General features: G+C 57.5%; 202 protein-coding genes, 6 tRNA genes, 1 other RNA gene and 2 pseudogenes (1 of these 211 cut by a window edge). 78 read left to right on the top strand and 133 right to left on the bottom strand.

What is annotated here, in order from left to right:
• Window positions 1-2253 carry the 3' portion of a serine protein kinase PrkA gene (locus tag ML541_RS08330; protein ID WP_243372249.1) on the top strand. Its footprint begins 78 nt before the window's first position, so only the last 2253 of its 2331 coding nucleotides appear in the window; its start codon lies beyond the left edge, outside the window; it ends in the stop codon at window positions 2251-2253.
• 1 nt (window position 2254) lies between these two features.
• On the opposite strand, the gene ML541_RS08325 is transcribed toward ML541_RS08330, so the two are convergent.
• Window positions 2255-4072: a KUP/HAK/KT family potassium transporter gene (locus ML541_RS08325; RefSeq protein ID WP_243372247.1), complete on the bottom strand. Its 1818-nt coding sequence runs from the start codon at window positions 4070-4072 to the stop codon at window positions 2255-2257.
• 152 nt (window positions 4073-4224) lie between these two features.
• On the opposite strand from ML541_RS08325, the gene ileS reads away from it, so the two are divergent.
• The 3 genes from ileS to ML541_RS08310 all read left to right on the top strand — a co-directional run bounded on the left by ileS (window position 4225) and on the right by ML541_RS08310 (window position 7882).
• Window positions 4225-6999, top strand: a complete 2775-nt coding sequence (gene ileS, locus ML541_RS08320; RefSeq protein ID WP_243372246.1) for an isoleucine--tRNA ligase — start codon at window positions 4225-4227, stop codon at window positions 6997-6999.
• Between the two features lie 22 nt (window positions 7000-7021).
• The gene (gene lspA / locus ML541_RS08315) at window positions 7022-7513 is read left to right on the top strand and encodes a signal peptidase II (protein WP_243372245.1); all 492 of its coding nucleotides are present in this window, start codon (window positions 7022-7024) and stop codon (window positions 7511-7513) included.
• Between the two features lie 168 nt (window positions 7514-7681).
• Complete coding sequence (locus ML541_RS08310) at window positions 7682-7882, top strand: hypothetical protein (RefSeq protein WP_243372244.1); 201 nt, start codon at window positions 7682-7684, stop codon at window positions 7880-7882.
• Between the two features lie 30 nt (window positions 7883-7912).
• Here the strand turns inward: ML541_RS08310 and rdgC are convergent, their stop codons facing one another.
• Window positions 7913-9085, bottom strand: coding sequence for a recombination-associated protein RdgC (gene rdgC, locus ML541_RS08305; RefSeq protein WP_243372243.1), 1173 nt, complete (start codon window positions 9083-9085; stop codon window positions 7913-7915).
• Between the two features lie 113 nt (window positions 9086-9198).
• Here rdgC and ML541_RS08300 point away from each other — a divergent pair, with 113 nt between their 5' ends.
• Window positions 9199-9960: a DUF1499 domain-containing protein gene (locus ML541_RS08300; RefSeq protein ID WP_243372242.1), complete on the top strand. Its 762-nt coding sequence runs from the start codon at window positions 9199-9201 to the stop codon at window positions 9958-9960.
• A 112-nt stretch (window positions 9961-10072) separates the two neighbouring features.
• On the opposite strand, the gene ML541_RS08295 is transcribed toward ML541_RS08300, so the two are convergent.
• The 11 genes from ML541_RS08295 to pcrA all read right to left on the bottom strand — a co-directional run bounded on the left by ML541_RS08295 (window position 10073) and on the right by pcrA (window position 26781).
• Window positions 10073-10348 carry a helix-turn-helix transcriptional regulator gene (locus ML541_RS08295; protein WP_243372241.1) on the bottom strand — a complete coding sequence of 92 codons (276 nt, stop codon included), beginning with the start codon at window positions 10346-10348 and terminating at the stop codon, window positions 10073-10075.
• Window positions 10349-10379: 31 nt separating this feature from the next.
• The gene (locus ML541_RS08290; RefSeq protein ID WP_243372240.1) at window positions 10380-10628 is read right to left on the bottom strand and encodes a hypothetical protein; all 249 of its coding nucleotides are present in this window, start codon (window positions 10626-10628) and stop codon (window positions 10380-10382) included.
• A 197-nt stretch (window positions 10629-10825) separates the two neighbouring features.
• Window positions 10826-15460 (bottom strand): ATP-binding protein, encoded by a 4635-nt coding sequence (locus tag ML541_RS08285; RefSeq protein ID WP_243372238.1) that lies wholly within the window; start codon window positions 15458-15460, stop codon window positions 10826-10828.
• 48 nt (window positions 15461-15508) lie between these two features.
• Window positions 15509-15679, bottom strand: coding sequence for a hypothetical protein (locus ML541_RS08280; RefSeq protein ID WP_243372237.1), 171 nt, complete (start codon window positions 15677-15679; stop codon window positions 15509-15511).
• A 638-nt stretch (window positions 15680-16317) separates the two neighbouring features.
• A complete protein-coding gene (locus ML541_RS08275) occupies window positions 16318-16704 on the bottom strand; it encodes a YbgC/FadM family acyl-CoA thioesterase (RefSeq protein ID WP_243372235.1) in 387 nt (128 codons plus the stop codon).
• A 2-nt stretch (window positions 16705-16706) separates the two neighbouring features.
• Window positions 16707-19886 (bottom strand): bifunctional [glutamate--ammonia ligase]-adenylyl-L-tyrosine phosphorylase/[glutamate--ammonia-ligase] adenylyltransferase, encoded by a 3180-nt coding sequence (gene glnE / locus ML541_RS08270; protein ID WP_243372233.1) that lies wholly within the window; start codon window positions 19884-19886, stop codon window positions 16707-16709.
• Window positions 19883-20923, bottom strand: a complete 1041-nt coding sequence (gene mtnA / locus ML541_RS08265) for an S-methyl-5-thioribose-1-phosphate isomerase (protein ID WP_243372231.1) — start codon at window positions 20921-20923, stop codon at window positions 19883-19885. The genes glnE and mtnA overlap by 4 nt, the downstream gene beginning before the upstream one ends.
• A 225-nt stretch (window positions 20924-21148) precedes the next feature.
• Window positions 21149-22588, bottom strand: a complete 1440-nt coding sequence (gatB, locus tag ML541_RS08260) for an Asp-tRNA(Asn)/Glu-tRNA(Gln) amidotransferase subunit GatB (RefSeq protein ID WP_243372229.1) — start codon at window positions 22586-22588, stop codon at window positions 21149-21151.
• 21 nt (window positions 22589-22609) lie between these two features.
• Window positions 22610-24067 (bottom strand): Asp-tRNA(Asn)/Glu-tRNA(Gln) amidotransferase subunit GatA, encoded by a 1458-nt coding sequence (gene gatA / locus ML541_RS08255; protein WP_243372228.1) that lies wholly within the window; start codon window positions 24065-24067, stop codon window positions 22610-22612.
• A 53-nt stretch (window positions 24068-24120) separates the two neighbouring features.
• Window positions 24121-24408, bottom strand: coding sequence for an Asp-tRNA(Asn)/Glu-tRNA(Gln) amidotransferase subunit GatC (gene gatC, locus ML541_RS08250; protein ID WP_243372226.1), 288 nt, complete (start codon window positions 24406-24408; stop codon window positions 24121-24123).
• Window positions 24409-24543: 135 nt separating this feature from the next.
• Window positions 24544-26781 carry a DNA helicase PcrA gene (pcrA, locus tag ML541_RS08245; protein ID WP_243372224.1) on the bottom strand — a complete coding sequence of 746 codons (2238 nt, stop codon included), beginning with the start codon at window positions 26779-26781 and terminating at the stop codon, window positions 24544-24546.
• Window positions 26782-26949: 168 nt separating this feature from the next.
• Between pcrA and ML541_RS08240 the strand changes: the two genes are divergently transcribed.
• The 8 genes from ML541_RS08240 to ML541_RS08205 all read left to right on the top strand — a co-directional run bounded on the left by ML541_RS08240 (window position 26950) and on the right by ML541_RS08205 (window position 35001).
• A tRNA-Ser gene (locus tag ML541_RS08240) sits at window positions 26950-27040 on the top strand.
• 59 nt (window positions 27041-27099) lie between these two features.
• Window positions 27100-27198, top strand: an RNA gene (ffs, locus tag ML541_RS08235) — signal recognition particle sRNA small type.
• An 84-nt stretch (window positions 27199-27282) separates the two neighbouring features.
• On the top strand, window positions 27283-28971 hold the full coding sequence (gene dnaX, locus ML541_RS08230; RefSeq protein WP_243372223.1) for a DNA polymerase III subunit gamma/tau: 1689 nt from the start codon (window positions 27283-27285) through the stop codon (window positions 28969-28971).
• Between the two features lie 68 nt (window positions 28972-29039).
• Complete coding sequence (locus tag ML541_RS08225; RefSeq protein WP_243372222.1) at window positions 29040-29354, top strand: YbaB/EbfC family nucleoid-associated protein; 315 nt, start codon at window positions 29040-29042, stop codon at window positions 29352-29354.
• A 171-nt stretch (window positions 29355-29525) separates the two neighbouring features.
• A complete protein-coding gene (gene recR, locus ML541_RS08220; protein ID WP_243372221.1) occupies window positions 29526-30119 on the top strand; it encodes a recombination mediator RecR in 594 nt (197 codons plus the stop codon).
• Window positions 30120-30171: 52 nt separating this feature from the next.
• Window positions 30172-33750 (top strand): pyruvate:ferredoxin (flavodoxin) oxidoreductase, encoded by a 3579-nt coding sequence (gene nifJ / locus ML541_RS08215; protein WP_243372220.1) that lies wholly within the window; start codon window positions 30172-30174, stop codon window positions 33748-33750.
• A gap of 153 nt (window positions 33751-33903) precedes the next feature.
• On the top strand, window positions 33904-34395 hold the full coding sequence (locus ML541_RS08210; protein ID WP_012645472.1) for a roadblock/LC7 domain-containing protein: 492 nt from the start codon (window positions 33904-33906) through the stop codon (window positions 34393-34395).
• Window positions 34396-34413: 18 nt separating this feature from the next.
• Window positions 34414-35001 carry a GTPase domain-containing protein gene (locus ML541_RS08205; protein WP_243372219.1) on the top strand — a complete coding sequence of 196 codons (588 nt, stop codon included), beginning with the start codon at window positions 34414-34416 and terminating at the stop codon, window positions 34999-35001.
• A gap of 366 nt (window positions 35002-35367) precedes the next feature.
• On the opposite strand, the gene ML541_RS08200 is transcribed toward ML541_RS08205, so the two are convergent.
• The gene (locus ML541_RS08200) at window positions 35368-35757 is read right to left on the bottom strand and encodes a hypothetical protein (RefSeq protein ID WP_243372218.1); all 390 of its coding nucleotides are present in this window, start codon (window positions 35755-35757) and stop codon (window positions 35368-35370) included.
• Window positions 35758-35832: 75 nt separating this feature from the next.
• Between ML541_RS08200 and ML541_RS08195 the strand changes: the two genes are divergently transcribed.
• Window positions 35833-36950, top strand: a protein-coding gene (locus tag ML541_RS08195) for an IS3 family transposase (RefSeq protein ID WP_243372217.1) whose coding sequence is annotated in 2 segments (ribosomal slippage) — window positions 35833-36094 and window positions 36094-36950 — 1119 coding nt in all. Because the reading frame shifts where the segments join, the coding sequence is not laid out codon by codon here.
• Window positions 36951-37326: 376 nt separating this feature from the next.
• On the opposite strand, the gene ML541_RS08190 is transcribed toward ML541_RS08195, so the two are convergent.
• Window positions 37327-37800, bottom strand: coding sequence for a hypothetical protein (locus ML541_RS08190; RefSeq protein ID WP_243372216.1), 474 nt, complete (start codon window positions 37798-37800; stop codon window positions 37327-37329).
• Window positions 37801-37962: 162 nt separating this feature from the next.
• Here ML541_RS08190 and kaiC point away from each other — a divergent pair, with 162 nt between their 5' ends.
• Window positions 37963-39501 (top strand): circadian clock protein KaiC, encoded by a 1539-nt coding sequence (gene kaiC, locus ML541_RS08185; protein ID WP_243372214.1) that lies wholly within the window; start codon window positions 37963-37965, stop codon window positions 39499-39501.
• A gap of 91 nt (window positions 39502-39592) precedes the next feature.
• On the opposite strand, the gene ML541_RS08180 is transcribed toward kaiC, so the two are convergent.
• From ML541_RS08180 to ML541_RS08160, 5 genes are all read right to left on the bottom strand, one after another.
• Window positions 39593-39787 carry a hypothetical protein gene (locus tag ML541_RS08180; protein WP_243372213.1) on the bottom strand — a complete coding sequence of 65 codons (195 nt, stop codon included), beginning with the start codon at window positions 39785-39787 and terminating at the stop codon, window positions 39593-39595.
• 84 nt (window positions 39788-39871) lie between these two features.
• The gene (locus ML541_RS08175) at window positions 39872-40756 is read right to left on the bottom strand and encodes a YihY/virulence factor BrkB family protein (protein WP_243372212.1); all 885 of its coding nucleotides are present in this window, start codon (window positions 40754-40756) and stop codon (window positions 39872-39874) included.
• A 95-nt stretch (window positions 40757-40851) separates the two neighbouring features.
• A complete protein-coding gene (locus ML541_RS08170; protein ID WP_243372211.1) occupies window positions 40852-43839 on the bottom strand; it encodes a DUF748 domain-containing protein in 2988 nt (995 codons plus the stop codon).
• A gap of 579 nt (window positions 43840-44418) precedes the next feature.
• Window positions 44419-46965 (bottom strand): magnesium-translocating P-type ATPase, encoded by a 2547-nt coding sequence (gene mgtA / locus ML541_RS08165; RefSeq protein WP_243372210.1) that lies wholly within the window; start codon window positions 46963-46965, stop codon window positions 44419-44421.
• Window positions 46966-47097: 132 nt separating this feature from the next.
• Complete coding sequence (locus ML541_RS08160) at window positions 47098-48699, bottom strand: radical SAM protein (protein WP_243372209.1); 1602 nt, start codon at window positions 48697-48699, stop codon at window positions 47098-47100.
• A gap of 372 nt (window positions 48700-49071) precedes the next feature.
• On the opposite strand from ML541_RS08160, the gene ML541_RS08155 reads away from it, so the two are divergent.
• The 4 genes and pseudogenes from ML541_RS08155 to ML541_RS08140 all read left to right on the top strand — a co-directional run bounded on the left by ML541_RS08155 (window position 49072) and on the right by ML541_RS08140 (window position 52119).
• The gene (locus ML541_RS08155; RefSeq protein WP_243372207.1) at window positions 49072-50535 is read left to right on the top strand and encodes an ATPase domain-containing protein; all 1464 of its coding nucleotides are present in this window, start codon (window positions 49072-49074) and stop codon (window positions 50533-50535) included.
• Complete coding sequence (locus ML541_RS08150) at window positions 50525-51664, top strand: ATP-binding protein (protein ID WP_243372205.1); 1140 nt, start codon at window positions 50525-50527, stop codon at window positions 51662-51664. Before ML541_RS08155 ends, ML541_RS08150 begins: the two co-directional genes overlap by 11 nt.
• A gap of 70 nt (window positions 51665-51734) precedes the next feature.
• A pseudogene (locus ML541_RS08145) lies at window positions 51735-51885 on the top strand (IS21 family transposase); the annotation flags it as partial.
• Between the two features lie 158 nt (window positions 51886-52043).
• A tRNA-Asn gene (locus ML541_RS08140) sits at window positions 52044-52119 on the top strand.
• Window positions 52120-52248: 129 nt separating this feature from the next.
• Here ML541_RS08140 and ML541_RS08135 read toward each other — a convergent pair.
• The 10 genes from ML541_RS08135 to ML541_RS08090 all read right to left on the bottom strand — a co-directional run bounded on the left by ML541_RS08135 (window position 52249) and on the right by ML541_RS08090 (window position 67414).
• A tRNA-Arg gene (locus ML541_RS08135) sits at window positions 52249-52325 on the bottom strand.
• Window positions 52326-52487: 162 nt separating this feature from the next.
• Window positions 52488-52694, bottom strand: a complete 207-nt coding sequence (locus ML541_RS08130) for a hypothetical protein (RefSeq protein WP_243372204.1) — start codon at window positions 52692-52694, stop codon at window positions 52488-52490.
• A 120-nt stretch (window positions 52695-52814) separates the two neighbouring features.
• The gene (gene treS / locus ML541_RS08125; protein ID WP_243372202.1) at window positions 52815-56159 is read right to left on the bottom strand and encodes a maltose alpha-D-glucosyltransferase; all 3345 of its coding nucleotides are present in this window, start codon (window positions 56157-56159) and stop codon (window positions 52815-52817) included.
• Between the two features lie 18 nt (window positions 56160-56177).
• Window positions 56178-58169 (bottom strand): alpha-1,4-glucan--maltose-1-phosphate maltosyltransferase, encoded by a 1992-nt coding sequence (locus ML541_RS08120; RefSeq protein ID WP_243372200.1) that lies wholly within the window; start codon window positions 58167-58169, stop codon window positions 56178-56180.
• A 121-nt stretch (window positions 58170-58290) separates the two neighbouring features.
• A complete protein-coding gene (locus tag ML541_RS08115) occupies window positions 58291-61278 on the bottom strand; it encodes a malto-oligosyltrehalose synthase (protein ID WP_243372199.1) in 2988 nt (995 codons plus the stop codon).
• Between the two features lie 176 nt (window positions 61279-61454).
• Window positions 61455-63896: a DUF3536 domain-containing protein gene (locus ML541_RS08110; protein WP_243372197.1), complete on the bottom strand. Its 2442-nt coding sequence runs from the start codon at window positions 63894-63896 to the stop codon at window positions 61455-61457.
• Between the two features lie 43 nt (window positions 63897-63939).
• Window positions 63940-65805, bottom strand: coding sequence for a malto-oligosyltrehalose trehalohydrolase (gene treZ / locus ML541_RS08105; protein ID WP_243372196.1), 1866 nt, complete (start codon window positions 65803-65805; stop codon window positions 63940-63942).
• A gap of 183 nt (window positions 65806-65988) precedes the next feature.
• Window positions 65989-66366, bottom strand: a complete 378-nt coding sequence (locus ML541_RS08100) for a hypothetical protein (RefSeq protein WP_243372195.1) — start codon at window positions 66364-66366, stop codon at window positions 65989-65991.
• 55 nt (window positions 66367-66421) lie between these two features.
• Window positions 66422-66574: a DUF3309 family protein gene (locus ML541_RS08095; RefSeq protein ID WP_243372194.1), complete on the bottom strand. Its 153-nt coding sequence runs from the start codon at window positions 66572-66574 to the stop codon at window positions 66422-66424.
• Window positions 66575-66763: 189 nt separating this feature from the next.
• The gene (locus ML541_RS08090) at window positions 66764-67414 is read right to left on the bottom strand and encodes a DUF922 domain-containing Zn-dependent protease (protein ID WP_243372193.1); all 651 of its coding nucleotides are present in this window, start codon (window positions 67412-67414) and stop codon (window positions 66764-66766) included.
• A gap of 313 nt (window positions 67415-67727) precedes the next feature.
• Between ML541_RS08090 and ML541_RS08085 the strand changes: the two genes are divergently transcribed.
• The 3 genes from ML541_RS08085 to ML541_RS08075 all read left to right on the top strand — a co-directional run bounded on the left by ML541_RS08085 (window position 67728) and on the right by ML541_RS08075 (window position 69517).
• Window positions 67728-68276, top strand: a complete 549-nt coding sequence (locus ML541_RS08085) for a hypothetical protein (RefSeq protein WP_243372192.1) — start codon at window positions 67728-67730, stop codon at window positions 68274-68276.
• 65 nt (window positions 68277-68341) lie between these two features.
• Window positions 68342-68503 (top strand): hypothetical protein, encoded by a 162-nt coding sequence (locus ML541_RS08080; protein WP_243372190.1) that lies wholly within the window; start codon window positions 68342-68344, stop codon window positions 68501-68503.
• Between the two features lie 162 nt (window positions 68504-68665).
• The gene (locus ML541_RS08075; RefSeq protein WP_243372188.1) at window positions 68666-69517 is read left to right on the top strand and encodes an SDR family oxidoreductase; all 852 of its coding nucleotides are present in this window, start codon (window positions 68666-68668) and stop codon (window positions 69515-69517) included.
• 131 nt (window positions 69518-69648) lie between these two features.
• Here the strand turns inward: ML541_RS08075 and ML541_RS08070 are convergent, their stop codons facing one another.
• The 3 genes from ML541_RS08070 to ML541_RS08060 form a co-directional block, all read right to left on the bottom strand.
• Window positions 69649-70500 carry an alpha/beta hydrolase gene (locus tag ML541_RS08070; protein WP_243372186.1) on the bottom strand — a complete coding sequence of 284 codons (852 nt, stop codon included), beginning with the start codon at window positions 70498-70500 and terminating at the stop codon, window positions 69649-69651.
• Window positions 70501-70517: 17 nt separating this feature from the next.
• Entirely contained in the window at window positions 70518-70943 is a 426-nt protein-coding gene (locus ML541_RS08065; RefSeq protein ID WP_243372184.1) for an FKBP-type peptidyl-prolyl cis-trans isomerase, read from the bottom strand.
• A gap of 185 nt (window positions 70944-71128) precedes the next feature.
• Window positions 71129-72685, bottom strand: a complete 1557-nt coding sequence (locus ML541_RS08060; protein ID WP_243372182.1) for a methyl-accepting chemotaxis protein — start codon at window positions 72683-72685, stop codon at window positions 71129-71131.
• Window positions 72686-72859: 174 nt separating this feature from the next.
• On the opposite strand from ML541_RS08060, the gene ML541_RS08055 reads away from it, so the two are divergent.
• Both ML541_RS08055 and ML541_RS08050 read left to right on the top strand, forming a co-directional pair.
• On the top strand, window positions 72860-73300 hold the full coding sequence (locus ML541_RS08055) for an acyl-CoA thioesterase (RefSeq protein WP_243372181.1): 441 nt from the start codon (window positions 72860-72862) through the stop codon (window positions 73298-73300).
• Window positions 73301-73478: 178 nt separating this feature from the next.
• A complete protein-coding gene (locus ML541_RS08050; protein ID WP_243372180.1) occupies window positions 73479-73790 on the top strand; it encodes a TRL-like family protein in 312 nt (103 codons plus the stop codon).
• 67 nt (window positions 73791-73857) lie between these two features.
• Here the strand turns inward: ML541_RS08050 and ML541_RS08045 are convergent, their stop codons facing one another.
• The 12 genes from ML541_RS08045 to ald form a co-directional block, all read right to left on the bottom strand.
• The gene (locus ML541_RS08045) at window positions 73858-74475 is read right to left on the bottom strand and encodes a hypothetical protein (RefSeq protein ID WP_243372179.1); all 618 of its coding nucleotides are present in this window, start codon (window positions 74473-74475) and stop codon (window positions 73858-73860) included.
• Window positions 74476-74542: 67 nt separating this feature from the next.
• Window positions 74543-76531: a PBP1A family penicillin-binding protein gene (locus ML541_RS08040; protein ID WP_243372328.1), complete on the bottom strand. Its 1989-nt coding sequence runs from the start codon at window positions 76529-76531 to the stop codon at window positions 74543-74545.
• 152 nt (window positions 76532-76683) lie between these two features.
• Entirely contained in the window at window positions 76684-77961 is a 1278-nt protein-coding gene (locus ML541_RS08035) for a 4Fe-4S binding protein (RefSeq protein ID WP_243372178.1), read from the bottom strand.
• Window positions 77961-78722, bottom strand: a complete 762-nt coding sequence (locus tag ML541_RS08030) for a VacJ family lipoprotein (protein ID WP_243372177.1) — start codon at window positions 78720-78722, stop codon at window positions 77961-77963. Before ML541_RS08030 ends, ML541_RS08035 begins: the two co-directional genes overlap by 1 nt.
• Window positions 78719-80002 (bottom strand): alpha/beta fold hydrolase, encoded by a 1284-nt coding sequence (locus ML541_RS08025; protein ID WP_243372176.1) that lies wholly within the window; start codon window positions 80000-80002, stop codon window positions 78719-78721. Before ML541_RS08025 ends, ML541_RS08030 begins: the two co-directional genes overlap by 4 nt.
• 40 nt (window positions 80003-80042) lie before the next feature.
• The gene (locus ML541_RS08020) at window positions 80043-81542 is read right to left on the bottom strand and encodes an efflux transporter outer membrane subunit (protein WP_243372175.1); all 1500 of its coding nucleotides are present in this window, start codon (window positions 81540-81542) and stop codon (window positions 80043-80045) included.
• 26 nt (window positions 81543-81568) lie between these two features.
• Complete coding sequence (locus ML541_RS08015) at window positions 81569-84682, bottom strand: multidrug efflux RND transporter permease subunit (RefSeq protein WP_243372173.1); 3114 nt, start codon at window positions 84680-84682, stop codon at window positions 81569-81571.
• Between the two features lie 4 nt (window positions 84683-84686).
• Entirely contained in the window at window positions 84687-87881 is a 3195-nt protein-coding gene (locus ML541_RS08010) for a multidrug efflux RND transporter permease subunit (protein ID WP_243372171.1), read from the bottom strand.
• A complete protein-coding gene (locus ML541_RS08005) occupies window positions 87882-89075 on the bottom strand; it encodes an MdtA/MuxA family multidrug efflux RND transporter periplasmic adaptor subunit (protein ID WP_243372170.1) in 1194 nt (397 codons plus the stop codon).
• 5 nt (window positions 89076-89080) lie between these two features.
• Entirely contained in the window at window positions 89081-90202 is a 1122-nt protein-coding gene (locus ML541_RS08000) for an efflux RND transporter periplasmic adaptor subunit (RefSeq protein WP_243372169.1), read from the bottom strand.
• Window positions 90199-93456, bottom strand: coding sequence for an efflux RND transporter permease subunit (locus ML541_RS07995; RefSeq protein WP_243372168.1), 3258 nt, complete (start codon window positions 93454-93456; stop codon window positions 90199-90201). Before ML541_RS07995 ends, ML541_RS08000 begins: the two co-directional genes overlap by 4 nt.
• Window positions 93457-93606: 150 nt before the next feature.
• On the bottom strand, window positions 93607-94686 hold the full coding sequence (gene ald / locus ML541_RS07990; protein WP_243372167.1) for an alanine dehydrogenase: 1080 nt from the start codon (window positions 94684-94686) through the stop codon (window positions 93607-93609).
• A gap of 174 nt (window positions 94687-94860) precedes the next feature.
• On the opposite strand from ald, the gene ML541_RS07985 reads away from it, so the two are divergent.
• The 3 genes from ML541_RS07985 to ML541_RS07975 all read left to right on the top strand — a co-directional run bounded on the left by ML541_RS07985 (window position 94861) and on the right by ML541_RS07975 (window position 97724).
• A complete protein-coding gene (locus tag ML541_RS07985; RefSeq protein WP_243372166.1) occupies window positions 94861-95253 on the top strand; it encodes a hypothetical protein in 393 nt (130 codons plus the stop codon).
• Window positions 95254-95367: 114 nt separating this feature from the next.
• Complete coding sequence (locus ML541_RS07980) at window positions 95368-96243, top strand: L,D-transpeptidase family protein (RefSeq protein WP_243372165.1); 876 nt, start codon at window positions 95368-95370, stop codon at window positions 96241-96243.
• 50 nt (window positions 96244-96293) lie between these two features.
• Complete coding sequence (locus ML541_RS07975) at window positions 96294-97724, top strand: DegQ family serine endoprotease (RefSeq protein ID WP_243372164.1); 1431 nt, start codon at window positions 96294-96296, stop codon at window positions 97722-97724.
• Between the two features lie 33 nt (window positions 97725-97757).
• Here ML541_RS07975 and ML541_RS07970 read toward each other — a convergent pair whose 3' ends face one another.
• From ML541_RS07970 to serS, 6 genes are all read right to left on the bottom strand, one after another.
• Window positions 97758-98366 (bottom strand): trimeric intracellular cation channel family protein, encoded by a 609-nt coding sequence (locus ML541_RS07970; protein ID WP_243372162.1) that lies wholly within the window; start codon window positions 98364-98366, stop codon window positions 97758-97760.
• A 106-nt stretch (window positions 98367-98472) separates the two neighbouring features.
• Window positions 98473-98549 (bottom strand) — tRNA-Arg (locus ML541_RS07965).
• A gap of 6 nt (window positions 98550-98555) precedes the next feature.
• A complete protein-coding gene (locus ML541_RS07960; RefSeq protein WP_243372160.1) occupies window positions 98556-99041 on the bottom strand; it encodes a DUF2155 domain-containing protein in 486 nt (161 codons plus the stop codon).
• A gap of 39 nt (window positions 99042-99080) precedes the next feature.
• Window positions 99081-99173: transfer RNA gene (locus ML541_RS07955), tRNA-Ser, on the bottom strand.
• Window positions 99174-99264: 91 nt separating this feature from the next.
• Window positions 99265-99350 (bottom strand) — tRNA-Ser (locus tag ML541_RS07950).
• 6 nt (window positions 99351-99356) lie between these two features.
• Entirely contained in the window at window positions 99357-100625 is a 1269-nt protein-coding gene (serS, locus tag ML541_RS07945) for a serine--tRNA ligase (protein WP_243372158.1), read from the bottom strand.
• A 106-nt stretch (window positions 100626-100731) separates the two neighbouring features.
• On the opposite strand from serS, the gene ML541_RS07940 reads away from it, so the two are divergent.
• Together ML541_RS07940 and thpR are read left to right on the top strand one after the other, a co-directional pair.
• Window positions 100732-101787, top strand: coding sequence for a CapA family protein (locus ML541_RS07940; RefSeq protein WP_243372157.1), 1056 nt, complete (start codon window positions 100732-100734; stop codon window positions 101785-101787).
• Between the two features lie 2 nt (window positions 101788-101789).
• Entirely contained in the window at window positions 101790-102329 is a 540-nt protein-coding gene (gene thpR / locus ML541_RS07935) for an RNA 2',3'-cyclic phosphodiesterase (RefSeq protein WP_243372156.1), read from the top strand.
• A gap of 3 nt (window positions 102330-102332) precedes the next feature.
• Here thpR and ML541_RS07930 read toward each other — a convergent pair whose 3' ends face one another.
• From ML541_RS07930 to ML541_RS07915, 4 genes are all read right to left on the bottom strand, one after another.
• On the bottom strand, window positions 102333-103058 hold the full coding sequence (locus tag ML541_RS07930; protein ID WP_243372155.1) for a DUF1847 domain-containing protein: 726 nt from the start codon (window positions 103056-103058) through the stop codon (window positions 102333-102335).
• A 14-nt stretch (window positions 103059-103072) separates the two neighbouring features.
• A complete protein-coding gene (locus tag ML541_RS07925) occupies window positions 103073-103375 on the bottom strand; it encodes a DUF2288 domain-containing protein (protein WP_243372154.1) in 303 nt (100 codons plus the stop codon).
• 72 nt (window positions 103376-103447) lie between these two features.
• The gene (locus ML541_RS07920) at window positions 103448-104056 is read right to left on the bottom strand and encodes a CoA pyrophosphatase (protein WP_243372153.1); all 609 of its coding nucleotides are present in this window, start codon (window positions 104054-104056) and stop codon (window positions 103448-103450) included.
• Between the two features lie 3 nt (window positions 104057-104059).
• Complete coding sequence (locus ML541_RS07915; protein ID WP_243372152.1) at window positions 104060-104716, bottom strand: YceH family protein; 657 nt, start codon at window positions 104714-104716, stop codon at window positions 104060-104062.
• Between the two features lie 181 nt (window positions 104717-104897).
• Here ML541_RS07915 and ML541_RS07910 point away from each other — a divergent pair, with 181 nt between their 5' ends.
• Complete coding sequence (locus ML541_RS07910) at window positions 104898-105191, top strand: hypothetical protein (RefSeq protein ID WP_243372151.1); 294 nt, start codon at window positions 104898-104900, stop codon at window positions 105189-105191.
• Here ML541_RS07910 and tpx read toward each other — a convergent pair.
• From tpx to ML541_RS07895, 3 genes are all read right to left on the bottom strand, one after another.
• Window positions 105161-105706, bottom strand: coding sequence for a thiol peroxidase (gene tpx, locus ML541_RS07905; RefSeq protein ID WP_243372149.1), 546 nt, complete (start codon window positions 105704-105706; stop codon window positions 105161-105163). The genes ML541_RS07910 and tpx overlap by 31 nt on opposite strands.
• A gap of 70 nt (window positions 105707-105776) precedes the next feature.
• Window positions 105777-108578 carry an EAL domain-containing protein gene (locus tag ML541_RS07900; RefSeq protein WP_243372147.1) on the bottom strand — a complete coding sequence of 934 codons (2802 nt, stop codon included), beginning with the start codon at window positions 108576-108578 and terminating at the stop codon, window positions 105777-105779.
• Window positions 108579-108605: 27 nt separating this feature from the next.
• Window positions 108606-108884, bottom strand: coding sequence for a hypothetical protein (locus tag ML541_RS07895; protein ID WP_243372145.1), 279 nt, complete (start codon window positions 108882-108884; stop codon window positions 108606-108608).
• Between the two features lie 214 nt (window positions 108885-109098).
• Here ML541_RS07895 and ML541_RS07890 point away from each other — a divergent pair, with 214 nt between their 5' ends.
• Genes ML541_RS07890 through ML541_RS07880 form a run of 3 tightly spaced genes read left to right on the top strand, consistent with a single transcriptional unit; the run spans window position 109099 to window position 110796 of the window.
• Entirely contained in the window at window positions 109099-109581 is a 483-nt protein-coding gene (locus tag ML541_RS07890; RefSeq protein ID WP_243372143.1) for an FKBP-type peptidyl-prolyl cis-trans isomerase, read from the top strand.
• Complete coding sequence (locus ML541_RS07885) at window positions 109553-110554, top strand: tRNA-dihydrouridine synthase family protein (protein WP_243372141.1); 1002 nt, start codon at window positions 109553-109555, stop codon at window positions 110552-110554. Before ML541_RS07890 ends, ML541_RS07885 begins: the two co-directional genes overlap by 29 nt.
• Window positions 110551-110796, top strand: a complete 246-nt coding sequence (locus ML541_RS07880) for a DUF3820 family protein (protein ID WP_243372139.1) — start codon at window positions 110551-110553, stop codon at window positions 110794-110796. The genes ML541_RS07885 and ML541_RS07880 overlap by 4 nt, the downstream gene beginning before the upstream one ends.
• On the opposite strand, the gene ML541_RS07875 is transcribed toward ML541_RS07880, so the two are convergent.
• A complete protein-coding gene (locus tag ML541_RS07875) occupies window positions 110778-112025 on the bottom strand; it encodes an MFS transporter (protein ID WP_243372137.1) in 1248 nt (415 codons plus the stop codon). The two genes, ML541_RS07880 and ML541_RS07875, sit on opposite strands and share 19 nt — an antisense overlap.
• A gap of 467 nt (window positions 112026-112492) precedes the next feature.
• Here ML541_RS07875 and ML541_RS07870 point away from each other — a divergent pair, with 467 nt between their 5' ends.
• Window positions 112493-113530, top strand: coding sequence for a GMP reductase (locus tag ML541_RS07870; protein WP_243372135.1), 1038 nt, complete (start codon window positions 112493-112495; stop codon window positions 113528-113530).
• Here ML541_RS07870 and ML541_RS07865 read toward each other — a convergent pair.
• Both ML541_RS07865 and ML541_RS07860 read right to left on the bottom strand, forming a co-directional pair.
• Window positions 113490-116165 carry an ATP-binding protein gene (locus ML541_RS07865; RefSeq protein WP_243372133.1) on the bottom strand — a complete coding sequence of 892 codons (2676 nt, stop codon included), beginning with the start codon at window positions 116163-116165 and terminating at the stop codon, window positions 113490-113492. The two genes, ML541_RS07870 and ML541_RS07865, sit on opposite strands and share 41 nt — an antisense overlap.
• Window positions 116166-116552: 387 nt before the next feature.
• Window positions 116553-116750 (bottom strand): ArsR family transcriptional regulator, encoded by a 198-nt coding sequence (locus ML541_RS07860; RefSeq protein ID WP_243372131.1) that lies wholly within the window; start codon window positions 116748-116750, stop codon window positions 116553-116555.
• A gap of 205 nt (window positions 116751-116955) precedes the next feature.
• On the opposite strand from ML541_RS07860, the gene ML541_RS07855 reads away from it, so the two are divergent.
• On the top strand, window positions 116956-117633 hold the full coding sequence (locus tag ML541_RS07855; RefSeq protein ID WP_243372130.1) for an FKBP-type peptidyl-prolyl cis-trans isomerase: 678 nt from the start codon (window positions 116956-116958) through the stop codon (window positions 117631-117633).
• A 164-nt stretch (window positions 117634-117797) separates the two neighbouring features.
• On the opposite strand, the gene ML541_RS07850 is transcribed toward ML541_RS07855, so the two are convergent.
• A complete protein-coding gene (locus tag ML541_RS07850; protein WP_243372129.1) occupies window positions 117798-118259 on the bottom strand; it encodes a YbhB/YbcL family Raf kinase inhibitor-like protein in 462 nt (153 codons plus the stop codon).
• A gap of 160 nt (window positions 118260-118419) precedes the next feature.
• On the opposite strand from ML541_RS07850, the gene ML541_RS07845 reads away from it, so the two are divergent.
• Window positions 118420-119343, top strand: coding sequence for an MBL fold metallo-hydrolase (locus ML541_RS07845; protein WP_243372128.1), 924 nt, complete (start codon window positions 118420-118422; stop codon window positions 119341-119343).
• A gap of 40 nt (window positions 119344-119383) precedes the next feature.
• Here the strand turns inward: ML541_RS07845 and ML541_RS07840 are convergent, their stop codons facing one another.
• The 9 genes from ML541_RS07840 to ML541_RS07800 form a co-directional block, all read right to left on the bottom strand.
• Window positions 119384-121024, bottom strand: coding sequence for a fatty acid--CoA ligase (locus ML541_RS07840; protein ID WP_243372127.1), 1641 nt, complete (start codon window positions 121022-121024; stop codon window positions 119384-119386).
• A gap of 145 nt (window positions 121025-121169) precedes the next feature.
• Window positions 121170-122615 carry a glyceraldehyde-3-phosphate dehydrogenase gene (locus ML541_RS07835; RefSeq protein ID WP_243372126.1) on the bottom strand — a complete coding sequence of 482 codons (1446 nt, stop codon included), beginning with the start codon at window positions 122613-122615 and terminating at the stop codon, window positions 121170-121172.
• A gap of 16 nt (window positions 122616-122631) precedes the next feature.
• Window positions 122632-123171, bottom strand: coding sequence for a PaaI family thioesterase (locus ML541_RS07830; RefSeq protein WP_243372125.1), 540 nt, complete (start codon window positions 123169-123171; stop codon window positions 122632-122634).
• Window positions 123172-123186: 15 nt separating this feature from the next.
• Complete coding sequence (locus tag ML541_RS07825; protein WP_243372327.1) at window positions 123187-124149, bottom strand: serine hydrolase; 963 nt, start codon at window positions 124147-124149, stop codon at window positions 123187-123189.
• A 61-nt stretch (window positions 124150-124210) separates the two neighbouring features.
• The gene (locus tag ML541_RS07820) at window positions 124211-124465 is read right to left on the bottom strand and encodes a DUF3862 domain-containing protein (protein WP_243372124.1); all 255 of its coding nucleotides are present in this window, start codon (window positions 124463-124465) and stop codon (window positions 124211-124213) included.
• A 195-nt stretch (window positions 124466-124660) separates the two neighbouring features.
• Window positions 124661-125455: a sulfite exporter TauE/SafE family protein gene (locus ML541_RS07815; protein WP_243372122.1), complete on the bottom strand. Its 795-nt coding sequence runs from the start codon at window positions 125453-125455 to the stop codon at window positions 124661-124663.
• A 130-nt stretch (window positions 125456-125585) separates the two neighbouring features.
• Window positions 125586-126272, bottom strand: coding sequence for an OmpA family protein (locus ML541_RS07810; RefSeq protein ID WP_243372121.1), 687 nt, complete (start codon window positions 126270-126272; stop codon window positions 125586-125588).
• 111 nt (window positions 126273-126383) lie between these two features.
• The gene (locus ML541_RS07805) at window positions 126384-126821 is read right to left on the bottom strand and encodes a cupin domain-containing protein (protein WP_243372119.1); all 438 of its coding nucleotides are present in this window, start codon (window positions 126819-126821) and stop codon (window positions 126384-126386) included.
• A 55-nt stretch (window positions 126822-126876) separates the two neighbouring features.
• Window positions 126877-127467 (bottom strand): TetR/AcrR family transcriptional regulator, encoded by a 591-nt coding sequence (locus ML541_RS07800; protein ID WP_243372117.1) that lies wholly within the window; start codon window positions 127465-127467, stop codon window positions 126877-126879.
• Between the two features lie 131 nt (window positions 127468-127598).
• On the opposite strand from ML541_RS07800, the gene ML541_RS07795 reads away from it, so the two are divergent.
• The 7 genes from ML541_RS07795 (at window position 127599) to polX (ending at window position 135024) form a co-directional block, all read left to right on the top strand.
• Entirely contained in the window at window positions 127599-127967 is a 369-nt protein-coding gene (locus tag ML541_RS07795) for a VOC family protein (protein WP_243372115.1), read from the top strand.
• A gap of 29 nt (window positions 127968-127996) precedes the next feature.
• Window positions 127997-128398, top strand: coding sequence for a DoxX family protein (locus tag ML541_RS07790; RefSeq protein ID WP_243372113.1), 402 nt, complete (start codon window positions 127997-127999; stop codon window positions 128396-128398).
• Window positions 128399-128580: 182 nt separating this feature from the next.
• Window positions 128581-129888: a diguanylate cyclase gene (locus ML541_RS07785; protein WP_243372111.1), complete on the top strand. Its 1308-nt coding sequence runs from the start codon at window positions 128581-128583 to the stop codon at window positions 129886-129888.
• Between the two features lie 126 nt (window positions 129889-130014).
• Entirely contained in the window at window positions 130015-131205 is a 1191-nt protein-coding gene (locus ML541_RS07780; RefSeq protein ID WP_243372109.1) for an MFS transporter, read from the top strand.
• Window positions 131206-131290: 85 nt separating this feature from the next.
• The gene (locus ML541_RS07775) at window positions 131291-132364 is read left to right on the top strand and encodes an aldo/keto reductase (RefSeq protein WP_243372107.1); all 1074 of its coding nucleotides are present in this window, start codon (window positions 131291-131293) and stop codon (window positions 132362-132364) included.
• 6 nt (window positions 132365-132370) lie between these two features.
• Window positions 132371-132721, top strand: coding sequence for a PAS domain-containing protein (locus ML541_RS07770; RefSeq protein ID WP_243372106.1), 351 nt, complete (start codon window positions 132371-132373; stop codon window positions 132719-132721).
• Between the two features lie 563 nt (window positions 132722-133284).
• Window positions 133285-135024, top strand: coding sequence for a DNA polymerase/3'-5' exonuclease PolX (polX, locus tag ML541_RS07765; protein ID WP_243372105.1), 1740 nt, complete (start codon window positions 133285-133287; stop codon window positions 135022-135024).
• 74 nt (window positions 135025-135098) lie between these two features.
• On the opposite strand, the gene ML541_RS07760 is transcribed toward polX, so the two are convergent.
• From ML541_RS07760 to tsaA, 7 genes are all read right to left on the bottom strand, one after another.
• On the bottom strand, window positions 135099-135506 hold the full coding sequence (locus ML541_RS07760; RefSeq protein WP_243372104.1) for a hypothetical protein: 408 nt from the start codon (window positions 135504-135506) through the stop codon (window positions 135099-135101).
• 193 nt (window positions 135507-135699) lie between these two features.
• Window positions 135700-135936 (bottom strand): DnaJ family domain-containing protein, encoded by a 237-nt coding sequence (locus ML541_RS07755; protein WP_279342398.1) that lies wholly within the window; start codon window positions 135934-135936, stop codon window positions 135700-135702.
• Between the two features lie 7 nt (window positions 135937-135943).
• Window positions 135944-136072 carry a DnaJ family domain-containing protein gene (locus ML541_RS18890; RefSeq protein ID WP_279342397.1) on the bottom strand — a complete coding sequence of 43 codons (129 nt, stop codon included), beginning with the start codon at window positions 136070-136072 and terminating at the stop codon, window positions 135944-135946.
• A 68-nt stretch (window positions 136073-136140) separates the two neighbouring features.
• Window positions 136141-136671, bottom strand: a complete 531-nt coding sequence (locus tag ML541_RS07750) for a YaeQ family protein (protein ID WP_243372103.1) — start codon at window positions 136669-136671, stop codon at window positions 136141-136143.
• 11 nt (window positions 136672-136682) lie between these two features.
• The gene (locus ML541_RS07745; RefSeq protein ID WP_243372102.1) at window positions 136683-137147 is read right to left on the bottom strand and encodes a YaiI/YqxD family protein; all 465 of its coding nucleotides are present in this window, start codon (window positions 137145-137147) and stop codon (window positions 136683-136685) included.
• Between the two features lie 40 nt (window positions 137148-137187).
• The gene (locus ML541_RS07740; RefSeq protein ID WP_243372101.1) at window positions 137188-137466 is read right to left on the bottom strand and encodes an Imm27 family immunity protein; all 279 of its coding nucleotides are present in this window, start codon (window positions 137464-137466) and stop codon (window positions 137188-137190) included.
• 60 nt (window positions 137467-137526) lie between these two features.
• The gene (gene tsaA / locus ML541_RS07735; RefSeq protein WP_243372100.1) at window positions 137527-138045 is read right to left on the bottom strand and encodes a tRNA (N6-threonylcarbamoyladenosine(37)-N6)-methyltransferase TrmO; all 519 of its coding nucleotides are present in this window, start codon (window positions 138043-138045) and stop codon (window positions 137527-137529) included.
• A 249-nt stretch (window positions 138046-138294) separates the two neighbouring features.
• On the opposite strand from tsaA, the gene ML541_RS07730 reads away from it, so the two are divergent.
• The 3 genes and pseudogenes from ML541_RS07730 to ML541_RS07720 form a co-directional block, all read left to right on the top strand.
• The gene (locus ML541_RS07730) at window positions 138295-139614 is read left to right on the top strand and encodes a diaminopimelate decarboxylase (RefSeq protein WP_243372099.1); all 1320 of its coding nucleotides are present in this window, start codon (window positions 138295-138297) and stop codon (window positions 139612-139614) included.
• Between the two features lie 265 nt (window positions 139615-139879).
• Window positions 139880-140251: a helix-turn-helix transcriptional regulator gene (locus ML541_RS18965; protein WP_243372098.1), complete on the top strand. Its 372-nt coding sequence runs from the start codon at window positions 139880-139882 to the stop codon at window positions 140249-140251.
• A pseudogene (locus tag ML541_RS07720) lies at window positions 140251-140499 on the top strand (HipA N-terminal domain-containing protein); the annotation flags it as partial. The gene ML541_RS18965 and the pseudogene ML541_RS07720, both read left to right, overlap by 1 nt.
• A 15-nt stretch (window positions 140500-140514) precedes the next feature.
• On the opposite strand, the gene ML541_RS07715 reads toward ML541_RS07720, so the two are convergent.
• Window positions 140515-140736, bottom strand: coding sequence for a hypothetical protein (locus tag ML541_RS07715; RefSeq protein WP_243372330.1), 222 nt, complete (start codon window positions 140734-140736; stop codon window positions 140515-140517).
• On the opposite strand from ML541_RS07715, the gene ML541_RS07710 reads away from it, so the two are divergent.
• A complete protein-coding gene (locus tag ML541_RS07710; protein WP_347710793.1) occupies window positions 140656-141561 on the top strand; it encodes a HipA domain-containing protein in 906 nt (301 codons plus the stop codon). The genes ML541_RS07715 and ML541_RS07710 overlap by 81 nt on opposite strands.
• A gap of 61 nt (window positions 141562-141622) precedes the next feature.
• Here ML541_RS07710 and ML541_RS07705 read toward each other — a convergent pair whose 3' ends face one another.
• The 33 genes from ML541_RS07705 to hemW form a co-directional block, all read right to left on the bottom strand.
• Complete coding sequence (locus ML541_RS07705; RefSeq protein ID WP_243372097.1) at window positions 141623-143323, bottom strand: DUF2326 domain-containing protein; 1701 nt, start codon at window positions 143321-143323, stop codon at window positions 141623-141625.
• Window positions 143320-143580, bottom strand: a complete 261-nt coding sequence (locus ML541_RS07700) for an ABC-three component system middle component 6 (protein ID WP_347710790.1) — start codon at window positions 143578-143580, stop codon at window positions 143320-143322. Before ML541_RS07700 ends, ML541_RS07705 begins: the two co-directional genes overlap by 4 nt.
• Window positions 143549-144499, bottom strand: coding sequence for an ABC-three component system protein (locus tag ML541_RS07695; protein ID WP_243372095.1), 951 nt, complete (start codon window positions 144497-144499; stop codon window positions 143549-143551). Before ML541_RS07695 ends, ML541_RS07700 begins: the two co-directional genes overlap by 32 nt.
• A 121-nt stretch (window positions 144500-144620) precedes the next feature.
• Entirely contained in the window at window positions 144621-145853 is a 1233-nt protein-coding gene (locus ML541_RS07690; protein ID WP_243372094.1) for an LL-diaminopimelate aminotransferase, read from the bottom strand.
• Between the two features lie 21 nt (window positions 145854-145874).
• Complete coding sequence (locus ML541_RS07685; RefSeq protein WP_243372093.1) at window positions 145875-146261, bottom strand: type II toxin-antitoxin system VapC family toxin; 387 nt, start codon at window positions 146259-146261, stop codon at window positions 145875-145877.
• Window positions 146258-146494, bottom strand: coding sequence for a type II toxin-antitoxin system Phd/YefM family antitoxin (locus ML541_RS07680; RefSeq protein ID WP_243372092.1), 237 nt, complete (start codon window positions 146492-146494; stop codon window positions 146258-146260). Before ML541_RS07680 ends, ML541_RS07685 begins: the two co-directional genes overlap by 4 nt.
• Before the next feature lie 8 nt (window positions 146495-146502).
• Window positions 146503-147306, bottom strand: coding sequence for a 4-hydroxy-tetrahydrodipicolinate reductase (dapB, locus tag ML541_RS07675; RefSeq protein WP_243372091.1), 804 nt, complete (start codon window positions 147304-147306; stop codon window positions 146503-146505).
• Between the two features lie 169 nt (window positions 147307-147475).
• A complete protein-coding gene (gene dapA, locus ML541_RS07670; RefSeq protein ID WP_243372090.1) occupies window positions 147476-148348 on the bottom strand; it encodes a 4-hydroxy-tetrahydrodipicolinate synthase in 873 nt (290 codons plus the stop codon).
• A 181-nt stretch (window positions 148349-148529) separates the two neighbouring features.
• Entirely contained in the window at window positions 148530-149276 is a 747-nt protein-coding gene (locus ML541_RS07665) for a lipoprotein (RefSeq protein WP_243372089.1), read from the bottom strand.
• Window positions 149277-149409: 133 nt separating this feature from the next.
• A complete protein-coding gene (argH, locus tag ML541_RS07660) occupies window positions 149410-150786 on the bottom strand; it encodes an argininosuccinate lyase (RefSeq protein ID WP_243372088.1) in 1377 nt (458 codons plus the stop codon).
• A gap of 37 nt (window positions 150787-150823) precedes the next feature.
• Window positions 150824-151972, bottom strand: a complete 1149-nt coding sequence (locus ML541_RS07655; RefSeq protein WP_243372087.1) for a hypothetical protein — start codon at window positions 151970-151972, stop codon at window positions 150824-150826.
• 70 nt (window positions 151973-152042) lie between these two features.
• The gene (locus ML541_RS07650; RefSeq protein ID WP_243372086.1) at window positions 152043-152486 is read right to left on the bottom strand and encodes an NUDIX hydrolase; all 444 of its coding nucleotides are present in this window, start codon (window positions 152484-152486) and stop codon (window positions 152043-152045) included.
• Between the two features lie 69 nt (window positions 152487-152555).
• Window positions 152556-153776 carry an argininosuccinate synthase gene (locus tag ML541_RS07645; protein ID WP_243372085.1) on the bottom strand — a complete coding sequence of 407 codons (1221 nt, stop codon included), beginning with the start codon at window positions 153774-153776 and terminating at the stop codon, window positions 152556-152558.
• 168 nt (window positions 153777-153944) lie between these two features.
• Complete coding sequence (gene argF, locus ML541_RS07640) at window positions 153945-154856, bottom strand: ornithine carbamoyltransferase (RefSeq protein ID WP_243372084.1); 912 nt, start codon at window positions 154854-154856, stop codon at window positions 153945-153947.
• A gap of 24 nt (window positions 154857-154880) precedes the next feature.
• Window positions 154881-156071 (bottom strand): acetylornithine transaminase, encoded by a 1191-nt coding sequence (locus tag ML541_RS07635; RefSeq protein WP_243372082.1) that lies wholly within the window; start codon window positions 156069-156071, stop codon window positions 154881-154883.
• A 24-nt stretch (window positions 156072-156095) separates the two neighbouring features.
• Entirely contained in the window at window positions 156096-156974 is an 879-nt protein-coding gene (gene argB / locus ML541_RS07630) for an acetylglutamate kinase (protein WP_243372325.1), read from the bottom strand.
• Between the two features lie 104 nt (window positions 156975-157078).
• Entirely contained in the window at window positions 157079-158218 is a 1140-nt protein-coding gene (locus ML541_RS07625; protein WP_243372080.1) for a hybrid sensor histidine kinase/response regulator, read from the bottom strand.
• 23 nt (window positions 158219-158241) lie between these two features.
• The gene (locus ML541_RS07620; protein ID WP_243372079.1) at window positions 158242-158586 is read right to left on the bottom strand and encodes a cupin domain-containing protein; all 345 of its coding nucleotides are present in this window, start codon (window positions 158584-158586) and stop codon (window positions 158242-158244) included.
• An 11-nt stretch (window positions 158587-158597) separates the two neighbouring features.
• Window positions 158598-161228, bottom strand: a complete 2631-nt coding sequence (gene alaS, locus ML541_RS07615; RefSeq protein ID WP_243372078.1) for an alanine--tRNA ligase — start codon at window positions 161226-161228, stop codon at window positions 158598-158600.
• 29 nt (window positions 161229-161257) lie between these two features.
• Window positions 161258-161779 (bottom strand): regulatory protein RecX, encoded by a 522-nt coding sequence (locus ML541_RS07610; RefSeq protein ID WP_243372077.1) that lies wholly within the window; start codon window positions 161777-161779, stop codon window positions 161258-161260.
• Window positions 161742-162890 carry a PilT/PilU family type 4a pilus ATPase gene (locus ML541_RS07605; RefSeq protein WP_243372076.1) on the bottom strand — a complete coding sequence of 383 codons (1149 nt, stop codon included), beginning with the start codon at window positions 162888-162890 and terminating at the stop codon, window positions 161742-161744. The genes ML541_RS07610 and ML541_RS07605 overlap by 38 nt, the downstream gene beginning before the upstream one ends.
• Window positions 162891-162893: 3 nt before the next feature.
• Window positions 162894-163895 (bottom strand): recombinase RecA, encoded by a 1002-nt coding sequence (recA, locus tag ML541_RS07600; RefSeq protein ID WP_243372075.1) that lies wholly within the window; start codon window positions 163893-163895, stop codon window positions 162894-162896.
• 147 nt (window positions 163896-164042) lie between these two features.
• Window positions 164043-166139: an ATP-binding protein gene (locus ML541_RS07595; protein WP_243372074.1), complete on the bottom strand. Its 2097-nt coding sequence runs from the start codon at window positions 166137-166139 to the stop codon at window positions 164043-164045.
• A gap of 33 nt (window positions 166140-166172) precedes the next feature.
• The gene (locus tag ML541_RS07590) at window positions 166173-167411 is read right to left on the bottom strand and encodes a competence/damage-inducible protein A (RefSeq protein ID WP_243372073.1); all 1239 of its coding nucleotides are present in this window, start codon (window positions 167409-167411) and stop codon (window positions 166173-166175) included.
• Window positions 167408-167857 (bottom strand): phosphatidylglycerophosphatase A, encoded by a 450-nt coding sequence (locus tag ML541_RS07585; protein ID WP_243372072.1) that lies wholly within the window; start codon window positions 167855-167857, stop codon window positions 167408-167410. Before ML541_RS07585 ends, ML541_RS07590 begins: the two co-directional genes overlap by 4 nt.
• Entirely contained in the window at window positions 167854-169026 is a 1173-nt protein-coding gene (gene larC, locus ML541_RS07580) for a nickel pincer cofactor biosynthesis protein LarC (RefSeq protein ID WP_243372070.1), read from the bottom strand. Before larC ends, ML541_RS07585 begins: the two co-directional genes overlap by 4 nt.
• 22 nt (window positions 169027-169048) lie before the next feature.
• Window positions 169049-169807 (bottom strand): nickel pincer cofactor biosynthesis protein LarB, encoded by a 759-nt coding sequence (gene larB, locus ML541_RS07575; protein WP_243372068.1) that lies wholly within the window; start codon window positions 169805-169807, stop codon window positions 169049-169051.
• Between the two features lie 167 nt (window positions 169808-169974).
• Window positions 169975-170541 (bottom strand): phospholipase D-like domain-containing protein, encoded by a 567-nt coding sequence (locus ML541_RS07570; protein WP_243372067.1) that lies wholly within the window; start codon window positions 170539-170541, stop codon window positions 169975-169977.
• Entirely contained in the window at window positions 170538-171656 is a 1119-nt protein-coding gene (gene dnaJ, locus ML541_RS07565; protein ID WP_243372066.1) for a molecular chaperone DnaJ, read from the bottom strand. The genes ML541_RS07570 and dnaJ overlap by 4 nt, the downstream gene beginning before the upstream one ends.
• Window positions 171657-171746: 90 nt before the next feature.
• The gene (gene dnaK, locus ML541_RS07560) at window positions 171747-173654 is read right to left on the bottom strand and encodes a molecular chaperone DnaK (protein WP_243372065.1); all 1908 of its coding nucleotides are present in this window, start codon (window positions 173652-173654) and stop codon (window positions 171747-171749) included.
• Between the two features lie 156 nt (window positions 173655-173810).
• Window positions 173811-174389 carry a nucleotide exchange factor GrpE gene (gene grpE / locus ML541_RS07555; RefSeq protein WP_243372064.1) on the bottom strand — a complete coding sequence of 193 codons (579 nt, stop codon included), beginning with the start codon at window positions 174387-174389 and terminating at the stop codon, window positions 173811-173813.
• Between the two features lie 127 nt (window positions 174390-174516).
• Window positions 174517-175548 (bottom strand): heat-inducible transcriptional repressor HrcA, encoded by a 1032-nt coding sequence (hrcA, locus tag ML541_RS07550; protein WP_243372063.1) that lies wholly within the window; start codon window positions 175546-175548, stop codon window positions 174517-174519.
• Between the two features lie 133 nt (window positions 175549-175681).
• Entirely contained in the window at window positions 175682-176845 is a 1164-nt protein-coding gene (hemW, locus tag ML541_RS07545) for a radical SAM family heme chaperone HemW (protein WP_243372062.1), read from the bottom strand.
• 101 nt (window positions 176846-176946) lie between these two features.
• Here hemW and ML541_RS07540 point away from each other — a divergent pair, with 101 nt between their 5' ends.
• The 7 genes from ML541_RS07540 (at window position 176947) to ybgF (ending at window position 182630) form a co-directional block, all read left to right on the top strand.
• Window positions 176947-177726, top strand: a complete 780-nt coding sequence (locus tag ML541_RS07540; RefSeq protein ID WP_243372061.1) for a carbon-nitrogen family hydrolase — start codon at window positions 176947-176949, stop codon at window positions 177724-177726.
• Between the two features lie 120 nt (window positions 177727-177846).
• Window positions 177847-178521, top strand: a complete 675-nt coding sequence (gene tolQ / locus ML541_RS07535; protein WP_243372059.1) for a protein TolQ — start codon at window positions 177847-177849, stop codon at window positions 178519-178521.
• Window positions 178522-178530: 9 nt separating this feature from the next.
• On the top strand, window positions 178531-178950 hold the full coding sequence (gene tolR, locus ML541_RS07530) for a protein TolR (protein WP_243372057.1): 420 nt from the start codon (window positions 178531-178533) through the stop codon (window positions 178948-178950).
• A 38-nt stretch (window positions 178951-178988) separates the two neighbouring features.
• Window positions 178989-179714, top strand: a complete 726-nt coding sequence (locus ML541_RS07525) for a TonB family protein (protein WP_243372055.1) — start codon at window positions 178989-178991, stop codon at window positions 179712-179714.
• 20 nt (window positions 179715-179734) lie between these two features.
• A complete protein-coding gene (gene tolB, locus ML541_RS07520; protein ID WP_243372324.1) occupies window positions 179735-180988 on the top strand; it encodes a Tol-Pal system beta propeller repeat protein TolB in 1254 nt (417 codons plus the stop codon).
• 129 nt (window positions 180989-181117) lie between these two features.
• Window positions 181118-181699, top strand: coding sequence for a peptidoglycan-associated lipoprotein Pal (gene pal / locus ML541_RS07515; RefSeq protein WP_243372054.1), 582 nt, complete (start codon window positions 181118-181120; stop codon window positions 181697-181699).
• A 103-nt stretch (window positions 181700-181802) separates the two neighbouring features.
• Window positions 181803-182630 carry a tol-pal system protein YbgF gene (gene ybgF, locus ML541_RS07510; RefSeq protein ID WP_243372053.1) on the top strand — a complete coding sequence of 276 codons (828 nt, stop codon included), beginning with the start codon at window positions 181803-181805 and terminating at the stop codon, window positions 182628-182630.
• A 59-nt stretch (window positions 182631-182689) separates the two neighbouring features.
• On the opposite strand, the gene tatB is transcribed toward ybgF, so the two are convergent.
• Window positions 182690-182941, bottom strand: coding sequence for a Sec-independent protein translocase protein TatB (tatB, locus tag ML541_RS07505; RefSeq protein WP_243372052.1), 252 nt, complete (start codon window positions 182939-182941; stop codon window positions 182690-182692).
• 226 nt (window positions 182942-183167) lie between these two features.
• Here tatB and nadA point away from each other — a divergent pair, with 226 nt between their 5' ends.
• Together nadA and ML541_RS07495 are read left to right on the top strand one after the other, a co-directional pair.
• Window positions 183168-184082, top strand: a complete 915-nt coding sequence (nadA, locus tag ML541_RS07500; RefSeq protein ID WP_243372051.1) for a quinolinate synthase NadA — start codon at window positions 183168-183170, stop codon at window positions 184080-184082.
• Complete coding sequence (locus ML541_RS07495) at window positions 184082-184765, top strand: endonuclease III domain-containing protein (protein WP_243372050.1); 684 nt, start codon at window positions 184082-184084, stop codon at window positions 184763-184765. The genes nadA and ML541_RS07495 overlap by 1 nt, the downstream gene beginning before the upstream one ends.
• Here the strand turns inward: ML541_RS07495 and ML541_RS07490 are convergent.
• The 3 genes from ML541_RS07490 to rsmB all read right to left on the bottom strand — a co-directional run bounded on the left by ML541_RS07490 (window position 184760) and on the right by rsmB (window position 187823).
• Entirely contained in the window at window positions 184760-185680 is a 921-nt protein-coding gene (locus ML541_RS07490) for a diguanylate cyclase (RefSeq protein WP_243372049.1), read from the bottom strand. The genes ML541_RS07495 and ML541_RS07490 overlap by 6 nt on opposite strands.
• 41 nt (window positions 185681-185721) lie before the next feature.
• Window positions 185722-186387 carry a ribulose-phosphate 3-epimerase gene (gene rpe / locus ML541_RS07485; protein ID WP_243372047.1) on the bottom strand — a complete coding sequence of 222 codons (666 nt, stop codon included), beginning with the start codon at window positions 186385-186387 and terminating at the stop codon, window positions 185722-185724.
• 89 nt (window positions 186388-186476) lie between these two features.
• Window positions 186477-187823 (bottom strand): 16S rRNA (cytosine(967)-C(5))-methyltransferase RsmB, encoded by a 1347-nt coding sequence (gene rsmB, locus ML541_RS07480; protein ID WP_243372046.1) that lies wholly within the window; start codon window positions 187821-187823, stop codon window positions 186477-186479.
• 253 nt (window positions 187824-188076) lie between these two features.
• Here rsmB and ML541_RS07475 point away from each other — a divergent pair, with 253 nt between their 5' ends.
• Together ML541_RS07475 and cls are read left to right on the top strand one after the other, a co-directional pair.
• The gene (locus tag ML541_RS07475) at window positions 188077-188526 is read left to right on the top strand and encodes a tetratricopeptide repeat protein (RefSeq protein ID WP_243372045.1); all 450 of its coding nucleotides are present in this window, start codon (window positions 188077-188079) and stop codon (window positions 188524-188526) included.
• A 43-nt stretch (window positions 188527-188569) separates the two neighbouring features.
• A complete protein-coding gene (gene cls / locus ML541_RS07470; protein WP_243372044.1) occupies window positions 188570-190003 on the top strand; it encodes a cardiolipin synthase in 1434 nt (477 codons plus the stop codon).
• A gap of 8 nt (window positions 190004-190011) precedes the next feature.
• Here the strand turns inward: cls and ML541_RS07465 are convergent, their stop codons facing one another.
• The 4 genes from ML541_RS07465 to ML541_RS07450 form a co-directional block, all read right to left on the bottom strand.
• Window positions 190012-190893: a complex I NDUFA9 subunit family protein gene (locus tag ML541_RS07465; RefSeq protein WP_243372043.1), complete on the bottom strand. Its 882-nt coding sequence runs from the start codon at window positions 190891-190893 to the stop codon at window positions 190012-190014.
• 146 nt (window positions 190894-191039) lie between these two features.
• A complete protein-coding gene (locus ML541_RS07460) occupies window positions 191040-191522 on the bottom strand; it encodes a YchJ family protein (RefSeq protein WP_243372042.1) in 483 nt (160 codons plus the stop codon).
• Window positions 191519-192175 carry a hypothetical protein gene (locus tag ML541_RS07455; RefSeq protein WP_243372041.1) on the bottom strand — a complete coding sequence of 219 codons (657 nt, stop codon included), beginning with the start codon at window positions 192173-192175 and terminating at the stop codon, window positions 191519-191521. The genes ML541_RS07460 and ML541_RS07455 overlap by 4 nt, the downstream gene beginning before the upstream one ends.
• A 19-nt stretch (window positions 192176-192194) precedes the next feature.
• Window positions 192195-193184, bottom strand: coding sequence for an NAD(P)H-quinone oxidoreductase (locus ML541_RS07450; RefSeq protein ID WP_243372040.1), 990 nt, complete (start codon window positions 193182-193184; stop codon window positions 192195-192197).
• Between the two features lie 190 nt (window positions 193185-193374).
• Here ML541_RS07450 and ML541_RS07445 point away from each other — a divergent pair, with 190 nt between their 5' ends.
• A complete protein-coding gene (locus ML541_RS07445; protein ID WP_243372038.1) occupies window positions 193375-193851 on the top strand; it encodes a ferritin family protein in 477 nt (158 codons plus the stop codon).
• An 84-nt stretch (window positions 193852-193935) separates the two neighbouring features.
• On the opposite strand, the gene ML541_RS07440 is transcribed toward ML541_RS07445, so the two are convergent.
• Both ML541_RS07440 and ML541_RS07435 read right to left on the bottom strand, forming a co-directional pair.
• Entirely contained in the window at window positions 193936-194385 is a 450-nt protein-coding gene (locus ML541_RS07440; protein ID WP_243372037.1) for a peptidylprolyl isomerase, read from the bottom strand.
• A gap of 71 nt (window positions 194386-194456) precedes the next feature.
• On the bottom strand, window positions 194457-194684 hold the full coding sequence (locus tag ML541_RS07435; RefSeq protein ID WP_243372036.1) for a dodecin: 228 nt from the start codon (window positions 194682-194684) through the stop codon (window positions 194457-194459).
• 130 nt (window positions 194685-194814) lie between these two features.
• Here ML541_RS07435 and ML541_RS07430 point away from each other — a divergent pair, with 130 nt between their 5' ends.
• The 3 genes from ML541_RS07430 to ML541_RS07420 all read left to right on the top strand — a co-directional run bounded on the left by ML541_RS07430 (window position 194815) and on the right by ML541_RS07420 (window position 196540).
• Window positions 194815-195336, top strand: a complete 522-nt coding sequence (locus ML541_RS07430) for an NUDIX hydrolase (RefSeq protein WP_243372035.1) — start codon at window positions 194815-194817, stop codon at window positions 195334-195336.
• Window positions 195333-196217, top strand: coding sequence for an RluA family pseudouridine synthase (locus ML541_RS07425; RefSeq protein ID WP_243372034.1), 885 nt, complete (start codon window positions 195333-195335; stop codon window positions 196215-196217). Before ML541_RS07430 ends, ML541_RS07425 begins: the two co-directional genes overlap by 4 nt.
• Window positions 196218-196291: 74 nt before the next feature.
• Window positions 196292-196540, top strand: a complete 249-nt coding sequence (locus tag ML541_RS07420) for a hypothetical protein (RefSeq protein ID WP_243372033.1) — start codon at window positions 196292-196294, stop codon at window positions 196538-196540.
• 51 nt (window positions 196541-196591) lie between these two features.
• Here ML541_RS07420 and ML541_RS07415 read toward each other — a convergent pair whose 3' ends face one another.
• Complete coding sequence (locus tag ML541_RS07415; RefSeq protein ID WP_243372032.1) at window positions 196592-197251, bottom strand: cyclase family protein; 660 nt, start codon at window positions 197249-197251, stop codon at window positions 196592-196594.
• Window positions 197252-197458: 207 nt separating this feature from the next.
• Here ML541_RS07415 and hemH point away from each other — a divergent pair, with 207 nt between their 5' ends.
• From hemH to ML541_RS07385, 6 genes are all read left to right on the top strand, one after another.
• The gene (gene hemH, locus ML541_RS07410; protein ID WP_243372031.1) at window positions 197459-198418 is read left to right on the top strand and encodes a ferrochelatase; all 960 of its coding nucleotides are present in this window, start codon (window positions 197459-197461) and stop codon (window positions 198416-198418) included.
• Window positions 198419-198421: 3 nt separating this feature from the next.
• Window positions 198422-198604: a hypothetical protein gene (locus ML541_RS07405; protein WP_243372029.1), complete on the top strand. Its 183-nt coding sequence runs from the start codon at window positions 198422-198424 to the stop codon at window positions 198602-198604.
• A gap of 20 nt (window positions 198605-198624) precedes the next feature.
• On the top strand, window positions 198625-199443 hold the full coding sequence (locus tag ML541_RS07400; RefSeq protein WP_243372027.1) for an AAA family ATPase: 819 nt from the start codon (window positions 198625-198627) through the stop codon (window positions 199441-199443).
• A gap of 118 nt (window positions 199444-199561) precedes the next feature.
• On the top strand, window positions 199562-200050 hold the full coding sequence (locus ML541_RS18880; protein WP_279342395.1) for a prepilin-type cleavage/methylation domain-containing protein: 489 nt from the start codon (window positions 199562-199564) through the stop codon (window positions 200048-200050).
• A 12-nt stretch (window positions 200051-200062) separates the two neighbouring features.
• On the top strand, window positions 200063-202168 hold the full coding sequence (locus ML541_RS07390) for an HD domain-containing phosphohydrolase (protein WP_243372025.1): 2106 nt from the start codon (window positions 200063-200065) through the stop codon (window positions 202166-202168).
• Window positions 202169-202310: 142 nt separating this feature from the next.
• A complete protein-coding gene (locus ML541_RS07385) occupies window positions 202311-204278 on the top strand; it encodes a hypothetical protein (protein ID WP_243372023.1) in 1968 nt (655 codons plus the stop codon).
• A gap of 113 nt (window positions 204279-204391) precedes the next feature.
• Here ML541_RS07385 and ML541_RS07380 read toward each other — a convergent pair whose 3' ends face one another.
• Window positions 204392-205705, bottom strand: a complete 1314-nt coding sequence (locus ML541_RS07380) for a M23 family metallopeptidase (RefSeq protein ID WP_243372021.1) — start codon at window positions 205703-205705, stop codon at window positions 204392-204394.
• A 247-nt stretch (window positions 205706-205952) separates the two neighbouring features.
• On the opposite strand from ML541_RS07380, the gene ML541_RS07375 reads away from it, so the two are divergent.
• Window positions 205953-206255, top strand: a complete 303-nt coding sequence (locus tag ML541_RS07375; protein ID WP_243372019.1) for a DUF1540 domain-containing protein — start codon at window positions 205953-205955, stop codon at window positions 206253-206255.
• Between the two features lie 84 nt (window positions 206256-206339).
• On the top strand, window positions 206340-206984 hold the full coding sequence (locus ML541_RS07370; RefSeq protein WP_243372017.1) for a UdgX family uracil-DNA binding protein: 645 nt from the start codon (window positions 206340-206342) through the stop codon (window positions 206982-206984).
• Here ML541_RS07370 and dnaE read toward each other — a convergent pair.
• Entirely contained in the window at window positions 206970-210113 is a 3144-nt protein-coding gene (gene dnaE / locus ML541_RS07365) for a DNA polymerase III subunit alpha (protein ID WP_243372016.1), read from the bottom strand. The genes ML541_RS07370 and dnaE overlap by 15 nt on opposite strands.
• A gap of 248 nt (window positions 210114-210361) precedes the next feature.
• Here dnaE and ML541_RS07360 point away from each other — a divergent pair, with 248 nt between their 5' ends.
• Entirely contained in the window at window positions 210362-211696 is a 1335-nt protein-coding gene (locus ML541_RS07360) for a serine hydrolase domain-containing protein (RefSeq protein WP_243372015.1), read from the top strand.
• A 98-nt stretch (window positions 211697-211794) separates the two neighbouring features.
• On the opposite strand, the gene ML541_RS07355 is transcribed toward ML541_RS07360, so the two are convergent.
• The 6 genes from ML541_RS07355 to ML541_RS07330 all read right to left on the bottom strand — a co-directional run bounded on the left by ML541_RS07355 (window position 211795) and on the right by ML541_RS07330 (window position 218807).
• Window positions 211795-213201, bottom strand: coding sequence for a hypothetical protein (locus ML541_RS07355; RefSeq protein ID WP_243372014.1), 1407 nt, complete (start codon window positions 213199-213201; stop codon window positions 211795-211797).
• 186 nt (window positions 213202-213387) lie between these two features.
• Entirely contained in the window at window positions 213388-214098 is a 711-nt protein-coding gene (sfsA, locus tag ML541_RS07350; RefSeq protein ID WP_243372013.1) for a DNA/RNA nuclease SfsA, read from the bottom strand.
• On the bottom strand, window positions 214095-215390 hold the full coding sequence (locus tag ML541_RS07345; RefSeq protein ID WP_243372012.1) for a phenylacetate--CoA ligase: 1296 nt from the start codon (window positions 215388-215390) through the stop codon (window positions 214095-214097). The genes sfsA and ML541_RS07345 overlap by 4 nt, the downstream gene beginning before the upstream one ends.
• Window positions 215391-215939 (bottom strand): indolepyruvate oxidoreductase subunit beta, encoded by a 549-nt coding sequence (locus tag ML541_RS07340; RefSeq protein ID WP_243372011.1) that lies wholly within the window; start codon window positions 215937-215939, stop codon window positions 215391-215393. It lies immediately after the preceding gene.
• The gene (locus tag ML541_RS07335) at window positions 215936-217720 is read right to left on the bottom strand and encodes a thiamine pyrophosphate-dependent enzyme (RefSeq protein ID WP_347710792.1); all 1785 of its coding nucleotides are present in this window, start codon (window positions 217718-217720) and stop codon (window positions 215936-215938) included. Before ML541_RS07335 ends, ML541_RS07340 begins: the two co-directional genes overlap by 4 nt.
• Window positions 217721-217880: 160 nt before the next feature.
• Entirely contained in the window at window positions 217881-218807 is a 927-nt protein-coding gene (locus tag ML541_RS07330; protein WP_243372009.1) for a peptidoglycan DD-metalloendopeptidase family protein, read from the bottom strand.
• A gap of 193 nt (window positions 218808-219000) precedes the next feature.
• Here ML541_RS07330 and ML541_RS07325 point away from each other — a divergent pair, with 193 nt between their 5' ends.
• Entirely contained in the window at window positions 219001-219333 is a 333-nt protein-coding gene (locus ML541_RS07325; RefSeq protein ID WP_243372008.1) for a phage holin family protein, read from the top strand.
• A gap of 8 nt (window positions 219334-219341) precedes the next feature.
• Here ML541_RS07325 and ML541_RS07320 read toward each other — a convergent pair whose 3' ends face one another.
• A complete protein-coding gene (locus ML541_RS07320) occupies window positions 219342-220166 on the bottom strand; it encodes a hypothetical protein (RefSeq protein ID WP_243372007.1) in 825 nt (274 codons plus the stop codon).
• Window positions 220167-220433: 267 nt separating this feature from the next.
• On the opposite strand from ML541_RS07320, the gene ML541_RS07315 reads away from it, so the two are divergent.
• The 6 genes from ML541_RS07315 to ML541_RS07290 all read left to right on the top strand — a co-directional run bounded on the left by ML541_RS07315 (window position 220434) and on the right by ML541_RS07290 (window position 227019).
• On the top strand, window positions 220434-220796 hold the full coding sequence (locus tag ML541_RS07315) for a response regulator (RefSeq protein ID WP_243372006.1): 363 nt from the start codon (window positions 220434-220436) through the stop codon (window positions 220794-220796).
• Between the two features lie 99 nt (window positions 220797-220895).
• Entirely contained in the window at window positions 220896-222665 is a 1770-nt protein-coding gene (locus ML541_RS07310; RefSeq protein WP_243372005.1) for a LytS/YhcK type 5TM receptor domain-containing protein, read from the top strand.
• A complete protein-coding gene (locus tag ML541_RS07305; RefSeq protein WP_243372004.1) occupies window positions 222662-223417 on the top strand; it encodes a LytTR family DNA-binding domain-containing protein in 756 nt (251 codons plus the stop codon). The genes ML541_RS07310 and ML541_RS07305 overlap by 4 nt, the downstream gene beginning before the upstream one ends.
• A gap of 149 nt (window positions 223418-223566) precedes the next feature.
• Window positions 223567-225414: a carbon starvation protein A gene (locus ML541_RS07300; RefSeq protein WP_243372002.1), complete on the top strand. Its 1848-nt coding sequence runs from the start codon at window positions 223567-223569 to the stop codon at window positions 225412-225414.
• A 57-nt stretch (window positions 225415-225471) separates the two neighbouring features.
• Entirely contained in the window at window positions 225472-226458 is a 987-nt protein-coding gene (locus ML541_RS07295; RefSeq protein ID WP_243372000.1) for a D-2-hydroxyacid dehydrogenase, read from the top strand.
• 96 nt (window positions 226459-226554) lie between these two features.
• The gene (locus ML541_RS07290; protein ID WP_243371999.1) at window positions 226555-227019 is read left to right on the top strand and encodes a hypothetical protein; all 465 of its coding nucleotides are present in this window, start codon (window positions 226555-226557) and stop codon (window positions 227017-227019) included.
• Between the two features lie 230 nt (window positions 227020-227249).
• Here the strand turns inward: ML541_RS07290 and ML541_RS07285 are convergent.
• A partial coding sequence (locus ML541_RS07285; protein WP_243371998.1) for a CxxxxCH/CxxCH domain-containing protein occupies window positions 227250-230686 on the bottom strand: 3437 nt, incomplete at its 5' end.

The raw sequence follows: 230686 nt of genomic DNA, 5'->3' as shown, positions 1-230686 counted from the left end.
GAGGAGTTCCTCCAACTGCTGGCGGCACGTCCCGAGCAGCTGGTGCGCAACATATTCCAGGTCTTCCACGACATGATCGTCAGCCACGTCACGGAAAAGGCGGATGAATATCCCGAGGACCCGGAATCGATTCACTATGTCTCCTACGACTGCTCGCGTCTCTTCGTGAAAAACGCCGATCATCCCTTTTTCGCAGATCGCCTCTTCGCGAACAGGCTCATCAACCTGGTTGAATCGTGGCGTCGCGGTGCCCAGCAGAACAAGATTTACATCTTCGAAGGGCCGCCGGGCAGCGGCAAGAGCACCTTTCTCAACCGCCTGCTGATGAAGTTCGAGGAGTACGCCAACAGTGAAGAGGGGCTGCGCTTCGAAACGGTCTGGCGGCTGGACCGGCAGAGATTCGGCGGTATTCCCCGCCACGAGACGTCCCACTTTCTCGACCGGCTCTCCAAGCTCATCGACGAGTACGAATTCGACCAGAACCAGATCATCGAGGCCCAGGCCTCCTTGCAGGAACGCGGCGACGATTACGTGGAGGTGGTCTGCCCCAGCCACGACAATCCGATCCTGATGATCCCCAAAGATTTCCGCCGCCAGTTTTTCCTGGACCTCTTCGGCGGAGATGAAGCAAAACTCAGGCTCCTTGACGAAAAGGCGTACGAATGGGTCTTCCGCACCCAGCCCTGCACCATCTGCAGTTCAATATACCTGGCGCTCCTGCGCAAGCTCAAGGACCCCGCCGAGGTGCTGAAGATGGTCTATGCCTATCCCTACCGCTTCAACCGGCGGCTGGGGGAAGGGATCAGCGTCTTCAGCCCCGGCGACAAACCGATGAAACACCTGGTCTTCGGCAACGATATGCTGCAGAATCGCATCAACAGCCTGCTCAGGGACAGTAACCAGGTCAATTACATCTTCTCCCAGTATGCCAAGACCAACAACGGCATCTATGCCCTCATGGACATCAAGTCGCACAACACCGACCGGCTCATGGAGCTGCACAACATCATCAGCGAAGGGGTGCACAAGGTCGAAGACCTGGAGGAAAACGTCAACTCCCTCTTCATCGCCCTCATGAACCCCGAAGATAAGAAGAACATCGAGAACTTCCCTTCCTTCTCGGACCGCATCCAGTACATCAAGATTCCCTACGTGCTGGACTTGAACACCGAGGTGGAAATCTACCGCAACATCTTCGGCAGGCAGATCGACGACAGTTTCCTCCCACGGGTCCTGCATGCTTTTGCCCGGATCATTATCGCCACCCGCCTGCATCGGGACTCGGAAGCCATGCGGGAATGGATCGTCAACCCGCAGAAATACGCCATGTTCTGCGACGAAAACCTGTTGCTCCTGAAGATGGAGATATATACGGGGTATATTCCTCCCTGGCTGGATGAGGAAGACCGGAAACGGCTGACGGCGAAACGCCGGCGCAAGATCATCGCCGAATCGGAACTGGAGGGGGATAGCGGCTTTTCGGGGCGGGATGCCATCAATATCTTCAACGACTTCTATTCCACTTATGCCCGCAAAGATGCCCTGATCAACATGTCGGTGCTGGTCAACTACTTCACCAGGGTCCGTCCCGATCTGGGGAACCTGGTGCCGGAAGGATTCACCGACGCGCTTCTACGGCTCTACGCCTACACGGTGCTGCAGGAGGTCAAGGAGTCGCTCTACTACTACAACGAGGAGCAGATTTCCCGGGAGATCCGCAACTACCTCTTCGCCGTCAACTTCGAGCCGGGACGGACCGAAACCTGTCGGTTCACGGGGGATAAGCTGCAGATCAGCGATCAGTTCTTCGAAGGGATTGAAACCAAGCTGCTGGGACCGAAAATGGAGCAGGAAGCGCGGCTGGCCTTTCGCAGCCAGACGCAAAAGGAATACACGGCGCGGACCCTCACCCAGGAGATCCTTGCCGAGGGGAAAGACATTACCAGGACGGCCCTTTTCCAGGAACTGCGGGAACGCTACATCTTCAACCTCAAGGAAAAGGCCCTGGACCCGTTTCTGGAGAACGCCAACTTTCGCAGAGCTATCAAGGATTACAGCCGTCCGGAATTCAGAACATACGACAAGAAGATCCGCAACGACGTCACCTTCCTCATCAACAACCTCTGCAGCAAATTCCGCTACACGAAAAACGGCGCCCGGGAGGTCTGCCTCTACGTCATCGACACCGATCTGGCGCGGCGTTTCGCCCGCAATACCGAATCGACCCAGGAGGCGGTGCTCACCAGCGATTAACTCACATCTCCACCCGTGTCACCACCCCTTGCAGCTTGCTCGCCGGCAACTTGTTGAACTGAACGAAGTTGGGGGTAAGCTTCTTGATCACGGAAAAGACCCGCCAGACCGGATTCAGGGTAGCAATGTCCTCAATGCCGTAGAAAATGACCTTCTCCATTATCTTATGCTGCTTGAGCAGCGCCTCGATGTCGATCACTTCCATGTACCCAGCCGTTATCTCGAACGCATCCAACCCTGGCCCGAAGCCGGTCTTCAGTTCGGAAGAGAGGCCGAACGGTTCATCGGAACGGAGGATGGAAATGAAGATATTCCGTTCATAAATGATGTTGCTGCGGATGATGCAGTGCACGACGTACGGAGGGATGACGTTCCATTCCCTGGTGAAGAAGAGGCCGGTGCCGGTGATGTTTTTCCCTTTGGCATAGATCTGCTCGTAGCTGATGAGGAACGTTTCCATATCGAGCGGCTTAAGCGCCCGGTAGAGCGCCCGCTGGCCCTTTGTCCAGACAAGGATGGTGGCGAAGGGGACGGAGGCGAGGATTATGGACCAGTAGCCGCCATGGGGGAGCTTGTTCAGGTTGGAGACGAGAAAGACTACATCGACGGCCGTCACCAAGGCGGCGATCGGTACCTTCCACTTCTTCGTGGTATGGGCAAAGATGATGGTCATCATGACCCCGGTGATGGTCATGGTACCGGTGACCGCCAAGCCATAAGCTGCGGCCAGGTTTTCCGACTTCTGGAAGATAAGCATGATGAAAATCACCAGCACCAGCAGGAACCAATTGACTGAGCCGATGTAGATCTGGGATTTGAGGTGGCTGGAGGTATAGTCCACCTTCATCAGCGGCATGATGCGGGTGGTGATCCCCTGGTAAACGATGGAAAAGACTCCGCTGATCAAGGCCTGAGAAGCAATGATGGTCGCCATGACGGTAAGGATGAGGAACGGGATGTAGAGAAGCGATGACTGCCCCTGGACCATGCCGAAAAGGACGTTCTTCGCATCTTGATGGTGGAGCACGAATGCCCCCTGCCCCAGGTAGTTGATGACCAGAGCGAAAAAGACAAAATACCAGGCCCTGACGATCGGCCTGCGCCCCAGGTGCCCCATGTCCGCATAGAGAGCCTCACCACCGGTGGCACAGAGGATGACCTCGGAGAGGACGAAGAAGGCAGAAAGGCCGTTGTCCCTGAAGAAGCCAAGGGCATGGTGCGGACTGACGGCAGCGATGATTTGGGGGAAGCCGGCAATGGATATGAGCCCCGACACTGTCAAAGCCGAAAACCAAAGCACCATCAACGGGCCGAAAGCGCCAGCCACCTTGTCTGTCCCTTTGAACTGGAAAATGAAGAGAAAGACGGCAATGAGCGAGGCAATGAGAATCAGCGTCCCCTGATGCATGCTTTCCAGGCCGGGAATGAGCAGCAGACCTTCCACGGCAGACAGGATACTGATGGCCGGGGTGATGACTCCATCCCCTAGCAGCAGGGAAACACCGATGTAGGAAAGAAAGACAACGAAGCCAATCTGCCGTCCCGGCTTGAGCAGGCGGATCAGGATCTCCTTCAGGACGATGGTGCCCCCCTCCCCCTTGCGTCCCAGGCTCATGGCGAGCCAGGCGTACTCCACCGTGACGAGAATGATCAGCGTCCAGACAATCAGGGAAAGAATACCGAAGACATTGGCTTCGGTGGGTTTGGTTAAAGCGAAAATGACGGTCAGGGTATAAATGGGACTGGTGCCGATATCGCCGAATACCAGTCCCATGGACTTGACGATACCCCCCCAGTAGGACTCAGCCTGCTTCTCCATGACAGCGTACCTCCCAAAAAGCAGCGAAACATATATCATTTAGCCTTGGCAAAGACAACACAAATTCCCCTTTCTCCTTGACTTTTCAGAGGTTTACTTGTAGTTTAGGGCGCTTCTGCCCCATATTGCAGAAGCATTGCGGAGGAACCACCATGGACTACAAAGACACCCTCAACCTACCCGTTACCAACTTTCCCATGAAGGCCAACCTGGCACAGCGCGAGCCGGAAATCCTCGCTGCCTGGGAAAAGAATGGCCTCTACAAGAAAATGGAAGAAGCCGGCGCGGGCAAGCCGAAATACATCCTCCACGACGGCCCCCCTTACGCCAACGGCCACATTCACATCGGCCATGCTCTCAACAAGATCCTCAAGGACATCGTCCTTAAGAGCAAACGCATGAGCGGCTTCGATGCCCCCTATATCCCCGGCTGGGACTGCCATGGGCTGCCGATCGAGTTGCAAGTGGAAAAGAACCTGGGCTCGAAGAAGCACGAGATCGGCAAGCCGGAGATGCGCAGGCAATGCCGTGACTACGCCAGGAAATTCGTCGACATCCAGAAAGCCGAATTTCAGCGTCTCGGCGTCCTCGGCGAATGGGACAACCCCTACCTGACCATGAACTACAGCTACGAGGGGATCACTGCCCACGAACTTGCCAAGTTCGCCGAGAACGGCGGCCTCTACAAGGGGAAAAAGCCGGTTCACTGGTGCTCGTCCTGCGGCACCGCCCTGGCCGAGGCCGAGGTGGAGTACGCGGACCACAAATCCCCCTCGATCTATGTCAAGTTTCTCCTAAAGGACGATGTCTCCGATAAGCTGCCGGCCCTTGCCGGGAAGAAGGTCTATCCTGTCATCTGGACCACCACCCCCTGGACCATTCCCGCCAACCTCGCCATCGCCATGCATCCGGAATTCGACTACGTGGCACTCGATACCGGTGCCGACGTACTGATCGTCGCCGAGGGGCTGAAGGATGCCTTCTGCAAGGCTACCGGCGTCAACGGCACGGTCATCGCCACTTTCAAGGCGGAGGTGCTGGAAAAGAAGCTCTGCCGCCATCCCTTCTACGACCGTGATTCCATTATCCTCCTCGGCGACCATGTCACGCTGGAAGCCGGTACAGGCTGCGTTCACACCGCTCCCGGCCACGGTCAGGAAGACTACGAGCTCGGCCTCAGGGAAGGGCTAGACATCTACAACCCGGTGGACAACCGTGGACGCTTCCTGGAAACTATCCCTTTCTTCGGCGGCCAGTATGTCTTCGACGCCAACCCCAATGTCCTCGCCAAACTGGAAGAGGTGGGAGCGCTGGTGGGCAAAGGGGAGATCAGCCACTCCTACCCCCACTGCTGGCGCTGCAAAAAACCGATCATCTTCCGCGCCACCGAGCAGTGGTTCATCTCCATGCAGAGCAACGACCTGCGCCGCAAGGCCCTGGACGCGATCAACACCGTCAGCTGGATTCCCAAATGGGGCAAGGAACGGATCTACGGCATGATCGAAAACCGCCCCGACTGGTGCGTCTCCCGCCAGCGCAACTGGGGAGTGCCCATTACCGTCTTTTACTGCAAGGCCTGCGGCGAAGCCCTGGCCGACGGAAAGGTGATGCACCACGTGGCGGACCTCTTCGAGAAGGAAAGCTCGGATATCTGGTATGAGCGGGAGGCGAAGGAACTGCTGCCCGCCGGCACCGTCTGCCCCGCCTGCGGCAAGAGCGAGTTCGACAAGGAGATGGATATCCTCGACGTCTGGTTCGACTCGGGGGTCTCCCATGCCGCCGTCCTGGAGCACCGTGACAATCTCACTTCGCCTGCCGATATGTACCTGGAGGGGAGCGACCAGCACCGGGGCTGGTTCCATTCGTCGCTTCTGGCCAGCGTCGGCACCCGCGGCGTCGCCCCCTACCGCTCGGTCCTCACCCATGGTTTCGTCGTTGATGGCAGCGGCCGTAAGATGAGCAAATCGGTGGGCAACGTGGTCGCCCCGGAAGACGTCATCAAGAAATACGGTGCCGAAGTGCTGCGCCTCTGGGTCGCCGCCCAGGATTACCGTGACGACCTGCGCATCTCCCAGGAAATCCTCACCCGCCTCTCCGAGGCCTACCGCCGCATCCGCAACACCTGCCGCTACATCCTAGGCAATATCGCCGATTTCGATCCCAAAACCGACACCGTGGCCTATGGGGATATGCCTGAGATCGACCGCTGGGCGCTGCACCAGCTGGAACTGCTCAAGGAAAAGGTGCTGAATGCTTATGAAAACTGCGAATTCCACGTCCTCTATCACGCGGTGAATGGCTTCTGCACGGTGGAGATGAGCGCCTTTTATCTGGATATCCTCAAGGACCGCGTCTACACCAGCAGGCAGGACTCTCTGGAACGGCGGAGCGCACAGACCGCCATGTACCAGATCCTCGACGCCCTGGTCAAGCTGACCGCCCCGGTCCTCTCCTTCACCGCCGACGAAGTCTGGCGTTATATGCCCGCCCCCGCTGAAGAGAGCGTTCACCTCTCCCAATTCCCTCCCTTCAAACCGGAAAACCGGGACGAGGCACTGGTAGAGCGCTGGGAGACCATCATCAAGGTGCGGGCAGAAGTGTCCAAAGCGCTGGAGCAGGCCCGTGTCCAGAAGGTCATCGGTCATTCACTGGATGCGGCAGTCGCCCTGCAAGCCCCCGCCGAACTGGGCGGCCTGCTGGCCCCCTATGCTGCCGATTTGAAGAGCATCTTCATCGTATCCAAGGCGGAACTGATCGAAAACCTTGAAGGAGAAAGCTTCGCCGCTGAAGGAATAGCCGGGCTGCAGATCAAGGTCGCGGCAGCGCCGGGCAAAAAGTGCGAGCGCTGCTGGTGCTACGACGAGGAGATCGGCACGGACGCCGAACATCCCGGCATCTGCCCCAAATGTCTCGCCGCCGTAAAATAGTTTTTCAGGATCAGGGAGAGCCATGAGCTTCAAAACCATCGCCTTTACAGCCATATCCGCGCTGGTCATCGTCATCGACCAGTTAACCAAGCTCTATATCGATCGGGTAATGGATCTCCATACCTCCATCACCATTATCGATAACTTTTTCAATATCACCTATATGCGCAATAAAGGGGCAGCGTTCAGCTTCCTTTCCAGCTTCAACTACCGCCTTCCCTTTTTCATCGCGGTATCGGTGGTGGCGACCCTCGTTATCCTCAGCGTCGTCTATCGGCTGCGCCCCGAGCAGAAGTTCGCCACCGTCTCCCTGGCCCTGATCTTTGCCGGCGCACTTGGTAACCTCATCGACCGGGTCAGGCTTGGAGAGGTAATCGATTTCCTCGACGCCCACTGGTATGAGCACCACTGGCCCGCCTTCAATGTGGCCGATTCGGCCATCTGCATCGGCGTTTTTCTCCTGGCCATCGATATGTACCTGGAAGAAAAACGGCAAAAAAAACAGGGGCCGTAAGCGCTTATCGCTCCGGCCCCTTCGTTCCCTTCCTTTTAACAATCACATATCCAAGAAAAAAAATAATTAAAGTATCTGCATCATCGGCCGATAACTATTGGACACAACAAAGCCAGTCACAAAAACCGACTGTTTTGTAATATCCATTTTAGAGGAGGCCGCAATCAGATGAGACACCTGCCCACCACTCAGATCAGAAAGCTGAGAGAGTACGGCTACGGCCTGAACGGCGAAAACTGGCTCAAGGTTTCGCGGCATGATTATGCCGAGGAATGCTTCAGCATTGTCAAGATCGTTAACGGCGACACCCTGGCAACCGTCTATATCCCTGCAGACATAATGGCAGCGACCGAATTCAACATCTATTGATCAGGCCCCGCATCTCCCCACAGGCTTAACTCAAGCTTCCCTTTCCACAAGCCAGCGGTCGATGCGGGCAGACTCCTCCTCCCAGCCGCTGCCAAGCCGCAGACCGAGGAAGGTTGAGTAGAGGCTGTCGAAAAGTTGCAATCCCTGCTCCAAAACGAACATTCGCTCGAAAAAAACTGCTTCCCGCTCGCTCTGTTCATCCACACCGTCGTCCTTTTCCAGCTTGACCGCCGGTGCTTTCAGTGATGCAAACTGGAACAGCTCCCCCTTGAGGGTCAACCGCCAAATGTGCTCATCCTTTTCCAGATAAACCATCGCTTCGGTAATGCGCTTGCCGTTCTGCAGTGCCGTGCGTACTTCGCTGAAGTGATCCTGGGGACCGGCGACAGTAATCTTCTGCTGGCCGTTCTCGCCGCTGCTCAAGAGCACCAGGCGGTCGTTTACATAGGCAGCAAAGGGCTCGTTCAGATCGCAATGTCCCGCCAGGCTAACGCGATACTCGGACGTGTCGTGCATGGTGCGGAACATGAGCCAGAGAAAGAAATCCCAGCCTAGCCACTGGTTGCTCCTGATCAGATCCAGGGCCGCCTCGCTTCCAGCTTGGTTGGCCTGGGCAAGGGCAGGCCTGGATTCCTCGGCCACGACCTGCTCGGCCCTGGCATAGGGATGGACCGCCACCAGGCGCAGCCCCTCGAAGGTCTTCTTGAACTGCCCCTCGAAAAGCTCGATGATCACCGGCGACAATGAGGCAAAGGTGACGATGCCGGTCTGCGTGTCCCAGACCGCGTCCCAGGTGGAAGGGATGGGGAGGGTCTTTCCCAGAAGCATCCCCCGCACCGCTTCCTTAAGGTCCTCCCGCTTCTGCTTCGGCACCCGCGACAATCCCGGATTTTCCGTTAGGTATTCATGCTCGGCTACCTGCTGGTAGGCCTTCACCAGCGCTGCGGGAATGCGCCGCTGGTCCCGGCGCAGGGTAAAGATCAGGTAATGATCGCGCCAGAAAGCGGCGGGCACGGCAAAATCGCTCTGGCGATGGTCGTCCAGGTGGACCCAGCCGACGGAAAGCTCGGCAGTACTTTGATCGATGGATTTGAAGCCGTTGCCGGCCAGGCGCTGGGAGGCCCATTGAAAAAGGTCGCCAGCGGGGAAATCCCCGGCGACCCGGAACTGACAGATGCTGACTGTGTTCGACAATATGCCCATGTAAATCTCTCCTTGGGAAAAAATGGAAGCTAGCAGAGATACACCTTTTGCCCGCGCGGGGCAAGGAGATTTTGGTTATAATCAAAGTAAAACCAGATGGCAGGAGGTATGCCATGACAGCCACTGAAGCTCCTGACCGTTGTAGCGTCCCCCGCGTGCTGGTCCTGAGCGGTTTGGGACTCGCCGTAGCTGCGGGACTGGTGGAGATATCCGCCGGCATCGGCAACCGCCTTGGCTGGTGGCACTTCCGCACCGGCTTCGATCTGCTGCGGTTCAGCGTCTATGGCGGTATCGCCGGGGCCTTACTCGCCATGGCCGGAGGGTTTGCAGCCGGCCCCAGGCGGTATCCTGCCATGTCCGCACTGGCTGTACTGGCCGCAATCGTCGGCCTGGCAGTGGCGGCAGTTCCCATCAGCTTCCGCATCAAGGCAAAACAGCTGCCGGTGATCCATGACATCACCACCGATACGGTCCATCCGCCGGAGTTCGTGGCCATCCTCCCCTTGCGCAAGGAAGCGCCCAATCCTGCTGCCTACGGCGGCCCAGCCGTCGCCGAACAGCAACAAAAGGCCTATGGCGATCTGCGGACGGAAGTATTGGAACTGCCCTACGAAAAGGCCTTTACCCGGGCACTTGCCGCAGCCAGGGAAGCAGGATGGAAAATCGTCGCAGCAGAACCGGCAGCCGGGCGGATTGAAGCGACCGACACCACCTTCTGGTTCGGCTTTACCGACGACATCGTCATTCGCCTTCAAGCGGCCGGGGCGCGGACCCCGCTGGACATCAGGTCCGTATCGCGGGTGGGAAAAAGTGACGTGGGGAAAAATGCAGAACGGATCCGGTCGTATCTGGCATCGCTTCGCAAACGGCAGTGATGCCTGCAAACCTAGTGGCCACGCCCTTCGTGCAGCTTCTCATGCAGCCAGGCCTTGACGAGCGATTGATGGGGGACAGCGGTTATCCAAGATCTTAAGCGGGGATTACAAATTACAACAGCCGGCGGTAATCGCAGTTCAGTGCTTCGGCAAGTTTTTTGGCTCTTTCCTTACCAATGCCGCGTTTGCCATTTTCCATCTCGCTAATATGGTGCTGGGGAATCCCGGTCATTTCAGCGAGCCTCTTCTGGGTTAAGCCTTCGCGGTTGCGATAGGCCCGTAACGCCACTTCTTGTCCCTTGCCCAGGTACTCCGGAAATGTCTCAACAATGGAGAAGATTTTCTCATCCCTAGCCTGAATAGGCTCCGCAGGGATTAACAACTTCATACTACCCCTCCCATCAATACATTCTTGTTCATTACGGCTTCTGCCCATCAGTTGCTGATTTCATGGCTTTGTCCAGGTCCTGATTGTGGTCATCATTCTTGTTGAGAGTGTTATCCACATTCCTACGGATGGCCATGCCGTCGTAGCCCACCGCCGATGCCCCTTCCAGCTTCTTGGTTTCCTCGCGCCCCTGGTATTTTTCCACGTCCTGGGGCTGGCTAGAAGAGCTGCATCCGGCAAGGATGGTGGCGATGACACACAGCACTATTATTGCCTTCATAGATTTCCTCCTTTTGGGACTTGCCAAGGTTTTGGTGGAAAAGTGGATTGCGGGTTGGGTGTGCATAAATAGGGTGTATTCCATTGGCCCTGAATCGGCAACGATGCCTGCCGTTCTTCTTACTCGCCAGCGAATTCAGGGGGTTTTTAATTCGCTGAGTTTCATAAAAAACTGGCTCCTGATTTTTGGCAAAGTAGTTATATACGCTCGTGTTCCTGGATAATTTTATCTGTCCCGTAAAGCCCTAAGATCAACATCCTGTCAAGAATACCGAGAATCCGTGTCCTTAACTCGGGACAATCTTCAGTGGCAGAATATTCCTTAAGTAGCAGGTCGTCGAGATAGTGCATCTCTCGGCGACGCCCAGAGGGAGAGGAATCATCCTCCGGCTGCTCAGCCAGATCGAGCACGCGCTCTGCAGCTAGGATAACTTCTTGAGTAGTTGGTTCATGCGCATCTTTGAGCAAATGAAAAAAAGAAAAATTATCTTCCTCGAAAGCCTTTGACTGGACGAAGGCATGGATCAAAGGTCGCAAAGGTTCGAGAGGCTTATTCCAAACGCCCCGAAAACACTCTGCTGCCTCTTTCCTAATTCCCTTGACTGGATCGCCGAAAAAAGCCGTCAGTTGTTGTTCTGCCATTAACTGATAGGCAGCATCGGGCAGGTGATTTGCGGCAGCATTTGCTGCCAACTTCCTATGCTGGTCGCTTTCTTTTGCTAGTTTCTGCGCACGAGTGGCAAGTTCATCGTCGTAATACGCCTCCCGGAAAAGGTGGAAAGCTCCCAGTAGTCGGTATTCCTCTTCTTTTGCGCATAGCAATAATTCAAGTAACTCAAAACCAATATCCGGAGAGCCGTGCAAAATGTAGTAAAGCAGAAGCGTGCCTTTGTGCGTCGCAAGAGGCAGGTAATTGATCCTATCGGGACCTACTACAAGTTTCTTCAACAACACTGCGGCTTGGTGATTGTCATGGCGAAGCACCGAGTAGATCGGCTCGGTCAAGAGACACAGGATACTCTCCAGGGGCTCCAGCTCAATTCGCCTAGTAAGGACCTGTATTCCTGCCTCAAGCCGTGCGTTATATTCCCACAAAACAGCACCTAGGGCTTCAACGGCAGTTCCGCGATCAAAATAGCCGCTTCGCATCTGAACGAATCCGCCCATTGAAATCAAATTCTCTGCAGTAATAGTCAACTCCCTGGTTCGTCCCTGGTCAGATTCATCGTCAGTGGCGGATCGGCCATTCTCAACGTACCAGATCAGTATCGAAAACATCTCATCATCTGCAGCAACTGCTGGGTGTCTTTGCAGCAAGCGGCAAATACCTTCACAACACGGGCGCCCCGGCAGTGCATGAGCATTGCGAATAACTGCCCCAAGTACTTCTTCAGGAACAACACCTTCAGCAAGGCCATTCAAAATAGCATTGAAGTAGTCCGGGAGCGTATCCGTAGGTAGGCGGGAAAAAAGACGTGCGAATCGCTCGGGCTCTTCTTTGGAACGTTCCTGCAAAATTTGGGAGAGCCCTCTGGAACCGGTATGGCGAAGCCAGTCGTCACCAGCACGCCGCGTACCTTCATCTTCGCGGTATTTGTCGACAGCGGTTAGCCAAGCCGCGTCGGACATGAATTTGGCACGATTTGCACCAATCGGCGGAGGAACCCATGTTGCTTCCATGTTGTTTGGTTTAGGAATGATTTTCTCACGGAATTTCCTGTCTAGATGTGACAGCCGCTTAAGAGCATGTGGGGAAAGATTTGTGGCATCTATAGACTTAAGAATGCACCATTGATCGTAGCCATTCCAGTTCAAGTCACGGATGGCAGATTTGCGGGTCCAAAATGGTTCTTCCTCTGGGCGTCCGTTAGCCAAATCATGAGCAATCTTTTTTGAAAGCCGCAATTCTGGCCAATGGCCGAGAATCCGATTCTCGACGAGTGACCTTTCTGGCCCAGAAAGGTATGGGAGAGCTGCGTTGGCAGCACGGGCAAACGAGAGCCAGTCTGCACCGTTTGGACCGGAATCAAGCAACTTATCTGCCATCATTAGCTTTGGTAACTTGAATCCAAACACGCCACCGGATGTTGCAATGGTTTCAAGGCAAATATACAGCGCTGCCGGATGCGTCAACGGCTCTATCATTTCAACCCATTGCAATGCCGTATTGGGAGCAGTTTTGGCAAGCTCGGCAAGAGACTCACGAATCAGGGACAAGAAGTGACCCGATCCATGAATATCCAGATCAAAACGCATGTACCATGTGTAATCGGCCCAGCAGTGACCATCAAACGTGAGGTCGATACGGCTTATGGCTTCTAAAAATGCAGGGATAGCAGCTTCAAGGAAGATGGCTGGAGATTTCTCTTTAAGCTCCCGAAGCCAGTGAAAATCCATGTCGTTATGCTGATCACGTCCGAATGGGTGACCTTCGGCAAAGTTCTCATACCATGTTTCAAACCACGCCTGGAGCAGCTTCCCTGCGGCTGCAGGATCGTGCTTGAGCCAAGCTGACGTCGAATATCGATCATATAGCCCTGAACGATCAAAAAGCCCATCAGGCTTGGACCGAATCAAGTCAAGATTGAGATCGAGCAAGTCGGGACATGGCTGCATGTCGTGCAACCAGGAAAACCAGCCAAGCAAGCTTCCGCCTCGCGCGGGGTCATTTCCCCACCAGTTCCGTAACAATTCAGCAACCTCACCAGGAAATGCTTTAACAGCATTACGCAGGATATTGAGAGCATCTCCTCTGCGGTCTTCTGACCCGGATCGCAACCAAGCCGAGATCAGGCCACGCCCGATGAGTATCGGTAGCCAACCTGGCTGTGGGTAGATAGCCAGCCGCACAAGCGGCGGCATCTCCTGATGTGGTGCATCCAACGCCAAAGCGACAGCAAGTTCTGCCTCAGTTGGCTCAGCTAGGCCGCCAAGCCAACGGGCAACTGCATCTTTCAGGTGATAACGTACATTTGGACTGTTCAGTAGATCACGGAGCTGTTTCAAATAATGGTGCTGGGGACCAGCCTGTCGATACATGGTCAAAATCTGACGAACCTGCGTGCGACGGAAGAGATGCTGTTCATCTTCCTTGAGCAGGTCGATGACGTTTCGCCGATCTGTTACAAATCCACGGGCAAAGGCGTAGTCAAATAGGCTTTCGTGGAAAAAATTTATCCGCCCATCTACCTGGCTTATAAGGTATTCCGTTGCCAACAAATCGAGTGCGTTGGGGAAGCGATCTAGAACACTTTCAGGAACATCAAGGGACTGATCACGACTCATTATCTCTGCTAGATGGGAGAGAACAGGCATCAGGGCAAATGAAGAAATGCCTCGCTGGCGGATAATCCTTTGCTTCTTTTCGATAAGGTGATCAAACAGTTCAGTCGTGGATTGAAATTCAAAGGTCTGCTCTTCAGTTCCAACGATCTCCAAAAACAGAGCTAGGTTAAGAGGCAGCTTCAGCAAGTCTTGTTGGTTTTTGGTAAGGCGCTCGGCTGGTATGCCTTTGACTTGAAGCAGCGGCGCAACTTCCGAGTCCCAATCGAAAGTTTTGATTTCAACTCGTGTCACCCTCTGCTCCTTTTCGAGTTGAAGCAGAGCACTGTCATTACTCAAATCGTAGCTGCGACAGGCTGCAACAATACAGATGTTTAGAGAGAATCTGGCAAAACTGAGTAACTCGAAAATGACTTCGCGGATGGCGCCTGCCCGCCCGGATACCTCGCTGATTGCGTCGATTTGATCAATAAAGAGAATTGCTTTGCCATCAGCAGTTAACGACTGCAGAATATAAATGGGGTTTTCATCTCGGCCCAAAAGAGCTTGTCCAAGCGCCTCCGACGACCCTATATCGAGTCGGCTATCAACGCGGAACGCCAGATGTGCTACACCCTGAGCCTTTAAACCGGTCAGAATTTGTCTGATTACCCCTGATTTGCCGGTCCCGGCATTACCAGTCAGCAGAATTATGGCAGGGCCATTTTCACTGATAAGTAAAGACAACACCTCCTGCGCCTCTTTTCGCTCTACAGACTCCCCCCCGACACCGAATGGTGCATAGCTGTCGAGGTAACGTTGATTTGCGCTGGTGATACGCTCCCGCAATGTTGGGTCAAATGCGGCTCGTGGGGAAAGAACTCCCGCCTCAATTATCTCCTTATGAACTATTTCGGTGGTAAGTTCTCGATTAAAGTTGTTTTCGAGGTAATCGCGTAGAAGTGGGAAATAGCGGTCAAACGAATCATTGAAAAGCTGCCCACCAACCATCTTTATGTTGATATCAAGGTCAGTTTCCGGTTCACACAGAATATGAAACCGCTTGAGGTAATGCCATGTCTGATCTGTGCTAGTGTCCCAGTGCCTGTTCAACTCCGGAAGGTTTGATGCTCTGTCTTCATTCGTTACAGAATTCAGGAAAACGTCTACATCTGAATCAATCAAAATTGCTCGTTGGGAGAGGTGATGAATCTCTGTTGCGGGAGCAGTGGAGAGGAAATAGAAATGATCGTCAGGAACGGCCGAAAGTCTTAAAATCGCCGTTGTAAGGACTCCTTCCTTTGCAAGTCGTCCAATAGTCCAGTTGCCTTGCGTATTTTGCCGCTTGGCTTGATACCACTCTTTATTGCCATCTCTGGACAGCCAAAATTCAACACCGTGATTGACCGGATCAACAAACTCGAATTGAAGGGCATCCGCCAGGCCAAGAAGAACCTCTAGAAGCTTCTTGACCGCCCATTTTGCTTCGAAACGATCTCCGAGCTTCCCAGCAATACCACCAGGAAATGGATATGCATTTGATGAGCGTATTTGAGAGGTCAAATCATTCATACTGAATCCCTGATGTAACAGGTGCTTTGGGTTTACTGCTTTTTGTCACTAGCGCTTCTTGAGGACCACTCCGTCTGAAAAGCCTTCGCTTAAATTCTCAAATTTCAAGTTCACATGCTCCGCAAGCTCGTACTTCTGTTCCATCTCAACTCCCGCCGCCTCCACCGCCACCCGCGCCGCAGCCGTGTAAAGCTGCTCATTTACCAGCCTCTTGCACACGAGGTTATACGACGCCCTCTGGACCCGGAAGATGGGGAAACTCGGGCATGCATCTCAGACCGGCGAGCGAGGCTCGCAGTGCTGAAGAATGGCCACTCAGCCCACGAACGGGAGTGCTGTCAGCTGCTCAAATCGCGTTTTCCTTTGTAATTTCCGATCCTTTGAATTTCCCGCATCTTAGCCGCAGATGGGGTTAATTGCAACACTACCGGAAAATAAAGAGGTGAGGAATCATCGTTATCTGATCGTCACCCGTCCAATGCCTTTGCCATCTCGGTCTTTGACCGTGAACGTAACAATGCATCCTTCTTCAGGGTCTTAAAGTCTCGATTCAAATCTATCCGCAATGCCTCGAAATATGCGGACGAGTTCAGGAACGGAACCGTCCAGGAATGGTTCTGAATCCAATGGAATGCAACAATAGCCTCCACGACTCATCTTTTTTGGCTTCCCTCCAAATGCCTCTGCCTGCTGTCACCGAAAGCGAGGACTTTGAGTTATAAGTTCCCCCTGCATTAAATCTAACACCTGCGACAAAAAAAGTCGCACCACAGGCAGACGTATATGAAAAGAGCCGCTGAATCAGCGAACAAGCTGACGTAGCGGCTCTTTTTTCAAAATTTATAGATTCTTCAGAGCTATTCCCCCGTAAGCACCTGGACCAAGTCGGCAGGCAGGCGTTTCGCCTTCATGCCGGGGCCGACACAGGCCAATTTCACGATTCCGGAAACCAGCAGCGCATCGTCTACTGTCCGGATCACCTGTTGCCCCAGGACGAAGGAGCTTTTCCCCACTTCCAGGACTTCCGTTTCCACCCGGAGGAGGTCGTCATGCCTGGCCGGCGCTCGGAAATCCATCTCAATGTGCACCACGGGAAAGATGCAGCCCCGCTCGTGGAGTTCCCGCACCGATAAGCCCTTGCGGCGAAGAAACTCGGTCCTTGCCCGTTCGAAATAGTGCAGATAGTTGGCATGGTAAACCACGCCTCCCACATCGGTATCTTCGTAGTAAACCCGTACTTCCATGGCTATTCCCCTTCCTTGACAAAAACCCGGTCGTAGACATGGCGAATGGCACTGGTATTCTGTTCGTAATCGTGCATCAGAGCTTCTCCCGGATGCTTCAGCTGCGGATCGTAGCCCAGACGACGGGCCAGCTTGTCCAGGTATTTGGTTGGCCCCCCCAGATCATTCATGGAGTAGTCATGGATAATGCGCAAGCGGTTTTCCAGGCGGCGAAGAAACTTATAGCCGCTCTGGAGCACGGCAAAATCCTCTTCGGAGAGCAGCCCACAGGCCCGCATCCCCTTCATGGCCACCAGTGTATTTGTGGTGCGGATCTCCGGGCAGACCACCCCGTTCTTCAGCTGGAAGTACTGGATGATGAACTCGATATCGACAATGCCACCGCGGCCGGTCTTGATGTTGTAACTACCCTCCGATTCCTTAGCCAGTTCGTTCTCCATGCGCATGCGCAGGCGGTGGATCTCCCTGCGCACTTCGTCGCCGCAGCCAACGCCGTAAACCGCCTGATCGACCACTTCTTCGATCCTGGCCTTGAGTGGCCCGATGCCGAAGGCGACCCGGGCACGGGTAAGAGCCTGGCGCTCCCAGATCTGGGCATCTTCCCGGTGATAATTGACGAACGAATCGAGGGAAGTGACCAGGGGGCCGGCATTCCCCGAAGGGCGGAGCCTGGTGTCGATCTTGTAGACGTACCCTTCCCGGGTCTGGGTGGTAAGGATGAGGATGATTTTCTGGGCCAGCTTGGCGAAATACTCGTGGTTGGTGATCTGTTTTTCCCCGTCGGTCATCCCCTGGTGATCGTAGATATAGATCACGTCCAGGTCGGAATGGTAATTGAGCTCGTTCCCTCCCAACTTGCCCATGGCCAGGACAGCAAAATGGGCTTGGCTTATGCTGCCGTCCTCGCCGGTGTATGTGGGACGGCCGAAACGCTGCAGCTCCTGCTTGGCTATCCTGCAGGCAGCCACCAGGCAGACATCGGCCAGGCTCGTGAGCTGCACGGCGATTTCCGTCTGCCCCATCTTGCCGTAAATATCGTTGAGCCCGATGCGGAGAAACTCCTCATGGCGATAGCGGCGCAAGGTGTCCAGTTTTTCCTCGAAATCCTCGGCCTGCTCCAGGAGCGCGGCCAGTTCCGTTTCCATCACAGCGGCATCTTTGACAGATGCGGCGTAGCTGCGGGAAACCATGCTGTCCAGTAGCTCCGGGTGGCTGATAAAGATCTTCGACAGGAATTCGGACATGCCGAAGAGGGAGACCATCAGCTTGAGAATCTCACGGTTCTCTGCCAAAAGGGCGAAGAAGGTTGAGCGGGAACCGACGGCACAGAGGAAGCGCTCAAGATTGGTCATGGCCATGTCCGGGTCGGGGGAGACGAAGATCTCCTGCAAAAGGAGCGGCGCGATGTTCTCCAGCATCCTCCTGCCCCGCTCGGTGAGATGGGCGCGAGGTGGGCCGTCCCGGAGCATGAGCAGGTTCTCGTAGGCGACATCGACATTTTCGAAGCGGCGCTCCGCCAGCATGTCCTTGAGCAGATCGGGATCGGCCTTGCGGTCGAAGAAGAAGTAGACCTCCGGCTGTACCTCTTCCTTGAGCCGTTCGTCCCGGGAAAGGAAGAGGGCGCCGTAAATGGCGGAGACCCGGCTGCGGTGGGATTCCAGCACCTCGCTGAACTTGGCAAGCCCGTTTTGCCGCAGATAGCCGCAGCGCCTTGCCAGGGCACGCATCTCATCGTCCTTGCGGGGCAGGCTGTGGGTCTGGCGCTCCTGGACTACCTGGATGCGGTGCTCGACGAAGCGCAGGAATCGGTAGGCTTCGCAGAGGTCGGCGCAATCCTCGGGGGTGATGATGCGCGCATCCCGCAGCGTCTCCAGGGCCTGCAGGGAGTTTTTTACCCGCAGGGCAGGGTTTTTCCCCGCATAGACCAGCTGCAGCGCCTGAATGAAGAATTCGATCTCCCGGATGCCACCCCGGCCGAGCTTGATGTTGTACTCACCTTCCTGGGCTTTGGCCAATGAAGCGTCGATCTTTTTCTTCATGGCCATCATGTCTTCGATGAGGTTGTAATCCAGGTATTTTCGGTGAATAAAGGGCTGGATCGTGGCGAGGAACTTCTCCCCCAGTTCGAGGGAGCCGGCCACCGGCCTGGCCTTGAGCATGGCGGCCCGTTCCCACGACTGTCCCCAGGATTCGTAGTAGATCTCCGCCGACCTGAGGGAGGTGGCAACATCGCCGCTTTTCCCCTCGGGGCGCAGCCCCAGATCCACGCGGAAGACGAAACCGTCTTCAGTCACCTGGGAGACCGCCTTGGTAACCATCTCCGCCAGCTTGACGAAATAGGCATGCAGGGAGATCTTGCCACTGGGCTGCCCTATGCCATCGGCAATGCCGCTCGTTTCGCCGTGGTCGGAGGAGTAAAAATAGATGATGTCGATGTCGGAGGAGAAGTTGAGCTCCCGGCCGCCGAACTTGCCCATGCCGATTATAGTCAGGTCCGCTTCCGCCTCTCCTTCCGACGTATCCATGAAGGGCACCCCATGTTCAGCGATCAGCTGGCGGCGGGCCGCCTCGTAGGCAACCTGCAGGCAGGCAGCGGCCAGGGCGGAAAGCTCGGCGGTAACCTCTTCCAGGGGTGCCATGCCGTTGAGGTCACGGGCGGCAATACGCAGGATCTCGGCAAGCTTGAAGCGGCGCAGCAGCGGAAAAATGTCAAGCCAAGTGGTGTTGGGGTTGACCTGCCCGCGAAGGGCGTCGAGCATCTGCGCCTCGGACCGGCGGGTCTCGATTTCCTTGCTGAGGAAGAGCCCGTGGAAATAGACAGGGTCACGGCAGATGATGTTGGTAAGAAAGGGGGAGGAACCGCAGAGGATGAGCAGTCGCGCCAGCATGGCCTTCTTTCCGCAGACGGCGAGCAATTCTTCCTTGGCAACGACGCAGCTGACCCGTTCCAGGTTGTTGAGGGCCATGTCGGGGGTGGGGGTGGCCAGGGCTCCAGAGGCTATGGCGGTGAGGGTTTCCGTATCGAAGATATAGGCGAGAAGGCGGAGATTGGTCGCCGAGCGGGGTCCATACTCGTACCCTTTCTTTTCCAGAAAGGCAATGAGAAGCCTGTCCCCGTCGCATTCCGGGTCGCCGGCGAGGGTGGCCTGGAATTCCTCGGCAAACTCTGCGTTGCGGTTCATTGCCCCACCAGCGCCTTAAGTTCCTTCTCGTAATCGCCCCGCACTACCCCTTTCTCGGTGATGATGCCGGCAATGTACCGGGCAGGGGTCACGTCGAAGGCGGGGTTACGCACCTTGACACCCTCCGGTGCCACAGGCAGGCCCTGCAGGTGGGTCACCTCACTGGCATGACGCTCTTCGATGGGGATGTCGTCGCCGCTTTTGATGGAAAGATCCAGGGTTGAGACCGGGGCGGCTACATAGAAGGGAATCTTGTTTTCTTTGGCCAGGACGGCAACGGAGTAAGTGCCGATTTTGTTGGCGGTATCGCCGTTGGCGGCAATGCGATCGGCGCCGACGACGCAGGCAGTGATCGCCCCTTTTTTCATGAAATAACCGGCCATGTTGTCTGAGATAAGGGTTACTGGAATGCCGTCCTTCATCAGTTCCCAGGCGGTCAGCCGGGCACCCTGAAGCCAGGGACGCGTCTCGTCGGCAAAGACCTGAATGTTCTTTCCCGCCTCATGGGCAGCACGGATCACCCCCAGGGCCGTTCCGTAGCCGGCCGTGGCCAGCCCCCCGGCATTGCAGTGGGTGAGTACGGTTGCCCCTTCCCTGATGAGCTGCCCACCATGGCGGCCGATTGCCCTGCAGATCTCCAGGTCTTCCTGCTCAATGCGGATCGCCTCGGCCTTGAGGGTCTCCCGGATGAACTGCAGGTCACGGTCCCGGTTGGCTTCCGCCACCCGCTTCATCCGCTCGATGGCCCAGAAGAGATTGACAGCGGTGGGGCGGGTGCGGGCCAGAACGTCGCAGACGTTGGCAAGCTGCCGCGAGAAGGATTCATAGGTATCGGCGATGATGTCCCGGGCACCCAGCGCCACCCCCATGGCTGCAGCAACACCGATGGCGGGCGCCCCGCGGATGATCATTCCGCGAATCGCCTCGGCAACTCCCTGGAAGTCCTCGTATTCGTTATAGACCTCTTCACCCGGCAGCCGGGTCTGGTCGATCATCACCACCTTGTTGTCGCGCCATTCTATTGTTCTGAAAGACATCCTTTTCTTTCCTCTACATGCGAAATTGCCGAAAGCCTGTCGTGGCTTCGGGAGTGAGTGACCGAGCTGCAGCGGCGAGCGGACACCCGCCGGAAGTAGCAATCACCACCTCTGCCGGCTCCTTATACTCAGAGTATTAATCCTGAGACCTGCAAGGTCCGCAGCTGTAGCGACCGAACGAACGGACGAAGTCACGACAGGCGCCCTCTCCAGCTATGGCAGGATTTATCCCTGCAATTTCTTCAACAGCAGTTCATTGACCACCGCAGGGTTGGCCTTCCCCTTGGACGCGCGCATCACCTGGCCGACAAAAAAGCCAAAGAGCTTGTCCTTGCCGCTTCTGTATTCCGCCACCTGTCCCGCTTCCCTGGCCAGCACCTCGTTGATGATCCGCTCGATCTCACCCGTGTCAGAGACCTGCACCAGCCCCTTCTCTTCCACGACCTTGGCCGGTGGTTTGCCGGTCCGCCACATCTCGTCGAAGACGGTCTTGGCAATCTTGCCGGAAATGGTACCCTTGTCGATCAGCTGCAGCAGCTCGGCGAGCAGTTGCGGCGTCACCGGCGCCTCGGCAATGGGGCGATTCTCTTCGTTGAGCGCCCGAGTCACCTCTCCCATTACCCAGTTGGCCACCAGTTTCGGCTGGGAGTGGAACTCCAGGCAGGCCTCGAAATAGGCAGCCAATTCCCGGGTGGCGGTCAGGACCTCGGCATCGTAGGCGGGCAAACCCAGTTCCTCCATGTAACGGCGCCGTTTTGCCTCGGGAAGTTCAGGCAGGCCGAGGCGCACATCCTCCACCCAGTCGTCGCTGATGACCAGGGGCACCAGATCAGGATCGGGGAAGTAGCGGTAGTCGTGGGCCTCCTCCTTGCCGCGCATGGAGCGGGTCACGCCGGTGTTGGGATCGAAAAGACGGGTCTCCTGAACGATGGTGCCGCCATCCTCAATGACCTCGATCTGCCGCTCGATTTCATAATCGATGGCCTGTTTGACGAATTTGAAGGAGTTGACGTTCTTGGTTTCGGTGCGGGTACCGAATTTGTCGGCGCCGACCTTCATCACCGAGACGTTGGCATCACAGCGGAAGCTCCCTTCCTCCATGTTGCCGTCGCTGATCCCCAGGTAGACGACTATCTGGTGCAGCTTCTTCAGATAGGCAACCGCCTCGTCCGCAGAACGCAGGTCCGGTTCGGAAACGATCTCCAAAAGCGGCGTGCAGGCCCGGTTCAAATCGACACAGGAATCATCCCCCACCCCCGGCACATCGCTATGGACCAGCTTGCCGGCATCTTCCTCCATATGGATGCGGGTGATGCCGATTTTCTTCACCGTGCCGTCCACCTCGATGTCCAGGTGACCGGTGCTGCAGATGGGAAGCTCGTACTGGCTGATCTGGTATCCCTTGGGCAGATCGGGATAGAAGTAGTTTTTTCTGGCGAATATGGAGCGCGGCGCAATCTCGCAATTGGTGGCAAGCCCCGCCTTGATGGCATGCTCCACCACCTGGCGGTTCAGGACCGGCAGCGCCCCCGGCATCCCAAGGCAGACCGGGCAGGTCTGGGAGTTGGGCTCGGCGCCGAACCTGGTGGAACAGCCGCAGAAGATCTTGGTATTGGTGTTCAGTTGGACGTGGACTTCGAGTCCGATGACAGCTCTGTATTCCATGGGGTTCTCCGTTGAGAATAATTACAGGGACGCCTTTCGGGTATGCCAGTCGGTGTTCTGCTCGAAGGCATGGGCGGCACGGAGGATGCTCTCCTCGCCGAAAGGCTTGCCGATCAGCTGCAGCCCGATAGGCAGACCGCTGCTGCTCAGGCCTGCCGGCACCGAGATGCCGCAGGTCCCGGCCAGGTTGACCGGAATGGTGAAAATATCGGAGAGATACATCTGCAAGGGATCGCTGGTCTTCTCACCGATCTTGAAGGCAGGGGTCGGTGCCACCGGCGTCAGCAGCACGTCCACCGTCTCGAAGGCCTTGATGAAGTCGTGCATGATCAGGGTGCGCACCTTCTGCGCCTTCAGGTAATAGGCGTCGTAGTAGCCTGAAGAAAGGGCATAGGTGCCGAGCATGATGCGCCGCTTCACCTCCTGACCGAAACCTTCGGCGCGGCTTTTCCGGTACATGTCCAGAAGGCTTTGGGCTGCTTCGCTGCGGTGGCCGAAGCGGGCGCCGTCGTAACGGGCCAGGTTGGAGCTGGCTTCGGCGGTGGCCACCAGGTAATAGGTGGCGACGGCATAATCGGTGTGCGGAAGGGAGACCTCAGCGAACTCGGCCCCCATTTTTTTGTAGATTGCAATGGCCTCGTCCATGGTCTTCTGCACGTCGGGATCGAGCCCCTGGATGAAATATTCCCTGGGCAAGCCGATCTTCAACCCCTTGACCTCGCCGGTCAGCGCCTTGGTATAGGCAGGGACCGGCAACTCGACGCTGGTGGAATCCTTGGCGTCATAGCCCGCGACCGCCTCCAGCATGATGGCACAGTCAGTAACGTCGCGGGTCAACGGCCCGACCTGATCCAAAGAGGAGGCATAGGCGATGACCCCGTAGCGGGAAACCCTGCCGTAGGTGGGCTTGAGGCCGACACAGCCGCAGTGGGAGGCGGGCTGGCGGATGGAGCCCCCCGTATCGGTGCCGAGGGTTGCGGTTGCTTCCTGGGCGGCGATGGCCGCAGCCGAGCCCCCGGAGGAGCCCCCGGGGATGCAGTCAAGGTTCCACGGATTGCTTGTCTTGCCGAAATAGCTGGATTCGGTGGAAGAGCCCATGGCGAACTCGTCCTGGTTCAGTTTGCCGACCATAACCGCGCCACGGGCCTTGAGCCGGGCAACACTGGTGGCATCATAGGGGGGGATGAAGTTTTCCAGGATGCGGGAGGCGCAGGTGGTGCGGATCCCCCTGGTGAGGAAGATGTCCTTGAGGGCAACGGGAATGCCGGTCAGAGTGGCCATGTCGCCTGCGGCAATCCGCCGGTCGGCTTCCTCGGCATCCTTCAGCGCCTGTTCTGCGGTCACCGTGATGAAGGCGTTCACCTTCGGCTCGACCGCCTCGATCCGCGCCAGCAGCGCCTTGGTCGCCTCAACCGAGGATACTTCCTTTTTCTTCAGCTTATCGTGCAACTCGTGGATGGTCAGTTCGAAAAGTTCCATATCTGCTCCGGAATATATTGCATTCAATGGGGCCGTTGGGGCTTAAGAAGTGGTCACTCGATCACTTTCGGCACGCGGAAGAAGCTCTCCGCCCGCTTCGGCGCATTGGCCAGGGCGTTGTCGATGCCGATGGAATCCCGTACCTCGTCGGCACGGAAGGCGTTTTCCATGGGCACGGCATGGGCGGTCGGCACGATGCCGTCGGTGTTCAGCTCGTTCAGTTTATCCACATAGGCAAGGATGGCATCCATCTGGCCGGTGAATGTTTCCGCCTCCGCGTCGGTCAGTTCCAGGCGGGCCAACAGGGCGACCTTCTCCACCTGATCTTTGGTGATTTTCATTTTTCTCTCCCAACAGGTAATGGGCAAAAGCATGTTTTTGTACCATGAACAGGGGCAAATGGCAAGCCAAGGGGAATCGCATGTAACCTCAAACTAGAACTCCGAACGTCGAACCTAGAACCTAGAACATGCCTGTTAAGCCCGCTCCAGCCCTGCAAAGCGGACCAGCAGTTTCTTCGGCCCAACGGAATCGAACCAGACGATGACCTTCTGGTCGTTGCCGCTTCCCTCCATGCGGCGGATCGTGCCGATGCCGAACTTGCCGTGGCGCACCCTCATTCCCAGCCAGACGCCCTCCACCGTCTCGTCTGGCACTACCTGCACCTCGTTGGGGAGTTCCGGCTCCAGCTCCATCTCGAAGACCGACGCCAGGTTGTGGGTCGGCCTTTGTGCCGCCGGCTCGGGGCGCGGCGTTGTCCCAAAACCGGCGCCGAAACCGAAGGCGGACTGCCCGTAGCCTTCTTCCTCCATATCCAGTAGTTCCTTGGGAATGTCGGCAAGAAACCGGCTGGGGGGATTGTACTGTTCCTGGCCAAAGATCCGCCGCCGACGGGCATTGGTCAGGAAGAGCCGCTCCCGTGCCCTGGTCATCCCTACATAGCAGAGGCGCCGCTCTTCCTCCATCTGTTCCGGATCATCAAGGGAGCGGGCATGGGGAAAGAGCTTCTCTTCCATGCCGATCATGAAGACCATGGGGAATTCCAGGCCTTTTGCCGAGTGGAGCGTCATCAGCGTTGCCGATTCGCTCCCTTTTCCTTCCTCCTCCAGGTCCGAGATCAGTGCCACCTGTTCGAGGAACGCCGCCAGGGTCCGCTCTTCGCTGCGCCGCTCGAATTCCTCCAAAGCCGACAAAAGTTCCTCCAGGTTGGCCAGGCGGTCCTGGGCCTCTTCGGTACGCTCCTCTTTGAGCTTCATTGCATAGCCGGTTTCCTGGATAATTCGGGAGGTGAGCTCGGTGAGCGGCACGGCGTCCATCAACTGCCGGAACTGCTCCAAAAGTGTCACAAAACCGGCGATCTTGCCCCGTGGCCCTGCCGCCAGAAGCCCACCCTCGGCAGCTTCGGCCAGGGCCTCATAGAGGAGAATCCCCTTGCGCCGGGCCAGTTCGGTGATCTTTTCCATGGTGGCGTGGCCAATCCCCCGGGCCGGGGTGTTGACGATCCGTTTCAGGGAGACCTCGTCGGCGGGGTTGATCAACACCCGCAGGTAGGCGAGAATGTCCTTGATCTCCTGGCGGGCGTAGAAGCGCATGCCGCCGACCATGTGGTAGGGAATGCCATCGGCAACCATGGCATCCTCCATAACCCTGGACTGGGCATTGGCACGGTAGAAAACCGCCACACCGGCCAGATCTCCCCCCTTGCGCACATACTGCTCGATTTGCCGGCAGACGAAGCGCGCCTCGTCCCGTTCGTCCGCAAGCCGCCGGTAGACCACCGGCTCGCCGGGAGGGTTCTCCGTCCAGAGTGTTTTCGCCTTGCGGCCGCGATTCTTCGCCACGACCGCCCCGGCTGCGGAAAGGATGGTGCTGGTGGAGCGGTAATTCTGCTCCAGCTTCACCACCGTCACCCCGGGGAAGTCGTCCTCGAAATCGAGGATGTTGCGGATGTCAGCCCCCCGCCAGCGGTAGATGGACTGGTCGTCGTCCCCCACCACGCAGAGGTTCTGCCACCGGCCTGCCAGGAGCTTCACCAGCCGGTACTGGATCGGGTTGGTGTCCTGGTACTCGTCCACCAGGATCCAGCGGTAACGGTCCTGGTAGTGGGCGAGCACCTGGGGATATTCCTCGAAAAGCCTGACGGTCAGCATGACCAGGTCGCCGAAATCCAGGGCATTGCACTGCTGCAGCCTTTTCTGGTAGGCGGCATAGACCTGGGCGATCTTGTCAGCCACGTAGTCCCCGGCGGGCAGGTCCTCGGGCGAGCGGCCGGCATTCTTGCAGTCATCGATGGCTGCGGTAAACAGTTTGGCCGGAAAACGTTTTTCATCCAGGTGCAGCTCGGCGACGAGCTCTTTGATCAGTTTTTCCGCATCCTTATCGTCATAAATGGCAAAGCTGGCATCATAGCCCAGATGATGGATCTCCCGGCGCAGGATTCGGGCGCAGGCCGAATGGAAGGTGGAAATGAGCGGCACCTCTCCCCCATGGAGCAGCCGCTCCACCCTGGTGCGCATCTCCGCAGCAGCCTTGTTGGTAAAGGTCACCGCAAGGATCTGCCAGGGCGGGACCCCTCGATCGGTGATGAGATGGGCGATGCGGTGGACGATGACCCGTGTTTTTCCGGAACCGGCCCCGGCCAGGATCAGGAGCGGTCCCTCGCCGTGGAGCACCGCCTCCTTCTGGGGAGGGTTGAGATTGTGCAGCAGATTCATAAGGATCCAGTCAAGATGGTGATAAATAGCCGCCGAAATCGTAAATTTTTTGCTGGCTTAAATCAAGCTATTCTTCCTCCATCCATCGCTGCCAATGGACATCTCGGCTTCTCACCAAGAAAACTCTTTACAAGACACAGCATGATATACTAGGATTACGATTTCCGCGGAGAGATGTCCGAGAGGTTGAAGGAGCACGCCTGGAAAGCGTGTGTACGTTAATAGCGTACCGAGGGTTCGAATCCCTCTCTCTCCGCCAGATAAAAACTCCAAAACTGGCGTACCCGCTCGCTTATGCCCTTTGCGGGCACAACTGATAGCTGGGCCCCTCGCAACGGGAGGTTATGAACCCCGTCAGGTCCGGAAGGAAGCAGCGGCAGTAACTCAACCCGTGTGCCGCGGGATCGCCCAGCTATCAGTTGTGTCCGCAATATCCCCGCATGTTCCCCTCCCGGAAAAAATTAACCTTAACCGTGGCCAAAAGTAAGAGGTAATACCCTTTTGTCATATCTCGTATTGGCACGAAAATGGCGGCCCCAGACCTTCAGCGACCTGATCGGCCAGGAGCATGTCAGTCGCACCCTGCAGAACGCCATCGATACCGGCAGGATTGCCCATGCCTTTCTCTTTACCGGCGCCCGTGGCGTAGGCAAGACCAGCTCGGCCCGCATCCTCGCCAAAGCCCTTAACTGCGAACAGGGGCTGACAACAGAACCCTGCAACAACTGCCCCTCCTGCACCGAGATCACCGAAGGCAATTCGGTCGATGTCTTCGAAATCGATGGTGCATCCAATACGGGGGTTGACGATATCCGCGAGCTGCGCGACAACGTCAAGTATCTCCCCTCCAAGAGCCGCTATAAGATATTCATCATCGATGAAGTGCACATGCTGACCAACAACGCCTTCAATGCCCTGTTGAAGACGCTGGAGGAGCCACCGGCCCATGTGAAGTTCATCTTCGCCACCACCGAGCCCCATAAACTGCCGATCACCATTCTTTCACGCTGCCAGAGGTTCGACTTCAAGCGTATCCCCTTACAGAAGGTGGTTGACCGGCTGCGCTACATTGTTGATCAGGAAAAGGTAGTCATCAGCAACGAGTCCCTGGCTATCGTCGCCCGCAAAGGTGACGGCAGCATGCGCGATTCCCTCTCCACTCTCGATCAGGTGCTGGCATTCTGCGGCGAAAACGTTGCCGATGACGACGTGGCCAGCCTCCTCGGCGTGGTGGACCGGCGCCTTCTCCTGGAAGCGTCCCGGGCGGTCTTCTCCCGTGACAATCAGACAGTGCTGGAGATCGTCAAGCAGGTGGATTCCTTCGGCTACAGCATGCGCCAGTTCTGCCAGGAGTTGATTGATCACTTCCGCAATCTGACCATCCTGCGCGCCATCGACAATGCTGCGGAGATCCTCGATCTTTCAGAAGCGGAGTGCAGCGAGCTGAAGAGCATCGCTGCCACCGTATCCACCAATGATCTGCAACGCCACCTGACCATCCTGCTCAAGGCCGAAAGCGAGATGGCCCACTCCAACTTCGGTCGGCTGGTTCTGGAAATGGCCCTACTGAAAATGGCGGCGCTGGCCCCGGTCATCCCGGTGAACGAGATCCTCGACCGCCTCAAGGCATTGGAATCGGGCACCCCGCTTCCTGCCGTCGCCTCTTCCGCGCCGGTATGGGAAAAATCTGCGCCGGCACAGGCGCCACCTGCTGCCGCCCGCACCGCACCACCGGCGAAAACATCTTCCCCCCCGCCGCCGGCTGCCGAGCGGGCACCGTCGCCCCCCCCCGATTCAACCTGGGCCGGATTTGTCACCTTCGTCAAGGGAAAGAAACCGGTTTTGGCCACATTCCTGGAGGTTGGCCGACCGCTCGCTGTATCGGGAAAAGTGCTGGAAATAGGCTATGCCGAAGGCTCCTTCGAACTGAGCAAGATGCAGGACCCCGATTCCCAGGGGGAGCTGAAGACGCTCTCCCATGCCTATTTCGGTTCACAGCCTGCCATCCGCTTCAAGTCCCTTTCAGGAGAAGCATCCGACGCGCCACCGTCCCTGCAGGAAAAAAAAAGCCTTGAGGACGCCAAACGAAAGCAGCAATTGAGGGAAAAGGCGCTGGAACATCCGGCAATTCATGCCGCCCTGGAAGTTTTCGGCGGTGAGGTCGGCGAAGTAGTCGAGGTGAATAAATAACTTCGTTTTAGTTTTAACAAAAACATGTTTATTGTTAATAAAAACACCAACAGGTACCGGAGGTAGATATGTCGAAAGGTTTGGCTTCGATCATGAAGCAGGCGCAGATGATGCAGCAGAAAATGGGGAGACTGCAGGAGGAGGCGGCCCAGAGAACTGTTGAAGCCACTGCAGGCGGCGGTGCGGTGACTGCCGTGGTAAACGGGAAAAACCAGCTGCTTTCCCTGTCCATAAAAAAGGAAGCGGTTGACCCGGAAGATGTGGAAATGCTTCAGGATTTGGTCGTGGCTGCAGTCAACGAGGCACTGACAAAAGTTCAATCGGAGATGGCCGAGCAGATGAGCAAGATCACCGGCGGTATCAATATTCCCGGTCTCTTTTAGCTTTGGTTTTCCGTTAATTCGGTCCGTTTTCCCTCCTGTGGCGGAGGGAAAACGGATCCTCCCCTCCCGCATTTAAGTCTCGCAATTTCCACTACTTAGAACCATTTTTATTATTAATAAATTTTTTTCATTTTCGCGAGAATAAAAAGTTGTTTTAAATCCGGTAATTCTATGATACATTTTTCCAGATCGTTAACCAGGTTACTCGGGGAATTGAAGAAACTGCCGGGAGTTGGAGACAAAACAGCCTTACGGCTCGCCTTTCACCTCCTCAAATCACCGGACAATCTGTCAGCTCTTGCTGAAAGCCTGCTTGAGGTCAAGGCAGGCGTTCGTTTCTGTTCAATCTGCTTCAGCATCACCGAGGCGGATCCCTGCCACCTCTGCTCGACGGAACGGGACAGCACCACCATCTGCGTGGTGGAAGAGCCGCAGGATATCCTGGCCATGGAACGTTCCCGAGCGTTCAACGGGCGCTATCACGTCCTGCACGGGGCGTTGTCTCCCCTGAACGGCATCACACCCAGCGATCTGAAGATTGCCGAACTCATGCAACGCCTGGAAAAGGGCTCGATCCGGGAGGTGCTCCTAGCCACCAACTTCACCGTCGAAGGGGAGGCAACGGCATTATATCTGACCAGACTGATAAAGCCGCTCTCCATAAGGGTCACCCGCCTTGCCCATGGCATACCGCTTGGCAGCGACCTTGAATTTGTCGACGCAGCTACGGTTCAGCGGGCCGTCGAAGGACGCTCCGAACTTTAAAAATTTTTAGATAGAGACACAGATAGCTACAATCAAAAACGGGAGGAAGAGTATGAGTCGCAGAATGGTTACAATCGACGGCAATACCGCGGCAGCCCACGTTGCCCACGCAACCAACGAGGTCATTGCCATTTACCCCATTACTCCATCATCGGTAATGGGCGAGATCTCCGACGAGAAAAGCGCCAAGGGCGAAAAGAATATCTGGGGAACCGTGCCGCTGGTCGCCGAGATGCAGTCGGAAGGTGGTGCCTCGGGTGCGGTCCACGGTGCCTTGCAGGCAGGGGCGCTTACCACCACCTTCACCGCCAGCCAGGGCCTGCTGCTGATGATCCCCAACATGTTCAAGATTGCCGGGGAATTGACCTCGACTGTCTTTCATGTTTCCGCCCGCGCCATTGCCGCCCAGGCTCTTTCCATCTTCGGAGACCATTCGGACGTCATGGCCTGTCGCTCGACCGGTTGGGCCATGCTCTGTTCCAACAACGTCCAGGAGGTTATGGATTTCGCCCTGATCGCCCAGGCCTCGACCCTGCGCGCCAGGGTTCCCTTCGTCCATTTCTTCGATGGTTTCAGAACATCCCATGAAGTGCAGAAGGTTGAAGAACTCACCTTTGACGATATGCGGGCCATGATCAACGACGACCTGGTCCTCTCCCACCGGGCAAGGGCATTGACGCCGGACCATCCCTTCATGCGCGGTACCGCCCAAAACCCTGACGTCTACTTCCAGGGGCGCGAGTCGGTCAACAAGTACTATGCACCGACCATCGGCATCGTCCAGGAGGAGATGGACAAGTTCGCCAAGCTGGTCGGCAGGCAATACAAGCTGGTGGAGTATGTGGGAGCTCCCGATGCGGAGCGGGTCATCGTCGTCATGGGCTCGGCAGCCGATACCATCCACGAAACAGTAGACACCCTTGTTGCCAAGGGAGAAAAGGTTGGATTGGTCAAGGTTCGTCTCTATAGACCGTTCCCGGTTGATGCCTTCGTTGCTGCCCTTCCGGTAAGCGTGAAAAAGATTGCCGTTCTCGACCGCACCAAGGAGCCCGGCTCCCTCGGCGAGCCCCTCTACCTCGACGTGCGGACCGCCATCGGCGAGGCCATGGCAGACAAAAAGACATCTTTCACCAAGTATCCCGTCATTGTCGGCGGCCGCTACGGCCTCGGTTCCAAGGAGTTCACCCCGGCCATGGCCAAGTCGGTCTTCGACAACCTGAAGGATGACAAGCCGAAGAGCAACTTTGTTGCCGGCATCAAGGAAGATGTCTGCAACACCAGCCTCGACTTCGACCCCAGCTTTGCCAACCCTGCCGCCGGCACCTACTCCGCCATGTTCTACGGCTTGGGCTCCGATGGTACCGTCGGCGCCAACAAGAACTCCATCAAGATCATCGGCGAGAAAACCGACAACAACGTCCAGGCTTACTTCGTCTACGACTCCAAAAAAGCGGGCAGCATCACCACCTCCCATCTCCGCTTCGGCAAGAACATCATCCGCTCGCCCTATCTCATCGATCGCGCCGATTTTATCGCCTGTCACAACTTCACCTTCCTGGAAAAGTACGACATGCTCTGCAAGGCCAAGGAAGGCGCAACGTTCCTGCTCTGCTCCCCCTTCGACAAGGATCAGGTCTGGGATAACATGCCGGTCGAAGTGCAGCAGCAGATCATCGACAAGAAGCTGAAATTCTATGTCATCAACGCCATTAAGCTGGCCGAGGAGCTTGGCCTGGGTGCGCGCATCAACGTCATCATGCAGACCGCCTTCTTCAAGATTTCCTCGATCATTCCGCTGGAAACAGCCCTTGACGCCATCAAAGACGCCATCAAGAAGAGCTACGGCAAGGCCGGCGAAAAAGTCGTCGCCATGAACAACAAGGCTGTGGACGCCGCCCTGGAAAACATATTCGAGGTTGCTATCCCGGCAAAGGCTACCAGCACGCTGAAGAAGCCCCCCGTTGTCGGCAGCCACGCACCTGCGTTCGTCCAGAACGTTACTGCCGAAATCATCGCCGGCCGCGGCGACGATCTGCCCGTTTCGGCAATGCCTGCCGATGGTACCTTCCCCACCGCCACCTCTCAGTACGAGAAGCGGAACATCGCCGTCGATATCCCGGTGTGGGATGAATCGCTTTGCATCCAGTGCGGCATCTGCTCCTTCGTCTGCCCCCATGCCACCATCCGTATGAAGGCATACGATGGAGCGCTTCTTGCCAAAGCGCCGAAGACCTTCAAATCCGTGGATGCCAAAGGGGCCGAGTTTGCCGGCAAGAAGTTCACCCTCCAGGTCGCGCCGGAGGACTGCACCGGTTGTGCCGCCTGCGTCCATAACTGCCCTGCCAAGAGCAAGGAAGATCCCAACAAAAAGGCGATCAACATGCAGTTCCAGCCGCCGCTGCGTCAGGCCGAGGCGGAAAATTACGACTTCTTCCTCTCCCTGCCGGAAACGGATGCCAAACTGGTCAAGCGCGAAACCCTCAAGGGTAGCCAGCTGATCAGGCCGCTCTTCGAATACTCCGGCGCCTGTGCAGGCTGCGGCGAGACCCCCTACCTGAAGCTCATGTCCCAGCTTTTCGGTGACCGTGCCCTCGTTGCCAATGCCACCGGCTGTACTTCCATCTACGGCGGCAACCTGCCGACCACCCCCTGGGCACAGCGCGCCGACGGGCGCGGCCCCGCATGGTCCAACTCCCTTTTCGAGGACAATGCCGAGTTCGGCTTCGGCATGCGGCTCACCGTCGATAAATTTACCCAGGCCGCCAACGAACTGCTGGACGAACTGATGAACTGCGGCTGTAAGTCCTGCGAAGCCCTGATCGGCACCATGAAAGAGATCCGGAATGCCGATCAGTCCACCCAGGAGGGGATCGAGGCCCAGCGTGCCCGTGTCGCCACCTTAAAGGAAGGGCTTAAATCCTGCACCGAGCCGGCTGCCAAGCGGCTTATCTCCCTCGCCGATTACCTGGTGAAGAAGTCGGTGTGGATCGTCGGCGGCGACGGCTGGGCCTACGACATCGGTTACGGCGGCCTCGACCACGTCATCGCCTCCGGCAAAAACGTCAACCTGCTTGTTCTCGACACCGAAGTCTACTCCAACACCGGTGGACAGGCTTCGAAATCGACCCCTCTGGGCGCCGTCGCCCAATTCGCCGCAGGCGGCAAGGGCATGCCCAAGAAAGACCTGGCCATGATCGCCATGGCCTACGGCAACGTCTACGTGGCCAAGGTCTCCCTCAGCAATCCGGCCCAGGCGGTCAAAGCCTTCATCGAGGCGGAAGCTTACAACGGACCGTCGCTGATCATCGCCTACGCCCACTGCATCGCCCACGGCATCGACATGACCACCGCCGTCGATGAGCAGAAAAACGCCGTTGCCTCCGGTCACTGGCCGCTCATCCGTTACAACCCCGAGCTGGCCGCCCAGGGCAAAAACCCGCTGCAGCTGGACAGCAAGGCACCGACCATCACCTTCGAGCAGTACGCCTATGGTGAAAACCGTTACCGGGTCCTGAAAAAGAACAACCCGGAAGCTGCTGCGGCCCTGATGAAGCAGGCAACCCAGTGGACCGCCAGACGCTTCGAGCTCTACGAAAAAATGGCTGCCATGTCCTATGAGGAAAAGAAGTAGCCTCTAGCATGCCTCACGATGAAAAGCCCCGGCAGATCCTGTCGGGGCTTTTTCGTTGAGGCGCCGCTCTGCCTTTAGGGTTGAAACAATCCTGCAATTCTGTTATATACAATCCGCTGTAATAAAATTTCCCTACAGCGCAAGGGGTGTTACATGTCGAATCCTCAGATGGTTATGTACGATGAGGAATTCAAACAGATAAATGCTGTCATCGAGAAGCTCTTAAAGGAGGCCAACAGCAAGGTCATCTTTCTCGTTGATAAAAACGGCCAGCTCATCACCGGTGTCGGTGAAACGGAACGATTCGACACCACATCGCTGGCCTCACTGACAGCCGGCAATATTGCTGCTACGGGCGGCCTTGCCAAGTTGATCGGTGAAAAAGAATTCTCCATCCTTTTCCATGAAGGCGAAAAGGACAACCTGCACATCTCCATCGTCGGTGGCAGGGTCATTCTTGTCGTTCTCTTCGACAACAGATCGTCGCTGGGCCTGGTTCGCCTGCGGGTGAAGAAAGCGTCCGAGGAGTTGACCACCATCTTTGGTCGTCTGATGCAGAAAGCCGAAGAAAAGGAAAAAAGCGGCGAGACAGATTTTCCCTTTGCAGAAATCACCGACGACGATATCGATAACCTGTTCAGCTAGTAACCGGGGTAACGCCAGATGTCCTTCATCAACTATGCATCCCGCGAAATAAACTGCAAAATCGTCTATTACGGCCCGGGGCTCTGCGGCAAAACGACCAACCTGCAGTTCGTCTATCAAAAGACAGCCGCCGATGCCAAAGGGAAAATGATCAGCCTTGCCACCGAGACCGAGCGTACCTTATTCTTCGATTTTCTTCCCCTTGCACTGGGGGAGATCCGGGGCTTCAAGACGCGCTTCCACCTGTACACCGTCCCCGGCCAGGTGTTTTACGATGCTTCGAGAAAACTGATTCTCAAGGGGGTTGATGGGGTCGTATTCGTCGCCGATTCCCAGGAAGAGCGGATGGAAGCCAACATCGAGTCGGTGGAAAACCTGCGCATAAATCTTACTGAGCAGGGATATGACCTGGACAAGATTCCCTACGTCGTTCAATACAACAAGCGCGATCTCCCCAACGTAGTCAGCGTCGAAGAACTGCGTAAAGAGTTAAACCCCACCAATGTCCCCGATTTCGAGGCCTGTGCAACCACCGGCGAGGGTGTATTTGAAACTCTCAAAGCCGTTGCTAAACTGATACTGGTGGACCTGAAAAAGGGCAAGTAAAAATAGCTTGACACTAGCGACAGTTTCAAATATATATACGACTTCATTTATTCCCCAATAGCTCAGTCGGTAGAGCGGGTGATCACGTCGTTAACAACGCAAAAGGCCTGTGAACTTTGATTCACAGGCCTTTATTAGTTTGGCCACTGCCGTCCTCTTGTTTCATCAGGCAGACACTCGCAGTTTTTTACCGCACATTTGACGAGTTGTCACAGGTCTTTGTGGATCTTGCGATAACCATGCACAACCGCGTGTCAGCAAAGTTTACTTGATGAGCCCTAGGGCGAGTATCGTCCACTCTTCGAGGTGAAGTGGCTGTTTCCGCTACGCATCTTTCAAGATGACGGAGTTTTGGCTAAAACCGAACTATTTTCCATGGCTAATATCGGCGGCAAGATAAGGATAAAGCTGGTGTAACGTGTTACAAGATCTATTTATAACCTTATTGATAGTTCCACTTTTAATTGCCGGACCCAATGAATCTATATCACCGACATCACACCTCAAAACTCTCAAAGTCCTAGGCCACAGGGTAAAAACATCAGTAAGGAATACTACGCCATCCATATCTGTGAGATTATAATCTGATATCACAATCGAAATCTCAGGAACTCTCTCTAATATTTTCAGTCCTTCGAATCCTGTGCCTGCTATAAAAAGCTCGAACCCGCTCTTTTTGCAGAAAACATCAAGGAGGAGTGTCCACGCATCATGTTTATTCTCTACAAACAGCAATTTCTTACTTTCAATAGTCATACTGACCTTTCCCCTAAAAACTCAACCATTGCAAACTTAGCGATTTCGGTCTAGAACTCCCGGAGGAGACTAGACATGAAAGCGAAACGATTCACCGAAGAGCAGATCATTGGCATTCTGAAACAGGCAGAAGCAGGAATGAAGATCATCGACCTATGCCGGATGCATGGCATCAGCGATGCGACTTTTTACACCTGGCGCAAGAAATACGGTGGTATGGATGTATCTGATGCCAAGCGCCTGAAGCAACTTGAAGACGAGAACCGCAAGCTCAAGCAGATGCTTGCTGAGGCCCTTCTAGACAACAAGATCCTGAAAGACGTCGTCTCAAAAAAGTGGTAGCACCCGTTGCACGACGGCACGTTGTGGAGTACATGCGGCAATCCTACTCCATCAGCGAGCGGCGGGCCTGTAAGCTGTCGTGCCTTGACCGAAGCAGCTTTCGGTACGAGCCGAAACCGGACACTAATGCCGAGCTACGCCTCCGGCTGCGAGAATTGGCAGAGCAGCGGCGCAAATTCGGCTCTCCGCGACTTCATGTTCTTCTCCTACGTGAAGGCCATCTGGTAAACCATAAGCGCGTTGAGCGGCTTTATCGTCAAGAAGGGCTATCTCTCCGCGGCAAGAAGCGAAAGAAGCGGATCAGCCACCTTCGTGTGGTACTTGACCGTCCAGAGCAGCCGAATCAGCATTGGTCAATGGATTTCGTCTCTGACAGTCTGTGGAACGGAAGAAGGTTCCGCGTGCTGACTATTGTTGACGATCTGACCAGGGAATGCCCGGCACTGGAGGTTGATCACTCGTTGTCGGGCCTGCGTGTTACCAGAGTTCTGGATCGACTCGCTGCCACCCGTGGTTTGCCGAAAGTCATCACCGTTGATAACGGCCCCGAATTCATCAGCAAAGCAATGGATGCATGGGCACACGAGAACAACGTAAAGCTGAGGTTCATCCAGCCGGGAAAACCGGTGCAGAATGCCTATATCGAAAGCTTCAACGGCAAGCTACGCGATGAATGTCTCAACGAGAACGTGTTCATTGACTTACAAGATGCAAGGAACAAGATCGAAACCTGGCGCAGGGACTACAACTCGATCCGGCCACACAGCTCACTGAACAATTTAACGCCGGAAGAATTTGCTGCCACATTACCCCAACAAGACCGAATCACTAACTTTCTAGTGGTTGGGTAAAGGGGGGAAGGTCAATACTAGCACCTAAACGGGTATTGGAATCATGTGCCCGTCCCGGTTACGGCGGCACCGCTAAGCATTTGTACTATAATTAAATATTACAAATTGTTATTTAAAGTTAAAATTGCACGAAATGACTTTTCGCGCTCCTCCAACTCCTCGGAAAATGATTTTGCGTTGAATTGAACATTCGAGCCTCCGGTAGCAATTGTCTTGTTGGGCAGTTGTTTGAGAATAGCAATGATTTGTGTGAACGACCCTTCAGCATCTGAATCTTAAATCGCTTTAGAATGGTAGGAAAAGCTCTACTTTCATATCTCATCTTTCCATTGATGTTTTCACTGTGGAAGTTGGCGAAACAATACGTCGAACTCCTTCAGGCGACACGTAACTGTTCCAGGGCTGCCCGTGTTTCACCGCCGCTAATATCCGGCATGATTGTCAACTCCAGCATTGCCACTCCATCAAGATCGACAACATAATCCTCAACCTCAGTAGTAACATCTGGTGGGCTGAAGTTAAACTGTTGGCGCACAATCTCCCGACCGGCTTGCCCGCCTCCGGGTGACCAGCTCAGCATAAATTCTTGGGTGTGTCCGCCACCGAAGTCGCAACGAAACCGCAGTCGGAGACGCCGTATCTTCTGTGGCTCGTCAAACAGCAGGCGGATGGTTTGCTTGCCTTGGGTTGCCGCACGCCAGCCCGAACCGATACCGGGAATGAGAGCCCCCTCAATCGGGTGCGAATCGTCTTCGGAGGTAACCTCGACCTGTGCCATACGCGCCAGGTCCAGCCAGTCATACTCGATTTTCGTCTCTGAAGAACCTGAAGTCATGATCCTTTTACGCATCTCGGTAATCCTCCTTTTGAAAAGCATCTAAAATCAAATATTACCAGAAATCCGTGGGCCAGCTCCCCAAGCAGTACAACCCATATCTTCAAAAAGAGAAGTTGGCTGTGTCGTTTCAACCGGTAAACTTACAATAGACATGTAACTTTAAAGAGGACACCTATGGATAATCAAGGACATAAAATGCCGACGGCGGTTGAAAAATGCAGTTCGGGCATAGACGGACTGGATGAGATAACCGGTGGAGGATTTCCCAAAGGCAGGGCAACCCTTCTTGCCGGTAACGCTGGGTGTGGCAAGACGGTATTTTCCATGCTTTTTCTCATCAAAGGTGCACTCGAGCATAACGAGGCAGGCGTTTTTGTGGCCCTGGAGGAACAGCCCGAAGCACTGATAAGGAATTTTGCCTCTTTTGGTTTCAATCTTCAGGACCTTATAGACCGCCGTCTCCTGACAATCATACAGGTGGCGTTGGAGGACACCGGCCAGGCTAGAGAAGGCAAGTATGATATGGGGTCCTGTTTTATCAAGCTCGCCGATGCAATAGCGTCAGTCAAGGCAAAACGCATAGCCATTGATACTCTCGATGCCCTTTTTGTGGGTGCTTCCGATTTCAACCTGCTGCGTACGCAATTGCGGGGACTATTCAACTGGTTGGTGCTCCGTGGCGTGACTGTTGTCGCCACCGGGGAAGCCGGATTACAGACACTGACCCGGCGGGGCATCGAGGAATATGTGGCTGACTGCGTTATCAAGCTTGATTATCGCGTGGCCGAACAACTCTCGACCCGGCGACTTCGCGTCATAAAATACCGGGGCTCATCGCATCCCTCTGATGAATTTCCCTTCCTCATTGATAAAAAAGAGATCACTGTGATGCCAATAACCTCGGTCAAATTGGAATACAGGCCAACGGGGGAGCACATTCCCACCGGAGTGCGGGACCTTGACAGAATGTTAGGCGGCAGCGGCTTATTCCGAGGGAGCAGCATTCTTATCTCCGGTACACCCGGATCAGGAAAAACAAGTCTGGCCTTTACCTTTATCGACGCAGCCTGCCGACGGGGAGAGCGGGCAGCCTATTTCGGTTTTGAGGAATCATCCGAACAAATCTATCTTAACATGACTTCTATCGGTCTTGATGTAAAGCAGTGGGTGGAGAAAGGTCTTTTGCTTGTTTATACTTCACGCGCTTCCATGTATGGACTGGAAACGCATCTCGTCAACATTTACCGCACGGTCGAAGAGTTCGCTCCTGCTGTCGTTGTCGTTGATCCGATGACCAGCCTGGCCGATGTGGGCACGGTACTACAGGCAAAATCGATGCTGACGCGGCTTATTGACTTCCTGAAAATGCATGCGACGACATCGCTCCTGACCGATCTGACCCATGAAGAGAGCATTCAGGTTTCCACAAAAGAGGAAATCTCTTCACTGATCGACACCTGGTTTCTACTGAGGGATAAGGAAATTGAAGCAGAGCGGTTTCGCACTCTGCTCGTTTTGAAATCCCGTGGTATGCCGCACTCTAACCTGATCCACAAGTTCATCCTGTCTGACAGAGGAATAACGCTCCAGCGGATGAAGTGGCATGACGAGCGGGGTTACCAGAGGAGATACCTCGAAGGATGGAACCGAGGAGAAACGGAGAGGCGTACCCATGAGAGACGGCAGGGAGAACGGCGCATCTCCACAGTATGATCTCTAGCAGTACCTCAGTTATTGGCTATGCGCTTTGCCGATAATCCCAGATACAGCATCGTCTTGGTTTGCACTCCTGGAAGCGGGTCAATCATCGTTCACGCTCCCGGCCAAGAGACTGCTTCTCCAGATTGGTCAGGATGGCTGCAAATGCCTGAGTAACCAAATCCTTGGAATCAGCCGGTTGCGGGCCCCCTTTGATGGTCATGGCAGCGTCTCTGATCGCTGCGGCAACGGTCAGATTCGAAGCGATTATCATCGTTGCTTCCTTTGAAAGATCGTTCATGGAAACCTCCTGCCAATATGATGTATGTATGCCAGTGATTATACCAAACCTTATCCCCAAGGCACACTGAGCGAAGGAAGCTTATCACCAATGTGAACGTTCTTCCCCGGCAGATCCATCGGGCTGCTCAAGTTCTGCAATGACCTGGGCACCCAACAAAATGATTAACGCACCGACCTCTATAATGAGAAGGGCGACCACTGTTATGGCGATTGACCCGTAAATCACGTTTACCATGGATAAAACGGAGTAGTACCAGACCAGTACCCGGCGGACGAGTTCCCACAAAATTGCCGCAGTTATCCCCCCGATAAATGCGTGGCGAAACCTGACATGCGTCTTAGGCATTACCAGATAGAAGGAAATAAGCATGACCACCTCGCCAAGTATCCCCAGCACATACAGTGAAGCTCGGGTAGCCTTCTCCAGATTCAGGCTCCATCCGAAAATAACCAATCCTCTGTCGCCAACTGTTTCGATTGCTCCTTCGACAAATGAAACTAGTACTATGCCCAGACCGATGGCAAGGATGTACACATAGGGGATAACGGCGGAAGCGAGAAAATTACGTCGTTTGGTGGCAAGCCGTCGGAAAAAGATTACGGAAATGGCGTTTTCAAGCATGGAAAAGGCAATGGAGCTGAAGAACAACATTACAATAAAGCCGATAATGCCGATCACCTTGCGATATTCGAGGAATTCCCGCACCTGTTCGGTCAAGGTCGCCGCAAATCCGGGTATCACCAGTTGCAGGTAGGTGGATAGGGTCTGGACCAGCTGCTCCTTTTCTATGAAATGGGACAGTACCACAAGGGCAAGGATCGACATGGGTATGATGGATAACAGGGTATGGTAAGCAACAGCACCGGATAACAGGAGGCCCTGGTTACGAATGAAGTTATGGAGAACCTGCAGCAGAAATTTCCAGAAGCGGATTGCCAGCAGGTATATTCTGTTTGGTGGCTTCATTGGAAATTGGTACCTGCACCCGGCAAACAAGGGATCCTCCCTGCGGTGTCGTTAAGAACATCCTTTGTCGGGAAAAAGGTTGTTAGGAGAAACGATTATTCGGCCGTAAGCTCAAACTCCACCCGGCTTCCGGTCTCCCCTCGCTTGGCCGGGGATCGGGAAATGTCGCCGCTCTTCTGGAAAACCCGTTGTGAATCTACTTTCCCCTGCTTGACGAGAAACGCCCTGACAGCGGCAGCTCGGGCATCCGCCAGCCCCCGCAACTGCTCCTCTCCCACGACCATGTTAGCCAGGATCAGCTTCTTCATCTCGGCTTCCGGCAGTGCCTTGACCAGCCCAAGGATATTCCGCGGCTTGGGAAATTGCTCCTTGGCGTAGACCTCCTTCAGATACCGTGGGTATTCTTCCTGGGCAATGTGCATGGTATCGGGTGAATCCTCCGGCTGGTTTCTCCGCTCCTTCACCAGATCCCGGAACTTCTCGGTACGCATCCTCTTCAGAAGGAGTTCATTGCGGTAGCCTTCATCATCACGGTCCCGGTCTACCAAACCGGTCACGGCGACCTTCAACGCCGGCCGGTTGTTGAACGCAGCCGCCAACTTCAGGAGCTTTTCCTGTTCGGCGGGGGAGAGCGCGGCGGAGCCAGGGGGAAAGCCGACGCTGTCCGGCGGCTCCTCGCCGCCGAACATGGCATGAAGTAACTTCAAGGGAGAGCGGGCCGCGGTGACGAGGAGGTTCTTCAGTATCTTCAGCACCACGCCGGGGAAACTGAACTGCGGGTCGTCGGTCCGCCCCGTTACCGGAAGGTCCAGGGTGATCTCCCCGTTCTTGTCCTTGAGCAGGGCAATGGCGAGGCGGACTGGAAGGCTGGTCGCCTTGTCGCTTTCGATGCGCCTGCCGAAGTCGAGCTGATCGATGACAATCTTGTTTTCCGAAACGAATTGCTTGTTTTCGATCCGGTAGCGGGAATAGATGAACAGTTGCCCGTTTTCCACCGCATAGCCCAGGTATTTCCCCGCGTAGGCACTCATGGGTGAGAGGGCGATATCGGTGAAGCTCACCTTGAGATCGACGAAGAGATCGCCGCGCAGCGGATTGATCTGCCCGATGATCCTGAGCGGGGACTGGTTTTCCAGATTGCCCCGCAGGTCCACATCGGCAAGCCGGTTCGGCTCAGACGACAAGCCGCTGACCCGTCCCCCCAGGTTAAAAAAGGTCGTGCTGTATCCTCCCGGCACATGGTGATCGGTGAATGACAGGGTGCCGTTTTGCATGGTGATCCTGCCGATCCGGACCATTGCCCTCTTCTTTCCCCCGACGGTTTTGTTGGCCGTTGCCTTTGGCCCTTTCCGATAAAGATGCTGGAGGTTCAGGCTGCCATCATTCTGGGCAACAATGCGGGAATAAAATCCCGTCAGGGCCACATCGCCGATATCTAGTGCAAAGGGGCCCAGTCTGCCTTTGACTCTATCCACGTGGAGGATTTCCCATTTCAGCAGATCCTCCCCTTCCCCGTCGAGGCAGTTAAAAGAGCGTATTGCAGCCGACCCGCCGAAGGTGCCGGTAAACGAGCCTCCTTCGCCGGTCACGGAGAGGGCGAGACGGGCATCGAGCTTCCCCGCCGTCACAAACACATCGAGGGCTTCCGGGAAATAGGCATCGAAGTCGGTTAGGGGAACCCGCTGCATGGCCAGGTTTCCCTTTATTTTCAAGGGGGCCGGGCAGAAGCTGCCGGAGGCCTTGAGGGAGCCCCCCTTTCCATATCCCCCTGCCACGCTGAAGGGGATCATGCCGAAGGGTGGACCGATGAACTTTTCCAGGGAAAGAGTCGCATTTTTAAGGGTAAACTGTTGTCCCCCTGGCAGCTTCTCATCGGTGAAAGCAATATCCAGCCCCTCCCCGGAGATGCGTCCGATACGGTAGCGCAGCGGCTGAGCAGCTTTCTTTCCAGTCGCCCCACCGGCCTGATGAAGAAAAGGCAGGGGCAGGAACACTCCGTTCCTGTCCCGGGAAAGGCGCAGACTGCCATCGCGGAGCGTAAGATCGGCTACCTCCAGCAGATTTTCTTTCCGGCTGTAGGTTCCCCCCTCCAGGGAGAGCGATGCCAGTTTGAGCCCCTCCCCCTTTCCTGCCGAGGCTACCAATTGCCGGGCCTGGATTGATCCGTTTTCCAGTCTTGTTCCCCCCGGTCCGCCGATCCCCACATTGGCCGCCACATCAAGCTGTTGCAGGGCCAGCAACTGGGCGCTGTTCCGCTCGGCGATCTTGGTGTCGGCAAGAATCACCTTACCATTGAAGGTGAGTCCCGGCTTTTCCTTCTCCGCCGCCCGGTAGCTCATCGCCACCTTCGCCGACATCCTTCCCGAGTGGACCTGGACCGGGAGCCTTCCTGGCAGGTAGGCAAGGTAATGGGGGAGAGCGGCATCGTCAAAGGCAATGGTGGCAGAGGCTTCGACTGCCTTGGGAAAGGGCCGCAGCTTCCCCTCCAGGTGGAGCGGTGCCCCGTTCACCATAAGGCTCAGGCGCGGGGCGATGTAACGGTCGGCCAGATACGGGATGGTGGTGATGAAGGGAACGGCAAGTTCGATCTTGCGTAACTCATGCCGCTTTTCTACCGACAGCCCCCGGTCAGTGAAGTCGATGGAGCCGTTTGTTAACATGAGGTTATTGAGTGAGAAGCGGGACTGCTGCGGATGCTGGGGATGCCTCTTTAGAAGGTCTGAAAAATTGTATTCATTGGCGCCGACCCTGACGATGCGGAGGTGGGGCGAGGCTATGCGGGCCGAAGCGATGATCGGCGCCCTGCGGTAGAGAGATGAAGGACTTATGGCGATCCGTGCGCTGCTCAACGTTGCAAAGGTCTCTCCTCTCCCTCGCTCGGACAAGCGAAGGTCTTTGACCTCGACGGTCCAGGTGAAAGGATTGATGGAGGTCGCACCGATGGCGAGATTTCTTCCTGTCGCCGCCTCCACCCGCCTTATCGCCTGGCTTTTGATGATGCCGGGGAGCACGAAGGCGACCAGACCCGCCAGAAGAATCACGACAACTACAGTGATGAGCGAAGCTTTCTCCCATCGCTTCATAGCATCTCCCATCCATCAATTCATCATTCATGCTCCTTAACGGGAGGCTACTTCTCTCCAGTCTGCTTAAATCGCGTTAAAATCCCTGAATAAGATGTGCAGCCGCCCTACATTGCGGCTCCTGTAAATAGCTTCCGAACATCCTTACTCATGCCTTCTATGAGAGCACTCTGTATTCAGACCGTTATTTTCAAAACAGAACTGAACCGCCGTAGGGTACAAAGCCGCAGGTACCACTCTATCAACTTCTGATATTTTAGCCAGTTGCTTGATAACGACTTCCGGTGTTTGTCCTTCAGCTGTTCTTACGATCTTTTCACACCGTTCACACTTCCACATTGTACCGTCATGAGATCTCCATTTGTGCTGTCCCACTCCGTTACCCTCCTGCTTTAGTGGTGGGGACCCACGCTTGAAAATCCCTGAGAGCAAAAGGGTTATCCTGGCCATTAATTTCTTGAGTACCAGCACAAAGGACTCCTTTGCATTATTAGGAAATATTCCGATGGTCTAGCCACCAGGGTGGCTAACTATCCTATTCGTCAAATGTATCACAAAAGCCATTCTTCGCTCGCCGCTTCACTCAGGGACAACGCGGTTGAAGAACCACCGCTTCATCCCTTCCACCGCCAATAGGTAGGCGAGTAGCATGACAGTCAAAATGAGAAAGAAAGGAGCCGGAGGAGCTATAAATCCGAGGTAAACACCGGCCGGAGTGAGCGGCAGAAGAACAGCCACTGCAACCACGGTCAGCGAACAGGCGATCAGCCAGGGGTGGGGTCGGCTTTTGAAGGGATTCCTGCGGGTGCGGATAATGAAGATGACCAGCACCTGTGTGGCCATGGATTCAATAAACCAGCCGGTGTGGAACAACGACTCCCCAGCATGAAACACCTTCAGCATTATGTAGAAAGTGAGAAAGTCGAATAGTGAACTGACCGGACCTATAACCAGCATGAAGTTTCGGATGAAGTTCATGTCCCAGTGCCGGGGATGGCTCAGGTAATCATCGTCCACCCGGTCCAGCGGAATGGGAAGTTCGGAAACATCGTAGAGAAGGTTGTTGAGCAGGATCTGCGTCGGCAGCATGGGGAGGAATGGGAGAAAGACAGAAGCACCAGCCATGCTGAACATATTGCCGAAGTTGGAGCTGGTGCCCATCATGATGTATTTCATGATATTGCCGAAGGTACGCCTCCCTTCGAGGACACCGGCATGGAGGACACCCAGGTCTTGTTCCAGAAGGATCATGTCTGCTGCCGCTTTCGCCACGTCCACGGCACTGTCAACAGAAATGCCCACATCGGCCGAATGGAGCGATGGGGCGTCGTTGATGCCGCCGCCGAGATACCCCACCACATGGCCGCGGCGTTTCAGGGCGAGGATAACTCGGTTTTTCTGGGCAGGCGCTACGCGGCAAAAGAGGTTCACTTGTTCAACCCGCGCTGTGAGTGCCAAATCATCCAGTTGCTGGATCTCTGCGCCGGTCAGCACCCCGGTAACGGGAAGACCCAGTTGCGCGAAGATATGCTGGGTTACCAATTCGTTGTCGCCGGTGATGATCTTGACGGCAACCCGGTCGGCGGCAAGCCCGACCAGGGCTGCCTTGGCGCTCTCCTTGGGGGGATCGAGAAATGCGGCGAAGCCAACGAAAACCAGCTCCGATTCATCGCTTACCACGGCATGGGGATGGTCCATTCCCACCTGTCGTGAGGCGATACCCAACACCCGGAAACCCTGCTGACTCAGCGCCTCAAATTGTGCATTGATACTCATGCGTGCCACATCATCCAGGGGACGTGAATCTTCCTCCCCATCCACCTCAAAGCTGATCGACAGCCGAAGGATATCTTCGGGAGCCCCTTTGACAACCAGCATCCTGGTAGTGCCATTGTCGAGGAGCACCGAAATACGGCGGCGCTCGAAGTCGAACTGCACTTCATCAATTTTCTTCCAGCCGCTTGCGTCGATCTCAGTGTGCTCAAGAATGGCGTCATCCAGGGTGCTCTTCAAACCTGTTTCAAAAAAACTGTTGTAATAGGCCAGTTCCAGGACCCGCCGACTTTCTTTGCCCAGGGGATTCAGGTGGCGTTCCAGATGGATGCGGGCCTCGGTCAGGGTGCCGGTCTTGTCGGTGCAGAAGACATCCATGCTCCCCAGGTTGTGGATCGAGGCGAGCCTTTTCACGATCACCTTGTTGGCTGCCATCCGCAGCGCACCCCGTGACAAAGTAACTGATACCACCATGGGAAGAAGTTCGGGAGTCAGCCCGACGGCCAGGGCCACGGCAAAAAGGAACGACTCCAGCCAGGGTCGATGAAAGAAGGCATTGACGAGGAGGACGAACAGGACGAGAAGGACCGTCATGCGCATAATCAGGAGCCCGAAACTATGTGTGCCCTTCTCGAAGGCGGTGGGTGGCGCCTTGGCCAGGAGGGTGTCGGCGATGGCGCCGAGCTCGGTATTCTGCCCAGTGCGGCACATCAGCACTTTTGCCGTTCCGCTGATTACCGATGTCCCGAGAAGCACGGTATTGCCGGCCGCGAGCACATCATTCTCTTCGGGAAATTCCCCGGGCGACTTTTCCACCGGAAAAGGTTCGCCGGTCAGCAGTGCCTGATTGACGAAGAAATCTTTTGCCTCCAGCACCCGGCCGTCACACGGCACCAGGTCTCCGGCGGCAAGAAGCACTGCATCACCGGGCACCAATTCGGCGAGCAGTATCTGACGAAGCTGGCCTTTCCGCAAAACCTGGCAGCGGACCGCTACCGACTCGCGCAGGTGTTCGGCTGCCTGCCCAGCCCGGTATTCCTGCACGAAATCAAGAGTGACGCTAATTATGATTATGGTGCTGATAATTAAAAAGCTTGCGACATCGCCGGTGAACGCTGAAAACGCGCTGGCGGTGATTAGGATGATGACCAGAGGGTTACGGAACTTGGTGAGAAATTGCAGGAGCAGTGCCCGTTTTCGCTCCGTATGAATCACATTGGGGCCGAAGCGTGTTAAACGAGCAGCAGCCTCTTTGTCGCTGAGCCCTTCAGGACTCGCCGACAAATTTTCTAGCACTGCCGTTAAAGGAAGTTGCCAGAAGGGGGACTCTGCAATAATAGTGGGTACTGCCATGTGTTATTCCAAGGGTGATAGGAAGAGCTATGTTTGATAATGAGGTGCAGCGAGGTTTTGGATTGAATAATCATAACCCCCTCCGACGGCAAGTCAACAAGCGCCGATAGGATGCTAATGTCCGGTCACGTTTCACTTCGGAGAGAAACAGGAGGATTTTCCCTCCTCCTGTTGCGCAGGGAACAAAATGTTTTTCAATGCCGTGTTGTCCCCCACAGCCTCTGTTGTTACATCACTCTTGGGTGAAGAGCATATCTGTTCGGCGACAGTCCGGAAATGAAAGCCGTAGATGGCCATGGTTATAGCCAGCGGGAGCAGTCGTGGTTTCCTCAGGAGCGACCAGAAGAAAACTTTCCAGTAGTGCAGCCGTTCCTTTCCCAGGATGCCGAGAAAAAGGATGGAATGGAAGAAGGCCCTGATATCTCTTTTCTGCAACATGGCAAACGGAGATGGCCCCGAGAGCCGGTACTCCTTCAAAAAAGTCATCAGGCGGGCGTAGAAATGGTCAGGCGAGTAGATTGCCCTGACGAGGCACTGGTATCCTGCTATCAGGAGCTGAGGGTTCATTAGCGGAACGTAATTGAGGGAGATATCCGTGTTGTTACCGTTCGAACTGCTGACGATTCTTCCCTCGCGGGATAGACGGCCATGTAACTTCGTCCCCCGCAGGACCATCAAGATCCCCACCATGGCTGTCACAATGCCGCTTTCCTGGATGAAGCGGAGCTGCTTTTCGAAGATGTTCGGCGAGTCGCTGTCGAAGCCGACGATGAAGCCGGCCTGCACCTGGAGCCCCGCCCGATGGATGCTCCGCACCGATGCAACAAGATCACGGTTCCGGTTCTGGACCTTTCCCGTTTCCCGGAGTGAGTCCTCCTCAGGGCTTTCGATGCCGATGAAGACCTCCTGGAAGCCTGCGGTGACCATCAACTCCATGAGAAGAGGGTCATCCGCAAGATCGATCGACGCTTCAGTGTAGAAGAAGAAAGGGTTTCGACGCTTCTGCATCCAGGATATCATCGCCGGAAGCACTTCTTTTTTCAACTTTCGCTTGTCACCGATGAAATTGTCATCAACGAAAAAAACCCCGCCCCGCCATCCCCTCGAATAGAGCGCTTCCAATTCCGCAATCATCTGATCGCACGTTTTGGTCCTCGGTTTCCGGCCAAAGAGTTGGGTGATGTCACAGAACTCGCAATCGAAAGGACATCCCCGTGAATACTGGATATTCATCGAAGCATATTGCCGCATGTCGATGAGTTCCCAGCGGGGGAGTGGCGTCAAAGCCAGGTCGGGGCGCCGGCCGCCAGAAGGATACAGCCGCTGCGACGTCCCATTTTCGAGATCTTCCAGAAACCGTGGCAAGGTCACCTCCGCCTCGCCGAGAATGAGGTGGGTCACCTCCGGGAATTCATCATGACAGGACGTGAAAAGCGGGCCTCCCCCAACTGTCTTCACCCGCAGATTCCGGCACCGTCTCAGGACCTCCTGCGCCGACTCCCTCTGGACGGTCATTGCGCTGATGAAAACGTAGTCGGCCCAGAGGAGGTCAGCGTCCGAAACCGGATCGATATTGAGATCGATGAGTTTTATTTCCCAATGAGCCGGGAGCATTGCTGCCACCGTCAGGAGCCCAAGCGGCGGGAAGACTGCCTTTTTGCCGATAAATGGCAATGCATGGCGGAAGCTCCAGTACGTATCAGGGTACATTGGATAGACAAGGAGAACCTTCATTTTCACCTCATGCTGGCAGGAAACAGAGAATTGGGATGAAGCCCTTGCTGACCCTGTGAAGGGGTGATCTGCTCCACGTTCTTCAAAGTCATCTGTCCATCGGGAAGATCGTGAAATGTGTAAATTTTAAATAAACATAATTTATTATAGCGTCTCACAAACCTCCTGCCACAATTAACCGCAGGAATCGGTCCGCCAGCTCAGCCCCTCTTGAGACAATTTTGCATTTTCGGGTACATCAACCGGCAATATTCTAATCATGCGCAGATGCGTCGCTCTTTCTGGTAAAATGGATGTAAAGATATTCTAATGCCAAACTTTGCAGAGAACCATTTCACGAGCCAACACTACCACGCAATGAGGAGTTGGATCATGGGAGAAAACCTGCCTGCGATAACACCCTTCGGCATCGCCGGTCTCGATGACATTCTCCAGGGAGGGCTGACCGCTGGGCAGGTTTATCTCCTTTCTGGCTTGCCCGGGACCGGCAAAACGACATTCTCGTTGCAGTTCATTGCCGAGGGCATCAGGAGAGGTGAACGCTGCCTGTATATTTCGGTCGGAGGCTCTGGGGAGGAATTTGTCGCCCTGGCAGGGACAGCCGGCGTATTCCCCGATCCCGAGCTTTTCAGCCTGCACTCGGTCCAGATCAGCAAAGAGGTTCTGGAGGGGCCGGAACAGAGGATCTTCCACCCGGCGGAAACTGAGCCAGCGGGATTAATAAGCGACCTCCTGACCCAGGTAAAACGGATAAACCCGGTACGGCTGGTGATCGATTCCCTTTCAGACCTGCGGCTACTGGCAGAGGACGTGATTGGTTTCCGCCGCTTGGTGCTCGCGATGCGGATGGAGTTCAGCGATAGAAAGGCAACGGTCCTCCTCACCAACACCATGGGACCGAGCGAGATCGATACTCACCTGGAAACCATATGCCACGGGGTTATCCGCTTGGAGCAGGTGGTGCGCGGATACGGACCGATACGCCGACGCCTTCTGGTTTTGAAAGTAAGGGGACGACCCTACCGGAGCGGCTGGCACGACTTCAGGATATTGACGGGAGGCATCGAGGTTTTCCCTGCCCTGGTTGCCGGAGAACATCGGCAGAGGGTGCTAGCTGAACTCCTCTCCAGCGGCAACCAGCAACTGGATATCCTGTTCGGCGGGGGAGTGGACCGAGGAACCACGATCGCGGTTATCGGAGCCGCGGGAACTGGAAAAACAACACTTTTAACCCAATATGCGGTGGCTGCTGCAAACAGAGGAGAGCACGTAGCCATTTACCTCTTCGAAGAGTCGGAGGAATCGTTCCGTGAACGTGCCAGAGGACTCGAGCTTGGAGTGGACGACCTCATCGACAGGCGGCTGCTCACGCTCCGCAAGGTAGATGTGGCGGAATTTTCCATCGGCGAGTTTACCGCCATCCTCCGCCAGGAAGTGGAAGCGAAAGGGGCACAGATGGTAGCGATCGATACCTTGAGCGGCTTCGCCAATGCCATGCAGGACGATGCATATCTGGTCATTCAGCTTCATGAGCTTCTGACCTACTTGTGCCTGAGAAATGTGACAACCTTGGTGGCAATTGAGCAGCACGGGGTATTCGGCAGCGATGTGGCCCATTTGAAAGATATCAGTTACCTGGCCGACTCAATCCTGCTCCTCCGATTCTTCGAACATCGAGGAGAAATCAGACGGGCGATTTCCGTGGTGAAGAAGAGAAAAGGGAGGCATGAGCTGACCATTCGTGAGTTGAGGATTACTGATCGCGGCCTCGCAATCGGCGAGCCCCTGAAGGATATGCAGGGAGTGCTGACAGGGGTTCCCGTCCTTGCAAGATGAGGAACTGACATACCGCGGACAGCATCTGCGGGTGCTCGTGCTTGTCCCTGACAGCAAGGACAGCCGCTCGATCCCCCCGGTGCTGAAACGGGTCGGCGTGGACGCCGTCATGTGCAGTACCCTGGAACAAGTCTGCTCGGAAATCGATAAGGGCACCGGCGCCCTTCTGCTCGACGAGAAAGCTCTCTCCCGGCCCACCAACCACTGCTTGACCTCGATCCTGGACAATCAGCCGTCGTGGTCCGAGTTGCCAATCATTATCCTGTTGCGTCACGGCCCCGAGAGTGGAGTCGCCCGCAGCTCATTGCTCCTCCCGGCAGACGTGACCCTTGTCGAACTACCGGTACGCGTGAATACCTTGGTGGCGGTGGTTCGCTCAGCCCTGCGCAGCCGTCTGCGGCAGTATATGGTTCGGGACCAGATGCAGGAGCGGGAGCGCCTGGTCGCGGACCTGGAGCGCTCGAACCGGGAACTGCAACAGTTCGCCCATGTGGCATCCCACGACCTCCAGGAACCGCTGCGAATGGTGTCGAGCTATCTGCAGCTTCTCGAAAAGAAATACCGTGGCAGATTGGACGAAACAGCCGACACCTACATACATTATGCCGTGGACGGCGCCAGGAGAATGCAGGCCCTTATCGAAGGGCTCCTCAATTACTCCCGTATTGCCCGCCCTCAATTTACCTGGGTTGATTTGAACCGAATCTTCGCGGATGCCACGGCGAATCTGGCCACGGCCATTGTTGCAAGTGATGCGGTGGTAAAGAGTCAGCCGCTGCCAACCGCTTGGGGGGATGCAACCCAGATGCTCCAGTTATTTCAGAACCTGATCAGCAACGGCATAAAATACAGAAAGCCTGGAGTCCCACCCCGGGTCGAGGTCTCAGCGATACAGAATCAGGAAGGGTGGGTATTTTCGGTACGGGATAATGGCATTGGAATGAAGAAGGAGGATCATGAAAAGATCTTTCAGATGTTTCAACGGTTGCACACCAAGGAGGAATATCCGGGAACAGGCATCGGTCTGGCCTCCTGCAAGAAGATCGTCGAACAGCATCAGGGGCGAATCTGGGTGGAATCATCCCCTGGAGAAGGGACTACCATTTCCTTCACTATACCAAATATTTGACATACTTAGATTTGCGGAAGAACGATTTCAAAGAGTACCTCTCGACCTTCTGCCGATTCTTCATTTGAGAGAAACCCTGGCTTCGCACTATCTCTTCGGAGCCAATTGCCTGCACGCCTGCAGCCGGCTGGGAGAAGGGTCAGATCGAAAAGCAGGTCGATTTCGTCAGACAGCGGTTCTTCAATCAGCGGCGCAAGTTCGCAAACCTTGAGGAGCTGTCCTTTTAGACAGCAACTTTTCGTTGACATGACATAATTTCTCATGCTATACAATTTATCTCTTTTCGCCACAAAGGTTTTTGGCACAAGAAGCGAGCTGTTTCGTAGACAAAAATTAGGCAAAAGAGCCGTAAGGTTAACAACTTACGGGAATTTTCCGTTCCCCAATAGCTCAGTCGGTAGAGCGGGTGGCTGTTAACCACCATGTCCCTGGTTCGAGTCCGGGTTGGGGAGCCAAACTTCAAAAGGCCACTTTCCTTCAGGAAAGTGGCCTTTTTCCTTTATTCGTCCATCACCAGACCTGGTTTCCGAGATTTTGCCAAAAAGAAAGGCTACAGCCTAAGCCGTAGCCTTTTTCCTTTTTATTGGCGCGCCCGGAGAGATTCGAACTCCCGACACCCTGGTTCGAAGCCAGGTACTCTATCCAGCTGAGCTACGGGCGCTTGATGCCGCTCTCTTCTTCTGGGCGGCTTGGCAAGTTTTCGCAGTCTAACCGCAAATAAATCGCCAGTCAAGGCCATTCCTGAGCCACGTGCTGCTACCTGCCGACAAAAAAGGCCCGGAGTCTGCCCGGGCCTTTTCATCATCATATGGTTGCCAGCCTGTCAGGGAAACTGCTCGCCTCTTTCCACCCCGGCCATGGCCGTTTTCACTTCCGGAGTTTGCAGCTGCCGGTCCACCTGCTCGTAGTGGGCTGCTTCGGCTGCAGCCTCCCGCTTCATGTTCATCTCGTTGGCCGCATCGATCTGGCCGATGATCCCGGCGGAAAGAATGATCGTCGCCATTACTATTCCCTGATAGAACCTTGTCATTGCCTACCTCCCCCCAGCTGGTTGCCTGACCTCACATTCCGATTTCAGGTTGTGCAAAGCGAGCATGCAGGGCAAGTATAAATAATTTTATATTAAAAGCAACTTAATTTTAAATATTTTTCATTTTGCCTCGTTTTCTTCTGGATCACCCTTCCTCAGCAGGCGCTGAATGGCCCGCAGGGGTATGAGCAGCCAGTCGGGGCGGTTATTAATCTCGTAGCCCAGGTCGTGGATCGCCTTGTCCAGGATGTAGATATCGAGGATCGTCTGCACGTCCGCCTGCACCGCAGGAATAAACTGGGCTCCCTTGACGTTTTCCAGATAGGCGTTGAGAAACGTGCCCGCCACGTGCCGGTACCAGGCCTCGGCCCACGGCTCCAGAAATGGGATATCCTCGGTACGGATGGTGGCATGCTGCACCAGCACTGCATAGGCCGCATACTGAAAGGAGTTGATCATGCCGGCCACGTCCCTGAGCGGCGAGTCCTTGATCCGCCGTTCCCGCATGGAGCGGGCCGGTTCCCCTTCGAAGTCGATGATGACGAAATCCTTGCCGGTGTAGAGTACCTGTCCCAGGTGATAGTCGCCATGAATGCGGGTTTTCATGGCGGCAAACCTGCGCCCGGTGAACTTGCCCAACTGCCTGATGATCTCCTGCTCCATGGTGAGGAGCTGTTCCGCCTCCAGCCTGATCTCATCGCGCAGGTTCTTCAGGTTGCGCCGAAGCAGATCATAAACGGTGCGGACCCGGTTGCGCATGCTCTGAAAGCGCGAGCGCTGGTTGAAAATGGAAAAGGGCTCGGGGGTGAAGGCCGGGTATTTGCTGGGAGAGGAGAGCGCCAGGTGCAACTGGGCGGTTCGCTTGCCCAAAAGCGGTACCATCTCCAGATAAAAGCCTCCCATCAACTCCTGCATCTTCGGCGACAACGTCCCCTGGTCGGCGTCGTAAATATTTGCCGGGAGCCGCGGCGTCACCTTCATATCCTCCTTGCCGGCCAGGACGCGCTCCACGTATTCGGACACCTCGTCCATGGTCAGTCCCCAGGCATCCCCCTGGTTCTCCACCAGCCCCTGCATGATGCCCAATGTCACCGGTTCCGTTCCCTTCTGCCAGTATTCCAGCACCCCAACCAGGGGCGCCACGTGGGCGAAACGGTTTTTTTCCGTCAGAAACCTGCCGATCTCCACCTCGGGATTGACCCCCTCCTCCACCCGCCGATAGAGCTTGAAAAAGAAACTCTCGTCGTAGTGGACAGCGGTATTGCTCTGCTCCACCTTCCCCACCCGGGACTGCTGCGGCGCCTGCCGTTCCCGGAACAGGGGAGCGAATGAATGTCCAGGCCGTCCGGAAAGCATCCTTCCCTCTGTCCCCTCGATCCGCTTTCTCCCCGCGATGAGACCGAAGATGATGCTCCGAAAGGATTCGCTGTACATGGCATCGTAGAGAATGCCATCCTCATTGTTCACCTTCAGCCTGGCAATGACCGCCTCGGGGCGTTCCTGGAGTATATCCTCCCCCTCGGCCAGGGGCAGGTAATGGAGCGGCAGTAGATAGGTCTCCGCCTGCCCCTCCGTATAGGCCGTCTCGATAAAGCTGAGGATGAAGGAGCTGGTATCCCCCGGGATCGCCAGGGTGTCGCCGATGACCAGCTTGCTGATGGTCTGCCCTTTGCTGCGGAACCAGCGGGCTTTGTGCAGGTAGCCGGGGAGGACCCGCCGCTCCATCTGGGCCAGCCCCGTTCTTTTCAGAACGTTTTCCCACGTGCCGGTCACGGATAGCTCGGGACAGACGTATTCCGCAGCGGGTGCCTCTGCCTCCTGTGCCTTGGACATGAGCAGGAGATGGTAGTTGTACGGCCCGAGAATGAGGACGTAGGGGGAGTCTTTGATGACCGGAAAGCGGTTGCGGCTGAAGATGTCTTCCGGCACATAGCCGAGGAACTCCGGCGATTTGATTTCGAGGACCTGGGAATAGCGGGAAAGGTTGATGAAGATGAGGATCGTCTCCTCCTCGTATCTTCTGATGACAGCTATGACCTTCGGGTTGCGCAGCCGGACGAAATCGAGAGAGCCGCGGCTGAAGGCCTTGTACTGCTTGCGCAGATCGATAAGACGGCGCATCCACCACAGAAGCGAGGTGGGGTTGCGGGTCTGGTTCTCCACGTTGACCGCCTCGTAGTGGTACTCCGGGTCAATGATAACCGGCAGGAACAGCCGCTGGGGATTGGCGGCGGAAAAGCCCGCGTTGCGGTCGGGACTCCACTGCATGGGGGTGCGGACGCCGTTGCGGTCCCCCAGGTAGTAGTTGTCCCCCATGCCGATCTCATCGCCGTAATAGATGATCGGCGTCCCGGGCAGAGCGAAGAGCAGCACGTTCATCAGCTCGATCTTGCGCCGGTCGCTCCCCATGAGCGGCGCAAGGCGGCGGCGGATGCCCAGATTGATGCGGGCGCGGGGGTCACTGGCATAGACCCGGTACATGTAGTCACGCTCCTCGTCGGTGACCATCTCCAGGGTCAGCTCGTCGTGGTTGCGCAAGAAAAGGGCCCACTGGGAATGTTCGGAGATTTCCGGGGTCTGCTCCAGGATGTTGATGATGGGGAACGATTCCTCCATCTGCAGGGCCATGAACATGCGCGGCATGAGGGGGAAGTGGAAAGCCATGTGACAGGCGCTGCTCCCCAGATAGGATACCGCGTCCTCCGGCCACTGGTTGGCCTCGGCCAGTAGCATCCGCCCCGGGTACTTCTCGTCCATGAATTGGCGGATCTTGTTGAGAAAGGCGTAGGTCTCCGGCAGGTTCTCGCAGTTGGTCCCCTCCCGTTCGTAGAGGTAAGGCACGGCATCGAGCCTGAGCCCGTCAACCCCCATGCCGAGCCAGAAATCGATCACCTGCAGCATGGCCTCGTGGACCCGGGGGTTGTCGTAATTGAGGTCCGGCTGGTGGGAATAGAAGCGGTGCCAGTAATAGGCCTTCGCCACCGGGTCCCACGACCAGTTGGAAGATTCGAAATCCTTGAAGATGACCCGGGCATCCTGGTACCTGGCGGGAGTATCGCTCCATACGTAGAAATCCCGCCATACCGACCGGGGACCCCCCCGGCGCGATTTCTGAAACCAGGCATGCTGGTCCGAGGTGTGGTTCAGCACCAGCTCGGTGATGATCCGTATCCCCAGCCGGTGGGCCTCGCGCAGCACCGCCTGGAAATCACCCAGGGTGCCGTAGTCCGGGTGAATGCGGTAGTAATCGGCGATGTCGTAGCCATCATCCTTCAATGGCGAAGGATAAAAGGGGAGCACCCACACCGCCGTCACTCCCAGGTCGTGGAGGAAAGGGAGTTTTCTCAGCAGCCCGCGGAAGTCGCCGATACCGTCGCCGTTGCTGTCGTAGAAACTTCTGACGTGCACTTCGTAAATGACGGCGTCCTTGTACCAGAAGAGGGGTTCGTCTTTCTGTCCAGTCATGGCTTTCGCTCCTGCATGTCACATGTAATAGTCGAAATCCGCCTCCTGGCGCAGGCGCGGGCGCACTTGGAATATGCGTGCCGGCATGCGGCGCGGATCCAGTTCGATGAAATTCCAGGCTCCCTGCCAAATGGATTTTTCATCGCTGATCAGGTCGTGGACCAGGTAGGGATGCCCCGGAGCGACCCCCAGCTGCTCCAGGGGAACGTGCAGCCTCCCCCCCTGTACCCGGGTCGGGTCCAGGTTGACGACGACCAGAATGATATTTCCCCCGTCCTGGGAGACCTTGCCGTAGAAAATGAGGTTGTCGTTGTCGGTCTCATAGAAGGTGACGTTGTAGGTGCTGTGGAAGGCTCGGTTTTCCCGCCGGATGCGGTTGATGGTCGTAATCAGTTCCTTCAGGTTGCCGGGAGAATCGCGGTCCCAGCTGCGGATCTCGTATTTTTCCGCATCCAGGTATTCCTCCTTCCCCGGCAGGGCCTCGCTGACCCCCAGCTCAAAGACCGGCCCGTAAATTCCGTAGCTGGACGAGAGGGTCGCCGCCAATACCAGGCGGATGATAAAGGCCGGCCGTCCCCCGTACTGGAGGTGCATGGGAAGGATGTCGGGGGTATTTGGCCAGAAATTGGGACGGAAGAATTCCCGCACCTCGCTACGGGTCAACTCTCCCATGTAGGCGGTCAGCTCGTCCCTGGTGGTCCGCCAGGTAAAATAGGTATAGGACTGGCTGAAGCCGATCTTTGCCAGGCGGTACATGACCTTGGGCCGGGTGAAGGCCTCTGCCAGGAAGATCACATCGGGCCAGTCGCGCCTGATCTCGGCGATGAGCCATTCCCAAAAGGAGAAAGGCTTGGTGTGGGGATTATCCACCCTGAAGATGCGGATGCCCTTCTCGATCCAGAAGGTGACCAGCCGCTTCAATTCCTGCCAGAGCTCCTGCCAGGCGGGGGTCTCGAAATGGAAGGGGATTATGTCCTGGTACTTTTTGGGCGGATTCTCGGCAAACTGGACGGTGCCGTCGGGACGCCAGAAAAACCACTCCGGGTGCTCCTTTACATAGGGGTGATCGGGGGAACACTGGAAGGCCAGGTCGAGGGCGATTTCCATGCCGTGCTCCGCCCCCTTTTTCACCAGCGACTCGAAATCCTCCATGGTGCCCAGTTCGGGATGGAGCTCGGCGTGCCCGCCGGTAATGGCGCCGATGGCCCAAGGGCTGCCCGGATCACCCGGCCCGGCCTGGGGAGTGTTGTTTTTTCCCTTGCGGTTGGTGAGGCCGATGGGATGGAGCGGCGGAACATAGAGCACGTCGAAGCCCATCCCGGCAAGCTCCGGCAAAAGCTCTTCGCAATCCCGGAAGGTGCCGTGCCGTTTGCCGTCGGTGCCGAGCGAGCGGGGAAACAGTTCATACCAGGCGCTGAAGCCCGCCTTCTCCCGCTCCACGACCACCGCAAGCTCATGGTGGTAACGTGTCGCCAGGGGGCGATCCATGATGGTGCCGTAGAGGTGTCCCTCGGAAATGAGCCCCAGGGCCACCCGCTGTTCCAGGCTGTGGCGGTTGGAAAGCTCGTCCGCTGCCGAGCTCAAACGATCCGCTGCTTTATGGTCCCCCCTCTCCGCCGCTGTTGCCGAGGCTTTCGTCAACTGCGCGGCGAGCAGATCCAGTTCCACCGTCACATCCTGCCCATCCTCGTATTTTTTCAGCAGGTCCTTCTGCCAGGATTTGAAATGATCGACCCAGGCGATGATGGTGTAATGCCAGACCCCAGTGCTCCGGAGAGGAAAGGAGCCCTCCCAGCGGTCGTTCCCAAGGTGCTTCATGGGTTCCTCGCGCCAGTGCTCTTCCTTATCACCACGATAGAGCAAATAAGCGCTCACCTCGTCATGGCCGTCGCAGAAGATATCTGCCCTGACCGTCAATTCCTCCCCGTAGATCCGCTTCACCGGGTACAGGCCGCAATCCACCTGCGGAAACACCCCTTCGATGACTACCCGCTTTCTCCCGTCAGACATATGGACCCCCATAGATGCCTTCATATATCTTGAAGAACCGATAGCGCAGTCCCCTGAGCCCTTCCCCCTGAGAACCTACAGGGAGAGGGTGCTACAAATGACGCATCCAACCGTTCTCGTTTCATTGAATACGCTCAAGCATGGCCACGGGCGCATCGGCGAATACTTCAGCCAGTAAAAGGGTGCTCCCCTGGTCCCTGTCCGCTCCGGCAACGATTTCGTCGCTAATAACGTTCCAGTATCGGGCACCGTTCCCCTGCCACGGCAGCAACAGAGTCGTATCGCCCCAGACTTCGCGCCCCACCGGTACTCGGGCCGGATCGCCTGCCAACTCGACAATCAGCCGGGATGCGGCAACGATCACCGTCTCCCCCCCCAGCCTGCGGGCAAAGGCGCAGCCATGTCGTGCTTTTTCACCTTCCAGCTCAAGGGGAAGGTATGCACCGGTGTCGAAGACGGGGCGCCTGGCGCGCCGGTAGTTGAGGGCACGGTAGATGAGGTAGAGTTTGATGCCGCCATCCTCCTTCGAAGCCAGCAGTTCACGGACCAGCCGCGCAGGACCCAGCTGCGCCTCGCGCTCCCTGAGGCGAGCGAGCATCTCCCTCCTTACGCGGAAGTCCACTGGCCGGCGGTTGTCCGGATCGACCAGGCTCAACGCCCACAATTCCGTACCCTGGTAAAAATCGGGGATGCCGGGAGAGCCGATCTTCAGCAGGACTTGGGAGAGGGAATTGAACATGCCGTAATGGGCAATGGGGGCGATAAATGCCATAAAATCCCTTATGAATCCCCCATCATCCAGAACGAGGTCAATAAAGCCGCCAAGGGCCTTTTCATAGTTCCCGTTGGGATTGATCCAGCTGGTATGGACCTTGGCTTCCCGGGTCGCCTTGACCATGTATTCCTTGATCCGGGCAGAAAACCCGGAAGAAACGGGATCGGCAGTCTCCTCCACGGGCCAGGCACCGACCAGGGTCTGGTAGAGCAAGTATTCATCGTTGCGGCCGGGTGCAGCCTGTCCATCGACCATAGTTTTTTTCCGTTTGTTGAGGCGGCTCCACTTCACCAGCGCCTTCTGCCATTTCTCCGGCACCTCAGACAGAACATCGATCCGCGTCCGCACATCCTCCCCCCGCTTTGAGTCGTGGGTTGCCGTAGCCACCAGGGCGTGGGGAAAGGTTCTGAAGCGCTCCGCATTCAGGCTGTGGAAGACATCAACGGAAATGCCGAACCGGTCGGGTGCTCCACCCACTTCGTTGAGGGAAACCAGGCGGTTATAGACATAAAAGGCGGTATCCTCCAGCCCCTTGGCGGTCACAGGCCCGGTCAGCTGCTGAAACTTCATGACGAAATCAAGCCATTCCAGCCGATCTCCCTCACTGGCATTCACACTATTGCGGAGCAGCAGGACGCCCCGGAGAAAATCGAAGATGGAGGTGCTGATGGCGGGGTTGCGGCGCTTTGCCTTGGTGACAGCGGTTTCAATGACCTGAACGTCCTGCTCACGGATGGTGGAGGAGTTGGCGTAGGTCCGGTAGACGGGGAAACAGGCAATGACCTCGGTAATGGCCCGGGTCAGACTGATAAGGGTGAAGTCCCGGGTCAACCGGTTCTTTTCGGAAATGTTGTTGAGGTAATGGCCGAGGGTATTGATCTCCCCCGACATGGATACCTGCATGACCAGCTTTTTCTTTTCGTAGACCGCTTCGGCAAAATTGATCGTCTGGCGGATGAATCTGGTATAGCTGCGGTCCAGCCATTTCAGATTTTCCTGGTGGATAAAAATACCGTTAAGATAGTTGAGGAAATCATAGCCGGTGGTGCCGAAGACTGGCCATTCCTCCGGCAGTTGCTCCCCCTTGAGGAGGATTTTTTCGCAGATGATATAGAGCGGCTTGTAGGAGGGGTGGTCGGCGATGATCCGGCTATAATCGTCGCTGCATGTCTTCAGCCACTGGGCTTCCGCATCCGCACCGGCCGGCTGCGGGCCTTCTCCGGTGCCGAGGCAGCGCTGGATGAAGCAATACTTCTGCAGGCGCTCAAGATACGTCAGCGGATCGTAGAGCCCATCCACATGGTCGATTCTAAGGCCGGTCACCTTCCCTTCCCGGATCAGCCGGAGGACCAGGGCATGGGTCTCCCGGAAGACGACTGGGTCTTCCATGCGGATGGCGCTCAGGGCATTGATGTCGAAGAACCGGCGGTAGTTGATCTCCTCCGTTGCCACCTTCCAGAAGGAAAGACGATAGACCTGGGCGCAGAGCAGCTCGTCCAGGAGGTCGAAACTGGCGGGCTCTCCGGTGGCACCGTTGAAAATGGCGACATTTTCGGTGATGAAGTTGAGGATTTCCACGCTCTGGCCACAGAGGAGCATAAGCCGCTTCTTCACCACCTCCTTCTCCCGGTACCGTTCTGCGACCTTCTCCGGGTCATGCTCGGTGGTCGGGGGAAGGTGCTGCAGGGCGGTGATGATGCTCAGCAGTTCCTGAAGCGGGGGGGCATCGGCGGAAAAAGCTCCCTCCACCACTTCCAGGCGGTACTTCAGGATCTGCAGCCAACTACTCGGCTCTAGGGGGAGCATGGTCTCGTAATAGGCAACTGAGAAGGAGCCCTCATCAAAGACCAGGCGCAATTCGCCGTTCTCCAGCACCTTGCCGTACTGGTCACCCAGAAGCGGCAGCAGGACCTTGTTGGTCAGCTCTTTTTTCACCGGCTGCCAGTTGATGTCGAAAAAGGTGGCATAGGTGGAACAGGGGCCGTTTTCCAAGACGTCCATCCACCAGATGTTCGCCCTGCTTTCGATACACATGTGGTTGGGAACGAAATCTAGGACATGCCCCATGCCGAAGCGTTCCAGTTCGGCAATCAGCTCGGTGTAGGCATCGGGGGTGCCGATCTCCCAGTTGAGGCGGTTCTGATCGACCACGTCGTAGCCGTGCAGGCTCCCTTCCTTGGCTGTCAAATAAGAAGAGGCATAAATGTCGGTCACCCCCAGATCGCTCAGATAGGAGACGATTTCCTGGGCAGCGGCAAAGCCGAATTGCCGGTTGAACTGGAGCCGGTAGGTTGCTGCGGGAATACGGGCAGCCGGCGGGTTCTCGTTTGCCATTGCACCTCCAACAGGATCAATAACTACTTTGGAAAACGTACCTCCCTGACTTGTTACCGTTCACCCTCTCCTTTAGGCCCTGTGGGTCTTGATGGAGAGGCCAGGGGGAGGTGGAAATATCGGTAATCAGCAATGCTGCCCCTCCTCCGGCCTCTGGCCCCTTCTCCCCTCCCATCTTACCCCTCCGGCAGGATCGTCCCCAGGTTCATGGAGAGCAGCTCCCCCAGTTGCCGGAAATTCTCGACCCATCCGGCGGCCGAATCATCCCCTTCCCGCGAACGCAGGATGAATTGGGGATAGATGTTTTTCGCCAATTTGTAATAGATGTTCTGCATGTCCCAGAGGTCCACCTGGATAGGAGTCCCCTTCTGCAGCTCGACGAACTTCCTGATCCTTTGCAGAAGAGCGTAATCGGCGGGATTCCCATGAAACCTGTCCATGAGGCCATCGGCAAAGGTGCGCAGGCTGTATTCCACCTCGGGGAGATCCACCGGCACCTGCCAGCGCTGCATGTTGGCCAGAACCCTGCGCACCTGGTCCCCGTCAATCTCCTCGGCCATGAGCGCCTCTTTAATCTCGGTATTGAGGCTCATTTCCGCGGCTGCCAGGAAGCGCTTCGGCACCGGCATCCCCGTCTCCTGGACGAATTCCATCAGGTGGCGATTATGCTCGTAGATGCTGCGGTAGTCCTGGGTGAATTCCTCCATGGTTGCATTGAGGATCAGGTTGAGAATCTCCCGCTGTTCGTCCCGGAAAAGATCCAGAAGGGAGAAATTATGCATGCCGAAATGCTTGTCCAGGAGACCGGCGATCTCCATGTAACGGCCGCGGTCGAATTCCTCCAGCAGTTCCTCCTTGACCGAAGCACACGCAGCCTCAATGAGGCAGGGACGTACCCCACCCTTGAAGTCATGGTGGCCGATACGGACCACGCAGAACATGAGCCGGGAACTCTCCTGGGTGATCTCGGAAACGATGCGGACCGTGCCAGTTGCCAGGGCCGCATCCTCGGTGACCATCTTCTTGTACTCTTCCACGTTGACCGTATAGGAAAATATCCGCGCCTGTTCCGGATACTCCCTGAACAGGGAACTGAAGGCAAAATGCACCGCCACCTTGGTCAGGTCCACCTGGGCAGGCAGGGCGAATTTCTCGTAAATGTCGGCACCATTACCGTTCTCAGGGATATTCGACCGGGCGGCGCTTAGTCGTTCCTTGAAGCCCCGCTCCAGGTCCTGCCCCAGAAGCCCCTGGGAGAGCTGCAGCGCCCTACCCGCATACTGGATCACCTGTACCGTCTCAATACCGGAGAGCTCGTCGAAGAACCAGCCGCAACTGGTGTACATGAGCATGGCGTGGCGCTGGATTTCCTGGAGCTTCAGCACGGCCACCTTGTCGTCATCGCTCAGGTTCCGGCGCGCCTCTTCCGCCAGGAAAGCGTTACGATTCGCCTCGTCCCGGTCCAGAACCACCCGGATGTACTCGTCCCGGGCATGCCACGGGTCACGAAGGTATTGGCGCCCCAGTTCGTCATACCGTTCGGCAATCCGGTCACGCAGCCAGTCCAGGGCGCCCCGCAGCGGTGCCCGCCACTCCTGATTCCATCCACCGTGCCCCCCGGAGTTGCAGCCGCAATTGCTCCGCCAGCGCTCCACTCCGTGGACACAGCTCCAGGAAGAGTTCTCGTGGATCCGCACCTCCACGGTGGGGGGGTGCTGGTCCAGGTATTCGCCGTAGTTGGTGAGACGAGCCAGGTTGTTGCCCTCGATGTGGTCAAGGGCGGCCGCCAGGGCCATGTCGCCGAACTTGTGGTGATGGCCGTAGGTCTCCCCGTCGGTGGCGATATGGAACAGCTGCGGCCAATCCCTGGCATCGTCGAAACCTCCCATGAGGCGCGCTGCGAAGGCCTCGCCGCGGCTCAGAAGGTCCTCGAAGGCAACCGCCTGGGAGATAGGGCCATCGTAGAAAAAGAGGGTGATGGTGCGCTTGGAAGGAAGGCGGCAGAGATAGGCGCGGGTCGGGTCGATGGAGCCGTTGCATTCCTGCCACTGCTCCTCGCCGATCCTGCGGAAAGCTGCCGCCTGGCGCGGGGCGAGAATGGTATATTTGATTCCCTGTTCAGCCAGAATATCCAGGCTTTCAAGGTCCACGGCGGTCTCCGCCAGCCACATCCCTTCGGGAAAGCGCTTGAAGCGGTACTGGAAGTCCTTGAGTCCCCAGACGACCTGGGTGCGCTTGTCCCGGGCATTGGCCAGGGGCATTATCATATGGTTGTATACCTGGGCTATGGCCGCCCCATGTCCCCCGCGCCACTGCATGCTCTGGTGATCCGCTTCCAGCACCGCCTGGTACAGCTCAGGATCGCACCCCTGCATCCACGAAAGGAGCGTTGGACCGAAGTTGAAGCTGATCTTGGCATAGTTGCTGACGATGTCCTTGATCCGCCCCTCCCCGTCCAGGATGCGGGACGCGGAGTTGGGGGCGTAGCACTCGGCGGCGATTCGTTCGTTCCAGTCATGGTAGGGCCGGGCCGAATCCTGTATCTCTATCGACTCAAGCCAGGGGTTTTCCCGCGGCGGCTGATAAAAGTGTCCGTGAATGCAGATGAAGCGATCCATTGTTACCCCGAGATTCTATGTTCTAGGTTCTAGGTTTTCCCCCTCACTCTTCACTCTTCTTCCGGTAGACGATAAAGCTCCATGGTACCAGAGCGAGACGCACTCTTCCTTCGGTTACTGTCAGGGTCGAGTAGGCCGTCTCCCCTGCCCCCCCCCACTGGGTTGCCGCCGAATCGAACAGTTTCGGCCACTTGCCGTTATCAAGCTCCACCGCCACGTCCTGGGGTGTCTCGCTATAGTTAAAGACGCACAGGGCACTGCTGTTTCCCACCCGCCGCGCCAGCGCCAGTACCTGCTTCTCCTCGAAAGGGGTGACCGTCATCTCTTTCCGTTCCACGCAACCCAGGGTCGGCACCTCCCTGCGCAGGGAAAGCAGTTTTCTGTAACAGGCGAAGAGCACGGCATGCTCTCCCCCCTGCCGCGCTTCCGGGTCCAGCTTGGACTGCTGGAAGGTCTCCGGGGCCTGGGGGTCAAGGGCCTCCTCCGCCCAGGCAAAGGCGGCAAATTCCTCCTTCCGCCCCTTGCGCACCGCTTCAATGAGAAAGCTGTCCCCATAACTGACAAAATAGTTAAAGGGAGCCTTCTCCCCATATTCCTCCCCCATGAAAAGCAGGGGGAGGTAGGGGGAAAGCAATACCGTGCCGGCGGCTAGCACCAGCTTCTGAAGCGGCAGGCCCGCGGCAAGGCGGTCCCCGTAGAGCCTGTTGCCGATCTGATCATGGTTCTGGGCAAAGGCCAAGAATTGAACGGGGGGGCGGTCCTTGGCCGAATTGCCATGGCGTCTGCTGCGGTACCGGGAATACTGACCGCTGTAGACATACCCTTCCTGAAATGCCTTGGCCAGGTGCTCAAAGTGGCCGAAATCCTGATAGTAGCCTCCCTTTTCCCCCGTCACCAGGGCATGCAGGGCGTGATGAAAGTTGTCGTTCCACTGGGCGTCCACCCCGTATCCCCCGATCTCTGGCGGGTTAATGAGCCGCACGTCGTTCAAATCACTCTCGGCAATGAGGTAGACCTGCCTCCCCATCAGCTGCCGGTGGCGGTGGACTTCGTCGGTCAGAGCGCGGAGAAAATGGGTGGCGCCGAAGTCGTAGATGCGGTCGATGGCATCCAGGCGCAGAGCGTCGAAATGGTATTCGTAGAGCCAGTGGAGGGCATTGCCGATGAAATAGTCCCGCACTTGGTCGCTGTGGGGACCGTCGAAGTTGATGGCGTCCCCCCAGGGGGTCCGGTAGCGGTCGGTGAAATACCAGCCGAAATCGTTCAGGTAGTTCCCCTCGGGGCCAAAGTGGTTGTAGACCACGTCGAGGATAACGGCCAGACCCTTGCCGTGGCAGGCATCCACCAGCTCTCTCAACCCTTCCGGTCCGCCATAGCTCGACTGGGGGGCGAAGGGATAGACGCCGTCGTATCCCCAGTTGCGGTTGCCGGGAAACTGTCCTACCGGCATGATTTCCACCGCCGTTACTCCCAGGTCCTTAAGGTAGTCCAGCCGGGGGATGACCGCTGCAAAGGTCCCCTCGTTGCTGAATACCCCCACGTGCAGCTCGTAGATGACGTATTTATCGAGGGGTATTCCCTGCCATCCCCGGTCCTGCCAGGAATACCGCCGGGGATCGACGACTGCGGAAGGGCCGTGCACCCCCTGCGGCTGAAAGCGGGATGCCGGATCGGGGCGTTCCATGTTGCCGTTCAGCAGGTACAGATAGGTATCTCCCGCCAAAACATCCTCAACCTGGACGGAAAAATAGCCCCCATTCTCCGGCAGCAGGTCGATCAGCCGATCGCAACGGCGAGATACCAGGCGCAATGCCACCTTGTCCGCCTTCGGCGCCCAGACCCGAAATCGTGCATGGCCGTCCTCCTGCACTTCGGCACCCACATCCAGCTTCCATGTTTCTTCAGCCATGATCGCTCCGTCTTCCACGGCTGCGGGACAAATTGCCGTCGAATCAACCGGCTCCAGCAGATTGGCAGCAATGCCGGGATTTGGGTTGTGTCTGAGACTTGAGTGCCCCATCAAGGGTTCGGGGCTGACCGCCGTGGTACACACGGCGCTGGTGGGATGACCGCACTGCTGTATGGGCTAGGGTCAGGGGATCTTCGCAGGTTTGAGATGCGCCTCCAGCTTCTCGTATTGCCTGTTCAGGTCCTGCATGGCAGCTTCCACTCCCGCTTTTCCCCTGTTCCAGGTCCTTGACGTGGCAGCCTTCAGCCTCTGCAGTTTTCCGGCAGCAGTCTTCTCTTTTTCCCTGAAGACCCTCAGATCTTCCTCGAAGCGCACCTTTGCTTCGTCTTTAAGGGGTGTGGAACGGGCCATCAGTTCATCGAGATTCTGCCTCAATGTCCTGAGCCTCACCTCGGTCTGCTTCTGATACTCTTCCCTTTTGCCGTCGTCCCCGCCAAAGGCCATGAGAAAACCAGAAAAGGTGAAAAAGGCCAGAACGAGTGCCACCCATGTGCGTCTCATATTCCCCGCCCCTTATATGTCGGTTGGTAACTGCCACGAATGCACCAATTCTTTTTCAGATGTGCCCAAGTAATGCCAGAATCAGCAATATCAACAGTAGCAGTCCCAATCCGCCGCTGGGGTAATACCCCCAGGAGGAACTGTATGGCCACAGGGGAAGAGCGCCCACCAAGAGTAAGATCAGAATCAATAGCAGGATAGTTCTCATGGCTTTGCTCCTTGTAAGAGAGAACAGCAGGAGACAAAAAAAGTGTAATTGAAGGGAGTTAAGGGACAATCGACCTTTAGGTCATTTTTTTCGCAACGGATAGGTTAATCGGTGGGCTAATACTTCGGGGGGAAAACGGGGGAAAGATGCGGGGCAAACGCCCCGCATCGAGTTATGTCCGACAGGCTGCTAGCGTAGAATGGCGCCTTGCGTTTCACCATGATGCGTCTCGGCATCATAGCGAATCTGGTCTTCCTTGAGGGTCTTGAGCCGTGCCTCCACCAGGCGGTCGACCATGGAGTTCAACTCGCGCCTGCTGCCGAAGGACCCCAGGGAAGAGAGCAAGTCGTTGACGTCGGCAGCGGCCTTGACGGCAAGATCCTTATGCCCCAGCTCATGGATGGTGACATGCTCCATGTAGGAGCTCCATTGCCCTGCCAGCTGTTCGGTGATGCCAGCCGTGCTGGCAAGCCTCGGGTAGCGGTAGACTACGTCAACCTTCGTTTTCACCGCGGCTATGGAATACCTGCCGCCGCTTTCTTTGATATCGTAGTCGTATCTGATATTCCAGGTGGTCAGGGCGGCATAGGTATGGTCGTCATTCCACCGGGTGCCGTTTTCCTTCATCTGCTTGCGCAGGTCGGCAAGGCTGGTGCCTTTGATGTCATAATATTCGTGTTTTTCCTTCAGAGCCAGGGCCACTTCCGGCTTTTTCAACTGGAAGAGATTTTTCTCATCATATTTGGCAAGTTGCAGGGATTCCGTCCCGACTTTCTCGGCATGCACCGGAGTGGAGCAGAGCAGTGCTCCGGCAATCAGATAAATGAGCTGTCTGGTCATGTCTGTTCCTCCTTTTTGTAAAACGCTTTCTGGTGAAAGCGCAGATCCAATAGAACATGAAACGGCCAAGGCCATAAGTGCGCCTGCTCACAAAAGGGCAACTATCAACGCAGACATCTGCCATGGGAATGTAATCGGCGCCTGCAGGGAAAACTTGAGGAACTGCTGACGGGAAAGGCTCAGGAAAAGAGCCAGTCACTTTATTTGTAAAAATTAATTTCACTGCTATAGTTGCAGTAAATGCCCGGAAACGGCCCATCTGCCACTATGGCGGGGAACTCAATAGCAGCAGACAGACAAAGGAGGAACGGCGATGGACACTGTGAAACGGTTGATCTTCACCACAGCAGCGCTGGTTGCCCTGTCAGGATTGGCATTGAGTGCGGAGGAAAATGAATACATCATTGATGAACCGGGGGCTGCGGTGAAGGGCCACAGCGGCTCGGGCGCCGGTGGAGCGGTCATCTATCGAAGCTACAGCAGCAGCGGTCCGGGCGGAGTGACCGTCTTTCGCAGTTACAGCAGCGCAGGTGCCGGTGGGGCTGTCATATACCGGAGCTACAGCAGCGGCGGAGCCGGCGGGGCGGCAGAAGAGAGCGGCAGCGGCGCCGGGGGAGCAACTTACAGGAGTTACAGCAGCGGCGGTACCGGCGGTTCGACCCACGGTTCCTACGGAATAGACGTGGATACGCGGACCGGCGGCAGCTATCCCGGAGTCTCTCCCGACACCACCACCGGGACCGACACCAGCCAGGGAATGGGGGGTATCACCGGCGGCCGGTCGGGGAGCTATAAATTCGGCATTGGCGGTAAAGGAACCGGCGGCACCATGGGCACCTATTCCAGTGCCACGGGCCGCTGAGCGTGATGGCGGAAATCATCAGCCTGAATCCGCGTGGGAGGACAGACAAAGACCGGGAGATTGCCATGGATTTCGACTATACGGACCATGAGTACCTGTCCCACTGCACCGACGGCTGTGGTGCCATTACGGGCTGGCTCCAGAGCAGGGAAGTGGCCAGGGAAGCGGGCAAGAACCATGAGAGGAACAAGGGACACAACTGGATGGTACGGGAAAGAATGAAATAGTTTCCAGATCGGAAACGAGGGATTTTAGTCCTGGCAAGGAAATCAAGGGATGGCGCGGAGGCGTACATCGGTACGCCGCACAAGCTATCCCACAGATTGACACCGCCAGGGCAAAAAAAGAACCGTTTCCGATGGAAACTAACTACTGACGAGGGTACAACCATGGACGACAGGAGCTTCCCACCTCAGCAGCAGGAGCAGCCGGGAGTCGAGCAGCAGATGGCCCCCCGGCCCGATAGCGGCGAGTTGTCCTATACCGGGAGCGGCAGACTCAAAGGGAAAAAGGCCCTCATCACTGGCGGCGACAGCGGCATCGGTCGGGCGGTGGTCATCGCCTTCGCCAGGGAAGGGGCCGATGTTGCCTTCGCCTACCTTAAAGAAGAGCAGGACGCCATTGAAACATGGGAAATCGTCAAGCGTGAAGGTGTAGACTGCCTTCATTTCCAGGGGGACGTGGCGGACAAGGCCTTTTGCGAGGGTATTGTGGAAAAGACCGCCGGCCGGTTCGGCAGGATCGATATCCTGGTCAACAACGCCGCCGAGCAGCACTATACCGAAACCATCGAGGATATTTCGGAGGAACAGCTGGAACGGACTTTTCGAACCAACATTTTCGCCTATTTCCACATGGCGGCGGCCGCCCTGAAGCACATGGGGGAAGGGGGGCGAATCATCAATACCACCTCGGTCACCGCCTTCAAGGGGAACCCGAAACTCATCGACTACTCCGCCACCAAAGGAGCCATCGTCGCTTTTACCCGGTCCCTGGCCATATCCGTTGCCGACAGAGGGATCCTCGTCAACGGCGTCGCGCCGGGTCCCATCTGGACGCCGCTGATACCGGCGAGCTTTCCCCAAGAGAAGGTGGAGCAGTTCGGTGAGAACGTGACCCTGAAGAGGGCCGGCCAGCCGGTGGAAATTGCCCACAGCTACGTCTTCCTCGCCTCCCAGGGGGGGTCATACATGACCGGCCAGATCCTCCACCCCAACGGCGGTACCATCGTCGGAGGCTGATCTTCACTACTCAATATTCGGATCATGGCAAACCTGCCGATAAGAGACTTCCTATTAATTTCCTTCTTATCGGCAGAGCAATGCTCCACATTCCCATCGACAACCCGCTGCTGCTCGTCGTCGTGCAACTTCTACTGGTCATGCTGATGTGATTCAAGAAAGCGGTCGATGAAGCGGAAGGTTTCCAGCGGCTTTTCTTCGTGGGGGTTATGCCCGCAGGCCTCGATTATTTCCAGCGTTGCCCCGGGAATCGCCTGCCTCAGCCGTTCTCCCTGTTCAATTCCGACAATCCGGTCATGCCTGCCCCAGAGCAAAAGCACGGGAAGGCGCAGTTTGCCATAGCAGGCAGTTATCTCGGCACAATCGGGGGGGACAAGGGCACGGCAGGTTTCCACCAGAGCCCGTTTCGCATCCCTCTCCCGGTAACAGGGGAGATAACGGGCCACATGCTCCCGGTCCACCAGCCGCCTATCGTAATAGGCGGCACGAAGCCCGACTTTTACCCACGCTTCGGGAGAAGGCAGCGCGACAAAAATGGCGGCAGCCACGGGAACTTGAAATACCCGCGCAATGAGAGGCAGCCGCTGGATAAAGCCCGGTCCCCCCATGACGACCACGGATTTTATGAGCGCCTCCCGCCCGGTCATCGCCTTGATGGCCGCCAGAAGCACCACCGTCCCGCCAAGGGAATGCCCCACCAGCGTCACCCCCGACAACCCCTCCCCCTGGAGGAAATCCAGAAGCCGCTCCGCATGGGCGCGGATGGAGTAATCTGCCCCTGGCGGTTTGGCCGATTCCCCTGATCCGAGGAGATCAAGAAGATAGAGGTTATACTGGTTGCGGGGAAAGAGCGGGATAAGATCGGTCCAGGTCTCGGAGCGGGAGGCGAGGCCGTGGACCAGGACCAGCTTCTTTTTGCCGTGGCCATAGGGGCGGAAGGAGAGTATCTCCCCCGGGGAAATGTACCGATGATGCACGTTCATGCCGTGCAACGCCCCTCTTAGGTCAGGATATCCACCAGCTCGATTTCCAGGATCAGCTCCTCGCCGGCCAGGTGTGGATTGTTGTCCACAACGATACCCCTGTCGGTGGAGGTCACCGTGTAGTCGCCGGGAGCCATGCCGGTGACCACCTGTTGCTGGAAGCGTGCCGGACGATCCCCCAGCGGCGCGGCGGCATCCTGGGAGAGGTGGGTCGCCCCGGAGGGCTTTCTGCGGCCGTATGCCCTTTCCGGCGGCACGGTGACCCACTTGGACTCTCCGGGAGACATCCCCTCAAGTGCCTCCTCCAGTCCACGCAACGCCTTCCCCGCCCCCACCGTCAGCCGCACTGGATCGCTCCCAGCGGTGGATTCCACGATCTTTCTGTTTTTCAGCATTGCCGTGTAATGGACAAGCACCGTGCTTCCACGTTTTACTTGAGGCATCTCGCACCTCCTGGATTGGCGTGATACTAACAGTATAACAAGGGGCATGGCATCCGCCATGGGAGAGGAACGGGAGGTGGGGTACGCCGGACAGGAGGCTGCGGCGTGACTAACGATGGAAAGATCGGCAGGAAGCGGCAGGACCGGTCACAGGGAACCGTGGTGGCCCTGCCGCAGTCGGGCATTCAATAGGTGGCAAACTCGTCGTCCAGGTGATCATCCTCCATCCGTAAGGGCGCTCCCTGGGCAGCCCCCTTTCTGCCGTAGGCGGCTTCAGACTTCCGGTATCGGTCCACATTCACGGCTCTTACGCGTTTTTCTGCCGGCTGCTTCCGAACCAAGGGAATCATTGCAGACCGTTCACCTTTGCCGACGCTGAAAAAAGCAGCAATGTCCTTCAGCCGGTCTGCCTGGGAAGCCAGTTCCTCGGAGGTGGAAGCGACCTCCTCCGCTGCCGAGGCATTTTGCTGAATCACCATGTCGAGCTGCTGGATGGCCTTGTTGATCTGCTCGGCACCCGAGTCCTGTTCCTGGCAGGCAGCGGAAATTTCCTGTACCAGTTCGGCAGTTTTCTGGATGTCGGGCACCAACCTGGACAGCATCTCCCCGGCCTGCTCTGCAACCTGGACGTTTTTGATGGAAAGGCTGCTGATTTCCGCCGCCGCCTGCTGGCTCCGTTCGGCAAGCTTGCGCACCTCGCTCGCCACCACTGCGAAGCCCTTGCCGTGCTCCCCGGCCCGGGCAGCCTCAATGGCAGCATTGAGAGCCAGCAGATTCGTCTGCCGTGCAATTTCTTCAATAACGGTGATCTTTGCCGCTATCTCCTTCATGGCAACAACTGTGGCAGCAACGGCGTCACCCCCTTCGCGGGCATCGACGGCACTTTTCTGGGCGATTTTTTCAGTCTCATGGGCATTATCGGCATTCTGGCGGATGTTGGACGCCATCTCCTCCATGCTGCTCGATGCCTCTTCGGCTGCAGCCGCCTGCTCCGATGCACCCTGGCTCATCTCCTCTGAGCCGGAAGAAAGCTCCTGGCTTCCCGCCGCCACATAGTCTGCAGCCATGACCAATTCTCCCACCGGCCGGGCAATGCTGCGCATCAGGGCGACTATCATCAGAATGCAGGCGGCAAATGAAGCCAGGACCAGAACAAAGATCGTCACCAGCGACCGTTTAGCCAGGGCACTGAGAATCTTCCCCTCTGCCGCCATTTGCTTGACCCAAGTCTCGGCCAGTTCCTTTGCCATCCGTTCCAGGTTGTGGGTCTCGTCCTTATAGGAACCGATAGCCACATTGGCAGCGGCGGTATCGGCAACTTTGCCGGCGGCGATGAGCCCGGAAACTTTCTCGAACCCTCCTCCATAGCTCCCCAGGTAGCCGTTCATGACCTTGACATTGTCCTTCTCCTGCTGCGTCTCCGCCAACTTCTCCAGATCGGCGAGGCGGGCCCGGGCGCTATCCATCTGCTCCTTCCACTTGCTGTAATATTCGGACATCTTCTCCCTGTTGCCCATATTGATGAAATAATCTTTTTCGTAACGCCGTACCCCAACCACATCAGCCCTGAGACGGGCCGAGTACTCAGCCACTTTCGCTTCATGGTGCAGTATTTCGCCTATGGACTCCGACAGCTGATTGGTCACCCAATAGCCGGCCACCCCAACCAGCAGCAACATGCCCAACAACACACTGAAGCTCAGTTTCAGTCTCTTGCCCAAGTTCAGTTTTTCCATTGCCATTTTTTCCTCCGCTTCTTCCTGCATGGATGTAGGGACCAATGTCTGTCTTCGGTAAAAGGGAGAAAAAACTTTAATCTCGTGTCCATCCCCCTCCGCCCCACATGCCTTCTGCTTGACAATTCTGTACCCGGAGGTGTATGAAACCGGCAAAGCTGCAGGAGGGGGAGAAGCACAATGAACGAAAAACTGCAGGGGTTCCCGGTGATCGTCGAATTTCCCATTGCCTGGGGAGAAATGGACCCCCAACAGCATGTGAACAATGTCGTCTACTTCCGCTACATGGAAAACGCCCGCATTGCCTATTACGACAGGATCGGCGCCTGGCAGCTGGCTGAAGAGGAGGGAATCGGGACGGTGTTGCACTCCACCGACTGCCGGTACCGTATACCGCTCACCTACCCGGACACCATTTCGGTGGGGGCACGTGTCACCGCAATCGAGGCGGACCGCTTCACCATGGAATACCGGATAGTGAGCAACAAGCTGGGTAAAGTGGCAGCAGAGGGGAAAGGGGTGTTGGTCGCTTTCGATTTCCGGAAGAACGGGAAGACTGCATTGCCGGAGGTGCTGCGCCGGAATATGGAAGCACTGGAGGCGGGAATGATACGGGAATGATTCTGGCCAGCGTCATGGCTGTCCCTGCCGCCTATGAGCCCGGCCAGTTTTTACAAGACGCAACCGTCCCATTAAACATTTTTCTTTTAATTAGAAATGCATTGTATTATTGTCATTTAGTATCCTTTCCCGACCTCCGGTCGGGAGATTCATATTCAATGTCTAAGGAGGATGTCAGATGAAGAAAATCGGAATTGCCGGTGCAATACTGGCGATGGGAATGTTGGCCGGCTGCGCCAGCCCCTTTCCCCAGGGGATCGTCTACACCGAGTTGAAACTGCCCGTCGATGCTACCGGCAACGGGGGTAGAGCGCCGAAAACCGGCACCGGCGAGTGCATGAGCGTCCTGGGAATGTTCGCCACCGGCGACTGCAGCCTGGAGACCGCCATGAAGCAGGGGGGCATCAGCAAGATTCACCATGTGGATTGGGAATCGAAAAATATCCTCGGGCTCTTCGGCCAATACAAGGTTGTCGTTCACGGCGAATAGCCGTCTCTCACTGAAGCCGGACCTGCACCTGTGCGGCAGGTCCGGCCCCACCTTTTACCTCTCCATATTAATACAACCCCTCCCCATCGGAGAGCATCTTTCGCAGCTTCCGGAGATCGGCCCGCTCCATGGGCCGGCCGGTGATGCTGCTTCTGGGAATGCGATGGATATCTTCCAGGGGGTAGACGGTGCATTCGATCACCACCCTGTCCTCCTCCAGATAGATATGGGGATATTCGAAGAATTCACCGCCGTGGCGGATGGTGACGACCTCCTCGGCGAAATCTATCCCGTTTCGCTGCAGAAACATCTCCACCTCTTCCGGCGAGTCGGCAAAGAGATGGAGATCGATGTCACTTCGCCCGGTAATGGCACCGCTCAGGACCGAGCCGACCAGGTGGGGATGAAACTGCTCTAGAAGCTCCATTTCCCTTAACGCCAGAAGACGCATGTTCAGCAGCCGCTCCGGCAAGACCTTCTCTTCGTGCATGATGATGAGGCGCTGCAGCTCCCCATGAATTTCCCCGTTGGTGGGAAGATGGGAGCCAAGGGAAAGGGTCTTTTCCGAGCCGAAGCGGCGGGCGGCCTTGCGCTTGGCATCCAGGTACTCCTTGACCCCATCCTCGTACATGAGGCGCGCCGCTTCTTTGGCGATCAGCAGTCGTAATCGGTCCGATCCTGCCATGGAACAAGTATAACAAAAGGCCCGGAAATAACTCCCCGGGCCTTTTGTTATCGATCTGTAAAGGTTATTATTGCTGCGGCTCTCCCGGCTGCTCTTCCTGCACGCTTTCCTGCCCGGGTTGCACCGGCTCCCTTTCGGGCGGTGCCGGCGGCGCAAAGGACCGGTTGAGCATACCATTACTGTGCTTGGGGCAAAATTCTGTCGGTTCGGTACCGGGGATGAAGAACTCCTCCCGCTTGTCCGGACAGCCCGGGGCGGCCAGGTAACCGGTGGCAGGGTCGATGGTAGCGGAAACAACCATTGCCGGTTTTTGGAAATCCGCAGCCGGCCTTGACGTTACAGCTTGGCGCATGAAGCGCTCCCAGATGGGGGCAGCCACCGCGCCGCCGGTAAAGCCTCTCCCCCCCGGTCTCGGTTTGTCGTAGCCGAGCCAGACCCCGGTGATGATCCCTGGCGTATAGCCGACGAACCATGCATCCCGGTAATCGTCGGTGGTGCCGGTCTTTCCGGCGGCCGGGTGCAGCTGACTGAACTTCTTCAACCCTTTAGCTGTGCCATAAGTCATGACATCCTTGAGCATCTGGCTGGTAATGTAGGCAGTGGCCGGAGAAAGGACCGGCGTTACGGCGGAGGGATTCTCGATCCAGGTGCGGCGATTGCGGTCGTAGATGCGGATGATGGTCCTGGGCTCGGGGCGGTTGCCCCCCGTGGCAAAGGGGGTATACCCCCGCACCAGCTCGCTGAGGGTCACCTCGTCGCTTCCCAGTGCCAGTGACAGACCGTTTTCCCCCCGCATGGGGAGCCCCACCCTGCCGGCGAAATCCACAAAGTATGGAACACCCACCGTATCCAGCAGCTTGACCGTAATGACGTTATTGGAATAGGCAAGGGCTTGACGCAGGCTCAGCTCGCCGTACTGCTCGTGGCCGTAGTTGAGTGGCCTCCAGACCTCGCCGTTGCCGCGGTTGTAGGCGGCTGGCGCATCGCTCCAGATACTGCCGGCAGTAATACCTTTTTCAAGGGCAGCGGCATAGATCAGGGGCTTGATGGTGGAACCGGGCTGGCGCTTGGCGAAGAAGGCACGATTATACGGGCTGCGGGCGTAATCGGTGCCGCCTACCGCAGCCAGGACATCGCCTGTAGCCGTATCCATACAGAGTAGTGCGCCCTCCAGCTGCGGCGAAATGCGCTTCACGCCGTCACGCACCGTTTTTTCCGCCAATTTCTGCAGCTCCAGGTCCATGGCCGCAGTCACCTCCAGCCCCCCCTGCTCCATAACTTGCGGTCCGAACTGCTCAATCAGCTTGGACTTGATGTGGGCCAGATAGTAGGACCCCTGCCCGCTTCTGGTCACCGCAACTCGTTGTGCCTTCAGCCGCTGCTGCTGCCTGGGGGTAATGATCTTCAGCTCTGCCATCCGTTTCAGGACCACCGCCCGCCGCTTGGCCACGTCAGCGCCCTTCCCGAGAGGATTGTAGCGCCCCGGGTTTTTAGGCACTCCTGCCAGCAGGGCGCATTCCGCCTCGCTCAGCTCTTGGGGAGTCTTGTCGAAGTAGATCCGTGCCGCCTGGGCAATGCCCCAGGCCCCGTTGCCGTAATAGATCTCGTTGAAGTACATCTCCAGAATCTGCTTCTTGGAGTACTTCTTTTCGAAATCCATGGCCATCATCCCTTCCTTCAGCTTGCGGTCGATGGATTTCTCGCTGCTCAGGAACTTGTTCTTGATCAGCTGCTGGGTAATGGTCGATCCCCCCTCGGCCATCCTCCCCTTGACCACATCCTTGACCAGTGCCCGGGCGATGCCCCGCACATCGATACCGTTGTGCTCGTAGAAACGGGCATCCTCAACGGCCACCACCGCCTTCTGCAGGAAGGAAGGGATGCGGTCGATTGTGACCCAGTAGCGCTTCTCCGGCAGCAGCCTGCCGACGAACCGTCCCTTGTTGTCGAAGACCTTGATGGATGAGTATGACGGTGGAAGTAAGGGGTAGGCGGCAATGGTGTCCCGCGCCTGAACGGAAGGAACGACAAGCGCGGTGAGCAGCAAAGCCGACAGGGCAAAAAGGGCCGGTTTCCTGAGTAAGAGGGGAATCACAATCTGCTCCTTGGATGGCATTTCAAGCCTATTACTTCACCACTTCTTGCTCCAGGAATCAAATTATTTATTTTTTATTGGGGATCAACAGGAGGTGTCGGCACGGGCCAGCATCAGACTATGTCGCGATTCGCCAACAGACGCTCAAGGTAGCGGGATTTCATCTGCCGACCGGCCATGAGTTGTTTGATGCCGGGCAGGCGCAGGACGACGCCGAGGATGGCCGCCATCAAGCGGTGGCTGAAAAGGGCCTCGGTATCGAAGATCAGGTGCTGCAGTTTGCCCCGCTCGATGGCCATCAGCACGATTCGGTGGGCGGTATTGACCGGAGTTACCATCCGCTGCGGCCGTGGCACCAGTTTTATGGAGGCGGCGGGACAGGAACGGACGCAGATGCCGCAGCCCAGGCAAATGTCTTCATCGACCGACGCGATCCTTGCCGCAGCTGGGGTATTCCCGGCTGCAAGGGACACGGCACCCATGGGGCAGATTCCGGCGCACCGGGCGCAGCCGCTGCATGAAGCGCTATCCACCCGCGGAATGAAGTTGGTGGTGAAGAGGGGACGACCGATGGCCAGACGGCGCACGGCAATCAGCCCCTCGCAGCAGCAGCGGCAACAGTTGCAGATGAAATTGACCCCCTCCCGCACGTTGTCGGCGCATTGGAGGAGGTTGAGAGACCAGGCCTCCTGGAGCAGGTCGAGCCCCTCGGCTGCATCGATCTGCCTTGCGGTGCCATGGCGGATCAGGGAGGCAGCAGCACCGTTAAGGGTCATGCAGTTGCCGAGTGGTGCATCGCAGGCGCGCCCCAGGTGGCTCATCTTGTGCCGACAGTAACAAAGGCCGACTGCAATATGCCCGGCACTGCGGATAATCTCGCTTGCCCGTTCGTAATCGAGGACAACGGCGGCACTCTCCGCATCCAGGGCCGGTTCGCTGACCAGAACCCGGCCGAGCTGTGTTTCCCCCCCGGCAAAGAGGTCGCGGATGAAGGCATCCTCCACGTTCAGATATTGATGAAAGAGGCTGCTAAGTGTCTGCTGATCAAGGTCGGAGCGGACCCGCATCAGTGAGAATTCGAAGAACCCGGCCATGGGGGGTGGCAGCACATAATAGGTCGTCCCCTCCCGCTCCACATCCAGGAGCAGGGACCGTCCGGCAAGCTCATCCAGTACCTGTGCCGCCTTTGCCTCCTTCATCCGCCAGAGCCGTGCTGCCTTGGTCGCCGTTACCGGCCGGAGGGGCAGACGGGCCACGAGAGCGGCATCCTCTTCGGTAAATACGAGCGAGAGTATGCGAAAGAGCAGATCTGATGGAGGTGCCCCCTGGGGAAAGCGGTTCAGGCGGCTCGCCAGTGCCTGGTAGGGTCCCTGTGGCCGATGGTGGGACATCAGTTTTTGATCTCCGACTCCCGGGCTTTGGTGTAGAGCATGCGGATCAGCTCGTATTCGAAGGGGGAACCGGACTCGAAGTAGCGAAACTTGATCTTGTGGCGCATATCCACCAGGTACATGCTGTCGAAGGCCAGCTGCCAGTCCCGGTGATGCTCGAAATTGAAGGGGTCCGCCAGGGTAAAGCCCCCCACGTCGCCGGCAAGGCCGATGGTATCCCGGAGGTTGGATGGCCCGACAAAGGGGAGAACGATGTAGGGTCCGGCACCGGCGCCGTAATAGCCCAGGGTCTGGCCGAAATCCTCCCGCTGCTTGTCGATCTTCCACTGAGTGGCCGGATCGAACATACCCCCCAACCCCAACGTGGAATTGATGACGATCCGGCTGAAGGTCTTGGCGGTGCATTTCGGCTTCAGCTGCAGGATGCAGTTGGCCAGAGTGTTGAGCTCGGAGACATTGTTGAAGAAGTTGGTAAAGCGGTCCTGGACGAAGACCGGGGTGATGAACTCGTAAAAGTGGACCACTGACAGGAAGACATAGTTGTCCGCATAGTAGTTGAAGCGGTAGACCCCCCGGTTGAAGCGCTCCATGGGATCGTAGATATCCAGTGGATCGTCCTGCCGCTCCGTTTCCACAAACTCGTCCAGGGTGTGCCGCGGCGGGATTTCGGCCGGCATGGTCTGTGGCGTAGCGCAGGCAGCCAATACCCCGAACAGGAGCATGGCCGTTGCACTTCTGATAGCGGCGACCATGTGCCTCATTGCTTTGTCTCCGTGACACCGAAAAATGCCAGCATATCCGCCACATTCTCCCGATAGTCGATGTTGCCCAGGTGGCCCCCCAGCGGATAAATCCTGACCCGGTTGCCGAAAACCCCGGTCAGGTACTCCAGGTCTCCCGGCGCCAAAATCATGTCGTCGGCGTTGACCATCACACCGATCTTGTTCGTTTGCCTCAGATAGGCATCCAGGCTTTTGATGCTGTCACTGGCAATGAGCGCCTCTTTGGTCATGCCGGGATAGCGGGCCTGGAAAAAGGGAAAAAAGAACTCGTCGAAGAACTGGCTAAAGCTCAGCCGCAACCCTACTTTCAGGTACTCGGTGGTGGGGTCCGTGGGGCTGAGAACCTTGTTTTTCGGCACCAGGTAGCCTCGGTTGTTCATGATGTCGGCCGTCACCATCATGTTAGCCGAGACGAGCCGGAAGGACAGGCCTATCAGAGCTGCCATCTCCCGATCATCGGGCTTTTCCTCCTCGAATACCTGGTAGAGCACGTCGTTGTTGAAGTCCAGTGCCTCCATGCCGCGATACATGCCGGCAAACTTGGTCATCACCTGGTCCACAAAAGGGTTCAGCCCGGCGATGCCGCCGGGAAGGTTGTCCAGCAGCATCCGGTCAAGAACCATAATCGAAGTATATAGACTCACCGGCGGGTTGATCATCAAGACTTTCCTGAAGTTGAAGCCTTTGATCTCCTCATCGAGGTTGGCCACAAAGGCCGCATCCACTGCCCCGAGGCTGTAGCCGGTGAGAAAGAAATCCGAAACATCGGACCTTCCGTCCAATTCCTGCCAAACCCTGGTCATGGCCCGGTACAGGTCACGGGCATCATCGGGGACGTAGCCCGGAACGCCGGTCATTGACGCAGTCACCATGAAATTGGGGTGGGTCGGCGAAGAGAGGCAGATGACATGGAAACCCGCCTTGTAAAAGGCCCGCTGGAGAATATGAGTGGTGGGCGAATTGTAGCTGGAACCGGCAGCGGCAATAATGAACATGAGCGGCGCCTTGTGTCCCTGCATCGCCACCGAGTATTTCATCCGGTTCTGGAACCAGAAGATGGGAGGGACCTGGCGACCCTCGATTATCTTGATCTCCTTCTGCTTTTCCGGCACAGCCACCTTCAGGTCCGCCTTGTAGGCGGTCGGGGTCCCGGCGATGGTGGCAATATAGGGATTTTTGACCGGATAGTCATAGGCAGCGGCAGTGAGGGTACCAATGACCGAGAACCACGCGATCAGGATAAGCAGACGCCCCCCCATGCTCCCTCCTAAATTAGATGAAGATAATTAAAACAATACCCTAATCCGTTTTCCTGTCAACGAGCGTTTGTGCCGTGCCGGTTCCCGCAGTTCCGCCAGCCAGGGCAGGTTCCGGAAGCTGCCAGCCTCCCCCCAGAGCCCTGATCAGGAGGATGCTGGCGGTCATCAGGCGGCCGTGGACCTCGACCGCGTTTCGCCTGCTGGTCAGCTCGGCGGTCTGGGAGACCAGGACGTTCAGATAACTGGCGGTGCCCGCCTTGTACTGGTTGGTGGTAATGACAACCGCCTGCTGGGCCGCACGCACCGCCACCTCCAGTGCCTTTGCCTCGTCCGCCAGTATGCGCAGGGCCGCCAGATTATCCTCCACCTCCTGAAAAGCCGTCAGCACCGTCTGCCGGTAGCCGGCAACGGTGCCCTCGTAGGCCGCACGGGCCTGGTCGGTCTGGGCGCTGCGGAGAAAGCCGTTGAAGATGATCTCCGAGAGTCCGGCTCCAATGGACCAGAACCGGCTCGGCCAGGCGAGCCAATCGGCGATGCCTCCCGACTCAAAACCGCTGGAAGCAGTCAGTTTCACGGTCGGAAACCAGGCCGCCTCGGCAATGCCGATCTGGGCGTTGGCCGCGGCCATGCGCCGCTCGGCTGCGGCTATATCCGGGCGCCGCTCCAGAAGTTCCGAAGGCACCATCAGCGGAATGTCCGGCGGTAGCCGGTCGAGGGGGGCCGGGGCCAGGCTGAATTCAGAGGGGGCTGCCCCGATCAGGAGGGCAATGGCATTTTCCAGCTGGGCTCGCTGCACCCCCAGGTCCAGCAGCTGGGCCTGGGTAAATGCCAGCTGGTTCTCTGCCTGGAGCACGTCAGACTGGGCGATAACTCCCGCACCATAGCGGTTCCGGGTCAGCTGGAGTGTCTTGGCGTAGTAATCGACCGTCGTCCGCAGCAGTAACTGCTGTGCATCGACGGCGCGCAGTTGAAAATAGGCCTGGGCCAGTTCCGCCTGGATGCTCAGCCGCACGCCGGCCAGGTCCGCCGCCGTTGCCTGGGCCGTGGCACTGTTGGCCTCCACAGACCGACGGACCCTCCCCCAGATGTCCAGCTCCCACGAAAGGTCCATGGGCAGTGAATAGATCGTGCTGTCGCCCGCCGCGCTTCCCCGGGTAGTGCCCACCCCCCCCAAACGGCCAGATGGATGTGTGCGGGTGACGTTGGCTCCCAGGGTGGCGGTGGGGTAATAGCCGGCCCGGGCAACCTGGACCAGGGCCCGCGCCTGGCGGAACTGGGCCTCGGCTATTTTCAGGTTCTGGTTATCCACTGCAACCCGCTCCTCAAGGGCGTTCAGTTGCGGGTCGTGATAGAGTTCCCACCAGCGCTCGTTCAGTTCCCCGGCCGTGGGCTGGGCGGTCTTCCAACCCTTTGTCCCTTTCAGTTGGGTCGGTACCGGCGCGGCCGGCCTGACGTAATCGGGACCAATGGAGCAGGCTGATAACAGGAGCAAGAGCGGGAAAAAATGTATCAGCTGGTAGGTTCTCTTCGTCTGCGCCATCGCTCATCCCCTCCCTTTCGGCGGGATCATGCCGAATCTCTTACTGCATGTCGTTTTTTAAAGGCTCGCCTGGCCGAAACCCACAGGCGCAGGCGGTCCAGGTGGAGATAGACCACCGGCGTCGTGTATAGAGTCAGCATTTGGCTGAAAATCAGGCCGCCGACAATGGCCAGACCCAGAGGGCGCCGCAATTCGGAGCCGACGCCGGTACCGAGGGCCAGGGGCAGGGCCCCCAGCAAAGCGGCCATGGTCGTCATCATGATGGGACGGAAACGGAGCAGGCAGGCCTGGAAGATGGCGTCCTCCGGCCGCTTCCCCTGCGTCCTTTCCGCATCCAGGGCAAAATCGACCATCATGATGCCGTTCTTCTTGACGATACCGATCAAGAGGATGATGCCGATCAGGGCGATGATGCTAAGATCCGTCCCCGTCAGCATCAGCGCCAGCACCGCCCCCACCCCCGCCGAAGGCAGGGTTGACAGGATGGTGACGGGATGGATGTAGCTCTCGTACAGTATGCCGAGGACGATGTAGACCGACACCAGCGCCGCCAGGATAAGCAAGGGCTCGTTGGCCAGCGACGACTGGAAAGCCTGGGCCGTTCCGGAAAAGTTGCCCCTGATGCCCACCGGCATGCCCATTTCCCGGGTGGCAGTCTCGATGGCGGTCACCGCCGTCCCCAAGGAAGCTCCCGCAGCCAGATTGAAGGAAAGGGTGATGGCGGGAAACTGACCCTGGTGATTCACCGCCAGCGGCGTTGCCCGGTTTTCCAGCCGGGCAAAGGCAGCGATCGGCACCTGGCTTCCCCCCGGCGCCGTCACATAAATGTCCTTCAGGGATTGGGGGCGCTGTAGAAAGGAGGGCGCCACCTCCATGACCACGTGGTACTGGTTGAGCATTGAGTAGGTGATGGCCACCTGACGCTGTCCGAAGGCATCGTAGAGGGCGTTGTCGATGGTCTGGGAGGTGATGCCGAGACGGGAGGCTGTGGCACGGTCCACGTCCAGCGTCACCTCCTGGCCCCGGTCCTGCTGATCGCTGTTGACGTCGGTTAAAAGCGGCATTCCCCGCAGCTTCTGCAGCAACTGCTGCCCCCAGCGGTTCAGTTCGGCCAGGTCATTCCCCTGCAAAGTATATTGGTAGAGGGCATTGCTGGCTCTGCCGCCAATGCGCAAGTCCTGGACCGGCTGAAGAAAGGTCGGAGCACCCACCACCCTGCTCAGTTTCCGCCGCAGTCTGCCGATCACCTCGCTCGCCGTCGCCCGCCGTTCGGCAAATGTCTTGAGGGCGACAAACATCCGCCCGCTGTTGGTGGCGGCTCCTCCCCCTCCCCCGCCGCCGGTGAAACCGATGACATAATCCACCTCCGGGTCCTGCCTGATGATCTCCACCACCTGCAAAAGCTTCTGCTCCATGGCCTGAAAGGAGATGTCCTGGGCAGCCTGGATGTTGCCGTTGAGCCTGCCGATGTCCTGCTCGGGAAAGAAGCCCTTGGGCACCAGCACAAAGAGGAAGATGTTGGTCGCCAGCGTCATGATGAGAATAAGCAGCATCAGCTTCGAGTGCCGCAGGGCCCAGCGCAGGCTCACTTCATAGCGGGCATGCATCCAGCTGAACAGCCCTTCGCTCATCCGGTACAACCACCCGTGCCGCGCTTCCCGGTGCGGTTTCAGGATGAATGCGCACATCATCGGTGTCGTCGTCAGGGAGACGACCATGGAAACGGCAATGGCCGTCGAGAGGGTCACGGCGAACTCGCGAAAGAGCCTGCCGACCATTCCCCCCATGAGCAGGATGGGAATGAAAACTGCCACCAGCGACAGGCTCATGGACAGGACGGTGAAAGAAATCTCCCTGCTGCCGGAAAATGCCGCCTGCAACGGCGTTTCCCCCATCTCACGGTGGCGGATGACGTTTTCCAGAACGACGATGGCGTCATCGACGACGAAGCCGGTGGCGATGGTCAAGGCCATGAGGGAGAGGTTATCGAGGGAATAGCCGCACAGGTACATGACGCCGAAGGTGCCGATGATGGACACCGCCACCGCCATCGCCGGAATCATCGTCGCCCGCACGTTGCGCAAAAACCAGAACACCACCAGAACGACGAAGATTGCCGAGATGATCAGGGTCAGCTCCACATCCCGTAGCGAACCACGGATGGGTGGAGAACGATCGAGGACCACGGACAGTTGCACCCCCCCCGGCAGAGCTGCCTCCAACTGCGGCAACAGGGAGCGCACATTGTCCACCGTCTGGATGATGTTGGCACCCGGCTGGCGGAACATGATCACCATCACGGCCGGTTTGCCGTTCACATAGCCGGCTGCCCGGATATCCTCAACCGAGTCGGTAACCGTTGCCACGTCCTTAAGGCGCACAGCCGCACCATTACGGTAGCTGATGACCAGGGGAAGGTACTGCTCGGCCCGGCGCAGCTGGTCATTTGTTTCGATCTCAATGGTGGTATTCCCGTCCATCAACTGACCCTTGGGGCGGTTGGCATTGGTAGCGGCGATACCCCCACGAACCGTCGCCAGGCTGATGCCGTACCTGCTCATGGCCAACGGGTTGAGTTCGATCCGGACCGCCGGCAGCGAGCTCCCGCCGACAAAGACCTGGCCGACCCCCTCCACTTGGGAAAGGCGCTGCTGGAGGATGGACGAGGCAGCATCGTACATCTGCGGCTTTCCAACAGTGTCGGAAGTGAGGGCGAGGATAAGAATGGGGGCATCGCTGGGATTGACCTTGCGGTAGACCGGGTTGTTCGGCAGATTGGGAGGGAGGTCGCCCCGGGCGGCATTGATGGCCGCCTGCACATCCCGGGCAGCGCCATCGATATTGCGATCCAGCTCGAATTGCAGCGTGATACTGGTGGAGCCGCGGGAACTGGTGGAGGTCATCTCCGTCACCCCTGCTATCCGCCCCAGCTGCCGCTCAAGCGGTGCGGCAACCGAAGTTGACATGGTCTCCGGATCGGCCCCGGGCAGGGATGCGGAAACGGCAATGGTGGGAAAATCCACCTGTGGGAGCGGCGAAACCGGCAGCAGGCGGAAGGCAATTGCCCCCGCCAGGACCAGTCCCACCGTCAGGAGGGTCGTCGCCACCGGCCGGCGTATGAACGGCGCCGAGATGTTCATGTTTTTAACCCCTCCTGTCCTCCCCTTTATCAAAGGGGAGGGACGCTGGTTCCGAATCCGGCACAGGGTTCCCCCTCTTAGGTAAGAGGGGGTCAGGGGGAGTTACATGCTCCTTCTTCCGCCGCCGGGCCAGGCGGTCAAAGGCCAGGTAGATGACCGGCGTGGTGTAGAGGGTCAAAACCTGGCTGAAAATGAGCCCGCCGACGATGGAAATGCCCAGCGGCCGGCGCAATTCCGAGCCCACCCCGTGCCCCATGGCCAGTGGAAGGGCGCCAAGCAGCGCCGCCATGGTGGTCATCATGATCGGCCGGAAACGAAGGAGGCAGGCCTGGTAAATGGCATCCTCCGCCCGTTTCCCCTCCTTGCGCTCCGCCTCCAGGGCAAAGTCAACCATCATGATGCCGTTCTTCTTGACGATGCCGATGAGGAGGATGATGCCGATAATGGCGATGATGTTGAATTCGGTGCCCGTAAACATCAGGGCCAGCACAGCCCCCACCCCGGCCGAAGGGAGGGTGGAAAGAATCGTCACCGGATGGATGTAGCTCTCATAGAGGACGCCGAGGACGATATAGACGGTGACGAGCGCCGCCAGGATCAGGAGCGGCTCGTTGGCCAGCGAAGCCTTGAATGCCTGTGCCGTCCCCTGGAACATACCCTGCATGCTGGCCGGCAGCCCCATGCACCGGACCGCCGCCTCGATCGCATCCACCCCCTTGCCCAGGGAAACACCCGGCGCCAGGTTGAAGGAGGCGGTTATGGCCGGGAACTGCCCCTGGCGGTTGATGACCAGCGGGCCGACCGTCCGCTTGATGCGGCTGAAGGCCTGCAGCGGCACCTGGCCGGGCACCGGGCCCGCAACAGAGGGGATCCCACTGCGCAGGTAGACATCCTGAAGATTGTCGGGGTCCTGCCGAAATGCGCGCTGCACCCCGAGAATGACCCGGTACTGGTTCAATTCCGTGAAGATAGTGGAGATCTGCCGCTGACCAAAGGCGTCGTAGAGGGTGTCGTCGATCTGCTGGGTGGTGATACCGAGACGGGAGGCGGTGGTGCGGTCAATTTCCACCGCCACCCGCTCTCCCCGGTCCTGCTGATCGCTGGTCACGTCGCGCAGTTCCGGGACCAGGCGCAGCTTTTCAACGACCAGGGGGGCAAGGCGGCGCAGCTCCTCAGTGTTGGGATTCTCCAGGGTATACTGGTATTGGGTGCGACCGGCATTCACATCAACGGTCAGGTCCTGCACCGGCTGGAGAAAGACGGCAATACCCTCTGCCCTGGCCAAATGAGGCTGCAGCCGTTCGATGACCTCTGCCGCACTAATGCCGCGCACATCGAGGGGTTTCAGGTTGATAAGGATTCTGCCGCTGTTCAAGGTGGCGTTGGTTCCATCAATACCGACGAAGGTAGAGAGGCTGGCGACGGCGGGATCCTTGAGAATCAGCCTGGCCAGCTGCTGCTGCCGTTCAGCCATGGCGGCAAAGGAGATGGACTGGGGAGCCTCGGTTATCCCCTGAATGAAGCCGGTGTCCTGGATGGGGAAAAAGCCCTTCGGCACCAGCAGGTAAAGGACCACCGTCATGACCAGGGTCACGGCGGCCACAAACAGAGTGGCCGTCTGCCGGGCGAATACCCAGTGTAGTGTGCGGCCATAGGCGGCAATGACCCTGTCGAAGAAGTGCTGGGAGGCCCGGTAAAATCGTCCCTGACGCTCCTCCGGCACCTGCTTCAGAATGCGCGCACACATCATCGGTGTCAGGGTCAGGGAGACCACCGCCGAGATAAAGATCGTCGCCCCCAGGGTGACGGCAAATTCCCGGAACAGCCGCCCGACCACGTCCCCCATGAAAAGGAGCGGGATCAGAACGGCAATGAGGGAAACGGTCAGCGAGATTATGGTGAAGCCGATCTGCTGGGCACCCTTCAGGGCTGCCTGCAGGGGGGGCTCGTCTTCCTCCACGTAGCGGGCGATGTTCTCGATCATGACGATGGCATCATCGACAACAAAGCCGGTGGAGATGGTCAGGGCCATGAGGGTCAGGTTGTTGAGGCTGAAGCCGAGGAGATACATGACGCCGAAGGTGCCCACCAGGGAAAGGGGAACGGCGACGCTGGGGATGGTGGTAGCCGGCAGGTTGCGCAGAAAGAGAAAGATCACCAGCACAACCAGAAAAACCGCCAGCATCAGTTCGAACTGGACGTCGCGGACCGATTCGCGGATGGTGGTGGTCCGGTCGGTAAGGAGGGAGACCTGCACCGCCGCCGGCAGTGATGCCTGCAGCTGGGGGAGCAGTCTTTTGATGCGGTCCACCACCTGAATGACATTGGCCCCCGGCTGTCGCTGGATGTTGAGGATGACTGCCGGCGCAGTGTTCATCCAGGCTGCCTGGTTGACGTTTTCCACGTCATCGACCACCTCGGCCACATCACCGAGAAAGACCGGCGCCCCGTTTCGGTAAGCCACCACCAGCGACCGGTACTGCCGGCTGGTCAGGAGCTGATCGTTGGCCCCAATGATGAAAGACTGGCGGGGGCCGTCGAAGGCACCCTTCGCTTGATTCACGTTACCGGAGACAACGGCGCTGCGCAGGTCCTCCAAGGTCAGGTTGAAGGCAGCGAGGGTGATGGGATTGGCATGAATCCGAACCGCCGGACGCTGCCCGCCACTGATGGTCACCAGCCCCACCCCCGGCAGCTGTGAGATCTTTTGGGCGAAGCGGGTATCGGCCAGGTCCTCCACCTGGGGAAGCGGCATGGTTGCCGAGGTCAGGGCCAGGGTCATGATCGGTGCATCGGCCGGGTTGACCTTGCTGTAAACGGGAGGCACCGGCAGGTCGCGGGGAAGAAAGGTGAACGAGGAGTTGATGGCCGCCTGCACCTGCTGCTCGGCCACATCCAGGCTCAGTTCAAGGGTAAATTGCAGGGTGATGACCGAGCTGCCGCTGGAACTGGTTGAGGTCATCCGGGCGAGGCCCGGCATCTGCCCGAACTGTCGCTCAAGCGGTGCCGTCACCGATGAGGCCATGACCTCTGGACTGGCGCCGGGATAAAAGGTTCGCACCTGAATAGTCGGATAATCCACCTGGGGAAGCGCCGACACGGCCAGTTGCCTGTATGCGGCGGCGCCGGCCAGGAGAATTGCGAGCATGAGCAGGATCGTCCCCACCGGCCGCTGGATGAAGAGGCGGGAGATGCTCATTTACTTTTTCCCATGGCCGCCACTGCGCACCTCCACCCTGCTTCCTTCCTTGAGCCGCTCGGCGCCATCCACCACCACCAGCTCCCCTGCCTTCAAGCCCGCTTCGATCGCCGTCTCCCCCTCGCTGGTGATGCCGGTTTGCACGTGGCGCAATTCAACCGTTTTGTCCCCCCGGACGACGAAGACGAATATTCCCTGCGGACCCCGCTGGATCGCCGCTGTGGGAATGGCGATCACCCCCCTTCTGACGTCGGCAAGAACACGGGCATTGACGAACTGGTTGGGGAAGAGCATCCCTTCTTCATTGGGGAATACTGCCCGAAAACGAACCGTACCGGTCGTAGGATCCACCTGGTTATCGATGGTCAAAAGTGTCCCCTCGGCCAGCTTGTGTTTCTGCTCACGGTCGAAAGTCTCCACAGGGAGACGTGCCCCCTTCTTCAGCTGGGCCAGAACGGGAGCGATGCTGTCTTCGGCAATGGGGAAAACGACGGTGATCGGCTGCAGCTGGGTGATGACCGCCAGTCCCGTGGTATCCGAGCTGTGGATGATGTTGCCGGCGTCCACCAGGCGCAAACCGACCCTGCCGCCAGCGGGGGCGGTGATACGGCTGTAATGTAGCTGCAATCGGGCATTTTCAACCTGTCCCCGGTCGAATTTCAGCACCCCCTCCAACTGACGGACCAGCGCCTCCTGGGTATCCAGCTGCTGCCGCGGGATGGAGTTCTCCTGCCAGAGGATCCGGTAGCGGGCCAGATCGAGCCGGGCGTTCCTGAGCTGCTCCCGGTCCCTGGCCATCTGCCCCTCTGCCTGGAGCAGCTGCGCCTGAAAAGGTCTGGGGTCGATGGTTGCCAGCAGTGCTCCCTTTTCGACCATCTGCCCTTCACGGTAGTGCACCGCCATCAACTGGCCATCGACCCGGCTTCTCACCGTAACCGTGCTGACCGGCGTTACGGTTCCCAAACCATCGAGATAAATTCCCATATCGCGAACAAGCGCCGGCATTGCCACGACCGGTGTCGGCGGCGCCGGCCGTTTCCCCTTTTCCCGAGCAGCCTGCTTCGCCTGCTCGTAGCGGAAGAAGATGACCACCCCGACCAGCACCACAATGAGCATCAGCCATCCCCACCGATGCCTTCTCTTTTTCTCCGGACGCGGCTCTTTCCGCAGATCTTTTCGCTCCTGTATGGCCATGGCGGTCACCTTTCCGCTGCCGTGGGTTGCACCAGCTCACCGCCGGTCATGCCCGGTCTGGGATTGAGGACAACCTGCTCCCCTTCCCTGACCCCCTGGTTCAGGCGCACCTGCTTACCGTCACTGTCGCCGACCACCACCGGGCGCAGGGTCACCCGCTTGTCCCGGCCAACGACCACCACGAATGGTCTTTCTCCCTGCATGTGCAATGCTTCGACCGGTACCGCCACCGCCGGGGGCAAGACCAGATCGATCTTGACCTGGACAAAGCCCCCTGGGGGAATTTTTCCCGATCTGTTATCCAGGTCCAGTTCAACAAGCATGGTTCTGGTCTTCACATCGAGCTCGCCGCTGATTCGGCTGACCTGCGCGGCCACCTGGCTGCCGGGCCGTGCCGCATCGGCGATCAGTCCTTTATCGCCCACTTTGACGAAGGCGGCGCTTTTCTGGTCGAGATAGATGTAGACACGCAGCCGGTCCGTTCGAGAAATGGTCGCAATCGGCTGGGCCGAGGTCTGGGAGCTGGCGGCGGTCTGGAGCAATGCTCCCGGATCGACGAAGCGGGCGGTGACGGTACCGGCAAAGGGGGCACGAACTACCTGATACCCTTTCTGGGTCTTGAGGCTTGCAGCTGTCGCTTCGGCAATCCGGGCCGCGGCCTCAGCATTCTCTGCATCCTGAGTAGCGATGGATGCTGTTGTTGCCAGTGTCGCAGCCCGCGCCGCAAAAATTCTCTTGTTGCGGGCATCCGCCACCGCCGCCTGGTACTGGCTGTCCAGTTCCGGCGATTCCAGCACCGCCACCACCTGGCCCGACCGCACCTGGTCCCCCTTGTCCACCGTTATTCTTGCCAGATAGCCGCTGATCTTGGGAAACAAGGTGACGGAGGCATAGGGTCGGGCTTCCCCGGGCAGCTCAAGGCTGCGCCCCGATGGGGCACGCCTGGCCGTTGCCACCTGCACATGGGGGCCTGCTTGCAGCTCGCCGCTGCGCCGCGCCGCTTCGTTCTTGGTCAGGATATAACGCCTGATGAATAGAACAAGGATGATGACCACCGCCACGGTGATGATCAAGGCCGCGACCAGGTAGAGCCTCCTGCTGTGGGGCTGAAATTCCTTTTCGCTCATTGGTGCCTCGCTGCCTCGTGTTCGCCCCGTTCGGCGGCGGCAAAGCGCTCATCCAGCAGATGTTTGACCGGCATTTCCCGGCGAAGCAGCGTATAGATGACCGGCACGACAAAAAGGGTCATCAGGGTCGCAACCACCAGCCCGCCGATGACCGCCCTGCCCAAGGGAGCGTTCTGTTCCCCCGCCTCACCCATGGCCAGGGCCATGGGAATCATGCCGATAATCATCGCCAACGCCGTCATCAGTACCGGCCGCAACCGGGTCTTTCCAGCCTCCAGCACCGCCTCAAGGGGACCGAGGTTTTTCTCGATGCGCAGATCATTGGCAAAACTGACGAGCAGAATGGAATTGGAGGTGGCAATCCCCACCGCCATGATGGAACCCATGAGCGATTCCACGTTGATGGTGGTGCCGGTCACGACCAACATCCAGAGGATACCCGCCAGCGCCCCGGGAACGGCGGTCATGATGATGAACGGATCGAGCCAGGACTGAAACAGCACCACCATGAGGAAATAGACGAGGAGCGTCGCCAGGACCAGCCCCAGCCCGAGGCTCCTGAAGGAATGGGTCATGACTTCGTTCTGGCCGCGGACGGTGACCTTCGTCCCGGCGGGAAGTTTGCCCAGCCGCCCGATCTCCCGGTTGATGTCTGCCACCACCGACCCCAGATCCCGCCCCTCCACGCTCGCCTCCACATCCAGCACCCGCTGCACCGTGTAGTGGTTGATATTTTCCGGGCTGGCACGATGGGAAACCAGAGCGAGGTTGGCCAGGGCCTGGGCCGGGATCTGCGGCACCTGGGCCGGGGCGGGGGGCGAGGCCGGTTGGAGAATGGCGGTCCCTGCGGCAGGGGTCACCGGCAGGCCGATCAGGGTATCGAGATCGGCCTGGTAGCGTCGGGGAATCTGGACGGCAACGGTATAGTTGACGTTGTTTGCCGGGTTGAGGAAAAAGGAGGGGGCGATCAGAGTACTGGAGGACAGGGAGATGAGGGCATTGGTTGCCACATCCCGTTCCGTCATCCCCAGCCGGGCCGCCCTGCTGCGATCCACATCCACCTGGATCGCCGGGTAATCAAGGACCTGGTTCAGGTGCACATCGGCAATACCCGGAATCCCTCGCAGAGCATTCTCCATCTTGCGGGCATAATCGGTGGACCGGGCGAAATCGGTCCCCTCTATCTGCACATCGATGGGAGAGGTCAGACCGAAGTTGAGCACCTGGGTGACGATGTCAGCCGACTGAAAATAAAAGGAGCAGCCGGGGAATTTCACCGGCAACACCTCCCTGAGCCGCCGGCGGAAAACAGCGGTCGGTGAATGCCCCTCCTTCAGGGAAATGAGGATTTCCGCGTCCATGCCGCTGATGTTTTCCGTCTGGACGAAGGCAAGATTGTAAAAGGTCGGCACGCCGATCATGTTGTTGATGGTCTCGATCTGTTTTTTCGGAATCTGCCGCCGGATCTCCTCCTCCACCCGTGCCACCAGCTTTTCCGTCTCCTCGATTCTGGTACCGGAAGGGGCCCGGAAGTGAAGCTTCATCAAGCCCGCATCGACGGTGGGAAAGAAATCGGTGCCAACGATGAAAACGAGACTGATACTGACCAAGCCGAGCAGTGCGGCGGAGAGAAGGGTAAAACAGCGGTGGTGGAGGGCTGTTGCCAGGGCGCTGCTGTAAGCATCGTTGAAACGCCGGAAATGACGGTCGCGGAAGTCATTGAAGCGCCGCCCCATTCCCGCCAATCGCCCCGACCTCACCTCTCCCCCATGGTGCTCAGCCGCCATCAGCATCCGGGACAGCACCGGCACCAGGGTCCGTGAAAGGAGGTAAGAGGCGAGCATGGCCGCCACAACCGAAAACGCCAAGGGGGTAAAGAGATATTTGGCCGGACCGGTCAGGAGCACCACTGGAAAAAAGACGATGCAGATGGCCATGGTGGCAACGATGGCCGGCACGGCAATCTGCTGGGCGCTGGTCAGCACCGCCTGGGTCAAGGGGAGTCCCAGGGCGCGGTTGCGGTGAATGTTTTCCACCTCGACGGTGGCGTCGTCCACCAGCATGCCTATGGCGAGTGCCACCCCGCCGAGCGTCATGATGTTGATGCTCTGCCCGGCCAGGTTGAGCGCGACAAATGCGGTCAAAATGGCCAGGGGAATGGAGGTCGAGACGACGATCATGCTGCGCCAGCTGCCGAGAAATAATAGGATCATCAGCGAAACGAGAACAGAAGCAAGCACCGCCTCCCGAACGACGTTGGCAATGGCACCCCTGACAAAGAGGGACTGGTCGAAGTCGATCTTCAGCTCCAGCCCCTTGGGAGCCGTCTCCCGGATGCCGGGCAGCGCCTCCCTGGTGGCATCCACCACCGCCAGCGTCGAGGCGTCGGCATGCTTGAGAATGGCCAGGTAGGCGGCACGACGGCCGTTGACGTGGACAATATTCACCTGTTCCGCGTAGCTGTCGGATACCTTGGCCACATCCCCAATGTAGACCGGTGCATTGCCAACCACCTTGATTGGAATCGATTCGAACTGCTCCAGTGCCCGTGGGCTTGAATTGAGGAGGACGTTATAGTCCAGCCGGCCGATGCGGGCGGTACCGGCGGGGATGATGACATTGGAGGTCTGGAGGGCAGTTACCACGTCTGCCGGGGACAACCCACGGGAAGAGAGGGCACCGGGATCGATATCAATCATGACCTGCCGGTTCTTGCCACCGAAGGGGGCCGGGGTCGACAGCCCCGGGATGGTGAAGAGGCGGACGCGAATGAAGTTGAGGCCATAATCGAATATTTTTTCCTCGGGGAGGGTCTTGCTGAACATGGTCAACTGGGCCACCGGCACATTGGAGGCATTGAACTGGATTATGGTGGGGGGTTGCGTACCGGGGGGGGCAATGCGGAGGAGAGTGCTGGAAACGGACGAGATCTGGGAGATGGCAGCGCCAATCTCGGTCCCCGGCTGAAAATAGACCTTCAAGAGGCCGATTCCTGGGATGGACTGGGATTCGATGCGGGAGATGCCGTTGACCGTTGTCGAGTAGGCACGCTCGCTTATGAGGACGATGCGCCGTTCCATGTCTTCCGGCGAGAGTCCCGGATAATTCCAGACGACGACCACCACCGGAATATTGATCACCGGAAAGATGTCCACTACCATCCTGCTCATGGACAGGACGCCGAGCACCAGCATGAGAAGCGCCATGACGGCCACCGTGTAGGGCCGTCTGAGCGCCAGTCGCACGATCCACATGGCCTGGACCCCAGTAAGAGGCTTGTTTCAGGGATTAGGGAACAACAGGGATGAGAATGGCAAATAAATTAATTTTTATTTATTACATTGTACCGTGAGAATGTTCTTTGTCATTGGGGGTGATGACGGCAGGATCGGGGGGAAGAAGGGTCATCGCTGCATCGCAGCTGCCAGAACCGGATGAATGATCGCCCCGGCCCTGGTGTTTACGGCCCCGGCAAGCGCTGCATCCGCCTTCAGTGCTTCATCTATTCCCATCTGCGCCAGTTTCCAGATATAGGGCAGCGTTGCATTAGTCAGGGCCAGGGTCGAGGTCCAGGGATAGGCGCCGGGCATATTGGCAACGGTGTAGTGAATGACGCCTTCTTCGGAGTATATGGGATCGTCATGGGTGGTGGGGTGGCTGGTCGCCGCGCATCCCCCCTGGTCGATGGAAACGTCCACCAGCACCGCACCACGTTTCATAGTCCGCAGCATCTCCCGCGAAATGAGAAGCGGCGTTCTTCCCCCCGGCACCAGCACCGCACCGATCACCAGGTCGGCACTCCGGATCTCCTCCTCCAGGACTCTGGCGTTGAGCACCAGCGTCTTCAACCTCCCGGCATAGAGTTCCTCCAGGGTCTGGAGGCGCTCCACGCTACGATTGAGGACGGTGGTGTCCATGCCGAGACCGGTGCAGATCCGGGTGGCATTGGCTCCCACGACCCCGGCTCCCAAAATGAGTGCCCGTGCCGGTTTCACCCCCGGCACGCCGCATGGCAGGACGCCGGTCCCACCATCCGATTTGTGCAGGTAAAATGCCCCCACCAGCGGCGCCATCCTCCCTGCAACCTCGCTCATGGGGGTCAAAAGAGGGAGCGTCCCGTCCTTTTCCAGGGTCTCGTAACCGATGGCGATGATTTCCTTTTCCAGGAAGAATTGCAGCAGGGGAACGTTGGGGGCCAGGTGCAGATAGGTGAAGAGCACCTGCTCATGGCGGAATAGTGGAAATTCTTCTGGGAGCGGTTCCTTTACCTTGACGATGAGAGCGCTGCGCTCGAAGAGCTCCTCCCTGCCGCAGATTTTCGCCCCTGCCTCCAGATATGCCCCATCGTCGAAACCACTTCCGGTACCGGCCCCCCCCTCAACCAGGACGGTGTGGCCACTCCGCACCAGTTCCGCTGCACCGGCAGGGGTAAGGCTGATCCGGTACTCATGCCGTTTGATCTCCTTGGGTATCCCTATTATCATGCCATCCTCCTCTGCACTGCAGATTCCATCGTATTCGCACCATTCTATCCCACAACCGCCCTTTCGCAACCCCTGGCCCGGGTCGGCCTCCGCCTGCCGTAGCGGTTGTTTGACTTAGATTTTGCCCCGAGTACAATTAAATTAACCATGATTAATCAAAAGGAGAAAGCTCCGATGCCCCCGAATCTATTCATCCTGGGTCCCCTGCTGTTTCTTTTCCTTGCCGGTTGTGCGACGAACAAGTCGGTTACGGAGCAGATCCAGCCGCTATCGCACCGGATCATCCAGCTGGAACAAAAGGTGACCTCCCTGGAGAAACAGTTGAACGACCAGGACCAGAAGACGACCCTGTCGTTGCGGAATAGTGAAGCGGCACGTAACGGTGCGGAAGCAGTCAAAACTTCGCTCATCAATACGGAAAAGGGGGCACAGGACTCTGCAGCCCGTGCCGAGGCTGCTGCGGCAACTTCCGAATCAGCTGCCACCAGGGCGGAAAGCGCGGCAACCCGGGCGGAAGAGGCCGGTGCACGCGCCGTCAAAGCCTTTGAGCTCGAACAACGCAAATAAACGGGCCGCTCAGAACAGGAAGCAAGGGAAAACGGCGGGAGATCGGTTAGCGGATGTCCCGTTGTTTTTTTCGAGCTCGGGATATCTCCCTGGCCACAGTCCTGGATATGCCCCATGAACCCCGTGGCCCGAATCCTCATCTTCGCCGCGATCATGGAGGCTATCCTGCTCTGCCGGACTGTACCGGCCAGGACTTTTTTCCACGACGGCAACTGTATCGGCCTTGTCAATCTGTACCGGGTGCTGCCCGGCGAGTCCCTTGTGGAAATTGCGCGCGCATTCAATCTGGGTTTCAACGAGATTGCCGATGCCAATCCTGGCGTGGATCCGTTCATCCCTCCTCCCGGCGTCGCAATCGTGTTGCCGTCCGCATGGATCCTTCCCCGGTCGGCGATCCAGGAAGGAATTGTCGTCAATCTTGCGGAGATGAGACTTTATCTCTTCCTGCCGGGAGCCCGCAGAAAGGTCATGACCTTTCCTGTCGGCATCGGCGAAGCAGGTCGGGAAACGCCGCTTGGCTCTTTTTCGGTAATGGAAAAGCTGATCGATCCGGTCTGGCATGTGCCACCGTCGATCCGCCGTGAAAAGCCGGAACTTGAGAAAACGGTTGCGCCTGGCCCGGAAAATCCCTTGGGAGCCCGCGCCTTGCGCCTTTCAGTGAAAGATTTGCTGATCCATGGCACCAATCGGCCATGGGGCCAGGGAAGACGCGTGAGCCACGGGTGCATCCGCCTTTACCCAGAAGATATCCTGCAATTATACGATGCGGTACCGGTCGGAATCAAGGTCACCATCGTCAGCCAGCCGGTAAAGATCGGCAGCGGGGGAAGCAGAATATACGCGGAGATACACCGAGCCGAGGGCACCGACTACCTTGCCCAGGCACTGGCTTTGCTCGATGAAGAGGGACTTCTCGGGCGGATCGACCTGCAGAAACTGAAGGTCGCCATCTACCGTAAAGAAGGCATCCCCGTGGATATATCCCGGTAAACAGCTAAAACTGGCAAGGGGTCGGTATTCAAAACTTTTGGAGGCAGATCATGCTCAAATGCAGACTGGCCGTTATTCGCAGAGTATCTTTTCTGGTTCTGACCATTCTCGTGCTCAGCACCTCCCAGGGAGGTTGCGAGAGCAGGAACAAACCCGAGGTAAACAGCTCTCTGCCCTCTTTTGCCGATATTGCGGCAAAGGTGAAACCGGCGGTAGTCAATATCAGCACCACCTCGACCGTGAAAGTGCCTGCCAATCCCCTGGAGCAGTTTCTCGGTCCTAATGACGACAGCCCCCTGGGGGAATTTTTCAGACGCAACTTCGGCGAAAACGGCGATCGGGAAATGAAGCAACAGAGCCTGGGGTCCGGCTCCATCATAAACAAGGACGGCCTGATTCTGACCACCAACCATGTGGTGGATAATGCGGAAGAAATAAAGGTGAAGCTTTCCGACGGTCGGGAGTTCAAGGCCAAGGTTATTGGCAGGGATGCAAAAACGGATCTGGCCCTCATCAAGATCGCCTCCCCCTTTGAAAACCTGCCGGTCATCTCCCTGGGCGATTCCGATAAGATGCGGGTCGGCGACTGGGTCATCGCCGTGGGCAACCCCTTCGGCCTGGAGGAGACCGTCACCCACGGCATTATCAGCGGCACGGCACGGGTCATCGGTTCAGGCCCCTATGACAATTTCCTCCAGACCGACGCCCCCATCAACCCCGGCAACAGCGGTGGCCCCCTGGTCAACCTAACCGGGGAAATCATCGGCATCAACACCATCATCGTCTCCGGTGGCCAGGGGCTCGGTTTCGCGGTGCCCTCCACGCTGGCATCGTCGGTTGTCGACCAGTTGAAAGAGAAAGGGCGGGTGATCCGTGGCTGGGTCGGCGTCAGCATCCAGAACGTCAGTCCATCCATAGCGAAAGCCTTCGGCTTGAAAGAATCAAAAGGTGCCCTTGTCGCCGATGTCATAGCTGGCAGCCCTGCAGACCGAGCCGGGCTGAAAAGTGGCGACATCATCACCTCCTTCGATGGTAAGGAAATAAAAACCGCTAACGATCTGTCCCGTATAGTGGCAGGGACACCGGTCGGCAAGGAGATCAGGGGATCGGCCATCCGCAACGGCAAGGAGACCGAATTCAGGTTGAAGGTGGAGGAGCTCACCGAGGAGCGGACGACACCCAAGGCTTCCTCACCACTTCAAGGCTTCGGCATGAAGCTGGAAGACATGACGCCGAAACTGAAGGAACTGTTGAAAACGCCTGAAAAAACTGGGGTGGTGGTCGTTGATGTGGAACAGGGGAGTATTGCCGAAGATGCCGGAATCAAACCGGGCGACGTGGTCAGGGAAGTCAACCGCAAACCGGTAAAAAACCTGGCTGAGTACCAGGCGGAAGTGGACAAGATCAAGAAGGGAGAACCGGTCCTGCTTTTGCTCAAGAGAGGAAAGCAGACCTTCTATATCAGCATCGACCGGTCATGAGTACCGACCCGAAGCGGATTGAGGGTCCGTAGCCTAATGGTGTGCGGCGCGCGGCAAAGACCAGTGGTAGCGGATGGCGAGGAGACGCAGCAGGATAACAGCCAGTGCAGCAATGACTGAGGCGTAATTGTCCGGCAGCGTCGTAAAATGCAGCAGGTAGAGCAGTGCACCGCCCACCACACAGGCGGAAGCATAGACTTCCTTTTGGAGAACCAGCGGGACGTGAGTCGAAAGCATGTCGCGCACCATGCCCCCTGCTATGGCGGTCATGACCCCCATCATGACACAGCCGATGAATTCCATGTGGAAAGCAATGGCCTTGCTGGTGCCGATGACGACGAATGTGCCCAGCCCCACCGCGTCGAAATACAGCAAGGGATGGTGGAGCATGTCGAGACTGCGATGGAAGAGAAAGACGGCGAGCGATATGCAGAGTGAGAGATAGAGGTAGGTCTCGTTCTTGAAGATGAAGGGAGGAGTGTCACCCAGGAGGAGATCGCGGATGGTGCCGCCTCCTGTAGCAGTCACCAGGCCGAGGACAAGGACGCCGAAAAGATCCATATTGCGGCGCACTCCGGCCAAGGCACCAGAGGCCGCAAAAGCGGCAGTGCCTAAAAGGTCGAGAGCATAGAGCAGATTCATTCCGGCTCCTTCCAGAGAATTCATGGCTACGGAAGATGAGGCTACGGTTTGTGTTGCTAATTGTTGCTAAAAGAAAAGGGCTGACAAATTTGTCAGCCCTTTTGTATGGCGCGCTCGGAGAGATTCGAACTCCCGACCCCAAGATTCGTAGTCTTGTGCTCTATCCAGCTGAGCTACGAGCGCATTATCCTAGCCTGCAGGGACGAAATCCTGCAGGGTAAAGCCGTAACGGGGGTGCTGAAATGCGTGGGTCGTCGGATAGAGGGTAAAGAGCCATCCCTTGAAGATCTCCTTGCCGTTTTCTATGACACGCACTTGTGCAGCCGGGTTTTTCGGCTCGTTAGACTGGGAGGTAAGCGTCGTCCCTTCCATGACGAACTGGGGCAGAAAGTTATCCACCTTGATAGTCAGGTTTCCACCAGGAAGGGTCACCTCGGAACCGATGTTCACGGTATAAACGGTATCCTTCTTGGTCGTCTTATCCGTAACGGCTATTTTGACCGCTTTCCACTTGCCCTTGACACTGTTCGGAACAACTACCGTTGTTTGTTTTTTTGTCACCTGCCCTTGCGGGGCTGCCGTTTCGCCAGGCTTTTTTTCCTCTTGTTTGGAACAGCCGACCAAAGCGACTATTGCCATGAGGGTAAAAATTACCGATTTCAGTACTGTATTCACATAACCTCCAATCGAAGCATCAAGCATCCCACTGATAAGTGGCGGAGAGAGAGGGATTCGAACCCTCGATACCGGTTTCCCAGTATACTCGCTTAGCAGGCGAGCGCCTTCGACCTACTCGGCCATCTCTCCTTAAAATCGGTTCTACGTTTTATGTTCGATGTTCCAAGTTTTTTGCTTTAACAGGGATACTTAGGACTCCCGAACTTAGAACCTGTTTTGCTGGCGGAGGAAGTAGGATTCGAACCCACGGAACTTTCGTTCAACGGTTTTCAAGACCGCCGCCTTCAACCACTCGGCCATTCCTCCGGAAAGCTAACCTATCTTTTCGGCACCGCCCATGTATGGCCTGAGCGCCTCCGGTATTACCACGGAACCATCAGCCTGCTGGTAGTTCTCCAGAATGGCCACAACCGTTCTGCCCACTGCCAGCCCGGAACCGTTGAGGGTGTGGACGAATTCCGGCTTGGCTTTTTCATCCTCCCGGAAGCGTATGGAGGCTCGTCGCGCCTGAAAATCTTCAAAATTGCTGCAGGAAGATATCTCGCGGTAGCAGTCCTGTCCCGGCAGCCATACCTCAATATCGAATGTCCGGGCAGCCGAGAAACCGATATCGCCGGTGCAGAGATCGACCACCCGATAGGGTAGCTTCAGCAGCCGCAATACCTCTTCAGCGTTGTCCAGAAGTTTGTCCAGCTCGGCGTAGGAATGATCGGGATGAACGAACTTGACCAACTCCACCTTGTTGAATTGGTGCTGGCGGATCAGTCCTCTGGTATCCTTGCCGTACGAGCCGGCCTCCTTGCGGAAGCAGGGGGTGTACGCAGTGTAGCAGAGCGGCAGGTCCGAGCCCTTAAGTATCTCGCCGCGGTGAATGTTGGTTACCGGCACTTCCGCTGTCGGGATCAGAAAATAATCAACCTCTCCCAAATGAAAGAGGTCCTCCTCGAACTTCGGCAGCTGGCCTGTCCCGGTCATGCTTTCCCTGTTTACCATAAAGGGCGGAAGCATTTCAAGATAATTGTGGCGCCCCGTGTGAAGATCGAGCATGAAATTGATCAGTGCACGCTCCAGGCGTGCGCCCAGCCCCTTGTATAGGGTAAAACGCGCACCCGTCAGCTTGGCACCCCGTTCGAAATCCAGGATATCCAGTGCTTCACCGATCTCCCAATGGGGCTTCGGCGTAAAATCCATCCGGGGCTTTTCCCCCCAGACCCTGATCTCCACGTTGTCCGCTTCCGAAGCACCGACAGGTGTTGCCGGGGAGGGCACGTTCGGCACAGTGAGGAGGAAGTGCTCCAGGGTCTCTTCCACCCCCTTCAGCTCTTCATCCATCCCTTTGATCCGCTGTGACACCTCACGCATCTCGGTAATGCGATCCTGGGCCTGGCTTTTGTCCTTGATCCGGCTGATCTCTTCGGAAACCTTGTTGCGTAAAGCCTTGAGAGTCTCGGTCTGCTGCAGAAGCTCGCGCCTCTGGGAATCCAGCTGCCGGAACCGCTCCAGGTCGATACCCGTACCGCGGGTTTTCAGGCGAGTTTCCACCAGCTCCAGGTGTTCGCGAATATATTTGACGTCCAACATGGGCAAAGGCCTTTACAATCGAATAAACGAAGCTATATTTTGTAGCATTTGATCAATAAACAGTCAATACTTTTATAGAAAAAATCCATTAACGAGAAAAGCTTCCATGAAACCTGTACGTCTTTTTCTCCTCCTGGTCGCAACTATCGGCATGCCTTCCATTGCCATGGCAGACAAATTGGTCATCAACGCCGTTGGCGACATCATGCTCGCTGGAAAGGGGAGTGCTGTTCTGGAGCGCCTCGGCTATGATCACCCCTTTGCCGCCACTGCTTCGGTGCTCAAAACGGGCGATCTGACCGTGGGAAATCTGGAAACCCCCATTGCCTCAGGCGGAAGGGAATTCAGAAACAAGAGATTCCGGTTCAAAGCGGCGCCGATGGCTGCAGCAGCCTTAAAAAGAGCCGGTTTCAATGTTCTGTCCATGGCCAATAACCATATGCTCGATTACGGCGAGACCGGATTGCTGGAAACCATCAACCATCTGGACAACCTAGGGATCAAGCACAGTGGAGCCGGAAAATCGTTGGCCGACGCCCGTCGGGAAGCCATCGTCAGCTGCAACGGCAGTACAGTCGCTTTTCTTTCCTATTCCCTCACCTACCCGGAAGAATTTTTCGCCCGCAGCAGGCGCGCCGGCACCGCCCCCGGCTACCCCCCCTTTTTCGAGAGGGATATTTCCAGGGCAAAGGCCGCTGCAGACTATGTCGTCGTTTCCTTTCACTGGGGGAAAGAAGGAGCAGCCATGCCGCAACGATATCAGATATCAACTGCGCGAAAGGCAGTCGATGCAGGAGCCAACCTGGTTATCGGCCACCATCCCCACGTGCTGCAGGGTATTGAAAGCTACAAAAATGCCCTGATCTTTTACAGCCTCGGCAACTTCGCCTTCGGCAGTATGAGCAGGAACTCGGATCGGAGCGTCATCGCCCGGATCACTCTGGACAAGGGGGTTGCAGAGGCAGAGCTGATCCCCATCAATGTCCTTAATCGGGAAGTGAAGTTTCAGCCGGCCATATTGAAGGGGAAGAAAGGGAACGATGTCATCCGGCGGCTGCGCACCATATCCAGCGCCATGGGCACGACCATCCGTGACGAGGGGGGGCGCTACCTGGTCGATCTGCAGCAGGCCAGACAGATCGTTGCAGCGGAAGGGGAATAACCATGAACAGGCTCTTTGTGGCCATCGATTTACCCGAACCGGTAAGGAAATCGATAGTCGATCTGGCATGTGCACTGCCTGGAGCCCGCTGGGTAGCAATGGAGCAACTGCACCTGACGTTGCGCTTCATCGGTGCCGCCGACGATTTGACCATGCGGGCTATACGGACCGCGCTGCAAGGGGTGACTGGACCATCCTTTTCCCTTGCCCTCAGCGGCATCGGCCATTTCCCGCCAGGGAAGCATCCGCGGGTACTCTGGGTGGGATTGACGGCATGCGAGCAGCTGCTTGCCCTCCAGCAACAGGTGGAACTTTGCTTGATGGAAGCAGGCATCCCACCAGATGAGCGGCAGTTCTCCCCCCACATCACCATTGCCCGGCTGAAGGAAACCCCGGCCCGCTTGGTGCTGGCCCTTGAAGAGCGGGAAATGGAGTTCGCCACCGAGTCATTCGACGTCAGCGAATTTCACCTCTACGCCAGCACCCTCACCAGTGCCGGAGCAATCCACACAATATTAGAGAGCTACCCGCTGGCAGGATAGGCGCTACTTATCGTCCGGCAAGACCAGCTGTTTCTGCAGCCGCTTGTAATAGAAATTCTGGCCATAGAGGGCTGCCGCCGGGTTGTGGCCCGTGACCCGGTCCTTCACCACCAGGGTCGTCACCGGCACTTTGGAGTATTTGCTGAAGAGCATGTCGTGGCCGATACAGAGACCGACGATGATGTTCATCTCGCAGCCCAGGCGATTGCAGATTTCCGCCTGGGCGATGGGATTGCAGGCGGGCTCAAAGGTGCCGGGACGGACCTTGTCGCTCTCACTGAGGCCCAGTTCCTTTTTGTCGATGCTCCCTGCCTTGCAGCAGACGCTCTGCGGTTCCAGTCCCTGGGCCTTGAGGATGGTCACCAGCCGCTCCGTTTCGTCCAGAAGCCCGATGCAGGTGGCAATGCCGATCTTCCTGTAACCCATCAGCCTGGCAAAAGCAATGGTATCCTCAACCCGGGTCCAGCGGGCGTTGACCGCATCGCTCCCCGGTACCGGCTGATAGCAGAGCCCCTCCACCCGGGCCGCCACCCGGGCAAGTCTGGCATCTTCGCTCTCCCCCCCATATTCGGTGAATGCGGCAGCGATGACATCGCCATATGCCTGTGACGGGCAGTTACCCGGTTTGGGCGGGGCGGTCTCGGAACTGCCGCTCCAGCAGTTGGTGGCGCCGCTCTTCTGCCAGACGGCGCTGCATTTGGAACAGGATACTGATTTGTCGTCAGCCATGGTTTTGCCCTCCCTTACTGGATGTGCAGCGCCTTGTCCTGAATAAGGATGTAGGGGCTGACGATCAGCATCTGGAACTGTCTTCCCTTGTCGCCATCCCATGCGGCAATCTGCGCCGCCGAAGGTTTGCCGATCTTGCCCGATGCAATCCAGCCGCCGACAGTATCGGCATCATCGGTGGCTATCCGCCATCCCGCTTCGGCCAGGTCCATGTCCGCAGCAATCAGAATCAACCCGTCCCGCTCCAGGTGGGCCCGCAACCATCCCCATTCCGCCATATCGATTGTCAGTGCCAGCTCTTCCTTGTCAGGTATCACGCAGGAATCTCCTCTCTTTATCAATAAATGCCGCCGATCCCATTGATCTGGTGGAGCCGGAAGCTCCGTCCGCTACCCCCCCATATCGGGCACCAGCTCGAAAAACCGCTTCACCATGCGGTAGGTGAGCCCCCACAGGGGTGGTTTACCCGATAAGGGCACAATGACGGCCGGGAAATGAACCAGTTCCCCTTTTACGCTCACCGGTGTGAGGATATGGCGGTTCAGGTCCCGGAGATCGGCAAGCGAAACCCAGAATACGTCCTGAACCTCCCCATTGAGCGTCAACTGGGGAGTCTGTTCCAAGGCAAAGACAAAACAGGTCACCCGGACCGGCAGCGTGGCACCGGCAATCTCGGCAAGGCATCCGAGAAATCGCGCCGCTGACAGGTCCAGACCGATCTCCTCCACGGTTTCGCGCATGGCGGCTGAATATGCATCGCCATCGCTGACCTCAACCTTCCCCCCCGGAAAACCCAGATCACCCGACCAGGGGTCCCCCTTGTGCCTGGCCCGCTCGATGAAGAGCATCTCCGGGCCAATCTCCCCTTCCCGGAGGATCAGCGCCACTGAAGCCTTGACCCGGCGGTCGGCGGGCAGCATCTCCGGTTCCCGCAGGGCAAGGGTCGATTCGACAGTGTCGAAGAAGCTTATTTGGTTCGCACAGGTTCCACTGTCCATTTTCTACTCGAACTGGGCCTTGAATTCTTCCACCAGGCGGCGCAGCTCAGCCACCTCGCCCCGCAGTCCGGCAACCTCCTCCTCAAGCCGGGCCACGCGCTCGTTTTCCGCCTGCACTCTCAGTCGGGCCGCTTCCGGCGGGGCCGGTTGTTCCGGTGCAGAAGCAGGTTCACCGGCCAGGAGGTGGGCATAGCGGCAATCCTTCCTCCCCGGCTGGCGCGGCAGTCGTACCACCAGGGTTGGATTCATCGACATCAACTCTTCCAGGGCCGACTCAACGGCCGGGATATCGGGAAAGGGATGCATCCGTTCACCCCTGGTCCGCAGCTCCCCCACTGTCTGCGGGCCGCGCAACAGGAGCTCCGCCAGGATCGCCAGCTCCGGAGGGTCCAGGCGCAGTTTTTCCACCAGGGTGTGGCGGTATTTGGGCACCCTCCCACCTTCGCCCGACAACAGGGCCAGCTGCTTGAACCTCAAGCCGTCCAGTGCCCTGACCACCTCCGCTTCATCCAGGCTCAGGACCGGATCGCGATTTGATTTCTGGTTACAGGCATTAGTCAGTGCATTCAGGCTCAAGGGGTAATATTCTGGCGTCGTCAGCTCCTTCTCCATGAGGGCGCCGAGAACGCGGACCTCCGTTTCGTTCAGGGTTACATCCATCTCCGTCCGTCTCCTTGAAAATTGCTGCCATGGCACTATAGCAAGTTTTCGGCCGCTATGCATCAATTTCGCCACCGCACCTCAGTGGCGCCCATAACTATTTTGCTGCGCTTCGCCAAAAAAGGTGTATAGATTATATTATATGGTTTTATGAATATGTAGTTCTTCAGGAGGGATGGCCATGGCCACGTTTTTCGAGTATCTGGCGATCATCGTTTTTGCCGTCATGTGTTACCAGTTCTACGGCTTTACCGTTTCGCGCAAAGGGAAAGAAAAACAGCAGAAATGCCAGAGACTGGGGATATGCTACATCTGCCTCGGCACGATGCTGCTCCTGTTCCGCAATGCGCCGGGGGTCTTTACCGGTCTGTACCTGGTAATGCTGGGACTGCGCCTGGTGGCCCACGGCCTGGACCGCATCGACAAGAAGATCTACATCGACCATTACGCCGACGACGACACCGATTCAGGTTGATTCAGGTTTTTCACCGCATCCATCACCGCCCCATAGTCCGGTTCCCGGGTCACCTCCGGCACGTGCTGGATGTAACGGATGATGTCTGTCCGGTCGATGACGAAGATGGATCTGGAAAGCAATTTCAGTTCCTTGATCAGCACCCCGTAAGCCAGGCCGAAGGAGCGCTCCTGGTAATCGGAGAGGGTGATGACCCGGTCGATATTGGCCGCCCCGCACCAGCGTTTCTGGGCAAAAGGGAGATCGAGACTGATTGTGAGAACCACCACCTTGTCCGGCAATGTTGCCGCCTCCTGATTGAAGCGTCGCGTCTCCATCTCGCATACCGGAGTATCCAGGGAAGGCACGGCACTGATCACCTTTACCTTCCCGCTGTAGGTGGCCAGGGTAACAGGCGAGAGGCCATTATCGACGACGGTAAAATCAGGAGCCCTATCCCCCACATGCAGTTCGGGGCCGAGCAACGTTACCGGTTTTCCCTTGAACGTTACCACGTTGTTTCTCTCCATAACCATGGTGAACCCTCCGATCAAAAAAATTTTCTTCAATTGTACCGGCTGACAGGCATAAGACAAGGCCGGGGATTCACCGGCCCGGTTGCTTGAGCGGCTCGATCAGAGTTTTTTCACCTGCAAGCAGCGCCCCGGCTTTATCTGCGGTGACAGGAGCGCTGAAATAATTCCCCTGCATCTCCAGGTAGCCGAGCGAATGGAGCATCTGCATCTGCTCTTCTGTTTCCACCCCGTGCGCGATCACCGACAGATGCAGCCCATGGGCCAGGCCCACAACTGAGCGGACAATGGCTTTGCTCGCCTCGCTGGCCGCAATTTCGGACACAAAAGAAAGATCGATCTTCAATGCATCCAGTGGTAAATCCCCCAAATGTTTAAAGCATGAATATCCGGTGCCGAAATTATCGATGGCAACCCGCACCCCCAATTCCCGCAGGGCGGAAAGCACCTGGATATTCTCCACCATCCCCTCGATCAGCACCGATTCCCGGACCTCCAGCTCAAGCCAGTTTGCCTCCAGGCCGGTACGATCCAGGACCCTGGCGAACTTCTCGACGAAATCATGCTGTCGCAGCTGTCTCTGGGAGTAATTTACAGAAATCTTCACGGGGGGATAACCGGCATCCTGCCACGCTTTATTTTGAGCGCATGCCCGTTCCAAGACCCACTCACCCAGTTCGAAGATCAGCCTCGTTTCCTCTGCCTGGGGAATGAAGGAGGCGGGCAGGAGCATTCCGCGTTCGGGATGATTCCAGCGGACAAGGGCCTCGATGCCGGTTATGCAGCCGGTCTGCACCTGCACCTGTGGCTGATAATGGAGCACCAGCTCGTCATTCGCCAGAGCCCGCCGCAGGCTTGTCTCCACAGCCAGCCGTTGTCGGTTCTTTTCCCCCATGGAAGGGTTGTAGAGGTTGTAGTTGTTCCGCCCCTGCTGTTTCGCCCGGTACATGGCCGTATCGGCATTTCGTGCCAAAGTGTCCACATCGCCGCCGTCATGGGGGTAAATGCTGATGCCGATGCTGGCGCTGACAAAAAGTTCATAGCCGGAGATGATGAAAGGCTTCGTCATCTCCGGCAGAAGTGCCGTAGCGAGCCGCACGGCATCATCCGCGTCTTTTATTTCGGAAAGGAAGAGAAGAAACTCATCCCCCCCCTGGCGGGCAATGGTATCCTCAGCCCTTCTGCAGCAATTCTTGAGCCGTGCCGCAACCTCCTGCAGCAGCTGGTCTCCGATTGAATGACCGAGGCTGTCGTTGATCTCCTTGAAACGGTCCAAATCTAGAAACACGACTGCAAGGAGTTGGCCGTTCCGCTGGGCATGGGCAATGGCCTGGGCCAGCCGTTCGTTGAACAGGCGCCTGTTGGGAAGGCCGGTCAAAGCATCGTGGAAGGCCATCTGCTCTATGGCCAGCTCCATCTTCTTTCTCCCGGATATATCGCGCACCACCTCGATACCGGCGATGATGGTCCCATTGTAGTCGCGAAGGGGGGAGGCTGTTACTTCCAGGTGGAGCGTCTCCCCGTTCCTTTCCAGAAGCCGTTCGGCCGTATGGACCTCTCCGTCGTCAAAACACTCCGCCACCGGACAGCCGCTGCAGACAGCCTCTTTCCCCTGAAATCCCCGGTAACAGTGACTGCCGGTAAAATCACCGCCGAACTGGTTCTGGTGTACCTGATTCTGGTACAGCACCGTGTAGTCGGTACCGACCATGCTTATGCCGTCACCCATGGCAGCAACAATCGCCTCGGATTTGGCCCGTTCATTTCTGGCAATGAGTACAGCGTCACGTAAGGCTTCCTTTTCGTTCTCCACGCGGCACAGCAGATCGTTGAACGCCCGTCCCAGTTCCGCGATCTCGTCCTCCGATTGTATTTCCACATGAAATCGGCTGTCCGGCTCTCCGTTCAAGGTCCTTATTTGTGCGGCCATATTCAAGAGCGGCAGGGTCAGATACCTCATCCCCAGCCAGACGAACAGGATCGAAAGCATGACACAGAAAAAAGCGGCTACAGCCGTATAGAATTTCGCTTGCTCCACGGGGGCATAGGCTTCCTTGAGTGGATAATTCGCGCCAAGCACCCAGTTTGCAGTACGCAGACGCTTATAGGTGGTAAGAACCCGCACCCCTCTTGAATTTTCTCTTTCCTCTGTGCCTTCTACGGCTTTGGCAGCACGTTCGAAAAAGTCGTGTCCCGCCAGACTAAACGGCTTCATGATTCTTGATTCGTCCGGGTGCATGACAAAGCTGCCGTCAGTGGTAAAGAGGAAAAGGTAACCGGTCTGCCCCAGCCTGATGCGGGAAAACTTGCCGAGGAAATTGTCTCTGGTCAGGTCGAGACTGCCGGCAAAGATGGCTTGCAGGCGGCCGTAGTCATCGAATAGGGGAACGGTTATGATGATGGCCGGTTTACCCGGATTGTGGGTTGAAATGTAAGGATCGGAAATCTGCGGTTTCCCGCTTGCCACCGTCTTTTTGTAGTAGTCGCGAAAGGAGATGTCGCGCCCTCTGCGGCCGGGCAGGTAGGGGCTTTCGGCTATGATCTTCCCATCGGCCGAGAAGAGAAACAGCCCATTATCGAAAAGGGAATGGGTGCCCGGGCGATCATCGAGGAATTTCTGCGCCTTACCCGGGTCTTTGATGACTGCGGGAGGAATACCCCTGGAAACGGCAATAAGGGAGTTGCGGGAACCCTCGACCTTGTCGTCTATATCACTGGCAATTTCCGAAACAAGAACGATGAGGTGTTGGACAATGGACTTTTTCGTCTCGCGCTCGAAAAAGGAGAACAGGGAAAAAGCCAGCGCACCCACAAGGGCGATCACCAGCAACGAGACCGCAACGGACATCTTCGTTTTCAGGCTGACGAATGACAATCTTCGTCCCTCACTGTAAATTACCAGTCAGTCCGCATTCTCCACGGGCAGGCGAAAGACTATTTCCCACCTTTCAGCTCGCAGCACCGTCGCCTTGACCACCGGCGCCTCTCGGCCAAGCACTGTGCAGTCCAGTTGCAGCAGCATCTCTGTTCCCGGGGCAGGCACCTCTTCAAAATCGGCAACAAGCAGGGTCTCGTCGTCACTGACATATCTGGTGGTGCCGAAGACCGTCCCCTTACCGGGCCAGGTTATCTTCATCTTCAGGGCAACTTCTATTCTCTCATGCAATTGCAGTTCCGACATCCTCATCCCCTGCCCTGAAATGTTCTACCTGCCCCATAGGCGGCATTGCAGTTCTTCTTAGTTTTATCGGCACCTAGGGGGTAATATTAAGTTTTTTTACCCCATTCCGCCCCTACAGCCGTGAAGATTTTGCTGGATTTATGGCTACGCAACCCGTAGAGTCTATCCCTGCTCGACAAACAGAAAATAAAAAACAGGATAAGGAAGGATTGATATGGCATCGGCAAAAAAGGGAGACAAAGTGGTGATCAATTTCGCCGGCACCCTGGAAGATGGTACGGTCATCGACACCACCTACGAGAGCCACGACCATGCACACGATTGCGGCTGCGAAGATGACGGCTGTGGTTGCGACGCAGGACCGATGGAACTTGTCATCGGCGAGGAGGAATTCTTTCCCCAGATCGAGGAGGCACTGGTCGGCATGGCTCCCGGGGAGCGGAAAAAGATCACCATTTCTGCAGCAGATGCATTCGGCGAATATGACGAAGAGAAGGTTTTCAGCATCGGTCGTGATCAAATACCGCCCGAAATCACCCCCCAGGTGGGGCAGGAGCTGGAATTTACCGGCGACGATGACGAAGTGCTGGAAGTGACGGTCGTCGAGGTCTCCGACGACGCGGTGCTGCTCGATGCCAACCATCCACTGGCTGGCGAAGATCTGACCTATGAATTCGAGCTCGTCCAGATCCTCTGACGGCACCGGAAACAAGCGGCCTCTGCCCTGGCAGCCGGGGAAGCGACCGCTGCTTCTTGCCCTCATGCAGGGGGTGACGAACCGGGCCATGCGCTCCCTGTTCATCGACTGGGTCCGCCCCGACGCGGTTTTTACCGAATTCGTCAGGGTCAATGCCGCGGCTCCGGTCCGGCGCATCGCTGCCGGCGACCTGAAGGAAATGGCCCCCGAGGAAAAGAACGTCCCACTGGTGGTGCAGCTGATCGGCCACGGCACCGAGGCGCTGGTTGCTGCTGCCGAGGCAGCCCAGGCAGCAGGGACTGTTCATATCAATCTGAACATGGGCTGCCCCTATGGGCGGATGACCTCGGGTCCCACCGGCGGCGGTCTGCTCCGGCATCCGGAGATGCTGGCAGAGCTAATACCCGAACTGCGCCGGACCATTACCGGCACCTTTTCCGTCAAGGTCCGGGCAGGGTACGACGACCCGGGGGAGATATTCCGCCTGCTCCCCCTCTTTGAATCGGCAGCGGTGGATTTTATTGTCCTTCATCCGCGGACCGTGCAGCAGCATTACACCGGAGCGGCTGACCATGCCATTACCGCGCAGGTCGTCCGGGAAACGGCAGTACCGATTATTGCCAACGGCGATATCCGCACGGCTGCGGCAGGATTGCAGATCCTAGATGAGACCGGTGCAGCCGGACTGATGCTCGGCAGGGGTGCCATCGCCGACCCATTCCTTTTCAGGAGATTGCGGCAGCACGATATTAGGGAGCCCGACCAGGACGAGCGGAAGGCAATGCTGCAGGGATACCTGCGGGAATTGCTGGTGCGCTATGGAAAGGTATTCTGCGGAGAGGCGCAGGTGCTGGCCAAGATAAAGGAGGTCTTCCATTTCGTGGACGAGGCGCACCTGGAAAAACCGATCAAGCGGCTGCGAAAGGCGAGAAACATCGGTGCCTTCATGGCGGCACTGGAGGAGTTGCAATGACCGGGACCGTCCCAACGAATTCCCATCTCCTCCTGGAACTGTCCGAAACCCGCATGCCTTTCGGCAAGTACCAGGGGGTGCGGCTCATTGACCTTCCCGAGCCTTACGTGGTCTGGTTTGCCGGGCAGGGATTTCCCGAGGGGAAACTGGGAGATCAGCTGCGGACCATCTATGAGATCAAGGTCAACGGCCTGGAATATCTCTTCGACCCGCTCCGCTCCGGTCAGGTTCTGTCGAAGTAATCCCGTGCAAAGGAAAAGAGCACGATGGCCACGGCCAGCCCCGCCACAGGAAAGATGAACGCCCCATGGAATGCCTGAGGCATTCCTCCCATCCCCCTTTTCATCACCCCGATAATCAGCCCCATCACATGCTGCGTGATTGCCGCCCCCATTAGAACGAAGAAATTCAATGATGTGAGCGCCGTGCCGACGATGGTCACCGGGAACATGGAGCGGATGATGGGATAAATCATCACCCCGCTAGACACCGCCAGGCCGATGGCATAGAAGAGCACCGCCAGAGCCGGCAACGGCAGGCATTCGGCAAGGCCGAAAAATCCGCACATGAACACCAGCAGTGCCCCCTGCCCCACCAGCAATGTCTTCTTGTAGGAGTGGAGGACCTTGCGCGCTATGGTATCCGTGATCATGCTGCCACAGATGAAGCCCAGGGAGGTGAACATCAGCATCTGTCCGGTGGTAGCGCGGGAAAGGCCCATCACCTCCATCAGATACGGCCCCCCCCACAAACCCTGCAGTGCAAGATAGTTGCCGTACCAGAAGAAAGAGACGATCCCCAGGAGCCAAAAATCGCCGCTGGTGAAGATCCGGTGCCACGCTGCCATGAGCCCCATGGGCCTGGTCTCACCCTGATCGGAGACGGCGGCTGATTTGGCTGGCCGGTCCTTGGCCATGAGGAAAACCAGCACTGTTACCAGGGCTTGGGCAATGCCGATGGCAAGGAAGGAGTTACGCCAGCCTAAGGCAGCCACTGCCAGTGCCAGGGGAGCCGTTGCCGACAGATTGCCCAGATTGCCGACGGCGACCATGAAACCGGAAACACGGCCGAATTCCTGCTTGTCGAACCAATGGCTGAAGATGGTAAAGGTCGCCATGAGCACGGAGGCGGTGCCGATACCGATGAGCACCCGGGCCGCCATGGCGCTGGACAGGCTCCCCGCCTGGGAGAAGAGGATGCCGCCGATGGCGGTGAGCACGCCGCAGCCGCTGATGACCAGCCGGCTGCCGAGGCGATCGATCATGGGACCTAAAGGAATCTGGGCAACGGCATAGACATAGAAGAGGATACCGGAAAGGGAGCCGAGCTGCGGCGGCGTCAGCCTGAGCTCGCGGGAGATGTCGCCGGCAACCACCGCCAGGGACACGCGATAGAAATAGACTAGGATGTACATGAGTGCCAGCACGGCGAAGATAATCCACCGCTGACGACGGGTTTGCTGGTCGGGCATTGCCCCTCCTGGAGCCTGCAATAGACGGTAAGGCATCCTAACACAAGCACGGGAGAGGGTAAAGGAGACTTTGCTTTATTTAAACCTTTGTTTTATTAAATCAGGTATTTATATACCAAATTACCCGCTTCTTTCTCACCAGCTCGTTGCGCGCCGCGCATTCCCATATGGAGCGGCGCAGCAGATCCTCCGTCAGCAGCCCCCTGGCAATGAAGTAGCGCCCAAGGGCTGGTGCAGGGATCGCTGGTGAACGAGCAGTACCCGGAGTTGCTATTCACTCAGGAATCCCAACACCGCCCGGTCGGCAAATACCCGGGGATTTGGGTGCCTTGAGCCTGGCCGGAATGGCTTACTCTTCATCCAGCCTGACCTCCCACACAACAAATGCACGTGATTATGCAGCATCATGAGGTACAATGGGTACTGTATAATTTTCGCAGCAATTTCGATAAGCCGGGAGGTTGGCAATGCGGGTGGAGACGGACCTGAAACTGGGCTTCAAGGATGTGCTGATCCGGCCGAAGCGATCGAACCTGAAAAGCCGGGCCCAGGTAAAGCTGGAGCGAACCTTTACCTTTCTCCACAGCAAGAGGCAATGGGCCGGAGTGCCGATCATCGCCGCCAACATGGATACCATCGGCACCTTCGAGGTGGCCGCGGTGCTGGCCGAACACGGCCTGCTCACTGCCATCCACAAGCATTACACCCCTGCCGATTGGCAAACCTTTCTCAAGGACCGGGACAGTGGCATCTACGCAAGGATCATGGTCTGTACCGGCACCTCCGACGACGACTTCGGCAAGCTTTCCCGCATCGCAGGCAATCATCCCCAGCTTCAGTTCATCTGCATCGACGTGGCCAATGGCTACGCCGAAAGCTTTGTTGCCTTCGTCAGCCGTGTCAGGGAGGCCTATCCGGACAAGACCATTGTCGCCGGCAATGTGGTCACCGGCGAGATGGTGGAAGAGCTTCTCCTCTCCGGTGCCGACCTAGTCAAAGTTGGTATCGGCCCCGGTTCGGCCTGCACCACCCGGACCAAGGCAGGGGTCGGCTATCCACAGCTTTCGGCTGTCATCGAGTGCGCCGACGCCGCCCATGGCCTGGGTGGCCGCATCGTCTCCGACGGCGGCTGCACCTGCCCCGGAGATGTGGCTAAGGCCTTCGGCGGTGGTGCGGATTTCGTCATGCTTGGCGGCATGTTCGCCGGGCACGACGAAAGCGGCGGTCAGCTGGTGGAACGGAACGGCCAGCAGTTCAAGCTTTTCTACGGCATGAGCTCGAAAACCGCCATGGCTCGCCATGCCGGCGGCGTCGCGGCATATCGCGCGTCCGAAGGCAAAACGGTCGAGGTCCCCTACCGCGGGCCTATCGCCGAAACGGTCAGGGACATTCTCGGCGGTGTCCGCTCCGCCTGTACGTATGTGGGAGCGGAATCGTTGCGGGAGTTGACCAAGCGCACCACCTTCATCCGCGTCCAGGAGCAGGAGAATCGCCTTTTCGGCTGAATTGCCATGTCTCTCCTGCCATTGCGGCGGCTACCCTATCGACGATATCCTGAACGGTGAAAGGTTTCTGGACGAAATTCGCCAGCTCTATCCCGTTCCCCAGTTGCACCACGCTGTCCGTATAACCCGACATGAAGATTGCCTTCAGTCCCGGATGCACCGCAAGAAGCCTTTTGTGCAGCTCCGGCCCGGCCATTTCCGGCATGATGACATCGGTCAGCAGCAGATCGATCTGCCGCCCCTCGGCCAACAGCAACGCCTGGCGTGGATGCCCGGCTTCGAGCACCTTGTAACCGACTCCGAGGAGAACCTCCTTTACCATGGTCCGCACCAGTTCGTCATCCTCCACCAGCAGTACAATTCCTCCGGCCTTGCCACTGGCGACCCGTTGAGGCGCCGCCCGTTCGGTCGAGGCAGAAGCAGCCTCGGCAACAGGGAAGTACATCTTGAAAACCGTCCCCTGTCCCTCTTCCGAGTAGACCCAGATACTCCCACCATGCTGTTTGACAATGCCGTACACCGTCGCCAGACCCAGTCCCGAGCCTTTGGCGCTCGTTTTGGTAGTAAAAAAGGGCTCGAAGATGTGCGACAGGTCACCTTTTGCAATACCGCCTCCGGTATCGGTCACGGCAAGGAGAACATATCGCCCAGGGGCCGTTTCGGCATGGAAGCGCGTATATTCCTCGTCGAGCATGACCTCCGCCGTCTCGATGGTAACGGTGCCGGTTCCTTCTATGGCATCCTGTGCATTTACCAGCAGGTTCATCAGGACCTGTTCCATGTTTGTCCTGTCCGCGCGGACGCCGCCAAGGCCGGGGGCCAGATGCAGGCGGATTTCGATCCGCTCGCTTACTGTTCTGCGGAGAATATCGTAGAAGGATGAAACGACCCCGTTGAGGTCGATCGCCTGCATGTGGAGAACCTGGTGGCGACTGAAGCTTAAGAGCTGCCGGACCAGATCCTTGGCCCGCATCGCCGCCTGAATGATCCGGTCGATCTTCACCCGGGTATCGGCCTGTTCCGGGACCTCCTTTACCGCCAGTTCCGCAAAACCGATAATGGGAGTCAGCAGGTTGTTGAAGTCATGGGCTATCCCCCCCGCCAGACGCCCAACCGACTCCATCTTCTGGGACTGGTTGAGCTGCTCCAGGAGGGTCTTCTTTTCTTCTTCCGCAGCTTTGCGCTCCGAAATGTCCCGGACCAGGACGATCAAGGCATCGCCGCTCCCGATCCTCGCCCGCCTCATGCTCACCTCGGTCCAGAAGACCGAACCGTCCCGGCGCCTGGCCCACCATTCGAAGAGTTGGGGTTCGCCCCGCTCCGCCAGCTTCATGTACTGCCTGGCCTCGTCGATGGAATAGGGAGGGTCCCCCTGGCTTATCTCACCAACGGTCAAGCCTGCAGCCTCCGCCGCTGTCCATCCGAACATCTCGCACATGGCTCTGTTCACCTGGGTAATGCGGCCACTGCCTACCTCCTGGATGAAAATCGCATCGTTCAGGTAATCGAAGATCGCCTTGAGCTGCGCCTCGGCCGCATTTTTTTCCCGCAACCGCTCCCCCAGGGATGCGGTCATGGCGTCGAAAGAGCGGGAAAGTTCTCCCAGTTCGTCGTTGCAGGGAAGAGCGGTCCTGACGGAAAGATTGCCTCCGGCCACTTCCCGCGCCGCACTGGATAGTCGTTCCAGGGGATTGGTCAGATAGCGCCCCGCCAGTCGCCTGCTCAGAAAGAATGTTAATCCTGCGGCAAGGAGGACCACCGCCAGAGACGTTATAATGGATTGATTGACCGGTGCCATGACCACATCCAGAGGGATGGCGACCCTGATGTACATATAGGGTTCCTCATCCTGCTGCAGCCTTACCTTTTTAAAGGCAAACAGCTTATTTACCCCGTCTAGCCCCCTCTCCACGAAGGTTCCTTCGTCAGCAACGCTCTCCATCCTGCGGGCAATCACCTGTCTGTCCGGACTGCCTGCCTTCAGCCCCCTGACGGCGGGATAGGTGTGGAGAACGATTCCCCGGTAGTCGGTAATGGTAAGATTGGAAGCATACGGAAAACCCTGCTGATTGAAAAAAACGTTGAATTGCCCCAGGTCGTGGGCGGCATAAATGACCGCCTGCGGCACTCCCGCCCCATCGAAGACCGGCAAGGCGAAATGAAGGGCAGGTTTGCCCAACGCCCGGCTGATGGTAAATTCACCGGCGCTGAAACGGCCGGTCCTGACGGCATCCCGAAAATACTTCCTGTCGCCGATGCCGAACCTGCGCGTAAGAGGGGTGGCCCCGGAAGCAATCAGGTTTCCCTGGAGGTCGGCAATGCCGATATTGGAACTGGAAGGTGAGTTGCGTAATATCTCTCTAAGAATTCGGCTGCAAGCCTCTTTGTCCCTTACCCTGACCGCCGGATGCTGGGACAGGGCGTTTAACAGATTGCGGAACCCTTCCACCTGGGCGCTGTGCCGATAGGCAATGGCACGGGAGGTAACAAGGGCGCGGTACTGTGCATTGCTGTAGTCCGCACGGTACTTGCCGTAAAGGAGCAAAACGACCGCCAACACCAGCGGCAGTCCGGAAAGCACCATGACGCCGAGCAGCTTCATCCGTATGGAAGCCCGTTCGAAGAAAAGAAGCACAGGATCTCCTGACCCACTTGAGAATCACTCCTTTGTCTTTTCGGCTTTGCCATCTATGAGCTGAAAAGAAATCGGATTTATTAAAATAGATTATTTTTATTGAAAGAGCTGCCATGACAGGAAAGGTTGACCTGCCGGCAGCGGCCAAGCTTGAGGATGAACGGAGGCACCATGTAACGCTGCAATAGCTGAAGGAATTTTCGGCCAAAAGAAAGCGGCCACAAGGGCCGCGACATAAGTTCCGATAGGATAGCTTCTTCACTGTCTGCTCTCGACACGCAATCCCGCCTTCTTCCAAGCCTCCACGCCTCCCAGGAGCGCCGAGACATTGGTGAATCCCTGCTTCCGATACTCTTCCGCCCGACCGGCGGAGGTGTGTTCCGTGGGTCATGCGCAGTAAAAAATAACCTCCTGCCCCTTGTCCAGGGTCGGCACGCGCTCGCGAAACTGGGCAAGGGTCATGGCCCCCGCAATGAGCATACCTTTGCAGACCTCTTCACTTTCATAGGCGCAGGCCAGAAGCGCCCGTCCTTCCTCCACCCGTTGCCGTGCATCAGAAACTGTTGTACGTGGTATATCTCCCATGGAGATCTCCTTTCAGGTTCATTCTGCAGTCACAGGAAACCGGGCTGCCCCCTCGTGCCGCTACGAAGCCGTTCCTGTGATTACTGATGGACCTTTTGTAGTGGCCGCTTCGGCCTCCTCAACAGGCTGAATATTTAACTATTGATTTTTAACAAATCGATGTTACTATTTATCGGCCCACATTAATCAGACAGCGAGGTTATCCATGCACAGAATTTTCATCTCCATCCTTGTCACCCTTATTGCCGTGCCGGTTTTCGCCGCAGAAGAGCCGAAGACCGACGAACAGAAGACCTTTTACGCCATCGGCACCATCATTGCCCGCCAGCTTTCCGTCTTCGACCTCGCCCCTGCCGAACTGGAAATGATCAAGCAGGGGCTGACCGATGCGGCAACCGGCAAGAAGCCTGTTGTGGATGAAGCGGCATACACGGCTAAAATCCAGGAGCTGGCCGCAGCCCGCCGCAACGCACAAGGCGAAAAGCTCGCCGCCGAAGCAAAGCAGTTTGTAGATGCGGCGGCAAAAGAGAAAGGAGCGGTAAAAACTACGTCCGGGCTCATCTACATCCCTCTCAAAGAGGGGAGCGGCGCCAATCCAAAGGCTACGGACAAGGTGAAAGTAAATTACCGGGGCACCCTGGTCAACGGCCAGGAATTCGACAGCTCGTACAAGCGGGGCACCCCGGCTGAATTCCCCCTGAACCAAGTGATCCCTTGCTGGACCCAGGGTGTCCAGATGATGAAAGCCGGCGGCAAGGCGAAGCTCATCTGCCCGCCCGAAATCGCCTATGGCAAGTCAGGCTCGGGAAGCATCCCTCCCAATGCCACGCTCGTCTTCGAAATTGAACTTCTGGATGTGGTCAAGGAGCAAAGCCACAAGTAAAGGAAAGAGGTGCCGGTCAAGGAGGGGCAGGATGTTTCCCGCCCCTCTGCATCTCTCAATGTGACTTTGCCTTCCCACATGAGCAACTTCGACGGTTCTTGGAAATCCCCTCACCTTTTCCCGTACCATCTGCCTTTCCATCTCACTCCCTGGATTCCCTGTTCTTACAGCGGTGCCTGGTTGGTCCTGGCATAGGTGCCCATCAATTCCGTCGTCGCCAGTATATGCCCCTCCATTGCCATTTCCAGCTCTTCCCTGACCGCCTGTTCTGCCAGTTTTGGCCTGATATCCAGGGCAAAGAGCCTGAAAAAATAGCGATGAGTGCCGGAAGGGGGGCACGGTCCGCCGTAACCGATCCGTTCCCAGCTGTTTATGCCCTGCCGCGCGCCAAACGGCACGGTGTGCTCCCGTATTTCCTGCACCTCAGGTGAGATATCCCATAAAAGCCAGTGGACCCAGGTTCCGGCCGGTGCGTCCGGGTCATCCACGATCAGGACCAGCGATTTTGCAGCTGCCGGCGCTCCCTGGATCACCAGATATGGGCTGATGTCCTCTCCATCACAGGTGTAGCGGGACGGAATCTGTGAACCATGGTGAAAGGCGGGACTGGTCAATTTGAATTCCATTGCCAAACCTCCTCCTGCGGATTGGTGCTCTGCTTAAATTCTGGCAGGAAACGAAGGGAATGCAAGAACAGGTGGAGGGACCATGGGATGATCTTGGATTGACATCTACCGGTAATTCGGCGAAAATCCCCTGCATTTTTCCAGTGAAAGGAGTAACTCAATGGATCGCAGCCGTCTCTCCTGCATCGATCTCGACCAGCCCAGCCTCGAAGGCTTTCGCAAATTCATCAGTTCCTGGCTCTATCAGGGAGATGACTTTACCATCCTTGTCGATCCCGGGCCCCTTTCCACCATTCCCCGCCTCTGCAGCGAAATCCGCCGAAAGGGGGTCGAGCACCTGGATTACATCCTCCTTACCCACATCCATATCGATCATGCCGGTGGAACCGGCGCCCTGGTCAGGGAATTTCCCGGGGCAAAGGTAATCTGCCATCCAGAGGGGGTCCGGCACATGACTGCTCCGGAAAAGCTATGGGAAGGGACACGCAAAGTGCTGGGGCCTGTTTTGGCAGAGGCCTACGGTGAGATCGTGCCGGTGCCCGCGGAAAACATCGGCTATGAGGAAACCGTGGGACAGACAGGTGTCCGCGCTTTTCTCACCCCCGGCCATGCCCAGCACCACTGCAGCTATCTGCTGGATGATCTGCTCTTTGCCGGAGAAGTGGCAGGTGTGCACTGCGAACTTGAGGAGGGCCTTTACATGCGCCCGGCCACCCCTCCCCGCTTTATTCTCCAGGTAGCACTGGACTCCATCGGCCGGATGATCGACGTTGCGCCGAGCGCCATGGTCTTCGCCCATTACGGGATGGTTGACGATGGGGTGAAGCACCTGCAAATCGCCCGTAACCAGCTCCTGCTCTGGACACGCGCGGTTGCCGTCAATATTGACATGGGGGGGTCAAATCGGGAAGGAGCCATCAACAACTGGCTTTTACAGCACGACGAGTACTACCGCAACGTGGAGCGCCTGCCCAAGGACATTATAGCCCGTGAACGCTACTTCCTGGGGAACACCCTGCGCGGCCTGATCGAATACGTGGAGAGCCTGCCGGAGGAAGAACGGCAGGCAATGGCTGCAGGATAAAAAAGGGCGGTCGCTCTGACCGCCCCCTCTCAACAACCTGCTACAGGTATTTCTCCCGCAGGGCAACCTTATTTATCTTGCCGACGCTGGTCTTGTCGATCATCTCTACCAGTCTCACCCTGGCCAGCACCACATGCTTGCTCACCACCCCCTTCTCGGCATACTGCTTGAGGTGATGGGTCAGATCCTTCTCGCTGGCCGTTTCGCCCGGCTTCGCCACAACCAGTACCAGGGGGCGCTCACCCCATTTCTCGTCGGGCTGGCCGATTACCGCAACTTCGGCAACCGCCGGATGGTGGGCGACGATGTCCTCCAGTTCCAGGGACGACATCCACTCCCCTGCCACTTTGATCACATCCTTGGTGCGGTCGGTGATGCGCACGTAACCTTTCTCGTCCCGCACTGCCACATCTCCCGTGTGCAGATATCCGCCTTCCCAGAGCCGCTCCGAAGCCTTGTGATCTTTCAGGTACCCCTGGGTCAGCCACGGGGCGCGAACGACGATCTCGCCGCTGCTGGTGCCGTCCCATGGCTGTTCCTGCACTCCTCCGTCCGTAACCTTCAGGTCCACCAGCGGCAGAGAAATACCGGTACGGCAGCGGATCGCCGCCTGTTCCTCAGCAGGAAGCGCAAGCATCTCCGGGGTCAACTGGGAAACGGTGATGATCGGACAGGTTTCGGACATGCCGTAACCGGTGAAGACATCCATCCCCCGGCCAAGGGCCTCAAGACAGAGGGTGCGGGACATGGCAGCCCCGCCGATGATCAGTTTCCAGCCGGAGAGGTCCATGCGCCCGGCATGGGGATGCTTGAGCAGCATATGCATGATGGTCGGTACGCAGTGGGAGAAGGTCACCCCTTCCTTCTCCTTCAGCTCCAGCAGCAAATCCGGCGAATAACGACCGGGATAGACCTGCTTGACGCCGAGCATTGTCGCCACATAGGGCATGCCCCAGGCATGCACGTGAAACATGGGGGTCATGGGCATATAGACGTCGTCCCGGCGGAATGCACCATGGCCGACCACCGAGCCGAGCATGGCCAGGAGCCCCATGGTGTGCATCACCAGCTGGCGGTGGCTGAAGTAGACCCCCTTCGGCAATCCGGTAGTGCCGGTGGTGTAGAAGGTGGTCGCCCGGGTATTCTCATCAAGGTCCGGAAAATCGAAGCGGGGAGAGGCCTGGGCCAGCAACTGCTCATACTCCCCGGCAAAGGGGACCATGTGGGAATCGCACGGCTCGTCGGCAATGAGGACATAGGTCCGCACCAGGTCGATACGCCCACGAATCTGTTCCAGGATCGGCAGGAATTCGCTATTGATGAAGAGAACATCATCCTCGGCATGGTCGATGGTATAGAGAATCTGCTCCGGTGACAGCCGGACGTTGATGGTGTGCAGGACTGCACCGATCATGGGGACGGCGAAAAACAACTCCAAATACCGGTGGCTGTCCCAGTCCATCACCGCCACAGTGTCTCCGGGCTTTACCCCCAGACCGGTCAGGGCCGAAGCCAGCCTGCAGACCCGTTGCCGCAGATCCCGGTAGGTGCCGCGGTAGTGGTGGCGATAAACAATCTCCTGATCCGGATCATTGACCATCGGGCTATAGAGCAGGTTTCTGATCAGCAGTTGATAATCATGGGCGGAGGGAGTGCGGGGAATCAGCATCTCGTTCGTCATGGAGCTTCTCCTGGGAGAGTTACTTAGTTGTAGGGCGAGGTATAGTTATTGGCATGACGGCAGGTAGGAGGGGCACTGCAACTTGTTCATCAGCCTCGGGCGGCCCTGGAGACCGTCCGAGGCTGTATTCAGCTAAACTCCCAGATCAGTTGGGTAGCGCCGGCAGTTCGAGGCCGGCCATTTTTTGCAGCATGCGCACAACCTGACAGCTGTATCCGAACTCGTTGTCGTACCAGACATAGAGCACGCAGCGGTTGGCCTGAACGATGGTTGCCAGAGAATCGACGACACCTGCGTGGCGGGAGCCGACGAAATCGCTGGAGACCACCTCGGGGGAGTTGGTGAAATCGATCTGGTTCTGCAGCGGGGAGTTCAGGGAGATGTCGCGCAGATAGCCGTTCAGGGTTTCTACTGTCGTCTCTTCCTTGAGCTGCAGGTTGAGGATCGCCAGGGAAACGTTTGGAGTCGGCACGCGGATGGCGTTGCCGGTCAGCTTGCCGGTAAGCTCCGGTAGAGCCTTGGCAACCGCCTTGGCAGCGCCGGTTTCGGTGATGACCATGTTCAGGGCGGCGGCGCGCCCACGCCGGTTTTTCTTGTGGTAATTGTCGATGAGATTCTGATCGTTGGTGTAGGAATGACAGGTCTCCACGTGGCCGCTAACGATGCCGAAACGGTCGTTGACCGCCTTGAGCACCGGCACGATGGCATTGGTAGTGCAGCTGGCGGCGGAAAAGATGTTTTCCCCGGCGGTGATCAGCTCGTTGTTGATCCCAGCAACCACGTTGGGAATATCACTCTTGCCGGGAGCCGTCAGGATGACCTTGGCGATGCCCTTTGCCTGCAGGTGGCGTCCCAGCCCGTCACGGTCGCGCCATTTGCCGGTATTGTCGATGAGGATGGCATTGCGAATGCCGTACTGGCTGTAGTCGACGTTTTCAGGAGCATCGGCATAGATGATACGGATCAGGTTGCCGTTGGCGATAATGGCGTTTTCCTCTTCGTCAATGGTGATGGTGCCGTTGAAGTGTCCGTGGACCGAATCGCGGCGCAGGAGGCTCGCCCTTTTAATGAGGTCTTCGGAACTCCCCTTGCGCACCACCGCTGCCCTGAGCCGCAGCTTTTCGCCGCTTCCGGCCTTCTCCACGAGAACGCGCGCCAAAAGCCTGCCGATGCGGCCGAAACCGTAAAGGACCACATCCCGCGGCTCTTCCAGCAAGGGCTGTCGCCCGGTATTCACCGAAGCCAGCTCGCGACGGAGAAATTCATCAACAGACAGTTTTCCCGATTCCGCCTGATAGGCAACCGTCAGCTTACCGATGTCAATGCGGGCGGGAGCCAGATCTAGCTTTGCCAGCCCCTGAACGATAGGAAACGTATCCCCTACCGTTAGTTCCCCGTCCAGGATGAGCCTGGCAAAACGATGGGCCTTGAGGATATCGATGGTGGAGTTGTTAACCAGGGAGCGACCATAGACGTTGGTCACCACGTTGTGGTCACGGTAGAGCTTGCCGATCATCGGCAGCATCTGCTCAGCCAATTCCTCATAGCCTTGCCATTCCTTCAAATACGCCGTCTGTTTCTGATTCATCATTGTCGCTACACTCCTCTCATTCAGATAACATCATTGAATTACCGCCGCCATCCGGCCGACAGTCGTCAAGAAAAGACTGCAATCGAGCTTCTTCCACACCGGCCAACCCGGCAATACGTGATAATCGGGGAAAGGCCCAGGAGCAGGAACTTTCGGCCAGGACCTCGCCATCCAGGTCTTGCACCGTGCCCTCAACCAGCGCTGCCTTATTGTCAAAGAAAGTGATGCGGGCCTGGACAACAAGGTCCTGCCCGGTCCGCACCGGTTTCAGAAAGCGGACAGTCATTTCCCGCGTCACCCCCAGCTTGCCGTGCCTCGCCATGAGCGCCCAGGCAGAAGCCTCATCCAGCAGCGTGGTGATGATGCCGCCGTGGGCCATGCCGTCGAAGCCGCAAAATTGCTCTGTAACGGAACAGAGAGAGGCGACCCCGTCGCTGGTGCGGCGGAAACGCAGGTGCAGCCCATGGGGATGATCAGCCGAACAGGCAAAACAGGAGCCTGGCCACTGTGCCGTCACCTCCGGCAGGTTTTCGAAAGACTCCCGATCCAATCCCACTGCGTTTCTTTCTCCTTATCTGACTGCCGCTGCCGAACCTGTCGGTGAAGCGGCGGAGACCTCGCCATAGATCAGGGCGGAGAGATCCCTGATCACCGCTGCCAGCGCGGTTGCATCACGGCCGCGGGTCATGATGCCGATAATGTACGGTCCTTTGGGATGGTAAACAATGCCGAACTCATGCAGCTGCTTTTCGCTGCCCTGATGCGACTCGCCGAACTTGGCAGCTACGGCTGTCCCCTTGGGAATCCCCGCGGCAATCCCCTGGGGAAAATCCTCCAGGGTAAGGAGCTGCAAAGCCTTTTCCGACATCTCCCTGTTCAGGTATGCCGCATTGTAAAGAATACGAAAAAAACCCGAATAACCATGTACGGAAATGGCATTATTCCCGCCACTGGAGTCATTGTCGATGTCCATGCCGTCCAGAACGTCGTTCAATTCCTGGGGGGGCAGGGCATTGTACAAAAGCGTCGTGGCGTTGTTGTCGGAGTAGTTGATCATGTAGCGCAAAAGCTGCTCCACGCTGTACCGACGCCCTGGAGCTATGGTAAGGCGCGGCTTGATCGTCTGCACTGCCGTCAGGTCTTCCTTACCGTCATAAACGAACTGCCGGTCCAGTACCCGCGGGTCTTTTTCTGCACGCTTAAGCCACGCGATCATGACCGGCACCTTCATCATGCTGGCGGCATCGAACCTGGCATTTTCGTTGATGCCGAACCAGGGCCCGTCGAAGAGATCCCGGAAATAGACGGACATGCTGCTGATGCGGCCCGATCTCTTCTGCTGCTCCACGAATTCCGCCACCTTCGCCTTGAAGTGGATCGGCTCCTGCAGGTTGTTCACCCCTTCGGGAAGTTCCACATCCAACAGCGGACTGATGAAACGGAAACCGCCCGCCCTGACCCGACGGGAGGCACTGCGGCTATCGTGGCAATGGTACCAGCCATGGGCATACCAGCCGATGCCGACCAGGACCATACCGGCCAAGGCATATCCAACCACTTTTTTCAACGACGCACGGTTCATCTTATGCAGTTGTTTATCTGATGTTCTTGCTGGTGAAGAGTATTGCCTTTCCCCCAACGAAGTTGACGGTGATGTTCTTTTCTTCGCTGCCCCAGATGCAGCTCCTGGCAATGAGCGCATCGGAACAGTTGTCAGGTTTGCCAAGGATCGCTGTAACCTGGTCGTATTCCATCCCCATTTTTATTTTGTCATAGTTTGCCATAGTCAGCCTGCTGCACCCGGAAACCAGGAGAAGCAGCAACAGCATCACCGGCATGAAAAATCGCATTATTTGCCCCCCTCGCAGAAAAAAACAGATGCCTGCACCTCACCCTCCGGCAAAAACGCCTGAAGATAGCATATTTTTAGCACATTTGAAAAGCTTTTACTCCGTGTAAAAAGGTTCATATGCACTACTTAAACAACTGCAAGCCATGGAAACTGCGGGAAAGGTTGTCGAGCTCGCTCTAAGACCGGACAAGCGCTAAAGAAGACTCAGCAACATCTTCGTTCCCATGAAGACGAGCAGCAGGGCGAAGATCTTTTTCAGCCCGGCCACCGGCAGGGTATGGGCCAGTTTTGCCCCAAGCGGTGCAGTGGCGATGCTTGCCGCCGCAACTCCGGCCAAAGCCGGAAGATGAACGAAGCCGAGGGTATGGGGAGGAAGGGTGGCGGCAAGACCGTTGACCACATAGCCTGCCGCACCAGCCAGGGCGATGGGAAATCCGATTGCCGCGGAAGTGCCGATGGCATTGCGCATGGCAACGTTGCACCAGAGTAGAAAGGGGACGGACATGCTGCCGCCGCCGATCCCGACGAAGCTCGATACACCGCCGATCAGGCTGCCGACACCGAAGACAGCCCCCTTACCCGGAAGCTGCCGATGGGGCTGCGGTTTGATATTGAAGAACATCTGCAGGGCGACATAGAAGAGAAAAACGACGAAGAACCCCTTGAGAAATGCGGTGGATAGCCGGGACGCAACCCAGGAGCCGAGAAACGTGCCGACGACTATGCCCGGGCTGATCTGCTGTACAACGACCCAGTTGACGGCGCCCCGCGCATGGTGGGCACGGAGACTGGAGATGGAGGTGAAGATGATGCTGGCAAGCGATGTGCCGAGGGCCAGATGGAGGATGTGCTCAGGAGGCAACTGCTGATGGACGAAAATGAACGACAGCACCGGTACTATCACCAGTCCCCCGCCGACACCGAGCAGTCCTGCCAGGACGCCGGCGAATGCCCCCAGACCTACATATGATAGCCATACAGTCGTCATATCTCCCTCCTTGCCTTGAGGCCCCATAATAGCCGGTGGGATGGCGCTTTTCCAGCATTTTCACCCATAAACGGCAAAGGCGGCCGAAATGGCCGCCTTTATCCGTCGTGAAAGTATATCGCCCAGCTCTTTAATTGTTACCGCTGTTCTGCGCTACGGCCTTTTCATTGGGGCTGATTTCCAGCTGTACGCGGCGGTTGAGGGCACGGTTGGCGTCGGTATCGTTGGGCACTGCCGGACGGCTGGAGCCGTAGCCCACTGCCGACATCCGCGAGGCGGGCACGCCGTTGGCTGTGAGAAAATCACGGACATGGGCGGCGCGCCGCTCACTCAACGGCTGATTGACAGCATCAGAACCGGTAGAATCGGTGTGACCCTGGATGATGATATTCGTCTCCGAATTCTTCAGGGTTACGGCCGCCTTGCTCAGCGACTCCTTTGCCCCCGGTTTCAGTGCATCTTTACCCAAGTCAAAGAGGATGCCCGAGGGGAGGGCCACATAAATCTTGTCTCCGTCCCTGACCACCTCAGCCTCGGGGAGGTTCTTCTTCAGGGCTGCCGCCTGCCGGTCCATGTAATAGCCGATCCCGCCGCCGACAACGGCGCCCGAAAGGCCACCGATAGCCGCATTACGTCCCCGGTGGGTCTTGCCTCCGGCCAGTGCACCGATGCCTGCACCCAATGCCGCCCCACCCAGTGAGCCGATGGCGGTTCTTTTGAACTCATAGCTGCCATCGGGATTCGTTGCGCAGCCTGCAACCAGCATGGCCACCATCAGTGCACCTGCCACAAACACCATCAAATGTCTCGCTTTCAATTTCCTTCTCCTTTGAGTCATGGTCTTGAGACCCGGAGGGCTCGCTATCTTGCCGCAGTATAGTACCCCGACCGGAAAAGCGCAAGACCGTCGGTACAGCACCCCAGGCTCTTAATCCGCCGGATGCTTGTTCATCCATGAGGCTTTAACGGGGAGCCTGATGCCGTCCTCCAGGGTCGCCTGGGTCAGGCTCCCCCCCTCGCTCTGGATGCAAAGGAAATAGAGGTCAGCATCCCCTGCCCTATATGCCCGTTCGCCGGACGGCGCCACCCGGACCAGGCTCCCTTCGCTCACCGGGAACTCCTCCCCGTCCACGTAAAAGATGCCGTTGCCCCCCAGGACGATATATAGTTCTTCGTTCTTCTTGTGGGCATGGACAAAGGGCATCCCCTTCCCTGCCGGCAGCCTGTTGAGCGATACTTCGCAGCCGGTCAGCCCCAGGCTCCCGCCGATGAAGTATTTGCCGTGAAAGCCGAGAAAATCCCTCTCAAGAAGCGTTGCAAACGGTCCGGTATGCTCTGCGGTAAAGTTGTTTCCCTGAATGGTCACAGCATCCTCCTTTTGAAGTTATGGACCTTCTGGTCCAGAAATGGCTAAAAAAAATTTATCCCAAAGCCCGCAGAGTAACGGCAACGATATCTCGAACCCGCTGCTCATCGGCCCCACTCTTGACGACCGTCTTGATTCCCCCCAGGCTGCTGATCAGATAGCCCGCCAAAGCCTCGGCCTCCACTTCCCGGGTAATGGCCCCCTCTTCCTGGCCACGCCTGACCGCCCGACAAAGCAGGGCGTGCAGCCCGTCGAAACCGGAGGATACCTCCCCTGCGATGTCACCGTCTTTCTGGGCGCACTCGGTGGCGGTATTCATCAGCAGACAGCCGCGCCTGGCCTCGTTGGGACGCCTGGCTTCGGCTGCCGAATTCAGCAGCATCCTCTCAATGAATTCCCGCGCCGATCCGGAGTTCCCCAGCAACTCGATGAGCCCTTGGCCGATTTTTTCCCGATAGCGGGCAATACAGCGCAGGAAAAGCTCTTTTTTGCCGCCGAAGGCTTGATAGAAGCTGCTCTTGGAGAGTCCCATGGCCTGGAGCAGGTCCTGTAGAGTGGTCGCCTCATAGCCACGGGACCAGAATACTTGCATGGCCGCATCCAGCGCCTTCTCGGGATCGTATGCGAGGGGTCTTCCCATTGACATGGGCAAACTTTAGGACCAAAAGGTCCAGAAGTCAACCTGTTTTTCTTTTCGTGTCCGTTCAAAGGCATGGCCGCTCAAGATGCCGTATAATCATAGAAGATCCACAAAAGCCACCAAAAGGAGGATGCGTCATGGCCAATCCCTTTGTGCATGTTGAGCTGATGACAACCGACCTGACCAGAGCCAAGGCGTTTTACTCGGCGCTGTTCGACTGGCAACTGGAAGAGATACCGGGCATGGACTATACCCTCATCAAGGTGGGGGAAGGAACGGGGGGCGGCATGATGCGTACCCCAGGACCGGAGGTTCCTTCCTCGTGGCTCGCTTACGTCCAGGTGGACAATGCGGTCACCACTACCGAGAAAGCTCGCTCACTGGGCGCGACAATTCGCAGGGAGGTCACCGAGATTCCCGGCATCGGCTGGTTCAGCGTCATCACCGACCCCACCGGCGCAACTCTTGCATTCTGGCAGATGCACTCGACCAGTTACAACTCGTAGGAGTAGCCGCTCATTTTGGGAGGTGCCGTATGGGATGGTTCATGTCCAACTATGTCCCTCACTGTTACGCGGCCCTGCGCATGGTCGCCGGCTTTCTCTTCCTCTGGCACGGCATGCAGAAATTGTTCTCCATTCCAAGCCCCATGCCGCCAGGAGCCCCCCCGTTCATTATCTATGGAGCCGGCCCCATCGAACTCATCTGCGGAATTCTGGTCATGATAGGATTTTTCACCCACTGGGCCGCCTTCATTGCCAGCGGCGAAATGGCCTTCGCCTACTGGATCCATCATGCAAAGATGTCCCTGCTGCCACTGCAGAACCAGGGCGAGTTGGCGGTGCTCTACTGTTTCGTCTTTCTTTTCATCGCGGCGCAGGGAGGTGGCATCTGGAGCATCGACAGCCGCCGGAAAGGGAGCAGCCATGGGCACTGACGCGCGAGCTGGATAGGGACTTATTTCCGATGGAAACAGGAATTCGGCTGGATAGGGAGGCGGTTCGAGGAAAATGGTGCCAACCGGTACCGCATTAGGAGTCGATAAACCGTTGACAATCAGCGAACACACATTTATTTATACTAAGATATATTTATACCTATGGAAAAGGTGCCTTTTACATGGATGGGAAAACGGGAACGGACTACACCGAAGCGGAAATGGCTGCCGCCCAGGCCTCACTCAAGCTGGGCTTTCCGCGGCTCCGGTTTCCGGTGAAGCTTGAGGCGGCCTTCAGCGGGTATTATTTCAAGAACACCCTGAAGCAGGTACGCATTGCCCTGATGACCGGCATCGTTCTGTATGCGGTGTTCGGCATTGTCGATTTCATGCTCCTCTCCGCAGACAGGGAGCACATGTGGTTCATCCGCTACGCTGTCGTCTGCCCTGTGGCGACTGCCGGCCTTGTCTTCACCTACATGCCTGCATTCAAACGTTACGCCCAGCCTGCCATCTGGCTGGTGATGCTGGTGGGTAGCCTGGGCATTGTCGCCATGGTCCACTTCGACCCGGCTCCTGAAAAAAATTTCTATTACACCGGCCTGTTATTGCTGATAATGGCCGCCTTTACCTTTGTAGGAATGCGATTCTGGTATGCCCTGACATGGGCGCTTGCCACGACCCTTGCCTATGAGGCTGTCGCCATTTTCGACCGGCATGCCGCCTTGACTACCATCGTACATAACAGCTTCTGCATCCTGGCCACGATCAATATCGGCACCTTTTCCAATTATCTGATGGAACATTACCGGCGGCGGGATTTTCTGAATTCCATTCTCCTCGTGGCGGAAAAACAGCAACTCCTGGAAACAAGTGATAAACTGCATCAACTCTCTATCTCCGACGAATTGACCGGTCTAGGCAACCGCCGACACCTGGAATACCGGCTGGATCAGGAATGGATGCGCGCCCTGCGCTCCAGAAAACCCATATCCCTGATCATATTCGACCTGGATTTTTTCAAAAATTATAACGATACCTACGGCCACCAGGCAGGAGACGAATGCCTGAGGGTGGTGGCGGAGGAACTGGGCAGCATGGCACGACGCCCAGGAGACATGGCCGCCAGGTACGGTGGCGAGGAATTTGTGCTGGTTCTTCCCGAGACCGACCTCCCCGATGCCGCCTCAATCGCCGAAGACTGCAGGGCACGTGTGGAATCCCTTGGCATACCCCATGGTTTGTCACCTGCAAGCGTGGTGACCCTCAGTGCCGGCGTCGCCACCATGGTCCCCGACAACCGCACCAGCAGGAGCATGCTGCTCCAGGCAGCAGACAAGGGTCTGTACCAGGCAAAGAGGGATGGCAGGAACCGCATAACCTTCGCTGACGGCACCACGCCGGAATCGCCGCTGCCGCTCCCCTTTCCCAAGCATTTGCGCTCTTCCCTGAGCGCACCGCCGCCGGTCTCCCCTCTGCCGCCTGTCTGACGGTTCAAGGCAATCCCGCACCCTCATCATCCGCCGTCTTGCCGCTCGCAATGACCATGGTGGCACCGGCACCCTGGCCGAACCTTTTCCTTCATTATCGCGCGACAATACGGCATAATGCCTCCCATGATCGGACTCCGCCGCAATATCCCCCTGCTTTATGCCTTCTCCTTCCTGCAGATGACCCTCTTTCCCATGGCGGTCATCACCCTGTTCTGGAAGGAGCACATCGGCCTGTCCCTCTCCCAGATCCTGCTCCTGCAGAGCATCTTTGCCGTGGCGATGGTGGTAATGGAGTATCCCTCCGGCTACATCAGCGACAGGCTCGGATACAGGACTGCCCTGACCTTCGCCACCGTGCTGGGCATCATCGGCTGGGGGGTCTACACGGTTGCCTCCTCCTTCTGCCATGTCCTCATCGCTGAAATCCTCCTCGGCATCTCCACCTCCTTCATCAGCGGCACCGATAGCGCTCTTCTTTTTGAATCGCTCAAGGGAACGGACGAGGAAGCGGCCTATGCCCGCTTTGAAGGGCGCTCCACCGGCTTCGGCCAGACCGGCGAAGCGGCAGGGGCGTTGTTCGCCGGGGTGCTCTATGCCCGATACCCCCTCCTCCCCTTTATGCTCCAGGTAGTGATCTGGGTACTGGCACTGTTTGTCACGCGCGGATTGATTGAACCTAAGCGGGAACAGCATCACCAGGTCAGCCACTTGCAGGAAGCTCTTGCTTCAGCACGGTACGTCTTCATGGAGAACCGGCGGCTCCGGGTTACGGTCCTCCTCAGCATCGTCCTGGGAATAGCATCCTTCTACCCGGTGTGGCTGATCCAGCCCTACATGCGCGACGCCGGCGTCCCCATCGCTTCCTTCGGCCCCATCTGGGCCGGGGCCAACTTTATCGTCGCCGTCTTTGCCGTCTTGAGCCACCGGGTACGGGAGCGCCTCGGTACCCGAGGGATCGTTTTTCTTCTAGTGGTGCTGGTCTGGGCAGGATACCTGGGGTTGGCGCTGTCGGCAGGGGTGTTGGGGTTCCTCTTCTATTACCTGCTCACGGCCATGCGCGGCATGCGGGGGCCATTCATGCTACACCTTACCCAGGCAGAAATACCTTCAGCCACCCGGGCCGGCATGCTCAGCCTTCAGTCCCTCTGTTTCCGGCTGCTCTTCGCCATCACCGGACCGCTGGTGGGGAAATATGCCGATCACCGCGGTGTGGCAAACACCTTCATGCTCCTCTTCATCGTCTTTCTCCTGGTCCTTCCCCCGCTCATGTACCTCTTTCTCAAGCATCGTCACGCACCTCAATTGGACTGCTGATTGTCAGACACGGACTTGCCCCCGGCCATACCTGTGGCACAATTTTTTAAAAGGCCTGCTCATTACTGCAGATGGGAGGGCTGTCATGGAGAAGACACGGTTCACTTTGTCACGCCGGAGGTTCATGGCTGCGGCGCTTGCCGCCGGCCTGGTGCCGTACCTGCCGAAATCTCTCGAAGCGGCAATCGGCGGCGAGATGCCCTACCGCACCCTGGGGCGCACCGGCGAAATAGTTTCCCTCGTCGGTCTCGGAGGATTCCACATCGGCAAGCAGCCGAGCGAGGCTGAAAGCATCCGCATCATTCGCACCGCCATCGACAACGGCATCACCTTCATGGACAACTGCTGGGATTATAACGGCGGCCAGAGCGAAATCCGCATGGGCAAGGCGCTCAAGAACGGCTACCGACAGAAGGTCTTTCTCATGAGCAAGATCGACGGCCGCGACAAAAAGACCGCCGCCGGACAGATCGATGAGTCCTTGCGCAGACTCGGCACCGACCGGATAGACTTGATGCAGTTCCATGAGATCATCCGCAGCACCGATCCCGGTTTGGTCTTCGCCTCCGGCGGCGCAGTGGAGGCGATTCTGGAGGCAAAAAGGGCGGGCAAGATCAGGTACATCGGTTTCACCGGCCATAAGAGCCCCGCCTACCACCTGCAGATGCTCAAGATCGCCCGGGAGCACGACTTCCGCTTCGACACGGTGCAGATGCCGCTCAACGTCATGGACGCCCATTACAACAGTTTCGAAAAGCAGGTCTTGCCGGAACTGGTGAAGCAGAAGATCGGCGTCCTTGGAATGAAGCCGCTCGGAGGGGAGTACATCGCCAAGAGCAGGATCGCGCCCCCCATCGACTGCCTCCACTACGCCATGAACCTCCCCGTCAGCGTGGTCATCACCGGCTGCGATTCCCTGGATATCCTCCAGCAGGCCCTAAAGGCGGCACGGACTTTCAGGCCCCTTTCCAGGGAGCAGGTGGCGGCACTTCTGGCGAAAACCGCCCAAGCGGCGCGACACGGAGAGTATGAGCGGTACAAGACCAGCCACACCTTCGACGGTACCTACCACAGCCCCCACTGGCTGGGACCGAAGGCCTCCGGTGATGCGCCGGCAGTGGGTCCGCAGGCGGGGGTTGCAACTACTGGACAGGACTGAGGTGGCATGATGCGCATCGATGACGCCACATACCGGGCAATTTTCGACACCATGGCCGAAGGAATTGTCTTTGCCGACAACGACAACCGTCTGGCCTACATCAACCCTGCGGCTGAGCGGATACGCCACATCAAGGCCGAGAGGTTTCTTGGTCTGGACCTGCTCAGTATCCACTCCCCCCGCCTGCGCGATAGTGTCACCGAGCTTCTCCGCGCCTTCAGAACGGGACGGCAACTTTTCCACCGCAAAAAAACAAAGATCAGGGGGGAGCTCTTCGAGAACAGCTACCATGCCGTTCGCGATAAAAAGGGGAATTACCTGGGGGCGCTGATGGTAAGCCGGGCGGTGGCGGGGTAATCGCGGGAAAGGGAATCCATGTAAGTTGAAGGTTTGCCGGCAAAAAAAATGTTCATCGGACATTTCCGGGGAAGGCAGTCGTGGCATCGGGAGAGAGCGACGAGTTACAGCGGCGAGCGGACACCCGCCGCATGTGGAACGGAGAGGCAACCAACAAGTTCAAGTATTGTGCACTATTACGCGGGCGGCACCGCAAGGTCCGCAACTGTGGCGACAGAGCGAACGGACGATGTCGCGACTGCCTTTTATTTCCACGGAAGTACCGGATGAACCAAAAAAAAGCCCCTGCATTTTCGCAGAGGCTTTTTTCCGGTAACGCCCGCCAATCAACTTGGCGGGCTAGCTAGGGCAACCTTCCTTGCAATGGGATACAGGGCGAATACGGAATCTTGCAGTCCACATGGCGTAGTCTCCTTTCAATCCTGATTTGCGGGGTGTTGTTCATTTATAGCCAATAAGCCGGACACCGTCAACCATGATAAGAGATAAAAACATCTTTTTTGTTAACGCCTGCTTATCATGACCACCCTCTCACCTGCTACAATGATTGGAGGGGGTGCAGCATGAGAAATCACGAGATCGCCCGGATCTTTTCCGAAATTGCCGACATCCATGAGTTCCGGGGTTACGACATCTTCAGGATCAGGGCTTATCGCCGCGCAGCGCTGAATCTGGAGGGGCTGTCGCAACCGGTCGACAACCTCTCCCACAAGGAACTACTGGAAATACCTGGCATCGGCAAGGATTTCGCCGCCAAGATCGAGGAATATCTTGCCACCGGCAAAATCGAAGCCCACGAAAAACTGAAGGAAGAGGTACCGCTGGGAATGTTGGAACTGCTGGTTATCCCCGGCCTTGGACCGGCAAAGGCGCGGCTACTTTACGACAAACTGGGGGTCAAGGGGATCGACGACCTGGAACGGGCCGCCACCGAGCACCGGCTGGCCGGGGCTGTACCCAAATTCGGGGAAAAGAGTGAGGAAAACATCCTCAAGGGGATCGAGATGGTGAAAAGGGGCCGGGAACGCTTCCCCCTCGGCAGGGTGTTGCCCCTGGCCAACAGCCTGGTGGAAAACCTCCGCAAGCAGGGGCCCGTGGAGCGGATCGAGCTGGCCGGCAGCATCAGGCGATGGAAGGAGACAGTGAAGGACATCGACATTGTCGCCACCTCCCCCGATCCGCTAGCGCTCATGGCCGTCTTTACCTCCCTTCCCCAGGTGACCCGGGTGCTGTTGAAGGGACCGACCAAGTCGTCGGTAATCGTCACCGAAGGGATCCAGGTCGACCTGCGGGTGGTGGAGCGGGAATCCTACGGAGCCGCCCTTGCCTATCTCACCGGCTCTAAGAACCACAACGTGCGCCTGCGGGACATGGCCGTCCGCCAGGGGCTGAAGATCAACGAGTACGGCATCTTCAGGATTGAAGACGACCAGCGCATCGGCGGCGCGGAAGAGGAAGACGTCTACCGGGTCCTGGACTTGCCGTTTATTGCGCCGGAACTACGGGAGGACAGCGGCGAGGTGGAGGCGGCCCTGTCGGGCGCCTTGCCCCGGCTCATCAATCTCAAAGATATCCGGGGGGATCTGCACGTCCATTCACGGTGGAGCGACGGCATGCATTCCCTGGAGAAGGTGGCCGCCGCGGCCAAAAAGCGCGGGCTTTCCTACATTGCCCTCACCGATCATTCCCGATCCCTCGCCGTCACCCGCGGCCTGACCGTGGAGCGGCTCATGGAGCAGCGTGAAGAGATCGCCGCCTTCAACCGGGAGAATCCCGATTTCCGGGTGCTGCACGGCACGGAGATGGACATCCTCCCGGACGGTTCCCTCGATTTTCCAGATGAGGTGCTGCGGGAGCTGGATTTCGTCATCGCCTCGATCCATTCAGCTTTTAAGCAGCCGCAGGAGCAGATCACCGCCCGGGTGGCGGCCGCCATGCGCAACCCGTGGGTGACCATGATCGCCCATCCCACCGGCCGAGTCCTGGGAGAGCGGGAGGCGTACGAGATCGACATGGATGAGGTGCTGCGGCTGGCGGCCGAGACCGGCACGGCCCTGGAGATCAACGCCTATCCGCTCCGCCTTGACCTGAACGACCGCCATGCCCGAAGGGCCAGGGAGCTCGGCATTCCTATGGCCATCAACACCGATGCCCACGTGGTCAGCAACTTCGAGTTTCTGCCCTATGGTGTCGCCATTGCCCGCAGGGGATGGCTGGAAAAGGGAAATGTGCTGAACGCGCTATCGCTGCCGGAGCTTTTGGGAAGGAAGAAAAAGAATTCGGGCAAGCTCAGTAAACCTTGAGGTCCTCGCAGAAACAGCAAAGGCGGCCGGGTTGGCCGCCTTTTTGATTTTACGGATCATTAAAGGCCGATTGATCAGCGCTTCCTGGTTAAGGAATCCAGCGGCGACAGGTCCACCTCCCTGGGGCGGCGTTTGATCACTTTTCTGCCGTCGGCACCGGCTAGCTGGGCCACCAACTCAGGGAACTCCTGGTTCAGCAATTGGCGGATTGCGGCATAGTCGAAGGAGAGGTGGTCATCCGGGTGAATGCCCTTGCGCTTAATCAGGAAGCGGTCCAGATGGGGATCGGTCTTGCGCAGGAACTCCAGCATATCCAGGACGAACAACTTGCCGGCCGGGAATTTGCCGCTCATCAGCCGATTGAGGTCATCCATCTTCAGATTATTGGCAGCAAGATGCCGGATCCACTTATAGCAGTCGGTGCTGTAAGCCGTCTGCAGATCGGCACTGGTAATGGTGAATCTGATTTTCTCTCTGGCCATGTTTCAACTCCGTCAGGTCGTTATGCTTTCCCTTATACCGAAAAAATGCGGTCGGGGCAACAGCCCCAGGTGGCACTATTTTCGGTAGCCGCCGGAGTAAGACCCCCAGCACCTTTTCCAGGTGTGGTTTAAAGCAACAGCATTTCTTCGACCGGGTTTTGGCAGCTGTGGCATTACTTGATAGTGACCTGAGTCATCCCTCCAGCTTCCCGACCACCTTCTCTCGATACTCGGGAAACTGATCCAGATTGAAGGGACGGTTGCGCATCATAGAAAGCTTGAGCAGCTTGAAATCCAGTTCCCGCTGCTTTTTCCGCCGCTCCTCGTCATCCTCAACGGAGTTCACCAGTTCCCGCAGGCTGACGATCTCGTTGCGGAGCGTTACTTCCGGCGGGACAAAGCCGGCATTCTTCAATACCTTGTAAGCCATGCGCAACTCAGCGGGGGACACAGGAGAGGTCCTCATCCATGGCCTGGGGCTTTCCTTTGCCGGCCAGGTCCTCGAATTCACCTCGCTCCATGGATTCCCGGATCTTTCGTTCGGCAATTGTCGCCAGTATTTCCATCGCTCACAGTCCTTCAAAAAGCGCCCCCATCCACTGGGGAGGGTTGCGTACAATTCTTTTTCCCGAAATCACAGCTTTTTTATTGCCGTCTCCAGCGTCTCTGCACCGATGGTGAGATACAAGACCCCTTCGGTGATGGTGATCGACCAGTTGATGAACCGCTCCAGCCGCTCAACCAGGCTGGCGAGGAATGCCTGGTCGATAGTAATGACGGTGAGATTTGTGATGTTGGCCAGTTTGGGGAGATGCTGCTGTTGCCAGTTGGTGAGCGCCCGGCCACAGGCCATCAGGGCGACCTTTTCTGCATGCCGGCTCGCCTTGATGATCCGCTCAGCATCGGGCAGACCGACCTCGACCCAGAGCTGAACCCGGTCGTCGCCCCCTTTTACCCAGAGGTCCGGCTCGTCAGCGGCGCAGAGCCCCTTGGTAAAGGTCAGGTCGTCCTCAAAGAAGATGGCGTAGGCCAGAAGCCGCACCACCAGCCGCTCCTCCGTCTCCGACGGGTGCTGGGCCACGGTGGCCTGCAGGGTTTCGTACCGGCCGCGGTCGATGTCCGACAGCTCTATGGCCGCCTTGTAGATTTTTGAGGGTAACGCCATAACAACATCTCTCAGCTAGGTCGTTGACCTCGCATTATAAGCGTAAGGACGCGATCAAGAGCAGACGCGAATCGATTGCGGTCGGGCAGTCCAAACGGGGCCGGGCCCCCCTGGAGCATACCACCGTCCCGCAGCTCGGAAAGCAGGTCGCGCATGGCCAGCCGGTCGCCAATAGTCTCTTCCATATAGAGTTCGCCGCGGGGATCCAGGGCGATTCCCCCTTTGGCGACGATCCGAGCGGCGAGGGGAACATCGGCAGTGATCACAAGATCTGTCGGTGCAGCATGGAAGGCGATATAGTCGTCGGCCACGTCGAAGCCCTCCTCCACCACGATTGTCTCCACCAGCGGGCCCGCATGCTTGGCGAGGCTCTTGTTGGCCACCAGGCACAGCGGCACCTGCAGTCGGGCCGATGCCCGAAACAGTATATCCTTCACCGCCCGTGGGCAGGCATCTGCGTCTATCCAGATCTTCATGGGCCTCCTACACCTGCTTCCTGAAACCTCGCAGCAGGGCTCACCCGCTAAAACCGAATCGCGCTGCCGCATCGGCATAGGCAATGACTCGCAGGGTCGGCGGTCCGCCGACAAAGGGAAGCACCTTCTCCCAGAGGCGGTTGTCCTGCGGGTCACGGTAGAGCTCTGCTCCTTCCTCCGGCTTCTCCGCCAGCTTCTGCAGCCGTGTTGCAGTCAGCCACTCCACACGATCGGCAATGGCATCGCCGGTTACCTTCAGGCCAAGGTCGAGCCACATGCCCACCAATTCCTTCTCTTCTGGTTTCAATTCTTCGAACATCTGTCCTCCCTTCAGTAAATACAGACGGCTGAATATATCCTATTCCCTGCTCGCACACAACTACCTGGGTTTTCGCGGCCCCGGCGCAGAATTGCGCCCCAGGCGTGCATCCAGTTCGTCTATCCAGCCAGCTCTGGCCTCGGGAAATGCATCGGCATAGGGAACGTAGGGTTTGATGTCCAGCACAGGTGTGCCGTCCAGGAGGTCCACACCGCGGAGATGGAGTGTCCTACCTTCGATGGTAACCAGTTCCACCGCCGACAGGCCTATGGAGTTGGGACGATGGGGAGAGCGGGTCGCCAGGACCCCCCGTTTTGGCCCGCCCCGAGGAGGTTTTACACTGCTTCTCCAGCCTTCGCTCAGATGAAAAGCAAAGATGAGCCACAGCCTCTCAAAGCCGCTCAAATCCTGAATGACTTTCTCGTCCAGCCAGTGCTGCAGCTCCAGCGTGGCCAGGGCGAAATTGCCGGTTTCAGTGCCTGCCACCACAGTGCTCTGGTGGGGGGCGTCGATGCGGCGTGCATAGGGGGATTTGAGGATGCCAATAGGGCGATAGATAAAACGGGAATCGTCAGTCATCAGATTTATTGGAGTGGGTTGGTTTCGTTACCTGAGGAATCATATTACGCTGCCCATTGTTGCTCATTAAAGCAGGAAATTTCAAGTATTAAAACGGCGCATGGAGATAAGTGTATTGCCCTCCTTATGCCATAAACTCAACAGATAACTTGCGTCACAGCGGTAGAAAATGTTAAAAGAAAAGGCTCACCTCTTAATACTGAAGAGGTTTTGGCATGCGGTGTCATATCAAATTACGAGGGTGAAAGAATGATGATGAATTATTTTGGTCCGACCAAACTGGATGCAGCGCTCATCCCGAAAATAGCCCAGCAGTGGGGAACTCCGGTCTATCTCCATGATCAGGCATACATAGAAAACAGCTGTGAACAATTGCTGAACATGCCCAACGCCTACGGCCTCCATGTGCGCTATGCCATGAAGGCCAACTCGGACCGCACCATTTTGCGGGTCGTCACCAACAAGGGGCTGGACCTGGATTGCTCGTCCGTCGATGAAGCCGCCCGCGCCCATGCCGCAGGAATTCCCTACAGCCGGATGATGCTCACCACCCAGGAGGTGCCAGCCGGCGAGGAACGCGCCGAACTGGAGTCGATGATCCAGGCAGGCCTCAAGTACAACGTCTGCTCTATGACCCAGTTTCAACTGATTGCCGGCTTTGCCAAGAATAACAGCGTTGACCTGTCGATTCGCGTCCACCCAGGCGCTGCCGGCGGCGGCGAGAGCGCAACCCGCGACACCGGCAGCGAATATTCCTGTTTCGGCGTCCACTTGAACGATGTCCCCAAGGTCAAAGCAATGGCCGACGAGCAGGGGCTGCGCTTCAACCAGGTGCACGTCCACATCGGTTCCGGAGGCGACCCGGAAAAATGGCGGGAAAACATCGACCGCGAGCTGGGCTTTGTGAAGAGCTATTTCCCCGATGCCACCACGGTAAGCTTCGGCGGCGGGCTCAAGGTTGCCAGGATGCCGGGGGAAAAACAGGCTGACATCGCCTCGCTGGGCGCCTATGCCAAGCAGCGGGTCGAGGAATTCAAAGCAGCCACCGGCCGGGAACTGCGGATGGAGATCGAGCCGGGAACCTTCGTGGTGGCCAACTCGGGCCATATCATCACCCGGATCATCGACAAGAAGCTGACCAATGGTATGAACTTCCTCATCGTCGATGGCGGCATGGAACTTTTGACCAGGCCGCTCCTCTACGGGTCCGAGCATCCCATCGCCATCGTCCGCCAGGACGGGACGCTCCTTTCCAGCGAGTATGACCAGAGGCCGACAGCAGGACTGAAAGAGTTTGGTATCGTCGGCCGCTGCTGCGAGAGTGGCGACTCGGTCCGTCTCGACAAAGAGGGCAACATCGTGCCGGTGCTGATCGTCGAGCCGGAAATCGGCGATTTCGTGGTCATCGGTGGCACCGGGGCCTATTCGGAAAGCATGTCGCCGGAGAACTACAACTCCCACCGCAAGCCGGGCGCCGTCATGAAAACCAAGAGCGGCGAACTGGTGCTGATCAGGAAAAAGCAGGTGCGTGAGCAGCTGGTGCAGAATGAGCTGGATGTGAAGCTGTAGCCGCCCGCTAAGACCAGAAACAAAAAGGCCAAGGGACATCCTCCCCTTGGCCTTTTCTATTTTGGTCATTGGGAATCTCTCGATTGGTGATTCAGGATGTTGTAGCCGAGCTCAAGGCACCACGGCTGCCAGCAGTCCCCGCAGCAGGTACGAGACTTCATCGACACCCTTTTCGCCACCGCCCTGACGAAAGTATGCGTCGGCTAGTGACTGCTACGTGCTCTTGCGGGTGAGGAGGGAGAGTGAAACAGCAAAGACGGCCAATGTGGCCGCCTTTGCATTATTAATGATGTCGGGACAGTTATACATCACATATTACTTTAAAGATATATCTTGCAAATATCGTTTTAAAGGAATAATTTTTAAATATATCTTTAAAGGAATAAATGGAGGAGCTATGAGCATTCGTTCTCCAAAAGAACTGGGAGAGGAACTTCGCCAGCAACGCAAAGCAAGGGGATTGACACAGGCAGCTGTGGGAAAGCCTGTCAATCTGGTGCAATCCAAAATATCGCAGATCGAAAACGGAACGCTTGCCATTGAGTTGAATACCCTGTTCCGGCTTCTGGCAGCTCTCGACCTGGAACTGGCGGTACAACCACGGCAGAAGCAAGAACTAAAAGGGGATGAGTGGTAATGCCCAGGAACCTAGCGGTTTACCTCAATGGCATCAGGGTAGGAGCCTTGGCTCGTACTGCCAGAGGCCTTCAATTTGGTTACGATAGCTCCTGGATCACTTCCGGCGTGAGCCGCCCCCTGTCTCTTTCCATGCCCCTGCGGAGGGAGCCGTATTTTGGAAATATCGTAGAAAATTACTTCGATAACCTGCTTCCTGATAACCAAGCGATCAGGAATCGTATCCAGACAAGATTTGGTACTCCGTCAAACCGTGCATTTGATCTATTGTGGCATGCCGGCCGAGACTGCGTCGGCGCAGTGCAGTTGATACCAGGGGATGCGGAGGCTGTAGAGGTCAGAAGGATAGAAGCCGTTCCTGTTTCGGACGAAGAGATAGCGGTCCTCCTTAACAATTACCGGACAATGCCGTTGGGCATGCGACCGGATGTTGAGTTCAGGATTTCTATGGCAGGAGCGCAGGAGAAAGCCGCTTTGCTCTGGCATGATGGCAGGTGGCACCTCCCTTCGGGAGTGACCCCGACAAGTCACATTCTGAAGCTTCCCATTGGCACGATTGCCCATAGCGGCCTAGACCTTTCTGATAGCGTCGAGAATGAATGGCTGTGTCACCTAATCCTGAGGGAATATGGTATTCCGGTCGCTAGCGCAGAAATGAAAGCCTTCGACGGGGTAAAAGTTCTCGTGGTAGAGCGATTCGACCGGCGCTGGGCAGAGGATGGTTCGTGGCTCATTCGGCTCCCCCAGGAGGATATGTGCCAGGCACTGGGAGTAGCTCCAGCATTGAAATACGAAAGTGACGGCGGCCCCGGCATCCAGGAGATAATGACCTTTTTGCTCGGATCGGCAGACGCATTGCGGGACCGGCGGGTATTTATGCAGACACAGCTACTTTTCTGGCTTTTGGCTGCCATTGATGGCCATGCCAAAAACTTCAGCGTTTTCATTCGACCAGGTGGCGAGTTTTCTCTAACCCCGATGTATGATGTGCTTTCCGCATATCCTCTTGTGGCAAAGGGACAACTGGAACCGCGCAGGGTGAAAATGGCAATGGCTGTCAATGGCAGGAACCGTCATTACGAACATGCCTCTATCCGCTACAGGCACTTGTTGACCACAGCCCAGAGAAGCAACGTATCCTATGAGGAGATGACACTCATCATCGATGAACTACTTGATCGGATGGACGACGTTATCACGGCTGTAGCGGCCAGATTGCCCGGTGATTTCCCAGATGAAATCGCTGCCGGCATCTTTGGCGGGATGCGACAGTCACGAGATCGGCTAGTATCGCAGCGGCACGAGCGTTGAAAGAGCACTTGGTTTATGTCCCAGGTTCCCGAGATACATCATAAAAACTCTCTATTGATTTCTACTTTCCAAATTGTACCCCCAGCAACTTGTTCTCCGGCCTGTCCCCACGCAATGTAACTGAGACACTGCTGCGCAATTGATCCCACTCGGCATCAACCAGATACTCCTTCATCGCCTCATAATTCTCCGTATTCAGCGATGCAACATACTGCTTACTATTTTGCGCCGCCGTGGCCATGACATGGGCAAACCATGCTCCCCTCGGCTTCGGGTCCATATGGGCGAAGAGCCGGTTGTCATGCCAGAGGAAACCGCAGTTGTGGTTGGCACCGTTGAGTAGTAATTCCCAATCGAAACAGACAACCCTTGCCGCATTGATGCCGTCGGACTCATCCCCTTCGATATTGACGGAAAGATTGTAGCGAAGCTGGTTGTTGCCGTCATTCGCTTCCAGGAGAATCCCGGCCGGCGTTTTGGGATAAAGTTGCTCCGCCAGTTCGGAAAAATAGCAGGATGCCGCCTGTAAAGGGGTAGTATCCGCATAATCGGCCGCCTTGCGATCATCCTCAATCATTCGCTCTTTAATGGTTCGCTCCTGTTCCTTGAGCTTGTGAACCAAATCAAGAAATTCTCCCAGTTTCTCCCGTTCCCCTTCGTAGCGCACAAGCTGCTGCGCCAGGGCTGCGTATTCATCCAGCGCCTTTTTCCCTTGAAGCGTGGCCAGCAGTTGATCCCGCTTTGCGCCAACTCTTTTGTGTTCGCTTTCCAAACCTCTCATGCGCGAGTCGAAGCGGATTTTGTCTGCTTCCAGCCTAGCTTTGCGATTGCTGGATAGGGACTTGTGAAATTCCTCCACCGCCTCGAAATGCGCCAGCATCTCCGGCTTGAAGACATTCTGAAGCCCTGCGTACAACTCCAGCAGTTCATTTGCGCCGATATCCGGTTGATTGGCCAGGGCCTTGTCGATGCCATCAATCTGAAATTTCAGAACTGCAAGCTGCTTCTCGATCTCCCGCAGTTCACTAGTCAGTTCGCCCGACTCAAGCTCGACGGCCCGGTAATCCTCGGCCACCCGGAACCGGGCGAGATCTGCCTTGAGCCGGGGGATTTCCTTGTCGAGCCAATCGGCGCGAACCTTGGGCTGGTTACCAGCCCTGAACATGTCACGCAATACGTGGTCGGTACTCCAGCTTTTCAGGTTCCTTTTCAGTTCATCAATTCTGTTCTTGTGCGATTTCTTGTCAGCCACCAGCTGGCACTCAGCACCCAAGAGATACAAGCTGCGCAACAGGCCGTCAAAATCTGTTTCCCGTGATGTAACAATTGGATCCACGCAATCCTTGAGGGAGCGACGCCCGAACCGTGTGATCAGTGACCTGAAAGAGAGGCCCGGCAGTTCCTGATCAAGTCGGAATACCCCGGATGCGTTCAGCCACTCCAGAAGCTTTTTGGGCTGGATCGTCCTTTCGTCAAGCGCCAGCTTTTTACCGTCGGCGCTCCGTTCAATCAGGTGATCTGTACCGTTAATGCTGAACTCAAGGGAAAATACCCATTCGGGAATCGCCGTTTTCAGTTTGCTGTCCAAAGTGGCTCCAAGGCAGTGATGCACCAGCTTCAGTGCCAAGGTCTTGCCGACTCCATTACTGCTCCCATCCTTCCGGTCATGGGAACTGTCGCCGACGATGAGGGTCAACCCTGTGGGATTGAAGCGGATCGTTTTAAACGATCTCTGATTTGCCGCGAGCTCGATAAGTTTCATTGTGCCTGCTCCGATGTTATGCGGCCATCACCCACCAATTGCACCGCACCGATAGCATACAACACATCCACCGCCAGCACCATATGAGTGAACGAGGGGCGGGACTGCCAGCCGGAGGCATCCCGGTCTATCTGTGCCCAGAGTTCGTCCAGCGTACGCGGCTCCACCAAGATTCGGCGCAGATAACCGGACAGGCCGATTATCGAATCGCTGAAGCGGACGTGCTTATGAGGGATTAATGCTGTTTGGATGCTCATAAGCGTCACACGTTTCAAAATATTTGGCAATGATAACCTGAGCAGCTTGGCGATAGGCCTTCATGGTATGAGGATGGTGTGGAATTGATGACGGAATGAGGCTATCGACCAGCCAGACATAGCGTTCATTCGGTGCGTCAGCAGAGTCAGGAATGACATCTTTACTCTGCTGATACAGCGCATTGATTTCAATGGCGATTTTTTGGGCAAGACCAGTATCTCTGGCACTCAAGAATCTATCCACGTCGGCAACCTGATAAAAATAGAAGCTCAGATGTTCCGTAACAGGCGATTTGATCCCGTTCAAGGCTATCTTGGCATGAAAATCGGGACTTACGCTCTCAAGCAGGGGCAGTAATGAGCTGTCGCTATCCGCGAGGTGGGTAAGCAGTTCACTGACTGCGTTCGGATCGATAAAGTCCGGAAGCTCTGATGGTATGCCATATACTATATCCATCTTTTCCGAAGCCAGTAAGTTCATGAACCGGTTTGTCAGATCAGCCGATGAAAACGGCGTGGCTTCAAGTAGTTTCTCCTGCTTGGCCAGTTCCAGCAGCATATTGCCGATAGGGGCGGGCATGCCGCAATAGCGGTCATTGCAGACAAAGTGATAACGCTCGACGTGCGGCCACTTGATTTTTAATTTGCCAAAGTCGTCAATCGCCTTTGCTGTTGCTTGTACTGTGTTCAGCTCTGTAGTTGCTTCCGGGCCATATACTTGGAAGTAACGATTTTCTTGCGGACACCAGCCGTCATTACCGCCATCTCCCCAGCTGCCCCATGGCGCGACTGCCTGATATCCAGGCAGCGCATACTGCATTACAGCGCTGAACAGCTTCTGGAAAGCATTCCCGGAGGCTTCATACAGCCTAAGCTTGAACAAGGTTCTGTACCAGAAATCTTCGTGGGGTGAAGACACAGATTCCCTCTCAAAATAGAACTCAAATTATCAACAATGCCAATCAAGACTTGAATTATGGGACATTACGCTCTATTTCCTTAAACAAAAGGCAGCCTAATTGGCCACCTTTCAGTTTCACTCACTTCAAATTCTTCTTTATCCTCTCCACCGCCTCGATCACGTTCTCCCGATGACCGAAGGCCGACAACCGGAAGTAACCTTCGCCGCTGGGGCCGAAGCCGCTTCCCGGCGTCCCCACCACGTTGCACTCTGTCAAAAGCTTGTCGAAGAAGTCCCAGCTGCTCATGCCGCCAGGGGTCTTCAGCCAGATGTAGGGGGCATTGACGCCACCGTAGACGGTGAGGCCGGCTTCTTTCAAGCCTTCGCGGATAATGCGGGCATTTTCCATGTAATAGTCGATGATTTCCTTGTTCTGCTTCCAGCCCTCGTCGGAATAGACGGCTGCAGCAGCTCGCTGAACCGGGTAGGAGGCGCCATTGAACTTGGTGGTGGTGCGGCGCAGCCAGAGACGGTTGAAGCTGTAACGCTCGCCGTCTGGGGTGGTACCCATCACCTCTTCGGGAACGACCACAAGGCCGCAGCGAACGCCGGTAAAGCCGGCGGTCTTACTGAAGGAGCGGAACTCGATGGCGCACTTCTTGGCCCCTTCTATCTCATATATGGAGTGGGGGATGGCGGGATCGGTGATGAATGCCTCATAGGCCGCGTCGTAGAAGATCACCGCGTCGTTGGCGTTGGCGTAATCGACCCACTTCTTCAGCTCCGCTTTGGAAGCGACGGTGCCGGTGGGGTTGTTGGGGAAGCAGAGGTAGATGATGTCCACCTTCTCCTTGGGGAGCTCTGGAATGAAGCCGTTGGCTTCGGTGCAGGGGAGGTAGACGATCCCCTTGTAGTAGCCCTTGTCATCCGCTTCGCCGGTGCGGCCGATCATGACGTTGGTGTCGTTGTAGACCGGGTAGACCGGATCGCCGATGGCTACCACGTTATCCAGGGCAAAGATATCGAGGATGTTGGCGCAGTCGCACTTGGAGCCGTCGGAGATGAACATCTCCTCGGTCTTGAGGGAAACGCCCAGGGGCTTGTAAGACTTCTCAATGATAGCGTTGATCAGCCAGTCGTAGCCCTGCTCCGGGCCATAGCCGGCGAACTGGTCGATGGTGGCCAGATCGTCCACCGCCTGGTGGAAGGCCTTGATGACGGCTGGGGCCAGGGGACGGGTAACGTCGCCGATGCCGAGACGAATGACCTTGGCAGAGGGGTTAGCCTCGGCAAAGGCCCGCACCCGGCGGCCGATTTCGGGAAACAGGTAGCCTGCTTTCAATTTCAGGTAGTTATCATTGATTTTCGCCATTACAGAAAATCCCCCTTACTTTTACCACACTGTATGTGCGTCATATTTTTGGATCAATGGATCAGCAGTTATAATTGGCAGGTGCTCGCTGATTGCCTGAGCAATCAGCATTCTATCGAATGGGTCTTTGTGGATTGGTGGCAGGCGTAAAGTTGCCATGCTGTGCCGAACTGTGATTGGGAGCATCTCGATCCCGTTAACGCGAATTTGCTCAAGCACAAACTTTTCCGGTTCGTCAGGAAGCTCAATGCGCCCGAGTTGGGACTTTATTGCAATCTCCCACGTACTGGCGCTGCTTAAATACAGGATATTCCTGCTATCGGCAAGAATTTTCCGTGCTGGAGGAGAAAGTCGACGATCATCTAGCAGCATCCACAAGAAAGCATGAGTATCTAACAGTGCTTTCACTTGTAAAACTCATTAAGAATGTCGTCCGGCAGTGGAGCATCAAAGTCCTCCGCCACCTTAATCTTGCCCCTTGCAGAGCCGAGGGAACGTTTGCGAACTCTGGGGCGGATAGGCACAAGCTTCGCAAAAGGCTCGCCTTTGCGGGCAATGATAACATCCACACCAGCCTCTACCTTGTCCAACAGTTCACCCAGATGGGAACGTGCCTCAGATGCTCCAACGGTAATGCTCATACATCACCTCAACGTAATCCTAATACATCCTGCATATCATACAACCCCGGCTTTTTACCCACCACCCATTTGGCGGCCCGGACGCTGCCACGGGAGAACATATCCCGGGTCATGGCCCGATGGGAGATCTCGATCCGCTCTCCCATGCCGATGAAGTAGACCGTGTGCTCGCCGATAATGTCGCCGCCGCGGACGGTCTGCATGCCGATCTCTTCCTTGGTCCGCTCGCCGCAGATCCCTTCGCGGTGGTAGTTGGCCACTTTGTTGTAGTCTCGCCCGAGGGCCTCGGCCACCACCTCACCCATGCGCACCGCGGTCCCGGAAGGGGAATCCTTCTTTTTGTTGTGGTGCAGCTCGACGATCTCCACATCGAAATCGTCCCCCAGGGTCTTGGCCACGTCTTTCAAAACCTTGAAGCAGACGTTGACGCCGACACTCATGTTTGGGGCGAGCACCGCTGGAATGTCTTTCGCCAGTTCGGCAGCCAGCGCCCGCTCCTCGGGGGTGAAGCCGGTGGAGCCGATGACGATCGCCTTCTTCTTCAGGGCACAGGCTTCCAGGTTCTTCAGGGACACCTTTGGGGTGGTGAAGTCGATCAGCACATCGCAGCCCTCAACGACGGCATTGAGGTCATCGTTGATCTTCACCTGCAGTTCGCCGCAGCCGGCAAGAAGCCCCGCATCCTGGCCGACCAGGGGATGCCCCTGGCGCTCCAGGGCACCGGAAAGAACAGCCCCGTCAGCTTCAGTAATAGCAACAATAATGCGCTGACCCATACGACCGGCAGCACCACAAACGGCAACCTTTACCATCTTGGACTCTCCTGGGTTTTAAGTTTAACCTACCGGGCAAGGATTTTTCGTCCTGGCAAGGCTGTCAAGGGATTGCGCGGAGGCGTGGTACCCAGGAGGGCATAAACAGCGCCACGCCGCACAAGGAAACCCGCAGACTACGCAGGCAGGGCGGAAAAGCATTGTCCGTCTAAATCAACTTGTATTCCTTCATGACTGCTACCAGCTTCTCTTTATTGGCAGCCGCCATGGTTGCCAGCGGCAGCCTCACTTCATCGCTGCATTTGCCCATCAGGCCGACCGCTGTCTTCACCGGCACCGGATTGCTCTCGATGAACATGGCGTTGGAGATCTTCAACAGCTTCAGGTGCCACTGACGGGCCTCTTCCATCTTACCGGCAAAGAAGGCATCCACCAGGGCGGCCACCTCTTTCGGCATGATGTTGGCGACCACGGAGATGACCCCCTTGGCGCCGCAGGCCATCATGGGGAAGGTGATGAAGTCGTCGCCGCAGAGGACATCGATCTTGTCGCCACACAGGGCCAGCACTTCAGAGGCCTGCTGCAGGGAGCCGGTCGCCTCCTTGATGGCAACGATGTTCTTGTGCTCGGCGAGTCGTGCCACTGTTTCCGGCAACAGGTTCACGCCGGTGCGCCCCGGTACGTTGTACAGGATCTGTGGAAGCGCCACCGCATCGGCAACGGCCATATAGTGCCGGTAGAGCCCTTCCTGGGTCGGCTTGTTATAGTAGGGGGTGACAAGGAGGGCACCGTCAGCGCCGAGCTGTTTGGCATGCTCGGTCATCTCGATAGCCTCGCGGGTGGAGTTGGAGCCTGTGCCGGCAATGACAGGAACCCGCTTGTTCACCTGCTGGACAACGATCTCGATGACACGGTCATGCTCCTCGTAATCAAGGGTGGAGGACTCCCCGGTGGTGCCGCAGGGGACGATGGCATCGGTACCCCCGGCAATCTGGAACTCTACCAGTTCCCTCAGTTTCTCTTCATCGACCACACCGTTTTTGAATGGGGTGACAATGGCGACAATGCTTCCTTTGAACATATGCATCCTCCGTTTGGGTCAGACCGGGGTGTGTCTGCCGCATCAGGGCAAGATCTTGCCCACTGAAATGGATTTTTAGAATCGAGTAAGGGATAGAAAACGACAAAAGTGGGTATTTTTAACATACGGGAGGGGAAAAGTCAAAATAAACGACGTTATATCAGCAGATTGAAGGCCACCTCTATTCAGGCTCCGTCAAAGCGCCGGCCACCTCATTCGAAGGGAGACTCTCAACTGCTTCTCCGGCAACCGTGGCAACAGTACGTACCGTATAGCGATAGGTCACACCACGCTGCACCCGCAGATCTTCGAAACTCGTGCCGGTGACAGGCTTATCGTTGATGGGGAGCGGCACCAGTGACTCTCCCTGCCGGCTGCGATAAATATTGTAACCAACGATGGTAGTTTCTTGTGGCGGAGTGATCGCTAGAATAATGCCAGTTGCCTGGGATACGGCCCTCACCACAGGCGGCTGGGGAGGCTGGACCTTCCGGCGGCGAACCTTATTTGACTCCGGGCTGGGTGTGCCGTCCTTCTTGCGGGAGATGACCTTGTACTGGTAGGTCCTGCCCGTATCCACACCATTGTCGTTGGTAATCAGGAGATTGCCGACTCGCTCCACCCCCTGCAGGTACTCCAGATCCACCGTTTTCAGGAGGAGATAGGCAGATGGACACTGTTCGCAGTCCTCTCCAGGGGGCAGCACCTGGCGGCGGAAGAGTTCAAAACCGGCCAGATCAGCCAGACGCTTGCCACCCATTTCCTTAGTTGGCGCAGACCAGGAGAGCTGGAAATACTCTCCCTTCTGAGCTACGGCCAGATTATTCACCGCCGCCGGCACCAGCGCCTCCGGCGGCACCAGCGGTCCCTTCTTGCCGCAACCGGCAAGCAGAAAAAATATAACAATAGAAAAAAATAAGGTTTTCATTCTCAACCTACCGGCTGCGGATTTTTAGTCAATTTCAAGGCGCCAAAGGAATCCCGCGGAGGCGTAGCAGCGCTACGCCGCACAAGAGGATGACGTCGGGTAACGCCGAAATTGGCAAAAAGCCACAGCCGTCTTATTTACCAGCACGAATCCTGGTAATTTCCTTTCTCACCCCGTCCAGCGACGTCCCCCCCGTTGCCCGCCGCGCATTGACGCTCGCCTCCAGGGTGATGGCCGCGTAAATGTCTTCATCGATCATGTGGGAGAAGGTTTTCCATTCGTCGATGGTCAATTCCGGCAGATCCTTGCTGTTGGCGACGCAGTAGGCAACCGATTTCCCCACCACCTCGTGGGCATCGCGAAAGGGCATCCCCTTGCGCACCAGGTAATCGGCCACGTCGGTGGCGGTGGAAAAACCCTTGGCCGCGGCGTTGCGCATATTTTCGGTGTTGACCCGCATCTCACGGATCATGTCGGCAAAGATCTTGAGTGATCCCTTGACCGTGTCAATGGTGTCGAAGAGCGGTTCCTTGTCTTCCTGCATGTCCTTGTTGTAGGCCAAGGGCAGCGATTTCATCACTGTGAGGAGCGCCATCAGGTTGCCATAAACCCGGCCGGTCTTGCCCCGCACCAGTTCCGGAACGTCAGGGTTCTTCTTCTGGGGCATGATTGAAGAGCCGGTGCAGAAGCCGTCGGAAAGCTCGATGAACTTGAACTCGCTGGTGGACCAGAGGATCAGTTCCTCAGAGAGACGGGAGAGGTGCATCATCAGGATCGAACTGGCAGACAGGAACTCCAGGGCAAAGTCACGGTCAGAGACCGAGTCCAGGGAGTTGCGGGTCACCTCCGGGAAGTCGAGCAGCTCAGCCACGTGCTCCCGGTCGATGGGGAAGGTGGTCCCGGCCAGGGCACCGGCCCCCAAGGGCAGCACGTTGGCTCGCTTCAGGCAATCCTCCATGCGCCCCTTGTCCCGTTTGAACATCTCCACGTAAGCGAGCATGTGGTGGGCGAAGAGGATGGGCTGGGCGGTCTGCAGGTGAGTGTAGCCGGGCATAATCACGTTGATGTTCTTTTCCGCCTGGCCAAGCAGGGAATCCACCAGCAGGTCCAGATAGGCGCTGATTCCTACCAGCTCGTCCCTGAGATAGAGGCGGATGTCCAAGGCGACCTGGTCGTTGCGGGAACGGCCGGTATGGAGGCGTTTGCCCGCTTCGCCGATCTTCGCAGACAGCCGCGACTCGATATTCATATGGATGTCTTCCAGGGAGATGGAAAAATCGAACTTCCCCGCCTCGATCTGTTCGAGGATTTCCTGCAGGCCACTGACGATCAGCTCCACGTCCTCCATGGGGATGATCTGCTGTTTGCCCAGCATTCGGGCATGGGCGATGGAGCCGCGGATGTCCTGGTGATAGAGGCGCTTGTCGAAATCGATGGATGCGGTGAATTCCTCGACGAATTTGTCGGTGGGCTGGGTGAAACGGCCACCCCACAGTTTGTCTTTGCTCATCTGTCTCTCCTGAATGTTAAGTAATGCATGAATGGCGTCAGCCGGTCACAGCCGTCACCATCTCGCCCCCCTGGATCTTGGCCCACTTGCCGTCGATCCAGCCCATCACCACATGCACCTTGAGAGGGATCCTGCTGGTGCGGGGATCCAGTTCGTGGTAAAGGGGGAGATTGATATAGTAAAGGCGGGTCCCGGTGCCGAAGCGCAACCGGCAGACCGGGGCGCCGTTGAAGTTGTCGGTGACGAACTCAGGGTGCTGGATCTTTCCCAGCTTGTACTGCTTGTTCATGACGACGAACGAATTGCCGTATGGTGCCTGGGAAACAAGCCCCTCCAGGCTGGTCTCGTCGGAGCTGTTAGCAAAGACCGAGACGGTCTCCCGCACCCCGGGCGTGTCCTCCAGATATTCACCGTAGAAGCCGCTGATCACATCAAAGTAGGCCCGGTGCTCAGGTTTCGGATTGCACTGGATGACGAACAGGGCGTCCAGCCCCTGCTTAGTGCTGAAGAAGAGGCGGTCTGCATAGTCGATGATCTGCTTGATGTTTGAAGCATAGAGGTCCCGATAGATGTAGTCCAGGCAGATCAGGGCCATGAAGTTGAAACAGGACGGGCGGCTGCGGAAGAGGTAGAAGTGACGGCCGCGATACAGGTCGTGGTACTTGTCGAGAAACTCCTCCCCGTGGAAAGGGTGGGACTTGGCCTCAAGAAAGACCCGCAGTTTGCCGCTCGCCTCCTTGACGACGATACAGCACCAGTTGACCGGCATCTCCAGGATGTCCCCGGAGTCGATGTCCCGGTCCACCAGCTCGATCGCCTCAAGGTTGTCCTCCCTGAAGCGCTCCAGGAGATCCCGATAAACTTTGAGACGAACGTGCTCCACACCGAAGATGGTGACCGTGTTGGGGCGGAAATCCTTGTCAAGAATGCCCAGCATCTCGTCGAATCGGCCGAAGGGGATGCTCGCCTCGGGCAGCACCAGGAAATGGAGCTTTTTCAGGTTTCCTTCGCCGACACTGATCAGGTCAAGGATGGCGCGGACCTGGGTCCATTTCTCTTCCGGGTCGGTCAAGGCAAAGCCGCACTCAACGCGCCGCAGGTGGTTGGGAACCTGGGCGATCAGGCAATGGAGGTGATGACCCTGGGGGAACTCCAGGTTGACCTTTTTGTCGATGATCTGGACCATATAAACCCAATGGAATGGGGATAATGCGGTTTCAGCAGATTGGTCGTCGATAGAAACGAAACAGGTTTAACTAGACGACACAGCTACATAACTCTGGAAAGATCTTGCCGAGGATAAAGCGGGTGCCGTCGGGCATGTCATAGCGGGACAGATCTTTTCTGGGCACCCAGCGGGCTTCGGCCACCTCTGCGGGGTTGTGGGTAGTATCGCAGTAGAGGGGGCGACAGCGGTAATAGAGGATGACGAAATGGCTGTTGTGGGGACCGGGAGTCAGGTGTTCGAAGACATCCACCAGCCCCACCACCTCCACCTCCAGGCCGACTTCCTCCATCACTTCCCGGTGCAGGGCCTCCAGCATCGGCTCCCCCAGGTCAATCTGGCCGCCGGGCATGACCCACTGGTCCATGAACGGGGGGATGTTCCGTTTGGTCAGCAACACCCGCTCGTCGTCATCGACAATGACCGCCACCACCGAGGTGACGATATGTTCTTTTTTGTACTTTCGTTTCAGCATATAAGACGGTAGGGGCACGCTATTGCTGTGCCCCTACAGATCGATCCATCATGGCCGTTGCAGCCGCTATTATTTCTTCTTTGCCGCAGCCTGCAGTGAGCGGATACGCAGCCGGAGCGAGTTAAGCTTGATGAAGCCTTCCGCGTCCTTCTGGTTGTATACTTGGTCCTTTTCGAAGGTGGCAAAATCCAGGTTGAAGAGGGAGTTGGTCTCGGATTTGCGGCCGACGGTGCGGCAGTGTCCTTTGTAGAGCTTGAGCCTGGCAACGCCGTTGACCGTTTTCTGGGAGTCATCGATGAGGGTCTGGAGCATCTCCCGCTCGGGAGAGAACCAGTAACCGGCATAGACCATCCGGGCGTATTCGGGAATGAGGGAGTCGCGGACCCGCATCACCTCACGGTCCATGGTGATCTGCTCCACCGCCATGTGCGCCTCGCGGAGGATGGTGCCCCCCGGAGTCTCATAAACGCCGCGGGATTTCATTCCCACGGAGCGGTTCTCCAGGAGATCGACCCGGCCAATGCCGTGCTCGCCGCCGATGTAGTTGAGGTGGGCCAGGAGCTCGGCAGGGGACATTTTCTTGCCGTCAACGGCAACTGCATTGCCGTTCTTGAACTCTATCTCCACGTACTGGGGCTTGTTGGGGGCCTTTTCCGGGGCTTTCGTCAGGACGAACATGTTCTCGGGCGGCTCGGCCCAGGTATCCTCCAGGATGCCTCCCTCGAAGGAGATATGGAGCAGGTTGCGGTCGGAGGACCAGGGGCGCTTTTTGGTGACAGGGATGGGGATGCCGTTCTTCTTGGCATAGTTGACCAGTGCCTGGCGGCTGTTCAGCTTCCAGTCCCTCCAGGGAGCGATGACGGTGATGGCCGGATTGAAGTGATAGTAGCCCAGTTCGAAGCGGACCTGGTCGTTGCCCTTGCCGGTGGCGCCGTGGGAAACGGCGTCGGCACCTTCGATCTTGGCGATCTCCATCTGCCGTTTGGCGATAAGCGGCCGGGCAATGGAGGTACCAAGCAGGTAGTGCCCCTCGTAGATGGCATTGGCCCGGAACATGGGGAAGACGAAGTCGCGGACGAACTCCTCTTTCAGGTCGTCAATGTAGACCTTGTCCGCGCCGGTGGCAAAAGCCTTCTCCCGGATCGGTGCCAGTTCGTCCCCCTGCCCCAGATCGGCGGAAAAGGTGATTACTTGGCAGCCATACTCATTCTTCAGCCACTTGAGGATGATGGAGGTATCCAGTCCGCCGGAGTAGGCAAGGACAATCTTCTTCACTTCTTGCTTAGCCATTCACATATCTCCTTTTCCATCTCGTTTTCTTAGCTTAATTTTTATAATCAAACGAGCAATTTTTCGCAAGATCAAGGCTGTCGAGGGGTGACGCGGAGGCGTGGCAGCGCCACGTCGCACAAGGAGCACCGAAGACTTACGCAGATATTGCGGAAAAGTGTTCGTTTGCTAACCCATGAGGGTGGCTAGGATGGCTTTTTGTACGTGTAGTCTATTCTCCGCCTCATCCCATACCGCCGAATGTGGCCCCTCGATAACCTGATCGGTGATCTCCTCTCCCCGGTGGGCAGGGAGGCAGTGGAGCACCATGCAGTTCCCTTTTGCCAGATCCAGGAGCGCCTCGCTCAGCTGATAGCCGGCGAAGTCCTTCTCACGCTTTTTCTGCTCCGCTTCCTGTCCCATGCTTGCCCAGACGTCGGTATTGACCACGTCGGCGTCTTTCACCGCCTCCTGAGGATCATCGGTGAGGACTATCTTGGAGGTCGTCCTGCCCAGCGCCCACTCCATAACCGCAGCATCGGGCTCATAGCCCTTGGGGCAGGCCAGGGTCAGATCAAAACCGAAGATGGCGGCCGCTTCAATCCAGGTGTTGGCCATGTTGTTGCCGTCCCCGACCCAGGCGAACTTCAACCCTTCATAGCCGCCACGGTGCTCGATGACCGTGAAGAGGTCGGCCATGATCTGGCAGGGGTGGTGCAAATCGGTGAGACCGTTAATCACCGGCACCGTCGCATAGCGGGCGAATTCCTCGACGATCTCCTGGCCGTAGGTGCGGATCATGACACCATCGCAGTAGCGGGCCATGACCCGCGCCGTATCCTTGATCGGTTCACCGCGACCCATCTGGGAATCCTTGGAGGAAATAAAGAGTGGGTGCCCCCCCAGTTGATACATACCCACCTCGAAGGAGATCCTGGTCCTGGTGGAAGACTTTTCGAAGATCATCGCCAGGGTTTTCCCCTTGAGCAGGTGATGCTCGATTCCTTTTTTCTGCTTCTCCTTCAGCTCCCGGGTCAGAGTAAAAATACCGTCGAGTTCGTTTTTGCTGAACTGGCTCAGTGCCAGGAAATCCTTGTTCATGGTCTCATCCTTCGATGTGATGTCTTACAGTTCCGCCAGGATGCCGGAAAGGATGCCGATCATCTCGTCCACTTCCTGCTTACCGACAATAAGCGGCGGAACGAAGCGGAGTACCGTATCGTGGGTCACGTTGAGCAGCAGGCCCCGCTCCAGGGCTTTCTTGACGATGTCCCCACCTGGGATGGAGAGTTCCGCCCCGATCATCAGGCCGATGCCGCGCACTTCGGTTATGACCGGAAACCGCTTTTTCAGGCCTTCCAGTTCGCCCAGCAGGTACTCGCCGATCTCCTCGGCATGGTTGAGAATCCCCTCTTCGAGGATTGCCTTCATGGCCGCAACGCCGGCCGCAGTCACCAGCGGATTGCCGCCGAAGGTGGAGCCGTGGGTGCCGGGGCCAAAGAACTCGGCCACTTCTTCCCGTGCCAGCATGGTGCCGATGGGAGCGCCGCCGGCCAGTGCTTTGGCCAGAGTCATGATATCGGGGGTGACGCCGAAATGCTCATGGGCAAAGAGCTTGCCGGTCCGGCCGATGCCCACCTGGACCTCGTCGAAAATGAGCAGCAGCTTGTTTTCATCGCAAATTCGGCGCACCTGGCGGAAATATTCCCCGTCGGGAATGACGATGCCACCCTCCCCCTGGATTGGCTCCAGCATGATGGCGCAGGTAGCAGGTGTGATCGTCTTTCGCAGTGCTTCGGCATCGTTGAACGGCACATGGACGAAGCCGTGCAACAGGGGATCGAAGAATTTCTGCACCTTCTCCTGGCCGGTCGCCGAGACGGTGGCCATTGTCCGGCCATGAAAGGAGGAAAGGGCGGTGATGATCTGGTAGCGGTCGGCGCCGAATTTTTCGCGACTGTATTTTCGTGCCAGCTTGATGGCAGCCTCGTTGGCCTCAGCGCCGCTGTTGCAGAAAAAAGCCCGGTCGGCAAAGGAGTTGCTGCAGAGGATCTCTGCCAGCTCGATCTGGGACGGAATGTGGTAATAGTTTGAGCAGTGGATCAACTCGCCGGCCTGCTTCTGCAGAGCCGCCACCACTTTGGGGTGGCAGTGGCCAAGGTTGTTGACGGCGATCCCGGCAAGGAAATCCAGGTAGCGCTTGCCGTCCGCGTCCCATACCCGGCACCCTTCACCCCTGACTGGCACCAGAGGATAGCGACCGTAGGTCTTCATGATGTACTTGTCGCCCTTGGCGATCCATTGCTGTGCGTTCATACTGTCTCCCTTTCTACAGGAGTATCAAGCCTGTATTTCCGTGCCTATACCGATATTGGTAAAAATTTCCAGCAATATGGCATGCTCGATGCGGCCGTCGACGATATGGGCCTTGTGCACCCCGCCGGTCAGAGCATCGGTGCAGCAGGTGACTTTGGGAATCATGCCGCCGGTAATGGTGCCATCCTCGATCAGCCCCGGCACATCGCCGAGAGCGATGCTGGAAAGGAGCTCCCCGCGCTGGTCCTTGACCCCCGAGACATCGGTAAGGAGAATCAGCTTCTCCGCCTTGAGGGCTGCAGCCACCCGGCCGGCAACCACGTCGGCATTGATGTTGTAACTCTCGCCACCGGCACCGACCCCCACCGGAGCGATGACCGGAATGAAGCCACCCGCCTCCAGGGAGACAAGGATTTCCGTATTGACGCGGACCACATCACCCACGAAGCCGATATCTATCTTTTCCAGGATTCCCTGCTCGTTTTTCACTTCCTGGAGCAGTTTCTCGCACAGCAGCAGGCCGCCATCCTTGCCGGAAAGCCCGACCGCTTTGCCGCCATGCTGGTTGAGGTAACCGACCACTTCTTTGTTCACCTGGCCGGTCAGCACCATCTCGACGACCCCCATGGTCGCCTCGTCGGTCACCCGCATCCCCTTGACGAACTCGGAGACGATGCCGTAGCGCTTGAGGGTTTCGTTAATCTGCGGTCCGCCGCCATGGACGATGACCGTATTGATGCCGATGTACTTGAGCAGGATGACGTCGAGGGCGAAGGATTTTTTCAACGCCTCGTCGGCCATGGCATGGCCACCGTACTTGATGACGACGGTTTTGCCGGAAAAACGCCTGATGTAGGGAAGCGCTTCCATCAGGGTATTGGCCTTTTCGATCAATTTCTGCATGTGCTCTTCGGGAAGATTCATGGGGTGCCCCTCAGAAAAAAGGTAAATATAGCAGATAAGGCGAAATAATCAACATCAAAGGGGATTTTCACGGCAGGATAGTATTAAATTGGACAACCTTCGGCGGCAGGCAGTGTAATGGTTACCCTCGTTCCGTCGCCCGGCTCACTCTCGATGACGAGCTTGCCGTGGTGTCGCCTGATGAATTCCCGGGCATAGAAAAGCCCCAGGCCGAAACCACGGATCTGGCCGGTATTTTCCCGATCAACCTGGTAGAATTTCTCGAAAATCTTCGGCAGGTCTTCCTTGCTGATGCCGATTCCCTGATCCTCGACAATGATCCGGCAGAACTCCTCCTGCCTTTCGATGACGATGGAGACCTTCCCCTTGTCCTTTGAAAACTTGAAGGCATTGTCGATAACCTGCTTCAGGGCAAAGCTGACTTTTTCCCGGTCCAGGAACAGGCTGGGGATCGGGTCCAGGTTGAAGGCGATCTCGACCCCATTTTTGCCGGCCACCTCCCGTGAAGCGGGCAAAATATCGAGGATGATGCTGTTCAGGTTGCACGGCTCCAGGTTGAGCTGATCCCCCTTGTCCATCATCTGGCTGAAGTTGAGCAGATCGGTAACCAATCCCCCCAGGTAGCACGATTCCTTGTAGATCATGCCGAGGTGTTCCCGATATTCGGGGTCTTCCGGATCATAGATCCCAGAGGCGAGGTTTTGCAGGAAGAGGGAAATGGAGGTAATCGGGGTACGGAACTTGTGGGATACGAGGGAAAGGAAGTTGGATTTGAGGCGGTCAACATTCTTCAGGTTGGCGATTTCTTCCTTGAGCGCCTTTTTCACCAGGGCCTTCTCAATGGCGGTCTTCAGCTGCAGCAGATTGAGCGGTTTGGTGATGAAATCATCCGCATCCGCCTTCAGGGCATTGAGAATGATGTCCTTGTCCGCATAGCCGGTCATGACGATAACCACCAGGGTCGGCTCCCGTTCCTTCAGGCGTTTCAGAAGCTCGATCCCATCCATATTGGGCATCATCACGTCGGTGAGAATGACATCGACGCCGCCATTCTCGAAAACCTTCAGGGCCTCTTCGCCGTCGACAGCCTCCAGCACCCGATAGCCCTTGAGTGCCCGATGGCAAAGATCGCGGATGATCGCCTCGTCATCGACAATGAGAATGCATTTCTCCTCCTGTCGTTGCCGGAGCTCTATGTTCTGGGTCTGAACGACATCTAGCATGGCGCCTCGCACCTGGCTTGAGACTATTTCAGCGGCGGGGTAAAAACGGCAATAAGTTCCGCCGGGACATCGCCGGTATTGCGCAGCCCGTGGGGTATGCCCGGCGGCGCAAAGCCGCAGCTTCCGGCCACATAGGCGATTTTTTCCTCACCCATGGTGCATTCCAGCCGGCCGGAAAGGATGTAGAAGGTTTCCGACTCCACTTCGTGGGTGTGGACGAAAATCTCCCCCCCCGGCTCGATCCTACCGCGGTGAACACTGAGGAGGCCGCTGTCGGCCTTGACGACCAGGTCCTTGAGATAATATTTGTTGTGCTTCGGATGGAGGTTTTCGGGCAAAGCGTTGGAATCGACTGTTTTTCCGTTCATGGTCACTCCGGTTAACCGATAATTTGATAGGCGGCTGCCAGTGCTTCATCGAGATTCTCGGGTTTTGTTCCCCCGGCCTGCGCCAGTTCCGGCTTGCCGCCGCCGCTGCCGCCGATGATGGGGGCCAGGGATTTTATGATGTCCCCCGCCTTGCAGCGGCCGGTAAGGTCTTTCGTAACCGCCACCAACAGGTTTGCCTTGCCGGCAGCAGCACAGCCCAGGACGATCACCCCTGACTGAAGCCGGTCTTTCAGGCTGTCTGACAGGTCCCGCAGCCCTTTCGCATCGCCGGTTTCCACCTTGGTGGCGAGAATCTTGATGCCGTTCGTCTCCCGGACCGCTGCCAGCAAGTCGGTCGATTTTGCCGCATTAAGGCGCGACTGCAGCTCCTCCACCTCCCGCTGCAGCTCCTTCTGCCGAGCCAGCAGTCTTTCCACGCGGTCGATGACGCCCCCCCCCTCAGCCTTGACCAACGCGGCTAGTTGTTTTTGCTCATCCTCCAGTTGCTGGACGTACTCGACGGCACCGCTGCCGGTCACAGCCTCGATGCGGCGTACGCCGGCGGCAATGCCCGCTTCACCGACGATCTTGAAAAGACCGATGTCCCCAGCCGCCCGGACATGGGTACCACCGCAGAGTTCACTGCTCACTTCGCCGACGCTGACCACCCGGACCCGCTCGCCGTATTTTTCTCCGAACAGGGCAGTGGCACCGCTCTGCATGGCCTCAGCCGCCGCCATTTCCACCGAGGTCACCTCTGTATTGTCCATAATGAAACCATTGACGACATTCTCCACCCGGCGCAACTCCTCCGCCGTCATGGCAGAAAAATGGGTAAAGTCGAAGCGGAGCCTGTCGGCAGTAACCAGCGAACCCGCCTGCTTCACGTGATCCCCTACCACCCGGCGCAGGGCCGACTGCAACAGATGGGTGGCCGTGTGATTGCGGGCGGTGGCATTGCGCTCACTGGTCAGCACGCGGAGGTCTGCCGCATCGCCGACTTTTACCGCCCCCTTCTCCACCAGGGCGCGGTGCACGGTCAGATCTGCAAAGGGCTTGCTGGCGCCGATCACCTTGAGATGGGCATTGCCCGTGGAAATGGTGCCCGTATCCCCGGCCTGACCGCCGGATGCGCCATAAAAGGGGGTAGTATCGACGATGACTTCCACTTCCTCGCCCGCTGTGGCCTCGGCAACCTCCCGGCCTTCCCGCACGATGGCCGTTATGGGGGAATAGGCGGTCTGTTCATGGTAACCGACAAAGGAGCTCCTGATCCCCCTGCCGTGCAGGCTCTTATATATTTCGGCGAGACCTTCCTCCCCCGAGCCTTTCCAGTTTTCCCGCGCCTGGAGGCGCTGTTTCTCCATGCAGAGGGCAAAGCCGTCTTCGTCAATGGTCAGCCCCTCGTTGGCAACGATATCCGCAGTCAGATCCACCGGGAAGCCGAAGGTATCGTAGAGGCGGAAAACAACCTCCCCCGGCAGCACGGTCCCGGCCAGCTTCTTCAGCAGGGCAACCTCCTCGTTGAGTATGGAAAGGCCCCGGTCCAGGGTCTCAATGAATCGTTCCTCTTCCGCATGGATCACCTTCTTGACGTACTCCTCACGCTCCAGAAGTTCGGGATAGGCACCACCCATCATGCCGTTGACCGCATCGACAATGCGATAGAGCACCGGCTCGGCGAAGCCCAGCATCTTGGCATGGCGGGCGGCGCGGCGCATGATGCGGCGGAGGACATAGCCGCGCCCCTCGTTGCTTGGGAGCACGCCGTCACAGATGAGGAAGGTGATGGCCCGGGAATGGTCGGCAATGACCCGCATGGAAACATCATCCTTCTCGTCCTGGCGGTAATGCTTGCCGGAGAGCTTTTCCACGTGCCTGATGATCCCCTGGAGAAGGTCGGTGTCGTAATTGGAGGTGACCCCCTGCATGACTGCGCTGATCCGCTCCAGCCCCATTCCTGTATCCACCGACGGCTTGGGAAGCGGAGTCAGAGTGCCGGAGGCGTCCCGGTTGAACTGCATGAAGACGTTGTTCCAGATTTCCATGTAGCGGTCGCAGTCGCAACCAACCTCGCAGGTGGGGCTGCCGCAGCCTGTGCCGGGACCATTGTCCCAGAAAATTTCCGTACAGGGGCCGCAGGGGCCGGTATCTCCCATGGACCAGAAGTTGTCTTTTTCCCCGAAGCGGTAGATCCGCTCCACCGGCACTCCTTCCTGCCGGTGCCAGATCTCGGCTGCCTCGTCGTCGTCCTTGTAAACAGTGACATAGAGGCGATCCTTATCCAGCTTCAGTTCCTTGGTGAGAAATTCCCAGGCGAAGGCAATGGCCTCTTTTTTGAAGTAATCGCCGAAGGAGAAGTTGCCGAGCATCTCGAAAAAGGTGTGATGACGGGCAGTACGCCCCACATTCTCCAGATCGTTGTGCTTGCCGCCGGCTCGGACACACTTCTGGGAACTGCAGGCCCGGACGTAGTCGCGCTTTTCCAGACCGAGAAAGAGATCCTTGAACTGGTTCATCCCTGCATTGGTAAAGAGGAGGGTCGGGTCGTTACGGGGGATGAGGTTGGAGCTCTCCACCACCGCATGACCCCGCTCCTCGAAAAATTTGAAGAATTTCTCTCTGATTTCCTTGCCTGTCATGAAAACCTCTGCAATAAAATTATAAATAACTAAAAAAGGTTGCCTCGGCAACCTTCATGCTCATGGAGCACATCCAGAATCAACGAAAGGGAAAACCCGCGCCGTTGCAAGTAGGCGACCACCCGCCGTTTCTCACGCTCCTCGGATCTGCGATAGTCGAAGGTGCCGAACTTCCTTGCGACAAGCGTTTCCAAGACCTGCCGTTCCTGGTAATCACCGTTCAGAAAGGCCAACACTTCGCCGATAATCGCCTCGGCTACCCCCCTGCGAAGTAGTTCCAACCTGATTCTCGGCCCGAACCCCCGTCCGTTGCGGATTGCCGATTCAGCCCATTGGCGGGCAAAACGGCGGTCGTCCAGGTAGCCAAGTCCTCGCATCTTCAGTAACGCAGCATCGGCTTCACTGTCGTCAAAACCTCTTTCCTGCAGCTTACGCCGTAGTTCCGCCTCACTGTGATCCCGACGGGTTAGAATCCGCAGTGCCACAGCCAAAACATCGGCCTTGCCGTCCATCTCAGTACTTGTCGATTTCCAGCTTTTCCCCTTCTTCATTCCCTTCGGCGGCAAACTGATCCCAGTTGCTGTCCGAGGTGGAGGAAATACCGGAGACTTTCAGAGCAAAGTCGTCGGGGTTGGTGGATTGGCGCAGTGCCTCTTCGTAGGTGATTAGTTTTTTCGAGAACAACTGCATCAGTGACTGGTCAAAGGTCTGCATTCCGTAGGTAGTAAAGCCCTGCGCAATTGCTTCCGGAATTTGCTTTGTCTTTTCCTTATCGTCGATGCAGTCACGGATCCGGGCCGTACCAACCATGACCTCGACGGCCGGCACCCTCCCCTTGCCATCGGCGCGGGGGACCAGACGTTGAGAGACAACACCTTTGATGATGCCGGAGAGCTGCATCCGCACCTGGCGCTGATGATAGGGGGGGAAGACGGAGATGATCCGGTTGATGGTCTCAGCGGCATCGAGGGTATGGAGTGTTGACATGACGAGATGGCCGGTTTCGGCAGCAGTCAAAGCGGTCTCGATGGTTTCGAAATCGCGCATCTCCCCCACCAGGATCACGTCCGGATCCTGGCGCAGGGAACTGGTCAGTGCTCTGCCGAAAGAGGAAGTATCGAACCCTACTTCCCGCTGGCTGATGATGCTCTTCTTATCCTTGTGCAGGTACTCCACCGGATCTTCGATGGTGATGATGTTGCAATTGCGGTTTTCGTTGATGTAATCGACCATTGCCGCCAGGGTAGTTGACTTGCCGCTGCCGGTGGTACCGGTCACCAGCACCAGTCCTCGCTCTTCCAGGGCAATTTTCTTCAGCACCGGCGGCAGGTTGAGGGTATCCAGTGATGGAATGCCGAAGGGGATGGCGCGGAAAACCATGGCAATACTGCCGCGCTGGGCATAGACACTGACGCGGAACCGGCCGAGCCCCGGCACCCCATAGGCCAGGTCCACCTCGAAGTTCTCGTCGAAATGCTTCTGCTGCCGCTCATTCATGATCCCCATGGCCATGTTCATGACATGCTCGGCGGTGAGCCGTTCCGCATTGGGAATGGCCCTCAACCTGCCATCGATGCGGACAATGGGGGGCATGCCGGTCTTGATGTGAATATCCGAACCGCGCGCCTTGACAGCAATAGTCAGAATTTCGTTCAGATCCATGGGTTATGCGCCCCCTCCGGAGGGTAATGCCTGCTGGGCGAGTTTTTCCTTTATTTCAACGCATATGTCCGGATTCTGCTTCAGGTACAGACGCGAGTTTTCCCGTCCCTGGCCGATCCGCTCCTTGCCGTAGGAGAACCAGGCGCCGCTCTTGTCTACGATCCCCTTCTCCACGGCCAGATCGAGGATGTCACCCTCCCGGGAGATCCCCTCGCCGTAAAGGATATCGAACTCGACCTCCTTGAAGGGGGGGGCCACCTTGTTCTTCACCACTTTCACCTTGGTGCGGGAACCGATGACGTCATTGCCCTGCTTGAGGCTGGCGATCTTTCTGATGTCCATACGCACCGAGGCATAGAACTTCAGGGCGTTGCCGCCGGTGGTCGTCTCCGGATTGCCGAACATGACGCCGATCTTCATCCTGATCTGGTTGATAAAGATAACGCAGCAGTTGGATTTGCTGATGATGGCAGTGAGCTTGCGCAGGGCCTGGGACATGAGCCGCGCCTGCAGCCCCATGTGGGAATCCCCCATCTCCCCTTCGATTTCGGCCTTCGGTACGAGTGCCGCCACCGAGTCGATAACCAGCACATCGATGGCGCCGCTACGCACCAGGGTTTCCGCTATTTCCAGGGCCTGCTCGCCCGTATCCGGCTGGGAAACCAGCAGGTCGTCGGTCTTCACCCCCAGTTTCCGTGCATAGCCGATGTCCAGCGCGTGCTCCGCATCGATAAAGGCGGCTATACCCTCCGTTTTTTGTGCCTCGGCGACAATGTGCAGCGCAAGAGTCGTCTTTCCCGAAGATTCCGGGCCATAAATTTCGATAATGCGCCCCCTGGGCACGCCACCCACCCCCAGAGCCATATCCAGGGAGAGGGAGCCTGTGGGGATGGCTGCCACATCGGGCAGGGCCTCTTCGTTACCGAGGCGCATGATGGAACCTTTGCCGAACTGCTTTTCTATCTGGCTCAACGCCAGATCAATGGCCTTTTCTCTTTCCTGCATTCAATGAGCCTCCCTTTTTGAGTGCCTCTCCACGCCTACTTTACCCTGGAGCGTACCCACAAATAGCACATTTATCAGTTTCTTTTCAAGTTATCTTTGTGCCGGGAAGAGCCGCTTCCCTTACTGATTGCGCCACCGGAACCCCACTCAGAGCCCTTCGAAGGGGAGCGACTCCTGCTGCACAAAGGGAAGCGTCGGCTGCCCGGGAATCTCTTCCAGCGGCAGGAGCAGAAAGAAGGTGCTGCCCGATCCCGCCGACGATTCCACCCATACCATGCCGCCATGGGCCTCGACCATTCCCTTGACGATGGCGAGCCCCAGACCGGTCCCCTTTCCCTGAAACTTGTGCTTGCCACTAGAATGGTGGCGAATGTCTCCAACTTCGTAAAACTTATCGAAGATCTTCAGCTGTTCATCCGCAATGATGCCGATGCCGGAATCCTGCACCTGCACCTCCAGATAGCAGGAACCGGTGAGGTGCTCATAGAATCCCGGATTGAAGCGGATCAGCAATTCCGCCTTTTCCGCCAGCGTCTGCCGGTCCACTACCCTCCCGGCAATGACGATTTCGCCGCCGTCCGGGGTAAACTTCACGGCATTGACCACGAGTTCGTTGAAAACCTCCTCCAGATACTCCCGGTCACCGTTGAAATAAGGCAAGGAATCGCAGTTGCGGAAGGTCAGAGTCTGCTTCCGCTCGCCGAGGAGGGGCTTCAGTTGTTCCTGCAACGCTTCGATAATCTCCCCGAGCTGCAACGATACCTTCTTCACCGGCGAGGCGCTCGTCTCCAGCTTTATCACCGTCAGAAGATCGCTGACGATCTCATTCAGACGATGGCCGCCATTATAGATCATTTCCAGCATGCGGTGCTGCTCCGCGGACAGATTCCGGTTATCGAGGTTAAGGAGATATTCGGCGCCGCCAAGGACACTGGTCAGGGGGGTCTTGAACTCATGGGAGATCATGCCGATGAAGTGGCTCTTCATCCGGTCAAAGCGCTCCAACTCGGCATTTGCCCGTTCCACCAGGGTCAGGTTCTTCTTCAGCCGGTTCTGGGAAACGGCCAACTTGTTGCTGCTCTTTTCCAGCAGTCGATGGGAACGGAGCAGTTCCTCGTTCTTCCAGTTGAGCTCGCTGAAAAGCCGCGACTGCTCAATAACGATGCCGGTCTGGTTGCCCATGGTGGTGAGGAAGCGCAATTCCTCATCGGTATAGCGCTGGTCCCGGTGCGTCATGATATGCATGATGCCGATCAGGTCCGTTTTTGCCATGAGAGGGGCGGCGGTTATGCACTGCCATCCCGCCTCGACCGCCGCCCGGGCAATGAGACACGGAACCTCCTCCCGCTCATTCAGCACATGACAGTGTTGAATTGATGCCATGTAGCAGTCCGATGGGCATTGCAGCCGGTTGAGGGTCAGCTGTTCCTGCAATTCCGGAGAGATATTGATGGCGGCGGCCAGAAGCTGGCTCTGCCCGTCGTCTTCCAGAAGATGGATGGTGCCTGCATCAGCCGCAAAGATTTCAAGGGTCTCTTTGATGGTGGTTTCCAGAACGGTCTGCAGATCGGAACTTTGGGAACTAGCCAGAATATTGTTGAGAATCGACAGCTCCCGGTTGCGCTGCTGGATCTCCAGCCGTGCCCGGTGCCGGTAGGTCACGTCGCGCACGATCACGTGCACGACGTTTTTATCCCCCAGATTGATGAGGCGGGCGTCAATCTCGCCAAGGAAAGAAGTTCCGTCACTCCTTTCGAAGGTAATGCCTTCGGCATGGGAACGCCCGCGCCGCTTCACCCGGTAAACCAGAGAGGTGAATTTTTCCTGCTCCGTTTCGAGCACCAGATCTTTGCCCCGCATGGCTGCCATTTCCGACTTGTTGAAGCCGAGAAGTTCGCACCCTTTCCTGTTTACCTCCTCCAGAATGCCGCTGTCGGCATTGAAGACGAAGATGGCATTGCCGGCCCCTTCAAGAAGGCTTTTGTAACGGCGGATAGTTTTGTCCACCTCCCGCTGCATCTCCTGCAGTTCCAGGGAATGCTCGCTTTCCCTGCGGTTTTTGGTTGCGCCCCCTGCTATTTTGAGGGCGACCAATAAAACCGCCAGCAGACCGACAACAGAGAGGTGAAGAAGGGGGGAGAAGACAGCGGCGGGAAGGAGTGCTTCGGCAATGAGCCCGGCAAGCATCAGCCCGATTAAGAGAATGAAAATTTTAGCACCGTATTTTTTGCTGGCAGACGTCATCGATCCACCTGTGGTCATGCTTGGTGATGGTGCTTATGGCTTTGGGAGCAGCTCCCTGCGCAGCCAGTTGAGGGCTGCGAACGAGGTGACCAGGCGAATCTGAGCCCTGTCGCCATGGAACTGAAACCGCCTGACCCGGCAGTCGTTCTTGTCGGCCACTGCCATGAAGACCGTGCCGACCGGCTTTTCCGCCGTGCCCCCGTCGGGGCCGGCTATGCCGGTAACTGCCAGGGCAAGATCACTGCCGGCGCGCTCGCGGGCACCTCGGGCCATGGCAATTGCCACTTCGGCGCTGACCGCCCCCTTTTCTTCCAGCAGTTTACCAGGTACCCTCAAGAGCTCGATTTTGGCCAGATTACTGTAGGTGACGAAACCCTGGAGGAAATAGGCCGAACTTCCGGCAAGATCGGTAATCCGCTTGGCGATAAGGCCGCCGGTACAGGATTCCGCAAGGGCCAGGGTAAAGCCGCGTGTTCTGAAGAGTCCGGCTACCACCGTGTCAATGGTATCGGCATCCTCGGCGACGATACGATCACCGAGAATATCCCTGATTCTGCCGCCAGCGGCAGCGATCATCGCTTCTGCAGTTTTCTCATCGTCAGCTTCGGTCCGGACCTTCACCTGTATCTCGGGAAAATCAACGCAGTAGGCGATGGAGACCTCCTCCCCTTCTGTCACCCCCTGCAGCATCACTCCCAATTCGGCTTCGGAGATACCTGAAACCTTGAACACCTTGGTCCGCAAAGATTTGAGCATGCCCGATGCGGCAAGGGCGGGCAGCACAGTCCCCTGGAGCATGACAGCCATCTCGGCAGGTACACCAGGGAGGAAAAAGAACCGGCAGCCCGCATGAATCAGGGAGAAGCCGCAGGCTGTCCCCACCGGGTTCGCGATAATCCCGGCGCCCGCCGGCAGCAGCGCCTGCTTTTCATTTGCCGGATGCAGCGTTACTGCCACCCTTTCGGCAAACGCCCTGAGATGGGCCAATGCTTCCGGGTTTGCTTCCAGAGGCATCCCGGCCAGCTCTGCCGCAGCCATGGCGGTGACATCATCCACCGTCGGTCCCAGGCCGCCGGTGACGACAACCGCTTCGACTCGCGCAGCCAAAAGGCGGCAGGCATTGACGATGTCATGCACATTGTCCCCGACCGTCATCTGCAGGGGCAGATGAATGCCCAAGGCGTAGATGCCTGCCGCAATGGCGGCGGCGTTGGTGTCGACCACTTCCCCCAAGAGGAGTTCGTCGCCAATGGACAGGATGGCAGCTCTCACAGGAACCTCAGCAGCAGGTGCAGGACGATGGCCGCATAAATCCCGGCAACCACGTCGTCCAGCACCACACCATAACCGTTTTTCACCCGCTGGTCGAAGAACCGGGCCGGCGGAATCTTGGTAATGTCAAAAAAACGGAAAAGGAAGAAACCGGCCAGCACCCACTGCCAGCGGCACGGAACACCGGTCATGGTGACGAGAAACCCAATGACCTCGTCGATGACGATTTTTCCCGAATCCTTTTCGCCGAAAAGAAGCTCCGCCCGGTCGGAAGCCCAGCAGGCATAAAAGAAAAAGGCCAGCACCGTAAGCAGATAGAGGGGAAGGGGCAATCGGGCCAGGGCCAGGTAAAGGGGAATGGCGGCGATGGTGCCGACCGTCCCGGAGGCCACGGGACTGAAACCGGTTCCGAACCAGGTAGCGGAGAGAATCACCAGGCGTCTCATTTCTCTGCCGCTTCCCGTTCGACAAGGCGGTAGACATCCATGAGCGGCAGGCCGCGTTCCACGGCCAGGCGGCGGCACTCCTCGAACTCCGGCACCACTCGCCTGATCCGGTCATGGCCTTCAACCACCTTGACCTTGACCGGTCCGAGACTGGTCGGACGCTCTTCGGTTGTGCGGGAAAGGACGAGCCGCTGTGCCGGGTAATAGCGAACGCCGATGGCGGTCGATTCGGCAAGGATCAGACGTGCCAGCTCGTCGCGCTTGTGACAGGGGGCGATAACCGTCACCTGGGTGCCGGGACGGTTTTTTTTCATCTGCAGGGGGGCAAAAGATACATCCAGGGCGCCTTCGGCAAAGAGTCGTTCCATTAGAAAACCGAGGAGTTCCGGGTTCATATCATCTATATTGGTTTCAAGGACAACAATCTCGTCCCGCTGCATGGTTCCTGTCGTCTCTCCCAGCACCAGCCGTAGCAGATTGGGCATGTCGGCAAAATCTTTGCTGCCGGCTCCATAACCGATTTTTTTTATCTCCATGGCAGGGGGAGCGCCCCATGCGGTGGCAAGAGCGGCGACAATGGCCGCGCCGGTGGGAGTAACCCGTTCGCCCGGGCCGCTGTTGCCATGGGCAGGTAGCCCACGCAGGAGTTCTGCCGTTGCCGGGGCCGGTACCGGCAGTCTGCCGTGGGCCGTCTCGATATAGCCGCTCCCCAAAGGGAGCGACGAAGCGTATATCTCCCCCACCCCCAGGTAGTCAAGGCCGATGGCAGCGCCGACGACATCGATGATGGAATCGACGGCACCCACCTCGTGGAAGTGCACCCGGTCCAGCTCCATGCCGTGCACCTTTGCCTCTGCCTCGGCAAGGCGGCGAAAGATACGCTGGGCTTTATCCTTGGTCGTCCGGGTGAGGGAACTGCCGTCGATCATGGCAACGATGTCCCCATAGTGGCGATGGGGCTGGTCCTGGGCCACTTTGACGCTGAAATGACAGCCGGCAATCCCCTTGCGGCTGACGGTCTCAACGGAGAGGTCATAGGTGGAGCCCGGGAGTGGAAGCCTCGCCAACTCCCGGCGCAGATGGTCCAGGGGCAGGCCCAGTTCCAGCAGCGCTGCCACCGTCATATCGCCGGCAATCCCGGCAAAACAATCAAAATACAAGACGTTCAAACAATACTCCGCAAATAGAAACTCAGGAGGAAGCTTCCCTGTTGATAAGACTGGCGGCATAGGCAGCGCCGAAGCCATTGTCGATATTGACGACGGTTACCCCGGCGGCGCAGGAATTGAGCATGCCGAGGAGAGCGGCAACCCCGCCGAAAGACGCTCCGTAACCAACAGACGTGGGAACGGCAATGACCGGCTTGTCCACCAAGCCGCCGACGACGGAGGGAAGCGCCCCTTCCATCCCGGCGACGACGATGATCACTGAGGCGGAGAAAAGGAGCTCCTTCCGGGACAGCAACCGGTGCAGCCCAGCCACACCCACATCGAAGAGAGTTTCCACTTCGTTGCCCATCATCCGTGCCGTAATCACCGCTTCTCCAGCCACCGGCATGTCGCTGGTGCCGGCGGAAACCACGACAATCCTGCCCCGCCCCCTGGGTTCAACCGGCTTCTGCTCCATGGTCAGACAGCGCGCTTCGCTGTGGTAGCGGGCAGTGGGAAACTTGTGCATGAGCGCTGCCCCTTTTTCCCCATCGACCCGCGTCGCCAGGATATTGTTCCCCTTCGCAGCCAGGGCGATGATGATCTGCTCCATCTGGCCAACCGATTTGCTTTCACCGAAAATGACCTCGGGAAAACCCTGGCGCAGCGCCCGGTGATGGTCCACCGTCGCACAGTCCAGCTCTTCGTAGGGCAGGTGCCTGAGGCACTCCAGCGCCTCATCCACCTCCATGCGGTTTTCTTTGACCTTTTGCAGCAGAAGTTTCAGTTCGATGGGATCCATATCCGGCCTTACAAGTGGTTTGGCAGAGGTTCCGCTATAAAGCGGGAAACCGATCGTGGAAGTATATCACTTAATTCGATAAATCAAGCATTTTTATCGGTACTGCCGGCGGTGATAGAGGATTGGTTGGTCCTGTGCGGCGATCAGCTGATCAGCCGCACAGGAAACTAGAGGCGGTTCAGGTAGGCCTGGATCTCCGCTGCCATCTCCGGAGAATCGATCATGACCGAAAGTTCGTTGTTGTACTGGAGGGCGCTCTGGGTCAGGTTGTGGCTGCCGATAAAGACGTAGCGGCTGTCGATGACAGCAGTCTTCAGATGGCTGGTGATGCCGGGAGCATCAAAGAAGACCCTGACTCCCCCCCGGGTGAGCAGGGCGGCCGTCTGCCTGTTCTCATCATTGAGCTTGTCTCTCGCATCGGTGTTCCGTTCCAGGATGACCGTCACCTCCACCCCCCGGCGGGCAGCCTTGATAAGTTCTGCGGCGATGGCCCTGGGGCGGTTGTTGCGCGACTCAGCAATCTTAAACAGGTAGAATGAAAAGATAACAGACCGGCGCGCATCTCCGACAGCCTTCAGCAGGGCATCGTCATACTCCTGGTTGCGCAGCAGGGTGGTGGTCGCCGTATAGCTCCCCTCGGCATGCACCGGCACGGTGGCAAGACAGAGAGTGGCCAGGGCAAAAATCACCACAGCCACCCACCATTTTTTCAGTGTAGCGCCGGTGCCGTTCAATGGAGCAGATCCATGACCTTGGAGAAGAAGTTCTTCCGCATAGGGTTCACATCCTCGCCGCTGATTCTGGCAAATTCCTCCAGCAGCTCCTTTTGCTGCTTGGTCAGATTGGTGGGGGTTTCCACCTTGATGATGACCAGGTGATCCCCCCTGCCGTACCCCTGCAGCACCTGGATCCCCTTGCCACGAATGCGGAAGATCTTGCCGGACTGGGTTCCTTCGGGGATCTTCAGATGGGCTTTCCCATCCAGGGTGGGGATGTCCAGCTCGCAGCCCAAGGCAGCCTGGGTGTAGCTGATGGGAATTTCGCAGATGACGTCGTTGTTTTCACGTTTGAAGATGGAGTGTTCCTTGACGGTCAGGGCCACATAGAGGTCACCGTTTGCCCCCCCCTTGGATCCTTGCCCCCCCTCTCCGGAAAGTTTGAGGCGGTTGCCGGTCTCTACCCCGGCCGGGACCTTCACCGACAGGGTCTTCTTGTCACGCACCGTCCCAGCGCCACGGCAGGTGGGGCAGGGATTGTCAATGATCTTTCCTTCGCCGTTACAATGGCTGCAGGTCTTACTGACGCTGAAGAAACCCTGCTGAAAACGTACCTGGCCCGCACCGCGGCACGTGGGGCAGGTCTTCGGCTCGGTGCCGGCCTTGGCGCCGCTGCCGCCGCAGCTGTCGCAGCGCTTGGCATAGGGAACATCCACTTTCTTTTCCACGCCGAAGGCAGCTTCCTCGAAGGTAATCTCCATGTTGTAGAGCAGGTCGTCCCCCCGCTTGCCCCTGCTGCGCGGCCTGGCGCCGAAGACATCGCCGAAGATGTCGCCGAAGATGTCGCCGAAGGGAGACCCGGCGCCGAAGCCGAAGCCGCCGGAGGAGAACCCGCCACCGGCCATGCCGGCGTGGCCGAACTGGTCATAGGTAGCCCGCTTCTGCGGGTCGGAAAGGACCTCATAGGCTTCCGTCAATTCCTTGAATCGCTCTTCCGCCGCCTTGTCCCCAGGGTTCTTGTCCGGGTGATGTTGAATTGCCAGTCGCCGGTAGGCCTTCTTGATTTCTGTTTCAGAGGCATTCCTGTTAACCTCAAGCACCTCATAGTAGTCGCGTTTGTCACCGTTTGCCAAAATATGGTTCCCTTTTATCCTGAAAATACGTATAGGGGCGAACGCCAAAGCGTCGCCCCTATTGTTCGAACCCGGCAGCTTACAGCCGGTTTATTTCTTGTCTTCCTTCACTTCCTCGAAATCTGCATCGACCACTTTCTCCCCTTTGGGTTCCTCGTGGCCTGCAGCACCCGCCTGCTCTTCACCGGCAGGTTGAGCCTTGGCATAGACCGCCTCGGCCAGCTTGTGGGAAGCCTGCATCAATTCGTCACTCGCCTTTTTGATGGCGTCGGCATCGTTGCCTTCCATGGCTTTCTTCAGGGCAGCCAGCCCCTCCTCGATCTTCTGCTTCTCGGCGGCATCGATCTTGTCGCCGAACTCCTTCAACGACTTCTCCGTGGAATACACCAGACTGTCAGCCTGGTTGCGGGCTTCGATCACCTCACGCTTCTTCTTGTCCTCGGAGGCATGGGACTCCGCCTCTTTGACCATCTTGTCAATCTCGTCCTTGGAGAGACCGGAGGATGCGGTGATGCGGATCGACTGCTCCTTACCGGTACCCAAGTCCTTGGCCGAAACATGGACGATGCCGTTGGCGTCGATATCGAAGGTCACCTCAATCTGGGGCACGCCGCGGGGTGCGGGGGGAATGCCGGTCAGCTCGAAATTACCCAAGGTCTTGTTGTCGCCGGCCATTTCCCTTTCCCCCTGGAGCACGTGGATGCTCACTGCCGGCTGGTTGTCGGCGGCGGTGGAGAAGATCTGGCTCTTGCGGCAGGGGATGGTGGAGTTCTTCTCGATCAGCCGGGTCATGACGCTGCCCAGGGTCTCAATGCCCAGGGAAAGAGGCGTTACGTCCAGGAGCAGCACGTCCTTCACGTCACCCTTGAGGACACCACCCTGAATGGCGGCGCCGATGGCAACAACTTCATCGGGGTTGACACCGCGGTTGGGGACCTTGCCGAAGATATCCTGCACCTTCTTCTGAACGATGGGCATGCGGGTCATGCCGCCCACCAGGATGACCTCGTCGATGTCGCTGGGTGAAAGTCCCGCATCCCTGAGGGCAGTACGGCAGGGGCCTTCCAGTTTGTCGATGAGGTTGGCGCAGATCGCCTCCAGTTTTGCCCTGGTCAGCTTCAGATTAAGATGCTTCGGGCCGCTGGCATCGGCAGTAATGAACGGCAGGTTGATGTCGGTCTCCATGGAAGAGGAGAGCTCGCACTTTGCTTTTTCCGCCGCCTCCTTCAAGCGCTGCAGGGCCATCTTGTCGTTCCTCAGGTCGATCCCCTGGTCCTTCTTGAATTCATCGGCAATCCAGTCAATGACGTTCTGGTCGAAGTCTTCGCCACCCAGGAAGGTATCCCCGTTGGTGGACTTGACCTCAAAGACCCCCTCGCCCAGTTCAAGGATGGAAATATCGAAGGTACCGCCACCCAGGTCGAAAACAGCAATTTTCTCGTCTTTTTTCTTGTCCAGACCATAGGCAAGGGCCGCTGCAGTCGGCTCGTTGATGATGCGCAGCACATTCATGCCGGCGATCTTGCCCGCATCTTTGGTTGCCTGGCGCTGGGAGTCGTCGAAATAGGCCGGGACGGTGATGACCGCGTCGGTCACCGTCTCCCCCAGGTAATCCTCGGCGGTCTTCTTCATTTTCTGCAGGACCATGGCTGAAATCTCGGGGGGGGAATACTTCTGCCCGCGCACCTCCACCCAGGCGTCGCCGTTATCCGCCTTGACGATTTTGAAAGGAGAAATAGCAATGTCCTTTTTCACCGCATCCGACTCGAACTTGCGGCCGATGAGACGCTTGATAGCGAAGAGGGTGTTTTCCGGATTGGTTACCGCCTGGCGTTTTGCCTGCTGGCCGACCAGCCGTTCACCGCTGTCGGTGATCGCCACCATTGAAGGGGTCGTACGGCTTCCTTCGGCATTGGCTATGACAATGGGCTCGCCACCTTCCATGATTGCGACACAGGAGTTGGTGGTTCCCAGGTCTATCCCTATAACTTTACTCATGAATACTCCTCCTTTTTGATATCTGTATTCTAAAAGCTAGTCATCACCCGGGCAAAAAGCAAGGGAGATAGCTAAAAAAAGTTCGAAGTTCTGGGTTCGAAGTTCGAGGTTCATGTTACGTCGAACTTCGGACATCGCACCTTGAACCTGCTCTTTTTACTTCGCTACCGAGACCAGGGCCGGCCTCAGCAGCCGCTCATTGAGCAGATAGCCCTTCTGGAATTCGGCTACGATGGTATTCGGTTCCTGGCCGGCAGATTCCACCTGGCTCATGGCCTGATGAAAGGCCGGATCGAAAACGGTACCCGGCCCTGACTCTACCGGAACGACTCCGAATTTTTTCAGTGCCGACTGGAGCATACCCTGGGTCATTCTGATTCCCTCGACGATGGCGGCCATGCTCTCCTCATTGGCGTGCTCAAGGGCACGCTCCATGTTGTCGATGGCGGGAAGGATTTCCAGGATCAGCGTTTCGTTGCCGTACTTGAGCAGCTCTTCCTTTTCCTTCTGCACCCGCTTCCGGTAGTTCTCCAGATCGGCCCGTTCGCGGAGGAATTTATCCCAGTTGGCCGCCGCTTCGGCCTCTTTGGTTTTCAATGCTTCTTCCAGCTGCGTTACTTTATCTGGTTCTCCCCCGGCCTGCTGCGCCGCCTCTGTCTCCGGCTCCTGAGCTGCAGAAGCCTTTTCCTTGAGGGCATCGCTGATCGTGTTGGTACCATGTTTCTTTTTATCCACGATTGATCATCTCCTTGGTATCACTGGTGAAGTTGAATGTATTTAGTTTAGTTATTTATGCCAATGAGGCCCTTTGCAAAACGTCGTAAGGACCAATATGCCTAAAGAGTCCAATGTGCAGGGAGTCTCATTCCATTTCCAGGAGCCTGCTCACCAGCTTTGCCGTGTAGTCCACGATGGGTATGACCTTGGCATAGCCCATTCTCGTGGGGCCTACCACGCCCAGCACTCCCAGGGTGTTCTGGCCGGTGACATAGGTGGAGGTAATCAGGCTCATGCCCGGCATATCGCTTAGATGCGATTCGGCACCTATGTATATCTGCACCCCCTCCGCAACGAGGGCACGATCGAACAGCTGCAGTATGGTGCTTTTTTTCTCGAAGGTGCGGAAGATATCCTTCATCTTGGCCACATCGGCGAACTCCGGCTGATCGAAGATATTCACCTGCCCCTCGATAAAGACCTCTGCGTCGTCTTCGTTCACCGTCTTGGTCGAAAGGGCCAGTGCCCTGGCCATCAACTGGTCATATCTGGCCTTGTCGCTCTGCATCTCCTGCAAGAGTTTCTTCCGCACCTGGGCAATTGTCAGCCCTTCCAGGAGTTCATTGAGATAGTTGGACATCTTCACCAGGTCATCGGCCGGTATCTCCTCATCCGCCTCGATGATCCGGTTTTGAACGGTGCCGTTCCGGGATACGAGAATTGCCAGAATCCGTCTGCTACCCAACCTGACGAACTCAATCTGGCGGAAGATATTGGCATCGAAGCGGGGCGCAACGACGATACCCATGTAGTGGGAGGTTGAGGAAAGCATGCGGCTCGTTTCCTTGAGCACCTCCGCCATGTCCTTGCCTGCCACAGAGCAGCGTCTGAGGATCTCCTCCTGTTCGTCGCGGCCGATGTTCCGCACCGACAAAAGGGAGTTCACATAGAACCGGTACGCCTTGTCGGTGGGGATGCGTCCAGCCGAAGTGTGGGGTGAAGCAAGGAATCCCATCTCTTCCAGGTCGGCCATGACATTTCTCACCGTCGCCGGCGAAAGGGACATGGGATGCCTGCGGGTGATGGTCCTGCTCCCCACCGGTTCCGCGGTGACTATATAGTCCTCGATGATCGCTTCGAGGATCTGCCTGCCTCTCGAAGAAAGCTGCTCATCCATGAAAGTTTACCTCTTTAAAGCACATTAGCACTCAAACAAATCGAGTGCTAATGCTGTCAAAATAACAACCGGCATGGTCTTTGTCAAGGGATTTTCCCCCCTTTTGACGGGCTTTCAGAGCTTGACGGACAGCTCAGACGAACCGTGAAAAGATCCGGTTGGCAACCACGATTGCCCCCGGAGCAAGGGCGAGGCGTTGGCCTGAACTAACAAGCAGCTCCTTGGCCAGAAGATCGTCGATGGTCTTGCCATATTGGTCCTGCAGGCAGGCGCCAAACTCATCCCGCAACTGTCCGATGTCGATGCCGTCCAGCAGGCGTAAACCGAGAAAGAGTGACTCGGAAAGAGCCTCCAGTTGCGTCAGTACCTGCCGTTCCTCATTCTGCAGGCAGTCTTTCTCCATTGCGCCCAAAAAGGAACGGTGGCCGCGCGGGCTCACCCACCGCATCCCCCATCCCGGCTCCCGCAGAAAAGAGTGGGCACCGGCACCGAAACCGAGATAATTGCCGCGCCGCCAGTAGACTTGGTTATGGCGTGAACGGAAGCCGGGCCGGGCAAAGTTGGAGATTTCGTAGTGCTCGTAGCCGTCAGCGATCAGAAGGCTCCTGGTCGCTTCGAACATGGCCGCCGCCTCATCCTCATGGGGCAAGGGCAACTCTCCTCGCTCTTCCATTGCCGCGAAGGGGGTCCCCTCCTCAACACTGAGGCTGTAGGCGGAAATATGCTCCGGTGCAAGTCGGGTGGCGGTCTCAAGGGTCTCCTGCCACATGGCGAGGTTCTGGCCGGGAAGGGAATGGATCAGGTCAATGCCGATATTGCTGAAGCCTGCTTTTCGCGCCCAGGCATAGGCTGCCACAGCCTCATCCACAGAATGCACCCGGCCGAGCCGCTGCAAGAACCGGTCGTCCAGCGCCTGCAATCCCAAGGAAAGGCGGTTCACCCCCGCCACCCGATAACCGGCAAGTTTTTCCGCCGTCACCGTGCCCGGGTTCGCCTCCAGGGTCACCTCTGCATTGGCCTCAAGGCCATAGAACCGCGCCGCCGCATCAATAATCCGTCCCACCAACTGCGGAGGCATCAGCGAAGGGGTTCCACCTCCGAAATAGAGCGTCGGCGAAGATACTGATCCGGAAAGTTTCGCAGCGCGCAGCTCCATCTCCCTGGCCACCGCCGCAATATATTCATCTGGGGTGATCGGTGAGCCGGCTATGGAATCGAAGTCGCAATAGAGGCACTTTTTTACGCAAAAGGGGAAATGAATGTAGAGGGAGAGTTGCATAGGGAAATAATAATTCATCTATAAGGCAATGCCAAGCTTAACTCCTCTTGAAATAGGTGTTCATTTGCATTAAACTTCCCCACATCATAATGAAATTTTATTTATAGAAGGAGGCCTCCGTGAGCAAACAGATCAAGGCTGCCGCGGTGCAGTTCACTATCAAGGTCGGCGATATCGATGCCAACGTGGAACATGTGCGGGAAGCCCTGCACCGGCTGCATGATGAAGGGGTGCAGCTGGCGGTGTTGCCGGAGATGTGGAGCTGCGGCTTTGCCTATAAGGAGCTGAACGAGCTGGCCAAACGGACCCCAGAGGTGGTGGAGGAGATGGGGCGGCTTTCGGCAGAGCTGAACATGGTGCTGGTGGGTAGCCTGCCCGAGCCGGATGGGGAGAAAGTCTGCAACACCGCCTATGTCCTCGACAAAGGCAAGCTGGTGGGCAAGTATCGCAAGATCCACCTTTTTTCACTGATGAACGAGGATCGTGCCTTTACCGGCGGTGATTCCTGGCTTTTGGCCGATACCAGCCTGGGCAAGATCGGCGTCATCATCTGTTATGACCTGCGCTTTCCCGAACTGACCCGGCGGCTGGCGGTAGAAGGGGCGGAAATCATCGTCGTCCCGGGAGAATGGCCCAGGCCGCGGGACGAACACTGGCGGCTGCTTCTCCTGGGAAGAGCGATCGAGAACCAGCTTTTCGTCGTTGCCGCCAATGCCTGCGGGGTGATGGGCAAGCTGGATTTCTTCGGCGGCAGCATGATCATAGGTCCCAAGGGGGAAATACTCGCCGAGGGGGGTTACGAAAGCTGCGAACCCGCGGCTGTCCTGAATTTTGCCGGCATGGAGAGCTGGCGCCAGCAGATCACCTGCTTCCCCGACCGCAAGCCTCAATTTTATTGAGCCTGTGACTGCCGGTCCAGCTCCTAAAAATCGTGTTGACTTCGCCATGCGGAAGGCATATGTATTGGACTTTGTCCCCATAGACGGACCATTTCGTCCGAAATTCGGAGGTAACAAGCCTTGGGAATTTTTGCCACAACCGGACTTGTCGTAAAACTGGTACTTTTCGTTCTTCTCTATTTTTCCGTCGTTTCCTGGGCAATCATCTTCTTTAAACTGCTCCAGGTGCACCGGGCCAAGAACGAATCCGAGCGTTTCCTGGAATTTTTCTGGAAGGCCAAGCGTTTCGATGCCATCAATGCCCAGTTGGACCGTTTTGCCAACTCGCCTCTGGCTGTCCTCTTCAACGAAGGGTATGGTGAGCTGAAGAAGCTCATGGAAAAGGGAGAGGAAAAGCAGGACCCGACGGTTATCAGCACGGATCTGGCGGGCATCGACAATATCTCACGCGCCCTGCGCCGCGCTACCACCTCCGAGATCACCCGCCTGGAGAAATATACGACCTTCCTCGCCACCACCGGCTCCACAGCCCCGTTCATCGGCCTTTTCGGCACCGTCTGGGGCATCATGACCGCTTTCAAGGGGATCGGCGAAACCGGCTCGGCATCCCTCGCCGTCGTTGCCCCAGGCATCGCCGAAGCGCTCATAGCCACGGCGATCGGTCTCGTTGCCGCCATACCTGCGGTTATGGGGTATAATCATTTTCAGCACAAGATCCGCGTAATCGTCGGCGAGATGGACAGCTTTTCCACCGAGTTTCTCAACATCGTCCAGCGGACCTTCACCGGCAAATAGGAGAGCAGCATGGAACTGGGAAGCAGGGACAACAACAGCCGCTCCACCATGGCGCAGATCAACGTTACGCCGCTGGTGGACGTCATGCTCGTCCTTCTGGTTATCTTCATGGTGACCGCCCCCATGATGCAGCAGGGGGTGCAGGTCAACCTGCCCAAGGCAGAAACTAAAGCACTGGCCCCACAGGAAGAGACGGTGATCGTCACTCTGGAGCGGTCGGGCAGGATATTCATCAACAAGAACGAAGTGCCCCAGGGGGAGTTGAAGTCAAGGCTCTCCGGCATGTTTGCCTCGCGCACGAAAAAAGAGGTTTTTCTTAAGGCGGACAAGGATGTTCCCTATGGTGAAGTGGTAAAAACCATGGCCGAAATCAAGGGTGCCGGCATCGAACGCCTCGGCATGGTCACGGAGCCTGCCCAAGGTAAATGAAACACACATTGAAAAGAAGAGAGCCCGGCCCAGGGGGCATGCTGGTCTGTTCCTTCCTCTGCCACGCGGTGATTTTCCTGATCGCAACCAATTTGAATTTCCTGCCGGGGCTGCATACTGACAATTCCCCCGTCTACTATGTGGATGTGGTCAACCTGCCGGTGGCAAACCCTCAGGCAGGCTCGCCCGCGGGAGGAACGGCATCAGCTCCCCCCGCTGTTGAGCCGCCGCCCCAGATCAAAGAGCCGTCACAGATGAAGCTTCCCGCTGTTAAACCGGCCCCGAAGGCTGCGGGCAAACAGCAGGCAAAGCTCTCGCCCGGCACGGAAACGGCCCAGGAATTCGAAGAACGGCTGGCAAAGTTGGAACGTGACACAGAGGCCCGGCATCAGGCCGCCGCTCTGGAAGCGGCACGAAGGAGGGCCACCGGTGCAGGCAGAGGACAGGCCGGCATGCCGGGAGCCACGGGAACCGAAGCCGGCAGTGATTATGCCAGCTACATCCGCTCCCGCCTGGAAGACGCCTTCCGGCAGGAAGATATTTTCACCCCCGACCGGAACAAGGTGGTGGAAGTCAGGCTGACCATCGGTCGCACCGGCAGAATCATCGGCAAGCGCTACGACCGCAGCTCCAGTGACATGATGTTCAACAATGCCGTTGAACGGGCCATCAGCAGGGCGGAACGGGATTTCCGGCCGCCACCCGGCGGCGGCACCTTTGAGCACGGCTTCGTCTTTAAACCACAAGGGGTCGGGAAAAATTGAAAAAGCTCTACATCCTCATCATGCTGCTCTGTCTGCCTTGTTCCATCATGGCCGACGATTACCTAGAGATCACCGCCCCCGGCAACCGTCAGCCGCAGCTTGCCATCGCGCGGCCCATTCCCCTGTCCGGCAGTGCGAATACCGAACTTGCCAAAGCCATCGCAGATATTCTCGCTTTCGACCTGACCCTGTCCGGCAAATTCACCATCATGCCTTCTCCCCCTGCCGAAACGAAAACCGGCATTCGCTCCGGCGAATTCGACCTTGCCCCCTGGCAGACTGCGGGCGCCAACCTGCTGGTGAAAAGCGGCTACATTGACAATGGCCAGACCGTCACCATGGAATTCCGCTTTTTCGATGTGAGCCGCGGCAAGGAGCTGGCGGTCAAGCGGTACACGGGCAAACGCGCGGACCACCGCAAGATTGCCCATATGTTCAGCAACGATATCCTCCGTTCGGTTACCGGCGAGGCCGGTCCGTTCACCGGCAAAACCGCCTTCGTTTCCACCGCTTCAGGAACCAAAGAGATATACCTGATGGATTACGATGGCTATAACGTACAGCGCCTGACCAAGAACGGGTCCATCAACCTCAACCCAGACTTCTCACCCAGCGGCAAGGAACTCATCTATACCTCCTACAAGCGGCGCAATCCCGACCTCTACCGCCGAGAACTGCTCTCCGGCTCTGAGGCCCGCATTTCCTCCCATCCCGGCATCAATGTAACCGGCGCATGGTCCCCCGACGGCAGCAGAATCGCCCTGGCCATGAGCAAGGACGGCAACTCGGAAATTTACACCATCTCCAAAGATGGTAAAAATCCTGCCCGTCTCACCCACAACCCGGCTATCGACGTTTCTCCCGCCTGGTCTCCCGACGGGTCCCGCATCGCATTCGTTTCCGATCGCCTGGGCAAGCCCCAGATATTCATCATGAATGTCGATGGCTCCCACGTTACCCGGCTGACGACCAGCGGCGCCTACAACGTCAGCCCGCGCTGGTCCCCCAAGGGAAATACCATTGCCTACTGCCGCCAGGAGGGGGGCTTTCAGATCCATGTCATAAACGTAGACGGAAGCAACGATATCCAGCTGACCAATGCAGGGAGCAACGAACATCCCCGGTGGTCCCCTGACGGCCGCTTCATCACCTTCAGCTCGACCAGGGGGGGTAAGGAAGGGATCTACGTCATGAGAAGCGACGGCACCGGCCAGGTTCGGGTTTCCCGCGGCAATAACGCCGATTCCCACCCGACTTGGTCCCCGTGGTGGTAACGTCATTCATGTATATTTCTTAAGCCGATAGTTGAAATTGCTTCGGACTTATGTATAATCCATCTAGTTTTGTCTCGGCGAGGAACGGATCCTCAGCCCTTAAAACTGCAATCAAAAAGGAGAAAAGCAATGCGTAAGGGTATGGTAGGCTTGGTGACGGTTTTATTTTGCGGTGCTCTTTTATGCGGCGGCTGCGCCAAGAAGGAAATGGTGAAAGCGGAAGAGGCGACTGTACCACCAGTTACGACTGAGAAGCCTGCCGCAACCCCTTCCAAGCCCGCCCCGAAGGAGGAGACCGTTAAGGAGCAACCGGTCCAGGAAGCACCGACAGCCACTGGGGAATCGACCGTCAAGGAACAGCCTACGGTTATCGCTGCCACCGAGCTGGAAAAGGTGTTATTCGATTTCGATTCCTATACCCTTTCCCAGACTGCCCGCGACACCCTCTCCAAGGATGCCCAGTGGCTGGAGAAAAACAAGCAGACCAAAGTTCAGATCGAGGGGCACTGTGACGAGCGTGGTTCCGACGAGTATAACCTTGCCCTCGGCGAAAATCGTGCTAAGGCTGCCATGAAATATCTCATCTCCCTCGGCGTGCCCGCTTCCCAGTTGAGCGTCATCAGCTTCGGCAAGGAAAGGCCTGCCGATCCGGGCCATGATGAAGCTGCTTGGGCCAAAAACAGAAGGGCGGAGTTCGTTATTCTCAAGTAGGCCGTCCCATATGGGCTAAAAAGGGAGCCTCCTTCAGGCTCCCTTTTTATATGCCGTTCGGATCGGCTCTTCAGTACTGCTTCATTACGGAGGATTCAATATCATGCAGTTCATCAGGAGAGCTTTGCCGTTCATTCTTGTATTCGCCCTTGCCGGTTGTGCAACGAGAGAGACGGTGGATTCCCTGCAAAGGGACATGGAAGAAATGAAAAGCCGCCTCTTCAAAATGGAGAAGGATCTCGGCGGGATGCGCAGCGAGACCAAAGAGGGAATAGAGAAGACGATCAAAGATTTTCATAAGGAAATGGAGGGGCAACGTAAGGGAGCCGCCGATCTGCAGGCAACACTGGATAGCACCAAGGTTGACATGCAGGTCCTGACCGGAAAGATAGACGATATCCGCGTGCTGGCCCAGAAGCCGGCCGATGACCTTGCCCTGCTCAAGGAAGATACCGACCGCCGCCTTGCTGCCGTGGAAGACCGGCTTACCAGACTGGACAAAAGCTTCGACGATTTGCAGAAAAAGGTGGCCGAGGCAAAAACAGCGGAGGTGGAACAAACGCCGGAATCGCTCTACCAGAAGGGGCTGGATACCTTGCGCAAGGGAGATTCCCAAAAGGCCAGGGAATACCTGAACCGGTTTCTGGAATTGTATCCCCGCCACAACCTCTCGGCAAACGTGCATTACTGGCTGGGGGAAACCTATTATGGTGAAAAGAAATTCGACCAGGCCATTCTTGAATTTCAGGATGTTATCAAGAACTACCCCGGTAACGAAAAGATCCCTGCCGCCATGCTGAAACAGGCCATGGCTTTCAAGGAACTGGGGGATGCAAAAAGCGCCAGATATGTATACAAGAAACTGGCGGAAGATTATCCCCATACGGATGAGGCACGAATCGCCCGGGAAAAGTTGAAAGAACTAAAGTAAAAAAAAACGGGGCTTACGCCCCGTTTTCCATTTCAAATCGCCCTCTTTCCAAGAGCAATCTAAACTTTCTTTGTCGCCGCTTCCGTCTTCTCCTGTGCCTCAGTGCCCTCTTCCGTCCGAACGAGCTTTTCCTTCTCATCGGTAACGCGGGATTCCTCCTGAACACTCTGCTTGAAATCCTCGGTAGCCCGCTTGAACTCGGCGAGCCCCCGCCCGAGTGACCTGGCCAGTTCGGGAAGTTTGTGGGGACCTATCACCACCAGCGCAATAACAAAAATGACAATCAGTTCCGGCATGCCGATGCCAAACATAATGGGCTCCGCTAAGTGTCAGTGACCAGAAAAACCGCTTTCTGTCCGTAAATCCTGCCAAAATAATAGTGGTTTTGCCATAGGGTGTCAAGTGGCGTAATTTAAGGATTTGACATGGGCAGGAACATTGACTACTATCGTCCGGTACTGTATACGGCCGCACGGCGGTTTTCACAAGGCTGATATACGGTTGTACCTGCATGCAAAGGAGACGGTAACAGCTGCCATGTACCAGGATGATATGAAAAATGAGATCAGGGCTCTGCTCAAGGAACGCAACGGCATTCTACTGGCCCACAATTACATGCGGGACGAGGTCCAGGAGATCGCCGACATTACGGGCGATTCCCTCGGACTGTCGGTGGAAGCGGCCAAGACTTCCGCCTCCGTCATCGTCTTCTGCGGTGTTCACTTCATGGCTGAATCGGCTTCGATCCTGGCGCCGAAAAAGACTGTCCTTCTGCCGCGCCTTGATGCCGGCTGTCCCATGGCCGACATGGTAACGGTTTCTGCCCTTCAGGAAATGAAAAGACGCCACCCCGGCGTGCCGGTTGTCACCTATGTCAACTCCTCGGCAGCGGTAAAAGCAGAGAGCGATATCTGCTGCACCTCGGCCAACGCGGTCAAGGTGGTGCAATCCCTTGCTGCACCGGAAATCATCTTTGTTCCCGACCGGAATCTGGGGCGTTATGTGGCCCGTTTCACCGACAAAGGCTTCCATTTCTGGGACGGTTACTGCCCGACCCACGAACGCCTGAAGCCGGATGCGGTGATTCGCCTGAAAGGGGAATATCCCGACGCCCTCTTCATCTGCCATCCGGAATGCAACCCCGAAGTGGAGGCGCTGGCCGATCACGTCTGTTCCACCACCGGCATGTACGACTTCTGCAGGAAAAGCCCTGCCAAGCGCTTTATCATCGGCACGGAAGCGGGTATTCTTTACCGGCTGCAAAAGGAAAATCCGGACAAGGAATTTATCCTTGCCTCCCCCGCCCTTGTCTGTCCAAACATGAAACTCACCTCCCTTGAAGACATCCTTGCCGCCCTGAAGTCCATGTCACCGGTCGTCAAAGTACCCGAGGAGATTCGCGAGCCGGCCAGACGGGCGCTTGACCGGATGCTGGCCATTCCCCGGGACTGATGTACCAGCCGCTGCAGCTGGAAAACTCTACAGGGAAAAGCGAAGAGCTGCTCTCGGTATTCGCCGCCCTGCTTGAACGCTATGGCAATCTGCACTGGTGGCCTGCCGAAACGCCATTCGAGGTCTGCGTCGGTGCCATTCTGACCCAGAATACCAACTGGGGCAATGTGGAAAAAGCCATCGTCAACCTGAAACAGGCAGGACTTCTGTCGGCAGCGGCATTACACCGAGTGCCGGTTGACGCGCTTGCCCAGGCCATCCGGCCGGCAGGTTTTTTCAATGTGAAGAGCGCCAGGCTGAAGGATTTCGTCAACTGGCTTTTCGAGAGACACGATGGCAGACTGGATGTGATGTTTGCCGGGGACTGGCATGAATTGCGCGAGGAACTGCTGAAGGTGCGGGGTATCGGGCGTGAAACCTGCGATTCCATCCTGCTCTATGCCGGGAATAAGCCCTCGTTCGTTGTCGATGCCTACACAAAGCGGCTGTTTGCCCATCTGGGCCTGGTTTCTGAAAAGGACGACTATGAAGGGGTGCGCGCCCTGTTCATGGATAACCTTCCGGCCGACGTGGCATTGTTCAATGAGTATCATGCCCTCATCGTCCGGCACTGCAAGGAACACTGTCGGAAAAGACCGCTCTGCAGCGGTTGTAGTCTGCATCTTTCCTGTAAATCCTTATGAAATCATGACCTCCACCCTGTTTCTCCCCCCCTGCTTGGCCCGATAGAGTGCCTCATCCGCCTGCCTGAACAGGGAATCGACACAGTCCACTCGCGCGGAAGGAAATGTGGCTACGCCGAGGCTGACTGTGATGGTCAGGTTCTTTATCGTCCCGTCAAAGGCAATCTCCTGAACAGCACAGCGGCACCGCTCGGCAAAAAGCATTGCCTGGGGCAGTGCCGTCTCCGACAGGATCACGACGAACTCCTCGCCCCCGTAGCGGGCAGCAACATCATAGCTGCGAACCATGCCCTTCAGCAGGGCTGCAACCGCAACCAAGACATTGTCCCCTTCCTGGTGACCGTAGTTGTCGTTGACCTTCTTGAAGTGATCGATATCCACCATTACCAGGGAGAGGGAGGTTTCTTTCCGCACAGCACGCTGGTATTCCCGCTCCAATGCCTCCATCAGGTAACGGCGGTTGTACAGGTGGGTAAGGGGGTCGGTGTTGGAGAGCTGCTTGAGGAGCTCGTTGGAACGCTTCAATTCATCCTGAAGCCCCTTGATCTTCAACTGGACCTTGACCCTCGCCACCAGTTCCCCGGCATCGAAAGGTTTCGTAACGTAATCGCAGGCTCCTTCCTCCAGCCCTTTTATCTTCAGGTCCCGATCTTCCCGCCCCGTCAACATGATCACCGGAATATCCTTCAATTCATCCCGCGTCTGCAACATGGCGATGAATTTAAAGCCATCCATGCGCGGCATCTCCAGGTCGCAGAGAATCAGATCCACCTGGGTGTTGAGAACGAGCTTGAACGCTTCGATACCGTCTGATGCCTGCAGGTAGCTATCGAAGAGGGACACGCGCTGCAGGGTCTGCACGATCTGGGCGCGGATCTGGTTGGAATCGTCGATTATTAGTACCGTAGTTGCCATAGTCCCCGACCTGGTGAGTTACCCGTTTGCCTGACCAGCCGTCACAGCACCGGCTCTTTGGCGCGGCGCTTCATTTCGGCAATGGTGGCCGCATAGTCGCTGCTGCCGAAGACAGCACTTCCCGCCACGAAAACATCGGCGCCGGCATGGGCTATCTGGGCGATGTTCGATTCCTTAACCCCGCCATCCACCTCCAGCTCGGTCTCCAGCCCCTTTTTATCCAGCATGCCGCGCAGGGCCTGTATCTTCGGCAGGCAGGCATCGATGAACGACTGACCGCCGAAACCGGGGTTGACGGTCATGAGCAGGACAAGGTCCAGGTCTTCCAGAATGTAGTCGAGGGTGTGCAGAGTCGTGGCTGGATTGAGGGAAACCCCCGCCTTTTTGCCGAACGACTTGATGAGCTGCACCGTCCGGTGCAGGTGATGGGTCGCTTCGGCATGGACGACGATTATGTCCGCTCCGGCCTTGGCAAAATCGCCGATGTACCGGTCGGGGGCATCAATCATCAGATGGACATCAAGGGGCAAGGGGGTCACCCGGCGCACCGCCTCCACGACCAGAGGTCCGATGGTGATGTTGGGAACGAAGCTCCCGTCCATTACATCGATATGGATATAATCGGCTCCCGCCGCTTCCACTGCCCGTACCTCCTCTCCCAGACGGGAAAAATCCGCGGAAAGGATGGATGGTGCTATTTTTTTCATGACAACCTCCGGATAGTAAAGACCTGTGCCACATAACGCGAGTCCGGGGAGGCTATCCCGGGAATCCGCCCCTAACTCTTTGGCCTTTTTTATTTTTTCTTTAGTCGTGCGGCGAAAAACCCGTCCATGCCGTGCCGGTGCGGCCAAGCACGGAAAAAGCCATCGGGGGTGAAGAGTCCTGCCAGTTCAGGAAAGAACTTGCGCAGATCATCGGCTGCAAACTCCCCGTGGCGGGACAGAAAATCCCTTATTACCGCTTCGTTTTCCTCCACCGTCGTCGAACAGGTTGCGTAAAGGAGTGTGCCCCCCTTCGCCACGTGCCCAGCCAGGTTCTCCAGCAAGGCTCTCTGCCCCCTGGCGAGATCATCCACATCGGCAGCCGTTTTCCACCACTTCCCTTCGGGATTGCGCCTGATGACCCCCAGTCCCGAGCAGGGTGCATCAAGGAGAATCCGGTTGAATGCTTTGTCACCCTGGGATTTCAACGGTCCGGCCGTATCGAGGAGCACGGTCCGTATGGACTTAATGCCTAGCCTGGCAGCGTTTTCATCGATAAGCCGAAGCTTGCGGGGAATTACGTCGCAGGCGACAACCTCGCCACAATCCTCCATGAGCTGCGCCAGCTCGGTCGCCTTTCCCCCCGGCGCGGCGCAGGCATCAAGCACCCGCTCCCCCGCCTGGGCGCCCAGAAACATGGCTGCCAGCTGCGAAGACTCGTCCTGAACGAAGAATAGGCCGTCCTGAAAGGACTTAAGCCGCGAAACGGAACCGGAGAGGGCGATGCGGACCGCCATGGGGGAGAACCGCCCGGCCTCGCACGACACCCCTTCCGCCGCAAGGATCTCCATAAGTCGCTGGCGGCTTGTTTTGAGGGTGTTGGTCCTGATGGTCAGGGCAGGGGGCTCGGCCATGGTCTGAGACAGTAATTCAGCCTCGGAGAGTCCCAGCTGCTCGATCCAGGCCATTGTCAGCCAGGACGGGTGTGAGTGGGCGACGGCCAGGTAGGTGGCCGGGTCCTTCTCCCGGTCCGGATAGGAAATAGCCCCCCGATTCCGGTCGGCGTTGCGCAGGATCGCATTGATGAACCCGGCTGCCCGGGGAACCAATACCTTGGCCAGCTTGACCGTCTCGTTTACCGCTGCTGAGACCGGCACCCGGTCCAGGTAGAATATCTGGTAAAGCCCCAAGCGCAGGAGCAGCAGCACTGCACGTTCCAGACGCTCCAGCTTCTGATTGGAGAACTGCCTGATGATGTGATCGAGGGTTGCCTGGCGGCGCAGCACTCCGTAGACCAACTCGGTAAGCAACCCCCGGTCGGGGCCGCGCAGTGCCCCGACAGACAATTCCCGGTCAATGAGAATGTCCGCATAAGACCGTTCCTTGTCGATGCGCAACAGTATTCCGAAAGCGGCACTACGCGGATTTGGGCTGGACACTGTGCCTCCGTGAATTATTCGGTAAAGGGAACTGCCATTATATGCATTCCGGGCAAAACTGCAAGGCTGGCGACTCATTTCTTGACATCACCTTGACGGACGTTAACCTTTTAGGAAAAGCTATCAAACACCGGGAGGTGCAGTCATGATTCAATGGGAAAGCGACATCAAGAAGGCCTTGGCCCGGGGACAGGCAGAAAAGAAATGCGTGCTGCTGGATTTCTTCAGCCCCGGCTGAATCGGCTGCAAACAGATGGGTGCGGTTTCGTATCCCAACAGCACTGTCACCGACTTTGTCACATCACGGATGGTTCCCCTGCAGGTAGCTGCCGATGGCCAGGTGGCCAAGGACTTCCGGGTCGTCTGGACCCCAACCATCGTCGTCCTCGATCATTACGGCAACGAGCATCAGCGGACCCTGGGATTTCTCCCACCGGAAGAGTTGGTACCATCGCTGCTCCTTGGCGTCGGCAAGGCCGACTTCAACAACGGCGATTACAACGACGCCATCCTCCGCTTCAACGAAATCCTCTCGGGACACAAAAACAGTGCGGCTGCCCCTGAGGCGCTGTACCTGACCGGCGTCTGCCGGTACAAGACGACCCATAACGCCAGCAATCTCAAGGAGACTTTCCAGCGTCTTTCCGCCGAGTATCCCGATAGCGAATGGGTAAAACGTGCCTCCCCTTACAATCTGCTCTAACCGGCAGGACTGATTGCTTCTGTTATGACGTGAAGGAGGGTGTTTGGATCATATTCTGTATGGCCTCTTCTACAGCTCGCTGGCCGCGCTGGCGCTGCTTTCGGCTGGGCACGCCCTGCTCCTGAAGCGCGACCCCCGTTCCGCCCTGGGCTGGATTGTCGTCTGCCTGACCATTCCGTTTTTCGGTCCGCTCCTTTACTGGAGCATGGGCATCAATCGCATCTCCCGCAGAGCCCGGCAGTGGCTGGAAAGAGGCCAGCGCCTGGCAGGATGGGGGAATTTCCCCCTGGGGAGAAAACAGCAGAAGGTTTGCTCCCTTCCTCCCGGCGCAGAACACCTGCAGGAACTTAGGGCATTGGCAGACCGTGTGGTCGCTGCCGATCTGCTGCCGGGAAACAGGCTTACCCCCCTGGAAAATGGCGACGAAGCCTATCCGGTCATGCTGAAGGCGATCGGCAGCGCCGTCAGCACCATCAATCTGAGCACCTATATCTTCGACGGCGACGTCACTGGCAGGAAATTCGTCACAGCTCTGGCTGAGGCCGCCGAGCACGGCGTCGAGGTGCGGGTCATCATCGACAGTTTGGGGGAGAAGTATTCACGCCCCACCGCCCGCAGATTGCTCAGGGGTTCGAAGGTAAAAGTGGGAAGGTTCCTCCCCCTGCGCCAGGGGGGCTACGTCAACCTGCGCAATCACCGTAAGATACTGGTGATAGACGGTAAAACTGCCTTTACCGGCGGCATGAATATCGGCGACCGGCATGTGACCGCGAGGGGAGGCAGCCCCCCCATCGTCAAGGATTTTCATTTCATGGTGGAGGGGCAGGTGGTGAATGACCTGCAACGGACCTTTCTCGAAGACTGGTTTTTCGTCACCGGCAACCTGATCAACGATGAACGGTTTTTCCCCGCCATACCAGCGACAGGGGACGCCATTGTGCGCGCCGTCAGCGACGGTCCGGACAAGGAATTCAGAAAGCTGAACTGGATCATCTTGGGAGCCCTCTCCTGCGCCCGGGAACAGGTGCGGATCATGACCCCCTATTTCATCCCGGACCGGCCGTTGATTTCCGCTCTCATTACCGCCGCATTACGCGGCGTCCGGATATCCCTGGTGCTGCCGGCACGGAACAATCTTCCCTACGTCCATTGGGCCACCCGGGCCTATCTGTGGGAGCTCCTCCAGCATGGCATCCGGATTTACTACCAACCTCCCCCATTCGTCCACACCAAGCTGCTCCTGGTAGATGGCATCTGGAGCCTTGTCGGCTCGGCCAACCTGGACCCCCGCAGCCTCAGGCTCAATTTCGAGTTCAACCTGGAAGTCTATGACCTTGATCTCACCAGGCAACTGTCGGCAAGCTTTGACCAGACGGTGGCCCGCTCTCACGAAATCAATCTGGCAGAGGTGGACGGCAGAAGCCTGCCGCTAAAGATCCTCGATGGCGTGGCAAGACTGGCTTCACCGTACCTGTGATCACCCTGTCACTGCAGATAACGACGAATGCCCTCCTCCAGATCCTGTGGCTCGAACCTGAAGGTGTCGCGCCACGCCCCGTCGCAGATGTTGTCCTCGATGAGCATGAGCAGCTGGTCCATGGTGATGGGAAAGGCGGGGATGTTCTGGAAAAGGGGAACCACCAGCTTCACCAATCCGAGTGGATTGTGGATCTTGGTCGGATTAGCTTTGCCGGTTACCCTGGAAATGGTGTCAAGCAGCTCGTTGTAGCTTATGCGAGTGGGGCCGCACAGCTCAAAGGTCTTGCCGATGGTTTCCGGCATCTCCAGGGCCATGGCGAAACAGCGCGCCACGTCGTCGGCGGCAATGGGCTGCAGACGGTAGGTGCCGTCGCCGATGACCGGCACCACAGGCAAGTTCCTGATCATGCCCGCAAGCTTGTTGATGAAGTCGTCCTTGGGACCGAAGATTATCGAGGGGCGAAAAATGGTAAAATCCAGGCCCGATTTCCGCACGTACTGCTCTGCCTGATATTTTGACCGCTGATAGGCTGAAACGGCACCCTCCCTGACCCCCAGGGCCGACATCTGCAAGTAGCGACCGATTCCGGCCTGCTGCGCCGCATCCACCATGTTCTTCGTCCCTTCCATGTGGAGGCGCTGAAAGGTCACTCCGCGCGAAGGAAACTCGCGAATGATCCCCACCAGATTAATGACTGCGTCACAACCGGACACTCGCCCGGCAAAAGTCTCCGGCCGGGTCACGTCCCCTTCCACCTGCTCGATCCCCGGCAGGAGGCGGTCGCTGCGCCGGTGGACCAACAGCATGAGGCGATGCCCCCGGTCCAGCAGTTCCTTTTGCACATGACCGCCGACAAATCCCGTACCGCCGCTGATAAAGATCTTCATGGTCGCCTCCCGCCATATTGCACCTTGCCGAAGGATATTGTATCGCAGCCAGCGGGCATTGCCACTACATCAGAGGACAATAAAAAACCCCATCGCAGGAGACGGGGTTTTGTCAGGAAGGGGGGAGGCCGGGGAACCTCTCAGCTTTACCTGCCGCAGCACTTCTTGTATTTCTGCCCGCTGCCGCACGGACAAGGATCGTTGCGCCCCACCTTGTTGCTGGTGATGGGCCTGGCCGGGACAGCGGAGCCGTCGGTAAACAGCCAGCGCCCGTCCTCTTTTTTGAACTCGGCAAGCTCGTGGTGGGCTTTCCGCATGCCCTTTTCGCGATAGCGGGCGATGAATTCCACCGTCCCGTCCCGGTCGTCCGCGCCCCCCTTGGTGGTGGCAACGATCTCCAGGCCATCCCAGAGCGATTCTTCCGCCCATTGCTTCGTACCCTTGAGGTCAAAGTTCTGCCGGTGCTCCGGATGGGTCGTCTCTAAGATGTAATCGGTTTCCACCTTCACATAGGCAGAATAACGGGAGCGCATCAACTGCTCCGCCGTCTCCGGCAGGATTGTTCCATCGATCAGCGGCAGGCAACAAGCCTCATAGGTGTTGCCGGAGCCGCAGGGACAACTGTTCATAGCTTTTCCTCTTTCCGGGGGTTATTTTCCAGATGGGGCCGAAGCGCCGGGTTATCCTGGATGAACTGGAACAGAAACCCGCTCCACTCGCTGAAGGACTCACCTTGGCGGTCGGTTGCCGCAACATACTCGCTGTACAGTTTTTCGTGGGTGTCCATCTCCGCCTTTCTACCCACCCTGAGCGCGGAGATATGCGACTTTGAGTAATAGAGCAGGGATTTGAAGGCGATGAGATATGCTCTGACCGCCTCTTGGTACTGGCGGTAGGAAACATCATCCAGCTGCGCCAGCGGCAGAAATGCCTCCAGCCCAGCGGCGGTCAACTTCTCCCTGTTGACCGCGACATAAGCGGTCAGTGCCGCAAGTTCCCCGTTTGCCGCGGTCAGCAGCTTTTCGCTCTCCGCCACCTGCGCCAGGACCTTGTTAATGCGAAAGATACTGGAGACCTCTTCACCGCTGTTCAGGTCGTCGAGGGATTTCTGCAGCGCCTGCAAGGCCTGCTGGTAACGCGAACAGCGGGCCTTGATGGCATCGGTCTGAACGGTCTTGTCCAGGTCGTCGAGAACCTTGACCTCGGCGGCATGAAGGGGCACTGTCAAGACCAGGGAAAGTGCCGCTCCCATGGCCAGAAAAAACATTTTAATAGCTACCATGATGACTGTCCGCCATGGCTCAAGCGCCGATTCTCAGAACGATCTTGCCAAAATGCTTGTCCTCTTCCATCATCCGGTGGGCATCCACCACCTGATCGATGGTAAAGACCTTCTCGATGATGGGAACTATGGTCCGGTCGGCGAATTTCGGCAGCGCCCTTCTGGTAAATTCGGCGACGATCTCCCCCTTCTCGCTCACCGGCCGGGAGCGGAGGACGGAACCGATGATCTGCTGCCTCTTCACCATCATCAGCGCCAAGTTGAGTTCGGCCTTTATGCCGCTGGTGACACCGATAATGACCAGCTTGCCCCGGTAAGCCAGGGAGTTCATGTTGGGGGCCAGGTATTTGGCGCCGATATGGTCTAGGATCAGATCGACCCCCTTCTTGTTGGTGTATTTTTTAACGATCTCACTGAAATCAGGCGTTTCACGGAAGTTCACCAGCAGGTCGGCGCCCACTGCCTTGACCCGCTCCATTTTCTCCGGTGCAGCGGTGACAATGAGCTTTGAGCTGGGCGCCAGCGCCCGGCAAAGCTGGATGCCTGCCGTATTGACCCCGCCGCCACCGCCGTGGAGGATGGCAGTCTGGCCGTCCTTGAACTCGCCGAGGATGAAGATGTTGAGGAACGCGGTGATGTATGATTCGCAGACGCAGGCGGCTTCTTCGAAGCTCATGGATTCGGGAATCGGCATCAGGTGGTTGGCGTAAGCCACGGCATATTCGGCATAGCCGCCTCCACCAACCAGCGACATGACCCGGTCCCCCACCTTCCAGCCCGTCACGTTTGGGCCCAATGCCTCAATGACGCCGGCGACCTCCAGGCCGAGGATCTCCGAATCCCCCGGCGGCGGCGGGTATTTCCCTTCCCGCTGCACCAGGTCGGGGCGATTGACCGTAGTCGCCATCACCTTGACCAGCACCTCGTTCTCTTTCGGTGCCGGTTTGTCCACCTCACCCACCTTGAGTACCTCGACCCCTCCGAAACCTTCGAGCAATACCGCTTTCATAGATTCCCCCGCATATGTAATGAATTTCCAGCTTGCGTATCGATAAAAATGGTTTTTAATATCATCGTATACAAAAAGGTGTCAACCTTTTAACCGCCTCTTTCAGGTTTTCTTCCCTTCATGGTTCGTATGGCTGAAAGCGCCAGGTTAACAAGACACACCTCATTTTAATGACACAGGAGGGAGCACCATGGCTGAAGAGAATCAGGTCTGCTATACATTTGAAGCCGCCATAGAGATGGCTATTTCTATGGAGAACGAGGGATTTCGCCACTACCTGGAGGCTATCCGCAAGCTGTCCAATAAAGGCGCCCGGGAAGTACTCAAGGATGCGGCACTGGACGAGCTTGAGCACAAGCATCAGCTGGAGAAGGCACTGGTGGAGGGAAGCATGGGAACCGGCAACCAGCTGAGCCAGCCGGTCAAGACCATGAACCTGACCTATGTCCTGGCAAAAAAGGAACTGAGCCCCAACTCCGATGCCCGCGAGGCGCTGGTCTATGCAATCCACCTGGAAAACGGCTCCATCGACTTTTACAAGCGGATGGCCGAGGGCTGTGCAGGCGCTCCCATGGCAGCATTGTTCGATCGCCTGCTGGCCGATGAGACCCGCCACCTGCAGTCACTGGAAGACCTCTACGAAGAGCACTTCATGACCGAAAACTAGGAGGCTGTCGGAACGGCCTTCCAACACAGGTCTTGTTGCGGAAAAACAAAAGGGACAATCGAAGGATTGTCCCTTTTTCAGTCATCAGCCGATTTCGACCAGACGAATATCGAAGTTGAGATCCCGTCCCGCCAGGGGATGGTTGGCATCGATGGTCACCTGATTGTCGGTCACCTCGGTGATCACCACCTGAAAAGCGTTGCCATCCTCTTGGGTCACCTCAAGCTGCTGTCCCACCTCGGGCACCATGTCGGCCGGCAGTTCGCTACGCGGCACCTGGGCGACCATTTCCTCTATCCGCTCCCCGTACGCCTCCGCCACCGGTATGTGTACGGATCGAGTCTCGTTGATGGCCATCCCCTCCACCGCCTGGTCAAAACCAGGGATGACCTCTCCCGCACCCACTGTGAATTGCAGTGGAGCGGAGCAGTCGCAGTCGCTATCGCCGCATTCCGAGGAATCGAAAACGGAGCCGTCGTCGAGTTTCCCCGTGTAGTGAACCTTCACCCGGTCCCCTTTCTTTGCCTGTGCCATAGGATCCGCCTTTCATGATGGATTTTTAGCCCGGAGACAATATCAGATTGCGCGCTGTTTTGCCACTAGTTTCATTCCGGTCGATCCTTCAGTTGAAACGCAGCCTTCAGGACTACCTGATACTCGCCGACCTTGCCATCCGGCTCCACATGGCCGTGGATTTCCTCGACCTCGAACCAGGAGAGATTTTCCAGGGTTTCCCCCGCCTTTTGCACCGCCGCTTGGATGGCCGCCTCGATACCGTCTTTGGAAACGCCGATAATCTCCACTTTTTTGTAGATGCGGTCATGACCGTACATGGCACCTCCCCGCCTATCAGTTAATTTTCTTTAATAGTAGCACCCACCCCCGGTCTGTAAAGTGAATTGGGCTTCACTTCCCCACAGAATGATGCTATGAATCCTGAGAATACCTATCACAGGAGCAGGCATGGAAACCAGAAACGGCACCATGGTCTTCAATGGCATAGTTGTCGCCATCGAGCAGATGGAGGTAAAGATCGGCGACAAGGGCTGGCATCCCTACCAGATTGTCCGCCATCCCGGCGGAGTAGGTATCCTGCCGCTCCACGAGGACGGCACCGTCACGCTGATCCGGCAACTGCGCCCGGCCACCGGCGGTTTTACCCTGGAGCTTCCCGCCGGGCGTCTCTGCCCGGACGAAGCACCCGACCGCTGCGCCCATCGGGAACTGATGGAGGAGACCGGTCTGCTCGCCGCCGAGCTGATTTCTCTAGGCTGCATCTATTCCTCTCCCGGCTTTCTCGACGAGCGCATTCATCTCTTCCTGGCCACCGGTCTCTCCCAGGGAGAGCCCCAGCCCGAGGTGTATGAAGATATCGAGCCGGTACGCCTTTCTCTTGATGAAGCGCTGGCAATGGCCATGGATGGCAGGATTGCCGACGGCAAGACCATTACGGCTCTTTACCGGGCGCACGGGAGGAAGAAATGATTCTGAAAGCCGCGGTCACCGCCGAGGCAGCGGGCATGCGCCTGGATGACGGGGCAAAATTGCTCTTTCCCGAGCTCTCCAAGGCCCAAATCAGGCGCATCATCGACTGGGGAGGCTGCACCATTTCTGAATCACTGGTGCGCGTTGCTTCGCGACAGCTGCGGGAAGGAGACCTCGTCGCCCTAGGTGTCATGGAACCGGAACGTTGCGTGGAGATCGTCTATCGGAAGGAAGACCTGCTCTTCGAAGATGGAGGCTATCTTGCCATCAACAAGGCGGCAGGGATCAACAGCCAGCGCACCCCTTACCAGCTGAAGGGGACGGTGGAATATGCCGTGGAATGCTATCTTAAATCCCTCGGCTCAAAGGAGCCGGCCCGGGTCATCCACCGCCTCGACCGGGGAACTTCGGGGGTGATGTTTTTCCCCAAACACAAGAAGGCCGCCACCCACATTTCCTACCTGCTCAAAGAAGGGAAGGTTGAAAAGGTCTATTGGGCCCTGGTTGCCGATGTTCCAGAGCAGGAGGAGTGGACGGTGGATGCGCCCATTGCCAAGCTGAACAAATTCCGCTATGGAGTCGCTCTCCCGGGGCGGGAGGCACGCACCGCGTTCCGCGTTATCTCTGCAGGCAAGGGGGCGACTTTGATAGAAGCGCACCCGTTTACCGGGAGAACCCACCAGATCAGGGTGCATCTAGCCCACAGCGGCCTGCCGATTGTGGGGGATGCCACCTACGGCGGCGAACATGCCTTGCGCATGATGCTCCATTGTCGCTCCATGGCCTTCAGCACCAGGGATGGGAAGGCAATCAGCGCCACCGCCCCGGTAGATAGAGCTTTCCGGCAGGTCTGCCAGGATCACGGCATCGACCTTGATTAGCCTGAAAAAATCTTGTACTCCGCACCATGTATGGCTATATTTGCATAAATTATTTTTTTTGGAGGTTGTAATAGATGAGGAGAATACTCGCTGGAATCACAGCATTGGCCATTGCCGTCGCCTTTACCATGCCGGCTGCCGCAGCGCCGAAAAAAAACAAGCCGGTACAGGCCCAGACATCAACCTGCACGAAATGCAGCAAAAAAGGGGTTGGGAAAGCAAAAGCGGCTAAGGCGGGTAAAGCGGACTGCAAGAAGGTCAACTGCGATAAAACCAAAGGCGGCAAGCCCTGCCCCAAGGATTGTCCCGACAGGACCAAGTAAAGGATCCGCTGCAGGCCGTCCCGCCTGCCGTCTTCCATTTCACCAAGCGCTTCAGGAAAGGGGCCACTTGCTCGTATGGGGGTCAAACTCCCCTTCCCCAACTGCATCACGACCGATCAGAACCGCCCGTACCGGCGCACCATCCCCGTCGGCAAGTTTCATCGGCAGACAGATCAGTTGGTAATGCCCGGCGGGTACCTCCTCAAGCCTGAGCCCTTCCACGATCAGGATATCATTGCGCAGCAGCAGCCTGTGAACCTCCAGCCCACCCTCCCCTTCTATGGAAAGGGCATCGGTCCCGACCAGTTTGGCTCCCGATTCCAGGAGGAATTCCGCACCTTCCTCGGTCAGATAGGCAGGCTCTCCCGAAGCGGCGTAAGTGGCGCCCGTCTTCAGCAGGACCCGCTCTTCCCCCTTCACCGGTAGCCTTTTCAGCTGCTCCCGTCCTATCTCCCTGGCCCCCGCCGCCTCCACCACCACTGCATTGCCGATAAGCTGCCCTAGGGGCAGCAGATCAACGGACAGTCCATCTTCGAAGCAGTGCCGCGGCACATCGATATGGGTCCCGCTGTGGCTGCACATGCTAACGGCCGAGACATTAGCCATCTCCCCCAGGTCAAGGCGCATTACCGGCTCGATCCGCACCGGCGGGTCACCGGGATAGACTGGCAGCCTTTCCGAAATGGTCCGGGAAATGTCGTAGATCCTCATAATCTTTCCTCCGTAGATATACGCGCGTTCCGTTGCACATCAACAGTATACACGCCCCCATCCCTTTTGCGAGGGCAAAGCTCCTCCCTGTGGCCGACCCCGATGGATGCCTTGACAAAAGGCCGCCCGTATTGCTTAATAACGGTTCCTACAGGCACGCACGACAGCCTTGTTGCTCCCATTGAAAAAGCATCCAATGAGGTAACCATGACCGAAAAAACTGCCGTCCTGCTCCTGCAAATGGGAGGGCCCGACTCCATAGAGGCAGTGGAGCCATTCCTGTTCAACCTCTTCTCCGACCGGGAAATCATCAAGATCGGCCCAGCCTTTCTCCAGCCGTTCATCGCCCGTTTCATCTGCCGTCGCCGCGCCCCAAAGGTTGAAGGCTATTACGAGAAGATCGGGGGAAAGTCACCGATCCGCGAGTTGACCGAGGCCCAGGCCCAGGCCCTGGAAGCGCAGCTGGGGGAAGGTTACCGTGTCTTCGTCGCCATGCGCTACTGGAAGCCTACCACCATCGAAGCCCTGGCCGCCATCAAAAGGGAAGGGATCTCCCGCATCATCGCACTCTCGTTGTATCCCCACTATTCACGCGCTACCACCGGCTCCAGCATCAACGAGCTGAAACGGGTCCTGGGGGAGGCGGGGGTCCATTTCGACGTCCACTATATCGACCGCTTCTTCAATCATCCCCTCTATATCCAGGCCCTGACCGAGCGGATCGAGGAAGGCCTGAGGCAGTTCGGCGACCGGACAAATGTGACCCTGGTCTTTTCGGCCCACTCTCTCCCCCAATCATTCATCGACGATGGCGATCCATATCTGGACCACATCCTGGAGACGGTACGCCTGGTCATGGAGCGGCTGGGGGACGTGGAGTACCATCTGTCGTTCCAGTCCCGGGCCGGACCGGTCAAGTGGCTGGAGCCCTCCACCGAGGAGATGCTAAGGAAGCTTGCTGCAGAAGGGCGCAAGGAGCTGCTCATGGTACCCCTATCCTTCGTTTCCGACCATATCGAAACCCTGTATGAGGTGGATATCCAGTATGCCGAAGAGGCGAAACTGCTGGGGATCGAGAAGTTCCGCCGTTCCCCGTCCCTCAACTCATCGCCGCTCTTTATTGAATGCTTGGCGGAACTGGTAAAAAGTGTGAAGAGTGAAGGGTGAAGTTTGAAAGAATGTGCAATCTGTAAAAGTGAGTTCGCTGAGGAGGACGCATCATCGTCCCCCTTTACCGAGGCTGGTGAGTGGCTGGCGGGTGAGGTCTGGGACGATGCCGGAATGCTGTGCCCCCAATGTTTGGAGAATCGCGCCATGCTCTCCATGATGTACCTGCACGAAAAAAACACCTGAGAAACGCAACCGGAGTATCAATGGACAACATAACCCTCGATGGCATAAATCTTAGCCTGGCCAACCCGGTCAAGCTCAATCTCAAGTGGGTCGGCCAAGGAGAGCTATTGAAGCAGCTTTTGGCCGTCTGGATGGTCATCGATGAGCGTGACATCCCCTTTAACCCGCGACTGATCGGCAAGCCGGGGGTGGGGAAGACCACCCTCGCCTATGCAGCGGCCCAGACCCTGGGACAGCCGGTCTACCTCTTTCAGGCCACCATGGATACCCGTCCCGAAGACCTGATCGTCACCCCGGTCATCGGTCCCGACGGCAAGATCCAGTATGCCGCTTCGTCGCTAGTCTCGGCCATGGTTGCCGGCGGCGTCCTGATCCTCGACGAGGGAAACCGCATGAGTGAAAAGGCCTGGGCCTCCCTGGCGCCGCTCCTGGATGACCGCCGCTACGTGGAATCCATCATTACCGGTCTGCGTATCCCCGCCCACAAGGATTTTCGTATTGTCGTCACCATGAACGAAGACGCTTCAACCTTCGAAGTCCCCGAATACATCCATTCCCGGCTCCAACCCCAGCTTTACATCGATTTTCCCGAAGCTGACGAAGAGCTGATGATCCTCAAGGAAAATCTTCCCTTTGCGGCGAGCTCCATCCTCAAATACGTCGTCGACTTCCTCCAGCGAGCCCATGCCGCCGATGAGCTTTACTCGGTGCGTGACGGCATCAACATCGCCCGTTATGCCCTGAAGATGATGGCCGCCACGGAACAGGAACCGCGGGAGCTCCTGCCCCTGGCGTTGGAGCGGATTCTGGGGGAAGAGGCGCTGCGGTATCTGAAATAAGATTTGAAATTGATCGGCCCCTCTCCTGCATCCCCTGCCATGGAAAAACTCAAGCAACTCCGGCCTCGATCCGATAAGTCCATAGAGCGTAAACCGCTCTCGCCCATGGAGTTTCGGAATGTTGCTGTCGCTGCCCATACGTCTACGCGTCTCCCTCCCCGAGCGAGGCTTCACGCTCCTCGAGCTCATTCTTATTGTGTCTGCCCTGGCCATCCTTGCCGCCATCTGTCTCCCAGCCCTTTCCACTTACGTCCAGAAGGCCAGGGTGGCCAGAGCCATTGTGGAAATCAGAGGGCTGGAAAAGGATATCAAAATGTTCCTTGACGACAACGGCCGTCTGCCCGAAGGCCTGGGCGAACTGGGACAAGGAACTCCCCGTGACCCGTGGGGAAACCCCTACCAGTACCTGAAGATCGCCGGCAGTCAGCTTAAAGGTAAAGGTTCGCTCCGCAAGGATCGCAACCTGGTGCCGATCAATTCGGATTATGATCTGTACAGCATGGGAGCAGATGGTCAAAGCATTCCGCCAATTACGGCCCAACCGAGTCAGGACGACATCATTCGTGCCAATAACGGCGCCTATATCGGCCTGGCTCGCTACTATTGACCGGTACCGGCCATGAAACGCCAGTTTATCCATTATCTGCACAGCACGGTGGCACGCCGGATATTGAGCCTTTTCGTACTTTGTGCCCTCCTGCCGACGGCAACTCTCGGCATCTTTTCCCTGGGCCAGGTAGCCAATGACCGGCGGGAACAGGCCTACGAGCGCCTCCACCATGCCAGCAAGGATATCAGCATGACCATCCTTGACTGCTTGACCTTTCTCAAAGGAGAGGTCACCGCCCTGGATGGAATTCCCCCCACTTCCCTCCGGCTAGCCCGTGATCCCTTACATGAAAAACTTTTGGGGCTGACCCTTCTGCAACCGGACTCCAAGACAAGGGTCCTGTTCGGCAAACCTTGCCCGCCGGCCTTGGTATCAGAGCCGTCACTGAAGAAACTTGCATCGGGCAAGGCGCAGATTCGTTCGGTTCCGGGCAACGGCCCACAGATGCGGCTATTCATCGCCGTCGGCATCGGCAAACATAGTGGGCAACCTGGGGTCCTGATCGGCGAGATAAATCCCGGCTATCTTTGGGAGCGGGTCAACGATGCTCTGCCCCCCCTGACCGAAGCTGCAGTCCTCAATGGGAGGGGGCTCCCCCTCTTTACCTCCCGTTTTTTCCCGAAAGGTGCCGGCGCATATCTGCAAAACAGGCCGCAGCAACCATCCTTCGGCGAGTTCCAGATACCCCTGACGGGTAAATCCTACCTGGGCAATTCCCGTCTCCTCTTTCTCCAGGGATACTTTCTCTCCGATAACTGGCCAATCATCGTCACCCAGTCCAAAGCCGATGCCTTCCTGGGCCTTACCAGGTTCGCTCGCACCTTTGTGCTCATCCTCGTGCTGATGCTTCTGGTGGTCTGCTATCTGAGCAGCGTCCAAATCCGCCGTAGCATGGTGCCGCTCACCAGGCTTATGGAAGGGACACACCGTATCAGCCATGGAGATTTCACCAGCAGAATCCAGGTCAAAAGTGGAGATGAGTTCGAAGAGGTCGCCGATTCCTTCAATATGATGGCGGAACATCTGCGGCGACAATTCGAAACACTTTCGGAAACGGGGCAGTTTGTCCGTACCATCCTTACCGCCCTTGACCGCAAGAAGATAATCTCGGCCGTCATCTCCCAAATGCAGACGGTCATATCCTGCGACCAGGTCGCCCTGTTTCTGCTGGATCCCGGTCTTAAAAACACGGCCATAGCCTACCACAGCAACGGTGGAGAGGCCCCCGCCTACACGAACGTCCCCCCGGAAGAACTGGACCGGTTGCGGCAGATCTCCGAGTGCCTCCTGGCAGAGCCGGGTGAATTTCCCGGGCTGCTCGCCACCATGGGGGAAGATGGACCAATGACCCATCTCCTTTTGCCCCTGCGTTTCCACGACAACCTGGACGGCCTGCTGGTCCTGAGATACAGGGACAAACCGGAACGCATCGAAGAGGACCTCCTGCGTGCCCGACAAATAACGGATCAGATTGCCGTTGCCATGGTCAATGCCGATTTGATGGATGAACTGGCACAACTCAGCTGGGGCACTTTGACTGCCCTTGCCCGGGCGGTCGATGCCAACTCGCCGTGGACTGCCGGCCACTCTGAGAGGGTTACGGAACTGGCCCTGAAAATAGGAAAAGAACTGGGACTTTCTCCCGAGGAACAAGCTTTGCTGCATCAGGGAGGTTTGCTTCACGATATCGGCAAGATTGCCGTTCCCGGCGCCATTCTGGATAAGGCCGGCCCCCTCACCAATGAAGAATTCGCCATGGTTAGGCAACATCCTGCCACAGGGGTTCTGATCCTCGAACCTATCCCTCCCTACCGTGATGTCATCCCCCTGGTGGAACAGCACCATGAGTGGTTCAACGGGAAGGGATATCCCCACGGCCTGGCTGGAGAGGCTCTTTCCTTGGGTGCCCGCATACTGGCCGTCGCCGACGTCTACGATGCTCTCCTCTCCGATCGCCCTTACCGGCCCGGCTGGAAGTTCGATGCAGTAGTTGCCTACATAGAAGAGCGTGCGGGACAACAGTTCGATCCCGCCGTGGTTGAAGCTTTCCTGCATATATGCAGGGATCCAGTCCCAGGGGATGGAGGAACCGGTCATCGGCAAGATTCAGCCTGATAAATGTCTAATTACATTAGAATATTGAAGGCCCCCGGAGATCGCCCGCATCCTTGGTCAGCGCCTGTGATAGGCCAGCGGCGCGCTGACTCAGTTCATCCAGTTTGCAAAGGCCGGTTTCTTATGTGATAATCTCCTCTCCATGCCCCACAAGATCCATCTCGAACAATTCGGCCCGGTACATGCTCTCCCCGTCCTCCACTACCGGATGGAGTTCGCCCACCTGGTACGTGAGGCGGTAAAGAGCCTCAAGCCCGACTGTGTCTGCATCGAACTTCCACCCACCCTGAAAGGGCACCTCATCCGTTCCCTCCAGCGGTTGCCGCAGATTTCCATCCTCAGTTATGAGATGAAAACAGGGAAAAGCCGGCCGGCCCGGACGGTCTACCTGGTCATAGAGCCGGCCGACCCCTTGGTGGAAGCGGCACGACTTGCCATCGAGCAAGACCTCCCCCTGCAGTTGATCGACATCGACCTGGACGATTACCCGCTACACCATGAAGCGCTGCCCGATTCATACGCCATACACCGTCTTGGGTTGAAGCCTTACTATGAAGCGTTCCGAAAATCGATTGGGGCTCCCCCCGGCAGGGACGACCTGCTCAGGGAGAAAGGAATGGCTTTCCAGCTGCAAGAGCTGGCAAAGAATCACGAGCGGATCCTCTTCGTGTGCGGCATGTATCATCTGGAAAGGGTCGCCTGCTTTTACCGGAAGCCCCAGGCAGCGCCCCTTTCACGGGTACACCGGGACGGCATCCGCATCCACAACCTCCATCCCGATTCCTGCCGTGAAATCCTCGGAGAATATCCATTCCTTTCCGCCATTTACGAACTGCGCCGCACCCCACTCCCTGCTGAGCCTGAAGCGATCGACCTGTCCCTGCGCAAACGCTTCAACGCCCTGGAGCTCATTAGCGGCGGCAAAACGGAGATTCCCGAAGAGGAGGTACTGCGCCAGGCGGTGACAAGAAGCGCCCGTCACGTGGGAGGAGCAGAAGAGATGATCGACCGCCAGCGGGTCATGCTCCGCCTCTTCCAGGAAGCAGCCCGCCACTACCGCCAGGAAACCGGCGATCCGGTACACATCTGGCAGAAGCGGGCCTTTTCCCGCTTTGCCAGGAATTACGCCCTGCTCAGCGACAGGCTGTTACCCGACCTCTTTCAGATGCTCAACGCCGCCCGTTCCTGCATCGACGACAATTTCGCCTATGCCCTCTATCGCCTGGCCACCTTTCCCCTCTTCCAAAAGGAAGAGAGCGACTTTCCCACCATTCGCCTGAGCCCAGAAGATCTCTGGTCGGGCAGCCGTCATATCCGCTTCCGCCCAAAGGAACAGCGCCGGGGCAAGGGGCTTTCTCCCCTCGCCTTTCTCAGGCGGAAAAAGGAAAAGCGCCCCGGCGAATGGCTGGAAGGTTTCGACAGCCGGTCCATCTGCTCCTATCCCCCGGAGGATTTGGTCATCGAGGATTATGGCCGCTTCCTCAAGCAGAAGGGGGCGAAGCAGCTCTCGGAAGAACAGAGCCGGGTCGAGCCATTTTCCGCATCGATGCTGGATGGCATCGACATGCGTGAAACGCTGCGCAACCTGCATGAAGGAAGGATCTACGTGCGGGAGAATCAGCGGGTGAAGGGGGGAGTTGGAAGCGTCGTCGTCATCTTCGACGAAGACCGGGGCAACAAAGGCTTTCCCTACCATATGACCTGGCTCGGTGAACATGCCCAGGAATCGGACATGGCCTTTTATGCCACGTCACCCGAGGATAACATCGTCGGCCCGGGTATCTGCCGCTGCGAATACGGGGGATTCATCCTCTCCTACCCGCCGCGGCGAATGCTCGACGTCTGGAGCGACGGCGACTATGCCTTTGCCCGGGGAAAGGCAGAGGTCCTGCTCCTGGCAGCCATGGACTACTCACCGGAAAAACATGTGGTCTATGTGGCGGCAAAGCCACCCCGCAGCTATTTCCGGCAGATCGCCGCACGCCTTGGGAAAAAGATCGTCTATATCCCCCTCGGCTCCCTGTCGCCGGTGAAGCTGAAGCGGCTGCGGGTTTTCCATGTCCTCTTCGGGCACGACAAGCGGGAGATTGCCAAAGATTACGTCTGGTAGGGATAAGAACAAAGGCTGCCGTGGCTTCGGGAGTGAGCGACCGAGCCGCAGCGACAGAGCGACCGGACGAAGTCACGGCAGCCTCTCCGCGCGCTGATGTTCCACATGATTCCCTACTTCCCCGCCCCCTTCACCAGTTCCAGCTTGCCCGTCACATTGTTCCTGATCCAGGAGGGATCCCACCATTCGATGGGATTGACCGACTCTCCCGATATCACCACCTCAAAGTGGAGGTGGTCTCCTCCGGCCATGCCGGTCGCCCCGGTGTTGCCGATTGTCTGCCCCTTTTCCACCTTGTCCCCTTCCTTGACTGCTATCCTGCTCAGGTGTCCGTAGATGGTCTGCAGGCCGAGACCATGGTCGATAACGATGCAGTTGCCGTAGATGCCCAGATCACCGGCAAAGATCACCACGCCCCGGTTAGCCGCCGGCACTGCCGCATGGGCCAGGGATGCCAGATCGAAGCCAAGGTGGGTCTGGGTATCCACCTCTTTCCCCTCATAGATATAGGTGCGGGTCTGGGCAAAGCCTCCCAGGGGGGCGGCATTGGGCATGCGCAGGAACACCCCCTCCCAGAGCGGCACCGGAGAAGTCCTGCGTCCCAGTTCAGCGATAGTCTTGCGGTTCTGGGCGCGGACCTCGCCGTTAACCTTGAGGAACACCTCCAGAGGAGAGGTCTGCTGGGGATAGCGGTCCTTGAATTCTGCCGCAATTTTGTCGACGAAGGCCGGCGCCAACTTGATCGTGTCGGGGGGAAAATTCTTCGGGATGAGGTGATAGTTGATTCCCACGACCCGCTCATTCCCCGCCTTATCCACCGCCGAAACCCTGGGTATGTACTTGTCCGGGTCCATATCGTAGGGGAAAGGGAAGAAACAGACGTAAAAATTTCCCCCATGCCGGTAGCCGGGATAAAACCGATTGCCGAAAACAACTCCGCTCTTTTCCACCTCTTTTGAAATGGTATAGACTACCACCGCTGCACCGCCACGGGTAATGTTGTGGGCAACGCTCAATACCTCCACCACCGGCGGCTTGTTCTCGAAAGTGAACTGATATTGCTTACGAACCGTTCTCTCGGCTCCAAAACGGCGAGGAGAGCTGGTCGCCTCGACGGCGAGGGTGAACGGGCCTTCTTTCAGGCCGGACTGGAGCAGGTTGAATGCTTCCGTTGCCCCATGAGCAGCCGCCGGGTAGTCCTTGACCAGCACCTTGACCCCTTTTTCCCCCTGGATTGCCTCGACAGTGAGTTTTTTCAGTATCGCCCGCCCCGCATCCAGCTTCAGACTCAGATCGCGCCTGATGGCAATCGGCCCGTTTTCCGGCATCAGGGAAACTGTTGGAGCGGGCGTTCCCAGAAAATAGAAAAGTGCGACGGCGATGATGACGAGAAAGAAAACGGGAAGCAAAAGAGTCAGTCTGTTCATGGACACCCCTTGGATTATTATCGGACAAGGACTGCAAGATGCCCGTGATACCGGTTAGTATATCAGACACGGCCGCCACCGCCAGTGCCCGGAGAATCTCAGTTTTTCCCGCAGCTCTGGAGATACTGGACTACCTCACAATGTTTAGTAAAATTTCATAAAATAGCAACCCATGAAACCTGAAACTTTTTCCCTGTATGACGCTTCAAACAAATCCAGGAAGCAACACCACCAAGAGGAGAAGCTCATGAAAAAGGACATGACCCAGGTCTACGAATGCGATGTCAGTGACTGCGCTTACAACAAACACAACTCATGCCATACGCTGGCCATCACCGTCGGCGGACCGGAAGATTGCCCCCACTGCGACACCTATATGGTCACCGCCCTTGCTGGAGGAATCGAAGACGTGAAAGCCGGAATCGGCGCCTGCAAGGTCTCATCCTGCACCATGAACCAGGACTTTGAGTGCAATGCCGAGAGCGTCAGGATCGGCTGGCATGCCAATCACCCTGACTGTAGGACCTTTCGGCCCCGAACCACAACATAAGCATGGCGAGGTTTATGCTGCGCCACGGCCGCCCCTGGAATGGCTGCCGCGGATTCGGGAGAAGTGCGAAACGAAGGAGGCGCCATGCCCAGGGGAAAGGGTCTGCTATCTACAGCAGCTTCGCTGATCCCGGAACACTATGACCTGGAGCAGCTGAAGGAAGCAGCCGCAGGCTGCCGGGCCTGTCCCCTCTGGGAGCGCGGTACCCAGACCGTCTTCGGAGAAGGGCTGCCTACCGCCCGGCTGATTTTGGTCGGCGAGCAGCCGGGCGATGCAGAAGACCGCCAGGGACGTCCCTTTGTCGGTCCTGCGGGGCGCGTTCTCGACCGGGCACTGGGTATGGCGGAAATCGAACGCAGTGATGCCTATGTCACCAACGTGGTAAAGCATTTCAAGTGGGAGTCCCAGGGGAAGCGCCGTCTGCACACCAAGCCCAATGCCCGTGAGATCGGCGCCTGTCTGCCATGGCTCGACGCGGAAATCGACCTGATCAGGCCACAGGTGCTGGTGGCCCTTGGAAGCACCGCTGCCCAAACGCTCTTTGGTCCGAAGCTGCTGGTGACCCGGGATCGCGGCCACCCCCTGGCCAGCAGCCGAGCTCCGGTCGCCCTGGCCACCATCCATCCATCAGCCATCCTCCGGGTCGAAACGGACGAACAGCGCCGCCAGGCCATGGAGCTCTTTGTCGCCGATCTGCGGGTGGCGGCAGCTGCGCTACGCAAGGCCTGAATAGGGCCGCTTCCGTTCATGAAAGGGGGAGATGGCCATTACCTCCAGATGCGCCGCCCCCTGTTCCCGCCGCAGTATCCCTTCCACCAGAAACGGCCCCGGCGTCACGATCCGGTTGCCCAATCGACGATACACCGGAGGAAGCACTACCGCCTCCAGCAGGCCAGTTTCATCCTCAATGGTGAAAAACTGCAGTATGCCCTGTTTGGTTATCACCCGGCGCATGGCCGCCACCAGTGCTGCCAGTTTCACCGACTGTCCGCCACTGGCGCCGTGGGTCGAGGCAACGGTCACACAGCCGTGGCGCGTCGCTTCGTCCCGCAGCAGAACCAGAGGATGGGCCGAAAGGTGCATCGACAGGTAACGCAGCTCATTCTTCACCCGCACCAGCGATCTGTAAAGCTCCAACCTTGGACCTTCCGCGGCTGGGCTGGGCATGGAAAGGAGATTGAGACCGGCTGGGGCACCTCCCTCCTCCAGCCATTGAACGACAGTCTCATGGGCAAAGGGATAAAGGCCTGGGGCGAGGGGGAAAAGGCCGTCGCAGGCCCCGGAAAGAATCAGGGAGGATAACTCCCCCCTTGATGGCCGGGCTCGGCCCAACAGATCAGCCAGAGACCGGAACGGGCCTGCTTCGTCCCGCTCCCCAAGGATGGCGGCAGCGGTCCTGCGGCTCAGCCCCTTGATCCCGGCCAGACCGACCCGCACCCCGAGCCCCTTCTCCCGCTTCTCGCAGCGGGCAGTCAGGGCAGAACCGTTGACATGGGGAGCCGCTATCCTTACCCCAATGCGGATGAACTCTGCTGCCAGGGTCCGCAGGGGATAGAGCCCCTGATGATGATTGATGACGGCACAGGCGAACTGGACGGGGAAATGGGCCTTGGCATAGGCGGCACAGTAGGCAAGCACTCCGTAACTGGCAGCATGGGCCTTGTTGAAAGAGTAGGCGGCAAGGCGCGCCGCGGTCCGCCATGCCTCTCTGCAGGTGCCAATGTCGGCAGAGGATCGACGCGCCGCCTTGCGGAGAAACCCCGCCTCCAGCCGGGAAAGCATACTTTGATCGCCGCCGCTTTTGACGATGGCCCGGCGCAGCTCGTCCGCTTCTTCGAGGCTGATGCCACCGATCCTTGACAGGAGGAGCATGAGATCCTCCTCGTAAAGAAAGAGGCCGTGGGTCTGTTCCAGCCGGTCCTGCAACTGGGCAAACGGCACCTGGTCCGGCTCCTCGCCATGGGCACGGCGTATATAGATCGACTTGACCGCCCCGGCCGCCGTTCCTGGCCTGATCAGTGCCAGGGCCGCTATGATATCACCAATGCTCCTGACAGGCATCCTCGCCAGCAGCGAGCGCATGGTCGGGCTTTCCAGCTGGAAACAGCCGATGGTGGCTGCCCGGTCCACAAGCCGCAGGGTGCGCCGGTCGTCAAGGGGGATCGTCTGCAGAGATCTCGTTCTTCTGCCGGGAACGAGGCTGAATGTTTCGTCCAGTTCGGAAAGGCAGCGATTGCCGAGGAGGTCGATTTTCACCAGGCCGAGCCGGGCCACCCCGACCAGGTCGTACTGGGTCATGACCACCCCCTTGGGGGCGCGTTCAAGGGGCACCAGATCCACAAGGGGGGCGCGCGAGACGACAATGCCACCCGGATGGACAGCCACATGGCGGGGTTGGCCCACCAGGCGACCGATCAGGCTCAGGATTCCCTCAAGTCCCGCTGCGCCTCCTAAGAGCTCAAGCTCTCTCCCGGTCAATGCCGGCACCTCTTTACCCAGGGGCGCCAGATCGAGAAAATCCATCTCCTCTGCCGCCAGGTCGTCCGCCGGAAGGGCGGCCAAAAGCCGCTCAATCAGGGCCGGTGCCGCTCCCCACGCCTTAAGCCCCTCCCGCAGGGCCGAACGCCAGCGAAAGGTATGGTGCGTTGCCACCATCGCCACCCGCTCCCGTCCATACCGCTCGTAGACCCAGTCGATCACCCCATCCCGCCTGTGCCACGGCAGATCCAGGTCCACATCGGGCCAGGCGGTCTTCTCCCGGTGGAGAAAACGCTCGAAGAGAAGGCCGTGGGCAAGGGGATCGACACTCAAGCCTCCCAGCACCTGCAGCGTCAGGGAACTCACTGCCGATCCGCGGATGACCACCGGCACCCCCTGTTTGCGGCAATGGGCAAGAATTTCGGCAACGACCAGCATGTAACCTGAAAAGCCAAGCCTTTTGAAAAGGCGCAGCTCCTCCTCCAGCCGCGCTCCATGGGCCGCGCTCCAATGCCGCCACACTGTCGTCTCCGCCAGCGCTTCCCGGCACAAATCCTCCAGTTCATTTGCCTGCGCTTTTTTTCCCGCTCTCCCCGCCAGGGCAGGGCGTGCTGCCACTGCCTGGAGATTGAAGCGGCACATGCCGCCGAGGCGGCTGGCCGCGGCCACCGCCTCCGGCAGGTCGGCATACAAGGCAGCCGCTTCGGCAGGAGAAAGTAAGCGGCGCTCGGTGTCCTCACCATCGGTGGCCGCCAGTGCCCGGCCGTAGGGGATACCCTGGTGGACGGCACGCTGCAGTACATGGAGCGCATGGTCCTCTTCCTTAAGAAAGACCGCATCCAGATCTGCAACTACCGGCACTGCCAGTCGTCTTGCCGTCTGCAGCAGGAGCGGTTCTTCCCGGCCCCTCGCCGGACGGATCAACAGGAGCCCCAGCCGTTCAGAGGAAAAGCAACCTCCTGCCATAAGCCGCTCCACGACCGCCGGGTCGTCGCTCAGGGCAACCAGCCCGGCAGGGTGCCGCCGTGCCAACGCCACCGGCTCCAGGTCCGCGCACTGAAAAGCTCCGCGCCTGCTGCTGATCATTTGGCAGAGGCTGCGGTATCCCTGCACATCGGCCGCAAGCAGTATGAGACGACCTTGCTTGCTCCCAAAACCGCCGCGGGGATCGAAACCGGGGCGGAGTTCGATGCCGGTTATGGGAGCAATACCATGTAAGTGGCAGAGGTGGTGGAACTGCACCTGCCCGTAGAGATTGTCCAGGTCAGTCAGAGCCACAGCCCGATAACCCAGGGTAGCAGCCCTTTCCACAAGTTCTGCTACGGAAGAGGTCCCATAGCCCAGGGAGTAATGGCTTTTGGCATGGAGAAGTGTGTCCATGGCGGGCACCACTGAGGAAATGAACCGTGAAGGAATGTGTCGAAGTGATGACTCAAATTGTCAATCCGAGCCTGAAAAAAGGTGATGGTGGTCACTTTCCGGCATTCGATGTTCCTGTATAATCGCCTGCAGGTTGCCCTCACCGGGGTTGCAGAAGTTTTTGGCGTGGAAGTTGCATTATAGAAGAGGCTAACCAGGCCTCACACGCTTCTATAATTTCCGGTTCAATTGCTGTGAGAGGATGTCTTATGCGCCTTGTCCAAATATGCCTTATCGTCCTCCTCTCCTGCGCCCCCCTTGGTTCTGCGTGGGGCGAACAGCTTGACCGTGAGCGCTCCAGCACCATCGACCTGCTCATCGACCGGGCAATATCACGTAATCTCATATCCGGGGCTGTCGTCGTTGTCGGCAGCCATACCGGCATCCTCTACAGTACCGCCAAGGGTGAGACCGGCAGGCCGGGCTCGCCGAAGCTCAGTGATCACACCATGTTCGACCTGGCATCGCTGACCAAGGTCATCGCAACGACCCCAGCGATCATGAAACTGTTGGATGAGGGAAAGCTGTCCCTGGTTGACCCGCTCCCCCGCTGGTTTCCCGAGTTCGCCGGCACGCCACTGGAAAACGCCACCGTCCTCAATCTGCTGACCCACACCTCAGGGCTGAATGACTTCGATATCAGCAGCGACAATGCCATGAGTTCCGCCATCCACAAGGCAGCCTCGGAAAAGGTCCGTTGCCGTCCCGGCACCAGTTTCAACTATGCCGATATCAATTTCATTCTCCTGGGAGAACTGGTCCACCGGGCTTCGGGGAAAACACTTGATGCCTTCTGCCGCGACGAAATCTACGGTCCCATCGGAGCCGGCGCCACCATGTTTCTCCCCCCCAAAGAACTTGCTGACACCATTGCACCGACTCTCGGCTTTTCCGGCGGTGTAGTTCAGGACGCCAATGCCCGTCGTCTCGGCGGCGTCGCCGGGCATGCCGGGTTGTTCAGTACGGCGTACGATCTGTCGCGCTTTGCCCGTCTCATTCTCGGCAACGGCATCATCGACGGTACGCGTATCCTGTCTGAACGGGTCGTGACCCAGATGACCGCACCCTATTTTTATTCCAATGGCCGGGTCATTCGAGGCCTTGGCTGGGACATGGAATCCCCTTTCTCGGCACCGAAAGGGTCACTGTTTTCCGATGTTTCTTTCGGCCATACTGGCTACAGCGGCACTTCCATCTGGATCGATCCCAAGCAGGATATTTTCGTCATTGTCCTCACCAACCGCCTGAATTACCGGGATACGCACACGTTCAACCAGTTGCGGCGCGATATCTCCACTATCGCCGCTGCTGACTTTACAGTCGCCGACGACCTGATAAGGCTGATCGCCCCGGTGGAGGTAGCGCGGATCTCCGCCGAGTTATTGCGACCCGCCTTGGCACCAGCCACGCTCAAGACACCGATTCGCAAAACTAAAGTCAAACTGCTGGCCTATGCCTCCGAGACGCGCTCCCATCATCCGTCGGTGAAAAAGCGGGGCAAAGGTCACCGGCATAAATCGTACGGCAAAATCCGCCGTGCTTAGCCTGCTCATCTCCTGATCCTAACCACCATAAAGTGAGGCTGCGCCTAGCGCAGCCTCATATCGTCGAAACGTCAACATCTGCTCTTCCATCTGTTTCTTCACGGGCTCGACAGCGATTTCAGATATTCAACCAGGTCTGCCTTTTCGTTGGCCGTCAGAGCAAGGTTCAAGAAGGTGTTGTAATGATTGACCACATCGAGCAGCGTCTTGAATCTACCGTCATGGTAGAATCTGCCCTTGTTCTCCGACTTCATGAATTTCCCGTTTTCCCTGATGAATAATCCAGCCAGGTTCTGGGTCTTGTAGACCTTGTCAGGAGACCGATCGGCCTGAAAACTGTCGATGCCGATATCTTGGGCTCTGTGGGCATTCCAGCCTGGTTCGGTCCAGAGGGGCTCATGGTGACAGTTGTTACACTTCGCCTTGCCGCTGAACAGTTCGTCACCCCGCTTTGCTGCCTCCGCGTTAAAATCTACACCTGGTTGCGGCTGCGGGGCCTGTAGCGCCAGTTGATATACCTGCAATGCCGGCAGTTTCCCTGTCACCTTATCAGTATCAGGGTCAACCGAGACATGACCGAGCTTGTTTGCCACAGCTATCGGGAAGCGCGGCGCGATATCGGGAAATTGTGCCGGGTCATCAAGACGCGGATCGAAAAAAGTACCTATGCCTCCCATTTCAAGAACCGCAACGATGGAGTTCCAGTAAGGCACCGATCCCCAGGCGCCTGTCCAGGTATGAAGATTGAACCCGGCCAGGCCGAAGTTATTGGGAATCAGTGTTGCGGCGGGTCCTCCATCCGGCCGGGCAGTCTTGCCGTCAAGTAGCAGTTCGGCATCGAATTTGCCTGGCCCCCAGGAGCTCAATACCTTGCGCACATCCTGCTGGGTGATCTTCTCATTTCCCGGTGCAGATTTCAGCAATTCCACAAACCGCGAGAGATCGGGGGCAAGGGCGATGACCTTCCCCACATCCAGGTCATGGTTGGCCCAGCCGTCCAAACGGCGCCCGATACCGAAGGTCAGTGAATTGTCAACGGTGGAATGGCACAGGGCACAGGTAATACCCACCGAAGTAAGTTTGTCCCCGGAAAATACACCCTTGATCCCAACCACCCCGTTCAGCTTCAAAAGTGCCACTGTTGTCGCCGGCGCCGAGAGATCGACCTTGCCGGCACGGAGGTCCTGAACCAGTGCATCGGGCAAGGCTTCCACATCCACTTTCAGCCCCAGGTCAAGTGCGGCCTTGGGTGTCAAGCCGGTACCTACCCCTCCCAAAGCCGATCCCGCGATGGCCTGATGCAGCTTCAGTTTTCCTCCCCAAAACTGTTCGTCGCCGAAGGTGTCAAAGCGGAAAATCTGCGCTCCATCCTTGACTTTAGCCTGTGCATTCTCCAGCGCGGGCTGCAGTTGCACGGGCTGGTTCTGTGCCTCAACAGGGGGTGAGGCAACTAACGCACCAAAAGCAACGAATGTAGCAACTACCTTCATACACTTTTCTTTCATCGGTTACCTCCATTAGGAATGTTTACTGCTCAACTCTCCTTTTAATAATTATATACTTTTAATAAATGTCAAGTTATTGGCACTTGCCGACGTGGATCTGGAACCGCGCAAGGGCCTCTTAGGCCCTTTTGCAACCTGCTGCTGGAAATATGTTGAAGGATGCGAAGGGTAGGAAATGACGAGATGCTACAGCTGGACGACCAGGGGACGCTGGAGATAGATGGTTTCCTCCCCCACCTGGGCCTGGTAGGCAAGGAGTTCCACGCCGGCGGCGGCGGCGAGACGAAGGAGCCGGCCATATTCCGGATCGATGGCATCGGCGGGAGAGACGGAGTTGCAATCCGGGCGCTGAACGACGAAAAAGTTGACCGCCCGGTGCCCCAAGCGGACCATTTCCATCAGCTCTCGCAGGTGCTTCTGCCCGCGCACCGTTGCCGCATCCGGGAAAAGAGCGCGGCCGTCCTCCATGAGGGTGACGTTCTTCACTTCCACATAGCAGCGCTCATCTCCCCTGGTCAGCAGGAGGTCAATACGGCTGTTGGTGCCATAGGGAACCTCGGGACGGATCGCTTCGTACCCCTGGAGTTCAGTGACGACGCCGCATTCAATGGCCTTGTGTACCAGGCGGTTCGGCAGGCCGGTATTGATCCCGACCCAGCAGCCATCGGCCCGGACCAGCTCCCAGGTGTAGCAGAGCTTGCGCCCGGGCTTGTCGCAGCGGGAAAGGAAAGCAGGGCTGCCGGGAACGGCGCAACCCTTCATGCTGCCCGAATTGGGGCAATGGGCGGTGACTATCTCACCGCTTTCCAGGGCAAAGTCGGCGAGGAAGCGCTGGTAGCGGCGGATAAGAACGGCAGGAATCAGTGGAGGGAGGAGACAGGCACCGGCAGCTGTCATTCAAACCTGCGCTTGTCGAAGATGCGTTTGGTTTTTTTCTCCGAGCGGGGAAGGGTCCCGTAATCCACCATCTCAACACTGCAGGAGACAAGGAGAGTACGCTTGATACCGGAAATGATGCTCCTGATTACCTGGCTGTCGGCAAAAGCCTCTCCGTTACGGGCTCGCTCGACCCTGGCAAGCATGTAATCCCTGCCGTCTTCGCCATGGTCGAGGATTATCTGATACTCGCTGCCGATGCCGGTGATTTTTGTCAGGACCTCATCGATCTGGCCCGGATAGATGTTGACTCCCCTAAAGATGACCACATCATCGGAACGGCCGAGAATGCGGTCGTGCCGGGGAAAATTGCAGCCGCACGGACAGTCTCCTACCAGGAGGCGAGTCAGATCGCGGGAGCGGTAGCGGATCAGCGGTGCTCCTTCCTTGCCCAGGGTGGTGAAGACCATCTCCCCCACCTCGCCGGGGCCGACCGGCTCCATGGTTTCCGGGTTGAGCACTTCCAGGATATAGTAGTCGGCCCAGTAATGGATGCCGGTACCCAAGCGGCAGGAGAGCCCGGTGCCAGGGCCATAAACCTCGGTGAGGCCAGTGATGTCATAAATCTCTTCAACGCCGAGAAATTCGTGCATGGTTTCCAGCATGGCGCTGGAACTGCGCTCGGCGCCCATGATGATCTTTTTCAGCTTCAGGGTGTCCTTGAGGCCGAGCCGGTGGACCTCTTCTGCCAGGAGCAGGCCCATGGACGCCGTGCAGCAGAAAACGGTCGACTGAAGGTCCTGGAGAAAACCTATCTGGATCTCCAGGTTGCCGGGGCCGACCGGAATGGCCATGGCGCCGAATTTCTCGCAGGCAAGCTGGAAGCCGATGCCGGCAGTCCAGAGACCATAGCCGACGGCAATCTGCACCCGGTCCTCCCGGGTGACCCCTGCCAGTTCGTAGCAGCGGGCAAACATGGCCTGCCAGTCGTCCAGGTCCTTCTGGGTGTAACAGAGGACCTTGCGCTTGCCGGTGGTGCCCGACGAGGCATGGATGCGGACGATGTCCTCGAAGGGGGCAGCGCGCAGGGCAAAAGGATAACCGGCGGCAAGATCCTGGGCGGTGGTAAAGGGAAGGCGGCGCAGGTCGTCGAGCGAGCGGATCTCTTCCGGTCTGACCCCCGCCGATTCCATGCTTTTGCGGTAAAAAGGGGAATTATTCCAGGCATGGCGCACTGTCCATTGCAGCCCCGCGAGCTGGTGAGCGGCCAGTCCGGCCGGAGTTGCACATTTGAGGGGAAAACGCTTCAGCATTTACTCTTTTACTCCTTTCCCACGAGCTTCAAGCCCGGTGCGGAAGGCAACCATCGCCGTTTCCAGCTCTTTCTGCTTACCAGCCAATTTCCGGCCGATGGTCCGTTCCACATCGGCTGCCGTGCAGAATAGCCGTTCCGGCTCGGCCAGGGCCAACCCCAGGATCATCAGGTTGACCAATTGGGGATTGCCCATGGCAAGGGCAGCGGCATCCGCATCCATGGCGGCAAGGGGATGCCCCGTCTCCACCAGGGACAGGGGCGCAGCATTGGCTACGATCCAGCCGTTTTCCTTCAGAAAATGCCGGTGCAGGGCCACCGTCTCCGCTTTCAGGGACAGGAGGCCGTCCGCCTGCCCCGGGCGTACCAGAGGACTGAAGAAGTCTCCCACCTTGAAGTGGGATACGACGATGCCACCGCGCTGGGCCATGCCGTGGGTCTCGGAAGTCAGCACCGGCAAACCCTTGTGGATGGCCGTCTCCGCCAAAAGCCGGGTGATGAAGAGGATCCCCTGGCCGCCGACACCGGAAATGATCAGTTGCTGGTTCATGGCTTCTCCCTCCTTGTGATAGAGCGGGAAGGACAGACGTCTAGGCAGACGCCGCAGCCGCTGCAAATCAGCTGGTCAACGGCAACCTTCTTCGTTGCCTCGTCAAAAACCAGTGCCGGGCATTCGAACTGGCTGGTGCAAACCCGGCAGCCGGTACAGTCATCCTCCACCTCCGCCTGTGGTCGCTGCTGTTTCGGACGGCTTTTGTCCACCAGGCATGGGCTTTTGGCAATGACCACCGCCACACTGTCCTTGCAGGCAAATTCGACCGCCTCACGGACCAGGCTGGTGAATGCGGGAAGATCAAGGGGATCGCCCGTCTTGCAAAAGCGGACCCCGCATCCCTCCACCACGGAGGAAATCTCCACCGGCACTCCACCCGGAAGGGGCATGGCCGGGGTAGGCTGGTTACCGGTCATGGCCGTAGTGGAGTTGTCGAGAATAACCAGGACGAAGCGAGCCTTCTGGCTCACCGCATCGATCAGCGGCGGAATTCCTGCGTGGAAAAAGGTGGAATCGCCGATGGTCGCCACCACGTCCCGCTCTTCGCCGGAGATGCGGTAGGCGTGGTGGAAACCCGCAGCCTGGCTTACTGCCGCCCCCATGCAGAGTACCGTATCGACCCCACCCAGATTGGCCCCCAGGGTGTAGCAGCCGATATCACTGGGATAAATCCCCTTGGGCGCAGCCTTCTTTATGGCATAAAAGCTGGCCCGGTGCGGGCAACCGGGACAGAGCGTCGGCCGCCGGCCGCCACCGGCGGGCGCTTCCGGCGGAGCGGGCACCGTGACCCCGGCAAACTCGCCGATGATTCGCTCCACTGCTTCAGGTAAAAGCTCTCCCGCCTCTGGAACCGCACCGGACAGCTTGCCCCGCACGGTAGCACGGTTGCGTAGCTGCATCTCAACGACACCGGTGGTCTCTTCCAGAACGAGGATCTCGTCAAATCCATGCAGAATTTCTTCGGTAAAGCGGGTATGAAGAGGATAAGGCTGGAGCACCTGGAAAAAAGGGATTTTATCCATCAGGCCGAGGTTGGCCATGATCTCTTTGGCATGGCCTGCAGCTGCTCCGGATGCCACAATGGCCTTCTTAGATCCTGCGCCAGAATTGAGGCGGCGGGGAGCGGTCGGCGCGTAATCGGCTATCTGCGCCAGTTTTGCGTTCAGCTCCAGGTGGAGCCGGTAGCGGAAATTGGGGGTCGCCGCCCACCGTGACGGCTCTTTCCTGAAATCGGCCCGCCGCTCCTGCTTCTGCACAGTTGCGAGGTGAATATCCTGGCAGGCGTGGCAGACCCGGGTCGTCGGCCGGAGCATGACCGGCACCCGGAACTCCTCGGAAAGCTCGAATCCCAGGGCCACCAATTCCCGGGCCTGGGCCGGCGAATCGGGATCAAGCACCGGCACTTTGGCCAGCATGGCCAGCAGGCGGCTGTCCTGCTCTGTTTGTGAGGAATGGGGGCCCGGATCGTCAGCGCTGATGACGAGAAAGCCGCCGACCACCCCGAGATATGCGGCGCTCATGAAAGGATCGGAGGCGACGTTGAGCCCCACCTGCTTCATGGCGACGGCAGTCCGCAGCCCCGACTGGCTGCCGGCATAGGCTATTTCCAGGGCCACCTTTTCGTTGATAGCCCATTCCACATGCATGGCCGTGCCTTCCGCCTTCTGCCATGCCATGACGCCGGTCAGGATCTCGGAGGCCGGGGTCCCCGGATAGGAGGTGGCCATGACGCACCCGTTTTCCACCAAGGCACGGGCGATTGCCTCGTTGCCCTGCATCAGTCTTCGTCTGCCACTACTATGCAAAAAAAGCCTCCTCCACCTGCCGGATCTTCGGCAAAAAAAAGCGATTTTCCGTCCGGCAGAAGTATTTGTCAACTCCAAAACCGGACATGACCACCCCTTCGGCAATCAGCAAGCGCCCGATAGAAGCCAGTTTTCAGAAAGACCGGTCTTGCCTGGCGAAGAGGGCACTTACTCCGAGAGAACCTTCCACGGTAATGGTACAAGTGTTGGCCGCTCCAGAACAGCCCCCCTGCCAGCCAATAAATTGGGAGCCAAAGTAGGGAGTTGCCTTGAAGGTTATGGATGTGCCGGGGATGAAGCTTGTGGGAGATCCCGGAGGACAAGGGATGCTGCCGTCGTTGCAAGTGATAATTCCTTCGCCGGTGCCCGCCTTGGTGACCGTAACCTGGGCACGGTATGGCGGATCGTACTGCCAAAGGGAGGCGTGACGAGGGGAACTGCATTCCCCCTGCCACGGATCGGCCAGCTCATTGCCGAATTGCCGCCGAATAAAGACGCCGAAATGGAGGTGCGGGGCCAGGGAAGCGCCGGAGTTTCCCACTTCGGCGATCTTATCCCCTTTTTTCACCCGAGTGCCGCTGGTAACGGCGATGGAGCCACGGCGCAGATGGGCATAGAGGGTAAAAATGAGCTGGGGGGGCTCCCCGTGGCGGATAAGGACGAAATTCCCGGCATCGAAGCCCCAGGAGAAGCAGCCGTCGGTCCCGACACAGAGTGCCCCGGGATCACCGGTGGCAGCATCAGCCTCCAGGCAGCGGTCTCCGGCAGCATCGCCGTCACCCGAACAGTGATCCTCCTGCCCTCCCGAAACCAGCAACACCTCGCCATCAGCGGCAGCCAATACCCCGACCCCATCCTTTACCGAGGAAACGGTGATGTCGGTACCCGTATGGCCTGTGTAGCCAGGCTTGCCGCAGTCGAAGGCCTTGCCGCTCCCACCGATGTCCGGATAACCGATGTAAAAGGCGCTTCCCGTGCAGTTGACACCGGGAATGCAGGCGACGGGCCAGGCAAGCATGCCGGCACGGGCTGCTACCGGCAGAAGGAACACGCTTGCCATGATTAACAGTATGCGTAGATGAGTGATTGGGTGCAAATGAACCGTTCCTGCGGGGATTCCAACCGGTCCAGCCGGTTCTGCAGCCAATATAAATACGCAAAAAATCGGAAAAGTTCCAGCTTTTTCTTGGCGGGGTATCCTGGCCAGAGTACAATTGATTCAGGGAAACGCTGGAACTATCTGGGAGGGGAATATGGGATTCATCCTCAGTTGGCTGATATCCGCTCTGGCCATTGCCATAACCGCGTACCTGCTGCCAGGGGTCAGACTGTCGGGATTCCTTGCAGCCATGGGCACTGCCGCCGTCCTCGGCCTCGTCAACGCCATCATCAAACCGCTCCTGCTCATTCTCACCCTTCCCATCACCATCATCACCCTCGGTCTCTTTACTCTCGTCATCAACGCGGTGCTCATCATGCTAACCAGCGCCATCGTTCCCGGCTTTGAGGTGAGTGGCTTCTGGCAAGCGCTCCTCTTCAGTCTGGTGCTGGTGGTGGTCAATTATCTTCTCGGCCTGATTTTCTGACCAACCTGCTAAGCAATGTGCTGCTCATCCGGATGCTGCAATGCATCGGACTGCACCAGCAGTGCATGATCAACCGGTACGGCAACAGCCGCCATCGCCGGCAGTACCGAAGAAATGACCGGCGTCGGCAAGGGCGCAAGCTCTGTGGCCCTTTCCCGGTGAAGCTGCAGAAGAAATCGCATAACGCCATGAAAGACAACACTCATCCCTGACATCTCGCAAAATTCCTCTATCGCCACCTCCAGCACGTAAAACCGGCTGGCGTCTTCCAAAGAGCCGCTTCTCAGCAAATCACCGATCACCTCCATGCCCAAGGCTCCAAAGAGAAACACAGCCATGCCCCCCAGAACCCAAATAAGCTCCCGACGGAAATCGCGCCACAGGAAATAGAAGTGGCGCCCCATAACCAGCACGAAAAACAGCCCGGCAATGACATAGAAGGGAATCCAGGCGCCATGGCCATGGATGGAGGGAACATGGGGCAGTGATTTCAGGACCGTCCCGACCCGTTCGTGAATCATGGCCGCCTCGTCGGCAGAAATGTAAATAAATCCGGCACTGGCCAGCTTTAAAAAGAGAGGCGACGGCTTTTCCCGTCGGCAGGAGCGGCTTGCCAACCATAAAAGCGCTCCGGTCATGAAGAGCTGCATGGAAGAAAACCATGCGGGAATGCAGGCTTCGCCGTCCAGATCGAACAGGGCATGGATGGTAAAAGATGGTCTGCCCAACAGGTAGCTGAGGAGGTAGATGGAAACTATGGCCGTTTCGCAAAGGATAAGCGTCTTCAGGATATTCACAGCCTCGCGGGTGGTATACCGAAATTCGATGGTCATTGGATCCCTCCGGCCGCCGTATCAGGCGGTAATGGTAATGCCTCCAAGTGCCGACAACTACAAATACCATGCCTGAGGTAACACACTGTTTTTACGATCAAAAATCCACGACCCTCTTCCTCGTCCTCCATTTCCGCCGTACTTTTTTACAGGGCAGGGTAAAAAAACCCGACACCGCGGCGGCTTCGGCAAGTAAATCGGCCCCTTGGCTTTTCCTCCTAAAGAATCGCGAAACAGCCCCGATAAGTGTCTGCAAAGGAGTCACCCATGCCAAAGACTGCACTTGTCGTTGATGATGCCGGCGTTGTCAGGCAGCTATGCGCCCTGACCCTGAGAAGGGTCGGCTATGATGTGATCGAGGGGATAAACGGGAAAGATGCCCTGGCAAAAACGGAAGGGGTCCATCTGGATCTTGTCATCACCGATCTGAACATGCCGGAAATGGATGGCATTGAGCTGGTCAAACAGCTCCGCCTGCGACGGGAGTCGAAGTTCATTCCCATCGTCGTCCTGTCTACCGTGTCCCAGGAAGCAAAGGTCGACGAAGGCAGGGCGGCCGGCGCCAGCGGCTGGATCTTCAAGCCTTTCGACGCCAACAAACTGCTGGAGACGATAAAGAAGTTCCAGTAGAGCCACCTTGCACTGCTTTCCATGATACACGCTTTTCCCGCTCCTGCGACAGCTTGCACCCCAGCATAAAATCCTTGACGAGATGGTGAAATATGGGCAATGACTAGAATTATTGCCCATATTCCTGCCGACGCCATATGCGGGGAAACAATGCTCAACCTCATCATTCATCTTCTGGAAAGACTCGGCATCTTCGCCATTGCCTTCATCCTCATCATGCGTTTCGATGTCTTCAAGAGGCTCCTGGTGGGCCGAGCGAGCCGCTATGAACGTCTTTCCCTGTCCCTTGTCTTCGGCCTGTTCGGCATTGCCGGCACCTATCTTGGGGTTCCGGTGCAAAACGCCATCGCCAATTCCCGCGTCGTCGGCGTCGTCCTTGGCGGTATTCTGGGAGGGCCGCTGGTAGGCTTGTCTGCCGGGATCATCGCCGGCGCCCATCGTTTTCTAATCGAGATGAACGGCTTTACCTCAGCAGCATGCGGCATAGCCACCATCGCCGAGGGGATTGTCGGCGGCATTCTCTACCACCGGATCAGGCGGACCCGTTACGACCCGACAGCCGCTTTCGTCACGGGAATAGTGGTCGAGACGCTGCAGATGGCCATCATCCTGCTTGTAGCCAAGCCGTACCCGGCGGCCCTATCCCTGGTGCGAACCATCGCCTTCCCGATGATCCTGGTCAATGCCCTGGGACTTGCCCTTTTCGTCGAATTGGTTGCCTCACTTTTCCGGGAGCAGGAGCGTTTTGCAGCCTTTCAGGCCCAGGCCGCCCTCAACATCGCTCTCCGCACCCTCCCCTTTCTGCGCGGCGGGCTCACCGCCACCTCCACAACCCAGACTGCTCGCATTATCCTGGAGATGACTGACCTGGATGCTGTTGCCTTTACCGACCAGTCCACCATCCTCGCCCACGCCGGTGTCGGCGAGGATCACCACCGGCCCGGAATGGCACTCATGACCGACGCCACCAGGGACGCCCTCGCCTCCGGCCGTATTGCCGCGCCGCTGACGAGGGAGGAAATAGGGTGCACCAAAGAGGGATGCCGCCTGGGCTCGGCAATTATCGTTCCCCTGAGAAGCGAAGAGCGCGTTATCGGCGCTCTCAAGCTCTATCGTATCAAGGAAAACGGCATCACACCACTGGATATGGAGCTGGCCCACGGGCTTGCCCATCTCTTTTCCAGCCAGCTCGAACTGTCCCAACTGGACGAGCAGAAGAAACTGGTGCGGGAGGCGGAAATCCGTGCCCTGCAGGCCCAGATCCATCCCCACTTTCTTTTCAACGCCATAAACACCGTCAAAAGCTTCATCAGGACCGATCCGACCACCGCTTCAGAGCTTCTGGTCAAACTTGCCGAATTTCTGCGGCGCAATATCCGTCCCGCCGGAGGGCTCGTCACCCTGGCGGCCGAACTGGAACACTGCCGGGCGTACCTCGCCATCGAGATGGCCCGTTTTGGTGATCGGGTGCGGATCGCCTATCGCATTGAGGAAGGGGCGCTGACCTGCCTTCTTCCGCCGCTTACCCTGCAACCGCTGGTGGAGAACGCCCTGCGGCACGGCATCCTGACCCGTGAGGAGGGGGGGGAGGTGATGGTGGTCGCCCGGCGCGTCGGCGATGTGGTGGCTATCGAGGTCCGTGATACCGGCGTTGGCATCACGCCGGAGAAGCTGGCCGGGCTCTTCGCGGAAAAAGAGGCCGATTCGGATGAAGAGGTGGGGATCGCCCTGCAGAATGTCAATGGCCGCCTGGGTGCATTTTTCGGCAGGGATCACCTCCTCCGCATTGAAAGCACCCCATCCCGGGGCACCACCGTATCCTTCACCGTGCCTGCCGGCAGCGCTGAGGGAGAAGGAGCACACCAATGACCATCAAAGCCTTCATTATCGATGATGAAACCCCGGCCCGGGAAGAACTCCGCTACCTTCTGCAGCAGATGGAAGACGTTGACGTGGTCGGTGAAGCAGGCAGCGGCAGCACAGCCCTGGCAGGGATACGGGAAACGGGCCCGGAGCTGCTTTTTCTCGATATCCACCTGCCAGGCCTCAGCGGGCTGGAGCTGGCGCAGCTCCTTGCCGAGCTTCCCACCCACCCCCTGATCATTTTCGCCACTGCCTTCGAACATTATGCCTGCGAAGCCTTCGAGGTAGAGGCGGTCGATTATCTGCTGAAGCCCTTCACCCTTGAGAGGGTGGCCAAGGCCGTCTCCAAGGCTGCCCGGCTCTTGGGGAGCAAACCCGCTTCTGGGGATGCAACCCCGGCTGTCGGCGATGGACACGATGGCTGCTCCGGAAAGCTTCCCCTCTACCAGGGAGAGCGGATCATCCCTACCTCACCCGAACGGATAGTCTTTGCCCAGGCAGACGAAGGCGCAGTCCTCGTCCATACTGCAACCGACCGCTACCGGAGCCGGTCCACCCTCACTGAACTGGAGAGCAAACTCGCCCGTCACGGCTTCGTCCGGGTTCACCGCAGCTTCCTGGTCAACACAAATCATGTTCTGGAAGCGATCCCCTGGTTCAACGGCAGTTTCAGGCTGACCATGGACGACCTGAACCGGACCGAGATCATGGTGAGCCGTTATCATGCCAAAGACCTGAAAAAATCCCTGGATCTCTGATTCCGAAACGCCACAACCATTCATCGTCTCAAATCGACCATTCATACCAACATCGGCACCATTGGGCCGGTACCCTTTTTCATCGTATCCCACATGAATTATTCTGGAGACAATCGGCACCATAACCGGATTATTCATAGGAGGCATCAATGAACGCATTGACTCTCATCTTCACGTCCCTCTGCGTCTTTGCCATCGGCTACCGCTTTTACGGGTTGTTTATCGCCAGACGGGTCATGGCGTTGAACGACGAGCGCCCGACCCCGGCAGTAACCCTTGCCGACGGCCACGACTACGTCAAGACGGACAAGTACGTCCTTTTCGGTCACCACTTTGCCGCCATCGCCGCGGCAGGACCACTGCTCGGGCCGGTTCTTGCCGCCCAGTTCGGCTTCCTCCCCGGTGCCCTCTGGATCATCATCGGCGCAGTCGTCGCCGGTGCCGTTCACGACTCCATCGTCCTCTTCGCCTCGGTGCGCCACAAGGGGAAGAGCCTTTCGGCCATCGCCGGGGCTGAAATCGGCAACGTCGCCGGTAAAGTCGCCTCCATCGCCATTCTTTTCATTCTCATCCTCACCCTGGCGGGGCTCTCCATAGCCGTCGTCAACGCCATGTTCGCCAGCCCCTGGGGCACCTTCACCGTCTTCTGCACTATCCCCATAGCCATGGTCATGGGAATCTACATGCACAACATCAGGCCAGGCGACGTCAAAGGGGCAAGTGTCATCGGCGCGCTGCTCTTACTTCTTGCTGTACTGGCCGGACCCTACGTGGCAGCAAACCCCACCCTGGCCTCTTTGTTCACCTTTTCCAAGAAGCAGATCGCCCTTATCATCCCCATCTATGGCTTTTTTGCCTCAGTACTGCCGGTCTGGTTCCTGCTTGTTCCCCGCGACTACCTCTCCACCTACCTCAAGATCGGCACCATCGCCTTGCTGGCCTTGGGCATCGTCGCCGTCCATCCCCAACTGCAGATGCCCGCCATCACCCAGTTCGCCGCCGGCGGCGGACCGGTAATCCCGGGGGCGGTGTTCCCATTTATTTTCATCACCATCGCCTGCGGCGCCCTTTCCGGATTCCACGCCATCATCGGCACCGGCACCACGCCAAAGATGATCGCCCATGAGAAGGATATTCTCTTCGTCGGCTATGGCGCCATGCTTACCGAGGGCTTCGTGGCGATCATGGCCCTCATTGCCGCCTGTACCCTGGTCCCTGCCGATTACTTCGCCATCAATTCCGCCCCAAAGGCATTCCAGGCACTGGGCATGGCAACCGTAAATCTCCCCGAACTGGCACGCGAGGTGGGCGAGCAGGTTCAAGGGCGCCCCGGAGGCGCCGTTTCCCTTGCGGTGGGTATGGCCTACATCTTCTCATCCATTCCATTCATGAAAGGGCTAATGGCTTACTGGTACCACTTCGCCATCATGTTCGAAGCGGTCTTCATTCTCTCCGCCGTCGATGCCGGTACCCGAGTCGGTCGCTATCTGCTTCAGGAAATGCTGGCCAAGGTCTATCCCCGCTTCTCCGATAATCGTTGGACGCCTGGGGTAATCATCACCAGCCTCATTTTTACTTCGGCCTGGGGCTACCTGGTCTATACCGGTGACATTACCACTATCTGGCCCCTCTTCGGCATGAGCAACCAACTGCTGGCCACCTGCGCCCTCATCGTCGGCGCCACCATGCTCATCAGGCTCGGCAGGGCACGTTACGCCTGGATAGCCGCAGTACCCGGCCTTTTCATGATACCCATCACCATGAGCGCCGGGTATCTGAACATCACGCGCAACTTTCTCCCTAAAGGGCTGATGCTACTGGCAGTTCTTTCGGTTATCCTCATGATCCTCATGTCCATTGTATTCATTTCCGCCTTTCTGCGCTGGTACAAACTCCTCCAGGTAAAGGAGCGGATTGTCGATGCCAATGGCGACTCTGTCGTGGAAAACGTTGAGATAGCCGATGAACGGTATGCCCTGCCGGCTGCCCAGGAATAAAGTATTGTGGTATAGTCTCGATATGTTTCCCATGACTAGTAAGGAGGGAATCGCCCAATGAGCAAGCGACCGGCCATCGTCATCCTCGATGGCTACACCATCAACCCCGGGGACAACCCCTGGGATGCCGTCGAGACTCTCGGCAGTTGTACCATTTACGACCGGACCCCTCCCGAACTGAAAGTGGAACGGGCCAGGGATGCAGAGATCATCCTCACCAGCAAGGTGAAGGTCGATGCCGCCGCCCTGGCCCAGCTCCCAAACCTGCGCTACATCTCGCTTCTGGCCACCGGCTATAACAATGTGGACGTGGCAGAAGCAGGAAGGCTCGGCATTCCGGTCGCCAATGTCCCCGCTTATTCCACAGAGTCCGTTGCCCAGACCATCTTCGCACTGCTCCTGGAGCTGACCACACGGGTCGGGCTGCACGACAGCGCAGTCAGGAAAGGGGAATGGGTCCGCTGCCCTGATCATTCTTTCTGGAAGACCTCTATTCTGGAGCTGGACGGCCTGACCCTCGGCATCGTCGGCTACGGCGCCATAGGCCAGGCCGTCGCCAGGATCGGTGCCGCCTTTGGTCTGCGTATCGTCGCCTACAATCCTCGCCCCAAAGACCCCGGCCCGCTACCGGTCCGGTTTCTTCCCCTTGAGGAGCTCTTCGCCATCGCCGACGTGGTCTCCCTCAACTGCCCACAGACCGACGATAACACGGGCTTCGTCAATGCCACTCTCCTTTCGGCCATGAAACCGACTGCTTTCCTGATCAATGCGTCACGCGGCGGCCTGGTCAATGAAGCAGATCTGGCGGCAGCCCTCAAGGCAGGGCGTATCGCCGGCGCGGGGCTGGATGTGGTCGCCCACGAACCGATGCTTGGTGATAATCCGCTGCTTGCCGCCCCGAACTGTATCTTCACTCCGCACCTTGCCTGGGCTTCCCTGGCAGCCCGGCGCAGGCTGACCGCCATCGTCGCCGGAAATATCCGCTCTTTCCTGGCCGGCACACCAGTCAATGTTGTGAATGAAGCCTATCTGCAATGCCGTTGACCGCAGACTCTTGACAAATTTTACGGGTCAGGATATTTCTTCGGGTAATAAAACAATGTTCTTACATTTAGCACGCCTGGGGAAAAAGGAAAACCGATGCGCGACTTCAATGATACCGACCGTCAAAAGAAAAAGGGCAGGATCACCCTGCCCGAAAATCCCGATAATCTCTCGTCGGAAGCCCTCCAGAATCTGGAGACAGCAGTGAGGGGCGCCGTCCGAGATGGCTACGTACCCTGCCCATCCGCCTGGAGGATTGCTGCCGATGCAGGCATCTCCCGTCTCGCCGTCGGTGCCATGATCGACCGGCTCGGCATCCGCATAACCGACTGTCAGCTCGGCTGTTTCAAGGTGAGCAAGACCGCCCACGCCGGTACGGTATCCGAACCGTTCACCGAAGAAGTGGCTCGCCAAACGGCAGCCCTCGCTGAAAAAGGAGAGCTGACCTGTGCCGCCGCCTCTGCCCTCGCTCAGGAGCTCAAGGTCAAACCAATGGCCGTTGCCGAAGCTGCCAATGTACAGCTGTATAAAATCAGGCAGTGCCAGCTGGGGTGCTTCTAGGCACCCCAGCGACGCCTTTACAGATGTTGCCTGCACCCACCCTATCGCCTCACCAGTCCTGCCTTTTTACCGAAACCATGGAGCCACATTCTTTGTCAGATACGAACCGGAGGCGGATTTAGGAAGCCCTCTCCTGCAATAACCATATCCGTCATCCATCCGTGACATTAAGCAAAAAGAAAGGCCGGTTTCCCGGCCTTTCTTTTTGCTGCTGTTGTATTGAATTCGAATTACAATTTGCTGTGACAGGACTGGCAACTGATGGTGGTGTCGGTCCAGGTGACGGATTCGCCCACTCTCAGGTTGTGGCAGGAGATGTTGGAGCAGGTACCTGCCGTAGCGTTCCACATATTGTCCGTCAGAGCAGTCTTGGCGGTGTCGAACGCACTGATGCCGTTTTTGTAGTTGCTGCCGTTACGCACCCAGAGACCGGAGTAGTTGGAGAAGCTGCTGGTCCTGAGCTGTGCCTTCGAAATGACCTTGAGTGCGGTGGTCGGGAAAGCAATATCCTTTTTGCCGTTGACGTGGATAGCGAAGTCGGCAATCTGGGCATTACCCTTAACCAAAGCGCCGTTGACACCCTTGGTGTGACAGGTGTTACAGAGGGTGTTCTGGTCGTTCTGCGCGAGTTGCATTGTCTTGTAATGGCAGACATTACAGGTAATGGTTGTGGATTGGCCCGCTACACCATGGCTGGAGTTTCCGGTTGATGCTGCAGCCAGTTTTCCGGAAACGCCGTTGTAGACGTTGTCATAATGGATACCCACCTGGTGCGCATTATGCGCGGCTGTCTGCGGGGAGTTGCCGTGACACTTGGCACAACGATCGCCACCGAGGGTAGCAAAGGTCGTGGTCCAGACCGGTGCATGGCCGTTGCCTGTGGGTCCGGCAACCATGGCATTTTTGCCGTCACTGTGGCAATAGACAAGGTCACAGCTCTTGTCACCGTTCATTGCAGCGCCGACACCGTTTTTCTGGCGCAGAGCGCCGGCACCGGCAGTTGCCGGATCAAGTTGCACTTCGACACTGCCATCGATATGGAAGGTAGATTCCACCAGTGGATGACAGGTACCGCAACCAAAGCCGTACTTGACGCCATTGGCCGCTTCCGAACCGGAAGACTTGATGGCAGTGTAGTTATAGAAGGTAACGCCGGTGCTCAGGTTCAGATTGGCGTGGACCGTGTGGGCGGCTGAGAGGTTCGGATGGCAGCCGTCGCATTTGAGGGTACCACCCCATGTTGCTGCTGTTGCTCCGCCAGAGGTGCCGTTGCTGTGGCAGGAAATGGCCGAACAGCTGGTGGTGCCGGTGAAGCTGACATTGACCAATTTGAAGCTGCTGCCCTGGTTGACCCCGACCGTGCGGTTGATGTGCTGGGCAACGGCGGCAATGGTGCCGTTGGTCTGGGTGGTATTCCAGTGACAGTTCTGGCAGGTTGCCCCTGCAACAAGGTGGGCGTTGTGGCTTCCAGATGTCAGGTTGGCAGAGGTGGAGCCGTGGCAGCCGCTACAATCTAGGGTCGTGCCGCTGGTCCAAGTTGGGGGATTGACAGAGACGCCTTTGCCGTTGCTGTGGCAATAGAAGTTGGCGCAGGATTTGTTCTTGCCGGCATTGACGCCGGAATAGTCAACGAACTTGTTGACGTGCTTATTGAAGTTGTTTGCCGCGATGGCGGTATCACTGCTGACGGTCGTGGCATGACAGTCGATACAGCCGAAGCCACCGCCGGTAGAAGCACTGCCGATATGTGCCTTGTGGGCGCCGGAGAGCATGGTCGGTGTGGTGGTCGGATTGGTTCCGGCAATGGTGGTTGTGGCATTACCATGGCAGGTAGAGCAGCTTGCATCCCTGGCGGTAATACCCCAGTTGACCGTCGTGCTGCCGCCGTTGCTGCCGCGGCCGTTGCTGTGACAGTAGGTGGCGGTACAGTTTGCGTTGCCGCCGGTGGTCCACTGGTAGCCCTTGAGGTCGGTGGAACCCGTAAGCTGCGGCGCATAGGCGCTGTTAGCTGATGCACCACGTCCGGCGGAACTGAAGCCGAAGAAGATGGTTGCATCGGATACGTCGGTGACCGGATAGTTGGCATGCTTGCTGGTATCGGTACCGTGGCAGGAGGAGCAGGCAAACTGGTAAGCAGTGGCGCTCTGGCTGGAGGTGCCGGGGGCTGCGCCGTAGAGGCCGGTTGCCACGGTTGCCGTGTTGTAGTGAATCACGTGGGCACCGGGAAGGGCCATGCTGGCTTCGTGACACTTGTTACAGGCCAACGGTCCGGCGGTACCCCAGGCATCGGAAGCTGCTGTGCCGTGGCAGTAGGTGGTGGAACAGGTCCTGGTGCCGGCATTATACGCACCGGAGTTGTTGGTAAAGGTGTTGGGCTTGCTAAAGCGGACATCACGGGCGGCATTGATGTGCTGGCTGCCGGCGATGATGGCGCTGGTGCCGTTGACGGTGGTCCTGTGACAGTAGACGCACTTGCCGGTATCCTGGGTCGGCAGGTGCTTGGTGTGGCTGTTTACGCCAACAGCATCGGGGGTCGGCATACCGCTGGTGTTGCCGGTGGAGCCGTGGCAGCCGTTACAACCGAGGGTGGTGCCGCTGGTCCAGGCGGGCAGGGTGGTTACCGGTCCTTGGCCCTTACCATTGCTATGGCAGTAGAAGGTGGAGCAAGACTTAGTCTTGCCGGCATAGAGACCGGAGTAATCGACGAACTTGTTGACGTGCTTGTTGTAAGCGGCAATAGTGGTCGCGCCGCTCAAAGTGTTGGCATGGCAGTCGGTACAGGTGAACACACCACCCTGAGTAGCATTACCTATATGCGACTTATGGGCGCCGGAGAGCATGGTCGGGGTAGTAGTCGGATTGGTTCCGGCAATGGTGGTTGTGGCATTACCATGGCAGGTAGAGCAGCTTGCATCCCTGGCGGTAATACCCCAGTTGACCGTCGTGCTGCCGCCGTTGCTGCCGCGGCCGTTGCTGTGACAGTAGGTGGCGGTACAGTTTGCGTTGCCGCCGGTGGTCCACTGGTAGCCCTTGAGGTCGGTGGAACCCGTAAGCTGCGGCGCATAGGCGCTGTTAGCTGATGCACCACGTCCGGCGGAACTGAAGCCGAAGAAGATGGTTGCATCGGATACGTCGGTGACCGGATAGTTGGCATGCTTGCTGGTATCGGTACCGTGGCAGGAGGAGCAGGCAAACTGGTAAGCAGTGGCGCTCTGGCTGGAGGTGCCGGGGGCTGCGCCGTAGAGGCCGGTTGCCACGGTTGCCGTGTTGTAGTGAATCACGTGGGCACCGGGAAGGGCCATGCTGGCTTCGTGACACTTGTTACAGGCCAACGGTCCGGCGGTACCCCAGGCATCGGAAGCTGCTGTGCCGTGGCAGTAGGTGGTGGAACAGGTCCTGGTGCCGGCATTATACGCACCGGAGTTGTTGGTAAAGGTGTTGGGCTTGCTAAAGCGGACATCACGGGCGGCATTGATGTGCTGGCTGCCGGCGATGATGGCGCTGGTGCCGTTGACGGTGGTCCTGTGACAGTAGACGCACTTGCCGGTATCCTGGGTCGGCAGGTGCTTGGTGTGGCTGTTTACGCCAACAGCATCGGGGGTCGGCATACCGCTGGTGTTGCCGGTGGAGCCGTGGCAGCCGTTACAACCGAGGGTGGTGCCGCTGG

The organism is Geotalea sp. SG265 (assembly GCF_022808985.1).
GTDB lineage: Bacteria > Desulfobacterota > Desulfuromonadia > Geobacterales > Geobacteraceae > Geotalea.
The sequence above is the reverse complement of the archived record's forward strand: the minus strand, read 5'-3'. Positions and strand labels throughout refer to the sequence as shown.

Coding starts and splice junctions, on each gene's coding strand:
- ML541_RS08325 (WP_243372247.1), bottom strand. CDS start 4,072: ATGGAGAAGCAGGCTGAGTCCTACTGGGGGGGTATCGTCAAGTCCATG.
- ileS (WP_243372246.1), top strand. CDS start 4,225: ATGGACTACAAAGACACCCTCAACCTACCCGTTACCAACTTTCCCATG.
- lspA (WP_243372245.1), top strand. CDS start 7,022: ATGAGCTTCAAAACCATCGCCTTTACAGCCATATCCGCGCTGGTCATC.
- ML541_RS08310 (WP_243372244.1), top strand. CDS start 7,682: ATGAGACACCTGCCCACCACTCAGATCAGAAAGCTGAGAGAGTACGGC.
- rdgC (WP_243372243.1), bottom strand. CDS start 9,085: ATGGGCATATTGTCGAACACAGTCAGCATCTGTCAGTTCCGGGTCGCC.
- ML541_RS08300 (WP_243372242.1), top strand. CDS start 9,199: ATGACAGCCACTGAAGCTCCTGACCGTTGTAGCGTCCCCCGCGTGCTG.
- ML541_RS08295 (WP_243372241.1), bottom strand. CDS start 10,348: ATGAAGTTGTTAATCCCTGCGGAGCCTATTCAGGCTAGGGATGAGAAA.
- ML541_RS08290 (WP_243372240.1), bottom strand. CDS start 10,628: ATGAAGGCAATAATAGTGCTGTGTGTCATCGCCACCATCCTTGCCGGA.
- ML541_RS08285 (WP_243372238.1), bottom strand. CDS start 15,460: ATGAATGATTTGACCTCTCAAATACGCTCATCAAATGCATATCCATTT.
- ML541_RS08275 (WP_243372235.1), bottom strand. CDS start 16,704: ATGGAAGTACGGGTTTACTACGAAGATACCGATGTGGGAGGCGTGGTT.
- glnE (WP_243372233.1), bottom strand. CDS start 19,886: ATGAACCGCAACGCAGAGTTTGCCGAGGAATTCCAGGCCACCCTCGCC.
- mtnA (WP_243372231.1), bottom strand. CDS start 20,923: ATGTCTTTCAGAACAATAGAATGGCGCGACAACAAGGTGGTGATGATC.
- gatB (WP_243372229.1), bottom strand. CDS start 22,588: ATGGAATACAGAGCTGTCATCGGACTCGAAGTCCACGTCCAACTGAAC.
- gatA (WP_243372228.1), bottom strand. CDS start 24,067: ATGGAACTTTTCGAACTGACCATCCACGAGTTGCACGATAAGCTGAAG.
- gatC (WP_243372226.1), bottom strand. CDS start 24,408: ATGAAAATCACCAAAGATCAGGTGGAGAAGGTCGCCCTGTTGGCCCGC.
- pcrA (WP_243372224.1), bottom strand. CDS start 26,781: ATGAATCTGCTGCACAATCTCAACCCTCCCCAGAAGGAGGCGGTGCTC.
- ML541_RS08225 (WP_243372222.1), top strand. CDS start 29,040: ATGTCGAAAGGTTTGGCTTCGATCATGAAGCAGGCGCAGATGATGCAG.
- recR (WP_243372221.1), top strand. CDS start 29,526: ATGATACATTTTTCCAGATCGTTAACCAGGTTACTCGGGGAATTGAAG.
- nifJ (WP_243372220.1), top strand. CDS start 30,172: ATGAGTCGCAGAATGGTTACAATCGACGGCAATACCGCGGCAGCCCAC.
- ML541_RS08210 (WP_012645472.1), top strand. CDS start 33,904: ATGTCGAATCCTCAGATGGTTATGTACGATGAGGAATTCAAACAGATA.
- ML541_RS08205 (WP_243372219.1), top strand. CDS start 34,414: ATGTCCTTCATCAACTATGCATCCCGCGAAATAAACTGCAAAATCGTC.
- ML541_RS08200 (WP_243372218.1), bottom strand. CDS start 35,757: ATGACTATTGAAAGTAAGAAATTGCTGTTTGTAGAGAATAAACATGAT.
- ML541_RS08190 (WP_243372216.1), bottom strand. CDS start 37,800: ATGCGTAAAAGGATCATGACTTCAGGTTCTTCAGAGACGAAAATCGAG.
- kaiC (WP_243372214.1), top strand. CDS start 37,963: ATGGATAATCAAGGACATAAAATGCCGACGGCGGTTGAAAAATGCAGT.
- ML541_RS08180 (WP_243372213.1), bottom strand. CDS start 39,787: ATGAACGATCTTTCAAAGGAAGCAACGATGATAATCGCTTCGAATCTG.
- ML541_RS08175 (WP_243372212.1), bottom strand. CDS start 40,756: ATGAAGCCACCAAACAGAATATACCTGCTGGCAATCCGCTTCTGGAAA.
- ML541_RS08170 (WP_243372211.1), bottom strand. CDS start 43,839: ATGAAGCGATGGGAGAAAGCTTCGCTCATCACTGTAGTTGTCGTGATT.
- mgtA (WP_243372210.1), bottom strand. CDS start 46,965: ATGGCAGTACCCACTATTATTGCAGAGTCCCCCTTCTGGCAACTTCCT.
- ML541_RS08160 (WP_243372209.1), bottom strand. CDS start 48,699: ATGAAGGTTCTCCTTGTCTATCCAATGTACCCTGATACGTACTGGAGC.
- ML541_RS08155 (WP_243372207.1), top strand. CDS start 49,072: ATGGGAGAAAACCTGCCTGCGATAACACCCTTCGGCATCGCCGGTCTC.
- ML541_RS08130 (WP_243372204.1), bottom strand. CDS start 52,694: ATGACAAGGTTCTATCAGGGAATAGTAATGGCGACGATCATTCTTTCC.
- treS (WP_243372202.1), bottom strand. CDS start 56,159: ATGACTGGACAGAAAGACGAACCCCTCTTCTGGTACAAGGACGCCGTC.
- ML541_RS08120 (WP_243372200.1), bottom strand. CDS start 58,169: ATGTCTGACGGGAGAAAGCGGGTAGTCATCGAAGGGGTGTTTCCGCAG.
- ML541_RS08115 (WP_243372199.1), bottom strand. CDS start 61,278: ATGGCAAACGAGAACCCGCCGGCTGCCCGTATTCCCGCAGCAACCTAC.
- ML541_RS08110 (WP_243372197.1), bottom strand. CDS start 63,896: ATGGATCGCTTCATCTGCATTCACGGACACTTTTATCAGCCGCCGCGG.
- treZ (WP_243372196.1), bottom strand. CDS start 65,805: ATGGCTGAAGAAACATGGAAGCTGGATGTGGGTGCCGAAGTGCAGGAG.
- ML541_RS08100 (WP_243372195.1), bottom strand. CDS start 66,366: ATGAGACGCACATGGGTGGCACTCGTTCTGGCCTTTTTCACCTTTTCT.
- ML541_RS08095 (WP_243372194.1), bottom strand. CDS start 66,574: ATGAGAACTATCCTGCTATTGATTCTGATCTTACTCTTGGTGGGCGCT.
- ML541_RS08090 (WP_243372193.1), bottom strand. CDS start 67,414: ATGACCAGACAGCTCATTTATCTGATTGCCGGAGCACTGCTCTGCTCC.
- ML541_RS08085 (WP_243372192.1), top strand. CDS start 67,728: ATGGACACTGTGAAACGGTTGATCTTCACCACAGCAGCGCTGGTTGCC.
- ML541_RS08080 (WP_243372190.1), top strand. CDS start 68,342: ATGGATTTCGACTATACGGACCATGAGTACCTGTCCCACTGCACCGAC.
- ML541_RS08075 (WP_243372188.1), top strand. CDS start 68,666: ATGGACGACAGGAGCTTCCCACCTCAGCAGCAGGAGCAGCCGGGAGTC.
- ML541_RS08070 (WP_243372186.1), bottom strand. CDS start 70,500: ATGAACGTGCATCATCGGTACATTTCCCCGGGGGAGATACTCTCCTTC.
- ML541_RS08065 (WP_243372184.1), bottom strand. CDS start 70,943: ATGCCTCAAGTAAAACGTGGAAGCACGGTGCTTGTCCATTACACGGCA.
- ML541_RS08060 (WP_243372182.1), bottom strand. CDS start 72,685: ATGGCAATGGAAAAACTGAACTTGGGCAAGAGACTGAAACTGAGCTTC.
- ML541_RS08055 (WP_243372181.1), top strand. CDS start 72,860: ATGAACGAAAAACTGCAGGGGTTCCCGGTGATCGTCGAATTTCCCATT.
- ML541_RS08050 (WP_243372180.1), top strand. CDS start 73,479: ATGAAGAAAATCGGAATTGCCGGTGCAATACTGGCGATGGGAATGTTG.
- ML541_RS08045 (WP_243372179.1), bottom strand. CDS start 74,475: ATGGCAGGATCGGACCGATTACGACTGCTGATCGCCAAAGAAGCGGCG.
- ML541_RS08035 (WP_243372178.1), bottom strand. CDS start 77,961: ATGTCCCACCATCGGCCACAGGGACCCTACCAGGCACTGGCGAGCCGC.
- ML541_RS08030 (WP_243372177.1), bottom strand. CDS start 78,722: ATGAGGCACATGGTCGCCGCTATCAGAAGTGCAACGGCCATGCTCCTG.
- ML541_RS08025 (WP_243372176.1), bottom strand. CDS start 80,002: ATGGGGGGGCGTCTGCTTATCCTGATCGCGTGGTTCTCGGTCATTGGT.
- ML541_RS08020 (WP_243372175.1), bottom strand. CDS start 81,542: ATGGCGCAGACGAAGAGAACCTACCAGCTGATACATTTTTTCCCGCTC.
- ML541_RS08015 (WP_243372173.1), bottom strand. CDS start 84,682: ATGAACATCTCGGCGCCGTTCATACGCCGGCCGGTGGCGACGACCCTC.
- ML541_RS08010 (WP_243372171.1), bottom strand. CDS start 87,881: ATGAGCATCTCCCGCCTCTTCATCCAGCGGCCGGTGGGGACGATCCTG.
- ML541_RS08005 (WP_243372170.1), bottom strand. CDS start 89,075: ATGGCCATACAGGAGCGAAAAGATCTGCGGAAAGAGCCGCGTCCGGAG.
- ML541_RS08000 (WP_243372169.1), bottom strand. CDS start 90,202: ATGAGCGAAAAGGAATTTCAGCCCCACAGCAGGAGGCTCTACCTGGTC.
- ML541_RS07995 (WP_243372168.1), bottom strand. CDS start 93,456: ATGTGGATCGTGCGACTGGCGCTCAGACGGCCCTACACGGTGGCCGTC.
- ald (WP_243372167.1), bottom strand. CDS start 94,686: ATGATAATAGGGATACCCAAGGAGATCAAACGGCATGAGTACCGGATC.
- ML541_RS07985 (WP_243372166.1), top strand. CDS start 94,861: ATGCCCCCGAATCTATTCATCCTGGGTCCCCTGCTGTTTCTTTTCCTT.
- ML541_RS07980 (WP_243372165.1), top strand. CDS start 95,368: ATGAACCCCGTGGCCCGAATCCTCATCTTCGCCGCGATCATGGAGGCT.
- ML541_RS07975 (WP_243372164.1), top strand. CDS start 96,294: ATGCTCAAATGCAGACTGGCCGTTATTCGCAGAGTATCTTTTCTGGTT.
- ML541_RS07970 (WP_243372162.1), bottom strand. CDS start 98,366: ATGAATCTGCTCTATGCTCTCGACCTTTTAGGCACTGCCGCTTTTGCG.
- serS (WP_243372158.1), bottom strand. CDS start 100,625: ATGTTGGACGTCAAATATATTCGCGAACACCTGGAGCTGGTGGAAACT.
- ML541_RS07940 (WP_243372157.1), top strand. CDS start 100,732: ATGAAACCTGTACGTCTTTTTCTCCTCCTGGTCGCAACTATCGGCATG.
- thpR (WP_243372156.1), top strand. CDS start 101,790: ATGAACAGGCTCTTTGTGGCCATCGATTTACCCGAACCGGTAAGGAAA.
- ML541_RS07930 (WP_243372155.1), bottom strand. CDS start 103,058: ATGGCTGACGACAAATCAGTATCCTGTTCCAAATGCAGCGCCGTCTGG.
- ML541_RS07920 (WP_243372153.1), bottom strand. CDS start 104,056: ATGGACAGTGGAACCTGTGCGAACCAAATAAGCTTCTTCGACACTGTC.
- ML541_RS07915 (WP_243372152.1), bottom strand. CDS start 104,716: ATGGATGTAACCCTGAACGAAACGGAGGTCCGCGTTCTCGGCGCCCTC.
- ML541_RS07910 (WP_243372151.1), top strand. CDS start 104,898: ATGGCCACGTTTTTCGAGTATCTGGCGATCATCGTTTTTGCCGTCATG.
- tpx (WP_243372149.1), bottom strand. CDS start 105,706: ATGGTTATGGAGAGAAACAACGTGGTAACGTTCAAGGGAAAACCGGTA.
- ML541_RS07895 (WP_243372145.1), bottom strand. CDS start 108,884: ATGTCGGAACTGCAATTGCATGAGAGAATAGAAGTTGCCCTGAAGATG.
- ML541_RS07890 (WP_243372143.1), top strand. CDS start 109,099: ATGGCATCGGCAAAAAAGGGAGACAAAGTGGTGATCAATTTCGCCGGC.
- ML541_RS07885 (WP_243372141.1), top strand. CDS start 109,553: ATGAATTCGAGCTCGTCCAGATCCTCTGACGGCACCGGAAACAAGCGG.
- ML541_RS07880 (WP_243372139.1), top strand. CDS start 110,551: ATGACCGGGACCGTCCCAACGAATTCCCATCTCCTCCTGGAACTGTCC.
- ML541_RS07875 (WP_243372137.1), bottom strand. CDS start 112,025: ATGCCCGACCAGCAAACCCGTCGTCAGCGGTGGATTATCTTCGCCGTG.
- ML541_RS07870 (WP_243372135.1), top strand. CDS start 112,493: ATGCGGGTGGAGACGGACCTGAAACTGGGCTTCAAGGATGTGCTGATC.
- ML541_RS07860 (WP_243372131.1), bottom strand. CDS start 116,750: ATGGGAGATATACCACGTACAACAGTTTCTGATGCACGGCAACGGGTG.
- ML541_RS07855 (WP_243372130.1), top strand. CDS start 116,956: ATGCACAGAATTTTCATCTCCATCCTTGTCACCCTTATTGCCGTGCCG.
- ML541_RS07850 (WP_243372129.1), bottom strand. CDS start 118,259: ATGGAATTCAAATTGACCAGTCCCGCCTTTCACCATGGTTCACAGATT.
- ML541_RS07845 (WP_243372128.1), top strand. CDS start 118,420: ATGGATCGCAGCCGTCTCTCCTGCATCGATCTCGACCAGCCCAGCCTC.
- ML541_RS07840 (WP_243372127.1), bottom strand. CDS start 121,024: ATGACGAACGAGATGCTGATTCCCCGCACTCCCTCCGCCCATGATTAT.
- ML541_RS07835 (WP_243372126.1), bottom strand. CDS start 122,615: ATGATGAATCAGAAACAGACGGCGTATTTGAAGGAATGGCAAGGCTAT.
- ML541_RS07825 (WP_243372327.1), bottom strand. CDS start 124,149: ATGGTCCTGGTCGGCATCGGCTGGTATGCCCATGGCTGGTACCATTGC.
- ML541_RS07820 (WP_243372124.1), bottom strand. CDS start 124,465: ATGCGATTTTTCATGCCGGTGATGCTGTTGCTGCTTCTCCTGGTTTCC.
- ML541_RS07815 (WP_243372122.1), bottom strand. CDS start 125,455: ATGACGACTGTATGGCTATCATATGTAGGTCTGGGGGCATTCGCCGGC.
- ML541_RS07800 (WP_243372117.1), bottom strand. CDS start 127,467: ATGTCAATGGGAAGACCCCTCGCATACGATCCCGAGAAGGCGCTGGAT.
- ML541_RS07795 (WP_243372115.1), top strand. CDS start 127,599: ATGGCCAATCCCTTTGTGCATGTTGAGCTGATGACAACCGACCTGACC.
- ML541_RS07790 (WP_243372113.1), top strand. CDS start 127,997: ATGGGATGGTTCATGTCCAACTATGTCCCTCACTGTTACGCGGCCCTG.
- ML541_RS07785 (WP_243372111.1), top strand. CDS start 128,581: ATGGATGGGAAAACGGGAACGGACTACACCGAAGCGGAAATGGCTGCC.
- ML541_RS07780 (WP_243372109.1), top strand. CDS start 130,015: ATGATCGGACTCCGCCGCAATATCCCCCTGCTTTATGCCTTCTCCTTC.
- ML541_RS07775 (WP_243372107.1), top strand. CDS start 131,291: ATGGAGAAGACACGGTTCACTTTGTCACGCCGGAGGTTCATGGCTGCG.
- ML541_RS07770 (WP_243372106.1), top strand. CDS start 132,371: ATGATGCGCATCGATGACGCCACATACCGGGCAATTTTCGACACCATG.
- polX (WP_243372105.1), top strand. CDS start 133,285: ATGAGAAATCACGAGATCGCCCGGATCTTTTCCGAAATTGCCGACATC.
- ML541_RS07760 (WP_243372104.1), bottom strand. CDS start 135,506: ATGGCCAGAGAGAAAATCAGATTCACCATTACCAGTGCCGATCTGCAG.
- ML541_RS07755 (WP_279342398.1), bottom strand. CDS start 135,936: ATGGCTTACAAGGTATTGAAGAATGCCGGCTTTGTCCCGCCGGAAGTA.
- ML541_RS18890 (WP_279342397.1), bottom strand. CDS start 136,072: ATGGAAATACTGGCGACAATTGCCGAACGAAAGATCCGGGAATCCATG.
- ML541_RS07750 (WP_243372103.1), bottom strand. CDS start 136,671: ATGGCGTTACCCTCAAAAATCTACAAGGCGGCCATAGAGCTGTCGGAC.
- ML541_RS07745 (WP_243372102.1), bottom strand. CDS start 137,147: ATGAAGATCTGGATAGACGCAGATGCCTGCCCACGGGCGGTGAAGGAT.
- ML541_RS07740 (WP_243372101.1), bottom strand. CDS start 137,466: ATGTTCGAAGAATTGAAACCAGAAGAGAAGGAATTGGTGGGCATGTGG.
- tsaA (WP_243372100.1), bottom strand. CDS start 138,045: ATGACTGACGATTCCCGTTTTATCTATCGCCCTATTGGCATCCTCAAA.
- ML541_RS07730 (WP_243372099.1), top strand. CDS start 138,295: ATGATGATGAATTATTTTGGTCCGACCAAACTGGATGCAGCGCTCATC.
- ML541_RS07710 (WP_347710793.1), top strand. CDS start 140,656: ATGCCGTTGGGCATGCGACCGGATGTTGAGTTCAGGATTTCTATGGCA.
- ML541_RS07715 (WP_243372330.1), bottom strand. CDS start 140,736: ATGCCAGAGCAAAGCGGCTTTCTCCTGCGCTCCTGCCATAGAAATCCT.
- ML541_RS07705 (WP_243372097.1), bottom strand. CDS start 143,323: ATGAAACTTATCGAGCTCGCGGCAAATCAGAGATCGTTTAAAACGATC.
- ML541_RS07700 (WP_347710790.1), bottom strand. CDS start 143,580: ATGAGCATCCAAACAGCATTAATCCCTCATAAGCACGTCCGCTTCAGC.
- ML541_RS07690 (WP_243372094.1), bottom strand. CDS start 145,853: ATGGCGAAAATCAATGATAACTACCTGAAATTGAAAGCAGGCTACCTG.
- ML541_RS07680 (WP_243372092.1), bottom strand. CDS start 146,494: ATGAGCATTACCGTTGGAGCATCTGAGGCACGTTCCCATCTGGGTGAA.
- dapB (WP_243372091.1), bottom strand. CDS start 147,306: ATGGTAAAGGTTGCCGTTTGTGGTGCTGCCGGTCGTATGGGTCAGCGC.
- dapA (WP_243372090.1), bottom strand. CDS start 148,348: ATGTTCAAAGGAAGCATTGTCGCCATTGTCACCCCATTCAAAAACGGT.
- ML541_RS07665 (WP_243372089.1), bottom strand. CDS start 149,276: ATGAAAACCTTATTTTTTTCTATTGTTATATTTTTTCTGCTTGCCGGT.
- argH (WP_243372088.1), bottom strand. CDS start 150,786: ATGAGCAAAGACAAACTGTGGGGTGGCCGTTTCACCCAGCCCACCGAC.
- ML541_RS07655 (WP_243372087.1), bottom strand. CDS start 151,972: ATGGTCCAGATCATCGACAAAAAGGTCAACCTGGAGTTCCCCCAGGGT.
- ML541_RS07650 (WP_243372086.1), bottom strand. CDS start 152,486: ATGCTGAAACGAAAGTACAAAAAAGAACATATCGTCACCTCGGTGGTG.
- ML541_RS07645 (WP_243372085.1), bottom strand. CDS start 153,776: ATGGCTAAGCAAGAAGTGAAGAAGATTGTCCTTGCCTACTCCGGCGGA.
- argF (WP_243372084.1), bottom strand. CDS start 154,856: ATGAACAAGGATTTCCTGGCACTGAGCCAGTTCAGCAAAAACGAACTC.
- ML541_RS07635 (WP_243372082.1), bottom strand. CDS start 156,071: ATGAACGCACAGCAATGGATCGCCAAGGGCGACAAGTACATCATGAAG.
- argB (WP_243372325.1), bottom strand. CDS start 156,974: ATGCAGAAATTGATCGAAAAGGCCAATACCCTGATGGAAGCGCTTCCC.
- ML541_RS07625 (WP_243372080.1), bottom strand. CDS start 158,218: ATGCTAGATGTCGTTCAGACCCAGAACATAGAGCTCCGGCAACGACAG.
- ML541_RS07620 (WP_243372079.1), bottom strand. CDS start 158,586: ATGAACGGAAAAACAGTCGATTCCAACGCTTTGCCCGAAAACCTCCAT.
- alaS (WP_243372078.1), bottom strand. CDS start 161,228: ATGACAGGCAAGGAAATCAGAGAGAAATTCTTCAAATTTTTCGAGGAG.
- ML541_RS07610 (WP_243372077.1), bottom strand. CDS start 161,779: ATGAAGAAGGGGAAAAGCTGGAAATCGACAAGTACTGAGATGGACGGC.
- ML541_RS07605 (WP_243372076.1), bottom strand. CDS start 162,890: ATGGATCTGAACGAAATTCTGACTATTGCTGTCAAGGCGCGCGGTTCG.
- recA (WP_243372075.1), bottom strand. CDS start 163,895: ATGCAGGAAAGAGAAAAGGCCATTGATCTGGCGTTGAGCCAGATAGAA.
- ML541_RS07595 (WP_243372074.1), bottom strand. CDS start 166,139: ATGACGTCTGCCAGCAAAAAATACGGTGCTAAAATTTTCATTCTCTTA.
- ML541_RS07585 (WP_243372072.1), bottom strand. CDS start 167,857: ATGAGACGCCTGGTGATTCTCTCCGCTACCTGGTTCGGAACCGGTTTC.
- larB (WP_243372068.1), bottom strand. CDS start 169,807: ATGGATCCCATCGAACTGAAACTTCTGCTGCAAAAGGTCAAAGAAAAC.
- dnaK (WP_243372065.1), bottom strand. CDS start 173,654: ATGAGTAAAGTTATAGGGATAGACCTGGGAACCACCAACTCCTGTGTC.
- hrcA (WP_243372063.1), bottom strand. CDS start 175,548: ATGGATGAGCAGCTTTCTTCGAGAGGCAGGCAGATCCTCGAAGCGATC.
- hemW (WP_243372062.1), bottom strand. CDS start 176,845: ATGAATTATTATTTCCCTATGCAACTCTCCCTCTACATTCATTTCCCC.
- tolR (WP_243372057.1), top strand. CDS start 178,531: ATGGAACTGGGAAGCAGGGACAACAACAGCCGCTCCACCATGGCGCAG.
- ML541_RS07525 (WP_243372055.1), top strand. CDS start 178,989: ATGCTGGTCTGTTCCTTCCTCTGCCACGCGGTGATTTTCCTGATCGCA.
- tolB (WP_243372324.1), top strand. CDS start 179,735: ATGCTGCTCTGTCTGCCTTGTTCCATCATGGCCGACGATTACCTAGAG.
- pal (WP_243372054.1), top strand. CDS start 181,118: ATGCGTAAGGGTATGGTAGGCTTGGTGACGGTTTTATTTTGCGGTGCT.
- ybgF (WP_243372053.1), top strand. CDS start 181,803: ATGCAGTTCATCAGGAGAGCTTTGCCGTTCATTCTTGTATTCGCCCTT.
- tatB (WP_243372052.1), bottom strand. CDS start 182,941: ATGTTTGGCATCGGCATGCCGGAACTGATTGTCATTTTTGTTATTGCG.
- nadA (WP_243372051.1), top strand. CDS start 183,168: ATGTACCAGGATGATATGAAAAATGAGATCAGGGCTCTGCTCAAGGAA.
- ML541_RS07495 (WP_243372050.1), top strand. CDS start 184,082: ATGTACCAGCCGCTGCAGCTGGAAAACTCTACAGGGAAAAGCGAAGAG.
- ML541_RS07490 (WP_243372049.1), bottom strand. CDS start 185,680: ATGGCAACTACGGTACTAATAATCGACGATTCCAACCAGATCCGCGCC.
- rpe (WP_243372047.1), bottom strand. CDS start 186,387: ATGAAAAAAATAGCACCATCCATCCTTTCCGCGGATTTTTCCCGTCTG.
- ML541_RS07475 (WP_243372045.1), top strand. CDS start 188,077: ATGGGTGCGGTTTCGTATCCCAACAGCACTGTCACCGACTTTGTCACA.
- ML541_RS07465 (WP_243372043.1), bottom strand. CDS start 190,893: ATGAAGATCTTTATCAGCGGCGGTACGGGATTTGTCGGCGGTCATGTG.
- ML541_RS07460 (WP_243372042.1), bottom strand. CDS start 191,522: ATGAACAGTTGTCCCTGCGGCTCCGGCAACACCTATGAGGCTTGTTGC.
- ML541_RS07455 (WP_243372041.1), bottom strand. CDS start 192,175: ATGGTAGCTATTAAAATGTTTTTTCTGGCCATGGGAGCGGCACTTTCC.
- ML541_RS07450 (WP_243372040.1), bottom strand. CDS start 193,184: ATGAAAGCGGTATTGCTCGAAGGTTTCGGAGGGGTCGAGGTACTCAAG.
- ML541_RS07445 (WP_243372038.1), top strand. CDS start 193,375: ATGGCTGAAGAGAATCAGGTCTGCTATACATTTGAAGCCGCCATAGAG.
- ML541_RS07440 (WP_243372037.1), bottom strand. CDS start 194,385: ATGGCACAGGCAAAGAAAGGGGACCGGGTGAAGGTTCACTACACGGGG.
- ML541_RS07435 (WP_243372036.1), bottom strand. CDS start 194,684: ATGTACGGTCATGACCGCATCTACAAAAAAGTGGAGATTATCGGCGTT.
- ML541_RS07430 (WP_243372035.1), top strand. CDS start 194,815: ATGGAAACCAGAAACGGCACCATGGTCTTCAATGGCATAGTTGTCGCC.
- ML541_RS07425 (WP_243372034.1), top strand. CDS start 195,333: ATGATTCTGAAAGCCGCGGTCACCGCCGAGGCAGCGGGCATGCGCCTG.
- ML541_RS07420 (WP_243372033.1), top strand. CDS start 196,292: ATGAGGAGAATACTCGCTGGAATCACAGCATTGGCCATTGCCGTCGCC.
- ML541_RS07415 (WP_243372032.1), bottom strand. CDS start 197,251: ATGAGGATCTACGACATTTCCCGGACCATTTCGGAAAGGCTGCCAGTC.
- hemH (WP_243372031.1), top strand. CDS start 197,459: ATGACCGAAAAAACTGCCGTCCTGCTCCTGCAAATGGGAGGGCCCGAC.
- ML541_RS07400 (WP_243372027.1), top strand. CDS start 198,625: ATGGACAACATAACCCTCGATGGCATAAATCTTAGCCTGGCCAACCCG.
- ML541_RS18880 (WP_279342395.1), top strand. CDS start 199,562: ATGTTGCTGTCGCTGCCCATACGTCTACGCGTCTCCCTCCCCGAGCGA.
- ML541_RS07390 (WP_243372025.1), top strand. CDS start 200,063: ATGAAACGCCAGTTTATCCATTATCTGCACAGCACGGTGGCACGCCGG.
- ML541_RS07385 (WP_243372023.1), top strand. CDS start 202,311: ATGCCCCACAAGATCCATCTCGAACAATTCGGCCCGGTACATGCTCTC.
- ML541_RS07380 (WP_243372021.1), bottom strand. CDS start 205,705: ATGAACAGACTGACTCTTTTGCTTCCCGTTTTCTTTCTCGTCATCATC.
- ML541_RS07375 (WP_243372019.1), top strand. CDS start 205,953: ATGAAAAAGGACATGACCCAGGTCTACGAATGCGATGTCAGTGACTGC.
- ML541_RS07370 (WP_243372017.1), top strand. CDS start 206,340: ATGCCCAGGGGAAAGGGTCTGCTATCTACAGCAGCTTCGCTGATCCCG.
- dnaE (WP_243372016.1), bottom strand. CDS start 210,113: ATGGACACACTTCTCCATGCCAAAAGCCATTACTCCCTGGGCTATGGG.
- ML541_RS07360 (WP_243372015.1), top strand. CDS start 210,362: ATGCGCCTTGTCCAAATATGCCTTATCGTCCTCCTCTCCTGCGCCCCC.
- ML541_RS07355 (WP_243372014.1), bottom strand. CDS start 213,201: ATGAAAGAAAAGTGTATGAAGGTAGTTGCTACATTCGTTGCTTTTGGT.
- sfsA (WP_243372013.1), bottom strand. CDS start 214,098: ATGACAGCTGCCGGTGCCTGTCTCCTCCCTCCACTGATTCCTGCCGTT.
- ML541_RS07345 (WP_243372012.1), bottom strand. CDS start 215,390: ATGCTGAAGCGTTTTCCCCTCAAATGTGCAACTCCGGCCGGACTGGCC.
- ML541_RS07340 (WP_243372011.1), bottom strand. CDS start 215,939: ATGAACCAGCAACTGATCATTTCCGGTGTCGGCGGCCAGGGGATCCTC.
- ML541_RS07335 (WP_347710792.1), bottom strand. CDS start 217,720: ATGCAGGGCAACGAGGCAATCGCCCGTGCCTTGGTGGAAAACGGGTGC.
- ML541_RS07330 (WP_243372009.1), bottom strand. CDS start 218,807: ATGGCAAGCGTGTTCCTTCTGCCGGTAGCAGCCCGTGCCGGCATGCTT.
- ML541_RS07325 (WP_243372008.1), top strand. CDS start 219,001: ATGGGATTCATCCTCAGTTGGCTGATATCCGCTCTGGCCATTGCCATA.
- ML541_RS07320 (WP_243372007.1), bottom strand. CDS start 220,166: ATGACCATCGAATTTCGGTATACCACCCGCGAGGCTGTGAATATCCTG.
- ML541_RS07315 (WP_243372006.1), top strand. CDS start 220,434: ATGCCAAAGACTGCACTTGTCGTTGATGATGCCGGCGTTGTCAGGCAG.
- ML541_RS07310 (WP_243372005.1), top strand. CDS start 220,896: ATGACTAGAATTATTGCCCATATTCCTGCCGACGCCATATGCGGGGAA.
- ML541_RS07305 (WP_243372004.1), top strand. CDS start 222,662: ATGACCATCAAAGCCTTCATTATCGATGATGAAACCCCGGCCCGGGAA.
- ML541_RS07300 (WP_243372002.1), top strand. CDS start 223,567: ATGAACGCATTGACTCTCATCTTCACGTCCCTCTGCGTCTTTGCCATC.
- ML541_RS07295 (WP_243372000.1), top strand. CDS start 225,472: ATGAGCAAGCGACCGGCCATCGTCATCCTCGATGGCTACACCATCAAC.
- ML541_RS07290 (WP_243371999.1), top strand. CDS start 226,555: ATGCGCGACTTCAATGATACCGACCGTCAAAAGAAAAAGGGCAGGATC.